205 protein-coding genes, 4 tRNA genes, 2 rRNA genes and 11 pseudogenes (2 of these 222 only partly in view) are annotated in these 230,686 nt (G+C 35.1%); 87 read left to right on the top strand and 135 right to left on the bottom strand.

Going from position 1 to position 230,686, the window contains the following annotated elements:
• On the bottom strand, window positions 1-733 hold the 5' portion of the coding sequence (locus tag ABWU29_RS04090; RefSeq protein ID WP_015589047.1) for a gamma-glutamyl-gamma-aminobutyrate hydrolase family protein. The gene continues 131 nt to the left of window position 1, outside the view; 733 of the gene's 864 nt are visible here — the first part of the coding sequence; it begins with the start codon at window positions 731-733; the stop codon falls past the left edge of the window.
• Between the two features lie 218 nt (window positions 734-951).
• Window positions 952-1,024: transfer RNA gene (locus ABWU29_RS04085), tRNA-Phe, on the bottom strand.
• Between the two features lie 79 nt (window positions 1,025-1,103).
• Here ABWU29_RS04085 and coaD point away from each other — a divergent pair.
• Window positions 1,104-1,610: a pantetheine-phosphate adenylyltransferase gene (gene coaD / locus ABWU29_RS04080; RefSeq protein ID WP_015589048.1), complete on the top strand. Its 507-nt coding sequence runs from the start codon at window positions 1,104-1,106 to the stop codon at window positions 1,608-1,610.
• A gap of 68 nt (window positions 1,611-1,678) precedes the next feature.
• A complete protein-coding gene (locus tag ABWU29_RS04075; protein WP_006279326.1) occupies window positions 1,679-1,870 on the top strand; it encodes a zinc-finger domain-containing protein in 192 nt (63 codons plus the stop codon).
• Window positions 1,871-1,886: 16 nt separating this feature from the next.
• Here ABWU29_RS04075 and ABWU29_RS04070 read toward each other — a convergent pair whose 3' ends face one another.
• The 7 genes from ABWU29_RS04070 to rpsB are packed head-to-tail and all read right to left on the bottom strand — an operon-like array spanning window position 1,887 to window position 6,482.
• Window positions 1,887-2,513, bottom strand: coding sequence for a phosphatidate cytidylyltransferase (locus ABWU29_RS04070; protein ID WP_015589049.1), 627 nt, complete (start codon window positions 2,511-2,513; stop codon window positions 1,887-1,889).
• Window positions 2,503-3,198 carry a polyprenyl diphosphate synthase gene (uppS, locus tag ABWU29_RS04065; protein ID WP_015589050.1) on the bottom strand — a complete coding sequence of 232 codons (696 nt, stop codon included), beginning with the start codon at window positions 3,196-3,198 and terminating at the stop codon, window positions 2,503-2,505. Before uppS ends, ABWU29_RS04070 begins: the two co-directional genes overlap by 11 nt.
• 6 nt (window positions 3,199-3,204) lie before the next feature.
• On the bottom strand, window positions 3,205-3,468 hold the full coding sequence (locus ABWU29_RS06025; RefSeq protein ID WP_039964055.1) for a hypothetical protein: 264 nt from the start codon (window positions 3,466-3,468) through the stop codon (window positions 3,205-3,207).
• A 5-nt stretch (window positions 3,469-3,473) separates the two neighbouring features.
• Window positions 3,474-4,031, bottom strand: coding sequence for a ribosome recycling factor (gene frr / locus ABWU29_RS04050; RefSeq protein ID WP_007549203.1), 558 nt, complete (start codon window positions 4,029-4,031; stop codon window positions 3,474-3,476).
• Between the two features lie 7 nt (window positions 4,032-4,038).
• Window positions 4,039-4,782, bottom strand: coding sequence for a UMP kinase (pyrH, locus tag ABWU29_RS04045; protein WP_015589052.1), 744 nt, complete (start codon window positions 4,780-4,782; stop codon window positions 4,039-4,041).
• A 10-nt stretch (window positions 4,783-4,792) separates the two neighbouring features.
• Entirely contained in the window at window positions 4,793-5,653 is an 861-nt protein-coding gene (gene tsf, locus ABWU29_RS04040; protein ID WP_015589053.1) for a translation elongation factor Ts, read from the bottom strand.
• On the bottom strand, window positions 5,634-6,482 hold the full coding sequence (rpsB, locus tag ABWU29_RS04035) for a 30S ribosomal protein S2 (protein WP_015589054.1): 849 nt from the start codon (window positions 6,480-6,482) through the stop codon (window positions 5,634-5,636). The genes tsf and rpsB overlap by 20 nt, the downstream gene beginning before the upstream one ends.
• 191 nt (window positions 6,483-6,673) lie before the next feature.
• Here rpsB and ABWU29_RS04030 point away from each other — a divergent pair.
• The 4 genes from ABWU29_RS04030 to ABWU29_RS04015 all read left to right on the top strand — a co-directional run bounded on the left by ABWU29_RS04030 (window position 6,674) and on the right by ABWU29_RS04015 (window position 10,382).
• Window positions 6,674-6,750 (top strand) — tRNA-Asp (locus tag ABWU29_RS04030).
• 129 nt (window positions 6,751-6,879) lie between these two features.
• Window positions 6,880-7,251, top strand: coding sequence for a preprotein translocase subunit YajC (gene yajC, locus ABWU29_RS04025; protein ID WP_015589055.1), 372 nt, complete (start codon window positions 6,880-6,882; stop codon window positions 7,249-7,251).
• Between the two features lie 80 nt (window positions 7,252-7,331).
• A complete protein-coding gene (gene glmS, locus ABWU29_RS04020; RefSeq protein WP_141457364.1) occupies window positions 7,332-9,143 on the top strand; it encodes a glutamine--fructose-6-phosphate transaminase (isomerizing) in 1,812 nt (603 codons plus the stop codon).
• A gap of 306 nt (window positions 9,144-9,449) precedes the next feature.
• Entirely contained in the window at window positions 9,450-10,382 is a 933-nt protein-coding gene (locus ABWU29_RS04015) for an Rpn family recombination-promoting nuclease/putative transposase (RefSeq protein WP_141457147.1), read from the top strand.
• Between the two features lie 114 nt (window positions 10,383-10,496).
• Here the strand turns inward: ABWU29_RS04015 and ABWU29_RS04010 are convergent, their stop codons facing one another.
• The 3 genes from ABWU29_RS04010 to hemC form a co-directional block, all read right to left on the bottom strand.
• Window positions 10,497-10,688 carry a hypothetical protein gene (locus tag ABWU29_RS04010; RefSeq protein WP_070356842.1) on the bottom strand — a complete coding sequence of 64 codons (192 nt, stop codon included), beginning with the start codon at window positions 10,686-10,688 and terminating at the stop codon, window positions 10,497-10,499.
• A 96-nt stretch (window positions 10,689-10,784) separates the two neighbouring features.
• Window positions 10,785-11,672 carry a UDP-N-acetylmuramate dehydrogenase gene (gene murB / locus ABWU29_RS04005; RefSeq protein ID WP_141457145.1) on the bottom strand — a complete coding sequence of 296 codons (888 nt, stop codon included), beginning with the start codon at window positions 11,670-11,672 and terminating at the stop codon, window positions 10,785-10,787.
• Complete coding sequence (gene hemC / locus ABWU29_RS04000) at window positions 11,663-12,541, bottom strand: hydroxymethylbilane synthase (protein ID WP_015589059.1); 879 nt, start codon at window positions 12,539-12,541, stop codon at window positions 11,663-11,665. Before hemC ends, murB begins: the two co-directional genes overlap by 10 nt.
• 1,119 nt (window positions 12,542-13,660) lie before the next feature.
• Between hemC and odhB the strand changes: the two genes are divergently transcribed.
• On the top strand, window positions 13,661-14,833 hold the full coding sequence (gene odhB / locus ABWU29_RS03995) for a 2-oxoglutarate dehydrogenase complex dihydrolipoyllysine-residue succinyltransferase (RefSeq protein WP_015589060.1): 1,173 nt from the start codon (window positions 13,661-13,663) through the stop codon (window positions 14,831-14,833).
• Window positions 14,834-14,871: 38 nt separating this feature from the next.
• Here odhB and ABWU29_RS03990 read toward each other — a convergent pair whose 3' ends face one another.
• Genes ABWU29_RS03990 through ABWU29_RS03980 form a run of 3 tightly spaced genes read right to left on the bottom strand, consistent with a single transcriptional unit; the run spans window position 14,872 to window position 18,500 of the window.
• A complete protein-coding gene (locus ABWU29_RS03990; RefSeq protein ID WP_141457140.1) occupies window positions 14,872-15,048 on the bottom strand; it encodes a tetratricopeptide repeat protein in 177 nt (58 codons plus the stop codon).
• A complete protein-coding gene (locus ABWU29_RS03985) occupies window positions 15,035-15,844 on the bottom strand; it encodes a tetratricopeptide repeat protein (RefSeq protein WP_353280167.1) in 810 nt (269 codons plus the stop codon). The genes ABWU29_RS03990 and ABWU29_RS03985 overlap by 14 nt, the downstream gene beginning before the upstream one ends.
• A complete protein-coding gene (locus ABWU29_RS03980; protein ID WP_353280165.1) occupies window positions 15,801-18,500 on the bottom strand; it encodes a tetratricopeptide repeat protein in 2,700 nt (899 codons plus the stop codon). The genes ABWU29_RS03985 and ABWU29_RS03980 overlap by 44 nt, the downstream gene beginning before the upstream one ends.
• Window positions 18,501-18,719: 219 nt before the next feature.
• On the opposite strand from ABWU29_RS03980, the gene secA reads away from it, so the two are divergent.
• On the top strand, window positions 18,720-21,380 hold the full coding sequence (secA, locus tag ABWU29_RS03975; protein WP_141457138.1) for a preprotein translocase subunit SecA: 2,661 nt from the start codon (window positions 18,720-18,722) through the stop codon (window positions 21,378-21,380).
• A gap of 3 nt (window positions 21,381-21,383) precedes the next feature.
• Here secA and ABWU29_RS03970 read toward each other — a convergent pair whose 3' ends face one another.
• The 4 genes from ABWU29_RS03970 to ABWU29_RS03955 all read right to left on the bottom strand — a co-directional run bounded on the left by ABWU29_RS03970 (window position 21,384) and on the right by ABWU29_RS03955 (window position 23,838).
• Window positions 21,384-22,313, bottom strand: coding sequence for an ankyrin repeat domain-containing protein (locus tag ABWU29_RS03970; RefSeq protein ID WP_174516903.1), 930 nt, complete (start codon window positions 22,311-22,313; stop codon window positions 21,384-21,386).
• Window positions 22,314-22,649: 336 nt separating this feature from the next.
• Window positions 22,650-23,291 carry a fructose-6-phosphate aldolase gene (gene fsa, locus ABWU29_RS03965; protein WP_015589064.1) on the bottom strand — a complete coding sequence of 214 codons (642 nt, stop codon included), beginning with the start codon at window positions 23,289-23,291 and terminating at the stop codon, window positions 22,650-22,652.
• 39 nt (window positions 23,292-23,330) lie between these two features.
• Complete coding sequence (locus ABWU29_RS03960) at window positions 23,331-23,672, bottom strand: hypothetical protein (protein WP_041573517.1); 342 nt, start codon at window positions 23,670-23,672, stop codon at window positions 23,331-23,333.
• The gene (locus tag ABWU29_RS03955) at window positions 23,653-23,838 is read right to left on the bottom strand and encodes a hypothetical protein (protein WP_006280029.1); all 186 of its coding nucleotides are present in this window, start codon (window positions 23,836-23,838) and stop codon (window positions 23,653-23,655) included. The genes ABWU29_RS03960 and ABWU29_RS03955 overlap by 20 nt, the downstream gene beginning before the upstream one ends.
• Before the next feature lie 198 nt (window positions 23,839-24,036).
• On the opposite strand from ABWU29_RS03955, the gene ABWU29_RS03950 reads away from it, so the two are divergent.
• From ABWU29_RS03950 to ABWU29_RS03915, 8 genes and pseudogenes are all read left to right on the top strand, one after another.
• A complete protein-coding gene (locus tag ABWU29_RS03950; RefSeq protein ID WP_353280162.1) occupies window positions 24,037-24,381 on the top strand; it encodes a transposase in 345 nt (114 codons plus the stop codon).
• Window positions 24,335-24,676, top strand: a complete 342-nt coding sequence (locus ABWU29_RS03945) for an IS3 family transposase (protein WP_095866567.1) — start codon at window positions 24,335-24,337, stop codon at window positions 24,674-24,676. The genes ABWU29_RS03950 and ABWU29_RS03945 overlap by 47 nt, the downstream gene beginning before the upstream one ends.
• Before the next feature lie 238 nt (window positions 24,677-24,914).
• Window positions 24,915-25,079, top strand: a complete 165-nt coding sequence (locus ABWU29_RS03940; protein ID WP_081600771.1) for an IS3 family transposase — start codon at window positions 24,915-24,917, stop codon at window positions 25,077-25,079.
• Between the two features lie 99 nt (window positions 25,080-25,178).
• Window positions 25,179-25,292 (top strand): annotated as a pseudogene (locus ABWU29_RS03935) (BRCT domain-containing protein); the annotation flags it as partial.
• Between the two features lie 263 nt (window positions 25,293-25,555).
• The gene (locus tag ABWU29_RS03930) at window positions 25,556-26,440 is read left to right on the top strand and encodes an Rpn family recombination-promoting nuclease/putative transposase (RefSeq protein WP_015589065.1); all 885 of its coding nucleotides are present in this window, start codon (window positions 25,556-25,558) and stop codon (window positions 26,438-26,440) included.
• Window positions 26,441-26,460: 20 nt separating this feature from the next.
• Window positions 26,461-26,943, top strand: a pseudogene (locus ABWU29_RS03925) (hypothetical protein); the annotation flags it as partial.
• Window positions 26,944-27,259: 316 nt separating this feature from the next.
• The gene (locus ABWU29_RS03920) at window positions 27,260-28,735 is read left to right on the top strand and encodes a hypothetical protein (protein ID WP_015588933.1); all 1,476 of its coding nucleotides are present in this window, start codon (window positions 27,260-27,262) and stop codon (window positions 28,733-28,735) included.
• Window positions 28,736-28,788: 53 nt separating this feature from the next.
• Entirely contained in the window at window positions 28,789-32,232 is a 3,444-nt protein-coding gene (locus tag ABWU29_RS03915) for a cytoplasmic incompatibility factor CifB (RefSeq protein ID WP_015588932.1), read from the top strand.
• A gap of 473 nt (window positions 32,233-32,705) precedes the next feature.
• Here the strand turns inward: ABWU29_RS03915 and ABWU29_RS03910 are convergent, their stop codons facing one another.
• Together ABWU29_RS03910 and ABWU29_RS03905 are read right to left on the bottom strand one after the other, a co-directional pair.
• Window positions 32,706-34,109 carry an ankyrin repeat domain-containing protein gene (locus ABWU29_RS03910; RefSeq protein ID WP_353280160.1) on the bottom strand — a complete coding sequence of 468 codons (1,404 nt, stop codon included), beginning with the start codon at window positions 34,107-34,109 and terminating at the stop codon, window positions 32,706-32,708.
• A 524-nt stretch (window positions 34,110-34,633) separates the two neighbouring features.
• The gene (locus ABWU29_RS03905) at window positions 34,634-35,596 is read right to left on the bottom strand and encodes an ankyrin repeat domain-containing protein (RefSeq protein WP_353280158.1); all 963 of its coding nucleotides are present in this window, start codon (window positions 35,594-35,596) and stop codon (window positions 34,634-34,636) included.
• Between the two features lie 735 nt (window positions 35,597-36,331).
• Here ABWU29_RS03905 and ABWU29_RS03900 point away from each other — a divergent pair.
• Window positions 36,332-38,734 (top strand): DnaJ domain-containing protein, encoded by a 2,403-nt coding sequence (locus tag ABWU29_RS03900; RefSeq protein WP_353280156.1) that lies wholly within the window; start codon window positions 36,332-36,334, stop codon window positions 38,732-38,734.
• A gap of 121 nt (window positions 38,735-38,855) precedes the next feature.
• Here ABWU29_RS03900 and ABWU29_RS03895 read toward each other — a convergent pair whose 3' ends face one another.
• From ABWU29_RS03895 to ABWU29_RS03765, 27 genes and pseudogenes are all read right to left on the bottom strand, one after another.
• The gene (locus ABWU29_RS03895) at window positions 38,856-39,593 is read right to left on the bottom strand and encodes a hypothetical protein (RefSeq protein WP_206759920.1); all 738 of its coding nucleotides are present in this window, start codon (window positions 39,591-39,593) and stop codon (window positions 38,856-38,858) included.
• 31 nt (window positions 39,594-39,624) lie between these two features.
• The gene (locus ABWU29_RS03890) at window positions 39,625-41,148 is read right to left on the bottom strand and encodes a recombinase family protein (RefSeq protein WP_353280153.1); all 1,524 of its coding nucleotides are present in this window, start codon (window positions 41,146-41,148) and stop codon (window positions 39,625-39,627) included.
• 10 nt (window positions 41,149-41,158) lie between these two features.
• The gene (locus ABWU29_RS03885) at window positions 41,159-41,590 is read right to left on the bottom strand and encodes a DUF2924 domain-containing protein (protein ID WP_197907394.1); all 432 of its coding nucleotides are present in this window, start codon (window positions 41,588-41,590) and stop codon (window positions 41,159-41,161) included.
• 42 nt (window positions 41,591-41,632) lie between these two features.
• Window positions 41,633-42,214 carry an ankyrin repeat domain-containing protein gene (locus tag ABWU29_RS03880; RefSeq protein ID WP_197907395.1) on the bottom strand — a complete coding sequence of 194 codons (582 nt, stop codon included), beginning with the start codon at window positions 42,212-42,214 and terminating at the stop codon, window positions 41,633-41,635.
• A gap of 299 nt (window positions 42,215-42,513) precedes the next feature.
• Entirely contained in the window at window positions 42,514-42,996 is a 483-nt protein-coding gene (locus ABWU29_RS03875; RefSeq protein ID WP_242049603.1) for an ankyrin repeat domain-containing protein, read from the bottom strand.
• Window positions 42,997-43,169: 173 nt separating this feature from the next.
• Complete coding sequence (locus ABWU29_RS03870) at window positions 43,170-44,321, bottom strand: phage tail protein (protein ID WP_209452515.1); 1,152 nt, start codon at window positions 44,319-44,321, stop codon at window positions 43,170-43,172.
• Complete coding sequence (locus tag ABWU29_RS03865) at window positions 44,321-45,112, bottom strand: baseplate J/gp47 family protein (RefSeq protein WP_197907397.1); 792 nt, start codon at window positions 45,110-45,112, stop codon at window positions 44,321-44,323. The genes ABWU29_RS03870 and ABWU29_RS03865 overlap by 1 nt, the downstream gene beginning before the upstream one ends.
• Window positions 45,113-45,114: 2 nt before the next feature.
• Window positions 45,115-45,450, bottom strand: a complete 336-nt coding sequence (locus ABWU29_RS03860; protein ID WP_197907398.1) for a GPW/gp25 family protein — start codon at window positions 45,448-45,450, stop codon at window positions 45,115-45,117.
• Window positions 45,451-45,452: 2 nt separating this feature from the next.
• A complete protein-coding gene (locus ABWU29_RS03855) occupies window positions 45,453-45,707 on the bottom strand; it encodes a PAAR domain-containing protein (RefSeq protein WP_197907399.1) in 255 nt (84 codons plus the stop codon).
• Window positions 45,708-45,710: 3 nt separating this feature from the next.
• Window positions 45,711-46,175: a phage baseplate assembly protein V gene (locus ABWU29_RS03850; protein ID WP_197907400.1), complete on the bottom strand. Its 465-nt coding sequence runs from the start codon at window positions 46,173-46,175 to the stop codon at window positions 45,711-45,713.
• Window positions 46,169-46,627, bottom strand: coding sequence for a hypothetical protein (locus tag ABWU29_RS03845; protein ID WP_410542006.1), 459 nt, complete (start codon window positions 46,625-46,627; stop codon window positions 46,169-46,171). Before ABWU29_RS03845 ends, ABWU29_RS03850 begins: the two co-directional genes overlap by 7 nt.
• On the bottom strand, window positions 46,624-47,136 hold the full coding sequence (locus ABWU29_RS03840) for a phage tail protein (RefSeq protein ID WP_197907402.1): 513 nt from the start codon (window positions 47,134-47,136) through the stop codon (window positions 46,624-46,626). Before ABWU29_RS03840 ends, ABWU29_RS03845 begins: the two co-directional genes overlap by 4 nt.
• Window positions 47,127-47,435: a hypothetical protein gene (locus ABWU29_RS03835; protein WP_197907403.1), complete on the bottom strand. Its 309-nt coding sequence runs from the start codon at window positions 47,433-47,435 to the stop codon at window positions 47,127-47,129. Before ABWU29_RS03835 ends, ABWU29_RS03840 begins: the two co-directional genes overlap by 10 nt.
• A gap of 173 nt (window positions 47,436-47,608) precedes the next feature.
• Window positions 47,609-48,613 carry a major capsid protein gene (locus tag ABWU29_RS03830; RefSeq protein ID WP_197907404.1) on the bottom strand — a complete coding sequence of 335 codons (1,005 nt, stop codon included), beginning with the start codon at window positions 48,611-48,613 and terminating at the stop codon, window positions 47,609-47,611.
• Between the two features lie 51 nt (window positions 48,614-48,664).
• Window positions 48,665-49,033, bottom strand: coding sequence for a head decoration protein (locus ABWU29_RS03825; RefSeq protein WP_174516748.1), 369 nt, complete (start codon window positions 49,031-49,033; stop codon window positions 48,665-48,667).
• A gap of 215 nt (window positions 49,034-49,248) precedes the next feature.
• Window positions 49,249-50,343, bottom strand: a complete 1,095-nt coding sequence (locus tag ABWU29_RS03820; RefSeq protein ID WP_353280147.1) for a S49 family peptidase — start codon at window positions 50,341-50,343, stop codon at window positions 49,249-49,251.
• A pseudogene (locus tag ABWU29_RS03815) lies at window positions 50,340-51,759 on the bottom strand (phage portal protein). Before ABWU29_RS03815 ends, ABWU29_RS03820 begins: the two are co-directional and overlap by 4 nt.
• Window positions 51,759-52,451 carry a glycoside hydrolase family 25 protein gene (locus ABWU29_RS03810; protein ID WP_174516743.1) on the bottom strand — a complete coding sequence of 231 codons (693 nt, stop codon included), beginning with the start codon at window positions 52,449-52,451 and terminating at the stop codon, window positions 51,759-51,761. Before ABWU29_RS03810 ends, ABWU29_RS03815 begins: the two are co-directional and overlap by 1 nt.
• Window positions 52,448-52,672 carry a gpW family head-tail joining protein gene (locus ABWU29_RS03805; protein WP_174516742.1) on the bottom strand — a complete coding sequence of 75 codons (225 nt, stop codon included), beginning with the start codon at window positions 52,670-52,672 and terminating at the stop codon, window positions 52,448-52,450. Before ABWU29_RS03805 ends, ABWU29_RS03810 begins: the two co-directional genes overlap by 4 nt.
• The gene (locus ABWU29_RS03800; protein ID WP_197907406.1) at window positions 52,672-54,489 is read right to left on the bottom strand and encodes a phage terminase large subunit family protein; all 1,818 of its coding nucleotides are present in this window, start codon (window positions 54,487-54,489) and stop codon (window positions 52,672-52,674) included. Before ABWU29_RS03800 ends, ABWU29_RS03805 begins: the two co-directional genes overlap by 1 nt.
• Window positions 54,490-54,652: 163 nt before the next feature.
• Window positions 54,653-55,147, bottom strand: a complete 495-nt coding sequence (locus ABWU29_RS03795; protein ID WP_174516746.1) for a hypothetical protein — start codon at window positions 55,145-55,147, stop codon at window positions 54,653-54,655.
• 1 nt (window position 55,148) lies between these two features.
• Window positions 55,149-56,381, bottom strand: a complete 1,233-nt coding sequence (locus ABWU29_RS03790) for a DNA modification methylase (RefSeq protein WP_264378213.1) — start codon at window positions 56,379-56,381, stop codon at window positions 55,149-55,151.
• A 124-nt stretch (window positions 56,382-56,505) separates the two neighbouring features.
• Window positions 56,506-56,982 carry a crossover junction endodeoxyribonuclease RuvC gene (locus tag ABWU29_RS03785; RefSeq protein ID WP_264378212.1) on the bottom strand — a complete coding sequence of 159 codons (477 nt, stop codon included), beginning with the start codon at window positions 56,980-56,982 and terminating at the stop codon, window positions 56,506-56,508.
• 1 nt (window position 56,983) lies between these two features.
• Window positions 56,984-57,328 (bottom strand): hypothetical protein, encoded by a 345-nt coding sequence (locus ABWU29_RS03780; protein WP_353280144.1) that lies wholly within the window; start codon window positions 57,326-57,328, stop codon window positions 56,984-56,986.
• Between the two features lie 61 nt (window positions 57,329-57,389).
• Window positions 57,390-57,761, bottom strand: coding sequence for an AAA family ATPase (locus tag ABWU29_RS03775; protein WP_353280142.1), 372 nt, complete (start codon window positions 57,759-57,761; stop codon window positions 57,390-57,392).
• A 175-nt stretch (window positions 57,762-57,936) separates the two neighbouring features.
• Window positions 57,937-58,734 (bottom strand): hypothetical protein, encoded by a 798-nt coding sequence (locus tag ABWU29_RS03770; RefSeq protein ID WP_174516736.1) that lies wholly within the window; start codon window positions 58,732-58,734, stop codon window positions 57,937-57,939.
• A 1,780-nt stretch (window positions 58,735-60,514) separates the two neighbouring features.
• A complete protein-coding gene (locus ABWU29_RS03765; RefSeq protein ID WP_353280140.1) occupies window positions 60,515-62,698 on the bottom strand; it encodes an AAA family ATPase in 2,184 nt (727 codons plus the stop codon).
• Between the two features lie 40 nt (window positions 62,699-62,738).
• Between ABWU29_RS03765 and ABWU29_RS03760 the strand changes: the two genes are divergently transcribed.
• On the top strand, window positions 62,739-62,891 hold the full coding sequence (locus tag ABWU29_RS03760; protein ID WP_174516734.1) for a hypothetical protein: 153 nt from the start codon (window positions 62,739-62,741) through the stop codon (window positions 62,889-62,891).
• Between the two features lie 584 nt (window positions 62,892-63,475).
• Here the strand turns inward: ABWU29_RS03760 and ABWU29_RS03755 are convergent.
• Window positions 63,476-67,003: a DEAD/DEAH box helicase gene (locus tag ABWU29_RS03755; protein ID WP_353280138.1), complete on the bottom strand. Its 3,528-nt coding sequence runs from the start codon at window positions 67,001-67,003 to the stop codon at window positions 63,476-63,478.
• A gap of 693 nt (window positions 67,004-67,696) precedes the next feature.
• On the opposite strand from ABWU29_RS03755, the gene ABWU29_RS03750 reads away from it, so the two are divergent.
• From ABWU29_RS03750 to ABWU29_RS03710, 9 genes are all read left to right on the top strand, one after another.
• Window positions 67,697-68,458 (top strand): sugar phosphate nucleotidyltransferase, encoded by a 762-nt coding sequence (locus ABWU29_RS03750; protein WP_174516733.1) that lies wholly within the window; start codon window positions 67,697-67,699, stop codon window positions 68,456-68,458.
• Between the two features lie 131 nt (window positions 68,459-68,589).
• On the top strand, window positions 68,590-69,549 hold the full coding sequence (locus ABWU29_RS03745; protein ID WP_015588901.1) for an NAD-dependent epimerase/dehydratase family protein: 960 nt from the start codon (window positions 68,590-68,592) through the stop codon (window positions 69,547-69,549).
• Window positions 69,506-71,842: a glycosyltransferase gene (locus tag ABWU29_RS03740; RefSeq protein WP_015588900.1), complete on the top strand. Its 2,337-nt coding sequence runs from the start codon at window positions 69,506-69,508 to the stop codon at window positions 71,840-71,842. Before ABWU29_RS03745 ends, ABWU29_RS03740 begins: the two co-directional genes overlap by 44 nt.
• A complete protein-coding gene (locus ABWU29_RS03735) occupies window positions 71,803-73,497 on the top strand; it encodes a WG repeat-containing protein (RefSeq protein WP_006280066.1) in 1,695 nt (564 codons plus the stop codon). The genes ABWU29_RS03740 and ABWU29_RS03735 overlap by 40 nt, the downstream gene beginning before the upstream one ends.
• A gap of 3 nt (window positions 73,498-73,500) precedes the next feature.
• The gene (locus ABWU29_RS03730) at window positions 73,501-74,490 is read left to right on the top strand and encodes a phytanoyl-CoA dioxygenase family protein (RefSeq protein WP_006280067.1); all 990 of its coding nucleotides are present in this window, start codon (window positions 73,501-73,503) and stop codon (window positions 74,488-74,490) included.
• Entirely contained in the window at window positions 74,491-76,296 is a 1,806-nt protein-coding gene (locus ABWU29_RS03725; RefSeq protein ID WP_174516732.1) for an ABC transporter ATP-binding protein, read from the top strand.
• Complete coding sequence (locus tag ABWU29_RS03720; protein ID WP_174516731.1) at window positions 76,268-77,317, top strand: threonine aldolase family protein; 1,050 nt, start codon at window positions 76,268-76,270, stop codon at window positions 77,315-77,317. Before ABWU29_RS03725 ends, ABWU29_RS03720 begins: the two co-directional genes overlap by 29 nt.
• On the top strand, window positions 77,314-78,357 hold the full coding sequence (locus ABWU29_RS03715; protein ID WP_174516730.1) for a threonine aldolase family protein: 1,044 nt from the start codon (window positions 77,314-77,316) through the stop codon (window positions 78,355-78,357). Before ABWU29_RS03720 ends, ABWU29_RS03715 begins: the two co-directional genes overlap by 4 nt.
• A 112-nt stretch (window positions 78,358-78,469) precedes the next feature.
• Entirely contained in the window at window positions 78,470-79,672 is a 1,203-nt protein-coding gene (locus ABWU29_RS03710; RefSeq protein WP_255498567.1) for an MFS transporter, read from the top strand.
• A gap of 2 nt (window positions 79,673-79,674) precedes the next feature.
• Here the strand turns inward: ABWU29_RS03710 and ABWU29_RS03705 are convergent, their stop codons facing one another.
• Together ABWU29_RS03705 and ABWU29_RS03700 are read right to left on the bottom strand one after the other, a co-directional pair.
• Window positions 79,675-80,988, bottom strand: coding sequence for a UDP-glucose dehydrogenase family protein (locus tag ABWU29_RS03705; protein WP_174516729.1), 1,314 nt, complete (start codon window positions 80,986-80,988; stop codon window positions 79,675-79,677).
• Window positions 80,989-81,052: 64 nt separating this feature from the next.
• Entirely contained in the window at window positions 81,053-81,967 is a 915-nt protein-coding gene (locus ABWU29_RS03700) for a DMT family transporter (RefSeq protein WP_197907416.1), read from the bottom strand.
• Window positions 81,968-82,207: 240 nt separating this feature from the next.
• Here ABWU29_RS03700 and ABWU29_RS03695 point away from each other — a divergent pair.
• The 5 genes and pseudogenes from ABWU29_RS03695 to ABWU29_RS03675 form a co-directional block, all read left to right on the top strand.
• Window positions 82,208-82,363, top strand: a pseudogene (locus tag ABWU29_RS03695) (patatin); the annotation flags it as partial.
• A gap of 120 nt (window positions 82,364-82,483) precedes the next feature.
• Window positions 82,484-82,957 carry a hypothetical protein gene (locus ABWU29_RS03690; RefSeq protein ID WP_015588896.1) on the top strand — a complete coding sequence of 158 codons (474 nt, stop codon included), beginning with the start codon at window positions 82,484-82,486 and terminating at the stop codon, window positions 82,955-82,957.
• A 189-nt stretch (window positions 82,958-83,146) separates the two neighbouring features.
• Entirely contained in the window at window positions 83,147-83,956 is an 810-nt protein-coding gene (locus ABWU29_RS03685) for an ankyrin repeat domain-containing protein (RefSeq protein WP_015588895.1), read from the top strand.
• Window positions 83,957-83,968: 12 nt separating this feature from the next.
• Complete coding sequence (locus tag ABWU29_RS03680) at window positions 83,969-84,313, top strand: hypothetical protein (protein ID WP_015588894.1); 345 nt, start codon at window positions 83,969-83,971, stop codon at window positions 84,311-84,313.
• Window positions 84,314-84,461: 148 nt separating this feature from the next.
• Window positions 84,462-85,790, top strand: a complete 1,329-nt coding sequence (locus ABWU29_RS03675; protein ID WP_041573564.1) for an IS4-like element ISWosp9 family transposase — start codon at window positions 84,462-84,464, stop codon at window positions 85,788-85,790.
• A 36-nt stretch (window positions 85,791-85,826) separates the two neighbouring features.
• Here the strand turns inward: ABWU29_RS03675 and rmuC are convergent, their stop codons facing one another.
• The 5 genes from rmuC to ABWU29_RS03650 form a co-directional block, all read right to left on the bottom strand.
• On the bottom strand, window positions 85,827-87,158 hold the full coding sequence (rmuC, locus tag ABWU29_RS03670; protein ID WP_007548651.1) for a DNA recombination protein RmuC: 1,332 nt from the start codon (window positions 87,156-87,158) through the stop codon (window positions 85,827-85,829).
• Window positions 87,159-87,414: 256 nt separating this feature from the next.
• Window positions 87,415-87,600, bottom strand: a complete 186-nt coding sequence (locus ABWU29_RS03665; protein WP_338062968.1) for a DDE-type integrase/transposase/recombinase — start codon at window positions 87,598-87,600, stop codon at window positions 87,415-87,417.
• Between the two features lie 447 nt (window positions 87,601-88,047).
• Window positions 88,048-88,182, bottom strand: a complete 135-nt coding sequence (locus tag ABWU29_RS03660) for a hypothetical protein (RefSeq protein ID WP_007548509.1) — start codon at window positions 88,180-88,182, stop codon at window positions 88,048-88,050.
• Window positions 88,179-88,313, bottom strand: a complete 135-nt coding sequence (locus ABWU29_RS03655) for an IS3 family transposase (RefSeq protein WP_007548354.1) — start codon at window positions 88,311-88,313, stop codon at window positions 88,179-88,181. Before ABWU29_RS03655 ends, ABWU29_RS03660 begins: the two co-directional genes overlap by 4 nt.
• Before the next feature lie 72 nt (window positions 88,314-88,385).
• Entirely contained in the window at window positions 88,386-89,096 is a 711-nt protein-coding gene (locus ABWU29_RS03650) for a class II aldolase/adducin family protein (RefSeq protein WP_041573502.1), read from the bottom strand.
• A gap of 280 nt (window positions 89,097-89,376) precedes the next feature.
• On the opposite strand from ABWU29_RS03650, the gene ABWU29_RS03645 reads away from it, so the two are divergent.
• Window positions 89,377-90,000 carry a hypothetical protein gene (locus tag ABWU29_RS03645; protein WP_353280135.1) on the top strand — a complete coding sequence of 208 codons (624 nt, stop codon included), beginning with the start codon at window positions 89,377-89,379 and terminating at the stop codon, window positions 89,998-90,000.
• On the opposite strand, the gene tsaB is transcribed toward ABWU29_RS03645, so the two are convergent.
• From tsaB to ABWU29_RS03630, 3 genes are all read right to left on the bottom strand, one after another.
• The gene (tsaB, locus tag ABWU29_RS03640) at window positions 89,995-90,579 is read right to left on the bottom strand and encodes a tRNA (adenosine(37)-N6)-threonylcarbamoyltransferase complex dimerization subunit type 1 TsaB (protein ID WP_141456879.1); all 585 of its coding nucleotides are present in this window, start codon (window positions 90,577-90,579) and stop codon (window positions 89,995-89,997) included. The two genes, ABWU29_RS03645 and tsaB, sit on opposite strands and share 6 nt — an antisense overlap.
• On the bottom strand, window positions 90,579-91,709 hold the full coding sequence (locus ABWU29_RS03635; protein ID WP_015588889.1) for a cation:dicarboxylate symporter family transporter: 1,131 nt from the start codon (window positions 91,707-91,709) through the stop codon (window positions 90,579-90,581). Before ABWU29_RS03635 ends, tsaB begins: the two co-directional genes overlap by 1 nt.
• 138 nt (window positions 91,710-91,847) lie before the next feature.
• Entirely contained in the window at window positions 91,848-92,837 is a 990-nt protein-coding gene (locus ABWU29_RS03630; protein WP_006280119.1) for a ribonucleotide-diphosphate reductase subunit beta, read from the bottom strand.
• A gap of 131 nt (window positions 92,838-92,968) precedes the next feature.
• On the opposite strand from ABWU29_RS03630, the gene ABWU29_RS03625 reads away from it, so the two are divergent.
• Window positions 92,969-93,307: an outer membrane protein assembly factor BamE gene (locus ABWU29_RS03625; RefSeq protein ID WP_006279908.1), complete on the top strand. Its 339-nt coding sequence runs from the start codon at window positions 92,969-92,971 to the stop codon at window positions 93,305-93,307.
• Between the two features lie 204 nt (window positions 93,308-93,511).
• On the opposite strand, the gene ABWU29_RS03620 is transcribed toward ABWU29_RS03625, so the two are convergent.
• Window positions 93,512-94,132, bottom strand: a complete 621-nt coding sequence (locus ABWU29_RS03620; protein ID WP_015588888.1) for a hypothetical protein — start codon at window positions 94,130-94,132, stop codon at window positions 93,512-93,514.
• Window positions 94,133-94,303: 171 nt separating this feature from the next.
• Between ABWU29_RS03620 and ABWU29_RS06020 the strand changes: the two are divergent.
• From ABWU29_RS06020 to recO, 3 genes and pseudogenes are all read left to right on the top strand, one after another.
• Window positions 94,304-95,327 (top strand): annotated as a pseudogene (locus ABWU29_RS06020) (PDDEXK nuclease domain-containing protein).
• Window positions 95,328-95,403: 76 nt separating this feature from the next.
• The gene (locus tag ABWU29_RS03605; RefSeq protein WP_007548499.1) at window positions 95,404-95,550 is read left to right on the top strand and encodes a hypothetical protein; all 147 of its coding nucleotides are present in this window, start codon (window positions 95,404-95,406) and stop codon (window positions 95,548-95,550) included.
• Window positions 95,534-96,256, top strand: a complete 723-nt coding sequence (gene recO / locus ABWU29_RS03600; protein ID WP_141456877.1) for a DNA repair protein RecO — start codon at window positions 95,534-95,536, stop codon at window positions 96,254-96,256. Before ABWU29_RS03605 ends, recO begins: the two co-directional genes overlap by 17 nt.
• Before the next feature lie 815 nt (window positions 96,257-97,071).
• Here recO and ABWU29_RS03595 read toward each other — a convergent pair.
• The 11 genes and pseudogenes from ABWU29_RS03595 to ABWU29_RS03545 all read right to left on the bottom strand — a co-directional run bounded on the left by ABWU29_RS03595 (window position 97,072) and on the right by ABWU29_RS03545 (window position 114,349).
• Window positions 97,072-98,454, bottom strand: a complete 1,383-nt coding sequence (locus ABWU29_RS03595) for a PleD family two-component system response regulator (protein WP_015588886.1) — start codon at window positions 98,452-98,454, stop codon at window positions 97,072-97,074.
• Entirely contained in the window at window positions 98,426-98,722 is a 297-nt protein-coding gene (locus tag ABWU29_RS03590) for a hypothetical protein (RefSeq protein WP_010082258.1), read from the bottom strand. The genes ABWU29_RS03595 and ABWU29_RS03590 overlap by 29 nt, the downstream gene beginning before the upstream one ends.
• Before the next feature lie 4 nt (window positions 98,723-98,726).
• Window positions 98,727-103,478, bottom strand: a complete 4,752-nt coding sequence (locus tag ABWU29_RS03585; protein WP_174516771.1) for an NAD-glutamate dehydrogenase — start codon at window positions 103,476-103,478, stop codon at window positions 98,727-98,729.
• Window positions 103,479-103,505: 27 nt separating this feature from the next.
• Complete coding sequence (clpB, locus tag ABWU29_RS03580) at window positions 103,506-106,067, bottom strand: ATP-dependent chaperone ClpB (RefSeq protein ID WP_015588884.1); 2,562 nt, start codon at window positions 106,065-106,067, stop codon at window positions 103,506-103,508.
• 969 nt (window positions 106,068-107,036) lie between these two features.
• Window positions 107,037-107,282, bottom strand: a pseudogene (locus tag ABWU29_RS03575) (PD-(D/E)XK nuclease family transposase); the annotation flags it as partial.
• A gap of 62 nt (window positions 107,283-107,344) precedes the next feature.
• Window positions 107,345-109,174 carry a translational GTPase TypA gene (gene typA / locus ABWU29_RS03570; RefSeq protein WP_015588882.1) on the bottom strand — a complete coding sequence of 610 codons (1,830 nt, stop codon included), beginning with the start codon at window positions 109,172-109,174 and terminating at the stop codon, window positions 107,345-107,347.
• Between the two features lie 97 nt (window positions 109,175-109,271).
• Window positions 109,272-109,868 (bottom strand): orotate phosphoribosyltransferase, encoded by a 597-nt coding sequence (gene pyrE / locus ABWU29_RS03565; protein WP_015588881.1) that lies wholly within the window; start codon window positions 109,866-109,868, stop codon window positions 109,272-109,274.
• Between the two features lie 3 nt (window positions 109,869-109,871).
• Window positions 109,872-111,056, bottom strand: coding sequence for a dicarboxylate/amino acid:cation symporter (locus tag ABWU29_RS03560; RefSeq protein WP_015588880.1), 1,185 nt, complete (start codon window positions 111,054-111,056; stop codon window positions 109,872-109,874).
• Window positions 111,057-111,254: 198 nt separating this feature from the next.
• On the bottom strand, window positions 111,255-112,580 hold the full coding sequence (locus ABWU29_RS03555) for a dihydroorotase (protein ID WP_141456873.1): 1,326 nt from the start codon (window positions 112,578-112,580) through the stop codon (window positions 111,255-111,257).
• 114 nt (window positions 112,581-112,694) lie between these two features.
• A complete protein-coding gene (locus ABWU29_RS03550; RefSeq protein WP_015588878.1) occupies window positions 112,695-113,936 on the bottom strand; it encodes a hypothetical protein in 1,242 nt (413 codons plus the stop codon).
• 266 nt (window positions 113,937-114,202) lie between these two features.
• Window positions 114,203-114,349 carry a hypothetical protein gene (locus tag ABWU29_RS03545; RefSeq protein ID WP_238514247.1) on the bottom strand — a complete coding sequence of 49 codons (147 nt, stop codon included), beginning with the start codon at window positions 114,347-114,349 and terminating at the stop codon, window positions 114,203-114,205.
• Window positions 114,350-114,371: 22 nt separating this feature from the next.
• Between ABWU29_RS03545 and ABWU29_RS03540 the strand changes: the two genes are divergently transcribed.
• The 3 genes from ABWU29_RS03540 to secF all read left to right on the top strand — a co-directional run bounded on the left by ABWU29_RS03540 (window position 114,372) and on the right by secF (window position 119,511).
• On the top strand, window positions 114,372-116,201 hold the full coding sequence (locus ABWU29_RS03540; protein ID WP_242049537.1) for a heme lyase CcmF/NrfE family subunit: 1,830 nt from the start codon (window positions 114,372-114,374) through the stop codon (window positions 116,199-116,201).
• Between the two features lie 173 nt (window positions 116,202-116,374).
• Window positions 116,375-118,429, top strand: coding sequence for a hypothetical protein (locus ABWU29_RS03535; protein ID WP_174516768.1), 2,055 nt, complete (start codon window positions 116,375-116,377; stop codon window positions 118,427-118,429).
• Between the two features lie 206 nt (window positions 118,430-118,635).
• Window positions 118,636-119,511 (top strand): protein translocase subunit SecF, encoded by an 876-nt coding sequence (secF, locus tag ABWU29_RS03530; protein ID WP_353280133.1) that lies wholly within the window; start codon window positions 118,636-118,638, stop codon window positions 119,509-119,511.
• 6 nt (window positions 119,512-119,517) lie between these two features.
• On the opposite strand, the gene ABWU29_RS03525 is transcribed toward secF, so the two are convergent.
• Entirely contained in the window at window positions 119,518-120,021 is a 504-nt protein-coding gene (locus ABWU29_RS03525; protein WP_353280132.1) for a TIGR02281 family clan AA aspartic protease, read from the bottom strand.
• Between the two features lie 134 nt (window positions 120,022-120,155).
• On the opposite strand from ABWU29_RS03525, the gene yidC reads away from it, so the two are divergent.
• Genes yidC through nusB form a run of 3 tightly spaced genes read left to right on the top strand, consistent with a single transcriptional unit; the run spans window position 120,156 to window position 122,753 of the window.
• Entirely contained in the window at window positions 120,156-121,865 is a 1,710-nt protein-coding gene (gene yidC / locus ABWU29_RS03520) for a membrane protein insertase YidC (protein WP_015588874.1), read from the top strand.
• Window positions 121,843-122,271, top strand: coding sequence for a 6,7-dimethyl-8-ribityllumazine synthase (locus tag ABWU29_RS03515; protein ID WP_015588873.1), 429 nt, complete (start codon window positions 121,843-121,845; stop codon window positions 122,269-122,271). The genes yidC and ABWU29_RS03515 overlap by 23 nt, the downstream gene beginning before the upstream one ends.
• Window positions 122,271-122,753 carry a transcription antitermination factor NusB gene (gene nusB, locus ABWU29_RS03510; protein WP_015588872.1) on the top strand — a complete coding sequence of 161 codons (483 nt, stop codon included), beginning with the start codon at window positions 122,271-122,273 and terminating at the stop codon, window positions 122,751-122,753. The genes ABWU29_RS03515 and nusB overlap by 1 nt, the downstream gene beginning before the upstream one ends.
• 118 nt (window positions 122,754-122,871) lie before the next feature.
• Here nusB and ABWU29_RS03505 read toward each other — a convergent pair whose 3' ends face one another.
• From ABWU29_RS03505 to yihA, 4 genes are all read right to left on the bottom strand, one after another.
• Entirely contained in the window at window positions 122,872-123,510 is a 639-nt protein-coding gene (locus tag ABWU29_RS03505; RefSeq protein WP_015588871.1) for a hypothetical protein, read from the bottom strand.
• 78 nt (window positions 123,511-123,588) lie between these two features.
• Window positions 123,589-124,050, bottom strand: a complete 462-nt coding sequence (gene dut / locus ABWU29_RS03500) for a dUTP diphosphatase (protein WP_141456865.1) — start codon at window positions 124,048-124,050, stop codon at window positions 123,589-123,591.
• A 392-nt stretch (window positions 124,051-124,442) separates the two neighbouring features.
• Window positions 124,443-125,354 (bottom strand): acetylglutamate kinase, encoded by a 912-nt coding sequence (argB, locus tag ABWU29_RS03490; RefSeq protein ID WP_015588869.1) that lies wholly within the window; start codon window positions 125,352-125,354, stop codon window positions 124,443-124,445.
• Between the two features lie 4 nt (window positions 125,355-125,358).
• A complete protein-coding gene (gene yihA / locus ABWU29_RS03485) occupies window positions 125,359-125,952 on the bottom strand; it encodes a ribosome biogenesis GTP-binding protein YihA/YsxC (RefSeq protein WP_015588868.1) in 594 nt (197 codons plus the stop codon).
• Window positions 125,953-126,050: 98 nt separating this feature from the next.
• On the opposite strand from yihA, the gene prfA reads away from it, so the two are divergent.
• Window positions 126,051-127,130 (top strand): peptide chain release factor 1, encoded by a 1,080-nt coding sequence (gene prfA, locus ABWU29_RS03480; RefSeq protein WP_353280131.1) that lies wholly within the window; start codon window positions 126,051-126,053, stop codon window positions 127,128-127,130.
• 27 nt (window positions 127,131-127,157) lie between these two features.
• Here the strand turns inward: prfA and ABWU29_RS03475 are convergent, their stop codons facing one another.
• The gene (locus ABWU29_RS03475; protein WP_353280130.1) at window positions 127,158-128,321 is read right to left on the bottom strand and encodes a multidrug effflux MFS transporter; all 1,164 of its coding nucleotides are present in this window, start codon (window positions 128,319-128,321) and stop codon (window positions 127,158-127,160) included.
• A 473-nt stretch (window positions 128,322-128,794) separates the two neighbouring features.
• Between ABWU29_RS03475 and ABWU29_RS03470 the strand changes: the two genes are divergently transcribed.
• From ABWU29_RS03470 to ABWU29_RS03455, 4 genes are all read left to right on the top strand, one after another.
• Window positions 128,795-129,724 carry an AEC family transporter gene (locus ABWU29_RS03470; RefSeq protein ID WP_353280129.1) on the top strand — a complete coding sequence of 310 codons (930 nt, stop codon included), beginning with the start codon at window positions 128,795-128,797 and terminating at the stop codon, window positions 129,722-129,724.
• Between the two features lie 209 nt (window positions 129,725-129,933).
• On the top strand, window positions 129,934-130,068 hold the full coding sequence (locus ABWU29_RS03465) for an IS3 family transposase (RefSeq protein ID WP_007548354.1): 135 nt from the start codon (window positions 129,934-129,936) through the stop codon (window positions 130,066-130,068).
• Window positions 130,065-130,199 (top strand): hypothetical protein, encoded by a 135-nt coding sequence (locus tag ABWU29_RS03460; RefSeq protein WP_007548509.1) that lies wholly within the window; start codon window positions 130,065-130,067, stop codon window positions 130,197-130,199. The genes ABWU29_RS03465 and ABWU29_RS03460 overlap by 4 nt, the downstream gene beginning before the upstream one ends.
• A 447-nt stretch (window positions 130,200-130,646) precedes the next feature.
• On the top strand, window positions 130,647-130,832 hold the full coding sequence (locus tag ABWU29_RS03455; protein WP_338062968.1) for a DDE-type integrase/transposase/recombinase: 186 nt from the start codon (window positions 130,647-130,649) through the stop codon (window positions 130,830-130,832).
• A 176-nt stretch (window positions 130,833-131,008) separates the two neighbouring features.
• On the opposite strand, the gene ABWU29_RS03450 is transcribed toward ABWU29_RS03455, so the two are convergent.
• The 4 genes from ABWU29_RS03450 to pstC form a co-directional block, all read right to left on the bottom strand.
• Window positions 131,009-131,188, bottom strand: coding sequence for an ankyrin repeat domain-containing protein (locus ABWU29_RS03450; protein WP_223823054.1), 180 nt, complete (start codon window positions 131,186-131,188; stop codon window positions 131,009-131,011).
• Window positions 131,189-131,614: 426 nt separating this feature from the next.
• Window positions 131,615-131,959 (bottom strand): F0F1 ATP synthase subunit epsilon, encoded by a 345-nt coding sequence (locus ABWU29_RS03445; protein WP_015588865.1) that lies wholly within the window; start codon window positions 131,957-131,959, stop codon window positions 131,615-131,617.
• A 12-nt stretch (window positions 131,960-131,971) separates the two neighbouring features.
• Window positions 131,972-133,399 (bottom strand): F0F1 ATP synthase subunit beta, encoded by a 1,428-nt coding sequence (gene atpD / locus ABWU29_RS03440; RefSeq protein ID WP_015588864.1) that lies wholly within the window; start codon window positions 133,397-133,399, stop codon window positions 131,972-131,974.
• Between the two features lie 101 nt (window positions 133,400-133,500).
• Window positions 133,501-134,589, bottom strand: coding sequence for a phosphate ABC transporter permease subunit PstC (gene pstC, locus ABWU29_RS03435; protein ID WP_038199744.1), 1,089 nt, complete (start codon window positions 134,587-134,589; stop codon window positions 133,501-133,503).
• Between the two features lie 107 nt (window positions 134,590-134,696).
• Between pstC and rpmH the strand changes: the two genes are divergently transcribed.
• The 3 genes and pseudogenes from rpmH to ABWU29_RS03420 all read left to right on the top strand — a co-directional run bounded on the left by rpmH (window position 134,697) and on the right by ABWU29_RS03420 (window position 135,523).
• Entirely contained in the window at window positions 134,697-134,831 is a 135-nt protein-coding gene (gene rpmH / locus ABWU29_RS03430; RefSeq protein ID WP_006279898.1) for a 50S ribosomal protein L34, read from the top strand.
• Window positions 134,832-134,850: 19 nt separating this feature from the next.
• Window positions 134,851-135,174: pseudogene (gene rnpA, locus ABWU29_RS03425) on the top strand (ribonuclease P protein component); the annotation flags it as partial.
• A gap of 85 nt (window positions 135,175-135,259) precedes the next feature.
• The gene (locus tag ABWU29_RS03420; protein ID WP_141456820.1) at window positions 135,260-135,523 is read left to right on the top strand and encodes a hypothetical protein; all 264 of its coding nucleotides are present in this window, start codon (window positions 135,260-135,262) and stop codon (window positions 135,521-135,523) included.
• Window positions 135,524-135,608: 85 nt separating this feature from the next.
• On the opposite strand, the gene rrf is transcribed toward ABWU29_RS03420, so the two are convergent.
• Both rrf and ABWU29_RS03410 read right to left on the bottom strand, forming a co-directional pair.
• Window positions 135,609-135,715 (bottom strand): 5S ribosomal RNA (gene rrf / locus ABWU29_RS03415).
• 66 nt (window positions 135,716-135,781) lie between these two features.
• Window positions 135,782-138,547, bottom strand: a 23S ribosomal RNA gene (locus tag ABWU29_RS03410).
• Between the two features lie 335 nt (window positions 138,548-138,882).
• On the opposite strand from ABWU29_RS03410, the gene ABWU29_RS03405 reads away from it, so the two are divergent.
• The 3 genes from ABWU29_RS03405 (at window position 138,883) to guaA (ending at window position 144,326) form a co-directional block, all read left to right on the top strand.
• Window positions 138,883-139,959, top strand: a complete 1,077-nt coding sequence (locus tag ABWU29_RS03405; protein WP_141456819.1) for a methyltransferase domain-containing protein — start codon at window positions 138,883-138,885, stop codon at window positions 139,957-139,959.
• Between the two features lie 58 nt (window positions 139,960-140,017).
• Window positions 140,018-141,802, top strand: a complete 1,785-nt coding sequence (locus ABWU29_RS03400) for a ribonucleoside-diphosphate reductase subunit alpha (RefSeq protein WP_353280128.1) — start codon at window positions 140,018-140,020, stop codon at window positions 141,800-141,802.
• A gap of 961 nt (window positions 141,803-142,763) precedes the next feature.
• On the top strand, window positions 142,764-144,326 hold the full coding sequence (guaA, locus tag ABWU29_RS03395) for a glutamine-hydrolyzing GMP synthase (protein ID WP_353280127.1): 1,563 nt from the start codon (window positions 142,764-142,766) through the stop codon (window positions 144,324-144,326).
• 32 nt (window positions 144,327-144,358) lie between these two features.
• Here the strand turns inward: guaA and ABWU29_RS03390 are convergent, their stop codons facing one another.
• Window positions 144,359-145,066, bottom strand: coding sequence for a TerC family protein (locus ABWU29_RS03390; protein ID WP_141456817.1), 708 nt, complete (start codon window positions 145,064-145,066; stop codon window positions 144,359-144,361).
• 397 nt (window positions 145,067-145,463) lie between these two features.
• Here ABWU29_RS03390 and ABWU29_RS03385 point away from each other — a divergent pair, with 397 nt between their 5' ends.
• The 3 genes from ABWU29_RS03385 (at window position 145,464) to mutS (ending at window position 149,639) form a co-directional block, all read left to right on the top strand.
• The gene (locus ABWU29_RS03385; protein ID WP_006279522.1) at window positions 145,464-145,646 is read left to right on the top strand and encodes a hypothetical protein; all 183 of its coding nucleotides are present in this window, start codon (window positions 145,464-145,466) and stop codon (window positions 145,644-145,646) included.
• Window positions 145,647-145,831: 185 nt separating this feature from the next.
• Window positions 145,832-146,650 (top strand): ankyrin repeat domain-containing protein, encoded by an 819-nt coding sequence (locus ABWU29_RS03380; protein WP_141456816.1) that lies wholly within the window; start codon window positions 145,832-145,834, stop codon window positions 146,648-146,650.
• A gap of 478 nt (window positions 146,651-147,128) precedes the next feature.
• Window positions 147,129-149,639 (top strand): DNA mismatch repair protein MutS, encoded by a 2,511-nt coding sequence (gene mutS / locus ABWU29_RS03375; RefSeq protein ID WP_141457327.1) that lies wholly within the window; start codon window positions 147,129-147,131, stop codon window positions 149,637-149,639.
• 989 nt (window positions 149,640-150,628) lie between these two features.
• Here the strand turns inward: mutS and ABWU29_RS03370 are convergent.
• Complete coding sequence (locus ABWU29_RS03370; protein WP_007548550.1) at window positions 150,629-151,027, bottom strand: hypothetical protein; 399 nt, start codon at window positions 151,025-151,027, stop codon at window positions 150,629-150,631.
• Window positions 151,028-151,160: 133 nt separating this feature from the next.
• On the opposite strand from ABWU29_RS03370, the gene ABWU29_RS03365 reads away from it, so the two are divergent.
• The 3 genes from ABWU29_RS03365 (at window position 151,161) to ABWU29_RS03355 (ending at window position 155,334) form a co-directional block, all read left to right on the top strand.
• A complete protein-coding gene (locus tag ABWU29_RS03365) occupies window positions 151,161-152,339 on the top strand; it encodes a ribonuclease D (RefSeq protein WP_141457325.1) in 1,179 nt (392 codons plus the stop codon).
• Between the two features lie 319 nt (window positions 152,340-152,658).
• Entirely contained in the window at window positions 152,659-153,246 is a 588-nt protein-coding gene (gene coaE, locus ABWU29_RS03360) for a dephospho-CoA kinase (RefSeq protein WP_006280338.1), read from the top strand.
• Window positions 153,247-153,930: 684 nt separating this feature from the next.
• Window positions 153,931-155,334: an NAD(P)H-dependent flavin oxidoreductase gene (locus ABWU29_RS03355; protein ID WP_015588855.1), complete on the top strand. Its 1,404-nt coding sequence runs from the start codon at window positions 153,931-153,933 to the stop codon at window positions 155,332-155,334.
• A gap of 91 nt (window positions 155,335-155,425) precedes the next feature.
• Here ABWU29_RS03355 and ABWU29_RS03350 read toward each other — a convergent pair whose 3' ends face one another.
• From ABWU29_RS03350 to ABWU29_RS03290, 13 genes are all read right to left on the bottom strand, one after another.
• The gene (locus tag ABWU29_RS03350) at window positions 155,426-155,590 is read right to left on the bottom strand and encodes an IS3 family transposase (protein WP_010082072.1); all 165 of its coding nucleotides are present in this window, start codon (window positions 155,588-155,590) and stop codon (window positions 155,426-155,428) included.
• A complete protein-coding gene (locus ABWU29_RS03345; protein ID WP_010082071.1) occupies window positions 155,583-155,744 on the bottom strand; it encodes a DDE-type integrase/transposase/recombinase in 162 nt (53 codons plus the stop codon). Before ABWU29_RS03345 ends, ABWU29_RS03350 begins: the two co-directional genes overlap by 8 nt.
• A 3-nt stretch (window positions 155,745-155,747) precedes the next feature.
• Complete coding sequence (locus ABWU29_RS03340; protein WP_081600752.1) at window positions 155,748-156,095, bottom strand: IS3 family transposase; 348 nt, start codon at window positions 156,093-156,095, stop codon at window positions 155,748-155,750.
• A gap of 71 nt (window positions 156,096-156,166) precedes the next feature.
• On the bottom strand, window positions 156,167-156,469 hold the full coding sequence (locus ABWU29_RS03335; RefSeq protein WP_081600753.1) for a transposase: 303 nt from the start codon (window positions 156,467-156,469) through the stop codon (window positions 156,167-156,169).
• Between the two features lie 78 nt (window positions 156,470-156,547).
• Window positions 156,548-157,306: a phosphate ABC transporter ATP-binding protein PstB gene (pstB, locus tag ABWU29_RS03330; RefSeq protein WP_006280935.1), complete on the bottom strand. Its 759-nt coding sequence runs from the start codon at window positions 157,304-157,306 to the stop codon at window positions 156,548-156,550.
• Window positions 157,303-158,088, bottom strand: a complete 786-nt coding sequence (dapB, locus tag ABWU29_RS03325) for a 4-hydroxy-tetrahydrodipicolinate reductase (protein ID WP_010962542.1) — start codon at window positions 158,086-158,088, stop codon at window positions 157,303-157,305. The genes pstB and dapB overlap by 4 nt, the downstream gene beginning before the upstream one ends.
• Before the next feature lie 146 nt (window positions 158,089-158,234).
• On the bottom strand, window positions 158,235-158,411 hold the full coding sequence (locus ABWU29_RS03320) for a hypothetical protein (protein WP_153801318.1): 177 nt from the start codon (window positions 158,409-158,411) through the stop codon (window positions 158,235-158,237).
• 83 nt (window positions 158,412-158,494) lie between these two features.
• Window positions 158,495-159,529, bottom strand: coding sequence for a Fic family protein (locus ABWU29_RS03315; RefSeq protein WP_353280126.1), 1,035 nt, complete (start codon window positions 159,527-159,529; stop codon window positions 158,495-158,497).
• A gap of 169 nt (window positions 159,530-159,698) precedes the next feature.
• Window positions 159,699-160,691 carry a DNA polymerase III subunit delta gene (gene holA, locus ABWU29_RS03310; protein ID WP_015589088.1) on the bottom strand — a complete coding sequence of 331 codons (993 nt, stop codon included), beginning with the start codon at window positions 160,689-160,691 and terminating at the stop codon, window positions 159,699-159,701.
• 5 nt (window positions 160,692-160,696) lie between these two features.
• Window positions 160,697-160,876: a hypothetical protein gene (locus ABWU29_RS03305; RefSeq protein WP_010082539.1), complete on the bottom strand. Its 180-nt coding sequence runs from the start codon at window positions 160,874-160,876 to the stop codon at window positions 160,697-160,699.
• 131 nt (window positions 160,877-161,007) lie between these two features.
• A complete protein-coding gene (locus ABWU29_RS03300; protein ID WP_010962536.1) occupies window positions 161,008-161,808 on the bottom strand; it encodes a metal ABC transporter permease in 801 nt (266 codons plus the stop codon).
• A gap of 1 nt (window position 161,809) precedes the next feature.
• Entirely contained in the window at window positions 161,810-162,166 is a 357-nt protein-coding gene (locus tag ABWU29_RS03295) for an Mth938-like domain-containing protein (RefSeq protein WP_015589089.1), read from the bottom strand.
• Between the two features lie 3 nt (window positions 162,167-162,169).
• Window positions 162,170-163,036: a 4-(cytidine 5'-diphospho)-2-C-methyl-D-erythritol kinase gene (locus ABWU29_RS03290; RefSeq protein ID WP_353280125.1), complete on the bottom strand. Its 867-nt coding sequence runs from the start codon at window positions 163,034-163,036 to the stop codon at window positions 162,170-162,172.
• 81 nt (window positions 163,037-163,117) lie between these two features.
• On the opposite strand from ABWU29_RS03290, the gene ABWU29_RS03285 reads away from it, so the two are divergent.
• A complete protein-coding gene (locus ABWU29_RS03285; protein ID WP_141456955.1) occupies window positions 163,118-166,378 on the top strand; it encodes a UvrD-helicase domain-containing protein in 3,261 nt (1,086 codons plus the stop codon).
• Between the two features lie 112 nt (window positions 166,379-166,490).
• Entirely contained in the window at window positions 166,491-166,613 is a 123-nt protein-coding gene (locus ABWU29_RS03280) for a hypothetical protein (protein ID WP_255324787.1), read from the top strand.
• 171 nt (window positions 166,614-166,784) lie between these two features.
• On the opposite strand, the gene radC is transcribed toward ABWU29_RS03280, so the two are convergent.
• From radC to ABWU29_RS03260, 3 genes are all read right to left on the bottom strand, one after another.
• Window positions 166,785-167,459 (bottom strand): RadC family protein, encoded by a 675-nt coding sequence (gene radC / locus ABWU29_RS03270; protein ID WP_197907349.1) that lies wholly within the window; start codon window positions 167,457-167,459, stop codon window positions 166,785-166,787.
• Window positions 167,460-167,805: 346 nt separating this feature from the next.
• Window positions 167,806-168,402: an RDD family protein gene (locus ABWU29_RS03265; protein WP_015589093.1), complete on the bottom strand. Its 597-nt coding sequence runs from the start codon at window positions 168,400-168,402 to the stop codon at window positions 167,806-167,808.
• 24 nt (window positions 168,403-168,426) lie between these two features.
• Window positions 168,427-168,509 (bottom strand) — tRNA-Leu (locus ABWU29_RS03260).
• 114 nt (window positions 168,510-168,623) lie between these two features.
• Here ABWU29_RS03260 and ABWU29_RS03255 point away from each other — a divergent pair.
• Together ABWU29_RS03255 and ABWU29_RS03250 are read left to right on the top strand one after the other, a co-directional pair.
• Window positions 168,624-170,075: a replicative DNA helicase gene (locus tag ABWU29_RS03255; RefSeq protein WP_141456959.1), complete on the top strand. Its 1,452-nt coding sequence runs from the start codon at window positions 168,624-168,626 to the stop codon at window positions 170,073-170,075.
• Between the two features lie 115 nt (window positions 170,076-170,190).
• A complete protein-coding gene (locus ABWU29_RS03250) occupies window positions 170,191-171,645 on the top strand; it encodes a hypothetical protein (RefSeq protein WP_264378106.1) in 1,455 nt (484 codons plus the stop codon).
• A gap of 73 nt (window positions 171,646-171,718) precedes the next feature.
• Here ABWU29_RS03250 and metG read toward each other — a convergent pair whose 3' ends face one another.
• Window positions 171,719-173,356 carry a methionine--tRNA ligase gene (metG, locus tag ABWU29_RS03245; protein WP_015589097.1) on the bottom strand — a complete coding sequence of 546 codons (1,638 nt, stop codon included), beginning with the start codon at window positions 173,354-173,356 and terminating at the stop codon, window positions 171,719-171,721.
• Between the two features lie 139 nt (window positions 173,357-173,495).
• Between metG and ABWU29_RS03240 the strand changes: the two genes are divergently transcribed.
• Complete coding sequence (locus ABWU29_RS03240; RefSeq protein WP_010082521.1) at window positions 173,496-173,936, top strand: TrbC/VirB2 family protein; 441 nt, start codon at window positions 173,496-173,498, stop codon at window positions 173,934-173,936.
• 11 nt (window positions 173,937-173,947) lie between these two features.
• Here ABWU29_RS03240 and ubiG read toward each other — a convergent pair whose 3' ends face one another.
• Window positions 173,948-175,123 (bottom strand): bifunctional 2-polyprenyl-6-hydroxyphenol methylase/3-demethylubiquinol 3-O-methyltransferase UbiG, encoded by a 1,176-nt coding sequence (ubiG, locus tag ABWU29_RS03235; protein ID WP_015589098.1) that lies wholly within the window; start codon window positions 175,121-175,123, stop codon window positions 173,948-173,950.
• A gap of 195 nt (window positions 175,124-175,318) precedes the next feature.
• On the opposite strand from ubiG, the pseudogene ABWU29_RS06015 reads away from it, so the two are divergent.
• From ABWU29_RS06015 to ABWU29_RS03215, 4 genes and pseudogenes are all read left to right on the top strand, one after another.
• Window positions 175,319-175,405, top strand: a pseudogene (locus ABWU29_RS06015) (WPE palindromic element domain-containing protein); the annotation flags it as partial.
• Between the two features lie 618 nt (window positions 175,406-176,023).
• Window positions 176,024-177,772 carry a DNA primase gene (gene dnaG, locus ABWU29_RS03225; protein WP_015589099.1) on the top strand — a complete coding sequence of 583 codons (1,749 nt, stop codon included), beginning with the start codon at window positions 176,024-176,026 and terminating at the stop codon, window positions 177,770-177,772.
• A 237-nt stretch (window positions 177,773-178,009) separates the two neighbouring features.
• The gene (locus ABWU29_RS03220; protein ID WP_006280480.1) at window positions 178,010-179,092 is read left to right on the top strand and encodes a Fic family protein; all 1,083 of its coding nucleotides are present in this window, start codon (window positions 178,010-178,012) and stop codon (window positions 179,090-179,092) included.
• Window positions 179,093-179,301: 209 nt separating this feature from the next.
• The gene (locus ABWU29_RS03215) at window positions 179,302-180,384 is read left to right on the top strand and encodes an efflux RND transporter periplasmic adaptor subunit (RefSeq protein WP_174517006.1); all 1,083 of its coding nucleotides are present in this window, start codon (window positions 179,302-179,304) and stop codon (window positions 180,382-180,384) included.
• Between the two features lie 100 nt (window positions 180,385-180,484).
• Here the strand turns inward: ABWU29_RS03215 and ABWU29_RS03210 are convergent, their stop codons facing one another.
• The 7 genes from ABWU29_RS03210 to ABWU29_RS03180 form a co-directional block, all read right to left on the bottom strand.
• The gene (locus ABWU29_RS03210) at window positions 180,485-180,649 is read right to left on the bottom strand and encodes an IS3 family transposase (protein ID WP_010082072.1); all 165 of its coding nucleotides are present in this window, start codon (window positions 180,647-180,649) and stop codon (window positions 180,485-180,487) included.
• The gene (locus ABWU29_RS03205) at window positions 180,642-180,803 is read right to left on the bottom strand and encodes a DDE-type integrase/transposase/recombinase (protein ID WP_010082071.1); all 162 of its coding nucleotides are present in this window, start codon (window positions 180,801-180,803) and stop codon (window positions 180,642-180,644) included. Before ABWU29_RS03205 ends, ABWU29_RS03210 begins: the two co-directional genes overlap by 8 nt.
• Window positions 180,804-180,806: 3 nt before the next feature.
• On the bottom strand, window positions 180,807-181,154 hold the full coding sequence (locus ABWU29_RS03200; protein WP_081600752.1) for an IS3 family transposase: 348 nt from the start codon (window positions 181,152-181,154) through the stop codon (window positions 180,807-180,809).
• Window positions 181,155-181,225: 71 nt separating this feature from the next.
• The gene (locus ABWU29_RS03195; RefSeq protein ID WP_081600753.1) at window positions 181,226-181,528 is read right to left on the bottom strand and encodes a transposase; all 303 of its coding nucleotides are present in this window, start codon (window positions 181,526-181,528) and stop codon (window positions 181,226-181,228) included.
• A gap of 287 nt (window positions 181,529-181,815) precedes the next feature.
• Window positions 181,816-182,130 carry an FtsB family cell division protein gene (locus tag ABWU29_RS03190; RefSeq protein ID WP_015589100.1) on the bottom strand — a complete coding sequence of 105 codons (315 nt, stop codon included), beginning with the start codon at window positions 182,128-182,130 and terminating at the stop codon, window positions 181,816-181,818.
• 49 nt (window positions 182,131-182,179) lie between these two features.
• The gene (gene ykgO / locus ABWU29_RS03185) at window positions 182,180-182,308 is read right to left on the bottom strand and encodes a type B 50S ribosomal protein L36 (RefSeq protein WP_006279631.1); all 129 of its coding nucleotides are present in this window, start codon (window positions 182,306-182,308) and stop codon (window positions 182,180-182,182) included.
• Between the two features lie 49 nt (window positions 182,309-182,357).
• Complete coding sequence (locus ABWU29_RS03180) at window positions 182,358-183,188, bottom strand: pyruvate, water dikinase regulatory protein (RefSeq protein ID WP_015589101.1); 831 nt, start codon at window positions 183,186-183,188, stop codon at window positions 182,358-182,360.
• Window positions 183,189-183,323: 135 nt separating this feature from the next.
• Between ABWU29_RS03180 and ccmC the strand changes: the two genes are divergently transcribed.
• A complete protein-coding gene (gene ccmC, locus ABWU29_RS03175; RefSeq protein WP_015589102.1) occupies window positions 183,324-184,034 on the top strand; it encodes a heme ABC transporter permease CcmC in 711 nt (236 codons plus the stop codon).
• 26 nt (window positions 184,035-184,060) lie between these two features.
• Window positions 184,061-184,387, top strand: a complete 327-nt coding sequence (locus ABWU29_RS03170; RefSeq protein ID WP_015589103.1) for a hypothetical protein — start codon at window positions 184,061-184,063, stop codon at window positions 184,385-184,387.
• Here the strand turns inward: ABWU29_RS03170 and ABWU29_RS03165 are convergent.
• Entirely contained in the window at window positions 184,341-185,945 is a 1,605-nt protein-coding gene (locus ABWU29_RS03165) for a hypothetical protein (protein WP_174516894.1), read from the bottom strand. The genes ABWU29_RS03170 and ABWU29_RS03165 overlap by 47 nt on opposite strands.
• Window positions 185,946-186,125: 180 nt before the next feature.
• On the opposite strand from ABWU29_RS03165, the gene ABWU29_RS03160 reads away from it, so the two are divergent.
• The 5 genes and pseudogenes from ABWU29_RS03160 to ABWU29_RS03140 all read left to right on the top strand — a co-directional run bounded on the left by ABWU29_RS03160 (window position 186,126) and on the right by ABWU29_RS03140 (window position 191,923).
• The gene (locus ABWU29_RS03160) at window positions 186,126-187,403 is read left to right on the top strand and encodes an adenylosuccinate synthase (protein ID WP_015589105.1); all 1,278 of its coding nucleotides are present in this window, start codon (window positions 186,126-186,128) and stop codon (window positions 187,401-187,403) included.
• Window positions 187,404-187,506: 103 nt separating this feature from the next.
• Window positions 187,507-188,235, top strand: a pseudogene (locus ABWU29_RS03155) (IS5 family transposase).
• 251 nt (window positions 188,236-188,486) lie between these two features.
• Window positions 188,487-190,973, top strand: coding sequence for a hypothetical protein (locus ABWU29_RS03150; RefSeq protein ID WP_353280123.1), 2,487 nt, complete (start codon window positions 188,487-188,489; stop codon window positions 190,971-190,973).
• 112 nt (window positions 190,974-191,085) lie between these two features.
• The gene (gene infA / locus ABWU29_RS03145; RefSeq protein ID WP_007550159.1) at window positions 191,086-191,349 is read left to right on the top strand and encodes a translation initiation factor IF-1; all 264 of its coding nucleotides are present in this window, start codon (window positions 191,086-191,088) and stop codon (window positions 191,347-191,349) included.
• Window positions 191,327-191,923, top strand: coding sequence for a Maf family nucleotide pyrophosphatase (locus ABWU29_RS03140; protein ID WP_007550161.1), 597 nt, complete (start codon window positions 191,327-191,329; stop codon window positions 191,921-191,923). Before infA ends, ABWU29_RS03140 begins: the two co-directional genes overlap by 23 nt.
• On the opposite strand, the gene ABWU29_RS03135 is transcribed toward ABWU29_RS03140, so the two are convergent.
• The 3 genes from ABWU29_RS03135 to ABWU29_RS03125 form a co-directional block, all read right to left on the bottom strand.
• Window positions 191,915-194,047 carry a hypothetical protein gene (locus tag ABWU29_RS03135; RefSeq protein ID WP_353280122.1) on the bottom strand — a complete coding sequence of 711 codons (2,133 nt, stop codon included), beginning with the start codon at window positions 194,045-194,047 and terminating at the stop codon, window positions 191,915-191,917. The genes ABWU29_RS03140 and ABWU29_RS03135 overlap by 9 nt on opposite strands.
• 152 nt (window positions 194,048-194,199) lie before the next feature.
• Window positions 194,200-194,358, bottom strand: coding sequence for a hypothetical protein (locus ABWU29_RS03130; protein WP_153296804.1), 159 nt, complete (start codon window positions 194,356-194,358; stop codon window positions 194,200-194,202).
• Window positions 194,359-194,393: 35 nt separating this feature from the next.
• Window positions 194,394-195,737 carry an alanine:cation symporter family protein gene (locus tag ABWU29_RS03125; protein ID WP_015589108.1) on the bottom strand — a complete coding sequence of 448 codons (1,344 nt, stop codon included), beginning with the start codon at window positions 195,735-195,737 and terminating at the stop codon, window positions 194,394-194,396.
• A 21-nt stretch (window positions 195,738-195,758) separates the two neighbouring features.
• Between ABWU29_RS03125 and ABWU29_RS03120 the strand changes: the two genes are divergently transcribed.
• From ABWU29_RS03120 to ABWU29_RS03110, 3 genes and pseudogenes are all read left to right on the top strand, one after another.
• Window positions 195,759-195,986 (top strand): hypothetical protein, encoded by a 228-nt coding sequence (locus tag ABWU29_RS03120; protein ID WP_141456975.1) that lies wholly within the window; start codon window positions 195,759-195,761, stop codon window positions 195,984-195,986.
• 208 nt (window positions 195,987-196,194) lie between these two features.
• Window positions 196,195-196,464, top strand: a complete 270-nt coding sequence (locus ABWU29_RS03115) for an IS110 family transposase (protein ID WP_007552972.1) — start codon at window positions 196,195-196,197, stop codon at window positions 196,462-196,464.
• Window positions 196,465-196,583: 119 nt separating this feature from the next.
• Window positions 196,584-197,139, top strand: a pseudogene (locus tag ABWU29_RS03110) (transposase).
• 156 nt (window positions 197,140-197,295) lie between these two features.
• Here the strand turns inward: ABWU29_RS03110 and ABWU29_RS03105 are convergent.
• From ABWU29_RS03105 to ABWU29_RS03095, 3 genes are all read right to left on the bottom strand, one after another.
• A complete protein-coding gene (locus tag ABWU29_RS03105; protein WP_015589109.1) occupies window positions 197,296-197,799 on the bottom strand; it encodes a protein-disulfide reductase DsbD domain-containing protein in 504 nt (167 codons plus the stop codon).
• A gap of 673 nt (window positions 197,800-198,472) precedes the next feature.
• Complete coding sequence (groL, locus tag ABWU29_RS03100; RefSeq protein WP_141456977.1) at window positions 198,473-200,122, bottom strand: chaperonin GroEL; 1,650 nt, start codon at window positions 200,120-200,122, stop codon at window positions 198,473-198,475.
• Window positions 200,123-200,222: 100 nt separating this feature from the next.
• Window positions 200,223-200,504, bottom strand: a complete 282-nt coding sequence (locus ABWU29_RS03095) for a co-chaperone GroES (RefSeq protein WP_173862882.1) — start codon at window positions 200,502-200,504, stop codon at window positions 200,223-200,225.
• A 186-nt stretch (window positions 200,505-200,690) separates the two neighbouring features.
• Between ABWU29_RS03095 and ABWU29_RS03090 the strand changes: the two genes are divergently transcribed.
• Window positions 200,691-201,497 (top strand): YgfZ/GcvT domain-containing protein, encoded by an 807-nt coding sequence (locus ABWU29_RS03090; protein ID WP_015589111.1) that lies wholly within the window; start codon window positions 200,691-200,693, stop codon window positions 201,495-201,497.
• A 902-nt stretch (window positions 201,498-202,399) separates the two neighbouring features.
• On the opposite strand, the gene recJ is transcribed toward ABWU29_RS03090, so the two are convergent.
• The 9 genes from recJ to ABWU29_RS03045 form a co-directional block, all read right to left on the bottom strand.
• Window positions 202,400-204,139: a single-stranded-DNA-specific exonuclease RecJ gene (recJ, locus tag ABWU29_RS03085; RefSeq protein ID WP_353280120.1), complete on the bottom strand. Its 1,740-nt coding sequence runs from the start codon at window positions 204,137-204,139 to the stop codon at window positions 202,400-202,402.
• A 60-nt stretch (window positions 204,140-204,199) separates the two neighbouring features.
• The gene (locus ABWU29_RS03080; RefSeq protein WP_041573526.1) at window positions 204,200-204,421 is read right to left on the bottom strand and encodes a hypothetical protein; all 222 of its coding nucleotides are present in this window, start codon (window positions 204,419-204,421) and stop codon (window positions 204,200-204,202) included.
• A 1,003-nt stretch (window positions 204,422-205,424) separates the two neighbouring features.
• Complete coding sequence (locus ABWU29_RS03075; protein ID WP_174516867.1) at window positions 205,425-206,675, bottom strand: cbb3-type cytochrome c oxidase subunit I; 1,251 nt, start codon at window positions 206,673-206,675, stop codon at window positions 205,425-205,427.
• A gap of 34 nt (window positions 206,676-206,709) precedes the next feature.
• A complete protein-coding gene (locus tag ABWU29_RS03070; protein ID WP_141456953.1) occupies window positions 206,710-208,005 on the bottom strand; it encodes a Na+/H+ antiporter NhaC family protein in 1,296 nt (431 codons plus the stop codon).
• Window positions 208,006-208,288: 283 nt separating this feature from the next.
• Complete coding sequence (gene lon, locus ABWU29_RS03065; RefSeq protein WP_141456951.1) at window positions 208,289-210,742, bottom strand: endopeptidase La; 2,454 nt, start codon at window positions 210,740-210,742, stop codon at window positions 208,289-208,291.
• A 15-nt stretch (window positions 210,743-210,757) separates the two neighbouring features.
• Window positions 210,758-212,035, bottom strand: coding sequence for an ATP-dependent Clp protease ATP-binding subunit ClpX (gene clpX / locus ABWU29_RS03060; RefSeq protein ID WP_006279985.1), 1,278 nt, complete (start codon window positions 212,033-212,035; stop codon window positions 210,758-210,760).
• Complete coding sequence (gene clpP, locus ABWU29_RS03055) at window positions 212,035-212,661, bottom strand: ATP-dependent Clp endopeptidase proteolytic subunit ClpP (RefSeq protein WP_006280254.1); 627 nt, start codon at window positions 212,659-212,661, stop codon at window positions 212,035-212,037. The genes clpX and clpP overlap by 1 nt, the downstream gene beginning before the upstream one ends.
• A gap of 11 nt (window positions 212,662-212,672) precedes the next feature.
• Entirely contained in the window at window positions 212,673-214,007 is a 1,335-nt protein-coding gene (gene tig / locus ABWU29_RS03050) for a trigger factor (RefSeq protein ID WP_015589117.1), read from the bottom strand.
• A gap of 158 nt (window positions 214,008-214,165) precedes the next feature.
• Window positions 214,166-214,247: transfer RNA gene (locus tag ABWU29_RS03045), tRNA-Leu, on the bottom strand.
• A 140-nt stretch (window positions 214,248-214,387) separates the two neighbouring features.
• Here ABWU29_RS03045 and ABWU29_RS03040 point away from each other — a divergent pair.
• Both ABWU29_RS03040 and gshB read left to right on the top strand, forming a co-directional pair.
• Complete coding sequence (locus ABWU29_RS03040) at window positions 214,388-214,984, top strand: BON domain-containing protein (protein WP_006279461.1); 597 nt, start codon at window positions 214,388-214,390, stop codon at window positions 214,982-214,984.
• 60 nt (window positions 214,985-215,044) lie between these two features.
• The gene (gene gshB, locus ABWU29_RS03035; protein ID WP_015589118.1) at window positions 215,045-215,974 is read left to right on the top strand and encodes a glutathione synthase; all 930 of its coding nucleotides are present in this window, start codon (window positions 215,045-215,047) and stop codon (window positions 215,972-215,974) included.
• Here gshB and murG read toward each other — a convergent pair.
• Window positions 215,959-216,990, bottom strand: coding sequence for an undecaprenyldiphospho-muramoylpentapeptide beta-N-acetylglucosaminyltransferase (gene murG / locus ABWU29_RS03030; RefSeq protein ID WP_353280119.1), 1,032 nt, complete (start codon window positions 216,988-216,990; stop codon window positions 215,959-215,961). The two genes, gshB and murG, sit on opposite strands and share 16 nt — an antisense overlap.
• Before the next feature lie 69 nt (window positions 216,991-217,059).
• Between murG and ABWU29_RS03025 the strand changes: the two genes are divergently transcribed.
• On the top strand, window positions 217,060-217,452 hold the full coding sequence (locus ABWU29_RS03025; RefSeq protein WP_006279962.1) for a hypothetical protein: 393 nt from the start codon (window positions 217,060-217,062) through the stop codon (window positions 217,450-217,452).
• A 5-nt stretch (window positions 217,453-217,457) separates the two neighbouring features.
• Here ABWU29_RS03025 and lpdA read toward each other — a convergent pair whose 3' ends face one another.
• The 3 genes and pseudogenes from lpdA to ABWU29_RS03010 all read right to left on the bottom strand — a co-directional run bounded on the left by lpdA (window position 217,458) and on the right by ABWU29_RS03010 (window position 219,828).
• Window positions 217,458-218,831, bottom strand: a complete 1,374-nt coding sequence (gene lpdA, locus ABWU29_RS03020; protein ID WP_015589121.1) for a dihydrolipoyl dehydrogenase — start codon at window positions 218,829-218,831, stop codon at window positions 217,458-217,460.
• A gap of 75 nt (window positions 218,832-218,906) precedes the next feature.
• Window positions 218,907-219,227 (bottom strand): annotated as a pseudogene (locus tag ABWU29_RS03015) (transposase); the annotation flags it as partial.
• Window positions 219,228-219,660: 433 nt separating this feature from the next.
• The gene (locus ABWU29_RS03010; RefSeq protein ID WP_153296805.1) at window positions 219,661-219,828 is read right to left on the bottom strand and encodes a hypothetical protein; all 168 of its coding nucleotides are present in this window, start codon (window positions 219,826-219,828) and stop codon (window positions 219,661-219,663) included.
• 700 nt (window positions 219,829-220,528) lie between these two features.
• On the opposite strand from ABWU29_RS03010, the gene ABWU29_RS03005 reads away from it, so the two are divergent.
• The 4 genes from ABWU29_RS03005 (at window position 220,529) to ABWU29_RS02990 (ending at window position 223,619) form a co-directional block, all read left to right on the top strand.
• On the top strand, window positions 220,529-222,487 hold the full coding sequence (locus tag ABWU29_RS03005) for a hypothetical protein (RefSeq protein WP_141456949.1): 1,959 nt from the start codon (window positions 220,529-220,531) through the stop codon (window positions 222,485-222,487).
• A 191-nt stretch (window positions 222,488-222,678) separates the two neighbouring features.
• Window positions 222,679-223,008, top strand: coding sequence for a transposase (locus ABWU29_RS03000; RefSeq protein WP_007548762.1), 330 nt, complete (start codon window positions 222,679-222,681; stop codon window positions 223,006-223,008).
• Entirely contained in the window at window positions 222,992-223,192 is a 201-nt protein-coding gene (locus ABWU29_RS02995; protein ID WP_010082383.1) for a hypothetical protein, read from the top strand. The genes ABWU29_RS03000 and ABWU29_RS02995 overlap by 17 nt, the downstream gene beginning before the upstream one ends.
• A 19-nt stretch (window positions 223,193-223,211) precedes the next feature.
• The gene (locus ABWU29_RS02990; protein WP_051062209.1) at window positions 223,212-223,619 is read left to right on the top strand and encodes a transposase; all 408 of its coding nucleotides are present in this window, start codon (window positions 223,212-223,214) and stop codon (window positions 223,617-223,619) included.
• A gap of 294 nt (window positions 223,620-223,913) precedes the next feature.
• Here ABWU29_RS02990 and ABWU29_RS02985 read toward each other — a convergent pair whose 3' ends face one another.
• The 5 genes from ABWU29_RS02985 to coxB form a co-directional block, all read right to left on the bottom strand.
• Entirely contained in the window at window positions 223,914-227,063 is a 3,150-nt protein-coding gene (locus tag ABWU29_RS02985) for an AsmA-like C-terminal domain-containing protein (RefSeq protein WP_353280117.1), read from the bottom strand.
• Window positions 227,056-227,493, bottom strand: a complete 438-nt coding sequence (gene rnhA, locus ABWU29_RS02980) for a ribonuclease HI (RefSeq protein ID WP_015589124.1) — start codon at window positions 227,491-227,493, stop codon at window positions 227,056-227,058. Before rnhA ends, ABWU29_RS02985 begins: the two co-directional genes overlap by 8 nt.
• A gap of 176 nt (window positions 227,494-227,669) precedes the next feature.
• A complete protein-coding gene (locus tag ABWU29_RS02975; protein ID WP_015589125.1) occupies window positions 227,670-228,557 on the bottom strand; it encodes a heme o synthase in 888 nt (295 codons plus the stop codon).
• 1 nt (window position 228,558) lies between these two features.
• On the bottom strand, window positions 228,559-230,109 hold the full coding sequence (gene ctaD, locus ABWU29_RS02970) for a cytochrome c oxidase subunit I (protein WP_015589126.1): 1,551 nt from the start codon (window positions 230,107-230,109) through the stop codon (window positions 228,559-228,561).
• A gap of 15 nt (window positions 230,110-230,124) precedes the next feature.
• Window positions 230,125-230,686 carry the 3' portion of a cytochrome c oxidase subunit II gene (gene coxB / locus ABWU29_RS02965; RefSeq protein WP_015589127.1) on the bottom strand. Its footprint extends 203 nt past the window's final position, so the window shows 562 of its 765 coding nt (coding positions 204-765); its start codon lies beyond the right edge, outside the window — the gene reads right to left on this strand; its stop codon occupies window positions 230,125-230,127.

Raw genomic sequence — 230,686 nt, 5'->3', positions numbered from 1 at the left:
GAACATTACCATGCTTATCTTCAATAGCCTCTATTACCCCCTCACTGGAAAATGCTGCAACTTTATATCCAAGTGACTCCAATTTTCTTCTATTTTCTGGTGTATTACTTACTGCTCCTGAATGAGCATCTGGAAAATATGTTGAAAACCAGCCATTTTCATTAGGTATTAGGAATTTGGCTACTACTTCTGCTAAACGACTATTTGGAACGATCTTTATCTGCTGGAGAGGTACATCCTCTTTCTGTGGATTAGGTGCTGATTTTAAATGAGATCTTCGTTTCTCTTCATCACTCACAACACTCACTACTTCAATTCCCTTTGCATTCATTATGCCTTCACATATGCCAAGCAAATGAATTACAGGGTTATCATCCACTATTTTTACAATTGCTTCAGTAACAAGCTGGCGACAAGGAGTGGGTGCTGAGTGTAAATTATCCGGAATAAATATTCTATTTATTTTGTGCTCTTTAACAAACTTTGCAACTTCAACTTTTATTCGGTCTAATGTTAGCTTCTTTGCCAATGTTTCATCTTGTTTTGCGAGATTAAGTGACTCTGTCTGAATTTTTTTAAGGCTAATTATCTTATTATAATCAATCAGTACAGTCTTAACCCCAAAGTTATTAAACATCTCATAGATATTTTGAGATAGCCCAAGTTCATGTGCTTCTTCCGTTTTCAACAAACCAACAACTACGTCATTATTTACTGTATTTTCTGCCGTCAAGACAGTTGACACTGGTTCTTCTTTTCTGGTTACATGTTGAGATGCCGGTTTTTCACTAACGCCAGCATAAGTAATATTGCTTAATAATAGAACTATAATTAATAAGATATTAAATAGTTTATTATAATATTTATATACTATGACTTGCCTCCCTAATATTTATATTACGATATAGAGTATTTTATAACAAAAAGGCAAGTTTGCCAAGAAAGAGAAGGTGGCCTGAGCAGGAATCGAACCAGCGACACAAGGATTTTCAGTCCTTTGCTCTACCAACTGAGCTATCAGGCCAACTGTATACTTTTATTTTTAGATAAAAAATGTTATTATGTCTATCAAAAGTTTTTAAAGTAGTTTATAAAAATAAAGGATGAACATTAATGACAAAATAGGAATCTACCCTGGCACATTTGACCCTATAACTTTTGGGCATATTGACATAATCAAAAGAGCGTGTAAACTAGTCGATAAATTAATAATAGGAGTTGCAGAAAACGTTAATAAGCATACTGCCTTTGACACAAAGCTACGCACAAGCATGGCTGAAAATGAAATCAAAGGACTAGGAATTGATGCAGATGTTATATCTTTTAATGGGTTGCTAGTGAAGTTTGCCAAAGAGCAGAATGCTTCTGTTATTATTAGGGGATTAAGAGCAGTATCGGATTTTGATTACGAGTTTCAAATGAGCTGGGTAAATTATAAACTTCTTCCTGAAATCGAAACCATATTTCTTCCTGCTTCTGAAGATACTCAATTTATCTCATCAAGTTTTGTAAAGGAAATAGCAAGATTAGGAGAAGATGTTAGCAAATTTGTATCAAAAGGCGTTCAAAACGAATTGATTAACCTGAATAGGATAAAAAATGGAGAATAGTGCTTGTTGTTTTTTATTTCTGAATGGGTATATTCAATATATAAAATGTTATAAGCTAAAGGAGCAGCATGTCAAAAGTGAGGGTTAATAATAGAAAAGTTTGTTGTCATGGTGATGAGAATGATGAGGGTTCTGGCCATCCATTAATATATTTAGATATGGGAGAAGAAGAGGAAATAGCCTGCCCTTATTGTGAAAAGACGTTTGTCCATGACTGCACTGTAGAAGCGGTTGGGGAGCTGACTAGGGATGAACTCTAATGGCACTTCTGCAGACTTAGCTTATGTAAATAGCAATAAGAGGGGCAGTAAAAATGAAACTGTCCATACGGTCGAGCACTCCCCCATGGCCAGGTATCATATTTCCACTATCTTTAACACCGTAAGCTCTTTTAACAAGCGACTCAGTGAAATCGCCAAGTTGCGCTAGAATAGCAATTGCAAGGCCAATGATTGGAGAATAAAAAATTGAAAATAGACCAAAAAATATTGATCCAAAAATTGTGCACACTACTCCAGCTAAAATCGCACCAAGAAGTCCTGTCCAAGTTTTTCCAGGGCTAAGAATTGGGCAAATTTTAGCTCCACCAAAATTCTTACCAAATAGGTAGGCAGTAACGTCAATTCCCCAAATGGTTAAGACGAACCATACTAATGCGTATTTTCCCTGTGGTAGATTATATAAATATATTAATGAGGCGCTTGGTAGTGCAATCAATAATAATGCAAAAACGTATAAAATTTTATTTCCTTGGGTTAGATTATACCATTCAAAAGAAGATAAAACTGCTATTGAAAAAATCAATAGGTAAAACGATAAATCACTGAAATATGTAGCAAAGGAAAATATGAATAATATTACTATTGAGGACAACATTCTAATTATAAAATTATTATCTACCATATTTTTTCTCTCTTTTTGTATAATCTTCTAATGCTTTACTCAAATCTTGACAAGAAAAATCAGGCCATAAAGTATCACAAAAATACAATTCAGCATAAGCTGCTTGCCATAATAAAAAGTTGCTTAACCTTTTTTCGCCGCCAGTGCGAATTAATAAATCCAATTTTGGCAAATCTTTAGTATACAGAAATTTTTCAAATTCCTCTTCTGATACATAAGCAATATTTTCTTTTATAATATTGCTTATAGCTTGTGTAATTTCTTGCTTTGCTCCGTAACTGACTGCCACAGTGAGTAATAAACCATCGTTCTTATGTGTCATTTCTTCTGCTTTTTTAATTTGATCCAATATTTTACTGGATAACAGACTTAAATTGCCAATAAAATTCAACTTAATGTTACAGTTGCAAATGAAATTGACTTTATCTTCATTAGTTAAAACGGAGTAAAATAAATCAAATAGACAGTCAGTTTCGTTTTTGGGTCTAAGCCAATTCTCCATAGAGAATGCATACAAAGTTAAGTAGGGTATGGTTAGGTCCGTACAATACTTGGCAATATCGTATGCAACTTCACTGCCCTTTTTATAACCATCAATTTTTACCTTTCCTTGATTGTTCGCCCATCTACCATTACCATCCATAATAATTGCTAAATGTTTCGGTAAAGATTCTTGATTCAACATTTAAATTTAACCTAATTTTGACTTGAGTGAAATTTTTTGGATTTCAATGGACACCTGGAAGGTGTCAGCTACTTGCATGACAGGAAGAGAGTTACTGTAGTGACACCAATAGTTGATACTTGAATGCAAAATTGGTGTCATCCCAGTGCTCCGACACTGGGATCCAGGAAATTTGATTTCAAACAAGTGCATCAGATAGTTGTATAGTAAAGACTGGATTCCAGTGTCAAGCACTGGAATGACATCATTTGCTATGTAAGCTTTCTCCATATCATTTAGTGATTCAGTATATCCTTTTCTTTGATGGACAATTCACCATCAATTTTTTTTATATTATTATCAGTAATATTTTGTATTTCCTTTTTAGCACCATGAAAATCATCTTCTGAGATTTCTTTATTTTCCTTCATTTTTTCTGTTTCTTCCATAATATCTCTACGTATATTTCTAATGGCAATCCGTGCATTTTCAGCAAACTGATGCAATAATTTCACTAATTTTTCACGGGTTTCTTGTGTTAAGTCCGGAAGAGCTATACGTATGGTATTGCCCTCAACAACAGGATTTAAATTCAAGTTGGCATTTAATATAGCATTTTTCACTTCACCGACAACATTAATATCCCAAATTTTAATTGATAGAGTTTTGTTATCTATAACCGAAACACCTGCAACCTGATTTAACTTTTGATGTCCACCATAGATATTTACAACTATACCATCAAGCAACGATGCGCTAGCTCTACCAGTGCGTACGCCTTTAATATCATCATGAAAGGACTGAATAGTTTTTAGCATTCTTTCTTTTGTTTTAGCTTTTATTTCATTTAACATAAATTACCTAATGTTTACAATCTGAAACTATAGTATAAGTACCTTGACCCTTAATAATATTGACTATTTTTTCTCCCTTCAAAGAAAAAACTATAATTGGAATAGAATTCTCACGAGCAAGTGAAATTGCTGATGCATCCATAACTTTTAAATCACGAGTCAATAAATCCGTGTAAGAAAGCCTATCATACATTACAGCATCCTCATTTTTTTTCGGATCAGCGGAGTATACACCATTTACTTGCGTACCCTTTAGAATAACATCACAATTCATTTCAACAGCACGTAAGGCTGCAGCTGTATCTGTAGTAAAAAATGGGTTGCCTGTGCCTGCTGCAAAAATTACCACTCTACCTTTTTCTAAATGACGAATAGCTTTCCTTCTTATGTAAGGTTCACATACAGTGGCCATGGGTATTGCAGATAATACCCTAGAAGCTATTAAATTTTTTTCTAAAAAGTTTTGTAAAATTAAAGCATTGATTATAGTTGCAAGCATTCCAATATAATCACTACTTGCTCTTTCACAGCCACTTAAAGACGCAGATGTGCCACGAAAGATATTACCACCACCAACAACAATACATACCTGAACTCCAAGCCTGTTAATATCAGCTATATCTTTGCATAATTGGCTTATTATTCCCATATCATAGCCAAAAGACTGTGACCCCATTAAAGCTTCACCAGAGATTTTAAATAACACTCTGGAATATTTTATTTCGCTTTTTTCATTTGTTGAGGGAAACATTTTTTACCATTTAGTTTGCACCACCCAAAACAAGTAACTTGTAATTAGATAATTTAATAGCACTCACCTCGCTTGACTTTATAAAATCAGAAACTTTCATTTTATCATCCTTTATGAACTTTTGCTCTAGTAAAACAACTTCTTCATAGTACTTAGCCATTCGTCCATCTACTATTTTTTTTGCTACTTCTTCAGGTTTATTTAAGCCCCTCACTTGCTCTTCAATTATAGAACGTTCATTTTTCAACTTCATTTGATCTAAATCATCTATAGACAAAGCTTCAGGCTTCATAGCAACTACATGCATAGCTATTTGTTTCCCAATCTCTTGTAGCTTCGCCTTATCACCAGATGATTGCAATGCAATTAAAGCACCAATCTTACCTAAGCCACACACATCACCATGTACGTAGCCAGCAATAACTCCATCCTTAGCTTCTAAGTAACAAAGCTTGCTTAACTCTAGCTTCTCACCAAGAACTGACGTACCATTCATAATAGCTTCCTGCACTGTGCCAATGCTTTCATACTTGGCATTTTTTAACTCATCAACGCTAGTACAGCGTTCTTGATGAGCAATTGATGCTAAATTTGAAACTAACTCTATAAATTTCTCATTCCTTGCAACAAAATCTGTTTCGCAATTGAGTTCAACCAATGCACCATAATTTTCAGTCAAACACATAACAACGAGTCCATCTGAAGCTACTCTATCAGATTTTTTGTCAGCTTTAGCAAGACCTATTGTACGTAACTTATCAACGGCTTTCTTAATGTCACCATCACATTCTTCTAATGCTTTTTTACAGTCACTTAAGCCAAGCCCTGTTCTATCACGTAATTCTCTTATATCATCTGGATTCATCTTCATTTGTTACTACCTCCCTTTCTTCTTCTTTGTAAACTTTACTACGTCTCTTTTTAGTTTGCACAATACCGTCTTCTTTTTCTTGAATAAACTCATCACCCCTTATATCATCAATCTTAACTCCAGATTTTGCTAGACTAGACTCTATTCCAGCTAATATAGAGTCGGTAGCTAATTTACAATAGAGCTCTATTGATTTTCTTGAGTCATCATTTCCAGGTATTAGATAAGTAATACCATCTGGATCAGAATTAGTATCAAGTATTGCAACTATTGGAATTCCTAACTTCTTAGCCTCCTTAACCGCTATATGCTCTTTATTAGTATCAATGATGAATAAGATATCAGGAATTGCTCCCATTTCTCTAATACCGCCAAGCGCCTTATCAAGCTTTTGCTTTTTCTTTTCAATGTTTCCCAATTCTTTCTTTGTTAAAATGCTATCCTCGTCATTTAATATTTTCTCATATTGCATCAAGGTTTTTATCGAAGAAGAAACAGTGCCCCAATTAGTAAGCATACCACCAAGCCAACGATGATTCACATAATATTGACCACAACGAATCGCTTCACTTGCAATAATATCAAAAGCTTGAAACTTTGTACCAACAAATAGAATGCGACCACCTTGAAATGCAACGTCATATAAAGCCTTCATGGCCACCTGTAGCAATGGTAATGTTTTTCGCAAGTCAATTATATGTATACGATTTTCTTGATGTACCCCATATATATATGGAGCCATTTTTGCGTTCCAGCGACTAATTTTGTGACCAAAATGTACACCAGATTCAGCTAAATCACGCACAGTGACTTTAGGCAAATTTGTCATATATCATTCCTCCAAATAGTTTATCTTCCATGGCATAACCCTAATGGGACTACTTGTACAAGCCATGTGTGAAATTAAATTATTTACATAGTAATAGAAAAGACAGCAAAGCGCAAACAAAAAATATTGACAAAGGGCAACATGTTTATTAGCTTTAAAGTTGAAGCCCGAAAACGCTAAAAAGAAATTAGGGGGGTGTAGCTCAGTTGGTTAGAGCGCATGCCTGTCACGCATGAGGTCGTGAGTTCAAGTCTCATCACTCCCGCCATATTAGTTTTAGCATAACTTAGAATTCGCAACCGATATTGAGAAATGCTTCCACCAAACTTGACATGGCATGGTATTGTAATTAATACTTAAATAGGTTTGTTTTTATCATTAACAATTAGGATTAAATATGCTCATTTCTGAAGTTTTTGCAGCAGATGCAACTAGCAATACATCAAGTATCGGCGCATCTTTTGCTAGTTTTACTCCATTGATTTTAATATTTGTGGTATTTTATTTTCTCATTATTCGCCCACAACAAAAAAAACTAAAAGAACATAGAAAGATGATAGATCAAATAAAACGTGGTGATACAGTCATTACTTCTGGTGGAATAATAGGTGAAGTTAATAAAGTTGATGAGGCAAATGCACAATTTATAATAGAAATAGCACCAAAAGTTGAGATAAAAGTTCTAAAGTCCGCTATATCTGAGGTTTTAAGCAAAGAAACTCAAAAAGTAGCAGCTAAACCAATTAAAAAGGTAAAATCGAAAGAATGATAAAAAGAATATAAATCAACCAGTAATAAAGGCAAAAATGCTTAACATGTTTAGAAAAAAGTTTGTTTGGTGATCCATTTGTGTGCGGAATATTTGGTGTAGTAAGTAGCGGTGATTCAGTAATACCAACCTTACTAACTGGGTTACAAAAATTGGAATATAGGGGATATGATTCCTCAGGTATAGCAATCATAAATAACGAAGGTAAGATAGAAGTCAAAAAATCAGAAGGTAAAGTCGAAAGGTTATGTGAAGTTGTTGATGACAGCAAGATGTCTCACAGTACAGTTGGTATAGCACATACTCGCTGGGCTACACATGGAGTTCCAGGCCTTAAAAATGCTCATCCCATTCGTACAAATAATGTTGTTGTTGCTCATAACGGCATAATTGAGAATTACAATCTGCTAAAAAAGGGTCTAGAAGAAAGGGGAATGCCATTCCATACTGACACTGACACAGAGATCATACCAAACATGCTAACCTTATATCTTGATGAAGGATTGTCGCCAGTTGATTCTCTATTTAAGTGTTTAAACAACCTACACGGCTCATTTGCCTTGGTCTTATTATTTGCAGAATATCCAGACGCCTTATTTGTTGCGAAGAGAAATTTGCCTTTAGCAATAGGCTATAACTGTAACACAGTGTTTGCTGCATCTGACTCTAATGCTTTAAGTGCATTTGTGGAAAAAATATCGCATTTGGAAGATGATGACATTGCAGTGATAAAATCTAGTGGAGTTAGTATATACAACAATGGTACACAAGTTAAACGCAGTATAGAAAATAGTAGTCCAAGTGATTTTCTAATTAGCAAAAATGGTTACCCTAGCTTCATGTTAAAAGAGATTTTTGAGCAACCTTGTGCATTAAACAAAACAATAAACCAATTTTACAAGCAATATAAAGAGGTCAACAAAAAATTATTCTCTGAACTGAATCACATTACTATAGTTGGATGCGGGTCATCTTATTTTGCTGGGCTAATAGCAAAGTATTGGCTGGAAAATGTCGCTCAAGTTCGAGTATATCTAGAAATCTCATCAGAATTTAGGTATAGCAACGTCAAGCTGGAAGAAGGCAGCATTGGGTTATTTATCTCTCAATCTGGCGAAACTGCAGATACCATAGAAGCGCTGCGTTATGCGAAATCACAGAAGCAAACAATCATAAGTATAACTAATACATTTAGCAGCAGCATTGAAAAGATCTCAGATATTGTGTTACATACTCTTGCTGGGCCAGAAATTGGTGTTGCTTCAACAAAAACCTTTTCTGCGCAACTTGCAACTTTAGCATGCTTTGCCGTGGAGCTTGGAAAAATAAAAGGTATACTGGGTGGAGAGAGAATAAAACAGCTAAGCAGTGCTATCAATTCTATTCCCGAGTATGTTGAGCACGTTTTGAATGTGATGAAAATACAACATATATCGGGCAGTATATTAGAACACAATAACGTTATTTTAATCGGCAGAGGAAGTTCATACGGAGTTGCAATGGAAGGCGCATTGAAAATAAAAGAGCTTTCATATATCAATACAACTGGTATTGCAGCGGGAGAAATGAAGCATGGTTCTATTGCTTTAATAGACTCTACTGTGCTTGTTATAGCAATTATCCCTTATGATGATTTATTCTTTAAAACGCTATCTAATATACAAGAGATTATTGCAAGAAAAGGCAAAGTAATTGCCTTCAGTGATAAACAAGGAGCGCCATTCCTAAGGGGAGTTTGCGCAGATGTGGTGCAACTTCCAGACACTGATAATTTTATCTCTCCAATCATCTACAGTGTTGCTATGCAATTCCTTGCTTACTTTACTGCAGCAAAAAAAGGGTTAGATGCAGATTGTCCAAGAAATTTAGCTAAGTCTGTCACGGTTGAGTAGTCCATTTAAAGTTAAAGCTAAACTTCTAATAAGGTAACCAGACTGCATTCTGTGATTTTTAGCAAAACACGATACACAATCGTCATTCCGCTACTAGTTAGCGGAATCTATGCCGAGATACCGCGGCGGTATGACGGTTCGCGGTGGTATGACGGTTAAGTAATTCGTCATCCCGCTGCTTGTTAGCGGGATCTAGAGATACCGCGGCGGTATGACGGTTCGCGGCGGCATAGCTATCTTCAAAAATATGGTTGAATAATTGTTAATAATAGTGTATAATTATTAATATTTTTAAGCACTTTGGCTATGGCTTTATCTAAGTTTCTCGACCCTAAGCTGGATTTAACCTTTAAAAGAATCTTTGGCACTGAAAAAAATAAGAATATTCTCATACATTTTTTGAATGATATTTTAGGGTTTACTGAGATAAATACTATACAAGAAGTGGAATTCCTCAGTACTATAATGGATCCTGAAATTGCATCTGATAAACAAAGTATAGTTGATGTTCTTTGCAGGGATTCTAGTGGGGCCAGGTATGTGATTGAAATGCAGCTTACTCGCGATAAAGGCTTCGAAAAACGAGCTCAACTATATGCTGCTAAGGCTTACTCAAGGCAAGCTGATAAATCTGGTAAGTACATTGATTTAAAGAAGGTTTTCTTTATTGCTATCTCTAATTGTAATTTATTTCCTGATAAGCTTGATTATATATCCAGCCACACTATAAGAGACGAGAAAACCAATGAGCATGACTTAAAAGATTTTCAATTTGTATTTATTGAACTACCTAAATTTCCTAAGAATAAGGAAGAACAGCTAGAAAGCATAGTGGATCGTTGGTTATTTTTCTTCAAATATGCAGATGAAACTACGGAAGAAGACTTAAGGAAAATAGCAGAAAAAGCACCAATAATAAAGTTAGCCTACGATGAATTAGACAGGTTTAGCTGGAATGAAAAAGATTTAGTAGCTTACGAAGAAAGAATAATGGATCTACGGAAAGAAGAAGCCATTCTTGAATACAGACTTGATCTTGCTACTGAAAAAGGCATCCAAATTGGCGAAGAAAGAGGCATCAAAATCGGTAAAGAGGAAGGGAAAATTGAAGGAAAAATCGAAGGAAAAATCGAAGTCGCAAAAGCAATGCTGGCTAACAATGTTGATGTCAACACTATTGTCAAATTTACTGGCCTTTCTATTAGTGAGATTGAAGAATTAAGTGTGAACGGTTACTAATTAAGAACTTTAATTATCAATCATAAATCACTGAATTTCGCTAGTAAATTTGTTGCCATTGTCCATATTGCACAATTGTATATAAGATATAGTATAACAATAGTGTCCGTTCAGCTAATACCAATTCCCACTGCACAATAAACGGATAGATAACAATGGAAAAAAAGCCATACTATTGCCTTTCTTTCTCACTCCACAATTAAATAACTCTACAATATCGCTTATTTGATTCACTAATAATGAGAATTGGTATAACTTTGCTATTTTTCTCTCTAGATTCTTGCAAAGTTCTACAAGATTAACCACATTACCTCACGGTTTCTCTATGATTATTTTTTTAGATTACTTGTTTACCTTATTTGCCGTTCTCCTGAACGAATATACATAAGCTATAAAAACTATCTAATAGCTACCCAAAACCCTTATTTCCCACTCAAGTTCAACATTAAATTTATCCTTTACTGCATCTTTTACTTTGTTGCCAAGGTTTTCCAAGTCAGATGCAGTTGCATTATCGTAATTGAGCAAGAAGTTACAGTGTTTCTTAGAGATTCTAGCTCCACCAATATTTAACCCTAGGCAGCCAGATTTATCAATTAACTCCCATGCTCGGTAGTTTTTTGGATTTTTGAATATGCACCCAGCAGTTTTTCCTCTTATTGGCTGGCTTTTATTTTTCCTCTCAATAACTTCCTTTAACCTTTGCAGTATAAGCTCATACTCTGAGTTTATTCCTTTAAACTCAGCTTCAACAAAAATCCAATTTCCTTTTAGGCTATGTCCACGGTAAAAATACCCCATTTCTTCGCTGGAGAACTCATATAGGTTTCCATCCTCTAGATTCACTGCTTTTATGGATTGTACAACACTTGCGATATCACTACCATATGCACCTGCATTCATTTCTATTCCGCCACCAACTGTTCCTGGAATTCCAACTAGAAACTCCAACCCACTAATCTGCTGATTTCCCGCAAAGTGAGCAAGGTTGCTGAGCAGCACAGCTCCCCCAGCTACAATAGAGTTGTTACCCTTACTTTTAATATATGCAAACTCCTTACCTAATTTTACTGTTATTCCTCGAATGCCACTATCTCGCACTATTATGTTGGATGTTGCACCAATAACGCTAACTGGCAGTTCAGTATTTTTAATCAAGTATGTTAAATCTTCAATATCACATGGTTTAAATAATACATCAGCTCGTCCACCAACATTTAACCACGTCGCTTTAGACATTAAGACATCATAACGATAGATTCCACGTACTTTAGGTAAGCTTATAAGCATTTTGATTTCAACTCTAATCCTGCATCCATACCCATTTTCTCCGCATCTTCTATAAATGAAGTGCGCTCAGTGAAGTATATATTTTTTCCACTTGCTAACATACAACGAAGGTGTAGCATATTTTCGCTCACATATTCAGCCAAAGCTGCAAGTGGTGTAAAACATGAACCATTCACTGTCTTCATAAAACTGCGCTCTGATTTCACTCCTATAAAAGACATATTATTATTAATTTTCTCTAAAAGATTGATAATTTTTACATCATTCCTTCTACATTGAATACAAACCGCCCCCTGCCCCACTGCACTTAACATAACTTTTGGTGGCAATACCTCTGTAATCAAGTGATGTTTTTCTAATCTTATGAGTCCTGCTTCAGCTAGAATTATTCCATCAAAACTTTGATTTTGCAATCTGGTTGTTACATTTCCACGTAGCGGTACTATATTTAAATCTGGTCTAACATTTAATAACTGAACTTTTCTTCTTATTGAAGAAGTGGCAATAGTAGCCTGCTGTGGCAAAGACTCAAGGCTATTGTGTTTATGAGAAATAAACGCATCGCATGAACTTAGCCTTTCTAAAACACAAGGAATTGTTAAACCCCCTGAGAAAAACGCAGGCATATCTTTTAGCGAATGAACTGCCATGTCTATATTATTTTCGAGCAATTCAGTCTCAATTTCTTTAATGAATAATCCTTTGCCTCCTATTTCAGCAAGATTTGCGTTTGCATACTTATCTCCAGAAGTTTTTATTTTAACAATTTCAATAGATAAGTTAGGAAAAGAATCCAGCAACTTTTGTTTTGCTTCCAAAGCCTGGGCAACTGCAAGCTTGCTTCCTCTGGTACCTATTTTGACTGGCATGTGTACGACTGTTTGAATACCAAACCTTAACCTAATTAATTATTTAAACACTTTGGTAGCGTGTATCGCATGAACCTCGGTTACCCTCTCTCTGATGTCATTCAAGTACTTGGATCCAGTTTATATGAGCCTTTGCATTTATTGTACTTTAACTTAAAACCAAAAGCAACTTTGACTTTACAAAATAATAGCCTTTTACATGCATAAATAAGCTTACTGGATTCTAGTACTTGCATGACAAGGTATAAACCTTATCGTCATACCGCCGCGAACCGTCATACCGCGATTCATTCGCGGTATCTCTAGATCCCGCTAACACGTAGCGGGATGACGAGGTTATCGTCATGCTGTCGCGAACCGTCATACCGCGATTCATTCGCGGTATCTCAGCCGCTAACAAGAGATCCCGCTAACAAGCAGCGGGATGACGAGCTTATCGTCACGCCGCCGCATACCGTCATACCGCGATTCATTCGCGGTATCTCTTAGCCGCTAACAAGTAGCGGGATGACGATTGTCGTTTAGCCATAAATATTAAGAAATTTACCAAACGAAAAAAAAAGCAAAAGAAGCCCCGTGGTTGGCTAATTACTTACATTATACTTTCAAGTATGGCGTTTTTTTATTCTAAACACTTAATAACCGCGATTCAGCTGCTTTTAAACCGCAACTAATCTAAATTATAAACATTAAGAAATTTACTAAACAGAAAAAAAGGCAAAAGAAACCCTAGGGTAGCTAGTTATTCACTATCCATTTTTTAAGTTGGCGTTTTTTTATGTTTTAAACGCTTTATAAGCATATTTCAGCTTGTGTAGGTAAAAACCCAGAAATTTGATAAAGACATAGAGTGCACATAGTGCAAAAAATTAAACATGAGACGCCAGATACGTGAGTTTTTTTGTCATTTAATCTGTACAGAGAAGATAAATAAATAGCTTCAGTTTCATGATAAGGGGGCTGGCGGAGTTTGTCAAGGAATTTTTATGGCTGCGCTGGAATGACATTTGGGAGTTGTGGTCCACTTCTAAATGATAAGAGCCTCAATGAATTTATTAGTTTATTACATGTCTCTTTTCATGTATAAATCTATAGAAAGTTTTATACGGAAGTTGTTTTATGAGCAAAATTATAGAAATCAGAGCACCAAAAACTCTTGGTGGTGAATCAGTTACAGAAGGTATAGTAAAAATAAAGAAGGGTATTGGAGAAGCAGTAAAAGTAGATGACTTGATCTTTGAAATTGAAACTGACAAAACAGCACTCGAATTAACTGCAGAAGCTTCGGGGCAAATAACTGAATTTCTTGTAAAGGAAGATGATGTAATAAGCCCTGATCAATTGTTAGCGAAGCTTTCCGTGGGAGAAGTAAAAGAGGAAGCGAGAAAAGAAGATAAAAGCGAAAGTGCTGCTAAAAAAGATGCTCCATCAGCTCGTAAAATTATGGAAGAAAATGCAATCAGTGCAGAAAGCGTCAAAGGAACTGGCATGGGAGGCAGAATAACAAAAGCAGATGTGATAGGCCATATGAACAAAGCTGAACAACCTGCAATAAAACAATATGAATTGCCAAAAAGTGTAGTAAGTGGAGAGCAAAGAGAGGAACGAGTAAAAATGAGCAAAATAAGACAAGTAATTGCCGCTCGTTTGAAAGCATCGCAAAATACTGCTGCAATACTGACCACGTTCAATGAAATTGACATGAAGAATGTCATGGATCTAAGAGCAAAATATAAGGACGCCTTTGAAAAAAAATATGGAATAAAACTTGGTTTTATGTCGTTTTTTATAAAGGCAGCGGTGCAAGCATTGAAAGAAATTGCTGAAATTAACGCTGAAATCTCAGGCGATGAAATCATATATAAACATTACTATGACGTAGGTGTTGCTGTTGGCACCGATAAAGGTCTTGTTGTACCAGTTATTCGGGGTGCCGATCAGATGTCATTTGCAGAAATTGAGTTGACTTTAGTTGCTCTTGGCAAAAAAGCACGAGAAGGTAAATTACAAGTATCAGAAATGGAAGGTGCAACATTTACCATTTCAAATGGCGGAGTATATGGTTCGCTCCTTTCTACTCCGATAATAAACCCTCCGCAATCTGGAATACTTGGAATGCATTCAATACAAAACAGGCCAGTTGCCATGGGCAACTCAATTGAGATTAGACCTATGATGTACATTGCCCTCTCTTACGATCACAGAATAGTTGACGGCAAAGGAGCAGTTACTTTCCTCGTTAAAATAAAAAATTATATAGAAGATCCAAATAGATTAGTTTTGGAAGTGTAGCTCAAATGAATTGTTGTTAATCCAGTATTGCTAAAAACCTAAATGTCATCTAGTTCTGCCAGCAGTTTAGCAACTTCCGGATGATCAGGGCCATAATGTTTCTTAAAGATGGATGAAGCCCGTGCAAACAACTCCTTTTGTTTCTTATGGTTACCTAGAGCACCATAAGCGGGGCCTAGAATTTCCCATAGTTCAACAACTTTAGAAGTAATCATGGACATGATGCTTCTCAAGAATAAATGAGGCCTGCTCAAGCAACTCCTTTGCTTTCTGAGGGTTACCTAAATCCCCATAGGTAATACTTAGGTTTGCCAATAGTTTAGCAACTTCAAGATGATCAGGACCGTAATGTTTCTCAAAAATAGGTAAAGCCCGTTCAAACAACTCTTTAGCTTTTTGAGAATCACCTAAGTCTCCATAAGTTCCGCCTAGGTTTTTTAGTATTATAGCAACTGTAAAATGGTTAGGCTCATAATGTTTCTCTTGAATTGCTAAAGCCCGTTCAAGCAACTCTTTTGCTTTCTGAAGATTGCCTAAATCTCCATGAGCGTTACTTAGGTTTGTCAATGTGATAGCAACTTGGAAATGATCGGAGCCATAATGTTTCTCTTGAATTGCTAAAGCCTGTTCAAGTAACTCTTTTGCTTTCTGAGGATCACCTAAAGTCCTATAAGTGGTACCGAAGCTCACTAATGTTCTAGCAACTTCGAAATGATCAGGTCCATAATGTTTTTCTTGAATTGCTAAAGCCCGTTCAAGCAACTCTTTTGCTTTCCGAGAATTACCTAAATTCCCATAGGCATCACCTAGATTGGCCAATGCAATGGCAACCTGAAAATGATCAGAACCATAGTATTCTTCAAGAATAGGTAAAGCCTGTTCAAGCAACTCCTTTTGCCTACTAGGATTACCTGAATCCCCATAAGCATTACCTAGATTTGTCAGTGCAATGGCAACTTGAAAATGATCAGAGCCATAATGTTTTTCTTGAATTGCTAAAAGCCCGTCCAAGTAACTCTTTTGCTTTCTGAGAATCACCTAAAGCTCTATAAGAGGTACCTAGACCTACTAATGTGCTAGCAACTTGGGAATGATCAGGCTCATAATGTTTCTCTTGAATTGCTAAAGCCCGTTCAAGCAACTCCTTTTTTTCTTCATAGTTACCTAAATTCCCATAAATGATACCGAGGTTTGTCAATATAACAGCAACTTGGGAATGATCAGGCCCATAATGTTCCTCTTGAATTGCTAGAGCCCGTTCAAGTAACTCTTTTGCTTTCTGAGGGTTACCCAGACCCCCATAAGCGTTGCTTAGGTTTGTCAGTATAATAGCAACCTGGAAATGGTCAGAGCCATAATGTTTCTCAAGAATAGGTAAAGCCTGTTTAAGTAACTCCTTTTGTCTCCTATGATTACCCAGATCCCCATAAGCGATACCTAGATTTGCCAGCGCTATAGCAACTTGAAAATTATAAGGCCCATAATATTTCTTAAAGATAGATAAAGCCTGTTCAAGCAGCTCCTTTTGTCTTCTGGGATTACCCAAGTCATGGTATCCATCGTTCATCCATATTAACAAATACACAAGATAATCCTTTTCTATTGTTTGTTTTTCTGAAGGATTTTTTGCTAGCCAATTATCTATATGTGATAAAAACGCTTCTAAGTGCGGCAATAATTGTCGCTTCTTAGCATAATCTTCTAATTTATCACTGTCGTCAGGGAAGCTTTCTTTTAATAATTGAAAAACGGTTTTTATATCTTTTTTAATTTTTCCACTTTCCTTTGACTTTAGCCTAATTACATCTTGTACTAAACAGTGAATAGAAACACTACTACTCTGCTCATTGGACACTAGCATCGAATATCTCAATAATATACCTAATACTTCTTCAAAAGGTTTTTCTTCAGAATTGTTCTCTACAATCTCAGGAAATATTCTTAACAAATCTTTAGGAATATCATTGTCTAAATATGCACAAGCTACTAACAACTTGCTTGCTAGTTTAGACTCATTACGAATTGCGTCCATTGTAATATCCCAAGTAATAAACACAGGCTCATGGTTAGAATCCTTAGGTAGTGTTTTATGAGATAATAAATAAAGCTTCCTTTCTGCATAAATTTCTAAGTAACGTGAGATAGTCATTTTGTTTTCTTTGATGTAAGCGCAAGCCTGAGCTAATGCCAAAGGTAATCTACCTAACTTTTCTGCCAATATACCTATATTTGGCCTATCGCTTTCTGAAACCTGGCCTAGAATTTTCTTAACATATAATTCTGATTCTGGGGGAGTAAAAACGTCTACACCTATACTCCCTTGTGGCCATTCAGTATTACGAGACGTAACTATTATTTTGCCGCCTTTTGTAGGTCTGAGCTTAGAAATGACTTCATAATTTGATACATTATCATAAATCAACAACCAGCCTTCACGTTTAGAATCTTCTAGCCAGTTTTTCACATAATAAGCTCGCTGTGCAATAGAAATGTTGTCTTCATCGTGAATAATATTTAATTTTCTTCCTAAATTAACATATTCACTGAGTAGTTGATCTTCATCTTTTGCATTAAACCAACATATTGCCTTGTATTCTTTCCCATGTTTTTGAATAAAATCTAGCACTGACTGTGTTTTACCTACTCCACCTAACCCGTACAAAGCAGTTAATATAACTGGCTCATTTTTTGTCTTTAGATGATTTACTATTTCTTCATTGAGATATTCTCGTTCAATGAAATTTCCACTAGCTATTTTAGGTGGAATGTTCCACCGTTCAAATAGATCTTCTCTAGGTTTGAGACTATAAAGATGTTCTATAACTTCCCTAAAATAATCGTCTTTTCTTGTTAGATAAGAAACTTTGCTACCCTGTTGTGCCCACCATTTCCCTACCTTATCATATACACGGACAAAAACTGTATCAATATCTTCTTCCCCTGATATTTTGTATATATTCCCTATTTCTTTCTTAATAATATCATCTAATTTTGAATGATTAGGTTGATCAACTACAAACCTTATTCTAAGTAAAAAATCTTCTATTTCATCGTCACTACCACAACTGAAGTATTTTTTCAGTTCAGTATGATTTTTTATTTTGTAGCACGTTCCTTTTTGACCTTCATAAATATTTAAAGTGTTATCATTTGTTAACTTTGACTCTTCCAGATACTTCTCTAATGTTTCTACGCTTCCTTGCTTCTCTGTACCTTTTTTTAGGTTCACATTGACATTAGTATGAATGACAAGCGTAATATCACTGTTCTTACACTCAGGGTTTTGCTTAATCTCAGGATGAGATTCAAAATATTTGTTTAACCCGAAATCTTCTTTCTGTTGCTTTCTATCATTTCCATCAATAAACAAATCTTCAAAAGTAATATTCTTCGAAGAGCGATGTGTATTGCAGTGCTTAGCTTGAACCAAGATAATTCTCGATTTGTTCTTCTGATCTTTATACTCAAAAAAAATATCATCAAAGGCTCCAAAACCTTCTATGTTTGATGCTAACCAAAAGTCAATTTTACTACTTAACCCATGAAGTAGATACAGCATTAATAATTTTACTTCATACTTGCGACCATGATCACCTGTTGATGTGCCATCTCTCTTCTTAAATGTACGATTACTAAGTACTTCAGACTGTTTGTTTTCTACATTCATACCCTACTAAACCTACGAATAACTTCTTTCTATAAAAAATTAAAGTCACCAAGTGCCTAAGATAATGCAACAGATTCTTTAACATTGTAATAACAGTGCCGAACAGGGTCAATTTTGTTTGCTGTCTTAAGCATAAAGACTCCCCAAATCTAATATGTAATTGCTGTAGGCTGCATTTAGTAATATAATCTCATATTAAATAAGACTTTACTTAAGTTTATGCTAGATTCTCCGCTAATTTTGACAGCCATTCTTATATTTTTCATTTTTACGTTGTCATTCTTTTTTATAAGAAAGATATTTGGGTCAACAAATAAGAAGATAATAAAATCCTTTAGGAAAATTGTTCAGCAAATAAATGCATTAGAAACAGAAATGCAGAGCTTATCTGATGAGGAGCTTGCTGGTAAAACTGAAGAATTCAATCGAGAATTGAAAAATGGGAAAACGTTAAATGATCTTCTCGTACCTGCATTTGCAGTTGTGCGTGAAGCCTCTCGAAGATTTCTTAACATGAGGCACTTTGATGTTCAACTGATTGGTGGAATGGTGCTCCACAATGGCATGATATCAGAAATGAAAACAGGAGAGGGAAAGACACTCGTTGCAACTTTAGCTGCATACCTTAATTCTTTAGAAGGGAAAGGCGTGCACGTCGTAACTGTTAACGATTATCTTGCAAAACGAGACACAGAGTGGATGAGCAAATTATATAATTCTCTTGGGGTTTCTGTTGCGTTTATTACGAATAACTTGACAGACGAAGAGAGGAAAGAGGCTTACAGTGCAGATATCGTGTATTCCACAAATAACGAGCTTGCCTTTGATTACCTGCGAGACAATATGAAATTTTCTCAAGAAGACATGGTTCAGAGAGGCTTTCACTACGGAATAGTTGATGAAGTGGACTCAATACTCATTGATGAAGCTCGCACTCCGCTTATTATTTCTGGCCCGGTTGAGGAAAACAATCAGATATATAAGCATATCAATAAAATAGTAACCAAATTAGTTGACTCCGATTATGAAGTAGATGAAAAAGGTAGAACGGTATTCTTGACTGAAGATGGTATTTCACGAGTGGAGGAACTACTAAGGTCATACAATCTCATTCCTGAAAATTCCTCGCTCTATGATACTGACAGCATGATAATGACTCATTATATAGACCAAGCATTACGTGCACATAAGCTGTTTACTGCTGATAAAGATTATATAGTAAAGGATGGCAAGGTAGTGATTATTGATGAATTTACTGGGCGTATGATGGAGGGCAGGAGATATTCCGATGGTCTTCATCAGGCACTTGAAGCGAAGGAGAATCTTGAAATTCAGCATGAAAACCAAACTTTAGCATCGGTCACATTTCAGAATTACTTTCGTATGTACAATAAACTTTCCGGAATGACTGGAACAGCAGCAACAGAGGCAGAAGAGTTTAGTGATATATACAGATTAAATGTAGTAAAAATTCCAACCAATGTATCTGTAAAAAGAGTTGATATTGATGATGAAATTTATGGCACAGGAAAAGAAAAATTTAATGCTGTGTTAAAGTTCATAGAAGAATGCCATAAACGCCTTCAACCGGTCCTTGTCGGCACGGTAAGCATCGAAAACTCTGAGAAGCTTTCTGCGCTTTTGCAAAGCCATTCTCTTAAGCATTCCGTATTAAACGCTCGTTATCATGAACAAGAGGCGTACATAATAGCACAAGCTGGAGTGCCAGGCAGTGTCACCATAGCAACTAACATGGCAGGACGTGGAACTGATATTCAGCTTGGTGGAAATGCTGAAATGATTGCAAAGGTGGAGCTAAAGAAGATAAAAAATGCTGATGAAAGAGAAAAAAAATACCAAGAAATAGTTGAAAGAGTAAAAAAAGATAAGGAAATTGCTATAAAAGCTGGTGGTTTATGTGTGGTTGGAACCGAAAGACATGAAAGCAGGAGAATAGATGATCAATTACGCGGCCGTTCTGGTCGTCAGGGGGATCCTGGACTTTCTAAGTTCTTTTTATCGCTCGAAGATGACCTAATGAGAATATTTGGCTCTGATAGAATGAGAAGTTTTTTACAAAAAGTAGGGCTAAAGAATAACGAAGCTATTCATCATCCATGGATCAATAAGGCACTCGAGAAAGCACAAAAGAAAGTTGAAGCTAGAAACTATGACGTGCGGAAATCTCTACTTAAGTTTGATGACGTAATCAACAACCAACGTAAAGTTATTTTTAAGCAGAGAAACAATATCTTAGGCAACGAAATTAATGATTTACTTGAAGTATATAGCGAAGTAAATGAGAGCGTAATAGAAGGTATAGTCCAAAGTGGCTATTATGAGGATTATATTGAAGATATAGTCAAAGAATTCCATACAAGGTATGGAATAACGCTTGATAAAGAAGATTTAGCAAAGTTTTTAAACAAACAAGAAGTTTTGGATTATATAAATGATAAGATACAAGAATTTTTTACTGAGAAAGAAAAATATTTCAACAGTCAGCACACTACAGATTTGTGGAATACGATCGTGAAGCAAATGATGATAATGACACTTGATCATTTATGGAGGGAACACCTTTCAGTTCTAGAGAGCCTAAGACAAAGCATAAGCCTACGTGCCATGGGGCAGAAAGATCCACTGAATGAATTTAAACGCGAAGCTTTCTTGATGTTTGAGTCAATGCTTGAAAAATGGAAGGAACTCACCATTCACCGCCTAGCGCACTTTAAGTTGGCAGATAACCAAGAGATAGGCAATAGGTTACATTCTGCTAGAAATAGCAGACTTCCCAAAGTCTCAAGAAACGACAAGTGCCCTTGTAATTCTGGAAAGAAGTACAAACACTGCCACGGCGCGGTTACTGTGGTGAATTAATAATTATGGTTGTACAGTTTGTTTATTTCCATCAACATTACTGCAGCTAACCTCACTTAGCTTACTGTTTAATGAATGCTCTGATGACTTATATGCAACCCCATAGGAAATTCCACCAACGATCAGTGCAGATGCCACAGTAATTACAACTATTGCTAGTGCAGGTAATGCAGTAGCATAAATGAGTGCTAATGGAGCAACAATGGCAGCTAATATACCTACAGTAATTCCTGCTGTTATAGCTTTAGGTCTATGAATAAATGATGGATCTGCACCATAATTTAGCAGAAGTTTCGCTACTTTTGGATGTTGATAATTTAGTCTTGGATGTTCACCATGAGTGTAATAAACAGCATAATATAAAGGAGTTCTTCCGTCTTTATCTTGTGCATTAACGTCTGCTCCCTCTTCTAGCAAAACTTCTACTACTTGTGTGTATCCATTCTCAGCAGCATAATGTAAAGGACTTCTTCCATATCTGTCCACTACATTAACATCTGCCTCTTTTTTTATAAGATGTTTTACTACTTCTATATGACCACTATAAGCAGCATAATGCAAAGGAGTCCCTTTATCTTCATTTTGTGCATTAACGTCTGCTCCTTCTTCTAGCAAAACTTCTACTACTTGTGCATGCCCATGCTGAGCAGAATAATGTAAGGAGGTTTTTTCCCATTCATCTTGTACATTAACATTAGCTCCGTTTTTTGTTAAGTATCTTACTACTTTTTCATAGCCATTTTCAGCTGCTATAAGTAATAAATTGCACTTGAGCACTATAAACGTGTAATTTATATCAAATTCGTTTTTTTTCCACTCATCATATATAAGTTGATTTTCCTGCTGCAGCTTATCTTTAATTCTATCAATTAAATTTTCCTTACTCAGATCTGGACTACTGTTGACTTCTTGTAGTATTAACCTTAATGTCATTTCCTTCTCCAAGATATAAAATTTTATTATGGCATATGGAGTGGATTATGTCAATGAAAAACTAAGAAACTGGTTCTTCTTTTTTTCTATAGCTTTAGGTTTACCTACAATTTGAAAAACAACAAATTCGTCATTCCGCTACTCGTTAGCGCCTCGGCGGTATGATGTAGGGAAACCTTTCTTGGGTTAGCTATAAAGTTAAGATTCGACCAGGGCAGCCGCAATAAGGTAGCAAACGCCATCATGTCTTTAGGAGAGTTTGCTAATGAAGGCTCTTAAGTTGACGCCATTGCCTGAACGGATACGCCAATTTTTATGTTCATTTGTAACCGTTTATTATTTTACACCCCAGTCTTTTTCAAATATTGCTAGCCCTTGGTCAGTAAGTGGGTGATTAATTAATTGTCTAAGTACTTTTGCTGGCACAGTAATTGAATCAGCACCAAACCTTGCAGCTTCTATTACATGCGCTGGGCTTCTCACTGATGCAACAAGAACTTTAGTATCAAAACCGTAATTAGAATATATAGTACATATATCTTCTATTAGCGATAAGCCATCATAGCTTATATCATCAAGGCGACCAACAAAGGGGGAAATAAAACAAGCACCGACCTTAGCGGCAAGCAGTGCTTGTCCAGGAGAAAAACATAATGTGATGTTAACAGGTATTTTATGCTCTGTCCATAACTTTTTACAAGAAATTAATCCTTCATGTGTAAGAGGTAATTTGATCACAACATTATCAGCAATTTTTGCTAAATTCAGACCTTCTGTGATCATCTCTTCATGGCTATCTGCAACAACTTCAACACTAACAGGCCCTTTTATAATAGAGCATATTTCACGCACTAAATCCTCGTATTTATCTTTACGCCCGGACTTTGCTATTAAAGAAGGATTAGTTGTTATGCCGTCAATGAACTCCTTTAGTCCTTTAATTTCATTTAAATCAACGCTATCAAGAAAAATTTCCATGTTAATCTCCTATAAAAAAAATACCCTTGCAAAATCTTGTCACCCTACCGCTTGACTTACAACCGTATGAACTTCCTGCGTTGTAAACATCAAACAGCCGATAACACAACTGTACAAATATTGAGACATAAGAGTAATTTGTACCAAGAAAAAAGATGTCATCCCAGTGCCCAGACCCCTTAGACAATGTACCATCTTTTGATTTTGTCCATTCTGGGCGGGGTTTTCAAGTTCTTTGATCTTAAATACTACATCTACTTTATCAAGATCAATGTTGACTTCTTTTACTAATGTCCTAATAAGACTACGTTTGGCTTGCCAATCTAGGTCCGATTTAACACTAGAATAAAAGCCCTTTATGCTATTTGTAATAAGATTCATTTTCTGCCGTATTCCCTTTTACCTTTTTCTTCTCTCCTTTAATCTCTTTTAAACGTTCCTTCATTTTTTTTATTGCCTGCTTAAAGTCTTCCTTACTTATAGTTAGTGCATACTTTGTTGCCGTAAAAACTTCTGGTACCCAAACAATTGTAATAAGTATACACAATCTTTGTCAACTATTTTCGGCACTGGTATATAAATCCAATTCTCTTCATCTGTACTATAAATAGAGTGAGTTCGCCGGCTGTTGCTTTTTTTTGGTTTGACTTCTAGCATTACTGGGCCCGCCTTTGACCTTACCCAGAAAAAGTGGAGAGAAAAAAAAGAGTTTTTTCGGGTAAAATAAAATTTTGGAGGATTAGAAATGGTAAGAGAATATACGGCAGAATTCAAATTGGAAGCTGTTAAGCTGGCAAATGAACAAAGAAAGGTAGGTCAAACAGTTGCAAAAGTAGCAAGAGATCTAGGAATAAGGGATAGTGTATTAGGAAAATGGATGAAGAAATATAACGAAAAAAAGTCAGCGGCAAATGCATTTCCAGATGTAGCACCTTATGACAAAGAGAGATTTGATTTACAAAGCAAAAGTAACAAGAGAAAGAGACATTTTAAAAAAAGCCCTGGCCAGTCAAAAAGAGTAAAATATTTTTTCATAAAAGAGCATAGTAAACACTATAAAGTGCAGGAATTATGTAGGGTTTTCTGCTAGTGGCTACTATAAGTGGACTACAAGGAAAATAAGCAGTAGAGAATCAGCAAATAAAGAGTTATTAGCAGATATTCAAAAAATATATCAAGCTTCTAAATGTAGATATGGAGCTCCTAAAATTCATGCTGAATTAAAGGCTTTGGGTAAAAGTTGCAACTTAAAAACAGTGCAAAGTATTATGCAGAAAAATGGTATTCAGGCTATATTGAGAAGAAAATTTAAAATTAAGAAACAACAAACGGACAGTAGCTCCCAATATATTAGACCAAAACTTTATTGTCGATCAACCAAATAAAGTATGGGATTACTTATATAAAAACCAAAGAAGGATGGCTATATTTGGCAACAATAATCGATCTATATTCACGCATGGTAGTTAATGAGCAGTTCAATAAATAAACAATTGGTTATGGACTCTTTATTAATGGACGTTAACAAGCGTAAACCTGCCAAAAATCTACTATTACATAGTGATCAAGGTTCACAATATACTTCGCAAGGTTATCAATATCTCTTATCCATAAAAAACATAGATGAGTCATAAAGGTTGTTGTTACAACAATTCTGTTGTGGAAAGCTTCTTTAGCTCATTGAAAAGAGAAATACTTATTGATACTTCACAACACTCTGCTCAACAAACTAGAACTGCAATATTTGAATACATAGAAATTTTTTATAACAAACAACGTCACTATTAACTATTGCATTCCTGAGCATTTTGATTCATCATTCTCTTTGTGAAAAACATTCCAAACTTTCTCTCCACTTTTTCTGGGTAAGGTCATTCAAGTGTATCGCCTAAAACGGACTTCTTGGTTGTCGGCGAAAAACCTGGGTCAAAGCTCGAAAAGGCTAAAAAGCTGGGTATTAAAATTTTAACCGAGGAGGAATTTAATATGAGAGAAAAATAAACGCTATTGAAGGGTATCTTTGATGGCCATTACAGTTGCTAAATTCATGACATCCATTTGCTGGCCTTTTAAGATACTTTACAGAATGGTTGATAAAAGAGTACAAAAGGAGTCTAGAGTATGAAATGCTATTCTCAGATCATTTATGGAAGACATTTTTTTCATCAACACATTCAAAACTTAAAAAATAAACTAAAAATAAAGAAGTTGAATATTTCTTCAGAATTGTGTATAATTATTAATGCTTTTTAGGTACTCTCGCTATGGCTCTTTCTAAGTTTCTCAATCCAAAATTAGACTTAACCTTCAAAAAGGTCTTTGGTACCGAAAAAAATAAGAACATTCTTATTCACTTCCTCAATGATATCTTAGGATTTACCGGGATAGATACTATACAAGAAGTTGAGTTTCTTAGCACCTACATGGATCCTGAAGTCGCCTCTGATAAACAAAGCATCGTTGAAGTCCTTTGCAAGGATTCTAGTGGGTTCAGATATGTAATCGAGATGCAACTCGCTCGTGATAGGGGCTTTGAGAAACGTGCTCAGCTATATGCTGCTAAAGCTTACTCAAGGCAAGCTGATAAAGGTGACCAGTATCATAACCTTAAGGAAATTATCTTCATTGCTATAGCAGATTGTGTACTGTTTCCTAATAAATCTGAGTACAAATCAAAGCATACTATTCGAGATGAAGACACTAATGAGCATGATCTAAAAGATTTCTATTTTATATTTATTGAGTTGCCTAAATTCGCAAAAAACAAAGTAGAGCAGCTAGAAAGTACAATAGAGCGCTGGTGCTTTTTTTTCAAGTACGCAGAAGATACTACAGATGAAGACCTAAAAGATATTGCAGAAAAATCGCCAATAATAAAGCTAGCATACGATGAGTTAGACAAGTTTCGCTGGAATGAGAAAGATCTGATAGCGTACGAAGAAAGGATAATGGATCTGCGGAAAGAAGAAGGCATCCTCGCTCAAAAACTTGATGATGCTAGAGACGAAGGCATCCAAATCGGACATGAAAAAGGCAGAAAAGCAGAGAAAATTGAGGTCGCAAAAAACCTACTTAAAGCAGGAGTTTCTATTGATATTATAGCCCAAACTACTGGTCTTACAGCTGACGAAATCAAAAACTTAAGCTAATTTTATCTTTGGATGTCTAGATGAACATCTTTGTACTAGATGAAAACCCAGCAATTGCGGCGCAAATGTTATGTATATAGTAAAAATGCCATTAGAAACTGCTCAATTATTGAGTAATGTTTTTTCAACAGCATCCAAATCCTTTTGTCAGTATCATAAATCAGAATATAGAAGTCCCATATAAACTGACTCACAACAATCATCCTTGTTCTTTGTGGGCTAGGCAATCAGAAGGGAACTTTTATTGGTTCGGAAGAGAATTATGTAAAGAGTACACTTGGCGATACAAAAGGAAGCATAAATCAGAGGAAGTAATAAATTGGTGTGATAGTAATAAGGATTTACTCATTTTTCGATCAACTGATATGCAAGCTTTTATACAAGCACTGCCGGATCAGTATAAATGCAGCAGTGCTGTGGAAGCTTATAGGAGATATTATCTCAAGGAAAAGATGAGATTTGCTAAGTGGGAAAATGGCAGAGAAGCACCAGATTGGATAATCTGCTACACAACACCACAGCTAATACAGCTCATAAATAGAGAAGCCATCCAAATCGGACATGAAAAAGGCAGAGCCGAAGGCAGAAAAGCAGAGAAAATCGAAGTTGCAAAGAATTCACTTAAGGCCGGTGTCTCTATAGATGTTATAGCTAAAATGATCGGCCTTTCTATTGATTACATTAAGGACATTCAAGAAGAAAAGTTTTAGCCATAACGTTTTTTTTATTAAGTCCTCTATTCTAGTAATTTTTATGTTGCAATCCATTCTAATGTATGTACAATGCCTTTTTTATATAAATACTTAATAGGAGGGGTTAATGCCAACACAGAAAGAGCTTCGGGCTACGATGTCCAAAAAATTACAGGAAGCTATTAAACATCCAGATCCAGCAGTTGCTGCCGGGAGGAAGTCAGCTATCAAGAGATGGGTGGGAGTCCTTCAAGATAACTTTATGGAGCACATAAAATACTTTAAGGGTGATAAGTTGAAGTTTTTGCACAATGTATTCCAAGATGAAGGTTGCTGGTCAGGTGTAAGGTTGGATAATGCTGCTTTAGGTCAAAGGTTTACTGAAGAAAAAATAGGTGGAATAGATAATCCACTTCGCAAATATGAGATGGCTTGTAGTTACTGTGTGGTAGATAAAATTCATCCACTCTTTCAAAAAGCATTTGAATCCTACAAAAATGGATTTTCTTCTGATGAACTTGATAGTAGAGGTAATCCTATAACTGATGAGTACATACGAAACTCGCTTTTGGGTGGCATTCGAAGGAAAGGTCCTGTATTTGATTTCTGGATCGATAGAGAATCTGGGGAATTAAAGAAGTATGATGCAGTAGAAGGCTTTGACAGTGCTGTAAAACTTAGGTGGAGTGAGGGAGTAGAGTATTTTTATAATCATTTAAAAGAAGAAGATAAAGAGAAGAAGCTTACAGAAGCTATTATTGCTCTTTCTCGTCCTCAATCTGTTGAGAAAGATGCTCCTATTTTAGATTTTTGTGTAAGGAATATAGCTGATAAAGATACTCTTTTACAGAAATTATCGCAGAAAGATAAAGGAATATATTCCCTTTTTGCTGAATTAATAGAGTCATGTTTTTTTGATACGGTTCATGATTTGGTACAGTGCTGGTGTTATGAGGAAGCTTCAGCACGAGGTGATCATTCAAAGGAAATACTCTCACAGGATGAGTATGACCTCCTTCTTTACTCACTTTCAAATGTAATGTTGAAAAATCCTGAATCAAATGTTCAAGCTAGATCTCTTATTATGAAGATTTGGAAATGTGACTGCTTTATTGAATACAGAAAGATTTCTGTTAATATTTCTAATTGTATAGTTCCTATACAGGACATGCTTGCAGGGTTAATAATTAACTGGAAACGAGAAGACATTTATAAGTCTGATGAGGAAAAAGAAGTAGAGAAAAAAGAAATATTAGATGTAATATTATTTGCTAAAGATTGCTTTCCTGAAAAGTTTGAGTTCTTTAAGGAAAAGATAATAAAAAACCTTAGATTATGCGGTAGGGAAGGAATGAAGGATTACGTAGATTACGGTTTGTTTGCAGAAGAGTTATTCTCTGAGTTAGAGAAAACAACTCTACCTCTTGGTCCTGTAGGTGATGGTCCTTGGAATAATTTACGGTCACGATCTAAAGCTCATGGTAGTAAGGAAACAACTTTGCCAGTTGATGATGGTCCGCAGTCTGAGCTTGGAACTCCTAGTGTAAGTGGTGTTTCTTCTTATAAGAAAAAAAGCGTCTTTACGCTTAGTGGTAATAAGTAATCTACTTATGAACTCTTGGTGTTTCTGGTCGTAGTAAATAAGGGGTATTTTGTATGAGTAATGGTGATGGACTTATTAGGAGTTTGGTGGATGGAGATCTTGAAGGATTCAGACAAGGATTTGAATCTTTTTTAGATCAATGTCCATCTTTCTTGTATCATGTAAGTGCAGGTCGTTTCCTTCCTGTATTCTTTTTTAGCATGTTTGCTACTGCACATGATGCTGATATCTTGGATGCAAATGAGAGAGTCTATTTTCGTTTTGATAATCATGGTATTGATACAGGTGGTAGGAATAGAAATACAGGAAACTTAAAGGTTGCTGTTTTAACTCGTAGTCGTGACGGACAGCGAGTTGTCAAGTGTTACAGCATTTCTGATCGCCCTAACAGTGATGGGTTAAGGTTTAGTACAAGGGAGAGAAATGCTCTAATACAAAAGATTATACAGCAAAATCCAGATTTAAGGGAAGGAGACCTAGATTTTGAGCAATATAAAGTATGCATGCATGGAAAAGGCAAGAGTCAGGGAGAGGCAATTGCAACAGTATTCGAGGTGATTCGTGAAAAGGATTTTAGGGGTAGAGATAAATTTGCCAAATATTCAGCATCTGAGATTAGTCTTCTTAGACAACTCTTAGGAGATCACAGATTGACAATTCAGGAAATAAAAGGAAGACAACTCAATCAAAATCAGCTCAGACAACTTGATAGATCAGTCAATTTTGCACAGGTAGCACAAGGTCAACAAAGGATTGACAACTTTATGGAAATACTAGCAAATAACCAAAGACAAAATGTAGAACGTAGAATGCACAGGGAAGTTTTGCCATATATAACTGACATCTATGATAATTGCAGACAAGCGCTAGAAAATAATATTGAAAATCGCAATCAAAAATTTGAGAGTCACGGGTTTTTATTAGGTTTTTTAGCAAATTTTAGTCATCGCTACACAATAGGCATCGATCTTGACTTATCTCCTAGAAACTCACATGTTGCATTTCTTATACATCATCAAGCAGAAAGAGAAAATATTCCTATTGTTATTAATCTTGCTATATTTGACACACCGTCAGATGTTGCATTAAACTGTGCCATAGGCTACGCTGGAAGGTTACACAATTCTTCATTTATACCTATCCATACTGAATCAAGAAATACTGTCTGTGTTGGATTAAATTTTAATTTAAATCGAATTCCTTTTAGGGTTGATACAGTAGGGCTTCAACAGGGCAGGTTTCCTTTAGTACAAAGATTGTTTGAGTATATAGAAGATGAAGAGGTTGGAGAGAATATTAGAGATTTCTTGCTTCAACATCTTCCTGGTGAAATACCAAGAAATGCAGAGAATTATAACAGAATATTTGATTGTATAACTGGTTTTGCTTTTGGAAGTAGTGCTTTTGATAGAGAGTATTTAGAGCTGGAAGAAGGAGAAGATCGAGTACGTGTAAGAAAGTATATATTTAGATACGGTGATGGAGATTTAAGAAGACATACTTTAACTATGGTCTCTTATGCTCAGGGTTATAATATAGTTACACTTCATATTAGAGCTTACGATGCGCAACAGCAAGAAGCTATCGATTTACAAGCTCTTAATGTTAATAGAAATAATGTTCATGTATGGGAAGTTTCATGCACACTTAATGACCAATTTGAGCTAGATATTGATCAACCAAATGACCTTGGTTTATATCACGATTACCAAAATAATAATGCAAATAATTTTCTTGATGGTGATCTTGTACAAGTACCTAATGCTGAAAATGTACATGGTATTTCAGAAAGGGTTATGAATGATGGCTGGAAAAATGTAGGTCAGCATAGAGAACTATTTCAAGAGATCTCTGGAGCATTGATGCCACTTAGGGACGCAATAAATGTTAATAGTGAGGATAAGTTTCGTTCTATACTACATGGTACATTTTATGCTAGTGATAATCCTTATAAAGTGCTTGCTATGTATAAAGTTGGTCAAACATATAGTTTGAAAAGGGGTCAGGAAGAAGAAGGAGAAAGGGCAATACTCACAAGAATTACAGAACAGAGATTAGACCTTTTATTATTAAGGCAACCTACAGCAGATACTCATCCAATTGGATATATATTAAGATTTGCTGGTAATGCAGAAGAAATAATACAAAAGGAGAATAACGCAAAAGATCAAATAAAAGAACTTATAAACAAGCAGAGAGGATATGTGCCTATTACTTCTGGAAATGAGGTGGTTTTACTTCCTCTTATATTTAATGCAGGTGCAGAGAGAGTAGAAGGTCTTATATCTATTCCAGAAGGAATAGGAAGAGAAGAGTATGTACATAGACTTGATCGTGGTGGTCGTGACTCAAGACCAGGAGTATTAGTGGGACCTGAAAGTGTTATTGATGAAAATCCACCAGAGGGTCTATTATCAGATCAGACTCGTGAAAATTTCAGGCGCTTTTACACGGAAAGAAAACCAGGACAGAACTCGATTTTTTTGCTTGATATAGATGATAATCTGCACGTTCCATTTAGTTACTTGCAAGGTACTAGAGCACAGGTAATAGAAACATTAAAGTCAAGAATAAGGAGAGGTGATAATTCCATTCCTACAGCACAAGAGATAAGAAGACAAATAAGAGATATTCTTAGAAATCAAGGGATAGAAGTAAATGATCTACTTACGCTAGAATTTGCGACGAGAAATGGACATTATGATTACTGGCTTCAACAAATTGATATAGCTCACGCTGGAAGATTGCGATATCAGCTTCGTACTGAAGGTAATCACACTTTTGAAGTAGCTAATTTGGCAAGGAATGACGGTAACGAGCACATTGTTAGAGTATTAAATCAATTTAGGGAAAATGAAAAACAACAGCGTTTAACTTTAATCATTACTTTAAATAATACTCATTGGGTTACACTAGTGATTGAACGTCAAAATGGGAACTATGTTGGGTACTATGCTGATTCAACTGCTACTGCTGTTCCAGGTGGTATTACTGATATCATTCAAAATAACTTAGGAAATAATATCAGGATTAATAATGTTTCTGTTAGTCAGCAAACAGATGGTTGGAATTGTGGTTTATGGGCATTAGAAAATGCTAGTGATATTAATCGAGTTCTAAACGAAAATCCTGTTGGGCAAGTGCAGAATATCATAAATATAATACGCGATTTTCTTGGAAGAGGCCACCCAAACAGAGATAGAAATTACTTTCAGAACATAAGAGTGGGCATTTCACAATTATTCAGGAATGATCCGGGATTTCAAAGTGTGCAATTGCAAGCATACATTCAAAATAGAGAACAAATTGATCCATTACTACGTACTTATCTAGAATTAGGATATCACAGAGTGGGAGGAGGGTGTGGACCAGTAGAAGCACCTATATCGCTTAGTGTTAGTGATTCCAGTAATTTTGGTGGCCTGCCACAGTCGAGTTTAGAAGGTCCTGAAGCTAGTCGTGTTTCTGACCTTAGCAAAGGTAAAGGCGGTAGGTAGAGGTAATCGGTAGATGAAAGGAGTGTAACAAAAACCTTATGCATCAAGTAAAGATTGTGAGCAAATTTAAAGAAGTTAAGGTGGGTAACCTGTTTTTTTCTACTTGCAGCAATGTTTCAAAAAGTATATGTGTCGAGTTGGGTAAAGTTGAAGGAGGTTCTTATAATTTGGTAGTGTATAACATTAATAAATTTAAACGATGCAACCATTTCCAGCAACCAAAACCAGCCAGCGTGAGAACAATTTTTTTTTGGAATGGGTAGGTTTTGCAGCACACTACCCCTAGATTTTTCACTTTTTCATATAGCTTGAACAAACTTTTTCTAACTCATTCATGTTTGTACTTTAACATATTTAATAATTGAAACGACGTCTATGAGTCAGATACCGCCCATACCACTACACTTTGGGGATGCACATCAAGCCGATAGTAGTTGCATATTCCATACACAAGGAGCTAAACTTCAACAAGCCTAAGTTCTGCAGATGTATGTTTCTTCACATTCGATTCTCTCTATTTTAGCACTGGGCTTTAATATCATATATGTAGTCCCACCAACCGCTAACACAAGTGTTGTGGCTGCAGCAACCGCCCCTACTATAGGCAGAAATCCAATTGTAAATACTGTTGCAAAAATGGTTGTCGCAGCTATACCTAATACTGCTGTTGATCCGCCACTAACAAGACCCCACTTGGTTGCATTATATTCTTGTTGTTTTATTTCTGCTTCCCCGAAAAGCTGTATTAAACTTTCATCTGTGGCTAACTCTCTTGGAGTTTTACCATTAGTGTCTTTTAACAAAGGATTTTCCCACTTTTTCAGTAAAGACTCTGCTACTTCTGTGCAGTCATAAATAGCAGCTAAATGTAAAGGAGTACGACCTTTTAGTAACGTATGTGCTCTATCTTCTACTACACACCTCACTAGATGCTCTACAACTTCTTTCATACTTGGTTCTTTTCCTATTAAATACTTAACTACCTTTGTGCAATTATTATAGAAAGCACTATGTAAAGGAGTATTTCCGTCTTTATTCACTACATTAAGATCTGATCCTTTTTTCACTAGAAGTTCTATTATGTCTATATGGCCATTTGCAGCAGCTAAGTGCAAGGAAGTATTTCCGTCTTTATTCACTACATTAGGGTCTGATCCTTCTTTCACTAGAAGTTCTACTATGTCTATATAGCCATTGGATGCGGATAAGTGCAAAGAAGTATTTCCGTTTTGATCTTTTATATCAACACCTGCTCCTCCTTCTAACAGTAATTTTGTAACATTTATATCCCCAAAATTTGCAGCAAAATGTAATAATGTATATTCTTTTGTATGGTTAGAATCATCTTGTACTTTGAAAATGTAATTTATATCAAACCCATGTTTTTTCCACTGATTACATTCATGCATTATATGTTTTATACTACAACGCTCCTGCTCTAACTCTCTGAGCTCATTCTCATATTTCTTGAATTCCATATTAAATTTTGCTTCGCTATCTTTCAAACTATTATTATACCTTTCATATTCCCAATCATAATCAGGTATAGCATGTCTAGAATCATAATTGGATTTACTACTATTGGCATTGTTATGCAGCTCCTGTAACAATTTACTATTGTACTGGTAGTTTAACGACTGTATCTTTCTGCCATAGTTTTCACTCAATAACTGTGTCTCTCTGTTATAGTTTTCATCCAATAGCTGCATTTTGTGGTGAATAGATTCACTAGATTCATTAATTTCGCTTGACCTTCTTGAATTATATTCTTGTAATTCATTTGCTATTCTTGTAGTTGTGTTATTGCTGTATATACTTGGATTTTCCTCTATCCCCTGCAATATTATTTCAAATTCATTCTTCATAAAGTCTATCATACCTATACCTCAAAATTAAAAACACATGCCTAAATTGTACACGTATTTAATAAAAAAGCAAGTTTTTGCTTGTCAGTTCTAATTTCTTATATTCTTTTCTTCTGTCTTTTTCTTAATTATATGTATGTCTTTATGTAGATATTAAAACAATATTTCTACTATTCCACAAACCAATAAATGCAACAGAGAAGAAGTTGCTTTGGAATCGGAAGGTCCGCTGCGGAGGCTTAAGACCTGCTGCAAAAGGAAAGCCCAGTTTTTGTGGTAATTATGATCTTTAAAAAAACCACGTTTAAAAATACTTCATACAAGCGAGGAACACCTCTTCTTGTTTTCGCAGCAGGTCTCCATGTATCCTTCTTTAATTAAGAGAATGACTAGCTCCTTGAGTTTGTTCAGTGCTTGGGCACTCAAGGTTACTATTTATATCTTTATTTTTAACCATCTCTGCAAATGTCTTGACTTTCAGTGTAGGAACATGTCTTGTTGTAACATCTTCGAAGTCTACAAAGTAAATTAGTGTATTATTTCGTACTCCTGTTCTTTATACCAGTAAATGTCATTGCTTGAAAATTACTTCCATAATGCGTCGATAAAGCATCAATCAATGGTTTATGATTATGTAGAAATATTCTTTTTTCTATTTCTGGCATTATCTGAGCTTTAAGTTGTATATTCTCTGGACTGACATATAAGCCAGTAGCTTCCAGTTTTGCTATGTGATTTACTATTAACTCAGCATTGTCTATTTTATTCGAGATAATAACGCAATTTAAAGGAGTATTGCCATCACCATCTATCACATCAATATTCGCTCCTTTTTCAAGTAAAGACTCTATCACACCTTTTTGGCTATGTTCAGCAGCCCAACTTAAAGGAGTATTGCCATTATCATCTATCGCATCAATATGCGCCCCCTCTCCGATTAAAAGCTCTACCACTTCTCTTTTGCCACTTAAAGTAGCAGCATGTAAAGGAGTATTTTTACTCTCATTCACCGCATTAATATTCGCCCCTTTTTCGATTAAGAACTCTACTACTTCTCTTTTGCCACTTAAAGCAGCAGCATGTAAAGGAGTATTTTTAACCTTATTCACCGCATCAACATTCGCCCCTTCTTTGATTAAAAGCTCTACCACCTCTCTTTTGTCACTGAAAGCAGCAGCATAATGTAAAAGAGTAGGTCCATCTTCACTTACCATATTAATATTTGCCCCTTTTTCGATTAAAAGCTCTACCATCTCTCTGCCACTTAAAACAGCATAATGTAAAGGAGTGAGTCTAAGTTGCTGAATATTCGCTGCCTCTACTACCCCTCTTTCCCTTGTATTACTTAAAGCAGAAAGACGTGAAAAAGCTTTTTCACCCTCATCTACCGCATTAACCTCTGCTCCAGCTACTATTAACTCCTCAATTTGCCCTATATTACCCTGTACAACAGCATTAAAAAGTTGTTCATTTAACTCTCTTTGTTGTATTTCGTTCATAAATTACCTCTAATTTGTTAGTATGCTAGATGATAATGCAGTATAAATATTTGATATTTATTAATATTACTACACTTACATTATATATAAAATTTTTAATTCAATTCATCATCACCTGCAACATCAGCAAGCCAAACGCCTCCCTTTTTTCGTTGAGCGTCATAAAGCTTTTTCTATATACTTCCACAATCTTTGCCTCTTTTCCATGAGAGTTTCTATTGCATCTTTGTCATAAGATGAGCACAAACCTTTTTTGCTATAAATTTACCTTAGTTTTCCTTTTTATCCTCAAATGAATTGGTATTAATTTAGTAAAATATATTACTAATAACCTAACCGATACAACCACTTTCAGCAACTTAAAATAACAAGCGTGAGAACAAGTTTTTTTGGGATCAGTTGGTCTACCGCTAGATCTGTGCGAATTTTTCTATATAGTAACTTTACTATACCACAAAATCAGCTATATTAGCCTATTTTTACTAAATTTATATACGAACTAATACACCTAACTTTGTTACAACAATTTTGTGTTTTTATTTTCACAACGCCGCTTTTATTTAAATTGTTCTCACAAATATACGTACTATTTTTATGTTTTTGAAGAAAGTAAACAAATAAATGTTCGTTGATGCTAGAAAGTGAGTGATTTTTTAAACTAGAACAGAATTTATGTTGACAAAAGCTAAGTTTAGGATACCATTAACATAAAAAGGAAATATCATTAGGGGGGGTATGCCGGTTAGTGAGGAGATAAATTTTGAAAATTTTAAACACTCTTTTAAAGTTGACGTTGACTACTATAAAATATTGAAAGTAGGTGTAGATGCTAAGCAAGATGACATAAAAAAAGCATATAGAAAATTAGCACTAGAATATTACCCAGATAGAAATTGTGACAATGAAGAAGCAAAGAAAAAATTTCAACAACTCATGAAAGCACATGAAGTACTAGTAGATCCAGAACAAAGAAAGAAGTATGACGAAGGTAGAAAATCGCGTATACATAATGAGCATAGTGAAACACCAAGAGCAGGAAACAAAAAAGATATTGCAAGTCGTTTATTTAAGGCATTTCTTTACAGAAATTTACAAGAAGCAGAAGAGCTAATAAAGAAAGTAAAGAACCTTCATATAACTTGCCCGGACGATTCTAAACATGTGTTATACAATCTTATCGTTAACGCTTGCATGTTCAAAGATTGGTTCAAGTTCTTCGAAGATATTTTATCAAAGCGAGATGGCAAAATTGACCTTAACATTGATATATGTCCAGAGGGCACAGCTTTAAGCGTTGCATGTATGTTCAGCAATATAGATGTTGCAAAATTATTGTTGAGGTATGGAGCTGATGTTAATAAAGTTATTGAATCAAATAATGGATCACCAATTTATTACGCTCTAGAACACAATAATCATAACTTAGCATCTTTCCTTTTTCAACGTGGAGCAAAAATTGATGTCACTCCTGAATTAGAACAAGCAATTATTGCTAATAGCTACAGCGAAAAAAGTCAATATACAAGAAAAACAATGGAAGTTCTATTGCGACATACTTCTCCTGAGCAAAATACTGAGATGCTAAAGCGTTTTTCAAACAATGTGACCTTAAGAAATGAAGATATTGAAATTGTAAAATTGCTTTTAAATAAAGGAGCTGACCCCTATCTTGGAAACCTAAATGCAGTAGCGCTTGCAACTGAGCAAGGTAATACTCAGCTTATAGATCTATTTAGTCAATCACAAAAAAAAGAGTCTGTTCCACTTAGTAGTGAACAAAATTTTGAAGAGAGTGATGATGAATTCTATGATGCAGAAGAAAGTATACTGAAAGGTGCTAGTGAAGATGAGTCTGAAGTCAATACACAACAAGCAACAGTTGAGGAAAGTAGTAACGGTCAATCAGGCGATCAAAAAAGTCCAGAACCTGAAAGTACTGGCAGCCAACAGATAGAAAAAAATGTTCTTTCATCAACAAAAGAAAGTAATACAATAAATAATGTAGGGACTTCAATGGAGGAACCTGTAAGCAATGATTTCAGTGAGGGTAAAATGCCTACAAACACACAGCAGGTCGGAAGCTCATTAGGACAAGAGGAACCTGAGAATATGAGAAATCAGCTTGAAAAGCTACAAAAAGAATTGAATGAAAAAACTCAGGCACTTGAAAGCACGAAAACTCAGCTTGCAGAGAAAGAGGAAAAGCTGAAGGGTGCACAAGTTCAATTAGAAACAAAGGAAGCAGAACTACAAAATGAACTCACAGAGAAAGATGTGCAGCTAAAGAATGCACAAGCTCAATTAGAGCAAGAGAAAACAAAACTGCAAGATGCACTCAAGAAGAAAGAAGAAGAGCTGGAAAGCAAAATTGGAAAAGTAACCAAGCTTAATGGTACTATAGAGAAGTTAGAAGCTCAGCTCAAAGAGCAGAAGGGAGAGCTGGATAGTACAAGGCAAGACTTGGATAGCAAAACTAGCGAAGTAACTAAGCTTATAACAAAGATTGAGGAACTTGAGAGAACAAAAGTTCAACTCGCAGAGAAAGAGAAAGCGTTGGGTATCGTACAGAAAAGCTTGGCTGACGAAGATGTTAAAGTAACTCAACTTACTAGTGAAACAAACAAACTTAACGCTACTATAGGGACACTAAACACCCAACTTACAAAGCAGAAGGAAGCACTAGGTAGTGCAAATCAAGAAGTAACTCGACTTAAAAATACTATAGAAGAACTTGAAGGCATAAAAAATCAACTCACAGAAAAAGAGCAAGAGCTGAATAGTACAAAGCAAGACTTGGTTAAAAAAGCTAGTGAAGTAACTCAACTTTCATCAGAAAATATCCAACTTCAAACTCAAAATCTGAATGCTAAAAACAAAAAACTCTTAGCAGTAAGCGCTCAGAGTAGAAAGCAAGTAACCTATGCCTCTGTTTCTTTTGTATTATCTGGGGCATTTGCTGTTGGTGCAAGTTTAACAATACCTTATTTAGCGATATGTATTACATTTGCTGTAGCTGCATCGATTTTTCTTGCAGTAGGATGTTACTGTTCGTATAAGGCAAATACAGCGCTTAGTAATGTTGAAGTTAAAAATGGTATTGATTCTGCGGCTGTGGAAGTTTTAAATAGCCCAAGTTGAGAAAGGATAGCAGGAATAGAATAATTGTTTAGGTATTAAGTTAATAATTTAGAGATTCTTCTAAATAAGTTATCTTATTTAAAAACTTTCTTGACATTTATGGTTTTTTGGACATGGCCTTTTATGTTGGATTCAAAGGAGGATGAGCAGTAATCGATTGTTCCTCTACTTTCTCAAGCTTTGTATTCGGCTTTAGCACACTATACAACGCATAACTCACACAAGCTAATCCAACTATTCCCCCAATCACCGCTATGGCGTACATTTTCAATAAATAAGCTATGATACTACTGACTAGTAATGCCGCACCAACAACACCAGCCAGGATTGCTTGCCTTTGTTGCATTGATGGTTTTTCTTTTTTGTCTGCAGTATTTTCTTTGCTAGACCCATTATCAAAACATGCAGCAGAAGAAAGGCTGTTGGAAGCATTTTGCTCTTGTATGTCAGTTTCTGTTACAGCAGTTTCATTTTTTTCGCATATTCCAGTATTATCAAGCTTTTCTATTGAAGTAGCGATGTGCTCTATAGCTATTGTATTACTTTCATTACTATTTTCGCATGGTTTATGTTCTATAAATTCTTCAAGACTACTTTTATTACTATTTTCATATGCGTCAGCCGGTGTCTCGATATTACCGATTATAGAAGCAGTATCCTGGATCAGACTCACACTTTCAGTTTTGCCTGTTACAACCTGCTGCTTTATGGTTACTTCCTTATTAAGAACTTCTTCTGAAAGTTTTTTGCCTTCTTCTAAAATATCTTTGTCTGCACTGCTAGAAACGTTTGCTTTTGCGGCAGTGCTATTTTTGAATTTTTTAGCAATACTTTTCCATATTTTTTTCGGTGTTTTCATAGTTTTTTTCCTCTTGTTGCTTTTATAAACGTTACGACACTAATCCATAAAATTTTTCCATCTGCTCACTCCACAGCGTCGGTATTTCCCTTAAATCAACTAACCGCAAATTACTTGGTTGTCTCCCATTTACTATGTCTTCTTTGATCTTTGGAGCTAAATAATTTAACCTTAAAATTTGTTGTATGCGCCTTGTACCTATATTAATTTTAACGCTCAGCTCCTTCAGACTTGCATATTTTCTTTCCTCTAGTTGACGTTTCCACAGATGGGCTCTTACCACTGCTTTCAGTAGCGCATTGTTTGTTTTCCCTTCTGGTTCTACTACTGTGCATTTGTTTCCTTTCTTCTTTAAATTCATTGCTATAAATGTCTTCTCTGACTCAGAATGCACCTCTATTCCATCTTCTTTTACCATTACTCCCTTTACTAATTTCTTCACCACTTCTTTCTGTTTTCCAAAACTTAAATTTTCCCATTTTTCTTCCCCTCTTTCCCAATTTTCATATAAGCGTTCAGCTCTCTTCATCACTTCTTTCTCTACTTCTCCGGCTATTACATTTCGGTTTCCTGATTCACAATCCTTTCCCCTCAAATGATTATTGCACACGTAATATCGGTACCTTTTATTTTCTTTTTTTGAGTATGTCAGCGTCATGTTTACATCACAGCTCTTGCACTTTATTATTCCCTTTAGTAGCGCCTCTTCATATTTTGCTTTTCTATACGGCTGATCCTTTATTAATTCCTGTGCCTTCTTCCATTTTTCTTCTTCTATTATCGCTTCATGCTTTCCTTTATATTGTTTCTCGTAATGTCTTGTTTTTCGCATATATATAGGGTTTGTTATTATTCTCCTTACCGTTGCTTTCTTAAATATCTCTCCTCCATATACTTTTCCCGATTTTGCTTCAAACTTCTTCGTTCGATATCCTTCTCTGTTTAACTCTCTTGCCAATTCTGCCATTGATTTCAGCTCCATATACCTTTCAAATATGTGCTTTATTACCTTTGCTTCTTTCTCATTTATTATTAATTCCTTATCTTTTACATCATAGCCGAGTGGTGGATTTCCTCCCATCCATAATCCTTCCTCTTTCGATGTTGCTATTTTATTTTTTACTCTCTCTACTATCATTTCTCTTTCTAGTTGTGCTGCTCCTGATAACACTGTTTGCACAAATTTTCCCATTGGTGTGTTGTTATCAAATATTTGCGTCACTGCTACAAAACTTATCCGGTGCCTTCTAAAAAATGACGTTACTTCTATGCAATCCTTCGTTTCCCTTGATAACCTGTCCAACGTGTATACTACCACGCAGTCTACCTCTCCGGCTTTTACATCTTCAAATAATTCCTTTATCGCTGGTCTATTTAAATTACTTCCTGAATAGCCTCCATCATCATACCTTTTGGCTAATGCTACCCACCCTTCTCGGCTTTTTATATATTTTTCACATGCTACTCGCTGTGCATCAAGACTATTAAACTTCTGCTCTAGCCCGTCTTCATTTGATTTTCTCGTATATATCGCACACCTTACCTCTTTTAGCATTTTCTCCCCCTCAACTTACCTTTTTATCACGCATCCCAAATAATAAAGGACCGTTGTAGCTCATTCCCATTATTTTTCCGGCTACCGCTGATAATGACGTATAAAACTCTTCTCGGTAGATCAAACCTGTATTTGTTACCATTACAACGTGGACTTCTTCTCCTCTCTCTAATATTAACTCTGTTCCCTCTACTGGCAGTTTGTCACTACTTATTCTTTTTCCCTTCTCTAGTCGATCTGCTAGATATTCTAGTCTTTTTGCCCCTTTTCTTGATATTTCTCCATACGCTTTCTCCTGTAACCTATATGCTAACCTCGGTATCAGGTATTTCTTTGAGTGTCTAGGTGCTTCTTCCTCAAATACCTTCTTCCATATTTTTTTCAGTTCTGCTAGTGGTTTTTTCTCTAAGCATTTTACCTCTTTTTCTACTTTTTTTTCCATATGATCACCTTTTCAAACACAGCCCTTCTGAATTTTTAAACGCTATAGCACTTTCTCATCCACAGTTTCTAGCTCTTCCTTTGCCGCTATCACACCTGCTGTCGTACTTTCCGATACAACCCTTATTCTTTCTATAAACTCTCTCTGTTTATTTGCCATTTTTACGTTCTCTAACACTTCTTTTATCTCTTTATTATTTCTCGCATAATCCATTGGGGTTTTGCCATATTTATCCTTTTGCTCTACATTTGCTCCCGCTTTTACTAGTTCTTCTACTATTTTTACCTCACTGACCATGCATGCCAGGTGTAACGCGGCAAATTTGCTACTACGTTCCACTACGTTTACCTCTACTCCCGCCTTTATCAGCTCTTTTATATTTTCTAGACGTTGCCCCATCACTGCTAGGTGTAGTGGTCTATATTTCCCGGCATCTGCTGCATCTAAATCTGCTCCTTTTTCGATTAATAACCTCACTTTTTTTGGATCTAGCATCCCTACTGCATAATGTAATATCGTCCTTCCTTTTGTGTCTTTTTTATTAATATTTTCTATTGGGTTATCTAATACTTCTTTCCACGACTTATTAAATTCTTCTCTTTCTTTCTTACTAAATTTTACCATAAGTTCCTCAGCTATTAATACAATATAAAGTGGCTCCAATTTGGCTCACTTTAGCGCTTAGCAAATCTTGTTTGTTTACTAGCTACTTTTTCACTTAGGGCTGTTTTGGCATAAAAAGCAAGTTTTTTTTTACAAAATATACACATTTTTTCCGCATATTATATTAAGATATAAATCTATATACTTAATCTATTAAATCTACCTCCTGCTGTTGTCAGCTTTTCTCTATCATTTAGCTTCTTTCCACCATTTACCACCTGCTTTTCCGATACCTTACTTATTTTTTCCATTAACTCCCTCTATTTATTCACTATTTTTCCTCCATTTTTCTTTAACACCTCGCTTATCTCTTCATCACTTGCGTAATACATTGGGCTAAATCCTGATATACTTACCCGGTTTATTTCTGCCCCTGCTTTTATTAACTCTTCTACTATCTTTTTTCCACCTACCATACACGCTAGATGTAGTGCCGTATTTCCATCTTCTTCAGTTGCGTTTATATCTGCTCTGGCTTCTATTAATTCTTTTACGTTTTCCAGACGCATTCCAAGCGCTGCTAAGTGCAGTGGTGTATAACCTTCGTTATCTCTTGCATCTACATCTGCTCCTTCCCATATCAGCCAGTTTACTTTTTTTCTCGTCGACATTTTTGCTGCTCGGTGCAACATTGTTTCACCGTTTTCATTTTTTCTATTTATATGCTTTTTAGACAATTTGCCTGCAAGCAACTCTTGAAATAATTCATTAAAATCATCCCTTTCTTCTTGACTAATCCACATGATGTACCTCACTATAAAACTTCCTAACTTCTAGCGTTTGGTAAATCTTTTTTGTTTACCTACACCTACCTAATTTATAGCTGTTTTGGCATGGAAAAGCAACTTCTTTTTTTCAAAAAACACACATTTTTACCGAATGTTAATGTAGTGTATGAAGATATAAGTATATATATTTAACTCATTAAACATATGACCTGTTTTTCTTCCCAACTTCTGTTCAAATGTCGATGTTCGTGCCACGTTAGTACACCTGGGTAAAACACTAAAATGTAATTTTCCGGTTCATGTATTGAATCCTTTTGCTCTGAATTTAAATCGCTTTCAAAATGAACATTGTGTTCTGCTAAACCAAATCTTATAACTTTTTGGTTGGTAAAATCTTCTACCTTGTAGTGGTGAGTAACGCTAAACCTTTCTAAAATTGGCTTGTATTTTAAATTCCACAGTTGTTCAGATAGTTTGCTACTTCCCAATAAAAATTTATCCCCTTCCTCTTCTATACCAGTAACCGGAAAACATGCGTTTATTTCTCCTAAGTTCCAGCTATCTGATAATACTATCTGCGCTTTAGCAAACTTAATTGCCGGTAGTAAGCTCTGTGGTAGCGGATATAGCGCTTTGAAGTTATACCACACATGATTTCTTTCATAAATACCGTTATAGTTCTTAGTATGAGGCTCGGTTTCTCCAAGGATTGCTACATCCAAGCGATATATGTCATTGCTTAAAGCTCGTTCATAATGATCGCGTAGATAGTTTTCTATAATCCTAATAACTGGACCACTAGACCTGAAAAAATTTACTCTTCCAAATGATAATACTGGTCCATCTTTTTCTATTTTTACCCCTGAATAATCCGATAACAAACTGCCAAAAAAGCTTTCATCTAAAATAAATCTTCCAATATTATAGTGGTCATTGAAAAGCCTCATTAGCCTCGATCTTGCTGGCAATGATAGTTTTGCTAGTTCTACTACTGCATCTACGAACGGTACATCTCTTATCCCTACCTGCAACTCAAAAAAGTGTTTACCGGGTGGCTCTTCAATGATCGTAATATCTTCTATATTTGCCCATTTTAATGCTATTTTAAGTGATTCTGGTGTGCCACGCAGTCTTTGAAATTTTATCCCTTCTTTTATCGCTTTTCTTTTGTCTGTTACCCAATGCAGGATTTCTCCCAGCCCGTACTCTTCAATTATCCATGGTAATACTTTTTCCCCTGGGCTAAATTTAAACCCTCTGATACAACCAGGATCTACTTTGTAATCTACTGCATCAACCAGCGCTTTTTCTTGTTTTGTTGCATTTGGTGGTAATAGCATTAATTCAACTCAACATTTAAACTTCTTAAGGCAGCACACTCATTCCCCAATACCACAACATCCTCTCTTGGCTCTATTAATTCTACGTTTTCTACTCCTTCTACGAACAAATTCGCTATAATCCATGATCTTGTCACCTTCCATCCCAATCTTTTCGTTGTTTCAAATTTTTCTATAAATTTCTTCTTCACCGTTTCAATAATATCTGGTCTTTTAATACTAATTCTGCTGTGGATATTTATTTCAATAATATTGCAACCAACTACTGTTATCGTATCTGTTAATACCCTTATATCATCCCTGGTGACTTGCTTTCCTACAATATCAAGTAGTTCTTCAGACGCTATGCCATTTGTGGATAACTCCGTGGATAAAATCGAGATCTCTACACTTCCTGGCACTTTTGATTCAACTAGCGCATCCTTTACTCTTCTATCTGCTGAGAGTGCTTGAAACCTATAATTTCCTCCAGTGCTCCAGCCAACTATTCTTGCCTTGATTCTTTTTCTAAATCGTTCGTCATCTTCTTCTTTTTCTCTCTCAACTCCGTAAAACTCAGCTAAACGATCTAAGTCTTCTCCTCCTGCGAACTTAAGTAAATTACTTTTTACCGCTTCGTTTATTCTTTCTCTCAGCAAAAGTTCTCGCCATGCTGCTACTTCTAAAACCTTTATTGCTGGATCATTTTCTACCAATGCTGTGAAACTTGAGTCACGACGCACTAATTCTTCCTTCATCCGAGACAAAATTTCTTCAAAGTTCAGTGGCTCAATAATGTTAGGCTGCTCCATCTCTATACCACAATCCCACCAAAATGAATATTTTTTCCATTTGGTAGATAAATACCATCTAATGAAATATTGACCTTTCCTTCTTTCACTTCTGTAATTTTTACTTTTTCTAACTTAAATCTTTGCTCCAACTTTTGTAGAGCTTCTGCTACTGCTGCATAGATTTCCAAAGTTAAATCCCTATTAATTGGCTTATCTACTAATTCAAGTAGTCTTGACCCATAATCCCTTCGCATAACACGTGATCCTATCGGTGTGGTCAGTATATCAATTATTGATTGTTTCAGATGTTCTATTCCTTCTAATTCTTTACCTGTTTCTTTGCTCATCCCTTTCATTGTTAGCTCGCAAATACATTTTTGCTAATACTCATTACATGAAAACCACACGATGCCAAGTCACCGGTTCTTGTTATGCCAATATCATTAACAAATACGCTGTTTGATCCTTGCGTTAGTGTCTCTCCCATAGTTAAGATATCTCCTTTTCGACACACAGATCTACCGTTTACAAAAACATCGTTACTACCACTCATACAAACATGTGCTGGTATTCCACTGCAATAATCTCCTACACAAACGATTGCTTTACCCATCTACTAGTTTAGATATATTCTTTTTGCTTTGAGTTTTATTCCCTTTTTTGTCATTTCTATACTTGATTCCCCAACTTTTAGCGTTATTTTATCTATTACATCTATCTCTAAATGATGTTTATCTTTATCGTACGATAACTTTGTCCCATCTTGAAATTTTGCACTATTTATTTCCTTTTTATTCTCCGGAGGGGGATATTTCTCCTGATATATTGCTGGTAATACTACCCCTAATGACAACTCTCCATATGGCGATAATACTATTACTTGCTCATCAATATTCGGCGCAAACCAACTTCTATCTTCTCCTGCTCTTGCCGTTACCCACGGAAGCCAATCCGTTAAAAATTCTCCTATTTTTACCCGCACTCTTGCTTTTTCATAGTCTACTTCTTTAACTAGACCTATACGAATAATATTCGCTAACTTCCTATTCAGCTCTGAAATTGCAAAATTATGCTCTAACATTTTCGCCAACACTTATTGTATGTGCCAGTTTCTGACCACACTGACTTCCATACATGGATTTCATGCACCCATTCAACCATCCACACTAGATATGCATCCAACTCTGGCCTAAAATCATCTCCTCCTGCTGATATAAATTCACCTGCTGAAACATTTTCCACGTCCCAAGTATTCTTATTCACTACTCTCGCAACTTCTGCTACTAATTCTCTCACAACTACCGAGGAATCCTCGACTGTTCCATCAACTACAATTCTTGCTTCAAATCTTGCTCTCAGCGCCAATTCCTCTGTTCCTGGATCTTTTCCTTGCTCTAAACTTGACAATTCTACAAATACCGCTGGTGCTACTATTTCCCTTCTTATCGTTGGATATACTTCACATGTCTGTATCGCTGGTATTTCTTTCTTCAACATCCTGCAAATTGCTTTGTGCAACTCAGTTAAAATCATACTTTTACAATATAGTTTAATTCACGCTCAAAATATTTCTCAAATATCCCTTCTGTTTCATAATTAACTAGCTCCTTTATTATTTTTGATGCTTCTGGCTCCAATGCTAATTTTACCTCTTGTATTGGCAAAGCTGTTCTTCCTTCACGCCTAAAAACACCACTATTTCCTCTTGGCATTATTGCCATAAATGCTCCTATAAACTCATGTTTTCCTACTTTCGCTCCTTTTCTTGTTTGTTTCATCTTGCCAACTGCTGATGCTCTAATATCATATAAATTTGCTCTCATTAATACGTCTAACCTACTTGTCTTAGCCTTAAAAATTCTCAATCTCTTTCTTATCACGTTTAAGTTTATTTTCTTTTCTTCGCTAATTTCTCTAGCTGCTTGTGATTTTATCCATAGCGCTGTTTTGTTTAGTGCCCTCATCGTTGCCAATTCCACTATAGATTTTTTGGCATTTACGCTTTGTATAATGCTTTCGGTGATTTCTATGTTTATACGCATCCTGACGCCTGAATCTTCCACAACATTCCTGAATTATCCCTAAGTGGTGGTGAATATACTTTGTACTTACGCTTATCAATAATAAAGGTATCTCCTACTACTGGCTGCAATACATCGAATATACTCACCTCAAGAAAAACCATCTCCCCGACAAATTGTCCTTCACCAATTCCATATAATTTATCTGGTTGTTGTTTCAGCACCTGAACCATGTATGACTTATCCTTTGATTCATACAACGCTTGCTGCCCTAAATGTGTAAAACAATCTTTCAATAATCTCTTAATATTTCCTTGCATGTCTTCTTTTTATGTATTAACTTTTACTTCGAGCAGAGCAGCTTTTTCATACCTCTTTTCTTGTAGTTGCTCTGCCCACAAAAACCATTTTACCTCTTTATGCAATAAACTTGAAAGGCACACAAAGTGGCTATATTGGTAGGAGGAAAGTCATTCTTTCCTTTTTGGCTCCTCTATGCTGCAACGATTTTTGTTAATATCCTCGGACGGTGGCACATCGGTAAAGGGTTTGATTGGGTATGAAGGTCAGTCCCTCTATCAAATCTTCTTGGCTCTTGTTTTGCATACAATGGCTGACCAAGGGTATTCACCGTCTCATTAAAGTCCGCTGGCGCAAAGTAAGTAGTAAATGTGCTTGCTGTACCAAGTGGAAAACAGTGTCCTGTGTCTTTTTCTATAAACCTTCTCACATTTCCTTCAGGGTCAGTTGCTTGTCCTCTGTACTCCTCAAATGTTATTCCACAGAACGTAAATCCTGATCTCATGTCGTTCCTTAGCGCTGCTCCTTCTTGCCATCTCTCGTATGCTTCTTTTACTTTGGCATGAGAAGTTAGTGCATCAAAAAACTCAGGACTTACCAGTGCATGAATCCCGGTCATGTATTCACCACTTAGGTTGTCCTCAACATGGCGCAATACTTCCAGACACTTACGCTTAACATCGGTTGTCGCAGTTCCCAGTGCAAAATTTACTACTTTTGGCGTAATTTCAAATTCGTTGTAAAGATTTAATAACTCTGACCCATCTGCATCAAGAATGATTCCCTTCAACGCCCCCATTCGCAAATGTTCTAACGTTATCGCGTGTTTGTTTCTCATCAACTCCAGATGATCTGTTACCACGTTAGCCAACGCTTTCAGTTCATTCTCTGACCCAAATGCCCTTATTCCTTGCACTTCCTCAGGTAACACTACGTCATCATGGGGAATATGTGGTATCGTAAATGTTCTTATTTTTCGTTTTCCGCGTTTTCCCACTGTTGCTGGTGCTCCCGGAACTTGCGTTGGTAATAAACTCAATACTCCGTTTTGCTCTTCTATCGTGATATGTCGAAATCTTACCGATCTACTTGGAAATAAATTTAAGCTTTCTGTTCGACCATAATTTATCGGCAATATGTTTATTGCTTTAGTTAATTCCGTCATACTAAATGCTGGATTTGTAAATGGATTTTGCATGTTTTTCCCCTTTAGTGTTTTAAATTGGTTTTGCTCTTCAGTTGAGCAGTTTTAAACTCCCTTACGAATGATGATGCCCCGTGCTTCAAGTTGCTTTATTGCTGCAGCTTTTTGCTCCTCAGTGATATTTCCTGGCCACACCACTGCATGATCTGCTAGCATTGCTATACGTGTAATGATTACTGCTTTGGTGGTTTCCGTTGCGTTTACATCACTTGTTATTACACCTATTGCTGTTTGCGTGCCATCTGTAGCCGCTAAGTTTATAATTTTAATTAGATCATCTTTATCACGACCAACAACCGTACCAAGTTTAAGGTTTTGCCCCTTTGCTACTGTTATTTGGTCTCTTGAATATAGATTTGATGCCTCATACTTTAATAGGTCACCAAGGTTATTTTGTTCGGTTATACAACTCATAAATTTTTCTCCTTTTTTTCCCTTTAGTTTTACCGCCATGTTTGATACGCGGCGGTAAAAGATAGATTGCTTATAATTTTTGGCTACTTGTTTACCGCTGTGTTTGTAGCTGTTATACGCCGCGGTAAAAGATATGCCATCCTGTAATTGCCTATTCTGGCGGACTTTGGTCACTTATTTACCGCGGCGTTTGTAATTGCTGATACCTAAATTTCTCAAATGCCAGATTGCGCTCGAGTTCTTGCTACCTGCATCATCAAGTCTTCTGGTGTATTTTGCGGTATTGTCCTCAGTATCTCTGTCTTCTTCGTTCTCTCCGCCAGTATCGACATTAATATTTCTTGCGCTTGTTTTGCATTTACATTCTGCTCGATAAATTCTCCTATTTTCTCTGGCATCTTTGATAAATTACATAATCTTATTACCTCTAATACTTCCTTGCGGCACCTCTCATAACCTATTCGTTTTGATTCTTCCATTAACTCATCAGCATCGATGGTGTGGCCCTTATAGTTAAATTCAGCTTTACTCATATTGTTTCTCCTATCTATAAATTCAGAATATGTTATCACTTCATCAGCAAGTCCAATCTCTATTGCTTTCTCACCAAAATATAGCCCTGCTTCCGTTGATTTGATTGTTTCCGTGGAAAGATTCCTATTCCTTGCTACAAGCTCGACAAACATCTCATATAGGCGATCTACTTCCTCTTGTAAGCTTTCCAGACTTTCAGACGTTATTGGCTCGTGTGGATTTAAATCGTTTTTTCTCTTTCCTGCAAATACTGTGGTATATTTTATCCCTTGCTTTTCATCAAATCCACTTTGATCTATATGACTTGCTATTACTCCTATGCTTCCAACTCCTGAAGTTCTCGTTACCAATACTTTTTCAGCACTTGATGCAATTGCATACGCTGCAGAATACGCATCATCATTTGCTATTGCTACGATCTTTTTTAATCCCCTTGCTTCGTAAATAAAGTCCGAAAGATCGAATAAACTGTTTACTTCTCCTCCGGGGCTGTCTATGTCCAAAATTATTGTTTCTACTTCTTCATCTATTAAAGCTTCTTCTATCTCTTCACGTATCTTCTCATACGATGTCATCCCCAACACATCATCAAAAGCCTCTGACTTCTTCGTCAAGATTCCATGTATTGGTATTACTTTTATTCCCCTTTCACTATTTCTTACTGCATGTTTTATATTTTTAAACGTTGGATGCTTCTCTGCATGTAATGACAATAAATCAAAGCTTCTTTGCTCTATCATCATCGGTTTATTGAGCCAGCTCACTTGTGTTGTCATATTATTTCAGTATTAGAATCAAAACTACTGACGTCCGAGTCAAAACTTAAACCCAATTCACTAGCACGCCTTTGATCTTCAGCAATTTCTTGGTCGATTTCTTCTATATCGTAACCTAGCTCTGATACTACTTCTGACCTGCTTTTAAACCCATTCCTTACCGCCATTTGCTGTGCTTGCTGGTCTTTCAGTGGATCTACCCAATCAAACCCTTGCGCTATCCATTTTACCTTTTTTGCCCCTTTTTCACTTATGTCTAATTCTCCAGATAGTATTGCTAATTCTAACCATCTACACCATACTGGCCGGCAAAACTGAAATACTACCACGTTATGCTGTAACATTGCACACCTCCGGCGAAACTCTATTAACCCTGCTCGTATCGATGAATAATTGACCCCGGTAAGATCTCCTGTTAGCTGCTCATACGTTATTCCCATGCCTACTGCTATTGCCCTGAGCTGCTGTTTCATGAATGCTTCGTAACTTCCTCCAACATCTGATGGCTCTGAAAATTTGATATCTTCCCCTGGATCTAAAAGTTGCATAGTTCCAGGTTCTAAACCAGATAATGCTACCCCTTGCTCATTGCTTTCCCCTTCTCCCATGATGTTCGCCTCAGGATCGAGTCTGGTAATAAACCCAGCAAACATTGCAGCAGTCTTTTTTCGTACTAATTCTGCATCGTCATATTGATCAAGTTCATAGAGCTTTAAAAGTACTGTAGAAAGCCACGGTACTCCTCGAATCTGCCCAGGTCTTTAGTGGTCTGTAAATATGTAAAACATCATTTGCTGGTACTCTAACTGACTCTCCAAATGATCCTTCACCCGGATGTTCTCTAAATAGGTAATACGCTTCTCTTTGCCCAAGTCGGTTAAATTCAATCCCGTTTCTTATTACATTACCGTTGGCAAGGGTTTGATTGCTCTTATTGTCTAAATGCTCTGATTCAAGTACTTGCAGTTGTAACGGCACACAAAGACCATCTTCTCGTTTTCTCGTTCTCAGCCGTACAAAACATTCTCCTCCTTCAATCATGCTTCTACAGACCAATGCCTGCAGTCCATAAAAATCACTTACTCCGCTACTGTCTGCTTCATCTGTCCATCTCAGCCATAATTCTTGCACTTTTTTCCGAAATTCTGCATCTTTCGCCTTTGACTGCGGTTTTATTCCTGTCCCAACGCAATTACTCACTATCGTATCGATGATGTTTGCTGCATAGGAGTTCTTTCTTACCATGTCACGTGATCGACTTCTTAAAGTTTCAAGACTATGCGAGAGTAAGCTATTTATACTTCCTGTCTCTGGTTGAAAGTGCAATAATCTTCTGCCAGATCCAGCTCCATCCCATGCTGAACCTTTTGGTTTTGGTCGCTTGTGGAATAATTGTTTGAATGATTTCAATAACATCATGATATCCAAAAATCTTTTAATTCTTCTAATGTTCCGTTGAATTTATTTCTATCACATGAGCCTATTCCTTCTACTGAATTTGGTTTAGGACCTGTTTTACCATCGGTATACTGCCATAAAGTCCATTTTTTCCATCCTATTGGTAATGTTGGCTCTGCTCCCCATTTTGATAACCATAGTGGGCATTCAGTTAAAATCGGCGTTGCAAAATCTTTCAGAAAATAAGGACTGCCATAAATTAATGGTAAACGTCCCGTTACTACATAAACTCGATTAACAAAGTCTTCCGCTTGTTTTGCTGTTATACTTTTTCCATCTTTATTTTCTTCAATGTCGAGGGCTAGCAATATACTTGAACTATCGCCAATTGTCTCTAAAAAATGATCAGCTTGGTCTTTGCCGCTTTTTTCCCCGACACCAAAATGGTATGCTCCCCAAAGCAATTCCTCTTCTTCAGCGGCTTTTCTTCTTTTTGCATACTCAGGATCTATGTACTTCACCCCTTGCGTTGCTTTGTGTATGATGCCCACTATACCATCTTCTTTCACTAGCTTAAAATCTACACTTTTATTCCAATGGGAAATGTCTATTATTGCATTTACAAGCATCCCTGGTGTACCAGTGGCTATAATATACTTTAAATGCTCTAAAAAGTCTGGGTATTCATTTTCCATCATATAACTTCTCATATAACTCCTTTACTAGTTGCAATAACAATCTTTCTCTTCGGCTTCACACCTGCGACTTTCAATTCAGATTTAATGCGTTGTCTTAAGTCCAATAGATCTTTTATCTGAACTTCTCCATACCGAACTACATGGTCACCATATGCAATCGATACTACTCTTTCCCCGCTCTGTAGCTTCTTTATCGCTTCTTCTACTTGAGTTAAATATTCTTGGTTGTACATCAACTTTTCTCACTCAACCATTGACTTCTTCTCACTCTTTTTGACTTTTTAGTTTTTTCACCTACTAAACTTTCCCACTTACTCTCTGGCCATCTATCTATTCCCAGTGCTATCGATGCTGCTCTTGCGTAAACTCTGCAATCTAGTACTTCATTTCGATCTCTTATCTTTTGCCACTCTTGTTTGGTATACCCTTTTACTACCTTGGTAATTAGTTGTTCTGCAGTAAGTTGCTTAAAATATTCAGGTGGATACTCTGGAAAATGACAATACCCTGGCCCGTTTTTTAAAACATTAAGTAGCTGAAAAAGCTCGGACTTCAATATCGATACCCCAACTGGCCACAGCTTCATTCCTCTCTTTAGCTTTTGTCCGCTAACTGTTACATCTACTCTACTTGGGCTGCTAAGTGGCACTAGCGCTTTGTTTGCCCCTTTTACTGCCATTACTCTCCCTGACCCTTGGTGACCTCTTACCCAGTTGTATACCTCTTGTGTTGCATACCCAGCATCAACCGCCATCATACTTATCATATATTCAAGCCCATTTTCACCGATAAAATGATGATTCAAAAGCTCTGAAAGTTTTTCCCATACTTCTCCACTTCCAGTATCACCTTCTAATACCTGATAGTCTATTGACCAACTCTCACGACCCATACCCCATGCTACTACTTCTGCTTCTAAGCGGTCTTTTTGTACATCAACCCCTGCCGTTAACACTATTTTTCCACCTTTTGGCACCGTACCTATCGGAAAATTTTCTCGACGCTCAAATAGTTGCTTCCAGTCTGGTACTTCTCCTTTATCTACCCAGGTTTCTCCGAGTGTTGTATTTATCCAAACTTTTAGTAATTGTTCATTTTCCTTTGCATGCAGAAAATCTTCTACTGCTTGTTTCCAACTATACCAGCCAACTGGGCTATACAAGCTTGAAAGGTGGAATCCTTTTTTTTCACCTTTTATTGGATTAGTAGGCCTCCATTCACCTCTAGCTAGCATCTCTGTTTTTTGATGATTTTTTATTTCTCCCCTACACTCTATGCAAACGTAGTGGGCTGTTGAGGGATCTTTATCTTTCCACTTTATCTGTGGCCATTTCAGCACCTGATAGTGATCACAATGTGGACAAGGTACAAAAAAGTATCGTTTGTCTGAATTCTCAAATTCCTTCTCTATTCTGCTTATTCCGTGAACCGTTGGTGTTGAAACTAAAAAGATTTTTCGCCGCGTAAAAGTATTAGTTCGGGCTATGCTGAGTAAAACTGGATCTCCTTCTCCTCCTGAATCCCCTGGATACGCATCTACTTCATCTAAAAAAAGATATCTTACCGGCATTGAACGCAAACCCACTGGACTGTTGGCACCTGTTACTACTACCGTTCCTCCCGGAAATTCCTTACTTTGTACAGTGTTGCCTGAATCTCTCGACCTTGGATCTTTTATTTTACTCCTTAAACATGGTGTATCTTCAATGAGCGGCGCAAATCTTCCCTTTGACCAACGCTTGCCCATTTCTACTGTTGGCTGTACTACCAGCATAGGGCCTGGTGTTTGGTCGATTATATATCCTATCCAGTTATTCCCAGCTTCTGTTCCGCCTATCTGCGCTCCTTTCATGAATACCACTTTTTCAGCCGGTGAAGATGAAGATAGTGAATCCATGATTTCTTTAAGATATGGGGTTCTCTCTGTTCTCCATTTTCCTGGCTCTGATGATGCTATCGTCGAAAGCTGACGGTTCTTATCTGCCCACTCTGATACTTTTAGTGGTGGATCTGGCCTTAGCCCTGCATAAAAACTACTGCTGTATATCATAATGCTGCAATTGTTGCACTTTTAAGGAGAAAAAGAGGTATTTTTTGTCTGCAATAAGTATCTGCTGATGCCTTACTTAAAATAAGTATCACAATTAATATATGGGTAAGGCTTACTAAACTCATTAAGAGCTTCTTTAGTGACCTCAAATTGTATGTCATCATTAAAATACACTCTGCGTTAGCTCTTCTAAAGCTGTTCTGATTTCCTCAGTCAGTGTCTCATGGATCTTCTCTGTGTTATTTATCGATGCTAGTAATGCTGAAACCCTATCTGGAATGTTAAGCAAATTATTACGGACAACTCTTGCAACATTAAATGCTTCAGTCTTTACTTCTTCTACTGAGATAAGTTCACCAATTTCAGCTTTTGCCTTTGCCTCGAGCAGTTTTCCCCGCTCCATCTCGTTTTTTATCCGGGTTTTAAGCAACATCGTTGAAAGATCATTATTTCCTCTTTTTTCCCCTTCTTCTCCACCTTTTCTCCTCAGTGGTTGACTTGGATCTCTAATTGCTTCTATTGCTCTATTTGCTTGTTCTCGGTCAATTAATCCATCTTTCAGCTCAACTATTCCTTTCTTTACTAAATAACAGACATATTGCTTGGCAAACCCTTGTTCCCTTGCCCATTCTGTTTGTGTGATTTTTCCCTCTTCCATCTTATTGTCTTGATTCTTGAATTTGTGCAAAAGTCTTTCCAGTATCAGCGAGAATAGCATCTCTTCCTGTATACACCTGCCAACGCTTTATCGTTACATCTACAAAGGCGGAATCAAGTTCTATGGTTCTACAGATTCTTCCTGTCCTCTCACATGCAATCAATGTACTTCCAGAACCACTAAATGGATCAAGAACTATATCCCCTGGTCCACTGCTGTTTACTATCGCTCTCTCCATTAACTCCACTGGTTTCATCGTTGGGTGCAGTGAGTTGTACGTTGGCTTATCGTAAAACCAGAGATCACTTTGATTACGTCCCCCATGCCACTCACGTTTATTGCCATTTTTCCAACCGTAGAGTATTGTTTCGTATTGTCTTTGATAATCAGATCTTCCTAGCGTAAAATGATTCTTTGCCCAAATGATGAATGTCGACCAACGACCACCTGCTTCTTCAAATACCTTCTGCAAGGTCGAAAGCTCTGATGATGATGCACAGATGTAAATTGCCCCTTTGGTGTATGCTAAAACGTGAGAACAAATGTCATAAAGGAACAATTCGTAATTTTCACCTTGATCATCGTTTAGTATTTTTTTGTCTTCTCTTTCCTGACTGTCACCATATGCTACGTTATACGGAGGGTCACACACGGTAATATCTGCCATTTTATCGTCCAGTACCGCTTTAAATGATTCAACCAGACAACTATCACCACAGTAGATTCGATGACCACCTAAAATCCACAGATCCCCTGGTTTCGACACTACTGACTTTTTATCGACCAATTCCACCCCCTCTTTTTCTCCTCTTTCTACTTCTTCTTTTCCATCAATGTTGTCGAGAAAGCGTTGGACTTTTTCCAGCTCAAATCCAGTCATTTTAAGGTCAAACTCCAAGTCTTCTAACTCTTGAATTTCCAACTTCAAAAGATCATCGTCCCACTTTGCCCAGTTAGCTGATTGATTGGCAAGTAAACGAAAAGCTTTGGTTTGGGCTTCACTTAAGTTATCACTGAGGACTACGGGAATACTCTCCATACCCAGTTTTCTTGCTGCTTTAAGTCTTAAATGACCATCAACCACAGTGCCATCGCTTTTTGCAACTATCGGAATACGAAAACCAAATTCCCGAATAGAGGCACACATTCTGTTTACTACATCGTCATTCTTGCGAGGGTTACGATCGTATTCGACAAGATTTTCAACGGGGTAATAGTGGATTGCTAAATTCATATAATTGCTATGTTTAAATTCTTAATAACTTGTTAAAAAGTTAATAATTAAAAAACGTCTGACGCTAGAGAGGGCCCGGGGTTTCGCTCCCAAGTCCGCCAGTCTGGCCGAAAGGACCCACTTCCTATGTGTTATCTAGCATATTAAAACCTTTACTAAAATTATTAACACAAAGCATCAACGCCAAAGCATCGGCTTCATTATCATCTTGAGGAATAAACCCTTTTCCCTTTACAGCTTCAATAACTTCACTTTTACTTGCATTACCCTTACCGGTGATAAAGCGTTTTATCGTCTTGACAGGTACACCTTGATAAGGTATATTGTTTTCCTCGCACCAAGCTGTTAAATGAGCTAGAAAGCCTCCGTAGCAATGTGCAGCGTCAGTACCTAAATGTCTTCTTACTTCTTCAAAATACACTGCTTCAATATCTGAAAATCTTTCCCTCATCTCATTGAGCCACCTACGAAAATTTAAGAAGTGCATTCCACCTCCGCTGAAACGGCTACCATGAAAGTTTTCACTCCCACTTTGAATTACTCCATCTGTCAGAATTGCCCAGCCGGTTTGCTTGCCGAGGTCGAGTGTTAAAATAGACATCCTAAATTACAAAAACCCCATTTTGATAACGTAATAAATGGCTTGATCCCCCACAATATAGCGTCCGTTCATCTTTTACCTCTTCTAACATGGACAAGTGCCAGACTCTATCATCACATATAGTTATGCTTGAATCGTGCTCACATACTAAAACAGCGCAGTTTAATGTCTTTGCTATATGAGCACAGCAGCCATCCATAAACTGCTCAAGGTGTAAAGGGTCTCCACCAAATAAATCCGAAATTGTATCTAACACTACAAGCTTTGGCTGAAACAATTGAATATCTTCAAATAGCTCATGAAAGAAAGGGGTAAACTCTCCTATACCCTTATCGTTAAAAATCATTAAGAAATTATTCTCTCCTTCTCTTGCAAGGATTTGTATTTGGCTTTCAAATAAAGTTTCTTCAACTTGGTAAAGACATACACTGACGACGTATTATATCTCGTTTACTGCTCTCACAAAATACACCATATGCTTTAACCTGTTTGACATCCATATTGAGCAATGGCTTACCAGTAGCAACCGATGTCATTAATTGTTGAGCAAGAAGTGATTTACCAACTTCACGTTCACCTTTAAGAAATGATACTTCTCCTAGGGAAAGCCAATCTTGTATGATGAATTCTTTTTCGGGAGGTGAACCAACCCATTTTGAACAATCTATTGCTTTTATCATAAAATTACTAAAAATATTTAAATTTAAGTTTGTAGCATAAGTTCCTAAATATCGTCTGGTTCCTTCAAAATACGCTATGAATGGGTTTTTGTAAGTCAATAACAAGAATCTTATGCTACCTACCTTAATTAGGAGTTAATTCCTTGCTATTATATATATTCACCAATTTTACAAAAACTGTTCACTTTTTTTGAAAAAAATTTTCATACAACTAAAAGTTACCTTACCTTTATAGTTACTGTAAGCGTAGATAATTTGGCTTTTGAAGAGACTTTTAAGGGTTTCTTTGTTCATGTGTCTCCTCAAATAGGGCATAGCTAAGCACTAAACAACGTAATTCATTCATTACTTCACTTCTTTCATCTATTAGCTCGTTTTCAATCTCTCCATATTCTTCAGTATCCTCTTCTACGTTTTCCAATTTTTCTAAGCCTTTTTCCAGTGAGTCAATCAAATCATCTACTTTGCGTTTTACGTGATTTCTAAAAACTCCTATATGCTGAGAAATCAGACCAAGTAAAAATACATCCCCTTGGAAATTTAATTCTGGCTGGCGTATAAATAACGCGATTGCTGCTTTTTTTCTTTCTTCTATAGAACCATGTTCAGCTTTTTCTAGAAGCTTGAAAGTATCAATGTTATCGCGCAAGAAGTTGCTGAATCTTAGCTCTCTTTCTGCGTAATTTCTCATGCTACTTGTCAATTTAGGTCTTAGTTCTCCATACATCTGTGGTAATAATTCATCTAACTCATCCAACTGTTTTAAACTTTTATCGTAAACTGAAGAGTGCATTATTAAAAGAAGGCGCCTACTTAATTTTCCAAAAAAACTTAAAATTACTACTCCATTAAGCGGATTATCATCACCGCGAAAAGGTTTCAATAACTTCTTATCCGTTGTTTTTTCTATTGCAGTAGCTAATTTACTTAATTGTTTCAGCTCTCTTAAACGTTTTCCTTTAGCTTCATCTACAACCTGTTTATAGAGATTTTGCTTATCTTCATAACCTAAAGACTCACAATATTCCCTCAATTGTTCAGGAGTTTTAGATAAAAGTCGTTGTATTTCCATAAGACCTCCAATATACCAACTTAACCAGCTTTTGTTATATATATTCACCGATTTTACAAAAACTGTTCACTTTTTTTTAATTTTTCTTTGCAAAGCGTAAAAAACGTGCTAAACTCACTAGTGAGTTTACTATACAGTAATAGAATTGCTAAGAATGCCATTTATTCAAGTTCTAAGGGGCATTATATGCGTTCTTTGGTAATGGTAGTATTTTTGTACCCTAAAGTTGCATCTAGCCTTAAAACAAAGTTTTTACCTCATCTAAAAAAATACAAATTCTCAATTACGTAACTTACCAAAAGCCTAAATTTCTTTTGCTTTCTTCAATCTTCTCTTCTCTACTCTGTTTGTTTGCCGACTTTTGTGTTATCTACACTCAATGCCCCTATACTCCGGATTTCTCACCACTTTTTCCGGGATTTTCTAAAAAAAAGTTAAAATAATTTTAAGGCAGCTAAGAAATTAAAAAGAGCCTAAAACCAGCTATGTCTTTTACAACAGCTTCTTCGCTATTTGAGATCTTTCCATTTTGGAAACAACTGATTATTTGAATCTAGAAGAGGTTACATGAGTTTTTGATAAAACAGTATCTCCCTATCTAGATCATCAGTAACGCTATAATAGCCTTCTAAGGCGTTTTTAAGAATGGTGTTGCAATGGAGACAATTGAAATGGGCTGATAGCTCTTTTTTACAATGAAAATGTGCTATGTAAAACTGTATCTTTTTGGTTTTAATTTCAAGGGGGGTGAAAAATTGTCCCCTCCCTTCAGAAAGCCCTATATCTCTGCTTTTTTTGACTACTACAAAAGAAGTTTTTCTGTTGGAGACAATAAATTTTGCTCTTTGTCTCCATTTTAAGCAGCAATCAAATTTTACGAGCTTCTGTTTCTTCTTCTATGGCAGTAACTTCAAACTTTTTTCCTTGACCTTCATCTATAACCTGTTTATAGAGATTTTTTCATCAAAAGACTCACAATATTCCCTTAGGAGTTTTAGATAAAAGTCGTTATATTTCCATAAGACCTCCAATATACCAAAATAACCAGCTCTTGTTGTACCGAAATTATGAAAACTGTTCACTTTTTTTGAAAAAATATTTTACAACGAATAAAAAACGTGATAAACTAAAATAGAGTTTCTTCTGCAAAGATAAAATTTGAGGTGGGTGATGACTTAGATATACCTTTTAATCGGCTTTTAAAGGGTGTTACAAGCGTTACTTAGGTGTAGTTGGTATTATTTTACCTTAAGATACTAGAATCGCTTAAAAACGACATTGAAGGCTATTTGCTTTTCTACGTTCTGTTTTATGAACATTTTAACACTATTTTTTGGGTCAGACTTAGTTAAAAGTTGAATGCATTTAGATTTGTATGTTTTATTATTAGCTTATATTATTTTATCTATTATTATTTATTACTATTATATATATATAATATATAAGGGTTTTGGGAAGCTAGAATCCGCTATACTGGCTGACTTTAGACACATGATTTCTAGGAACTCTTTTGGGAACGCAGGTGGAAAAGCTAGCTCTCACGCAGGATTCAGATTCCTAATTTCCAATTACTGATTTGGGAACCTGGGAATTGGGAATGTAATTCAATTGTTGGTGGTGTTATTTCTTATATATTCTATCTACCTTTAATTGAAAATTATATTGAGTTCTAAAATTAGCGTTTTAGTTAAGTAGATATGAATTGATAGTAGCTACAAGTTGAAAAAACAATAGAAGAAACTGGGTAAACTCTAAAATATTTTTACCCATAAAAAAAGACTTATCCTAACATTAAATTTTGCCTATAGCTAAAATCTTCAGCTCCAGGAGTGAATTTTCCTATACCACAAGCAAATGGTCCAGTTGGAATGTCAAGCCATTTATCTTCTTTCGAACCTGTAGACATTCCCTTTACTAATTTTGGTGGTCTTGCTTGTAAAAGTTCCTGTACCATACGCTCTAGTCTATCCCTTCCCATGCTGTGAAAAACTTCAGGTAGTCTATGCCGTTGCTTATATACTCCTGTGCTTCCTGTGTGAGTAAATGGATGTCCTGAAGCAGCAGATCGTGTAATTGCATCAGTAAGACATATTTTAAGGTCTTTTTCACTAGCATTTTTAACTGTTAGTTGTATTGTTATATCTTCTAGTAGCCCCGTTTCCTGATTTCTTAGGTAAGTTCTTACAGTGCGATCAGCTAAACCATTGGCCTTCACAACTGCCCCATGAAACAAAGCATTCTGTCTTGGTGTTTCTCCTACTGCCTTAAAGATTTCTAGCCTAGCTGTATTTTCTACTGGCCAAAAAGCATATGAGCATCTAACACCATTAACAAGAGCAGAGGTACCACGGATGGCATCTCGTGCTTGTTCAGCAGTTAATATAGGTTTCTCACTCTTTGGCTTTCTCATATGGTGAGCAGTAACAATTGAAGCTCCAGTACTATTTGCTAGATCAGACAATAGACACATCAGATAATCCCCTACAGCAGGATCAGCATTTATATCTGCATGGATAAATGAAGCAAGTGGATCAAATACTATCAATTTCAGATCTTTAATTTCCTCGAGCTGTTTCATTACGGATTCGAATTCAGGAGAAACTTCGACGATTTTACCACGAACATTTCTGAGTATTGTAAGTGATCCTCTAACGTTTGGCAGTGGTACAATAAATAATTTATCTTTATGTTTCAACCTTTCACACTTAGGGTCAAGTCGTTCTAAGCGGCGGTGTATCTCACTTGCATCATCTTCTGCTGAAAAAATCACTACTGATCCATGTTCAGTAACCAAAGGACCAAAACCGCACAGTTGATCCATATCACTTGCAACCTTAAGTGCCAGGTCAAGAAGAAGCATACCTTTGCCTGTATCTCCCATTGCTGCTATTATTGAAGTAACACCTAAAGGAAATAGACCTTCAACAAGAAACTTTTGCTCTGGTACCGGACCTACAAAGCGCTCTGCACTCCAATCTAAAATGTTAAGTGGCTGTTTTGTGGATCTTTCTAAACTTTTCATATTTGAAGTATCAGTAGCTGGAGTATCAATAGTAAGTAACGGAGTTGAAGCTAAAAACTCTTTGACATCTATACCTTCCTCTACACAATCAGCAGCATCCCATTTCTCAGGCTTACCTCGAGGAATTTCAAGCACAGCAAGTGATGCAACTCCAATTTCTAAAAGCTTATTTCCAACATTTTTAGCATATTTTGCACCTGCTTCATCATTATCTGGCCAAATAATAATATGCTTGCCCTTCAGTTGTGACCAATCAGTCTTTTTAACATCTGCGTTTGCTCCAGACATTGTTGTTGTAGCTGTAATACCTTGTTTTATCAGTGCTTCTGCACATTTTTCCCCTTCAACTAGAATAACTTTGTCAGATTTTAAAATGCCTGGAATATTGTACAAAGGTCTGATTTCTGGTGCAGTAAAAGTAGATTTTTTCACATCAAAAGGAAGATATCGCTTTCCACTATCATCATCATAACGATAGACTCTAACAATAGCTTGTCCGTTTTCATCATAATAATCCCAATATGCAGTTGGATTACCTGAAGTTTTGAGCTTTTTAAAATGACCAAACCACTCAGCTATAGAAGCCATTACTTCAGGAAACTCTATTCTCGTACTTTTTCTATGTACTGCTGCCCAAAGATCGATGATATCACCACCTTCTTTTGTTGCAAAATCGTGCCATAGGCCAGCTTCACTGCCACTTAATTCTACTACTAGACTCTTTCCTTTATCACCTTGTACATTGCCTATATAAAACTTATCACCACGAAAAGTTCCCCTTGGGAATAAATAAGAAAGGCATGATCTTATGTTTAATAATAGTTGTCTTTTTATTTCTTCTACATCAAATTGCTCTAATGGTTCTACAGTATTGTTAAAATCATAATATTCATCATTTAAAGTATTTTTTTGTTTGACATCAGTTAAAAAATCTTGTACCATAAATTGAAACTCCTTTTAAGATTAAGCGTTTGAAAGGTTTTTGAGTAAGGCTGTTTTGATTGGGGTCTTACTCTCTTCTTATGAAGTAAAAACTGCAATAGGAGGTTCTCTTGGCAAGGCTATATTAAGAAATAAAGGAAGTCAGTTTAGGTTTATAGTGAAAAGTGAGGCTTTAGTATCTTCTTTCTTTTAAGAAAAAATGCTCTACTATAACTCTACTACATTTTACTCACTATGTCAACCTCTTAGTTTTTATTTTGTTGATATATTGCATACTACTAATATGTAAGGAATTTTGGCTAAACCTTCTCATATACGCAGGCATAGTTTAATTTAAGGTGGAATTATAAGCGAATAGAAAACCCTCTACTATATATATACCGGGTTTCTTATGACTTTTTCTGAAAAAATTAAAAACTTTTTTCTTTGGAGGAGTTTGGCCTACCTATTAATGATAATCTTTTCAAGCCATCTGTAAAAATGAAAAGTTTCTGAAAACGGCAATTACTTTTTGGTTCATGAATAGAATTATTAAAGATGCCTTTTATTCAAATTTTAAAGGGCATTACAGGCGCTAAAAAGGTACAATGGATCTAGAGTGGTAAAATCGCTTTAAAACGTAATTACAGGTTTTTTGCCTACCAATGAGACATAAAACACAAAATTTTGTCTCCGCTATACATGATGAAATTGGAGACGTAAATTTTGATCTTTGTCTCTATTTTGAACTATTGAGCGGTAGTTATCTGGTTCTTTACATTAAATAACTCAGCTATATTATAGTGCATTTTTTATATTAACTAAATCTCTTAATTGATCGTTGTTAAATTCTGTAATCCAACTCTCGCCACTACTTATAGTTAGGTTTGCTAATTCCTTCTCGCTTTGAATCATCTCATCAATACGCTCTTCAAATGTACCTGTTGAAAGTAGCCTGTACACCATAACATTACGTTCTTGCCCGATACGATAGGCCCGATCTGTTGCTTGTGCTTCCACTGCTGGATTCCACCATAAATCGTAATGTATTACATGGTTTGCCGCTGTTAAATTAAGCCCTGTTCCACCAGCTTTTAAAGACACTATAAGAATGTTGGACTGGAATAAGTTTTTAAAGTCATTAATCATTGTATCACGTGCTTTTCTAGAAAGTCCTCCATGTAAAAATGGCACTTTTGATTCAAACCTTTCTTCAAGTAGCCTAGCTATAATCTCACCCATTTCAGTGTATTGAGTAAATATCAATGATTTTTCTGCAACTTCACCAATACTAATCAATATTTCCTCAAGCATCTGCATTTTACCGGATTGTTCAATACTCGCACGCTTTTTCTTGCCAAACTGTGATGGATGGTTACAAATTTGCTTTAAAGCATTGATAAGTTTAAAGATTAGTCCCTTACGTTCAATTCCTTCACTCTTTTCTATCTTCTCCATAGTTGTATCAACAACCTTTTGATAAAGAGCTGTTTGTTCTGAAGTGAGGGAACAATAACGATTATTCTCAATTTTATCTGGTAAATCCTGAATAATGCTTTTATCACTCTTAAGCCTACGTAACATAAAAGGGCTAGTGATTTTCATAAACCTTTCTAGACAAGTTCTATCTCTTGCTTTTTCAATTGGTGTTGCAAAATAGGTCTTAAACTGCTTAGGGGTACCAAGATAAGATTTATTGATAAAATCAAAAATGCTCCAATACTCAAGTAACCTATTCTCAACAGGAGTACCGCTCATTGCTATTCTATGCGTTGCCTCAATAGCTTTAATTGCCTTGGTTTGTTCGGTATTAGGATTTTTTATATTTTGTGCTTCATCAATCAAGAGCAAAAACCAGCGAATTTTATTAAGTTCTTTTTTATCACGACGTGCAAGACCATAGGATGTTAGAGCTACATCATAATCACTTGCCAATTCTCGATTTTGTCCGTGATAGATGAAAAGCTTTAATTCTGGTGCAAAACGCTCTATCTCCCTTTGCCAATTGCTTAAGATACTTGTAGGCGCTACTATCAAGACTTTATCTTCATTTAAAAATCCTGCATTTTTACAGTATAGAATGGCTGCAATAACTTGTATAGTCTTACCAAGACCCATATCATCAGCAATTATGCTACCAAACCCACTTTCTATGTTCTGTACAAGCCAACTAAATCCGCGTTCTTGATATGGGCGTAGTTGTGCTATTAGATTATTTGGCGTAGTTACAGGTGTGTAAGTATTAAATTTTTTAAACAAGCTTGTAAGCTGCTGGTCAAATGCTACTTTAGTTTCATTTACTTCTCCTGTTAGAGCAGCTTGCATAAGCTCTGCTTGACTTAAATAATCAGGCAATTTATCAAGTTTTTTTAATAAAGCTTCTACCTCTTTGTCATCCAAAAGGACGTATTGATCCACGATTCTTACAAACCCTCGGGAATCTTTTAGCAATTTTTTAAATTCTGTAACGCTTAGTTTTTTATCTCCTATTGCTACTTTCCAATCAAATTTCAATAAATTTTCCAGCGTTAAAAAACTTTCGCGATCTTCTTTTATTTTATCCTTGGCAGACAAACTAAGACTTAATTGTGGTTTGAAGATTTTTTGCAAAGATTTCGGCAAGATAACTGTTATACCTATTGCTCTTAGTACTGGTACAATACCCAGGAATAAAGGTGCAAAATCGTCTAAATTAAATGATAACTTGCTATTGCTATCAATCGATCTTTCTAATTCAGGTATGTATTCAGATAAGAGTGCAAGATCAGATAAAATACTAAGCTTTACGTTTTGATTAGAAAGTGCTTTTTCCAGCTTTATGAATGACTTCTCATCATCCAGTGATAACTGTACCTCAAGTTCAAATTTTTCATGGTGATCTTTTATCATTAAATAGAGTTTGTAAGGTTTATCTGCTAAATAAAGACGTGAAAGCCAGAGATTAATTGCTTGCGGTATTTCCTTGTTGCTAAACTCAGTAAACTTGTATGGTCTTCCAGTAAAGAATAATTCAAAGATGTATTTATCTCTATGCTTATCCAGTGATGCAGGAAAGTTATCTTCTATATACCCTAAAAGGATGAGAGAGATAGCAACATTTACCTGTTCCTCTGGTTCCATAGCGATTTCTTGATATTTAATCAATAGAGGCGGACAAATAGATGATATCTTGCTATGAATTTCCTTAACTGACTCATTAAACAACGCCGGAATCCACCTAATTATAATTTCTCCTCTTTTGTTTTGTAATACTTGTGGTATTAGCGCTGACTTTTCCATCAGCATATGTGCAAACTGTGAAATCATATGCATGAAGCGAAGTTCACGATTAAGCCTGTGAAGTAACGAATTAGGAATGTCGTTTAAAAATCGCGCTATATCTTTCAATACATTTCTACTTAGCATAAATACATTAGTTGTACCATTGCTCACTTGAGTAAGGTAATGCTGATCATCAATGAATAGTTGAAATGTTTGCCAATTCTCAATATTTCCCCATCTTTTAATAAATAGCTCCTCTTCTGATAGTTCCTTCTTAGAAGCTGGATAGTACACTAACTTTCCTGCAGGATACTTTTGCCAGTGCTTATAAGCTATCTGTAAAATATTATGGAAGTTTTTTTCAAAAAAAAGTGGATTATCTGTTAAAATACTACTGATACAATCAAAAAGGTTAGGAATAGTTGATAAATCAATATCATTTAAAATTGCTTGGTTATGTATTCTAATTTTAGAACATGCCTTAAATATATCATCTATCTTTAAAATATTTTGAGCATTTTCTAATTTTCCATTCCCAAAATCATCGATAAGTGCTGACAAATTACAATTATGAATATTAAAAATCATGAAGGGGTTTTTATCAATTTCTGCAGCAATAAGATAAATTACAGCAGCAATGTGTTTACAAGGCATAGCCCAATCAGGACAGTTGCAATTTGCATTCATCTCTTCCCAATTTGAAGGAAACAATTTAATCCCAAGATCATTAAGCTTATCAAACAAGCTGGTTGGTAATTGCCTATTTATTAATTTAGATAGTATAGAAGGTGAAGTTTCAATAATTTGACGAATGGTCTGTTGTTCTGATGAGCTTAATTCATTGAGTATAATTTTGACTTTATATGGTTGAGGTTTTGAACCACGATATGGGTAAGATCCTGAGCTATGAACTTTAGCTGTAACTATGTGACCATTAATTTTAATACCAAAAGTTCGACCAGTATTAGCACAAGTTCTGCCACGTGGAAGACGGTTATCATAATCAATTCTATTGAAGCACTGAAGCCATTTTTCTCCCCACCATGTTCTTCCATAAATAGTCATCTTGTAAAACTATATATTTTAACCTAGATAAGCTAGATGCTGATTCTATGGATGATTTTCTCTGAATATGCAAAACTCATCTTGAACTACTACAAAATGTTAATTATAACAACAGAGAGGGCAAAAGCAATAAACACTTATATCAAAGGAAAAATTGATTAAGGGAAAAGTGAAACTTTTTAAAGGTTGTTTAATACCTTTACACCTGTGATTGTAGCACTAATGTTGTGCGATAAATGTACAGTGAAAATGTCATCAGAAGTTACCCAATTATTGAGTAGTTTTTTTTACGGCGTCAAGACTCTTGCCAGCATAGAAAATATCAGTTCCTATATAAATATCCTTATGGGCTAAAAGAAACTTCTATTGGTTGATAGAAAACAGAAAAAAACTATTTAAAAAGTATACTCAACAATATAACAAGGAAGCATAAGTTAGGGAAAGTAGTAGGCCGTTGATAAGGATTTGCCTATTTTCTCGATCAACTAGCTTTTGTATAAGTACTGATGGGTCAATATAAATGAGTAGTTCTGGGAAGCTTACTTTATCGGCTAATCTATATTAGCGTCATAGAGGATTTATATATTTCAAGCATGTTAATTATTTTTTCTGGATCATTTAGGAAACTATAGTAGACTTTACAACTCATTAATTATCACTTAACTTACCTCCTAGTAAGTTCTTGAGTTATGTATGGATAACACGTTGATAATATTAGCAGCAGGAAAAAGCAGTAGAATGAATTCACAGTACTCAAAAACACTACACCCAGTAGGAAATTTTACTCTTTTAGAGCATATAATTCACAATGCAAAACCGCTGAGTTTAAAAAGTCTATCAATTGTCATTAACAAGCCTTTTCTAAAGGAGTTAGAAAGATTTAGTACCTTAAAAGATATAATTGATAAATATAATATAAAATTGATAATTCAAGAAAATATTACAGGTACTGGCACTGCAGTTAAAATTGCCCTAGAAAGCCTGGAGCGGTTATCTGACCAAGACATAGTTTTAATACAGTACGGAGACACCCCGTTTATATCTAGTGATACAGTTATGAGAATGACTGATTGTTTAAAGTGTAATAATAAAAATTTAGTTCTTCTTGGATTTAATAGTCAAGATAAGCAATATGGAAGATTAGTAATTGATGATAATGACAATGTTCAAAAAGTCTTGAAAAGTGAAGATGAAATTCTTCTTGCAAACTCTGGAATAATGGTTTCATACGCTAAAGATCTTTATACCCTAATAAAAGAAGTAAAATTTAATGATTCGACCAACGAATGTTGTCTTAATGATATAATACCCATTGCAGCAAGCAATAACTTACGTGCAGGTTATGTAGTCGCTGACGAAAAGGAAGCAATGGGGGTAAATAACAAAGAGGATTTGGTCAAAGCAGAACGTTATTTTCAGGCAAATAGAAGAAGACAACCAACCCTTCTTTCATAACTATATTTTTTTATTCATTGATCCTTAATTTAAGTTGACATTTGTTTTATACTAGTTTTATAATGCTTTTTAAGTCTTACTTGTAAGATGATAGGTGTGAAAGATTTTCCTGGTTGTAGTGAGAGGGACACATGGGAATATTAATAACAGGTGCTGCAGGTTTGATAGGATCGGCTTTAGTAGAAAAGTTAGAAAAGCAGGGTTATGAAGTAATAAGCTGCGATATTAGGTTTCGCGACAACCCACTCAGTTTTTTTTCAGAAGATATAATGCCGCTACTCGCTAAGTGTACGGGGGTTATTCATCTGGCTGCAATTTCTAGAGTTATACATGGTGAGCTTTATCCTAAATTGTGCCAAAAAGTTAATGTCGATGGTACAATCCAATTCTTAGAATTCTGCAAGTCGCTTCCGAATAAACCATGGTTTATATATGCAAGCAGTAGAGAAGTATATGGAGAACAAAAGGAACTACCAGTTGCAGAGTCTGCTAGTATTAACCCAATAAATAATTACGCCAAAGGTAAAGCGTTTATTGAAGAACAAGTAATAAATTTAAAAGGTTCTAACTTTAATGTAGCAATATTACGCTTCTCAAATGTATATGGTGGTTTACTAGATCATAGTAGTAGAGTAATTCCTGCACTCTGTATCAATGCATTGAAAGGCGATCCAATTAGGATAGAAGGTAAAGAATGTGTTTTTGATTTTACCTATTTGGATGATGTTATAGAGGGTATATACTTAACTGTTAAATATTTACAAAACGAGAAATCTTCTCTTCCTGCTATTCATCTTACTACTAATAGCCCATGTACTTTAGAAAACTTAGCAAAAACAATATTAAAAGTCACGGAAAGTGATTCTAGAATTGATTTTTATCCTCCAAGAAATTTTGACGTAACTAAGTTCCATGGTGATTTTACTAGAGCTAAAGAGCTACTTGGTTGGTCTCCAAAGCATTCATTAAAAGTAGGATTAGGTAAATTTATAAAAAGTCTACAAAACAATACACAAGAATATCCTAACAATATAGATATGGTAATATATGAAAATATTAAAAGTTATTCATGGTTACCCTCCTTATTATAGCGCTGGTTCGGAGGTTTACAGCCAAACTCTTGCCCATGAACTAGCCAATAATAATGAGGTACAAATATTTACTAGGCATGAAAACAGCTTCTTACCTGATTTCCATTATACTACAGCTCTGGACTGTAGTGATTCCCGGATCTTACTGAATTTAATTAATATACCTACAACTAAATATCGTTACAAATTTATCAATGAAGAAGTAAATATAAAATTTAAAAGAATAATAGATAACTTTCAACCAGATCTTATACATTTTGGTCATCTTAATCATCTATCAATTACTTTACCAGAAGTTGCTTTTAAAGAAAATATATCTACAATTTTTACGCTACATGATTTTTGGTTAATGTGTCCAAGAGGAAGATTTATTCAACGTAATTCTGAAGATTTGTTACGGCTTTGTGATGGACAGAAGGATCAAAAATGTGCAACCCAATGTTACAAGGGGTATTTTACAGGAGATGAAGAATTCTTGAATTCAGACTTAAATTATTGGGAACAATGGGTTGCAACTAGAATGAAGCAAACAAAGAAAGTAGTGGACTATATAGATTACTTCATTGCTCCGTCAAAATTCTTAATGGATAAATTTACTCAAGACTTTAATGTTCCGATAAACAAAATTTCTTATCTTGATTATGGTTTTGATCTAAATCGTCTTAAGAATAGAAATAGGGTGCAAGAAAAAGAGTTTATTTTCGGTTATATAGGTACTCATACTCCCGAGAAAGGTGTTGACCTATTATTGAAGGCTTTTTCTCGCTTATCATCTAAAGCAAAACTTAGAATTTGGGGAGCGGCAAGGGAAGAAACTAAAACTTTAAAAGCGATTGCCGATCAGTTTCCACATGCTGTTAAAGAAAGGATAGAATGGATGGGAAGTTATAACAATAAAAATATAGTTACTGATGTATTTAATAAAGTTGATGCGATAGTTGTTCCTTCAATTTGGGGTGAAAATTCACCATTAGTAATACATGAAGCACAGCAACTGAGTGTACCAGTAATAACGGCTGATTATGGTGGCATGGCAGAATATGTAAGAGATGGAATAAACGGACTATTATTTAAGCATAGAGATACAAATAGTTTGTCAGAAAAAATGCAAGTCCTATCTACAGACCAGGAATTATACAGTGAACTGACCCAAAGAGGCTATCTTTATACTAAAAATGGTAATGTACCTTCTATAAGTGAGCATACTGAGAAACTTAACAAAATTTACCGTAATGTTATTGAAAATAAAGGCAAATCAGTGGCTACAAAACCTGGTCCTTGGAGAATTACTTTTGATACTAATCCAGATTACTGCAACTTTGCTTGTGTAATGTGTGAATGCTTTTCACCATATAGTAAAGTTAAAGAGGAGAAGAAAGCTAAAGGGATAAAACCCAAGATAATGTCAATAGAAACTATCAGGAAGGTAATTAAGGAAGCAGATGGAACACCTTTAAGGGAAATCATTCCTTCTACTATGGGTGAGCCTTTAATGTATAAAAGCTTTGATGAAATAATCAATTTGTGCCATGAGTTCGGCCTGAAGCTTAACCTCACGACCAATGGTTCTTTTCCTATTAAAGGAGCTAGAAAATGGGCTGAACTATTGGTACCAATTTTATCTGATGTTAAGATTTCCTGGAATGGGGCAACTAAAGAAACTCATGAAAGAATCATGAAAGGTTCAAAATGGGAAGTAGTGACAGAAAATTTAAAAACTTTCCTTGAAGTTAGAGATAAATACTTTAGCGATACAGGTGAAAGGTGTACCGTTACTTTACAATTAACATTTTTAGAAAGTAATTTACATGAACTTTACGACATAGTTGAGATGGCTATAAAAAATGGCATAGATAGAGTTAAAGGACATCATCTTTGGGCACATTTTAAGGAAATTAAGGATCTATCTATGAGGAGAGATGAATTAGCAATTAGTAGATGGAATACGGAGGTGGGAAGGTTATATGAACTTAGGGATAATATGCTATTGCCAAATGGTAAAAAGATAAAATTAGAAAATTTTACGATCCTTTCTCAAGAGGGTATCAAGGATTTGGCTCCAGGTGGTCAGTGCCCATTTTTAGGTAAAGAAGCATGGATAAACAATGAAGGCAAGTTTAGTCCCTGCTGTGCTCCAGATGAACTACGCAAAACATTAGGAGATTTTGGCAATGTTAATGAAGTTAAACTGGAGGAAATATGGCAAAGTAGCGAGTACCTAAACTTACAAAAGAATTATTTAAACTATGAATTATGCAAAACATGCAACATGAGAAAACCATTAGTCAATTAATGAAAGATAGTGAGTACCTTAAATCTATTAGGGTTTCCCCCTGTGAAAGGTTTCACCAATTGTCAGAAAATCCTTTGTACAAAAATAGATTTATTAGAGTTGATAAATTTCACGAGCCTGGCCTTGCACCAGTTTATGATGAGACAGGCGCTTATCACATCGATGCAATGGGAGAAGCAATTTATCGCGACAGATTTTTAAAAACTTTTGGATTTTACTGCAATAGAGCAGCCGTAGAAGATGACACAGGGTATTACCATATTGATCCATCTGGATGTAGAGTATACAAACATTCGTATCAATGGATTGGAAATTACCAAGAAGATATTTGTGTGATTAGAAAGCATGATAAGTTTTTTCATATTGATTTGAACGGCAATAGAGTTTATGAGCAAGAATACAATTATGTTGGGGATTTTAAGGATGGTATCGCTGTAGTCCATAAAGATGGTAAAGCTACACATATTAATAATCATGGAAAGTTAGTACATAATAAATGGTATAAAAAGCTTAATGTTTTTCATAAAGGATTTGCTATTGCAGAAGATAAGCATGGCTGGTTTCATATAGATATTAATGGCAATCCTGTTTACCGGCAAAGATTTAAAATGGTAGAAGCATTCTATAATGGCATGGCAAAAGTTGAAACTTTTGAAGGTGTATTAGGACAGATCGATATTACCGGAAACGTAAAGTTTAGTATTTTTGATTTAGATAAAGAATCTCAAGTGCATAAGATTTCTGCAGAACTTTCAGCCTTTTGGAAAACTTACCTCGCAAATGTTGCTATTGAACTTGATTTGTTAAATATCTTACCTGCAACTATGCCAGTTTTATCTCAAAAGTTAAATATTATCGTTCCAAATCTAGAAAGGCTGTTAAGGGCGTTGTGGGAAATAGGGTTTATTGATTACGATAAGAACAAGGACTTATGGCAACTATCATCAAAAGGTAAGTGTTTTAAGGAAATACCATTTTTGCCTAAAGCAGCAGCAATGTGGGCAAGGGTTGCCGCTGAAAAGAATTGGTTAAAAATTGCCGATATATTAAGGCAGGAGTCAATATCTTCATTTGAATCTTTTAAGGAGAAAGAAACATCAGAAGACAGGAAAATAGCGTTTTACCAAGCATTGCTAGGATATTCCAGGTTTGACACTAAAGAGTTTAATTCTAGGGTTAATATAGATGGTGCTAAAAATATATTGCTATTTGGCGTACACTCTTTATTTCTTGCTTATTCTGATATACACAATAAAGGTTCTATAGGCTTATATTATTACAACGAACATAAAGTGCCTAGGCAGGCAGTAGAAGATTTAAAAATTAAACTCATAACTCAAGAAGAATTATCAGCTACAAATTATGAATTAGGTGTCTTTTGCCGCTTTCTGCAGCATTATGATGATAATAAGGTATTGTCTTATTTAAAATTGGTAAAAAATAAAGGAATACCACGCGTTTTAGTGATAGAAACTATCCTAGATTACTACTCCCCAGTGGGAGGTTCTGTAGATATTAATGTAATGGTTGAAACAGGGGGTAAACTAAGGACATTGAGCGATTGGAAAAGAATACTAAAACAAGTAAAAGGGCTTAAAATTTTTAGTATTGTACCTTTAACAGATTATTTATCAGTTATTGACATTAGGTGTTAATATATGAAAGCATTGCAAAAAAATGGTTTTTTTATTATCAAAAATCTAGTTCCTTTAGAGTTAATAACTCAGTCTTTAAATGATATAATAAGCAAGATATCAAAGTTATCTCAAGAATTAGGTGTTTCAACTTCTGACTATTTAAACTGCACTGGAAGATGGGGTACATCATCTCAGGTAACTAGAATTGTATCTCAAGTATTAGATAAAATTATTAAAAATTATCTTGAAAAGTCACTTCAATGCCAGATACTGCAGAAAAAATCAAATGTTATATGTAAAACTGCTGATTTAATAGATGCAGTTCCCTTCCATCAGGACATCTCTTATAGCTTTAATGACCCTTATCATTTTTCTGTTTGGCTAGCTTTGAATAATGTCAATAAAACTTCAGGTGCACTACAAGTTATAGAAGATAGTCACAACTGGAAAATACAGCCTCTAGTTGATTTTTGGCATCCATACTTTTTGGATCAATACTCGGATAACCGGGAAAATTATAAAATTAAGTCACTACCTATTTCAGCAGGAGATGCGATAGTTTTTGATTCACGGTTATGGCATGGTAGTGATAAGAATATAGATGCTAAAGATAGGTTTGCTTATGTTACGAGATGGGTTGTAAAAGATAAAAGTCTTCCTTGTGTGCCAAAACCTCAGCCTTCAGTTTTTGGTATATTAAACTGTGGTGCATTAACAGAATTTATACTGAGAGAATACTTATCATTATTTCGTCGCCAGGAAAGTATAAAAACAAAAAATATGGAAGAACTTATTAAGAGCTGGTTAGCCTTTATTACAGACACAACTACAAATATTTCTGAGGTCAACACTGCTGAAGCTAAGCGAGATTTATATAAGCTACTTATTCTGAATCAAGCGTCAGCACTACATGATGCTGGAGACATTTCAGGAAAAATATACAAAAATTTATGGTTTTCACTGCTTGTATTTCTCAATAAAAAAGTCAATGTGGTGGAGCTAGCATTATAAATGAACAAAAGTAGAGTTGGTAGTTTCAAGTATATATTGGTGTTCATTTTGAATATCTTATCCAAGTTTAAGCTTAATGTGCTTGTAATGTTCCTGGTTGCCCTAGTAGTGGCTGTTGATTTATCTTTTAGAAAGTATTTAGTAAAAAATATCTTAGATACAGCTGTAAAATATCAAGAAGGTAATGTAATTGAAAATCTTTTATTACCTGTAAGCGCTTATGTTTGTATGGCATTACTTATTACTACTGCTTTTAGATTCTATGGCTATTTTGTTGACATTCGAATGTTTACCTCAATGCGTCAAAAAATAGCTGATATGTCTTTTTACAGGCTGCTTCAGCAAGACCATTCCTATTATCAAAACAACCTATCCGGAAGTTTAGTATATAAGGTCAGTAACTTAATGGATAGTGTGATAGAGCTAATAAGACTGCTTATAGACTGTTTCTTTAGTTATAGTATAGCATTAATCTTGGCTATTTATACTTTATCACTAGTAAATATAAAGTTTGCAATAGCTACATTCATTTGGGTGAACATTTTTATTTTGATTTCGGTTTTCAGTTTTCGGGTGCTTACCGGATTAGCCGATGATCATTCTAAACAAAGTTCACAAGTAATAGCGGGTATAGCCGACAGTATTTTAAATGTTATATCAGTAAGGTTATTTTCTCGGCAAGCGCATGAGAGGCATAAATTTTTTCAAGTATGCAAGAAAAAAACTATTGCAGAAAGAAAATTACAATGGGCATACTTTTGGCTTTGGTTTATATATGGCTATTCATTTGATATACTCCAAGCAGTAAACTTGTATTTTTTAATTCATGATTATCAATTGAACAAGATTGCAATAGGAGATATTGCTCTTGTACTTGGAATTAATATATCGATTATAGAGTTTCTTAACCATCTAACTAGGAATCTTACCCAATTTTCTACTCATTTCGGCAAAGTTTCAGATGCATTGCCAATCTTGACTACCGTACCAGAAATTCAAGATAAGGAAAATGCTAAAAAATTAAATTTATTAAGTGGAAGAATAACGTTTAATAATGTTTCTTTTTCTTATGAGGGTCAGAAGTCATTATTTCAAGATTTTTCAGTTACCATTAATCCTTGCGAAAAGGTAGGTCTAGTTGGTTATTCTGGAGATGGTAAATCTACTTTTATAAACTTAATCATAAGGCTATTTGATGTTAAAAAAGGTAATATACAGATTGATAATCAAGTAGTATCGGAAGTTACACAGAGTTCTTTGAGGCAACAAATATCTGTAATACCTCAAGAACCATTGTTGTTTCATGATACTATTTTAGCAAATATTATATATGGTAAACTTCAATCTACTATCGAAGAAATAATAAGAGCTGCAAAGCTGGCTGGTATTCATGATTTCATTATGACTCTACCCGATCAATATGAAACTGTAGTCGGAGAAAAAGGCATAAAGCTATCTGGAGGGGAAAGACAAAGAATAATCATAGCGAGAGCATTTCTAAAAAACGCTCCGATATTATTTTTCGATGAGCCAACTAGTCAGTTAGATTCTATAACAGAGAAAACAATTCAAATGAGTTTATTTAAGTTGATGGAAAATAAAACCACCATTACTATAGCACACCGTATTTCTACACTTTTACATATGGACCGAATTCTAGTATTTGACAAAGGAAAAATTGTCCAAGATGGTAAACATTCTGAACTAGTTTGCAAGAAAGGTCTTTATAAAGAACTTTGGGATGCTCAAATTGGCTGTCTAAATATCAAAAAAGAAAATGGAAAAAACTATCGACCTGAGAAGTGACACTACAACTTTACAAAGCTCCAACGTTATACACGCAATAAGTAGTGCAATCGTTGGAGATTTTGCTTACGGTGAAGACAAAAGCTGTAACAACTTATCGGAATATTGTAAACAATTATTCAAAGTAGAAGAAGCATTGTTCGTAACCAGCGGTATGCTTGCAAATAGGTTAGCTATTGCCAGTCAAACAAGTCCTGGTGATGAACTAATTACTCATTATAATTATCATGTTAATTTTTTCGATAGTGCAGGCAATGCAAAAGTAAATAGTATAGTGTTTAACTGTATTAGGAATAATACCGGAATCTTAGATATTGATGAAGTAGAATATGCTATTAACTCTAAACCGAGATATAAAATTTTTGCTCAGGTGAGTCTAGTTTCTATAGAAAATAGTATAAACGGGTTTAACGGTAAAATTTATCCTTTTAAGAAACAAGTAGAGTTATATAATTTCTTAAAAGCTCACAATATAAGTCTTCATTTAGATGGTGCGAGAATATTTAATGCTCATGCTGAAACAAATGTTGCTTTAGCTGACTATGCTAAATATGTAGATACAATGAGCTTTTCTTTTACTAAAGGACTTGGAGCTCCTTTTGGTTCAATGCTTATGGGTAAAAGAGAGATAATTGAAAAGGCTAAGAAGTTACAGGTTTGGTTGGGGAGTGGTTATCATCAAATTGGGTACTGCGCTAATGCAGCAAAATATGTACTACAGAATAATATCTCTAGGCTTAAAGAAGATAATAAGCTTGCTAAATTGTTTGCAGACAAGATTAAAGAAATTCCACATGTAAAGCTGATACTACCTTATCCAGAAACTAACATAGTAAGCTTTAGTATAAAAGAACTAAATGTGACTAATGAGTTTTTTTTGAGTAAATGCCAAGCTTATGGTTTATTGCTCTTTCCTTGGCTCGAATCTCATATAAGAGCAGTTGTTCATCTTGGCATAGAGGAAGCAGACATAATAAATGCTGCTGAAATTATAAAGGAGGTTGTATTAAATTTAGTATGAGGGTAAAAATAGATTTCTTTAGCGATTCAAACACTAATCCTTCATCTGAAATGAGGGAAGTAATGGCTAAAGCAAAAGTTGGAAATGAAGCTGCATGTGAAGATCCAACTGTAAACGAATTAATAGAAACCACATGTAAAATATTAGGTAAGCCAGCAGGAATATTTTTGATTTCGGGAACGATGTGTAATGTAATTGCTTATAAAGTGCACATTCAAAGACCTGGTGATTATTTGTTACTCGATGAAACTTCGCATCCATTAATAGTGCAATCTGGATTAATTGCAGCCCAGGCACATGCCACTCCTTTACCTATTAAAGGAACAAGAGGAATATTTACTGGAGAGCAAATCGTTGAGTTTATTACTCGTCCTAGCTTAAGGAATGTTCCAAAAGTTGGGCTTGTTTCTGTCGAACAAACAACGAATTTTGGTGGTGGAGCTGTGTGGCCTTTAGAGTATATTCAAGAGATCTCAAGTCTCTGCAAAAAGAACGACGTATCCTCTCATTTAGATGGAGCAAGGCTGTTCAATGCTTGTGCTTATGCTAAAATATCTCCAAAAGAATATGCAAATTATTTTGATTCGGTGTTTATTGATTTTAGTAAGGGATTAGGCGCTCCAATGGGTGCAGTATTGGCTGGAAGTGAAGAGTTTATTGAAAAAGCTTGGTACTATAAGTTTCAAATTGGCGGAGGTATGCACCAAGCTGGCATTATTTCAGCTGCATGTTTATATGCTCTCAACAACAACATGAATTCTTTAATAGAAGATCATAAAAAAATGCAGCACCTTATAAAAGGTCTTAGCTCTATAGATCAAGTTATAATCAATATTGACCTATACAAAACTAATATAGCGTATTTCTCATTACGTACTGATTGTATATCTGCTCAAGAATTAATAAATATACTAATGACAAATTATGGAATTAGGATGGCTAACATAAGAGGTAAAATCAGAGTTATAACACATAGAGATATAAGCTGTGAAGATATTAATACTACTATATCTACTATAAGAAAGATACTGAATAGGTAATTTCGATTGTTATCAATTTTCTACATTAATGGTTTGCAAACTTCTTGTAAAACAATATTATACCAACATAGTATTATGCTAGTATTTGCATGGAACTGTTTGGGGAATAGGTGTGAACTTTGTTTTCTTTCAATATTTACTATTCTTTTTTGGATATGTGCTACTTTACTTCTCAAGGCAGAGTATACCAATTGCTCTACCACTGTTAATAGATACTGACCATGTAAAATTAAGCTATTTTTTTGCCTGCTTTTCTTTTTTTTACGGAGTATCGAAATTCTTTAACGGGATAATCATGGACTTCAAAGATAATCCATTATTTATGTTTGGGCTATGCAATATTGTAACTGGAATATCAACCATTGGTATAATTTTATCATACAATAACCTAACCTTATTACTGTTAACATTGATATTATTAGCTTGGGCACAAGGAGTAGGTTGGCCAGCTATTACCAAGTTTATGATTACAAACTCTAGTATCTCTTCAATTGCATCATTGTGGGGGGTTATGAGTGCATCTCAGCAACTTGGTTCTTGCCTTACTTTAATTGTGTTACCAAGTATAATCAAAATATATGGTGTAAAAAGTGCATTTTTGTATTCTGGCCTCTTATGCTTACTTTTTGGAATTTACATAACATTAAAAGCATATTACAGAGAAAGTACTACTCCTACTATCTATAAGGTGCAGAAACCTAAAATTGGCATTAAGGTGACAAGTTCCATATGGTTTCTATGTTATGCTACTTTTTGTACTTATATTATAAAAATGGGAATCTTCTTTTGGTTTCCTATAATTTTAAAAGATAGATTACAAATCTCTCTTGTACAATCCTCACTAATCACAGGTGTCTATGATTTGGGTGGAATCCTTGGAACTTTAATCACAGGAAGAATTAGTGATATGTATTTCTTTCAAAATAGAAGTTTGCTAGCATTACTTTACATGCTGGGTATAGCACTCACTTTTATTGGAATGAACTTTTGTCAAAACATAGTTCTTATGAGTCTTGGTGCAGCTTTATCAGGATTTTTTATATTTGGAGTACAAGTACTAACAGGTGTTATAGCTGTAGACATTGCTCCACAAAATAATGTATGTACAATTGTAAGCTTGACAGGATTATTTGGGTATATTGCAAGTTCAATATTTTCATGTGTAGTTTTAGGGTTACTTGTGGAATGTTTTGGTAATAACATGATGTTCTCATTCTTCTTTATTTGTTCTGTTATTATATCCATTTGCTTTTGCGTATTATCAAGCAGGAACCTAAAACAACTGCATAAAGTTGACATAGGGAATATTTCTTAACATTAAACTTCCCAGGTAAACTTAGATTTTTTGCCCAGAGAGTAAACATTGTAACCATATCTTAGCAACAGTTCACTATCTAATAAATTACGAAAGTCAAAAATATTAGGTGTAGCCATAACATCCTTTAAAATTACAAAGTCTTGACTTTTAAATTCCCTCCACTCCGTTAACAATAACAAGGCTTCTGCGCCCCTTGCAGCTTCTATAGCGTTATCCGCGTACTCTATATCCTTTAGAACTTGCCTAGCATTATTCATTCCCACTGGGTCATATGCAGTAATTTTAGCGTTGTTATTCACTAACAATTTTGCGACATCTATAGCTGGACTATTTCTTACATCATCAGTACCAGGTTTAAAAGTTAGCCCCCATATCGCTATTTTTTTATTTTGAGCTCCATTTAGAGCATATTCTACCTTTTTAGCGATGTTTGTTATATGATTATAGTTAGATTCCTTAACTGAATTTAAAATTTGTAGCTTGACATTATGATCTTCAGCAATCCTTATCAAAGCTGACAAATCTTTAGGAAAACAGGATCCTCCAAATCCTGGGCCAGCTTTTAGAAATTCCCTACCTATTCTATGGTCCATCCCCATGCCATTAGCTAAAAGGTCGATGTCTGCTTCTAACATCTCACATAAACCTGCCATTTCATTGATAAAAGCAATTTTTGTTGCTAGAAAGGCATTAGAAGCATATTTAATCATTTCAGCTGTAACTGTATCAGTGACTATTAACGGAATATTCCTATCTGTAAATGATCTATATATAGCTTCTAGTTTTACTCTAGCTCGCTTAGTTTTTACTCCTATTATTATTCTATCTGGATATAAAAAATCTGATACTGCAGAGCCTTGCTTGAGAAACTCTGGATTAACTCCCAAATCAAAGTTGTAGCCCTTATTAGATAAATAATTATATATATTTTTTGTAGTACCAGGAGGAATAGTTGATTTTATAACTATTAAGCAATCTTGATTAACTCTCTCAGAAACTTTACTTATTGAATTATATACATTTTTTAAATCTGCATTTCCTAAGGAGTCTGATGGAGTATCTACAGTTACAAACACTACTTCTGTGTTGGGATTTATTTGAGAATACGAATCGAAGAATCTTATCCTTTGTAACTTTATATTATTCTCTAAATAGTCTGCTAATCCAGGCTCATATATAGGAATTTTTCCTAATTTCAATAATTCAATCTTCTTAGTATTTATGTCAATGCAATCAACGTTATGACCCTGCTCTGATAACATTGCACAAGATACTAAACCTACATACCCTATTCCTATAATGGTTATATACATCTTGTCATTACCTTAAAAATATCCTAATGTAGCTCAACTGCTTAAACATTTAAAAAGAACATCATTAACAATTAGAGTCATAAATTTTTACTCTAGCGTTGCATACATTATTTTTCTTAATTACTTTACTTTCTGAATAAACTATAAACAAAGTCGATGGTATTAATATTAAAATACCATACAAAGCACTTTTATCAGGCAACTCATTAAACATAACATATGTTACTATTGCAGAAATTATTAGCTCTATGTATCTATATGGTGCAAGTGCAGTAGCATCTGCAAGAGTAAAAGCTTTTAATATGAAGAACAGAATTAGATTTGAATTAATTCCCAAAATCAGTAGTAATACTAATTCTAACAAGGAAGGCAAATGCCAATAAAACAGCAAAGGCACAGTGGAAAAAATAGTTGTTGTTAGAGCTGAATAAAATAACATACTTATTACTGACTCTTTTATTGCGAGTTTCTTATTAAGTATGTCTAATATAGCAAAGATTAATGTAGATACAATAAAAATAAAAATTTTAGGATTAAAGTCTTCACTATAAGCTTTGGTAGTAATAGCAATACCAACAAAGCCAATAACAGTTACTGACCATCTTTGCCAAATTATATTTTCATTTAGTAAAGGGATTGCAAGAAGTATAACAAATAATGGTATAGAAAAACTTATAATTGTTGCAGTTACTATGGGAAAAATAGCTAACCCATAGGTCCACAAGGTTATTCCAACAAATAACAATACTCCTCTAGTTATCTGAATAGATATTTGACTTGTTTTAAAAGCTTCTCTTCCATAGTAAAGCATAAAAGGTACAAGGGTAATAGTGCTAAATAAAAAGCGGAAAAAGATTACTTCAAAACTTTGGAGATGTAAACTTAGATATTTTGATATAGTATCATTAGCTACACTACTAAATAAACTAAGTATAAACCAGATAACTCCAAGTAAATAAGCTCTTAGTCTGTAATCCACAAAACTCCTAATTTAATATACAAACTTCCATGATGTGCTCATATAACTTCGCTGCAAAAAAGGTTGATAGCATACAGGCTCTCTTCTACTTACTGTTCTAACCATATTCACAAATTTTTGCTAAAAGTAGCATTAGAAGTATTATACAAGATATGTCTTTAATTGCGTAATTTTAATAGATTTAGAATAGAGATTATCTGAGCAGGGAGTTACTGACTGATTTTTTTGTAATATAAGATAAGAATGATAGACATTCAATCACAACTAAAAGTAGCATCAGCTGAGATGGATAATGTAACACCTAAAAATATTAAATGTCTGCAGCAGGAGGCAAATGCAATGATAGAGGACAACCAGGAATTAATAGATAAATTTTTGAAATGCCAAGCAAACTAAAGAAATAAAGCAAAGAAAGGTTTAAAAAACATAGTTTCGCCCAAAAAGCATACTAAGGGGCAAGAAGCTAAAATTTCAAACGATAAGCCAAAACCGCTACATGAGCAACCTCTAAAGTTGATGGAGAAGACCTCTAAAGTAAAAAAAGATAAAAAAGGAATAAAAGAAAAAATAAAAAGCTTAAAAACAAAGAAAGCAAAACCCGTAGAGAAAGAGCTGAAAAAGGGCAACGTGTTCAAAAAAGGCTTCAAAAAGCTAAAAGGGAAGCTGAAGAGCCTAAACCCCATAAAAGCTAAGAAAAACAAGATAATCGGGAGCAAGAAGTTAGCATTTTTACTAACATCTGCTACAATTGTGGCAATTTTACCAACATTCAGTTTAGCTCCTCTTCCAGCCTTAGCCATAACTTCTGCATGTGTTTTCAGTATTAACTTTATCGCAGTCAAGACACTAAAGAAATTTATTAAACAACGTAAATTAGCAGCAGAATCTAAAGAAGAGTCAACTCTACTAGCTAAGCCAGAAGAAGAAATTCAAGATGTGTCTATAAAACCAGTAAGTAAAGAAAATTCAGAGCAAATTTCTAAGGAATAGATTTCTACATTAATATACTACCTTAAATACTTTTCTATTTCTATTTAAATATTATTTATTCAATATAAAAGTAGTAGTAAAGCTAGTGGCTTCTTTGTAAAATACTAACTAAACGGGTATGCGAGTTAATAATTTAAAAACGTTTCTCGCTGCATACTCTAATACAAACACACTTTTTGTGGGGTTGCTATGACAGTAGAAAAGATTTTACAAAAGGCTGCAAAGGAAATTTATCACTTCAGACATCCTAGTATTTTTTCTTTATTAGTTAGTGCAGTTTTCAAATGGATCATAAATAGTAGATTGGGTGTTAGTTTTTTACATTTTGCTGCAGAAAAGAACTTTTATAATATCATTCGATTCCTTGTCAAACATGGTGCTAACGTTGATGCTGCAGATAGAGAAGGCAATACAGTACTACACGTTGCTTCCATATTTGGCTTTATCGAAATAGTACAAACTGTTGCAGCAAGGACTGAAAATATTAACGCCTATAATATTTACGGTAATACTCCTTTACATTTTTCAATAAAGTATAAGCAATTGTATGCTATGCAAAGGCTATTACGATATGGTGCAGACATTAATCGCCTAAATGGTCTAGGTGAGTCACCTCTTCATATAGCTGTAAAATGTGCTGATGGGGTAATGTTGGGGTTACTGATAAAGGGAGGCGCCTTTCTCGAAACTAAAAATGCAGAAGAAAGTACTCCTTTGCACCTTGCAGTTTCATTAAATAAGAAAGAGTATGTAGAGCTTTTATTGCGAAGCTGGGCAGATGTTAACGCAATTGGGAAAAGTGGTTGTACACCGCTGCATCTGGCTGTTATGAATGGCAATAAAGAAATTGTGGAATTATTGCTGAGTAAAAAAGCAAATGTTCATCTGAAATGTTTTTATAACTCTAAAGAAGGTTACACAGCACTAGAGAACGCTGTAGCGGATGAAAACGAAGAAATTACAGAATTATTTCTGCTTTACGGAATAACCTTAAAATAGCGGAGTGCAACAATGTCCTACGAGCAGATTTCTATATGTGGCATAATACTAATCATTGCTATTAAAATATTTTCCTTTTTTAGGAAACGAGCGTATAAAAGTCTTATCAGAAAGATGTCACTAAAAGAGCGTGAAGAGAAAATTGAACATAACCTTCAAGTTTATAAAGAAAATCTAAAAATAATTGGTGTTGCAAAACCGATAGGTAAATGGACAAAGATGGCTATCCTCAATAATGAATTGATGCAGCGGTTAGCACGATTGATACAGGAAGAAGGCGATGAGAAGGGATATTGGGAGCTATTTGTAAAAGCTCAGGCTTCAACTCAAGGCAAATATAAGGGAAGAGGGCGGTAGCTCCGAAAGTTTCCCATTGTTGTTGGCTTCCGGGAGTGTTAAATAAACCATACGCGTCAAGTTAAGGAAAAGTGTAAGTAAAGTTGATAGAGTGAAGGAAAATAATAAGGTATAAATTCTCTTGGATATATGAATGAGAGAACTTACAATGGACAGAATAGCTTGCTTATCAAAAGACCTCAATGAATTCTTTAATGAAAAAGCAGACGAAATATCAATTGCAGTAGGTTTTATAAAAAGAAAGAGAAAACTTAATGGCTCATCATTCATAAAAGCTATGGTTTTTGGTAACATAGGAGTTGATGATTGCAGCATAGAAACAATGTGCCAATTGCTAAATGAAGACTCGATAGAAATTACAAAACAGGGTTTAGATTTTAGGTTTAGTGAAGAAGCAGTTGAGTTCATGAAAAAAATGTATAACGAAGCTTTGTGTTTATTTAAAAAAAGTCTACAGATTGATTGCAAAATTTTACAGCAATTTGGAAGCGTTAAATTATTGGATAGCAGCTACATTAGCCTGCCCAGTAGCATGGAAGATATGTACAAAGGATATGGCAGTAGCTATAGAGATTGTGAGAATAATACCAAATCAGGAATAAAGCTACAGTTAGTCTTTGATTACCTGAATCAAGCGCTAGATAAGTTAAATTTTATGGAAGGAATAAGGTCGGATCAAGGTTATAGGGATTATCTGAACGGTTTATCAGCCAATGATTTGCTAATATTTGACTTGGGCTACTTTGTGCCTAGTTCTTTTAAACAGATTGATGAAGCAGGTGCATATTTTGTTAGTCGTTATAAGTCTGATACCAATATATATGATATAGAAACAAATCAAAAAATAGAGCTATTGGAGTATTTGGAAGGTCAATTATCTTCAGAAAAAGAAGTATTATTAGGAAAGGAAGTAAAAATTAAGGTAAGAATTATATGTCAAAAGCTAACTGAAGAACAGTCTATGGCTAGAAGAAGAAAGGCTAATAAATTAGCAAAGTCACATGGATATACATCTTCTCAAAAGAATCAAAAGTTATTAGATTGGTCAATATTTATAACTAATGTTCCAGAGAGTAAAATTAATGCTGAACAAATATTGACGGTTTATAGAGTAAGATGGCAAATCGAATTACTATTTAAACTATATAAAAGTCATATCAATCTTGATAAACTAAAAGGAAAGACAAATCCATTTAGAGTATTGTGCGAGCTATACGCAAAATTATGTGCTATTCTCGTATTTCACGGAATGATTGGCTGTGTAAAACTAAAAAAGAACACGGAGCTCAGTTTAACAAAGGCATTTATTGAATTGAAAAGGCGGGTTAGAGAGCTCTTTTTGATATTAAACAATATTGTCAATAATTTAAAAATTTTTCTAAAAAAGCTTACTATAATCTGGTCAAAGTTTTCTTTGAAAGACAGATATAGGAAGACCAGGGTATCTACTTTAAGCTCTCTACATTCCTTAACTTGACGCGTATGGTTTTTTGAACATTCCCTGTTAAGATGCCTAATCTACTTTCAGCCCCTCAGTATGTAAACTGCGTGGTAAAGACTCTAATTCCTTTGCAGCACTTAAACTTTTATTTTTTGCATGTATACCAAGCTTATTGAATTCTCGAGCAGCAGGAAACACCCTTGCTTCAAGAGAGCCAGCAGTTTTATTATAATGATCAACAGCACTTTTTAAGCTCCTGCGCAAATTATCAAAGTTTTCACCCATTGTGCAAATGCGCTCATATAAAATATGACCTAGTTCACTGATTTTCTTTGCGTTTTCAGCTATCATCTCTTGCTTCCATCCATACGCTATTGCTCTCAGCAACGCAATTAGAGTGATCGGTGTTGCAATGATCACTTTTTTTTCCACTCCAATCTCTATCAAAGCAGGCTCATATTCCAGTGCTGCGCTAAAAACCCCCTCCCCTGTTAAGAAAAGCACCACAAGTTCTGGCGTATTTTCAAATTGATTCCAATACTCTTTTTTACCCAAGTCATTTATGTGTTTTTTTATTGCCAGGGAATGGTTCTTTAATTTCTCCTTTTGTATTTGCAAATCATTTTGTGATATAGCATCCATGTAAGAATCAAGCGGCACTTTAGCATCTATTATTATTTGCTTTCCAGATGGCATTTTGATTATTAAATCAGGACGCAATAAATTATCCTCGTTTTTATCAATCACTGACGGCTGAGTAAAAAAATCGCAATACTCAATCATTCCTGCCATTTCTACCACTCTTTTGAGTTGCATTTCACCCCATTTGCCCCTAATGTGAGGTTTCCTCAGGGCATTAGCAAGGTTGGAAGTTTGGTTCATCAGCGCTCCAATTTGCTCCTTTAAACCTTCATAGGCCCCTACCCTCTCCTTTTCTAGCTCACGTATTTCATTATCGAATTTTTCTAATTTTTCTTTTATTGGAGTTACAACTTCGTTGATCGTTGCTTGTCTTTTTTTGAAATCGCTTTCCGTTTCTTTTAATTTACTATCGATTACTTCCTTTGCTAAGTTCAGAAAATTATTGTTATTTGTTTGCAAAGCATCAAGAGAGAGCGCTTTAAAAGTGTTTGTTAATCTCTCCTCTGCTTTTGTTAGTAATTCTATTTCCTTTTTCTTTTCCTCACGTTCTTTTTGCAGAGTTACTTCAAGTTCTGCTCTTTTGACCCTTAAATCAACTATTTCTTCATTCTTCGTAAGCAAAGTTTGCTTTGTTTCTTGAAGTTCTTGCTCTAATTTACATAAATTACCCTCAAGGTTTGCTTTCTTTTCGCTCAGTTTTTTTACGATAATGTAGAAAAATAGTAATAGAGAGACAACCAGAGCTATAGAATTGAAAAGCATCAGAATAAAAAAGCTGTATTTACAATTCTATATGATTTTTGTGTGTATAAGAAAGAAAAAAGGAGCACCTAAAGAGGTGACCTTACCCAGAAAAAGTAGAGAGAAAGTTAAGACGTTTTTATCATGAGAATAAATTGTGCAGGAATGCAATAGTTAATAGTAGAATGTCTACGTTATTTGTTATAAAAGATTTCTATGTATTCAAATATGGCAGTTCTGGTTTGTTGAGCGAGAAGTATCAATAAGCAGCTCCCTTTTAAGTGAACTTTTCTGCAACAGAGTTATCGTAACAACAGCCCTTATGGCTCATGCTGGAAATGATGTTTTTTGTATTCAATAGAAATTGGTAATTTTGAGAGGTATACTGTGACCCTTGATCGCTATGTAACAGCAGATTTTTATCGGGTTTGCGTTTATCAACGGCCATCAATAAAGAATCTATAACTAATTATCATGTTACTCATTAACCACCATGCGTGAATATAGGTCAATTATTGCCGCCAACAACCTTCTTTAGTTTTTATGTAGGTAATCCCAAACTTTATTTGGCTGATCAGTAGTAAAATTTTGATCCAATGTGTTCGGAGCCACAACTCGGTTGCTTATTTGCTGTTTTTTATTTTTGAACCTTCGTCTAAGCTTGGTTTTAATGCCATTTTCTTGCATAACACTTTGTACTGTTTTAATTTTTGCCTAAAGCTTTTAATTCAGCGTGAATTTTAGGGGCTCCATATCTGCATTTAGAATGCTTGATGTATTTTTTGAATATCTGCTAGAAGCCCTTCTTTTGCTAATTCTTTACTGCTTTTTTCCTTAGCAACCAATACCACCAGTACAAAACCCTACATAGTTCCTGTGTTTTATAGCAATTTCTATATAAAAGAATACTTTACTCTTTTTCTTTGCCCAGGGCTTTTTTTAAGATGTCTCTTTCTCTTATTAGCTCTTTTTTTAGATCAAATCTTTCTTTGTCATAAGGAGCCTTTGCCTGGAAATGCGTATGCTCCAGACATTTTTCCATCATATTTTCTTACTTAACATACTGCCATCTATACCTAGATCTTTTGCTATTTTTGTACTTGCTTGACCTGTTTCTTTAACCAGCTTAACAGCTTCTAATTTGAATTCTGCTGTATATTCTCTTCTATTTGTCATATTTTGAAAAAACGTTTTATTTTACTCCAAAAACGTCTTAACTTTCTCTCTACTTTTTCTGGGTAAGGTCACTTACAACTTACTTTTAATTAGTCTAACCCATGCGTGCCAATCCCTCTCACCAAGATTGCTTTCAAAAGATAGGAGATCCTTTACAGCTTTTGAGCAAATTTCTTCACTTGGAATTGATAACTCCTTATTCATTGCTAACGTTAAACATTGAGTTTTGCACGCTTGTTCTAAATGATACGTGTAAAACATTGCTTCTTGTATACTCCGACCACACGTTATAGATCCATGATTACGCATTAACATGACAAAATTTTCTTTCAGATCAGCTATTAACCTCTTTCCTTCTGTATCGCTAAGTGCTAGGGAATTATAATTATGGTAAGAGATTTTATTGTAAAAGTGCAGTGCCCATTGACTTATAGGAAGCAGCCCATCTTTGAGAGAAGAAACCGCTACAATAGAAGGTGTATGCAAGTGAAAAATTGCTTGAATATCTTTCCTTGCTTGATAAACAAAACCATGAATTATATAGCCAGTTCTATTATATTGATATTCTTTGCCTTCAACTACATCTCCATCAAATGATACTTTCATTAACGAACGTTCATCTACTTCATCAAAACGCATACCAAACGGATAAATATAAAACGACTTTTGATCTTCAGAACGCACTGAAAGGTGAGTATATGTATGATCATCGAACTTAAGGTAGGACAAAATCTGATAGGCATAGACTAGATCCCTTTTTACTCTGCTCTTTGTTAACAACACAATCCTCTGTTAGAATCTTCTGAAGGTTTATACGCGAAAAGAGACTTGTAGTAAACTAATAAGTCTATGCCACTCTGTCTTGCTTTCTGAATACCAAACACTTTTGTGTTGTAGCTTGCTTAAAAATAGTTATCGTTATTATAGAGTTTATATACAGAATTTATGTTTTTAAATTACACAATATCTTAACTACAAAAATAATTTTCTATATAATATTTCATATGTTTTAAAGCTTCATTTTTATGTTATTATAAATGTAAGTTTCAAGATTGAAAATAATATGGTAAATATTAACACAAAAAAACAGCCAGCAGGATTTTTCATATATCTCTCTGGTCTTTCGGGAAGTGGTAAACTTTCCACAGCAATAGAATTATCTAATATGATAGACGCATTAATTATAAATAGCAAGTTCTATAACAATGTTCAAGCTTGCTCTATATACGATGGTGTCTTTGAACATGATCCAATACCTAAAGAAGTTCAAGATAGAATATATGGCATTATGCAAATTATGCTTCAGGTAATAGAAAATTATCCGATTCACTCAAAAAATTACATATTTATTGATGAGTTGATGGAAAATAATGACCAGAACATGAGGACGTATGATTCAATAGTAAGGCTTAGTAAAAAAATGGGCACAGAAATCCTTCCTGTAGTACTCAGGTGCGATCTACTGACATTACAAAAGCGTATTGCATTAAAAAGGCAAAGAAAAAATAGGAGGGTGATTAATGTAAATAACGTTATAGAGAAATTGAGGACTAACGATTCATTTATACCACCGAGTGCCATAGAGATAGAAAATTCAAATATGAGTATAAAAGAAGTAGCTCAAGAGATAGTAAACCAGATGCACAAGCTTAGCCAAATTGCGTGTATGCAAAAGAATAATCTATAGCAATTTCATATACTGAGGCTCATTTAAATATAAAGCTTCAACTTCGTTTAATTTTTGCTTGTTCTTCAGTCTATAATGAACTAATAGTCCTGCATGGCTAGCATTTAAATTGCAATCCATATGTGTACTGCTTGTAGCGTGACCAGGGTCACATGCTGCAGTTGGACCAGACAGCGGCAATAAATTGAAATCAAATAACTGCGTATAAAACCCTTGAGCATTTTTGATTATAGCTCTGATATTTTTTTTGCTATTTTTACAAAGCAAAGATATTGCATAGGCTTGAACTTCCAGCGCACTAACTCCATATAACTGCTTATTTGTAGCAAGATTTATACCTTGTGCTGCTGATATACCAACTCTAATTCCAGTGAAACTTCCTGGTCCAACTACTACCGCTAAATGGTCTATTTTATCGTAGTTATAATTGTGCTTATTAAATAAAGTATTTAAAGTTTTAAAAAATGATTCTGCATGACTATTGCTGGCGGAATTGCGCTCTACAAAACAATTACCATCATAATCAACTATTGCTATTGAACTACCAATACCTACAGTATCAATCGCTAAAATAGACATTACTTAAGCTTATCATAGAGTTTTGCAAACATCATAGTAAAGGCACCATTACCCATAACATTTGCTGAAGTGATTATTGGATCAAACACTATATACAATGCTGTAATTAACGAAAGCATTTCTGGAGAGAATTTGAGATGTTTCTCAAGAATAGGTAGCATTACCATAATTCCTCCTGCCGGCACTGCCACGATAGCAAACTTAAATAACAAAAAATAGAGAAGAAAAGTTACATAATCTATTGTGAATAATGAATAACCGGAGGCAATTATCATTGATAATATTATAATAAAAAAGCAATCACCTACTAAATGAAAGCTAGCAGTTATTGGTACAACAGACGATGCTATGTCAGGTTGCTTTACATTTTTTTTGCTTCCTTCAAGAGTAAGCGGCATAGTTGCATTACTAGACATTGTGCTCATTGCAGTAATAAATGCCGGTATCATATTGCCTATACTAGCTATCCAGCTTGTAACCTTGAATGAATTTGCTGCTCCATATAAGAGGAAAACATAAAGGTAGGTTGCAGATGCTATAATAATGAAAATTATTGAGTAATCCTTAAATATTATAGATAAAACTTGATCATGCTGCATTTTTAAAGCAAGCCCAAGTACAAATATTGGAATAATCGGCGTCAAAAACGTTTTCAAAATAAAGAGAGTTAAATCTAACATTTTGTTCGAAAGCTCTTTGCTTTTCTTGGGTAGCAATGTGGACACTACTATGCTGGATACAAATCCACAAGCAAGGGCATAAAAATTAGAAAGGAGTAGCGGCAGTCTAAACGACCATAAAGGAACAATTGTTTCTTCATACGTTATATCTTGTATTGAATAAGTGTTTTGTATGATAAAATGCCCAACAGAATAAGCTATTAAACTTGAAGCCAGATTCGATAAGAAGATCATTATAATAAGTAATAATATAAACTTTATAGCTGACTGCTTAAGATTGTTAACACTGCTAAAGATTAACGCAAAAATAACAAAAGGCATTATAAATAGCAAAACCTCTTTTATACTAAGGCTCACTGAGTACAAGAAGGTTTTTATTTCCATTGGAACTAAATGACCAAAGAATGCAGCTGAAGTGATGACCGTGAGTAAGATTAGTAGTTGTAGCACGTTCTTATATACCAATGTTCTATGGACATATATATGGTAAGTTAGTTGTTAAGTAAAGCAAAACTGCCTAAACTGCACAGCAAATGGTGTAATGAAAGTAGCTGACACTGGAATGACAAAGAAGAGTGAAATTAGCACTCACTTATTATTCGTGTCGTTTTCAGTAAAAGCCTCCTCCCATGTGCCTTGAGTTGCTGCACGGCTATACTCTGTTACTCTATTTTCAAAGAAATTCGTATGTTCCACGCCATTTAGTATTTCATCAAGCCACGGAATAGGATTATCATTGACATCATATATGGACTCAAGACCTAATTGCATTAACCGTCTGTTTGCTACGTAGCGTATGTAATTGCGCACTTCTTCTGCGGATAGTCCTTCAACATCTCCTAAATCAAAGGCAAGCTTTATGAATTCGTCCTCAAGTTCAACGATGGTGCGACATGCAGAATATAATTCCTCTTTAAACTCGTTGTCCCAAATTTCATTATTCTCTTTAATAAATGTATTAAATAACATGATAATTGAATTGGTGTGCAAAGTTTCATCACGGGCTGACCAGGCGATTATCTGCCCCATTCCTTTCATTTTTCCAAAACGTTGGAAATTGAGCAAAATTGCAAATGATGCAAATAACTGCAACCCTTCAGTGAATGCACCAAACACTGCTAGAGTTTTAGCTACATGTTTTTTATCGTGTTTTTTGCTTTCCTCGAATTCCAACATATATTCATATTTCTTTCTCATAGCATCATACTTTAAAAATGCTTGATACTCACTTTCTGGCATGCCAATTGTGTCTAAAAGATAAGAATAAGCTGCAATGTGTATGGTTTCCATATTGGAAAAGCTTGCAAGCATCATGCATATTTCTGTTGGCTTAAATATATTTGAATAATGCCTCATGTAGCAGTTATTTACTTCAATGTCTGCCTGAGTAAAAAATCTAAAGATCTGGGTTAGTAGATTTTTTTCTACACTTGAAAGTTTAGTTTTCCAATCCTTCACGTCATCAGCGAGCGGAACTTCTTCAGGTATCCAATGGATTCTTTGTTGCTGCAGCCACGCATCATACGCCCAAGGGTAATTAAAAGGTTTGTATATTGGATCTGCTTCTAACAATGACATAAGACACCTATTATTTTCTAAAGTAAATATTATATTAAGTGATATTGAGAATCAGTCAATTTAACTTTTTTGAAATTTGACGGCAGATAATTTATTAGTGTATTATAGCTTCAAGTAATTTATCAACAGAAATGCGAGTATTAATATCTTTTATTTTATTATTTACAGTGAGCTGCACTCACACTATTCACAATCACGGAGCTCCTGGCATTAGTGTTGAATTGTGGAGCAAGATAAAAGTAGGTGACGATAAAGAAAAAGTGGTTCACACTTTAGGATCACCAACATTAGTATCAAAGTTCGATGACAATGTTTGGTACTATGTCTCATATAAAATTAAACAAGCCAATTTTTTAGGAAAAAGGAAGTATAGTAGTAAGTCTCTGCAAATTTCATTCGACCAGGACGGTAAAGTTGAAGATACAAAAGAAACTGACATCTTAGAGAGATCTTTGGCTGTTTCTGATTGAAAGTTTGCTCAGATCTTCCTACGTCATACCGCGGTTCATTCCATAACTGTACGAATATTGTGATTTTAGTCCACTAGGAAGGATGTTACCCAAGTAGCATGACACTTGTATCTGGAATCTATTTTGTACGCAATTCCATCATTGAATTACATTTTCGTGTGAAATGTGACGTTCACAACATTCATGCAGCTGCAATTACTTTAGCTATAGAATAAAGTCTAGTGTTACTTCACGCCAAATGTGGTGGTGCTGAATAGGCAAGCCGGTTAATGGGCTACATTTATATACTGCACGCATTGCGTTATCTGCTATCGACCTGAAAAGTGGATTATCTCGATAGGAACTACTGTCTGCTATATCGGCCATAATTATCTCACCTTGACTGGATAATAATAAGTTGATTTTTATACTAAAATTTTCTTTGTAAGCTATGCTTTCAGGAATGCTCCAGCATTTTGTAAGTTTGTCTCTTATAGAGTTAATAATTTCTGTTACAACTAATTCATCCTTTTTGCTCTCAACGCTTTTTTCGTTTCCTATTTCATTCTTTGCCTCTTTAACATCCCTTCTTAGTTTCTTCTCTACACTTTTTTTTCTTTTTGGAACAGGAATAAATTCTTTACCCTCGTTAATAATGACTTCTTCTTGCATTTCGATAATTTGCCTCGGTTGTGCTACAACAGTGTGCCCAACTGTTTCTTTTTTCCTTTGTGGTATAGAAACAACTGACGTATCATTCGTTTGGGCTTTTGTTGAAGGTAACGAAAAAAGCAGAAAACCACATGAAGATAAAAAAAGAATGTAATTAGAATAGAAAAAACGCATATGTTAAGCAGCTTGTTTTACTGGTTTAAAGCTAATATTGCATGTAAAGTCAATATATTTTAGTTGATGGACAAGTTTGAAGTAAATAAGGAATCCCTTCAAAGTTGCAGGCAAGCGAAAGATTGCCTTCTCGACAGACAAAGAATTGTATAATGGATTAAAAGGAACCGTATGACAAAAATTATAGGAAAAGAATATACAGAATTTTTAGAGCAGTTGAAAGATCGTATTGCAACAAGCCGTTATAAGGCAGCGCTTGCAGTAAATAGTAAGCTTATCTTGCTCTACCATTATATTGGAACAGAAATCTTAAAACGGCAAAGAGAACACGGCTGGGGAGCTAAGGTAATTGATCAATTAAGTAAGGATTTGAGAAGTACATTTCCAGAAATGAAAGGCTTTAGCACGAGAAATCTGAAGTATATGCGTAAGTTTGCCGAAGAATATCCTGATGTTGAATTTGTGCAGGAGCCTCTTGCACAATTAACTTGGTATCACAATATCACTCTTTTGGAAAAAATAGAAAGTCATGAAATAAGATTATTTTATGTAAAAAAAGCTATTGAACATACGTAACATTATGGTGATGCAGATAGAACTTGGACTACATAAACGTCAAGGAAAAGCAATAACTAATTTTAAAGAAAAATTACCATCTCCACAATCCGATCTAGCACATTACACATTAAAAGATCCGTATATTTTTGATTTTTTAAGTATAGGTAAGGATGCTCATGAAAGAGAAGTAGAAAAAGGACTCGTAGGGCATATGGAAAAATTTCTGTTAGAACTCGGTGAAGGATTTGCATTTGTTGGTAGACAATTTCATTTAGATGTTGGTAATAAAGACTTTTATATTGATTTATTATTCTATCATTTAAAGTTACGTTGCTTCGTAGTGATTGAACTAAAAGATAAGGATTTTAAGCCGGAATATGCTGGTAAAATGAATTTTTATCTTTCTGCAGTTGATGATTTACTGAAGCACTCGACAGATCAACCTTCTATAGGGTTAATCTTATGTAAATCTAAAGACGATGTACTTGCTAAATATACACTCCGAGACATGAACAAGCCAATAGGGCTAGCAGAATATCGAATAACTGAAAATCTACCAGAGAACATAAAAACAGCTTTACCGACGATAGAAGAATTAGAAGCTGAATTATCCAAAATTTCAGACGAGGAAAAGTAATGTTACTAAAATCATTCAAACAATTATTTAGCAAACCAAAAGCTCAGTATGAAATGCATCAGGCTCAGGAAGAAGAGTGGCAGCCAATAACTTACTCTCTCATAGCCTTGAAACTTTGGAAGCAAACAGTAACGGAGTAAGTGATTTTTATGGATTACACGCTCTAGGTGCACTATCCTATATATCATACGGTCAATACACTCTAAATGAGATGGAAAGATGAAGGCATCATTATAGCTGCTAAAAAATACGGCGATAAAAACTTAATTCTTTCTCTGTTTACAAAAAATCATGGAAAGCGCAGGGGATTAACTAAGCTAACAAACAATAGCAATTATAAGTTTCAGATAAGTAATCTATTACATGCAGAATGGAGTGCTAAGTTACCTGAAAATCTAGGTTTTTTTAAGTGCGAATTAATCGAATCTCCATTCCATCATTTCTTTCAAGATAGGTTAAAAAGCATTACTATTGTTTCTTTCTCCTCTATTTTAGAAAAAGTGCTTCCAGAAAGTGAACCCTGTGCCGTGCTGTATGACAATTTTCGATATTTCATCGATGTAATTAAACACAACAATCAGTCTTGGCAAAGCCATTATCTTAACTTAGAGCTTCTGCTTCTTACGCAATTGGGATTCAAGTTAGACTTATCCAAATGCGCTGTAACAGGTGTTAAGGAAAATTTACAATTTATTTCTCCAAAAACTGGTAGAGCAGTGTCAAAAAAAGTAGGAGATTATTATGCAGATAAACTCCTACCTTTTCCACAAATGTTGCATGATGTATACAATAATACCCTACAAAACAGCTACTCATTCCAAGAATTTCAGTTAGGACTGAAAGTCACAGGATATTTTTTAAATAAGTATCTATTTTTGCAGTTAAACGTGAAATTTCCAGAGCTGAGAAACCTCATGTTGTCGCTTTAATCTTAGCAGTCCTACGTCATACCGCGATTCATTCGCGGTATCTCTTAGCATAGATCCAGCTAACAAGTAGCGGGATGACGAACTTATCGTCATGCCACCGCGAACCGTCATACCGTGATTTATTCACGGTATCTCTTAGCATAGATCCAGCTAACAAGCAGCGGGACGACGGTTGTCAGGGTGTCATCCCAGCGCCCCTATGATGTCATCCCAGCGCCCCTATGATGTCATCCCAGTGCCCAGACACTGGGATGGCTTTGTTGCATCGCTACTTATGAAAGGCTAACTATAGTTAGGATTATAAGCAACCTATTGAAAATCTTGTTTTTTTGCAATCAATCTGATCAAATTTAAGAATAGTAATTTATTATTTATATTAATAAATTTAATTCTATTGAAAATAGCTAAAGCATTGAAATTCTTGAATTTTAGCCGGATTAGTGAGTGGTAGTGAAATTTCTTTTACTCAAATTTAGGTATTCACTGACCGTTCTTGTTATAAATACCAGAATAATAAGCTACTGATATTCTCTACCTTTTTTATCTTTATCCATCATAGCTAGCGATGCAACAAAGCCCACTGGGATCCAGAAAAATTTGCTTGTGAACAAGCAAACTAGCATGGAAAGTGGTTACAACGTTTTCGATGAGATTATATGGAAAACTGGATTCCAGTGTCAAGCACTGGAATGACAAGGTATAAACCTTATCGTCATGCTGCCGCGAACCGTCATACCGCGATTCATTCGCGGTATCTCAGCATAGATTCCGCTAACTAGTAGCGGAATGACGGTTGTCGGCAAACTTAAGCCACTTTAGCTATAGCCAGTAACCACTCTATTTCTACCACTGTTTTTTGCTTTATATAAATATTTGTCGGCACGTACTATAAATTCTTTAATATTGTCAAGGTCAGATTCTTGCATTTCTGCAATTCCAATGCTCACAGTTACATCGTGGGTTGTATTTTTATCCGCAAGTATAAAAGGTTTTTTAGCAATAATTTTGCGTATTCTTTCCGCAATAGTATACGCATCTGATGTATCGGTATCTGGCATTACAACAACAAATTCCTCACCACCAAATCTAGCTAACAAATCTGTCACTCTAATATTTTCAGAAATTCTTCTCTGTATTTGCTTTAAAAGTTCATCTCCAGCACTATGCCCAAAACTGTCATTCACCATCTTAAAATAGTCTATATCAAGTATCATAAGAGACAACCTTCTATCCTTTTCCACAGAGTCCTTAACAATGTTTCTTAAGTGTGCATCAAAATATCTTCTATTATAACAGTTAGTTAATGGGTCCTTTATAGACATTTCCGCATTATTAAATAAATTCATTCTCAAGGCATCTTGATATCTTTTGCGTTTCACTTGCGAATTAACCCTTGCTATTAACTCACCCTCATCCAAAGGTACTGTTAAATAATCATTAGCACCTACATCAAGTGCTTTTACTAAATTGTTTTTATCATAATCCTCAGAAAGAATCAGAATTGGTGTATAACGTGTTTCCACCTTACTACGAAACTCAGAACACAAACGCAAGCCGTCAGTTTTTGAAAATTGCATATCAGAAATGATCAGGTCGTAACCATTCTCAATACCAACCTTCAATGCTTCTATTGGATCACTCAGTATTTTAATTGACCTAAAGCGTTGCTTTAATATATTATATATCTGCTCTGCTTGATGAACATCCTCATCTATAACAAGTATGTTAGCATCAAAAATCTGATTGGAATAATCCATAATACTGTTTCCTGCGACTCCACCAATCTCAGCGTTAGTTTCTCCTCTCAAACGCAATTCATCGATAATCATCTTTAAGCGTGTGAGAGACTTAATTCGTGCAGATAAAGCAGTTTTGTTTATTGGTTTAGTCAGAAAATCATCCGCGCCAGCATTAATACCTTGCACTCTATCATGAGTATCATGCAGCGCAGTTACCATAATTATTGGAATATGGGTTGTCAAGGGATCACTCTTTAGCTCCTTACAAACTTCAAAGCCATTCATCTTTGGCATCATGATATCAAGTAATATAATATCAGGCTGCTGCTTTGCTACTAAATCTATAGCTTCTTCACCATCATGAGCTACGATAACCGTATAGTACTCTGCTTTTAGTCGAGCTTCTAAAAGCTTGACATTAGATAGTACATCATCTACTACCAGAATCTTCGCTGTCATTATCTTTAGATGTATTATCTATATCGTAAGTAGGATAAAGCTTACCATTTTTACCAACTATGTAATTTACTTTCTCAGTATTACACTCTTTATATAAGTCTTCAATTCCGGCATCCTTCAATAACCTTCTGGCTTTTAACCTTACAATTGTAAAATACCTATATATAGTCTTAATAAAATCAATAAATACAGGTACCTTATTTTTATCAAGAACAATTATGCTCACTAAAGCTACAACTAAAATTTCTGAAAGACCTATATTGAACATTTTCCTATGAAGCAAGTACTTTAATCCTTCTGATTATAAATATTAATTTGCTTAAATCAAGTTTAGAAGCAACCATCTCATCTAAAAAACTATTATAACGTTCTATGTAGTCCTTATCATCACAAGCCCAGGTTTGAACCTTATCTTCGGGGTTATCAGTAGCTTTTATGACTTTAACAGCTAGCTTGTGATGGTAATTGCTTAAATCGTCCAATAAATCATTAACTAAGCTGCGATCCCAATAAGAAGAGCGGCTTTTCATCTTGATGGCAATTGTTCTAATCAGATCGAATCTTAACAGCGACTTTAACTCAAAGTATATTTTACCAGCATCAAGAATGGACAAAGATGTCTGTTCAGCAACAGATATAATGTCCAGTGCATAAGCAAGAACGCATAGATCAGCAACTTTTTTTGCTAGATCTTTATTTATATTAAGTTCTACTAAAGAAGTTGATCCATGGCTATAGATCTTTAATAGGTGTTCATCTAAAACATCAGTTAAGTTCTGGCCTAAAGTTTCAATTGCATCTTTAAATTTTGTAACATCATCCAATTCTACAAAGCTAAGCTTGCCAAGATTTTTCACTAGCCAAAATGATACTCTGCCAATAAATTTCTGCACGTTCCTCACTATTTGTAAGTATGAGTTAACATCAATTTTTCCATCCAATTCATCAATTTTCTGCCACAGGCTGTTTAAATCATACAGGTGGTTAACAACAATATATATGTTAACCGCTTCTTGTATCTTAATTCCAGTGTTCTCAGCCAAATTATTGATGAATATACAGCCCATTCTATTCACTACATCATTTGCAATGCAAGTAGAGATAATTTCTCTACGAAGTTGGTGTTTTAATATGAAATCCTTAAACTTTGTTACCATCTTTTTAGGAAAATAACCTAGCAAGTAGTCATGAGATATAAGATCTTTTTCAGACAGATCGGAATGTATAATTTCATTTTTTATTGCTGTTCTAGCATAAGACATTAGAACAGAGAGCTGAGGAGAACTGAAACCTTCTGCACCAGTTAACATCCTTGCTATCTCTTCTTCAGTTGGAAGAAATTCTACGCTTCGGTTTAACAGCCCAGATTTTTCTAAACTGAGCAGTAACCTGTGGTGCTGCTCCAATCTCTCTTTAGCTTGCAAACACTCAAGAAGTAATGCTTTTGTTTCAATTTTGTTGTGGTTCTCAAGCACTTTGGATGCAACTTCATCCACCATACTTGCCAGTATTTCATTCCTTTTTTCTAAAGAAATACCCCCTGCTTTCATAGCTGAAACAAATGCAATCTTAATGTTAACTTCAAGGTCCGAACATATCACTCCGGCTGAATTATCAACAAAGTCTGCATTGATATATCCACCTTTTTCAGCATATTCTATTCTTCCAAACTGTGTACAACCAAGATTTCCACCCTCTATAAACATAGAAGCTCTAATATCTTTACCATTCACTCTTAACTCGTCGTTTGCTTTGTCACCGACCATGCTATGATTTTCACTCTTTGCCTTAACAAACGTGCCGATTCCTCCATTCCATATGAAGTCCACTTTTGCTTTCAACAGATATCTAATCAAATCACTTGGAGGTAGCATATCTTCTGTTATATCAAAGCACTTTTTTATTTCTTGAGAAATGTTTACTTGCTTACTGCTACGCTCAAATACTCCTCCACCCTGAGAGATCAAATCTTTGTTATAATCCATCCAGGTTGAAAATGGTAACTCAAAGAGACGTTTACGCTCTGTGAAACTCTTTTCTGCATCAGGGTTTGGGTCAACAAAAATATGCATATGGTTAAATGCGCCGATTAAATGTATATTTTTTGAAAGCAGCATACCGTTTCCAAATAGATCGCCAGCCATATCTCCAATCCCAATTACAGTTACATCTTGGTAAATATCCTTATTCATTTTCCAAAAATGCCTCTGTGCTGCAATCCATGCACCTCTTGCTGTGATACCCATCTTTTTGTGGTCATAACCTGCTGATCCACCAGATGCAAATGCATCACCAAGCCAAAAATTATACTCAGAGGCTATTTGGTTGGCATAATCAGAAAATGAAGCAGTGCCTTTATCTGCCGCAACCACCAAGTATGGATCGTCTTCATCATACCTAATCACATCCTTTGGTGGAATTATTTTACCATCAACTACATTATCAGTAATATCAAGCATTCCTCTAATGAAACTCTTATAGCACTCAACACTTTTCTCTCTTAAAATATTCTTATCTTTATAAGCTTGCTTTATTACAAACCCACCCTTTGCACCAACAGGGACAATAACCGCATTTTTTGTCATCTGAGCTTTCATGAGCCCCAAAACTTCAGTGCGAAAATCTTCCGTCCTATCCGACCACCTTAAGCCACCACGGGCTAATTTCCCTCCTCTTAGATGTATCCCCTCAAAAAGGTTTGAATAAATATACAATTCACGATACGGACGAGGATCAGGTAAACCATTTATTTTACTTGAGTCAAATTTTGTAGATAAATATGGTTTATCGTCTTGATAATAACTGGTCCTTAAAGTAGCCATTATCAAGTTAAATATCGAGCGCAAAACGTAATCATGTGAAACATTGCTGATCTCTTTTAGAAGTTCCTCAATTTTTTCTCTGACAATGTCCGTAGTTTCTGCTCTATCAATGTCTATGTTAGGATCAAATCTTGCATGAAATAGTTGTATCAAATACTTTACTATTTTTGGATGCTCTGAGACTACCTTTTGGATATATTCTGGATTGTAGTTAAATGACGTCTGCTTTAGGTAAGCACTTAACGCTCTAACCAGAAGCACTTCTTTCCACTTGAGCCCAGCAATAATGATCAAACTATTGAAATAGTCATTTTTAATTTCCTTGCTAAACACTTTCGCAAGTGTTATTTCAAATTGCTCTTTTAGAGTAATGTTGTCTATTAATTCATCGACTCTTGACAACACAAAATGGTGTATCCATATTCCGCCGTTAATTTCTATGTAATAGCCATTATGAGATAGAATCTTAGCTCCCAAATTCTTAGTAATTCTTAATATCTTCGATAATTCAAGACCTCCATTGCTCGAAGTGTAAACCTTTAATTGATAATTAAGATTGTCACGAGTAAGTCTTAAATCGACCTCGCTAACTCTTTTTTTCCTCACTATCTCCAATTTTTTCATATCGTAATATGCGTCATGAGGTTCGAAACTCTCTTGATAGCTTATTGGAAATGCCTTGCAATAACGGATGAATATATCCTCAACAGTGCTAAAAGTATTATATAAATTGTCTATAAAACGATCTTCCCATTTTTCCGTAATGTTCCTTAATTTGTTTTCGATACGCAAAACTTCATCATCAGGAATACTAGCGTTTTTAGCCTTTAGCACCACGTGCAATTTCATTAAGTCATATTCGTTTATAATGTGGTGGTTATAAATATCTGAACTTTCTGCATTTATCTCATCCTTCAATATATTGCTTATCTTGAGCATTAGCCTGGAGCTAGCATAACGCATCGGTATCAGCACTATACAACTAGTAAACGCTCCCTTACTTCTTAAGCATAACTTGACTCTTGGTCTTATTGCAAGGGACATAATAGAAGTACAAATTTGAAATAATTCTTTCTCATTAGACTGGAACAATTCATCACATGAGAATACTTGTAAAATATAAATTAGAGCTTTGTTATTGTGGCCCCCGGTTACAAACCCTGCACTTTTTTCTATAACTTTAACTTTATCTCTTATTATTGGAATAGTTCTAATATCTTGGACCTCCGCTACAGAAGTAAATAGCCCGAAAAAACGCCGTTCCTTTACCACATTACCCTGGTCATCAAATTCTTTTACTCCTATACAATTCATGTATGTACGCCGATGGACTATTGAGATTAGATCTGATCTCAATATGTATAGGGAATCAAGGTTTGCAGAAGGAATCAACGTACTTTGACCTACTCTCATCAGGCCAAGGTCCTTTTTGCTGTCACAGACGAGTTTTTCATCTTTACCAGCAATATATTCTTGATAACCTAGAAATACGAAGTTATTATTCTTTAACCAAACTAGAAAATCTTTTTGCTCTTGATTTCGGTCTGGCGTCATTCCAGTGCGTGACACTGGAATCCACGTGTCCTTTTCCTGGATCCCAGTATCAAGTACTGGGATGACAGAAAGACTTGCCTCATCAAGTTTCTTGAGCATTAAGTGCCAATCTTTCACAACGCAATTAACCGCTTTCAGCGTTTTCTGTAGAGATTCTTTTAATGTATCAACAAAGCTGTCACTTATACCTTTGATAATTACATATATGACTGACTCTTTGACTCCATTGCTTTCTTCCAAAGAGTAAATCTCGTCTATTAGGCCATCTTTTCTTTTAATGTTAATTATGCTGTTGCTGTAATAGCATATGGTTAAATTGTGCGATTTAATAGTTGCAATAACAGAATCAACCAAAAATGGCATATCATCGTTTGTTATCTTAATCGTGGTAAAATCGCCTTCTATTCCTGGTATATCATCTATATTGCTTACTACTAACTTACTTTCATCTTTCTCTTTTTGAGAAACAAAATTGTAAGCATCGTTTACAATATATAGCAAAAACTTATCATTGGCTTTTAGGTCGCTTTTATAAACAAAACTATAAAAATACTTAATGAATTTTTTAATTTTTTCTTTATCTTGCTGATTTTCTTGATCAGCTAGCTTAAATAAAGACTCAGTGTCAACATTATGATCTATACACATTTTTTTTAACAAAAATACACAGTGAACTTAAACCTTTTTAACTAAGATTTCATTATCAAGAGCGTACACTATTAGCTCATCATTTTCTACTACTTCCCCTGATAAAACTAATTTAGCTAAATTATTTTGAATACACTCTTGTATAACCCTTTTTAAGGGCCTTGCTCCATATTCAGGGTCATAGCCAGTTTGTGCTATTAGTTCTTTAGCTTCCTGCGACAAACTTATACTCAGTTTACGCTTAGCAAGTGTTTTTTGTAAATAAGAAAATTGAACATCTATAATTTTATAGATGTCATCTCTGGTTAAACTGTGAAATATAATAATTTCATCCAGCCTGTTTAAAAATTCTGGACGAAATGTTGATTTAACTATTTGCATCACTTCATTTCTTACAGAATCAACATTCCCTTTTAGCATTATCTCAGCGCCAAGGTTAGAAGTTAAAATCAGTATGGTGTTGCGAAAATCAATTAATTTACCATGACTATCAGTGAGTCTCCCCTCATCCAAGATCTGTAGCAATAGATTAAATATATCTGGATTTGCTTTCTCGATTTCATCAAACAGAATAACCTGATATGGCCTTCTTCTTACCGCTTCAGTTAATCTGCCACCTTGTTCATAGCCAACATACCCTGGAGGCGCGCCAATTAGCTTTGAAACAGAATGTTTTTCCATATATTCTGACATATCAAAACGCAGAAGCGCTGATTGATCGTCAAACAGAAATTCAGCTAAGGCTTTCGCAAGTTCGGTTTTACCAACCCCGGTTGAGCCTAAGAATAAGAATGAACCAAAAGGTCGATTAGTATCTTGCACCCCAGAGCGGGAGCGCCTAACTGCATTACTTATCGCTTCTATTGCATCTTTCTGCCCTATTACTCTTCTTCCTATTTCATTCTCCATGTTGAGAAGTTTTTCCTTTTCGCTGTGCATCATGTTATCAACTGGAATTCCTGTCCACTTTGAAACAATGTTTGCAATATCATCTCCAGTCACTTCTTTCTTTAAGAAACTATCAGTAACCTTTTCCTGATTTTTTAATTCATTCTCAAGCTGAGGAATCACACCATACATCAGCTCTCCTGCTCTTCCCAAATTCCCACTACGCTGAACTAATTCCAACTCTTTTCTAGCGTTATCTAATTTTTCGGCTGTTTCTTGTATTCTAGCTATTTTATTCTTTTCCATCTGCCATTTGCTGTTCAAGTCAGCAAATTTACTGTTTAGATTTTCGATCTCTTCATTTATCTTTTTTAAACGCTGTTTAGAATTTTCATCACTTTCTTTTTTTAAAGCCTCTGCTTCAATCTTTAGCTGTATAACCTTTCTCTCAAGTTCATCAATAACTTCAGGCTTGCTATCCATTTCAATTCTCACCCTGCTTGCTGCTTCATCAATCAAATCAATTGCTTTATCAGGTAAAAACCTATCTGTTATATATCTATTGGACAACGTTGCAGCAGCAATTATTGCACCATCTGTAATTCTTATACCATGATGCACCTCATATCTTTCCTTCAAACCCCTGAGTATTGAAATGGTATCAGTTTCAGTTGGTTGAGAGATAAACACAGGCTGAAAACGCCTTGCAAGTGCAGGATCTTTTTCTATATGCTGACGATATTCATCTAAAGTTGTGGCTCCTATACAGCGAATTTCTCCACGCGCAAGAGCAGGCTTCAGCAGATTCGAGGCATCCATTGCACCACTTGTTGCTCCTGCTCCAACTAAAGTGTGCAATTCATCGATGAATAATATAATTTTTCCCTCCGCTCTCGAAATCTCATTAATCACTGCTTTTAACCTTTCCTCAAACTCTCCTCTAAACTTAGTGCCAGCAATTAGTGCTCCAAGATCCAAAGCTAAGACCTTTGCATCATGCAAACCAAGTGGCACATCGTTTGCAACAATTCTATTTGCAAGCCCCTCAACTATTGCAGTTTTTCCAACACCAGGTTCACCGATCAGCACTGGATTATTTTTTGTCCGCCTCAGTGATACCTGCATAGTTCTTCTGATCTCTTCATCACGACCAATTACAGGATCAAGCTTTCCTTGCATAGCAAGCTCTGTAACATCTTTTGTATATTTCTTTGCCGCGTTTAATTTTTCCTCACTGTTTGGCGAGTCCGCACTGCTGCCTTGTCTCATTTCTGCAATAACTGAGTTCAGTTTTTGTAGAGTCACACCATTCTCTGCCAGAATTTTGCCTACAGTATCATCTTTTTGTGCAGTGAGGCCCTGTAGTAAACGCTCAACAGCAACAAATGAATCTTTATTTCTTCTTGCAATACCAATTGAATCTTCAAAAACTTTTGCTATTTCTCTTGAAAGTTGAAGGCCACCACTTCCTGGACCTTCAATTACTGGCAACTTTTTTATTGCGCTATCCACAGCATCAGAAATACTTTGCACACTTCCACCACAAGCGTTTATCAAATCCTGAACTAAACCTGATTCATCTTCAAGCATCACTTTTAGTAAATGCTCAGGCATAAAAATCTGATGCCCAGCTCCCAACGCTTTCATTTGAGCACTTTGAATTAGACTTTTTGCTTTTTCGGTAAATTTATTTAAGTCCATAACACCAGTTAAATTCGTATTTGCTGATGTATATAACAACTGATTTCATAAATTTAAACCTAAAGTTGTTTATTGTTAGGTATGAAATTTAAAACTTTCTTAAAAAAGGAACTATCATAGTAACCATACAAATATCTTGTATCTCAAGACCTTTGGTTTTTGTTGCTGAAAATGGTTGTATTATTTAAGTTATTAACAATATACAATACTAAGTTAATGTAATTTATTTGGAGATGACAGGAAAATTTATTGTAACTTTATATTCTAAATAGAATAAAGTTCTTTTGTTAGTATTGTCCTTTTTGTAAAAAATATTCCTAATTTCTTCATCATTTCTGTGGGTAAGGTCATCTGCTTCTCTACCTCAAGTGGTTAACAAAGTTTCTTGTCACGAGGGACCAAATGGAAATCTGCTCGTTTTCACGCGAATTAATGTTACAAATTCTATACATTTCGTTACAAAATGGCATTCGCTTTCTCCATTATCCTTTACCTGCATTTTCATCAGCGTTCCTTGCGGTTTGCTTGCCATATAGGCGGAAATACAGGCTTACCCTGTTCCTTCTGTCATACAACAGTGGGTTAGGTGACTTCTCTATACCGGTGATTTGCGTACATCCAGAAATGAAAAATGTCACATTACCTTTTGGTCGGAGCTTATCAGCATCTTTAGCTCTTTAATCGTTACGATACTTATGAAGCTTCACTTACGTTCACCATACCACTAAGCCTAGCTCTCCAACCACATGATGCTTGTAGTTTATGCTCCTTTCACGATTGAGCATCTTCTTTTTCAAGAGGAGGTTCATTGTCCGCATCGCTTGGCACCAACCGGTTACCCGATTCGCACTGATGCGTAGACTCAGATGGCAAAACATCTGGTTTAATAAGTTTTAGAACTCTTTTAGTTTCTTTCTGAAGGAATTCCTCTCCTTTTAAACAATATGACCTAAGACTTTCAGGTCGCACCATTTCAATAATTAGCTGGGTTCCAGCAGAATCAGTACAGAAAACATCAACAATACTTTGTTTTTTAGAGGCAATCTCAGCATCCATGATAGTGCTGAGAAATTCTATTTCTTCTATTTCATCTTTGCCAGCGAAGCCCAATATATCATTGAGAAAGTGAATGAGAATATCTTTATTTTTCTCAGTGCCAAATATTCTCTTGAACGCGAAATTGTTTTTTGGATCGAGAAATTTCGAAAAGGCCATAATTAAATACAATTAGGAGACGAATAATTATACACTATTTTTCGCAAATGTTCAACCTCTGATTACTCCTTATTCTTTGCCCTTCCTGCACGCTTACGTTCATTTGGATCAAGGAATTTCTTGCGTAAACGTATAGATTTTGGAGTTACTTCCACCAATTCATCATCATCTATATACGCTATCATATCCTCCAGTGTCATTATCTTTGGTGGAGTGAGCTTTATAGCTTCATCACTACCTGAAGCTCTTACGTTTGTTAATTGCTTACCCTTTAACACATTTATCTCCAAATCATTGTCACGGCTATGCTGGCCGACAACCATGCCACAATATACCTTATCCTGTGGCTTAATAAACATAATTCCCCTGTCTTGCAAATTGAAAATTGCATATGCCACAGCCTCACCCTTATCTGTAGAAATTAAAACTCCATTGCGCCTTCCAGAAATTGGACCTCTATGTGGAGCATAACTGTGAAATAAACGGTTAATTATGCCTGTGCCACGAGAATCAGTTAAAAACTCTCCTTGATAACCGATTAATCCTCTTGATGGCACTAAAAACGTTAATCTTGTCCTGCCATTACCAGAAGGTCTCATGTCAGTTACTTCACCTTTACGGAAGCTGAGTTTTTCCATGATGATTCCACTATATTCATCATCTACATCAATTACTACTTCCTCTATAGGTTCAAGTTTTTTACCGCCTTCTTCTTTAAATAACACGCGAGGGCGTGATACCGAAAGCTCAAAACCTTCTCTCCTCATATTTTCAATTAACACTCCAAGCTGTAACTCACCACGCCCACCTACTTCAAATGCTTCACCGCTTGGTGCCAAAGTCACAGTAATTGCAACATTTGTTTCTGCTTCCGCATATAAACGATCCTTTATAGCAGTTGAAGTAAGCTTTGTACCTTCTTGCCCAGCAAAAGGTGAATCATTAACGCTCAGAGTAATCGCCATTGTTGGCGGATCAACTGGAGTTGAGCTTACTGCAGTTGTAACTTCTGGTGCTGCTATAGTATCTGAAACCGAAGCTTCCTCAAGTCCTGCAATTGCAATTATGTCTCCCGCCACAGCTTGTTCTACTGGAATGCGTTTCAAGCCAGAAAATGAGAGCAACTTAGTTAATCTTCCTCGTTCAATTACTTTGCCATCGAGGTCAAGCACCTTAAGATCTGAATTAACTTGTGCAACACCCTGATAAACCTTTCCTGTCAATATTCTGCCAAGAAACTTATCAGACTCAAGTAGAGTGACCAACATAGCAAAAGGTGCATTTTGATCATAAACAGAAGGTTTTATATAATCTATAACCGTTGAAAATAATGGGCTTAAATCTTTTCTTTCATCAGAAAGCTCCTTAGCACACCAACCATTTCTACCTGAAGCATACAACACTGGAAAATCTAGCTGCTCGTTGGTTGCATCAAGGTTAAAAAATAACTCATATATTTCATTTAGTACTTCATCAATTCTGCTGTCTGGTCGATCAACCTTATTGATTATCACAATTGGCTTCAAATTTGCTTTTAGTGCTTTTGAGAGCACAAATTTTGTTTGTGGCATTGGACCTTCTGCAGCATCAACCAGCAGCAACACACCATCTGCCATGCACAATACCCTTTCCACTTCCCCACCAAAGTCCGCGTGCCCTGGCGTATCAATAATATTGATCTTTTCATCGCCCCACATTATTGATGTGCACTTTGCAAGTATTGTAATTCCGCGCTCACGTTCTTGGTCGCCACTATCCATAACTCGCTCTTGAACTTCTTGATTCTCACGAAACGTGCCACTTTGTTTTAACATGTTATCGAGTAAAGTAGTTTTCCCGTGGTCAACGTGTGCGATTATTGCTATATTTCGGATCGATTTAAATTCGTTCATTTTCTATCATTTCAAAATTAATTTAGTAATAAGTATACATAAAATACACTTAGAGTAAATAACTAAAGCTGTGCTGTGCTTCCAAGATATTATAGGATTACTTTGTTAAATATTCTCTACTCCCAGGTTTTGTTATGGGTAGTTGTTTTAATTCACTTGGAAGTTCTTCCTCGCTGTAGTTTTTGATGTTCAGTTCAATCAAAGATATGACAGGAAAAGGCAGTTTCGTTTCACTATTTCTCTTTATCAAAGAAGCTTCAGCAACAACTTTACCTCCTTCCCCTTCTGCACATTCCACTGCTTCAAGCGAAGATTTACCTGTGGTTATCACATCCTCAATAAGTAATATTTTTTCACCTTTTTTAATTTCAAATCCACGGCGTAATTCAAACTTGCCATTAACGCGCTCGCAAAACATTGTCTTTATTCCAAGCTGCCTGCCAATCTCATAACCCACAATTATTCCACCAATTGCAGGAGATAATATTAAATCTATGGAGCTATTTAATTCTTTTTTTATTTTATCTGCTAATAATGCGCAAACTTTCATGGCTCTGCTTGGATTTTCAAAAATCTTCGCACACTGTATGTATGTGCCACTATGCAGTCCGGATGATAAAACAAAATGCCCATGCAAAATTGCTTCTGCTTCTTTAAATTCTTTTATTATTAGGTTATTTTCGTCTAATATCATTTTTTAAGTTTCACTATTACATTCTTTATTAATTATCTGAGTTATGCAAATATCAGACCACACATTTATTGCAGTTTCAAACATATCGATGATTGTATAAATAGGCAAAATCAGTCCCATAATATGCAAAGGAACATTCATCGATACGAGATAACTGGTTGCCATAAAATAGCACCCCATAGGCACTCCAGCGTTACCAATTGCAGCCCCTGTAGCTAAAAAAATCCATATCAACATTTCGCTCAAGGAAAATGCGTATCCGTTCATTTCTGCAACAAACATTACAGTGATTAGTATAAATGCAGCACATGCATTCATATTAATTGTTGTGCATATTGGTAAAATAAAAGACGACAATTTCTTTGGCACCTTTAGCTTGTTCTGCACACATTCTATAGTTGTTGGCAATGTTGCACTGGATGATTTAGAGAAAAATGCGAGCGTCAACGCTGGCATAACCCCCCTTAGCGTTTGAATTGGTGATATGCCTTTATACCACATAAGTAGCGGTAAGATCAGAAATGCCTGCACAAAATTTGCAGACATTATGCAAACAAAATACCATAAAAGATTGTAGAACTCGCTACCACCTTTTAATTCATGCAAAAAACATGTAATAAAAGACCAAACAGCAAGCGGAATAAATTTTAATAACCCTTGAGCAATTTTAAGTAGTGTATCAAAAAGTGCAGAGAATATTTGATGTAATATATCCTGCTTTTCTTTTGAAAGTGAAATAATAGCTCCGCCCATCAAAAAAGCGATTAATATACTACCAATAATGTTATTCTCAAGAAAGACTTGCACAAAATTAGAAGGAATGAGTGATTTTAAATATGAAAAATAACTGTGGTTATTGCTGTTAACACTCCCTATTGTATTACTTATGAAATTTTTTCTTGCTGGATCTATTAACAAATAAAACGATAATGCAACAAACGCAGCTATAATAGTTGTAAGCAGCGTATAAAATAGTGTTTTCTTAACTAAGGTTTTAATTTCAATTGAGTCTTTGAGTCCTGAAATTGTGGAAACTATAGATAGAAAAACTAAAGGTAAACTTATTAATTTCAACAAACTAACAAATATGTCACTAAATAGCTTTGCTATTTCAAATATAACTTCGTTGTTTAAATAGTAAGCAACTATTGCAAGCAGTATAGAAAAAAGTATTGCAAACTTGTGCATTGAAAATAAAACTTCAAAGTAACATTATACAATAATTTTGCTGTTTTGGAATCAGATTGATAGACAAAATAACTTTACAGATTAGGGAAAGATAAGAGGATGTGTTTATTCGGAGACAGTGTAAGATTTCTTAATTTAAATTTAGGTGCACTTAGCCCATTCTGGTGATAACAAATTGGAATAGATAAGATATGATAACTAACTCTTCTGCGAGTATATAGTTTTGCCGGACACAACAGTACGTACTACGTGTCCTTTTACTTTGCGACCATCGAAAGGAGAATTCTTTGATTTACTAGCAAAGTTGTCAGTTTTAATTTCCCATTCATGATTGAGGTCAACTAAAATTAAGTCTGCAGCAAGGTTTTTTTGTATACGACCACGTGGTATGTGTATTATATCTGCAGGCTTATATGTCAATTTTGCGAGCACATCAAGTAGACCCATTTGCCCACTGTGATAGAGTTCAAGTGAAAGGGGCAGCATTGTTTCAAGGCCAACAATACCAAATGCAGCATTTTCAAGTGGCAGATCTTTAGAACTACGATCATGCGGAGCATGATCGGTTGCAATGCAATCAATCACACCTGTCTTTAAACCTTCAACCATAGCTAAACGATCTTCTTCAGTGCGAAGTGGCGGGTTCATTTTTGCAATTGCCCCATGTTGTTTTACTATATCTTCAGTCAAAGTGAAGTGATGAGGGGTTACTTCGCACGTAACATTTAATCCCAAATCTTTTGCACGTTTAATAGCATCAAGTGAATCTTTTGAAGAGACATGTAGAATATGGTAGTGCACATTCTCCATATCTTTCATGAGCAGTATATCGCGACTTACCATAACCGATTCTGACGCACTTAAGATCCCCTTTACTCCCAATTCTTCAGAAATTTTACCTTCGTTGATTGCACCACCTGCTGATAAATTTAAATCTTCTGCATGTTGAGCAATAGGAACACCCAGCATACTTGAATAAAGCAGCGCCTGTCTCATAATCATTGGGTTCATAACTGGCATGCCATCATCAGTGAACCCAACCGCACCTGCTTCCTTTAAAAGTGCCATTTCAGTCAACTTTTCTTCCGAAGTGGTGATTTTAGCGTAAAATTCAACGTTTACATGTGAAGTTTCAAGTGCTCTATATTTCAAATATTTAGCCAAAACAACGCTATCAATTGCTGGAATAGTGTTTGGCTGACAAACTACAGTTGTAACGCCTCCTGCAGCTGCAGATTTGCTACCTGTATATATAGTTTCTTTATGTTCCTGCCCTGGTTCACGAAAATGTACGTGAATGTCAATAAGGCCTGGCATTAGAACAAGCCCTTTACAGTCTATTGTTTCATCGACCCCACTTGTTGAAAATAATGATTCGCCAAAATCAACAATTTTATCCCCTTCAGTCAATAGCGAACCTTTTATATCAAGTTTAGTTTCCGGGTCGATAATACGAGCATTAGTATACGCAATTTTATAGCCTTCCTTTTGCCCTGTTTGTAACAAATTCCAAGTCTGTGTCATTATATTTGAGTATCGATTATGCAATAAATCTAAAGTTTTTTTAATAAAACACAACCAAATTAAAACACAGACTAAGAGCTGTCTTGAATTAAAATTATCCCAAAAACCCCGCCCTTATAACCTAGTTAGCTCAGTTTTAACGTTAATGTGTGAAACTCTTAGCTCTGTTGGAGGATTTTCCAGTTGAATATCTAGCTCATTCTGCATGTTCGATAAACAAATTAAAGCTGAATCAAAATCTTCATCGAACTGTTTTGCTTCATGTATACCATCGATTATTTCCTCTAATTCTTCCACATCATCCATTTCTTGCGGCGCACTTTTTAATATCGCTTTTATTTGGTTTAAGTTTTGACGAATTTTCTCCTGATATCCAACAATTCTCTCTTGATATATGTCAATCATTTTTTGACATGCGTTGCCTCTAAATGGATGTTCTTTTTTCTCTTTTATGTAAGAATTTTGAAAGTCTTTACAGTTAAGGATTGCTTCTCTATGTTTTTTTATGTCATTAATTGCGCTGATTATCGACTTATCTATTTTCTTTAAATTTTCTTCCCGTTCTTCTCTTTTAATTATACTTTTGGATTCATTTTTTATCTGGTTCATTTTGTCATACAGGTTTCTGCATCCTTTGTAAGATACCATTGGTTGTAATATTCCTTCTTTTACACCTTTATTGTAAAAATTCTTCAACTCATCACTTGATAGTATTGTTATAGCATCTTCCCTTTTACCTTGTGATTTAGGATACTTTTTATTCAATGAACTAACATGATTTAACAAGAAATCTTTAACTAGCTCTTCCTTTTTAACTTCAGCTAATTTTTCTAGTGTTTCTATATATTTTAGAACTTCCGCAAAGAGCTGTCCACCAGATGGAGCAAATCCTTGAAGTGGTTTACTCTGAGCTTTATAAAAATCGGTTTGTAAAAAATCTTCAGCTTGTTTTTTTATTACTGAAAGTTCATTAAAGGCTTTTTCTGGATTGATTTTTCTCAAAATACTAATAGCTTCTCTAATCGCTTTTTCTCTCTTTTTATCACCTTGTTTTTCATTTAATATTAGACGTTCAGCTTTGGTAAAAGCATCACCGCGATCACTCTTTGCAATGTTACAAACGATGCTTTTTACAACTTTTTCGGTTGCTGCATAATCTATTTCTTTTGCAAAGCAGTCAACAAATGATTGCCAAACTTTTTTATTAACAAGCTTACTTGTCTTATTTTCAAAATCTTCTATATCTTTGAATCCTAAAATAGTATAGAGATTTTTTTCGATTATTGGTTCGGCATGTTGTTTTGCCACTTTACCTTTTATATTGAATGGAAATTTACTAATCTTAGTTGTACCCACAATGTTACCTCAATATTAACGCTATCTATAAAAGTATAAAGATTTAATATTTAATTTTTAACTAATACTAGCACAGCTAACTATGGGAGCATTATGCTATAGCTGACCCAAGAAAGATTTCCCTACGTCATACCGCGATTCATTCGCGGTATAGATTCCGCTAACGAGTAGCGGAATGACGAATTTGTTGTTTTTCAAATTGTAGGTAAACCTAAGCCACTTTAGCTATAGCATCAATAGCAAGTGTCAATTAACACTTTAACTTCTTACTTGTCATCAGTAATATTGTTTATATAAAAACTATAATTTTTTATGCCTGAACTTGGGAATATATTGCTATTGCTAGCCTGCTTATTGTCTTTGACATATTTGTTTTTACCGCTTAGTTCTTGTCGGTTTATTACCACTGCCATATTTTTTTGTGTATCAACATCAATGGCTATTTTGATCTACTGCCACATTACAAATGATTTCTCACTCGAAAACGTATACTACCACTCACACACAACAAAACCTTTGATCTACAAGATTTGTGGTGTTTGGGGAAATAAAGAAGGATCTATGTTGCTTTGGACCTTAGTGCTTACCTTTTACCTATTTCTGATGGGTATTTTTATTGATAACGGCAGTAAATTGAAGAAAGTATCCTTGATCACCCAAGGCTTGATTTGCTTTTGTTTTTTACTGTTCACTTTACTTGAATCCAGCCCCTTCACTAAAATGCCAGGCATTGAAACAGATGGACTGGGTTTTAATCCGATATTGCAAGATATAGGCCTTGCTATTCATCCACCGATATTATATTTGGGGTACCTTGGGTTTAGCGTTCCTTTTTCGCTCTCTATAGCTGGATTAATTGCAAAAGTTGAAGGAAATGTTTGGGCTAAAATTGTCAGGCCTTGGGTACTTATTTCTTGGTCGCTGCTCACTTTGGGCATCAGCTTGGGTAGCTGGTGGGCATATCGCGAACTTGGGTGGGGTGGATTTTGGTTTTGGGATCCAGTGGAAAACGTTTCTTTGATGCCGTGGCTAATTGCAGTAGCGCTGACACATTTGTTGCTCGTGGTACGGAATTTCAATGTTTTAAAGAACTTTGCTATTTTACTTACGCTTACAACTTTTATATTGAGTGTGACTGGAACATTTCTAGTCCGCTCAGGAATACTCACCTCAGTGCACACGTTTGCAGATGACCCAAGGTATGGACTGTATATATTAGCGCTACTTGGTGTAATTACAGTCAGTAGCTTAGTAATATTTGTAGTGTTTACGAGAAAAAATCACACATCTGCAATGTCATTCCAGTGCGTGACACTGGAATCTGAAAAGAAACTTGCTACTCAAGTGACAGAGGGTAGAAGACTCTTTTCACGCCTTACGATGATGCTGATGAACAATTTATTATTCATCACTGCCTTTTTCATTGTGTTCGTTGGCACTTTATACCCTACAGTGCTCGAATATTTAACCGGTGAATTAATTTCAGTTGGAGCACCATATTACAATTCTTTATTTAATCCTATTGCACTGGCTATTCTAGCCCTCACGATAATTGGGCAATACTGCAGTTGGCAGGGAAATAGTCTATTGCCAATATTCCGCGAATATAGATTTTCATTCTGCAGTGCTGCAGCTATTTTGCCGTTTATCTTTCACATGGAGCTAATAATTGTGCTATCAATTACTATCTCCATAGCATTATTAATCTTTGTTTTAGAAGCATACAGTAAAAGAATTCGTTTATTTAAGAGCGAATCAATTTTATTAGCAAAAAAAGTTTCTAAATCCTACTATGCAATGATGGCAGCTCATGCTGGAGTGGCAATTCTAGTGCTTGGTATAGCATATTCGGTTGGTTGGCAGGAGAAAAAAGAAAATTACTTAAAAATAGGGGATAGCATAACAGTCAATAAGTTTAAAGTTACTTTACGAAATATTGAGCTAATAAAAGAAAAAAATTTCCATGCAGTGAGGGGTACAATGGATATCAGGAATTTGCTGAATAATAAGATATTAGGTGAGATAACCCCTGAATATAGATTTTACCTTGTGGAAGGTCAGAAAAATGTTGAAAGCAGTATCTACCACAATTTATTTTCTGATATTTATGTTGTAATTGGAGAAATTGATAAGAGTAAGAGCAAAATTGCAGCTAAAGTGCACTATAAACCTGGAATGTCTATAATCTGGTTTGGATCCTTTCTTATCGCTTTTGGTTCGCTCCTTGCTGCTTTTCCTTTTAGTGGACGAGCAAGGATTGTCTAGCTGTCGTGGATTTATTAACAACGCTCCTAGGTCCAGAGTGCAACGTATGAGAAATTACCGAGCTATAGATACTGATTTGCAAAGGTTAGAACCAAAGAAAGTTATATTTTTTTATTGACAGACCTATATATTACGATATTCACTAAGGGATTAGTGAGTAATGGTTATACAATATGAATGGTGGGGTATCAGGCAAGGAAAAAGTTATACGCACTCCTTTCGATTTTAAGGAGCCTTACAGCGATTGGCGTCAAATTTTTAAACGTCCTAATCAACAGTATAACCCTTCCAACTATGATTCGTCGAGCGAAATAAATGAACACGATATAGAAACTCAAAAGATTGAAGAAGGTGATGGCCATGATTCAGGTATTAGTTCCGATGATGAGGATGACCGGACAACTTATACAGCAGTACAATTAACTAATGATTCTCTTGATAGCCAAAGATATACAGGAATATGCATTCCAACACCAACTGATGGTTGGGTAGGTGAAAATAATCATCAGACTGGTTTATCAGGTAATTTGCCAAACGGAAGTAATAATCCACAAATTTTTGAAAGTACTGATTCAGTACAGCTAGATAATATTGTTTTTAGCAATCTAATTCAGCTTTCCTTGATTAGTCAAGAGCATAATTCTACCTGCAATGATCATGTAATTTGTGATTCAGGTCACAATTCTGACGATGAGGATCAGTTTAAACTGTTGTACGAAAAGGAGAAAATAGAAGCACAAAATAATCAAAAATATACAGAAAATGTATGTAATCCAACAAATGGTGGTTTGTTAGGTGAAAGTGATAATCAACAGATTTCTGAAGATACAGAAATAACTTCTGATTGTAATCCAGATGATTCAGATCCAAAAGGGAATGAGGGCTATGGTTTAGATGGTTCTTGTGAAAGTAAAGAAAATTTGACAAAGGGCGCTGACGGTAGTAATCAGACTTTTGAAGGTGAACAGAAAAGCTCAGAATTTCCGAAAGTTGACAATTGGTCAGATAGTGATGGAAACTCAGAAGATAGTTCGGACTCAAAAAAGGGTTCGTACTATAGTTCAGGTAATCTTGATTCAATGGAGTTAACAGATGATTTGGATTCAGAAAATGATCGGGACCTAGAAGATGATAATCCTTTTCTAAAAGACTCACTTTTTATGAAACTAAAAATGTCGTTAACTCAAAGTAAACAGGATCTGATTGATAAATGCTGTGGGGAGGTGAGAGGTATAACAGAACAAAATGAACAAAAAGATATAAAAAATACTCCAGAAAGTATTAAGTGCATAGTAGCTAAATACTTAGAAAAAGAAGTAATGTTAAATTTAAAATGTAGTTGTTGTAACAAAACTGTAACAAATACAGTATTTGAAGAAATAAAAGATCTTACTAGTGGTAGTCATATAAGTAACAGAAGTAACACTTTTGTATTTGATAACTTTCCCTATCAAAGTAAAGATAAAAACTGTAACAAAGAAAGTAAAGGTCAAAACTGTAACAAAAAAAATGAAGTGTCCGAAGAGGACATTATCAAAAGCATTGTTAGTAATTTATTGTTAGAAGGTGGGAAAGTAAAACGCCATAATTTTTTCGATGGGAATGAGTTTGAGCAGATAGTTACTTGTAATGGATTTGATGATGGTCTTTCTGAGAAATGTAAGGAAATTGAAAGCAAGCTAAAAGGTTTAGCATATGAAAGTATTGTAAACAAAAGCAAGCAGACTCAAAATGTATTAGGAGTAGACAAGGATAATAGATATTTTTGTATAGAGTACTCGCAAGATAGTATTGTTGAAGTTGCAGAAATCCTAAACAATGAAAAAGCCAAAGACTTAAATTTAAGAGTTGGCATACTCAAAATTGGAGAAAGTATAGTAAGAGTTGAAAATGTAGAAGAAATAGGGGGAAAAAGAAATTACATGGATGTCTCAAAAGGTGGTATTGAAATGTCTTTTACTACTGAGGTAGGAGAGATAAGTATTTATCTAAGTCCTAGTGAGAAAGGCAGCAATAAAATAAAAGTGGAGATTGATGGGGAAAACAGAGCAAGGTTTAATGAGTTAAAAAATAGGGGAAAAAGTTTAGGGGAAAACTGTCTTTTAGGAGGAAAAAGTGTTGAGGAAGCTATAGAGCATGAAAGTTTTGAAAGATATGGCAGTGTACCTAACACTGCTATGAAGGAACCTAGCTTAGGTTGCGTTGCTAACATAGCAAGGGGGGGATAAGCTTGCAGAGATAAAATGATGGGCCAAATTGGCAGTATTTTGCTCTTGTAATGTACTTCAAAATTGCAAAGTTTGCACTAGATAGAACTTAATTGACAGACAAGAATAACTGACAGAAAAATTTACATAGTCAAACAATCACAAAATAAACTAGTGAACTTTTTGAAAAGTATATAGAATTCAAATTATTACTTTAATTAAAGAAGATGGCACTTAGACTCATTCCAGATAACCTCGATATCAAGTTTAGTAAATATAGGGATTTGACTGCATTAATTAGCATTGTTCTTATCATCTTTTCAATATTCACTGTTGTGCTGCGTGGAGTGAACTTAGGCATAGACTTTGCAGGCGGGATTTTGATAGAGATAAAATCTTCAGATGAGAATCACTCTATTCTCGATGCATTAAAAGAAAATGGTTTTACAGTGCAAAGTTTAAAAGCGGGTGATAATTTAGTCATGCGTTTTAAAGATGAAGGAGATGAAGATAAAATCAAAAAGATAAAAAGCATACTAGAAGAAAAGCTGGGGAGCTCAATAAGCTATCGTAAAATAGACTATGTTGGCCCACAAATAAGCTCAACACAAATATTTGAAGGAATGTTATCCATGTTGATCGCGATTGTTGGAATATTTTTTTACGTTTGGTTTAGATTTAATTGGCAATGTGGATTCAGTGGAATAACAGCACTGATTCATGACGTGATTTTAACTGTTGGTTTTATTAGCCTAACTGGCATTGAGTTTAATATTTCATCAGTTGCAGCTCTCCTTACTGTCATTGGTTATTCAATCAATAACTCAGTAATTATATATGATCGGATTCGAGAGTATCGCAGGAGTGGTAAAAGTGGGCGGATGAGTGAGGTAGTAGATGCAAGTATCAACACTACATTATTTCGCACTATATTAACTTCTGGTACAACCCTTCTTGCTGCTCTTCCTTTGGTATTAATCTGCACAGATGCAGTGAGAGACTTCAGCTTGATCATTTTTTTTGGTATTTTGATTGGCACTTGTTCTGCAATATTTATTTCTGCTCCTATATTGACCTACAGAGCTTTGATAAGTAGATTGTAGAAGTGTTTAGTCGCGGTATAATATCAACTTATTATCTCTTATAGTGAAATGAAAATACCTTAAAAAGCTCATTCCAAGTAGTAAATGAGACATAGAATGAGTGTTAACGCTTGCCTGTACATCATTAATCAAAAAATTTCCTATTTTAACTTGAGGTATTTGGACCACTCCAGCTTTTATTTGACCTTTCGCAGTTTCATATATTTTAAAATCCTGAACGTTTTGTAAGTTAATACCAGCATGTAATGCGTCTTTTTGTGATAGAACAATATCGGTTGCTCCAGTATCAAGCAAAAACGTTATATTGCTATCATTGACTTGAGCCTGAATATAAAAGTGTCCATCGTATGATTTCGTAAATTCGATACTTCCACTATTTTGAATTCTTCCTTTATATGGTAAAAAAGTACTGAGAAATCTGTCGCTTAATTTGTCCCTTTGTGAATCAATAAGCATTGCAGTAGTGGCTATTATTAGTAACCAAATAACTAGATTTTTTACCGCGTTCATATTGTTAAAATTTGAAGCTATTAAAATAAATTTTAAAGATTAGCGTTAAAAGTTATTATTAAAAATAAGTAAATTTCATTGTTTTAGTACAATATTTAGTATACACTTTAAGAAGATATGTTTGATTTAATTTCATGTCAGAAGCAAAAAGTTTAATTTTGGCAGCTATCCTTTCCATGTTAATCATGGTGTCTTGGCGTATTATTTATGATAATTTTTTTAGTACAAACCAAAACCAGCCATTGATTGAAAATATTGAACATATCGAATCTTTTAACGACCTTGCTCCTATAATATACCAAAATCGTTCTGAAATTATTAATTCTACTCGAGAACAGAGGGTTAGTTTAACCAATAACATGATTAAAGGATCAATTTCTCTGAAAGGTGCAAGGTTTGATGACTTAATTTTAACTAATTACCACTTAGAACCGAATTCTTCTTCTCCACAAGTGGTGTTACTGTCACCTGCAGAATCAAAAGATGTATATTTCGCAGAATTTGGGTGGCTCGATCCGAATAACAAGATTAAAGTTCCAGATTCTAAGGCAGTTTGGCAAGCAGAGAAACTCAATCAAAAAGAGGTCAATTTATTTTGGGATAATGAAAATGGCATTGTGTTTAAAATGAAAATTAGCCTTGACGATAACTACATGTTTAAAATTGAGCAGATTGTTGAAAATAACACAAAAGATAATGTAGTTTTGGTTCCTTATGGTAAAATTAACCGTAAACGTGACAATATCAACGAATCTTATTGGATATCCCATGAAGGAGTACTGGGTGCATTTGATAATAAACTGGAGGAGTGGACGTATAAGGATATCTCCAAGAAACATTTAATAAAAGCAAATACAAGTGAAAAAAATTGGTTTGGTTTTGCTGATAAATACTGGCTCACAGCCATCATACCTGAAAAATCTGATAAAATAAATGTAAGCATTAAACATACTAACGCTAATGATATTGATAAATTTCAAGTAGATTTTGTTAAGTCTTATAAGAGTATACTTCCTGGTGCAAGCACTTCTAATGTGAATTATTTTTTTGCTGGAGCAAAAAAGTTGAATTTACTGGATTCTTATAAGGATACTCTCAATATACCTTTGTTTGATAAAGCTGTAGATTTTGGTGTTCTTTACTTTATAACTAAACCAGTGTTTTTACTGCTTGAATACTTTAACTTCGTTTTAAAGAATTTTGGCTTAGCAATATTATTGCTGACTTTAGTAATCAAACTTTTGATGCTTCCCTTATCTAATAGATCATATGTTTCAATGTTCAAGGTGAAAAGCTTGCAGCCTGAGCTAACTCGTGTAAAAGAGTTGTATAAAAATGACAGCTTAAAGCAGCATAAAGAGACAATTGCATTGTTTAAGAGAAACAACGTAAATCCAATGTCGAGCATTTTTCCCATGCTAATACAAATACCGGTATTTTTTGCTCTATATAAAGTATTATTTGTTACTATAGAGATGAGGCATGCTCCTTTTTTTTTATGGATTAAGGATCTTTCAGCTCCTGACCCAACGAACATCTTTACATTATTTGGGTTGTTTAATTATAACTTTCCTATTTCTATAGGCATTTTACCTATAATTTTCGGTGCCACCATGATAATTCAGCAGAAGCTAAGTGAGAAAGATCAAACCAGTAAAGATGATATTCAAGTAAATGTTATGAAGTTTTTACCTTACATTTCTGTCTTTATTTTTTCTTCTTTTCCTGCCGGCCTGGTAATATATTGGATATTTAGTAATATTATAACTCTAATTCAACAATCATTAATAAAGTTGTTTTTAACAAAAAAAGTGGTAGTAAATGTCGAGAATACTAATAGTTAATTCGATTTATTATACTGAAATAGCGAACCTTTTGCTTGAAGGTGCAATTGATAAATTAAAAGGCAGTAATGCCAGTTACGATGTAGTTGAGGTTCCTGGTACATTTGAGATACCAGCTACAATTCTTTTTGCAGTCAAGAGTGGGCATACTAATTATGATGGTTATTTAGCTCTTGGGTGCGTAATTCGCGGTGAAACCGATCATTATCAATATGTTTGTAAAGGAGTAATTGAAGGCTTAAATGCAGTTGTTATGCATTATGCAATGCCCCTTGGTATGGGCGTAATTACCGCTGACAGCAAAGATAAAGCACTAGTTAGAGCTGATAAAAACAAAAAGAACGTTGGTGGCCATGCAGCCTCAACTGTTTTGCATATGATAGATTTACACAATAAATTAAAATAATGGAGGAAAAACCAGTAGATAAAAAGTGGCGCATAAAAAGAAGCACGGCAAGATTTCTTGCTGTACAAATTGCTTATTCAAATATTTTCGTAGGTTACAACAAAAGCACTTTTAAACTGGGAAATTGTGAGCTTAAGGACTACATAAATAAGTTGAAAGATATATTTGAATGTGAAGAATTTGAACATCAGTTCTTAGAAAACTTGTTATATAAGGTTATAAAAAGCAGTGAAGAATATGATAAAATAATAGAGTCTTATTTACACCCAAGTTGGTCCCTTTCACGGTTAAATCTTATAAGCTTATCTATTTTGCGTGTTGCAATATGTGAGTTAGCTAATTGTGATACGCCAGTTCCAGTTGTCATTAATGAATATACTAACATTGCATCTGATTTACTTGATAAACCAAGCGAAATTGGTTTTATTAATGGGTTATTGGATAAGGCAAAAGATGCAGTTAAATTAAATAAAAATCCTTAGCAGCTTCTCACAACTATATAAAAGTTTATTTTTTAAGGCAATTCCCATTGAGTAACTGACACTAAAAAATAAAGAGGCAGACTTAGCCTGCCTCTTTTACTTCACTTGGCCATACTGTCTATTTTCCTTGTTGTTGAGAAGCAACTTGTTCAACAATAAGCGAGCCTAAATAAGTGTTAACTCCTTTATTCTCATTTTTGTTTAAACCTAATGTTTTATTCCATTCTGTTTTATCTACTGTCTCGAACTTACCTTCTTTGTTTTTCACTTCTAGTGAATTTATACCTAAGAATACAGTATCACCAAACTCCGCTTTACCATCACCAATTTCACCAGTAACATAGTAATTTTTGCCTTCTAAGCTGAAGTTTATACGATATTTATCTTTTATAACCTCACCTTTTTCATTCTTGTTTTGGTTATTTGCTTTTATATCTTCATGCACTTCTTTTGTTACTTGTAACATTACTGTACCATCCTTAATAACAATCTTCGGAGCTTTCAACTCAGATGTTTTATTGTTTTTGCTGATAGCGTATATTGCTAGACTAGTTAGTGCAACAGCAACAATTGCTAATATACCGATTCCAAGTGGTGTAGCTGCAAAAGCTGCAAGTGGAGTAAGCATGCAAGTTGAAGACACCCAATATGGTGCTGAAAGTGCTATTGCTGCGCCTATGACATACAAAGAAGTAAGTGCAACAAGTGCAGTATTTGTTTTGTGAAATTGACCACAGTGATTTTGAAAAGTTAGCATAAACGACCTCGTTTAATAAAATATTAATATGCTTAAATTGTGTATAAAAAAATTGTCATAGTCAAGCTTTTTCGTAAGTTACCTACCACTTGAGCCAAAGCCCCCTGCATTGCGACCGGTTTCTTCTGTGCAGAACTCTTCTCTGTCATCCCAAATTACCTGAGATACCGGAGAAATAAGGATTTGTGCGATTCTATCTCCTCTTTTTATTTCGTATGGTTGATTACTTAGATTAATTAGGCAAATTTTAACCTCACCTCGATAATCAGAGTCTATAGTGCCCGGAGAGTTTAAGACAGTGATTCCATGTTTTGCAGCAAGACCAGAACGTGGGCGTACTTGCCCCTCAAAACCGTTTGGTATTGCAATCACAATTCCAGTTGGAATAAGTAATCTCTCAAGTGGATTTAAAACAGCAGAGTCATTCAATGCAGCATAAAGATCCATACCAGCACTCTGCGTAGTTGCATAACATGGAAGAGACAAGTCTTCTTCGTGTGATAATCTTTTTATTTCTACTTTAATTTTACTTCTTTGCACTCCAATTTACCATCTATGAAGACTCAATTATAGCATGTAAATTGTATCTGCAAAAGTGATAAATGTAAATGATGTCATTCCAGCGCGTGACGCTAGGCCATAAAATTCCTTGACAAGTTCAGTGCTCCTTTTTTTGTCATCCCAGTGCCCCTATGATGTCATTCCAGTCTGGAATCTAGTCCTTATTATGCAGCCACTTGGTTGAAATTAAGTCTTCTGGATCCCAGTGTCTGGGCACTGGGATGACACCCTGACAACCGTCATCCCGCTACTTGTTAGCGGGATCTAGAGATACCGCGAATGAATCGCGGTATGACGTAGATTGCTGTCATTCCAGTGTCAGCTACTTGAATGACACCCTCTTGGTATTCGTGTAGTTGTAAGCAGTATAGCTATAAATCACTCACAATCGATATGCTTGCATTACTCTCAGTAAATAAATCAAGCATAATGTTAGGTATTCTACCATCAACTATGTGAACAACTCCAGCACATTCCTCCGCCATTTTAACGTATGCCATAAGCCTTTCAATAAATTTTTCCCCTTTAATTTTCCCACAATCAATCGATGCATTTAAATTTTTAACAGATATCTTCCTGCCACCAATTTTATCTATTTCTTCATCTGTGTCACTCAAGATTATCATTTTAGATGCAGAAACTGCGATTGCGATTGCGCTTGCAGTGCTATCGGCATCAATATGATATGTTTCCCCATCTTTTCCATGACCAATTGGTGCAATAACTGGTATAAAATCTGATTCTTCAATAAAAAATAATATATCAGGATTGATTTCAGTGGGTCTACCGATGAACCCCATGTCTAATATCTTTTCGATATTATTTGATCTATCTTCTCTAAGCGTAGCGGTTATTTTTTCGGCTTTAATTAAGTTACCATCTTTTCCACATAATCCAATAGCTGAACCACCAGCAGAATTTATATACTGAACAATTTTTTTATTAACTGAACCACACAGTGCCATTTCAATGATTTTCATAGTGTCTTTGTCTGTAAGTCTGATACCATTCACAAACTTACTGTCCATACCCAGCATTTTTAACACCGAGTTAATTTCATATTCTCCGTCATGAATTATTACCGGATTTATACCAAGCTGCTTCAACAAGACAACATTATGCACAAAAGTATTAAATAGTGTTTCATCTAAGATTATTGTACCACCGCATTTAATGACAAAAGTCTCGCCTACAAAGCTAGGTATGTTAGATAGCACTTCAAGTAATATTTCTGCTTTTTGTTCAAATGATACCTCACCCTTTAAAAATTCGCTACTCTTCATTTTTTTATCTTGTAAACTTGAAAAACTCATCTCTTACCTTGGTTATTTTATGCTTAACACGGATGCTCATTTGATGAATTGACACATTCTCATTATTAATCCATTTTTGAATATCTTCTATAACAGCACCTAAGCTTTTTTGACTTACTTTATCTATTTTTGTTAGCACAATGTTAAAGTTAATGTTATTATATATTAACCAATAAATGAAGTCTTTGTCTATTTCTTTTAATCCTACCTTGCTATCTATCAACACAAACACTCTTCTTAGATTTCTTCTTTGAATTAGATAATACTCAATTAAGTTTAAATATTGTATAATTTCCTCCTTACCTGCATGAGAATAACCATACCCTGGCAGGTCAACAAGCCTGAACTTATCATTGTACATAGAGTAAAAATTTATTTGTCTAGTGCATCCAGGTTTAGAGGAAACTCTGGCAGCTTTTTTGCTGTTTATCAGTAAGTTAATCAGACTGGATTTTCCTACATTTGATCTACCAGCAAACGCAATCTCTGGAGCCGATTCATCTGGTAATGTTTTTATGTCCGAAGCTCCAAATATGAAATTGCAGTTTGATGTTATCTGTTTTGCCATTATATTCAACTAGAAGGTAGTAGGTATATTATAGTGTTATTGCTTGATATAAGAAATTTTTTATTTCAGTATATATTACTTAGCTAGATCTGTGCTATATGGATATGGAAAATAATTTACAAGACTTAAAGAAAAAATTTAATGATATAGAGAGGAATTTGGAAAATCCTACCAATTTAAGTCAAAAAGAATTCATTACCCTTTCAAAGGAATACTCTGAGCTCAGGCCAATAATCAAGATAATTGATGAATATAACACGCTGAAAGAGGAAATTTCAGACTTAGAAGAAATAATGAAAGATGAAAACAGCGAAGGTGATATAAAAGAGTTAGCAAAAGAAGAATTTTTCGAAAAGCAGAAGGTATTATTACCAAAAATAAAAGCAAAATTAAAGTTAGCATTACTGCCCAAAGATGAAGATGACTCAAGAAATGCAATATTAGAAATTAGAGCAGGTACAGGCGGAGAAGAAGCAGCATTATTTGCAGCAATGTTATTTCGTATGTATCAAAAATATGCAGAAAGAAGAAATTGGAAGTTCGAGCCAATAAGCATTTCTAATACAGGTATAGGTGGCTATAAGGAAGCTTCTGCACTCATTAATGGAACAGAAGTTTTTGCAAGGTTGAAATTTGAATCAGGGGTGCACAGAGTACAGAGAGTGCCAGAAACTGAATCCTCAGGAAGGTTGCATACCTCTGCCGCTACTGTTGCGATATTACCTGAAGTAGAAGAAGTTGACTTTAAAATAGAAGAAAAAGACTTACGAATAGATGTTTATAGATCCAGTGGTCCTGGAGGGCAATCAGTGAATACAACTGACAGCGCAGTAAGGGTCACCCACTTGCCAACAGGGATAGTTGTGATACAGCAAGATGAAAAATCGCAGCATAAAAATAAAGCTAAAGCGCTCAAAGTATTGAGGGCAAGGCTATACGAAATTGAAAGACAAAAAAAAGAAATGGAAAGGTCAACAATGAGGAAAAGTCAGATTGGCTCTGGTGATCGTTCCGAGCGCATAAGAACATATAATTTCCCACAATCAAGAATAACAGACCACAGAATTAATCTAACTTCACATCGGCTAGAGCAGATTATAAAAGAAGGCGAACTAGATGAATTTATTGAGCCATTAATCTCACGTAATGAAGCAGAAAGATTGGCAGGGGAAAGTTAGCAGCCTACAATGGAATATCTTTATTAATTACATAGGATCTTTTAAACGCAATAGATAGACAGTAAAAACAAGTTCTAGTACTATCGCGGATAAAACAAGAACAGCTACACTAATTGTTTGACCATTGTAAATGTAGCTTGTTAAGCCGATAAAAATAGCCATGATAAAAGCTCTAATGAACGAGACTGCAGAAGAAGCTGTGCCTTTAATTTCAGGGAAAACATTTATTGATGCATTAAAAATCACTGGCTGGAAAATTGCACAACCGATAGAAAAAATAATCATAGACAGTGTTACTAAGTAGAAAGAGTGGGGTACAATTATACTGAATATTACAAGCAATAGAGACCCAATAGCACCCACGCTCGTACCAGAAATTACACACTTTATTGCTCCAAGTTTCTGCAAGATTTTGCCAGCAAATAGACTGATGAGTGAGAAGCACCCAACTATTGCACCTTGATGTAGTGCATAAATAGTGCTAGATAAACCAAAAGTCTTCATATACAGAAAAGGTCCACAAGTAATGAATGACATATACGCAGCAGAAAAGAGGCTTGACATCAAAGACAACGTAACAAACCTCGGATTAGATAGTAGTTTTCTGTAATCTTTCATCGTTTTTTTTAAACTGAAAATATCGCGGTTCTTTTTTGTTTCTGGTAACGCTAAAAGCAGCAAAACCCAAGAGATCAAACAAAGTATTGCAACAGTTGCATAATTACCACGCCATCCTACAATTTCATTGATGAAACTGCCTAACACTGGCGCAATTGCCATGACAACTGTAAGAACAGAATTCATGATTCCAATAAATTTCACCGCTTCGTTGCCTTTGTAGCTGTCTGCAACGATTGCAAACACAACTACAGATGTGCTAACACCAATGCCCTGAACAAAGCGAGAGATTAAAAGCCAAAAAATCGACGGTGCAAAAACACAACCAACAGCGCCGATTAATAACAAAGTGTTACCTATGATCATAATTCTCCTTCTGCCATAGCATTCAGACAATGGACCAAAAAACAACCCTCCTATGCAAAAGCCTAGGAAATTATAAGCAATAGTTAATTGAATTATGCCTTCCGGTACGTTAAAATAGTGCACCATATCAGGAAAACTAGGTACGGAAATGTCAATTTCAATGAACTTGGCAATGAGAGACAGGATTAACAGAAATGGTAGTAACATTTGAGATTTTTAATTAATGAATAAAAATATCACATTTAAAGCGTTGAAAGAAAACATTTTTTACTGTTATTAAAATGGTTAGAAACACCTCATGTGAAGGAATGGTGGATAAATTGGACACTAGGGTTAATTAAAGAAAAATATGACAACTATGTTAAAGCTCTTACTCTCTGTCCTAACTTTACTTATTTCCTCTTACTTTTTCAACAGTCCGTCTAAATTACTACAAGCAGTTTAATTTTTAGTAAATATGTCATTATTCAAAAATATGCAAGAAGCTTTATAGAAACTTAACATAATTTTATCATAAAAATGTCATTCTTAAGTCCTATGTAAAAACGAATTTTGGCACCAAGTGAATCTTTTTTAATTAACTATGAGCTGGATAAATTGGAAAATAAATTTTGTTTACTTTTACAATACCTTAAGATCTAATATAACTTTATCAGTCAAAAGTATCACAATAGGCTAGTATGTTCTTTACTCTTTTCCTAAAAATATTACCTATTTATATTACGATATTTATTGGTTATTTAGCAGGAAAATGTCTTAAAATTGATAGAAACACTATATCTCAAATACTCTTTTATATAGCTAATCCAATAGTGATTTTATATGGAGTTTCTCATACAGAAGTTAATTTAAAAGTAATTTCTCTGCCGATTTTGATATGGTTTATAGGTAGCACTATGTCCTTATCAGTGTATTATCTTTCTTCTTTTTTATTTAAGGATAACACGAGAAACATATTAGCATTTAGTTCGGGCAGCACAAGTATGGGTTATTTTGGCCTGCCGATTGCCATGGCTTTATTTGATGAAGATTCAGTATCTGTATATGTTGTTTGTTATATAGGAATGGCGCTATTTGAAAACAGCTTAGGATTTTACATAGCTGCAAATGGTATTTATACCGCAAAAGAATGCATATTAAAGTTGTTCAAACTTCCTTCGCTTTATGCGATGGTTCTGGGCTTCTTTTTAAGTATATACGATATACAAATACCTACTTTTTTAACAGATGTTATGATGAACATTAGAAGTACATTTGTCACATTAGGAATGGTGCTACTTGGAGTGAGCATTGCGAATATTGCAAGCTTTAAAATAGATTGGAAGCTTGCTTTGATCACTATTACAGCAAAGTACGTATTCTGGCCACTGTTTGTTTTAGGAATTGTCCTTTTAGACAAGCATGTTATAGGTATATACGATGAGAGCATATATGAAGCACTGATGTTGCTGGCTATTATTCCAGTTTCTGGGTCCAGTATAATACTTGCTAATATTTTGAATTATCAACCAGATAAAGCTACTCTGTTGCTTCTAATCAGTACTGCAGTGGGACTGTTTTATGTTCCACTAATAATATCATTATTTTTTACTAAACTTGTTCCTTTTTGATCAAAAAATTAAGCGCTTGCACAACCATTATTTGGGTAACAACACAAGACATTGATAAAACTTGAATTTATAGCTAAAGCAACTTCTACAATTTGGTAACCCGTCATCCCGCTACTAGTTAGCGCCGCGGCGGTAAATTGACCTTACCCAGAAAAAGTAGAGAGAAAGTTAAGACGTTTTTGGAGTAAAATAAAACGTTTTTTCAAAATATGACAAATAGAAGAGAATATACAGCAGAATTCAAATTAGAAGCTGTTAAGCTGGTTAAAGAAACAGGTCAAGCAAGTACAAAAATAGCAAAAGATCTAGGTATAGATGGCAGTATGTTAAGTAAGAAAATATGATGGAAAAATGTCTGGAGCATACGCATTTCCAGGCAAAGGCTCCTTATGACAAAGAAAGATTTGATCTAAAAAAAGAGCTAATAAGAGAAAGAGACATCTTAAAAAAAGCCCTGGGCAAAGAAAAAGAGTAAAGTATTCTTTTATATAGAAATTGCTATAAAACACAGGAACTATGTAGGGTTTTGTACTGGTGGTATTGGTTGCTAAGGAAAAAAGCAGTAAAGAATTAGCAAAAGAAGGGCTTCTAGCAGATATTCAAAAAATACATCAAGCATTCTAAATGCAGATATGGAGCCCCTAAAATTCACGCTGAATTAAAAGCTTTAGGCAAAAATTAAAACAGTACAAAGTGTTATGCAAGAAAATGGCATTAAAACCAAGCTTAGACGAAGGTTCAAAAATAAAAAACAGCAAATAAGCAACCGAGTTGTGGCTCCGAACACATTGGATCAAAATTTTACTACTGATCAGCCAAATAAAGTTTGGGATTACCTACATAAAAACTAAAGAAGGTTGTTGGCGGCAATAATTGACCTATATTCACGCATGGTGGTTAATGAGTAACATGATAATTAGTTATAGATTCTTTATTGATGGCCGTTGATAAACGCAAACCCGATAAAAATCTGCTGTTACATAGCGATCAAGGGTCACAGTATACCTCTCAAAATTACCAATTTCTATTGAATACAAAAAACATCATTTCCAGCATGAGCCATAAGGGCTGTTGTTACGATAACTCTGTTGCAGAAAAGTTCACTTAAAAGGGAGCTGCTTATTGATACTTCTCGCTCAACAAACCAGAACTGCCATATTTGAATACATAGAAATCTTTTATAACAAATAACGTAGACATTCTACTATTAACTATTGCATTCCTGCACAATTTATTCTCATGATAAAAACGTCTTAACTTTCTCTCTACTTTTTCTGGGTAAGGTCAATTTGGGTCTGCACCATTTTTGAGTAATAGTTTTACTTCTTGTGCATTACCATCTTCTACAGCTAGGAATAATTGTTCTTCCTGTGTTTTTACGCGTGTTTCCACATTAGATATAAAAAATAACAATACTAAACATGCAATACCAATAATGCTAATATATTTTATAACTTTTCTCATAAGATATTTTACAATGCTTCTAATAATATTAGATATCATCTATAAAATTAAAAAATCCATGAAAGGGGATGAAAATATGTAAAAAAGTATTATTGATTAATTAAAAACAGATTTTGATTTGATAATACTAATAAAATCGATTTATCTTAAATTTACGTTGATTTTTACCTGTTATTTTTTGTAGTTTATCCAACGTAAATTCCAGGTAAAACAAAGTCGTTATCTCCAACCGTTACAACCAACTCTCCTTCTTTAATTTTTATTTGATTAGGTGTATGGTCCCATACCATCACACTCTGGGATCATACACCTAAAGTACTCCGACACTGGGATGACACCCCGGGGTTTCTGGGATGACAAAAAAGAGCCCCCTGAGCAAAAATCTTATAGCCACTTGAATGATAATTGACTTTTTGCCTAAAATAACTAAGAAAGAAACTTCTCATCAAGATAACTTAAATATATACTAATTCTCTTATTTTTAAACGATTTCTCATCATGAATTGCACGATCAAAAACCTGAATTTGACTTGTTATAATGCTACAATTATTATTTGCAACTTCTAATACGCCACTATCAATTACAACCTTCTTTTCTATTTGGTTACTCATTTTAACAGTAATCATACCAGGCAATAAATAAATTAAGTAAGGAGCATGGTGAGCTAAAATCATAAGCTCCCCTTCGAGCCCAGTTACTGAAAGAGAAACCACTCCACTGAATGAAATTTGATCATCAGGAGAGAAAAATTGCACTTTAAAAGTATTCATAATCTTTAACTTTTATTTAGCTTCAGCTTGTATTAATTCAGCCTTTTTTATTGCTTCATCTATATTCCCCACCATATAAAAAGCAGCCTCTGGTAAGTGATCATATTTGCCTTCAACAATCCCTTTAAAACTGGAAACAGTATCAGAAAGTGAAACAAATTTACCAGGCATGCCAGTAAATATTTCTGCAACGTGAAAAGGTTGAGAAAGAAATTTCTGAATCTTACGAGCCCTATCAACAATAATTTTATCTTCATCAGATAGCTCATCCATACCAAGTATTGCGATAATATCTTGCAGTGATTTATAAGTTTGCAATATACGTTTCACCTCAGAAGCTACATTATAATGTTCTTCACCAATGATTTCAGCAGATAAAGACTGAGAAGTTGAATCAAGTGGATCAACAGCAGGGTATATTCCCATTTCAGCTATTTGCCTTGACAACACTGTGGTTGCATCAAGGTGAGAGAATGTAGTTGCTGGGGCTGGATCAGTTAAATCGTCCGCAGGAACATATATAGCTTGCACAGAAGTAATAGAGCCAGAAGTTGTTGAAGCTATTCTTTCTTGCATTGCACCCATATCAGTTGCAAGGGTTGGCTGATAACCAACAGCTGACGGTATTCTTCCAAGTAAAGCAGAAATTTCAGAACCAGCTTGTGTAAATCTAAAGATATTATCCACAAAAAATAGAACATCTTGGTTTTCACGGTCACGAAAATACTCTGCCATAGTAAGTGCTGTTAAAGCAATTCTAGCCCTTGCTCCAGGAGGCTCATTCATCTGACCATAAACCAAAACAGCTTGAGATTTTTCATGCTCATTTATATTTATTACATTTGAAGTGATCATCTCGTGATAAAGATCGTTACCTTCACGCGTTCTCTCCCCTACCCCGGCAAACACAGAAAATCCTTTATGAGCTTTTGCTATATTATTAATTAATTCCATTATTAGGACTGTTTTACCAACACCGGCTCCACCAAATAAGCCAATTTTTCCTCCTTTAAGATAAGGTGCAAGAAGATCTATAACTTTTATTCCCGTAACTAAAACTTCTTCCTGTATTCTCTGTTCAGTAAAACTTGGAGGTGCTCTGTGTATAGGCTCTAAGTTATACTTTCCCTTCAGTGGACCACACTCATCTATAAGCTCTCCAACAACATTAAAAATCCTTCCTAAAGTTGAACGCCCAATTGGCACCGATATTGGTGCACCTGTATCAACAAATTCATCCCCCCTTGACATGCCATCTGTGCTATCCATAGCAATACAACGAACTATATTGTCACCTATATGCTGCGAAACTTCTAAAACCAGCTCCTTATCCTTATATTTTAGTTTGCTTTTTAAAGCATTAAATATTTTAGGCAATTCACCTTCAAATTTTATATCAACAACTGCTTGAGTTACCTTAATCGCTCTACCTATATTCATCTCTTTATTTTTATCACCTAACACTATAATTCCATAAAAGAACTTCTAAAGAAAATAAATTTTATATTATTAATAGAAATTTTGCAACATTAAAACGCTTACTAGTTACGCTTCATTACAAACAATGCAAATGCATTTAATAGCCAAGTAATAATAAACAATACTAAACTAAGCGCATAAGCAGCAAGAGTTTGTACACTATTGAAATCCTGATCTCCGGTAAGTAATGTAGCGATCTGCACGGTAATGGTAGTAACTGAATTAAGAGGGTTAAAAGTCAAATTTGCGTTGATTCCCACAGCCATTAGCACAATCATTGTTTCACCTATCACTCTTGAAATTGACAATAAAATTGCACTTAAAATTGTAGGCATTGCATAAGGTATTGTTATATGCCATATAGTTTCCGCTGGAGTTGCACCAAGTGCCATGAAGCCATAACGCAAGCTTTTTGGAACAGATCTTATGGCATCTTCGAGTAAAGAAATAATAAAAGGAAGAATCATTATCCCAATCGATAAACCGGCAACTAAGGCACTTTCTGAGTGTATACTTAAACCAAAAAAATTTGCTACCTGCTTTATAAAGAAAGACAAAAACACAACCGCGAAATATCCATATACAACCGTAGGAATAGCAGACAAAACTTGCAAAGTTGTATTAACAATATAACGCACTTTCTCACTCGCATATTCACTAATATATATTGCAGAAAATAAACCAAGCGGAACGACAACTAACATTGCTATAATAGTTATAAGTAATGTACCAACTAAAAGCGGCGCTATACCAAAACATCCTATCTTCTCTTCATTGATAGTGACTACATTGTGGCCCCATTTCAAGCAAAACAAGAATTCTGAAATAGCTACTTTATTAAAAAAACTAATGGATTGAATAAAAATAGACAGCATTATAAATAAAGTGATAAAAAATGATATGGCCAAAGCCACAAATAACGAAAGTTTTATTATCTTATTTCTTTTATTTTTAAAGATAAAAGCAAGCATGAAAAAAAGTAACGCTATAGAAATAAAAGTTACAAAACAATTATTATAGAATACTAACAACCAAGTTAGCATCCATACACAACTAAGATATAGATAAGATTTAACCTTATTTACTTCTTGAAACCTACTAAAACAAAATAAAAGGATTAGTAAGACAGGTATGACTATCACCGAATTCATTCTTCCATGCATCAAATTTTATTCTACGAAAATGTCATACAAGTTCACCATTATTTGACAATAAAGTAAAACAATTTAAAATAAATAATTATATTAATATAAAAACAATGAAGAGAACATTTCAACCAAAAAATTTGATAAGAAAGCGCAGACACGGATTTCGTTCACGTATGGCAACAAGAGCTGGAAGAAAAATCCTTAATAGGCGCCGTTCATTAGGGTGTAACAAATTATGCGCATAGTAAGTATAAAAAAAAAGATTTTTCTTCTGCTTTCAAAAATAAGTTAGCACTCAACAGTCTTTTTTATCGTGGGCTTTATATATCACTGTACGCTATAAAAGAAAGAGAACCTGAAAAGTACATTCATACTATTAGAGTAGGTCTGGCTATCAGTAAAAAAACCGGAAAAGCAGCAAAAAGAAATAAAATAAAAAGGCAACTACGAATGCTTGCTAAAATTAGCATTTTAAATATAAGTAATATAGGGCACTACTACATAATACTAACTCATAGAAACATTATGCAAGCAAGTTATAAAAATTTACAAAAAGATCTAACTATTTGCTTAAAAAAGATAAAATAAAAAAAATCTCAATTAAGGTATTTACAACTATATTTTTTATGATAATATAGGTAAAATTTTTAAAAATAGTTAATGGGTGTGATGAATGGTAGAGCATATAAAAGAGGTAAATAACACAGGCTTTGGTCAGATGTATCAATTCTTATTTCTTCCTAAAGGAACAGGAACAGATTGGAGGTCAGCATTTCGCCAACAAGAAGAATTATTTAAAAAAGTGGGAGGTAATGTAATATTACCAGAAATCAGTAATTCTCCTTCAAAAGGGAATCAATTAGGGGAAGTAGGAACAATGCTAAATAATGTAGAAAATGACCAAGAACATATAAGAAAAAAAAGATATCATAGTTAAAGTAAAAACTTAAAGAATAGTAACAAAACAAGAAAGTTAAAATATAAGTATACCTACTGTCTAATTAACAAAGAAATTTTTATAAACTTGGCGGCGACCTACTCTCCCTTTTCAAGTACCATCAGCGCTAAAAAGTTTCACTTCCGAGTTCGAGATGAGATCGGGTGGTTCATTTTTGCTATAGCCACCAAGTCAATAAAAATTTCTAACTTAACAATTTTAACTTAATATTTAACACTGCATACACACATATAGAAAGCAAATAAATCAATCAGGCTATTAGTACTAGTTAGCTTCACATGTTACCATGCTTCCACACCTAGCCTATCAACGTGGTAGTCTTCCACGGCCTTAATTGGGAAATCTTTTTGAAGAGGGTTTCTTGCTTATATGCTTTCAGCAATTATCCCATCTATACATAGCCACCCAGCGATGCTATTGGCATAACAGCTGGTACACCAGAGGTATATCCATCTCGGTCCTCTCGTACTAGAGTCAGACCTTCTCAAATTTCCTTCACCCACGGCAGATAGAAACCGAACTGTCTCACGACGTTCTAAACCCAACTCACGTATCACTTTAATCGGCGAACAGCCGAACCCTTGGGACCTTCTTCAGCCCCAGGATGTGATGAGTCGACATCGAGGTGCCAAACGGTGTCGTCGCTATGAACGCTCGAACACCATCAGCCTGTTATCCCCGGCGTACCTTTTATCCGTTGAGCGATGACCCTTCCATACAGAATCACCGGATCACTATGACCGACTTTCGTCTCTGCTTGGCTTGTCAGCCTCGCAGTCAGGCAAGCTTATGCCATTATACTATCAAGCTGATTTCCGACCAGCTCTAGCTTACCTTCGCACGCCTCCGTTACTTTTTAGGAGGCGACCGCCCCAGTCAAACTACCCACCATACAATGTCCTAGTTCCAGATAATGAAACATAGTTAGATATCAAAAGTGTAAAGGGTGGTATCTCAAGGTTGACTCCATTATAGCTAGCGCCATAACTTCAAAGTCTCCCACCTATCCTGCACATCACACTTTTAATAGCAATGTAAAGCTATAGTAAAGGTGCACGGGGTCTCTTCGTCTAACCGCGGGTACCCCGCATCTGCACGGGGAATTCAATTTCGCTGAAGTGATGTTGGAGACAGTGGAGAAATCGTTACGCCATTCGTGCGGGTCGGAACTTACCCGACAAGGAATTTCGCTACCTTAGGACCGTCAGTGTTACGGCCGCCGTTTACTGGGGCTTCAATTCGGAGCTTGCACCCTTCCTATTAACCTTCCAGCACCGGGCAGGCGTCAGACCCTATACTTCCACTTACGTGTTTGCAGAGTCCTGTGTTTTTAGTAAACAGTCGCTACTCCCTATTTTGTGCCACCTACTCATAGTTGCCTAAAAGCAGGTTACCCTTCTTCCGAAGTTACAGGTATAATTTGCCGAGTTCCTTCAACATCATTCTTTCAACACCTTAGTATACTCTACTCATCCACCAGTGTCGGTTTGCGGTACGGCCTCATAAATATAAGTGCTATTTCCTGGAGCTTCTTTTAAGCATAGATCAATCCAATAAGATCTATACAAATACGAAACCCGTCACACTTAAGAGGTTTAGGAATATTAACCTAATTGCCATCGACTACTCCTTTACGGACTCGCCTTAGGAACCGACTAACCCTACGCAGATTAACTTAACGTAGGAACCCTTAGATTTTTGGTGAGAGTGTTTTTCACACTCTTTTACGCTACTTATGTCAGCATTCTCACTTCCGATATCTCCAGCAGTTTTCACAAACCACCTTCACAGACTTACGGAACGCTCCGCTACCGCGCCTATTGATCGAAATCAATAAGCACTCACATCTTCGGTATACAGCTTTAGCCCCGGTACATTTTCGGCGCAGAAAAACTTATTTAGACAAGTGAGCTGTTACGCTTTCTTTAAAGGATGGCTGCTTCCAAGCCAACCTCCTAGCTGTAATGGTTTTTCTACTTCCTTCCCCACTTAGCTGTAATTTTGGGACCTTAGATAGTGATCTGGGTTGTTTCCCTCTTCACCACGGACTTAGCACCCGTAGTGTGCCTGCTATATAATTAATTGTTGGTATTCGGAGTTTAGTTAGATTTGGTAAGACGGTGAATCCCCCTAGTCTATCCAGTGCTCTACCCCCAACAACATACATACAACGCTCTACCTAAATAGATTTCGCGGAGAACCAGCTATTTCCAAGTTTGATTGGCCTTTCACCCCTAATCACAACTCATCCAATAATGTTGCAACATTAACTGGTTCGATCCTCCAGTGTGTTTTACCACACCTTCAATCTGGTCATGACTAGATCACTTGGTTTCGGGTCTAATCCATAAAACTAAAACGCCCTATTCAGACTTGCTTTCGCTACGCCTACACCTAACGGCTTAAGCTTGCTTCATAGATTAACTCGCTGACCCATTATGCAAAAGGTACGCTGTCACTCTAAATATCAATAAATTGATATAGAGCTCCAACTGTTTGTAAGCACTTGATTTCAGATTCTATTTCACTCCCCTCCCGGGGTTCTTTTCACCTTTCCCTCACGGTACTTGTTCACTATCGGTCGTTAAGGAGTATTTAGGCTTGGAGGATGGTCCCCCCATATTCAAACAGGATTTCACGTGCCCCGCTCTACTCAAGGATTTAAAAACTTTCTACTTATACAGGACTATCACCTTCTATGGTTACTATTTCCAGAGTATTCTAATTCTTATTCTTAAATCACTAGCCTTTTCCGCTTTCGCTCGTCACTACTAACAGAATCTCGGTTGATTTCTTTTCCTTTGGCTACTTAGATATTTCAGTTCACCAAGTTTGCTTTACATACTTAGTACGTAATAACTAGCTAAACTAGTTGGGTTTCCCCATTCGGAAATCTGCGGATCAAAATTTGTTGACAATTCCCCACAGCTTATCGCAGCCTGCCACGTCCTTCATCGCCTCTTAACGCCAAGGCATCCATCAAGTGCTCTTAATAATTTATTTATCCGACTATATGCAGAATATGCAGAGTTAAATATTATTAAAATTGAATTGAGATTAAATTAATCTCTACCATAAAACTTGTCAAACATCTAAAAACTAAATTAATCTTTTATATGTTATAACCTAATAAATAATATGTCAACGCCTTTTTGCACAAAACATTTACTTATATTATCAACAACAATATACTAGCAATCCTAAACAGTATAATCTGAGAAATATGTGGTAAACTTATATATACAGTAAAAATTAATAAAAAAGATATTTTGTAAGATAAAATGTGTTAAAATCAATTGCCTAAAAATGATAATAAACATTCGGAGTATTTCTAACGTATGAAAAGTAATCTCTCTTTTATAAAAAACGTTGCTTTAAATTGTATGTCTAAGCTCATTGGCGTATTAAATATTAAGAAAGTAAAACACTTCATTGTGAATAAATATAATACTCTTCATAAAGAAATGACAGTGCTTCTTAAAAAATCTAAGAACCTGTTAAACACCAACATTGAAATCGGTTTATATCACTTTTATAAAGGTAGCATATCAGATGCAAAGTTACGATTTTGGTTAATTAGCATATTTTACCCCCATTTACCTATAGTCTGGTATAACATCGGAAGGTGTCATTTTGCGGTAGGGAATACTAACAAAGCTTATAATTATTTAACAAGGGCACTAAAATTAGATAATGACCACGAGGAGGCGTCTTACTATATAAAAAAAATGACAAACTCAGCGCCTATTACAGAATTGCCAAAAAACCTCATAAGACAATATTTTGATTACACAGGTGAATATTTTGTTGAGCATTGGTTGATTGCCAAACAATATAGAGGGCATGAACTTGTACACATGATAATTACAAAAATCTTCAACAACTCCACTTCTGAGCTCAATATACTCGACCTTGGTTGTGGAACTGGAATATGTGGTCATTTCTTGAAAATAAATAGTATTGGAAACCATATAATAGGAATTGACATTTCAAGTAGAATGCTAAATATCGCAAGAGGATGCTTTATAAAAGGTAAGCCTGTTTACAATGAATTAATACATATGGAAATGAAAGAGTTTCTTAAACAAGAGAAAAACCAGCAGTATGATGTAATTATCTTTGCTGAAGTGCTACATTATCTACATGACTTTCAAGAAGAATTGGAATTAGCAAAAAGATCTACGAGCAAAAAAGGGGTTATTGTATGTTTAATAAGAAGAAAGGAAGGTGAAGGTATTGACTTTGTAAATAAAGGAGACTATTTTCGTCACTCAGAAAGTTATGTTCAACATGTTGCAAAAGAAATAAATATGCAAATAAGTTATATGAGTTACTGTAAAATATATGGCAGTCAGGTTAACGGTATCTTGTTTGCATTACAGCATCAACAAGAAAATCCGAAAAACCTAACTTAAAAATCGCTCAAAATGACTTTTAAGTATCTATATATAATAAAAGAATAAAAGGAACTTTATGAATAACATTACCATTAATTACGCAAAGGACAGCAAATTAACCGACTTTGGAAAAGCAGTTCTATCAGACAGGTATTTAATAGAAAATGAAAGTTATCAAGACCTCTTTGCACGTATTGCTAATTACTATTCTGATAATAAAGAACATGCGCAGCGTCTTTATGACTACATGAGCAACTTGTGGTTCATGCCTTCAACACCAATAATCAGCAATGGTGGCACTAAGAGAGGGTTACCTATCTCTTGCTTTCTTAATGAAACCGAAGACAGCTTGCAGGGAATAGTTGATCTATGGAATGAAAATGTTTGGCTTGCTGCACGTGGAGGAGGCATAGGTAGTTATTGGGGAAATTTACGCTCAATAGGCGAAAGCGTAAAGGGTAGCGGCAAAACATCAGGAATTGTTCCATTTATTGTAGTGCAAAATGCTCTAACGCTTGCAATTAGTCAGGGATCCCTAAGGCGAGGAAGTTCAGCAGTCTACCTTCCTGTATCTCATCCGGAGATAGAAGAGTTTCTAGATTTACGCAAGCCAACAGGCGGTGACCCAAATCGCAAAGCGTTAAATATACATCATGCTGTAATAGTAACAGATAAATTTATGCAGGCTGTTGAGAATGATCAAGAATGGAATTTAATAAGCCCTCACAACAATAAGGTTATTTCAACTGTAAAAGCGCGGGATATATGGATCAAAATATTAACAGCAAGAGTTGAAACTGGAGAACCTTACATTATTTTCCTTGATGCAACAAATAACAATAAGCCAGAATCTTACAAAAAGCTCAACTTAGACATCAAGATGTCAAATCTATGCAGTGAAATAACTTTAACCACAGGTTATGATCACCTGAATAAGTCACGCACTGCTGTGTGTTGTCTATCATCCGTAAACCTTGAGTACTACGAAGAATGGAAAGACAATAAACTCTTCATAGAAGATATAATGCGCTTTCTTGATAATGTATTGGAAGATTTCATAAATAAAGCACCGAATGAAATGCAGCGAGCAAAATATTCTGCAGCCAGAGAACGCAGTATTGGTCTTGGTGTGATGGGCTTTCACTCATTTTTACAAAGCAAAATGGTTCCTTTTGAATCAGTAACAGCACAACAATGGAATAAAAAAATATTTAAGTATTTACGCGAGCAAGCAGATATAGTTTCTAAAAAATTAGCAGAAGAAAAGGGAGCATGTTCTGATGCCAAAGAAGTTGATCTAATGGAAAGGTTTACACACAAACTCGCTATTGCTCCTACTGCTTCGATCTCCATTATTGCAGGTAATACCTCTCCTGGAATAGAACCATATGCAGCAAACGTATTCATACAAAAGACACTTACAGGCTCATTTGTAGTGCGAAATAAATTCTTGCAAAAACTATTAGCAGAAAAAAATCAAGACAATGATAAAATATGGTCTTCAATTTCAACAAACGAGGGTTCCGTTCAGCATTTAGATTTTCTTAGTGAGCATGAAAAATTGACATTTAAAACAGCGTACGAGCTTGACCAAAGATGGATTATAGAACATGCAAGTGATAGAACTTCGTATATTTGTCAATCTCAATCAGTAAATCTGTTCTTACCTGCCAACGTACATAAACGTTACTTGCACAAAATACACATGCTTGCTTGGAAAAAAGGATTGAAGAGCTTATATTACTGCAGATCACAATCAATGCAGAGAGCCGATAAGGTCTCGCATGACATATTCAAAAAAAGTGAAATATTGCAACAAAAAACAGATATTGACTACGATGAATGTCTGTCATGCCAATAGCGGCCTTACTCAAAAAAGTAGAGAGAAAGTTAAGCAAATGGGTAAATAGACTTCTTGCATAACCATATAACGCACTTTTATTGGGAATAGAAACGAAAAAACTTTCTTGACAAACTCCGCCAGCCCTCTTATCATAAAATTGAAGCTATTTATTTATCTTCTCTGTACAGATTAAATGACAAAAAAACTCACGTATCTGGCGTCTCATGTTTAATTTTTTGCACTATGTGCACCTTATGTCTTTATCAAACTTCTACCTACATAAGCTGAAACGCGCTTATAAAGCGTTTAAAACATAAAAAAACGCCAACTTAAAAAATGGATAGTGAATAACTAGCTACCCTAGGGTTTCTTTTGCCTTTTTTTCTGTTTAGTAAATTTCTTAAACATTTATAGCTAAGGTTAGTTGCATTTAAAAGCAGCTGAGTCGCGGTTATTAAGCGTTTAGAATAAAAAAACGCCATACTTGAAAGTATAATGTAAGTAATTAGCCAACTACGGGGCTTCTTTTGCCTTTTTTTTCATTTGGTAAATTTCTTAAACATTTATGGCTAAACGACAATCGTCATCCCGCTACTTGTTAGCGGGATCTATTGCCGAGATACCGCGAATGAATCGCGGTATGACGGTTCGCGGTGGCATGACGATAAAGTTTATACCTCGTCATCCCGCTGCTTGTTAGCGGGATCTATTGCCGAGATACCGCGAATGAATCGCGGTATGACGGTTCGTGGCAGCATGAAGATAATCCCGCTACTTGTTAGCGGCTGAGATACTGCGGCGGTATGACGTAGATTGCTGTCATTCCGCTACTAGTTAGCGCCGCAGCGGTATGGTGTAGGAAAATTAGCTATATAGCTAACTTGTACCACGCGTTAAAGCTTTTAAACAGGTCTTGGTTTACTTACTCCATTATTTTCTTTATTATCAGATATCATTTTAAATAATATGGAGGAGCAAATTGTCAGCAATTGCCATTATTGATTTTGGTTCACAGTTTACACAGCTTATCGCAAGACAAGTAAGAGGAATGGGCGTTTATTGTGAGATATTTCCAAGCAACATCAGTTTTGAAACAATATCAAAATTCAATGGGTTTATTCTCTCTGGAGGACCACAATCTGTAAATGATGATTGTTCTGAAACAAGTAGAGTAGTACATGAAATTACAAAACTTAATGAGGCAACAAGCGTTCCTATACTTGGAATATGCTATGGACAGCAACTCATTTGTCATTATTTTGGAGCAAAAGTAAAAGAGAGTTTCAAACAGGAGTTTGGTAGAACTAAAATCAAGATACTAAAAGAATCCCCCATTGTAAAGGATACCTGGGATGTTAATTCTGAAGTGGATGTATTAATGAACCATGCGGACAGTGTTGATACTATACCACAGGGATTTACTGTTATCGCATCAGGTGTGATAAATCAAACAATTGCAATGATTGTTAACGAACAGCGAAAGATTTACTGTACTCAATTCCATCCTGAAGTGAGGCCCACAACAAATGGCAGTAAATTGCTCTCTAACTTCTTGGATATTGCAAATTGCGAAAGAGACTGGACAATGAAGTCGTTTATTGAGGAGCAAAAGGAAAAAATCAAAAATGTAGTAGGAGAGAAAAAAGTAATCGCTGCAGTAAGTGGTGGGGTTGATTCAAGTGTTGCAGCGGCTCTCACATATAAAGCTATAGGAAAACAATTAAACTGTATTTTTATCGATACTGGGTTGTTACGCAAGAACCAGACCATTGCTATGTTGAAAGAGATTCCGATAAACTACGTTGATAAATCAAATTTATTTTTGAGTAGATTGAAGGGAATAACTGATCCAGAAGAAAAACGAAAAATTATCGGTAACACTTTTATTGAAGTGTTTGAAGAAGAAGCAAAAAAAATAGGTGATGTGGATTTTTTGATGCAAGGTACCATCTACTCTGATGTAGTTGAGTCAGGGCATGCCTCAGACAACACTAGTACAATTAAGTCTCACCATAATGTTGGTGGGTTGCCAGAAAAGATGAATCTGAAGTTAGTGGAGCCTTTACGTTACCTCTTTAAAGATGAGGTAAGGCTACTTGGAAAGGAAATTGGGCTTTCAGACGAGATAATATTTCAACATCCATTTCCTGGACCCGGACTTGCAGTGAGGATTATAAGTGAAGTCGATAAAGAAAAGGTGCAAATATTGCAAGAAGTAGATGAAATATATATTAATACGATGAAAAATTACGATCTATATGATAAGATATGGCAAGCTTTTGCTGTATTATTACCAATAAAAACTGTAGGCGTTATGGGAGATGGTCGTACGTATGGATATGTTTGTGCTTTAAGGGCTGTAACATCATCTGATGGTATGACAGCTGATGCATTTCCATTTGAAAATAAGGATCAACACTTGCTAGTATTTTGGGATTTTTTACAGAATGTTGGCAGTATAATTGTTAATAATGTTCCCGGAGTAAATAGAGTTGTTTATGATATCACTTCTAAACCACCCGCAACTATTGAGTGGGAGTAAATCAAAAAGATCCCGCTGCTTGTTAGCTGGATCTAGAGATACCGCGAATGAATCCCGGTATGACGGTTAATTTTCTTTATTTTGCTTATAATTTCCACAAGCAGTGCAAACATAAATGAAGAATACAAATATCCTTTTGGTAATTCTATATGAAATCCATGAAGTATGAGGTACACACCGACAAGTAAAATAAATAAAATGGCGATTATTTTTAACCCTGGGTTAGATTTGATTAACTGGGCGGTATAACTTGATAAAAACAGCATTGCTAGCATGGAAAATGTAAATGCTGTAGCAATTATTACCATGTTATAAGTTAGTGCTATAGCAGTTAATATCGAATCAACCGAAAAAACTAAATCTATTAATATAATTTGTAGCACAACTAAAAAAAATTTTGATTTAACGTTTGCTTTCTTTTTATTTTTCTTACATACAAAGATGTCATCCCGTAACTCCATAGAGCTCTTAACAATAAGGAATAATCCCCCTGCGATCATAAGTAAATCCCTTGCTGATGCAGTGTGAAATATAGGTTTTTGCATTGACAATATAGATGATGTAAAAAATAGTATTACAAAACGCATTAATAGTGCTAATCCAAGGCCCATAAGGCGCACTCTTTCTCTCAGCGCATTTGGTACCTTATCTATTGCTAGAGAAATAAAGATTAAATTGTCTACACTAAGTATAGTTTCAAGTAGTGTAAGTGTCAGTAAAGTCCAAGCATCAGTTAGCATTTTTGTTTCAAATTCGGTTCTTCTTACTCTACAATAGATGTGTAAAAATTAAGTGACTTCACTCAGAAGTTTTATAGCAGTTCTCCAGAAAAACAGGATATATAAAGTTCAGCAGCTTCTTCTATTTTCGTTTTTGAGCAAAATCAATAATAAGAGAGTTTCTTATTTTCATGCACGCAAATAAGATAAAGCCTTATTTTCATTTTTGACTTTATTTGAAAATAATATATACTATAAAAATAGTGTGCTAGGTTGAATGAATGTATATTAAAGGATCACCATCAGGCAAAGTATTCGCTGGTTATCAGGCATTTATACCAAGCCCCTTGCCACCAAAATTTGAATGGGACAATGATTTAGTTAATAGTCTTTAAACCCTTACTTTACTATAAGGAAAGTGGTTGAAAACTTAGGTGTCGTATTTACAACAGCCCAAAGAGCAATCGTAAAGCTTGAAGATTTAGGCATCGTTTCACAAACTTCTCAAGGAAAGAGAGATCGGGTTTATTGTGCAACTGATATTTTGAATATTCTAGAAGAACCAACTAAGATTACAGAGAACTTCGATAGCACATTGTAGCTATTGTGATGAATAAATTCAGCAAACAGCAAGCTTAAAGAGTCTGATCCAATGGACATGCTGAACAAAAAGTAAGGAGCTCCTTTTGGAGGATTATATTAACTTATTAATTAATTGCTTGACTTTTAGCAGGATTTATTATATTATTTATTAATGAGCAATGCAATCAAACCAAGGAGGATAGCATGATAAATAATTTGGATTCAATAATTCTTGGAATAAAAGATGGTGAAAAGGCGATTGAAGATTTAAGGGTTGTTCTTAAAAAAAGAAAAGAAGAAGTTATTACTACACAGACATTTAATTACGCTTTACGATGCCCAAAAACTACAAAGGAAGCGATAGTACACGAAATTCTGCTTCATTTTATACAAAATCCTGGCGAGCAATCACTAGAACAAGTGATACAATGCTTAGATAGAGCAATACAATCTGGGATATATGCAAAAAACAACCCAATAAGAAATCTAGATGAAGAATTTCGTACTCATATAAACTTTAAAGATGAAGAGGGAAATACATTACTACATCATGCAGTTATAGGTAATAAAACTGAAGAAATAATCACCCTTCTTGTTACATATAGTGCAAATCCTTTGATACAAAACGCGGATAATAAAATTCCTTTAGATTTAGCTCAAGGAGAAACAAAAGAAGTGCTTATTAAAAGTATGAAAAAACAAGCTAATACGAAAAAAGAAAGCGCTATGGTAGGCAGTTTGGTGCCTGGCGTAATAATTGGTGGTTTTCTTGGTGTTGTACTTGGAGCTGGTGTGTGTGTTGCAGTAAGTCTTTCTGGTGGTATGATACTAGGTGTAATGATAGCATCTTCTCTTGTTGCTAGTATAGCTATTGGACTGGCCATGTATTTTTTGAGTCAAGACTATGAACAGGCTAAAGCGATAGAAAAAACTATTAGCACTGTTAGCTCTGAAATATCTGTTGATGATACAACTGCCGCTAATAAAAATAATAAAGAAGGGCCACAACTTACATATAGCTGACCCAAGCAACACGTCATACCGCGATTCATTCGCGGTATAGATTCCGCTAACTAGTAGCGGAATGACGAATGTGTCGTTTTTCAAATTGTCGTAAGTCACTTTAGCTATAATACACACAAGGAGGGTGTCATCCCAGCGCCCCTATGATGTCATCCCAGTGCTTGACACTGGGATCCAGAAAAGTTTGCTTGTAAACTAGCATGGAAAGTAGCTGATCTTACACTAAATGAATGTTTTTGATGAGGTTGCATAGAAGCTGGATTCCAGCGTCACGCGCTGGAATGACAACTGCGTTTTTTGTTTTTTTGTCATCAAATACTCCTACTCTTTATGTCATCCAAGTGTCCTGACTACTTGGATCCAAGAAATTTAATTGTTTTAAATTTTTCCCTCTATACACCTATTTAAAATTTATGTTATCCACATGTGCAATATAATCTATAATAACGTTTATCAATACAATATATTAAAAAATATTATGAGCTTCGTAAAAGAAAAAAACACCCCTGTGATGGAGCAGTATTTGAACCTGAAAGCTCAATACAAAGATCATCTGCTATTTTATAGGCTAGGAGATTTTTATGAATTGTTTTTCGATGATGCTATTAAAGCTGCGAAATTGCTGAATATAGTGCTCACTAAGAGAGGTAATTCGTGTGGGCAAGAAATACCAATGTGTGGAGTGCCAGCACACAGTAGTGAATCTTACCTACACAAGCTAATAGATTTAGGATTCAAAGTAGCAATCTGTGACCAATTAGAAACTGCTGATGAAGCAAAAAAGAGGGGCTATAAATCCATAGTAAAACGTGATGTAGTGCGAGTTGTAACTCCAGGTACAATTATAGAAGATTCACTACTGGAGGATAAAAGCAATAATTATCTCGCGTCCATAGTTGAACAAAATGACGAATATGCTATTAGTTGGCTTGAATTATCGACGGGAAAATTTTTTCACACTTTAACGAGTTTGAAAGCTCTAGATAGTGATTTATTGCGTATATCACCAAGAGAATTATTAATTTCTGAAAAATTCACTGAGGATGAAAAAATTAGATCGATTTTAAAAAATTATAAAATATCAATTACGCAACACGCACAGAGTTTTTTTGAGTATAGTAAATCTCACAGAACGTTATGCGAGTTTTATAAAATCAGGGAACTTGGGAGTATAGGAAATTTCAGCAAAGTAGAAATCATGGCGTGTGGTGCACTGCTTGAATATGTCAGAGTAACGCAAAGGGGCTCCATTCCAAGGCTTGAATTCCCAAAAACCTATAAGCAACAAAATTTCATGCTTATTGATGCTTCAGCAAGGAGAAATCTTGAGTTGTTTTCAACTCAATTTGGTGAAAAGAAAGGTTCACTAATTTCAGTTATTGATCATACAGTTACAGCTTCTGGTGGACGCCTGCTCAAACAAATGCTCGCTTCACCCCTTGCTTGCTCCAAGGCAATCAATTTGAGGCTCAGCACCGCTCAATTTTTTGTAAATAATCATGAGCCACGCAGAAAAATACGAGAGATATTATCTAACATTCCAGATATTGAGAGGTCTTTATCGCGCTTAATACTAGGGCGTGGTTCACCAAAGGATATGAACCTATTGAAAATAGGCCTAGGAAAGACTTTAGAGTTGTCTGAGTTTCTGTCTACCTTGCATAATTATTGTTTAAGTGAAAAATCAGAAATTAACTCTCAGATGTCATTCCAGTGCTTGACCGGAGAAAAGGAACCAGTGTCTACTACTCAGGTGATAAGTAGTGACGAGAGTGAACTCAGCACAATACATAAGAGCCTTGGTAATCATAAAGACCTATTTGAACTGCTAAATAGTGCTATACTTGATAATAATCTCAGTTCCGTGAAAGAGGGAGGGTTTATCTACCCAAAATACAACTCAGAATTATCTGAGTTATCTTATATATTGAACAACAGTAACAAGTTGGTAACTAAGCTCCGTGAATCTTATCGCGACCTAACTGGCATTGCCGCACTCAAAATATTGCACAACAATATACTCGGTTATTACGTTGAAGTATCAGCAAATCACAAAATAACTTCGGATATATTTATTCATAGGCAAAGCTTAGCAAATAGCATGCGCTACACTACTAATGAATTGAAAGAACTAGAAAATAAAATTCTTACGGCACGTGATGCTGCAATCGGCTTAGAAATGAAAATTTTTAGTGAACTGTGTAGTGAAGTTGCTAAAGAGTCTGAAAAAATTGCTCTTGCTGCAAATGCTTTGGCAAAACTTGATATTAGAACCGCGTTTGCAGAGCTTGCAGTGCAAAATAATTACGTAAAACCCATTATTGATGACAGCAAAGAGTTCAATATCTGTAGCGGAAGACATCCAGTGGTTGAAGTTAACGATAAATTCATTGCAAATAGCATCAATTTAGCTGGTATACATCTAATTACTGGTCCTAATATGGCTGGAAAAAGCACTTTCTTGAGGCAAAACGCTCTCATTGCAATTTTAGCTCACATGGGGTCATTTGTGCCAGCAGAGAGTGTACATATTGGAGTGATTGACAAGATATTCAGCAGGGTTGGCGCAACGGATAATATAACAGCTGGTTATTCTACCTTCATGGTAGAGATGATCGAAACAGCAACGATAGTAAATCAGGCAACGGACCGTTCCTTGGTGATACTTGATGAAATTGGTAGGGGCACAGGGGTGTATGATGGATTATCTATTGCACAGGCGGTGATTGAACATATTCACAATGTAAATAAGTGCCGCGCCATTTTTGCAACTCATTATCATGAATTAACTAAAGTAAGCAAATACTTGAAGAACGTGAAATGTTTTTGTGTAAAAATAAGAGAGTGGAACGGAGAGGTTATCTTTCTACATGAAGTAATTGAAGGCATTGCAGATGAGTCATATGGAATACATGTAGCAAAACTTGCTGGTTTTCCTGATTCTGTTTTAAATAGAGCAAGTGAGGTATTTGAGGAGCTGAAGGCTTGAATCATTATTATAAGTGAAGAATTACCTATACAATCGTGGTAGTAGCTATAGAAACGAAAAACTTACTTGACACCCTTCGCCAGCGCCCTTATCATGATAGTGAAGCTATTGTATTTGCTTTCGCCAATCTGCAGATTAAAAGGTAAGGATTACTTAATGTATCGGCGTCTTATGTTCAATTTTTTGCAGTATATAGATACTGTATGTCTTTACAAAACTTCATCTACATCTAGATTTTTATCTAAATAAGCTGAACGCGCTTATAAAGCGTTACAAGACATCAAAAAATGCCAATACTCGACAGAGATAGTAAAAGACTAGCTAACTCGGGGATTCTTTGTCTTTTTTTCTGCTTGGTAAATTTCTTAAACATTTGCAGCGTAAGTTAGTTGCAATTAAAAGCGGCTGAATCTCGCTTGTCAAGCGTTTAAAACATAAAAAACGCCAATATTTTAAAGCGGATAATAACCCCAGGGCTTCTTTTGCCTTTTTTTTCATTTGGTAAATTTCTTAATGTTTGTGGCTAACATGAACAAACATTTGAGAGTAACTTCCGCTAGTAGGGTGTCATCCCAGTGTCTGGGCACTGGGATGACAAAAAAAGGAGGCTACTCGGATGACAGCTAGCCTGACAACCGTCATCCCGCTGCTTGTTAGCGGGATCTCTTGTTAGCGCCGCGGCGGTATGACGTAGAATTTTACACTCACCAATTCAGTGTCCAATCTGGATTCCAGACTGGAATGACACCCTTTTGGATGGAAACCAGTGTCAGGACACTGGGATGACAAGAAAGAGGCTACTTGGATGATACCTATAGCCCTGTCATTCCAGCGCGTGACGCTGGAATCTAGTTCTTATTATATATCCAGAGATTTACTATATTAGTAATATCAAACTAGATCAATTCTTGCTACTTCAATTTTTCTTTCAGTTAATTCCTGCCTGGCACGTTAAGTCTAGCCTTTTATAAATGAACCAGAATTATAATTTATCTTTTAAAAATCTCAAATGTAATAAATTTATGTTTTAAAGGATTTGATATATCAAATTTTATTGTATTTACTTTCTCATCAAAAACTATAGTATTCTCATCTATGTGATATCTGTCTATTTGATATGCTAGTGAAAATGCGTCAAGCTTATCAGAAGTTGGAGGAGATTTATATACCACTACATTTAAAGTTTCTAAGTCTAAGTTCACTCTAACAGTCACAACACCTTGTTCAAACGAACTTTCAAACAAACCTTGAATAGATTCACCATGCATACATGGCGGGTCCATTCTTACAGCAGATATACATCGATTATATATTGCATCCCCTGAACCGTTGTGCATGCACATCGTAAAATCTTTACTTCCTTGAAAAAGGTCTATAAAATCTACCATAACACTTCACCACTACATAACAAACACTTTATAATATTATAAGTAACTAGCAAGCTCCATTACTAATTTCGTAGTGACTCTAATTGCAAAATTTAATATAAGTAGTAAAGTAGAACCACTGAATAAAAAACATATGTTAATTAATACAACGTCGGAGCTGGAGGACATATGTGAGGGGTTGATAGCAAAAAAGCCAAAATTTATAGCAGTTGACACGGAGTTCATTAGAAATAATTTAATCTACTACCCAAAATTATCGTTAATTCAAATTTCTTACGGAGAGAAGAGTTTTATTGTAGACGCATTAGTGCCAGAAATTGATTTATCATTCATTAAGAAAATAATGCTAAATCAGGGGATAACCAAAGTGTTTCATAGCTGCCGGCAGGATATAGAATCCTTACTCACTGTATTTAAATGTATTCCCACTCCCATTTTTGATACCCAAGTTGCTGCTATGTTTTGTCATTATTATCATGACTTTATTGGTTACTCAAAAGTAGTGGAGCAATATCAAGGAATAGCACTGGATAAAATTAAAGCTAAAAATTCAGATTGGTTAAGGCGTCCGTTGTCCGAAGATCAGTTAGATTATGCAGTAAACGACGTGGTACACCTATATGACCTATACCAAATATTGTGCAATAAACTTGAAGAAAATAATAGGATGGGTTGGTTTCAAGAAGAGATGGAATCAATAGTTGATATAAATAAGTATTTACATAGCCCAAAAGATGCATGGAAGAGGATTAAATTTAATTATGAAGTAAATCCAAGATTGATACTAACTGTTAAAGCAGTTAGTGAGTGGCAAGAAACCTTAGCACAGCGCTATAATATGAACCGTAATAAAATAATCAATAATGCTGTAATAGCTGATTTTATTGAAAAAAATGTAGAGCATGTTGATGAGATTTTAGATGATCTCAAGAGGAATACAAAAAATATAAAAGATGCGGATTTACTAGAGTTTGTGAATATTTTTAATGAAAATGAGAGAAATTGGATGCAGCAAAACAACACCTTATCGAGTAATTATGATAAATCTGTACTTGATATACTCTCAATTATTTTAGATAGTAAATGTAAAGAAAGTAACATATCAAGGAAATTAGTTTCTTCAAAAGATGAGTTAACCGGGTCAATATCTAGACAGACAGATAAATTATTCAAGGGATGGAGATATGATTTTTTTGGCAGGTCAGTTGAATCATTTTTGAACACAAGCTCAAAATTTGAGATTTCAGCAGTGAAATCCGCAAATAATATAACCAAAATTCAGAGTAATTTAGTGGAGAATAACTGTTGCTAAAGTAACTTAGATTTATCGACAATCGTCATCCCGCTACTTGTTAGCGGCTAAGAGATACCGCGAATGAATCGCGGTATGACGGTTAAGTAGGGTGTCATCCCAGTGCCTTGACTACTTCGATCCAGGAAAATTGATTGTAAACGAGCAAACATTTTCGATAAAATTACCAAAAAGCTAGATCCCAGACTGGGATGACACCACCTACAAATTGCAATGTTCGTATAGTTATGTGCTTGACACTGGGATCTAGAAAATCTAGTTAATATATATAGAGAAACCTTAGCTATAGTTTCAAAAGAAGTCGAATGTATTTTGTTATATGATTATAAGTCTAACAGGCGGAATTGGGGTAGGAAAGAGCTTTGTAGCTAATTGCTTTCAAGAGTTTGGTGCTGTTGTATTTGATGCTGATTCTGTTGTACACCAACTTTATAAAGTGGATAAAAGCATAATAAGTTATGCAGAGAAAAATTTTCCTGGAGTGGTAGTAAATGGTGAAATAGATAGAACAGTACTGTCTAAATATTTCTTAGCCTACGATGAAAATTGGAAACAATTTCAATCTTTGGTTCACTCTGCTGTGCTGCGTGAATTAGAATTTTTTATTGCCAAGGAAAAAAAGATCGATAGAAAACTTTTAGTTTTAGATGTGCCACTTCTATTAGAAACAAAATTTTATTTATATTGCGACCTTATTGTTTTTGTTCATGCAGATAGCGTTGTGCAAGCTCAAAGACTTAACGAACGCAACATAGATAAAGAAAAGCTTAATCTAATCTCCGATGTTCAGTTATCTATTGAGGAGAAAAGGAAGATGAGTGACTTTATTATCGATACCAGTGTAAGCAAAGAGTATGTTTTTTCTCAAGTAAAAGATATAGTGGATTCATTAAACCTGAACACGTAGCTCTACGTCATACCGCCGCGGTATCTCTAGATCCCGCTAACAAGCAGCGGGATGACGGTTGTCAGGATCCCAGCAGCCTCCCTCCCCTGTCATCCAAGTAGCCCCCTATGGTGTCATCCCAGTGCCCAGACACTGGGATCCAGGAAAATTGATTGTGCACTATAGCAACATTTTTGATCAAAAACTGGATTCCAGTGGGCTTTGTTGCATCGCTACTTATGAAAGGCTAACTATAGTTAGGATTATAAGCAACCTATTGAAAATCTTGTTTTTTTGCAATCAATCTGATCAAATTTAAGAATAGTAATTTGTTATTTATATTAATAAATTTAATTCTATTGAAAATAGCTAAAGCATTGAAATTCTTGAATTTTAGCCGGATTGGTAAATGGTAGTGAAATTTCTTTTACTCAAATTTAGGTATTCATTGACCGTTCTTGTTATAAATACCAGAATAATAAGCTACTGATATTCCCTATCTTTTTTATCTTTAATCCATCATAGCTAGCGATGCAACAAAGCCATTCCAGTGTCAAGCACTGGAATGACACCCTTCCGATGGGAACTGCTCTCAAACTACAACAGCATGAGTAGCTATAGAAGCTTTAATGATACAAGAAAAAATAAACAGCTATCATTTTTTTAGTAATTAAGTAAAATAGAGTGAAAGATTGCGAGGAAGTTTTGAAAAATAAGATAAAAAAGATAGTAATTTCAGGAAAGGAAGTGTGGCCAATCATCGAGGGCGGCAAAGGCATTGCAGTTAGTGATGGAAGATCAAGCGGAGCATTTGCTGCAGCAGATGCTGTGGGTACATTTTCTGGTGCAAATGCTAAGCTTATTGATGATAATGGCAAGTTAGTGCCACTAATTTATAAAGGCAAAACAAGAAATGAAAAGCATAGTGAATTGATTGAGTATAGTATTGAAGCTGGAATTAGTCAGGCAAGAATAGCAAATGAAATATCAAAAGGTCATGGAAGAATACACATGAATGTACTTTGGGAGATGGGAGCAGCAGAACGCGTGCTTCATGGCATATTAGAAGGAGCGAAAGGTTTGATTCATGGTATTACCTGCGGTGCTGGTATGCCTTATAGGCTTGGAGAAATTGCAGCTAAATATCAGGTTTATTATTACCCTATTATCTCATCGGTGCGTGCTTTTAAAGCATTATGGAAGCGTGCTTACCAAAGAATATCTTCCTATTTGCTTGGTGGAGTAGTGTATGAAGATCCATGGCTTGCTGGAGGGCACAATGGACTCAGTAACAGTGAAGATCCAGAGCTACCACAGGCTCCATTTGAAAGAGTTGCAGAGCTTAGATCTTTCATGAACGAGATCGGTCTTTCAGAAACACCAATTGTTATGGCAGGAGGAGTGTGGCATTTGAAAGATTGGGAACATTGGTTTAACAATCTGCAAATTGGACCAATAGCTTTTCAGTTTGGCACTCGTCCACTTTTGACGAAAGAAAGCCCAATTTCTGCAGAGTGGAAAAAGAAGCTACTCACTTTAGAAGAAGGTGATGTATTTTTAAATAAATTCAGTCCAACAGGGTTTTACTCATCTGCAGTAAAAAATAACTTCATACGTGAGTTGCAGGAACGGAATTCACGTCAAATAAAGTTTTCAGAAAATGCTAGCGAAGAATTTAATAATGAATTTGCAATGGGTAGCAGAGGTAGAAAGATCTACCTTACTGCAAAAGACAAAGAACTGGCAAATACATGGACTAAAGCAGGGTACACAGAAGCAATGAAAACCCCAGATTCAACTGTTATTTTTGTGACGCCAGATAAATTTAAACAAATAAGAGAAGATCAAATCAATTGTATGGGATGTTTGAGCCATTGTTTGTTTAGCAATTGGAAAGATCATGGTGACCATTCAACAGGACGAAAGCCAGATCCGCGTAGTTTTTGCATACAAAAAACACTGCAAAACGTTATACACGATGGTGATATTGAGAACGAACTCATGTTTTCCGGGCACAATGTGTACAAATTTAAGCAAGATCCATTTTATGAGAATGGCTACGTACCGGCAGTAAAAGAACTGGTGGAAAGGATATTGACTGGGTATTGAGTCAGTGACCTTACCCAGAAAAAGTGGAGAGAAAGTGTGGAATGTTTTTTACAAAAAGAATGATGCATCAAATTGTTCTGGAACGCAATAGTTAATAGTGACGTTGTTTGTTATAAAAAATTTCTATGTATTCAAATATTGCAGTTCTAGTTTGTTGAGCAGAGTGTTGTGAAGTATCAATAAGTATTTCTCTTTTCAATGAGCTAAAGAAGCTTTCTGCAACAGAATTGTCGTAACAACAGCCTTTATTACTCATCTATATTCTTTACAGCTAAGAGATATTGATACCCTTGCGCAGTATATTGTGAACCTTGGTCACTGTGCAGCAGTAGATTTTTAACAGGTTTACGCCTATTAATGGCCATTAATAAAGAGTTCATAACCAATTGTTTATTTATTGCACTACTCATTAACTACCATACGTGAGAATTATTGCTGCCAAATATAGCCATCCCTCCTTGGTTTTGATGTAAGTAATCCCATACTTTATTTGGTTGATCAACAATAAAGTTTTGATCTAGTATATTGGGAGCTACAGCTCTATTATCTGTTTGTTGTTTTTTAATTTTAAACTTTCTTCTCAGTATAGCCCTGATGTCATTTTTCTGCATAATACTTTGCACCGTTTTCAAATTGCAACTTTTACCCAAAGCCTTCAATTCAGCATAAATTTTAGGAGCTCCATATCTACATTTAGAAACTTGATATATTTTTTGAATAGCTTCGAGTAGCTCTTTATTTGCTGATTCTCTACTGCTTATTTTTCTTGTAGTCCACTTATAGTAGCCACTAGCAGAAAATCCTACATAATTCCTGTACTTTATAGCAGTTACTATATAAAAAAATATTTTACTCTTTTTGACTGGCCAGGGCTTTTTTTTAAATGTCTCTTTCCCTTGTTACTCTTGCTTTGTAAATCAAACCTCTCTTTGTCGTAAGGAGCCATGTTACCTCTACCTGGAAATGCATCTGCTGCCGACTTTTTTTCGTTGTGTTTCTTTATCCATTTTCCTAATAAACCACCCTTTATTCCTAAATCTCTTGCTATTTTTGTAATTGTTTGACCTGCCTTTCTTTGTTCATTTGCCAGTTTAACAGCTTCCAATTTGAATTCTGCTGTATATTCTCTTACCATTTCTAATCCTCCAAAATTTTATTTTACCCGAAAAAACTCCTTTCTTTCTCTCCACTTTTTCTGGGTAAGGTCAGAAATTTAATGATCCAGGATATACTCCTTTGTTAAGGGAGATTGAGCATTTTCGAATATTTCTTGAGTGCTTCCAGACTCAACAATTCTGCCATTATGAAAGAAAATTACACTATCAGATAACTTTTTAGCTTGCTTCATTGAATGAGTCACCATAATTATAGTAAATCTTAATTTCAGCTCTTGTATAAGATTTTCGATTGCATTGGTTGCCATTGGATCAAGAGCAGAGCACGGTTCATCCATTAATAAAATAGTTGGCTTCACTGCAATTGCGCGAGCGATGCATAGCCTCTGTTGTTGGCCACCGGATAAATTGAGTGCGCTATCTTGCAATCTGTCCTTCAATTCTTCCCATAAACCAACCTTGGTTAAACTATTTTCCACCATCTCATTCAATTTTTGCTTATCCTTCGCCATACCATGCAATTTTGGCCCACAAGCAACATTATCATATATTGATTTTGGAAAAGGATTTGGCTTTTGAAATACCATACCAACTTTTGCTCTAAGTAGTACAACATCCATATCGCGTGAATATATATCACCCAGCCCATCGATATCTAATTCACCAACAGTTTTGCAACCTGGTACATAGTCATTCATACGATTAAAACAACGCAAAAATGTTGATTTACCGCACCCGGATGGTCCGATAAAAGTAGTAACTTTTCTTTTATAAATATTCAAATTTATATCGAATAAAACTTGCTTAGAGCCGTACCAGAGATTTAAATCTTTAACAGAGGCACGTGTATTGCTCATATCACATCCTGCATTGAATAGAGCCCCGGAATTTCTCTTTTATTTTCGTATAGCCATACTGCTGCTTGAACAGCTCCTCTAGCAAATGTTGTGCGATCAATTGCTTTGTGGTTTAGTTCTATCCGTTCATCAGAATTAACAAACATCACGCTGTGATCTCCTATTACTCCACCTCCACGAGATACTGCAAAACCTATTCCCCCCTTTTTCCTTATGTTTGAACCACTATGTAAATATTGATTGGACTGAAAATCCACTTTTGAAGCGTTAGCAATTGTTTTGCCAAGTTCTATAGCTGTTCCAGATGGTGAATCCTTTTTTAAGTTATGATGCATTTCCCAAATCTCAACGTCATATTCATTACCTAAAAGCTCAGCAGCTTTTTTTACCAATTTCAGCAACACATTAACCCCAACACTCATATTTGCTGACCATAATATTGGAACTTCAGCAGCATATTCTTTCAAATCGACACCTTCTATTCCAGTTGTGCCACTAACCAGCGGTGTTTTAAATTTTACAGCTGCTTTAAGGCAGTCTAACATACATTCTTTAGTTGTAAAATCTATTACAACGTCAGATGACTCAAATATGCCACTAATAGAACTTGTAACTTTAATTCCTAGATTGGCTATAATTGGTCCAATATCTGAATCTATGTACTTACTACCTGAACGGGCAACAGCACCTGCTATTTCCACTTTGGTATTTGTAATTAATTCATTGAGTATTTTTTTGCCCATTCTGCCTAAGCAGCCTATTACTCCAACTCTGATTTTCATAAAGCTTTTTACGTTTATTAAGAATGTTAGGCCTTTTTTTAAGCTCTGTCACTTCTGATCTATATTCTATAGCTGTACGAACACTGCAATTTCAGATCCCAGTGCCTTGACCACAACTATTGCAATATGGTACATAGTGAACGATGTCATTCCAGTCTGGAATCTAGCCTTTCTGCAATCTCATCGAAAACGTTGTAACCACTTTCTATGCTAGTTTGCTTGCTTACAAGCAAACTTTTCTGGATCCCAGTGTCTGGGCACTGGGATGACAGGAGAAGGCACTGGGATGACAAGAATAGGGCACTGGGATCTAGTGGGCTCAAACTACAATGTTTGTACAGCTGTGATCTATATTCTATAGCTGAATAATTTAACAATTCAAAATGAATACATATCCTATTGAGCTCTATATTACATACCAGGTTGCTCTGCCTTTTCCATGCTGAGTAATGTGATTACTCTTTACGAGATTAGATACGTGCTCCTTTAAGGTATTGCAGTTTGCTTTAGTAATATTTTCCAAATCCTTAATTGTAAGACGTCCATGTTTGCTGAGTAGTGCTAGTATTTCAGCAGAAAGTGGTGGTAAATAGAGATTTAACACTTTTTCATGTGACACCTTTTGTTCAAGATAAAATTTTTGCTTTTGTAGTGACCTTAAAAAGAACATAAGCCATGGATTAAAATCATTGCTGCTCGTCTTCAAGGATTGTTGAGTACGACGCAAAGCTAAGTAGTAACTCTCCTTATTACTTTCAAGGGAACTGTAAGGTACATAGATATACCCTAACTTTAGTAACAAGAAAGTTGTGAGAATGCGTGATAATCTGCCATTTCCATCCTGGAAGGGATGAATAGCTAAAAAAGTAACTATAAAAATGCCAATAATTAATAGAGGGTGTAACGATTTCACCTCTAATTGCTGGCTAGTCCAATAAATAAGTTCTTGCATTTGTGTTGCTGTCTCAAATGGAGAGGCTGTTTCAAAAACTATGCCCAAGCTTTTTCCAGATTCATCAAACGCTTCAACATGATTGGGGAATTTTTTATATTCTCCCATGTGCCTTTGATCTTTATATGAAAATTGTAAAAGCCAGATGTGAAACTGTTTTATAGTGTTTTCTGTAAATGGCATCTTGTTAAAGTTTTGAAATACTTCTTCACACACATACGCATATCCGGCTATTTCTCGTTCATCTAGAGAACGAAATGAGCGTGTATCAAGTTTGGATAGTAATTGCTCAACTTCACGGTCTGATAATCTTGCCCCTTCAATACGAGTAGAAGAACCAATACTTTCAATTGTTGCAATTTTCTTGAGCATTTGTAAACGTTCTGGAGCTAAATTACCAAACAATTGCCATGCTCCTTTAAATTCATCAATTTCAGCAACTAATTTTAACATTTCAGGTGTTATTACAATTTTTGAAATGTCAAACATATCTGTATTTTTATCTAGTTATATTCAATTATATTCGAAAATATCCTATTAGCAAAGAATACTTGTGAGACACACACTAAAGAATGAATTTTGGTAGGCATAAAAGCAGCTATTTTATGTTAAAATACAACATTTTGATGAAATTATAAGAAAGGCTGGATCCGAGTAGTCAGCTACCCGTCAGTGCATGTTGAAAAATCATTTTATGATCTAAATCAGTTTTTTTACAGGTAACTTCTAAGCTTATCAATTTTTCCAAGATCTTCTTAAGTTCTGAAAGTTGCAAACTTTTCAAATGAGATTTAAAACTCTGCAATTGTTTAAAAAACAATGGAGGGCTTAGCTGATCAATCGCAGCCTGCTCACTCATTCCACCTTGCACTGACAGCAAAACGTTTTCAAGGCGTAGGAAATAATTTGATATAATGCGAATTAGCGCTATCGGTGAAAAATTTTCTTGCGATACCAATGCATCAGAAATTCTAATGAAGCGCAACATATCTTTACTTGCTATGGCAGAACATAAATCATCAAGTGTAGCATAGTCGTTGCCGGAAGTTGAAAAGCATAATTCTATATCAGTAAGTTTTAGGTCTTTTCTCTCCCCTAAGTATAAAACTAACTTCTCAAGTTCTGAACATATAGGCAGCTTGCTATGATTAAAGTAAGATTGCAAATGGTAGATTATCTCATTTGTGCATTTTATATCATTTTGTTTTAAGTAACTTGATATAATGTCATAAAGATTGCTGTTGCTGTCCTTATAGCAAGCAATCACACCAAAAATTTTTGAACTCTCCATATAACTTTTAGTCGCAGAATTATATGGAAGATCACTTGCTACCATCATTACATAGTGACCACTTGCGTTATAATCCAATACGTTTTTTAACTCTTTGGATATACCTCCACTCACATTTATCAGCTTAATTAATTTTTTGCTGGTAAACATCGAAACGTTTGCCAATTCAGAAAACAGTAAACTGGGTGACTTATTCACTATTGCAAAATCCATCACCTGAACTGAATACTCACCCAAATTAGCAATTATTTCTTGTACATAAAAATCAACCCTACTGTTATCACTTCCATGAATTAACACACCACGTAAAGCATCAGGTTTCTCTAGGAATTTTTTAACTTTGGATGGTGTGACCCTCATGCTATCTATATGATATCATTCTCATTTGACTGTACATGAGTATCCAAAGACTCTGAGTCTCCTTGTGCAATATTATGCACATCACCTGCTACATCATCTGACTCTTCTGTTTTTCCTGTAATATAATTATAAAATTTTTTCACAGGTTGAGATATATATTTGGAAAAAAATCCTTCTTCGCTCATATTGCTTACTCCATAAAATTAACAACTTATCATTAGCATATAAATAATAGTATAGCAAAAACTATTTTGTGCTAAGATAGTGATGTTTTATAATGAGTATATTACAAAATTATTAACATTCGAGATCAAAATTAAGCCAACCTGCTTAATACTAGCCTTATAAAATAAGCGATAATTAAATATACCGCTGCAACAAGTATAATTGCAGGTCCAGTTAACAAATCAAAACTTGCAGATAACATGAGACCTGATATCCCAGAGATCACAGAAAAAACTGTTGCAACAATAATCATCTGCATTGGAGTTTTCGAAATGAGCCTTGCAGATGCTGCTGGTATTAGCAAAAATGCAGCAATGAGTAATATTCCTATTAGTTGGGCAGCAATTGCTATAAATATAGCAAGAGTGATTAAAAATTCTAGTCTAACAAAGGTAACATTAATTTTTTCAACTACTGCTAAATCTTGATTAATTGAAATCATTAACCAATAACGCCATCTAAATATTAATATCAAAGTAACTACTGCAGAGGTTAAAAAAATCAATACTATATCACTTTGATCGAGCGTTAATATATCACCAAACAGTGAGCTAATAATACTATTATTGCCAGATGGAAGAAAAGACATAAGTATTAAACTCGATGATAAAACTACATTGGTAACAATGTTCAATATCGTATCAGCAGAATATAATCTGTTAAAATTAAGAGAAAGTAGTATAGCAAATGTAATTGCAATGAGCATTATGCTAAGCGATGGGCTAATCTTAAAGATTAAAGCAAGTGCAACACCAAGCAACGAAGAATGGGACAAACTATCACCAAGATAAGATAACCTTTGCCATATCATAAACGATCCTAAAGCGCCTGTTACTAGGCTAATTACAACTACTGCAACTAGACTATTGATGAAAAAGTCCTGGGTAAGCATGCTATATGGCTATTAGATAACTGACAACAAATCTATCTTCGGATATTAAAACGTTATGGGTTCTGCATGCAGAACCTGTTGTCATAAATTCAAAATTTAAACCTTTTTGTTCCATAAGATAGGACTTCACTGAAGAACTTAGTATATTGCGTGTTTTACCAGTACCTATTATCAAAATTTCTATTTCCTCTGTTAAAAAAGATTTAAAATGTTCCTTGCTATTTATATCACTTTCTTTCAATTTAATCACCTTTTCAGGAAAAATTATAATTGAGCCGCAATATTCTCTATTATTCACCAAAAATTTTCCTTCCCTGTAACCATTTATAAGATTTTTATTCTCGGAAATTAAGGGCATAAGTCAAACTATTAATTGAGTGTCACATACCCACCATTCTGGTTGCTTTTTTCCGATATTAACTGCAGCAGCTTTTGCATTTTCCTCACTATCGAATATTCCAAAACATGATACACCACTGCCTGACATGCGAGAAAGTATAGAGCCTTCTTGTGACTCAAGTGTTGATATCACATCCTTAATTTCAGGTACAAAGCTTATTGCTATTTCTTGAAGATCGTTTCTCGTCTCTTTAAGAAGCTTCAACAAATCCTTTTCAGCGTCATCGCTCCATTTAATTGGCTCAGAAAATCTTCCTTCATGTTTGGAAAATACCTCTGGTGTACTCAAAAACCTTTTTTTCGGTTTCACAAGCACCACATTTGTAGGTAAAGAGAATTTTTTAATGTGGCATAATTCTTCGCCAATACCTCTAACAAAAACTGGCTTGCTATCTACGCTTGCGGGAACATCAGCACCAACGTTTAAGGCTATTTCATTTAAAATCGTCCTATCAATCTCCCACAGCTTCCCTAGCGTACGTACCACAGCTCCAGCATCTGAGGATCCGCTACCAAGTCCTGCAGCAATTGGTATGTTTTTTACAACCTTTACAGTGACTTTAGTGCGTACAGGAGCATGCCTAAGCAGCAGATTAACCGCTTTCATTACAGTGTTATACTGGTTATTTATTCTAGACTCGGAGTTTATAAATTCAACTGTAGAGTTATCGTATCTAGAATCCTTCTCACCTACTTTTATTTCCAAAAAATTAGAGAGATTAGCAAAGACAAATAAACCTTCAATCAAGTGATACCCTGTTTCTTTTTTGTCTACAACATGCAAAAAAAGATTGATTTTTGCAGGCGCCTTTACACAAAAACTTTTCATTATATATCTTCACTAACACTATTTTTACATTATATGTATAATGCTATTCTAGTCAACTTTTATAAGGTTCTCGCACTTCTGATGAGATCAAATGCCATAAATCCTAATTTCTCTGTGTGGGTAAATGCGTCCGCTGGTACAGGCAAAACAAAAATCTTAATAGACAGAGTATTGAGACTTTTATTAGAAAACAAAAGAAATATTCTTTGCTTAACATTCACCAATGCTGCAGCAAACGAGATGGAGAATCGCATTCACAGCATACTCAGTAAGTGGGCAATATGTTCAGATAGTGAATTAATAATGGATCTGGAACAACTAGATTTCTTTCCGATGTACCCCTACTTGTCATCCCAGTGCGTGACACTGGGATCCAGAAAAAATAAAGATTATTTAACAAGAGCAAGAAGGCTTTTCTCTGAACTGGAAAATCTTGGTCTAACTATACAAACCATACACGCTTTCTGTTACAAATTAATTTCCAGCTTTCCCATAGAAGCTGGCATTGCTCCAAATTGCACGCTGAGTGAATGTAAAGAATTACATTCCATCATATTCAATAAAGTGCTTCATAACGAAACTGTGCAGGATGATATCAACCTTATTGCAACTGAAATTGATGAAAATAAACTACGCGATTTGCTTTATACTTTATGTGTAAAAAGATCGATGTCAGCAAATGATTCGAAATATATCAAAGATAAATTGAGCGCCCCAGATGGAATTCATGACTTACAGAGTGAAACAATTGAGCACGTGGGAAGACTAGCCGAGATATTAAGTGAAGGCAGTAAAAGAGATCAGAGTTATAGTGAAATACTTTATTCTACTGTCATCCCAGCTGGGATCCAGAAAAAAAGAACCAGTGTCAGCTACTCGGATGACACCGGAATAAAGTGGAATGACACCAAAATAGAAAACCTAGCCAAGGTATTTCTAAAATCAGAATCGCACGAAAAAAAGAGCATATCATCCATTGCAACAAAAAGTATTTTGGAGAAATTCAAAGATGCAGAGCAAATAATAGAGAGCGTTCAGAATGTAGTATTTACCCATATAAGAGACATGAACTCTTATCAAATATTCAAGAGAACCAGTAGCTTACTTGGTATATTTAAAGTATATGTTGATCTATACAGTAGCGAAAAATCAAAAAATGCACTGCTTGACTACAATGATATAATTGGCTTAGCAACAAATCTTCTCAGCAATCCAAACTATAAAGATTGGATATTGTTTAACTTGGATCAAAAAATAGATCACATCCTTGTTGATGAGGCACAAGACAATAGCATCAGCCAGTGGAAAATTATAACAAATCTCTGCGATGAATTTTTTGCCGGTAATGATGAAAAGCGAACCTTATTTGTAGTTGGTGACGTAAAACAATCAATATACAGATTTCAAGGAGCAAATCCCCATCTATTCAACTATATGCAACAATACTTTCATACGAAAACTGGTGGTAGAGATTGGATATCATGCCAACTTGAAAAGTCATTTCGCTCAACTCCAGAAGTTTTGATGCTTGTAGATAGAATATTTAATAACTTCCGCGCAGAAATATCTTTTAATGATAATGAAATAAAACATGTTCCACATAGAGAAAATGACCAAGGATATATTGAAATTTGGCCAGCGTTACCAAGGCGCAAAGAGAAAGAACAGCGAGCTTTACAAATTCCTCTGACATGCAAGGAAGGTTATACAATAGCAGATCGATTACTTGCTCAAACAATAGCTAACAGAATTCACAATTGGTTAAACGAAGGGCGGATTTTAGTCGCTAAAGATCGCCATATAGAGCCAAGAGACATTATGATTTTGGTGCGACAACGAAACGTGTTAGTTGATTACATAATAAGCGAACTTAAAAAAGCAAATGTGCCAGTTGTAGGCCGGGATTATTTTAGAATTATGGACTATATAGCCGTGCAGGACTTAATAGCTTTGGCCGAATTTTTACTCCTCCAGGCAAATGATTTAGCTCTTGCAAATGCTTTAAAATCACCGCTATTTAATTTCACCGAGGATGATTTATTTAACATTGCATACGACCGTAAAGAGCATTCACTATGGGAAAGAATTCAGGATTATTCTGTGGTTATCTATAGTGAATTAAACTATCTCATTAACTTATCTCGCATAGAGTCTCCTCTTGCACTATTTACACATATATTGCGCACAGGTAAGAAGAAATTTGCTGCAAGGCTAGGTCTTGAGTGCTTTGAGGTTCTAGACGAATTTATGAACCTTGTGTTGCAATTTGAAAACCCATCTCTTCAAGCGTTTGTTCAATGGATCAAGGAGAATAATCCGGAGATTAAGAATGATATGCAATCAGAACGCAATGCTGTGCGAATAATGACGATTCACAAATCAAAAGGTCTGCAAGCTCCCATAGTATTTTTGGTTGATACAAATACGGTGCCAAGAAGCAATGAAAGTATCATCTTTGATGGAATGGAAGTGCCATTTTGGTGTGGAAAAAACAACAATGCTTATTGTGATCAAGTAAAAAGAGAGAAAAAACTAGAGGATTATAATGAATATTTGCGTTTATTATACGTAGCACTCACGCGTGCTGAAGATGAGTTATACATCTTAAGCAAAGAGCCAGTGCAAAAGGGCTCTTGGTATGATTTAATCACTCAGTATGGAACATCATATGAAAAGAAACAAGCATGCTTACAGCCAATATTTAAAGAAAAAGTTGAAGTGCTATGTGTGAACGCAAACTACCCTTACATTTATAAAAAACGTGATTACTTTGACGTTCCGGTCATTTCTCTTCCGCCAAACCTATCAATGTCATTCCAGCACGTAACGCTGGAACCTAGAGAAAAAAAGCCAGTGTCTAGCTACTTGAATGACAAAAAAAAGAGCACTGGGATGACAGATGGTTATGCAAGAGGCCTAATAATTCACAGCATATTGCAGTATATGCCCAAGATAGAAAAAGAAAGGAGAAAAAATTGGGTCAGAAAATACCTTGATAACATCAACACCAGTGAAGATAAGGATGAAATTTACAGTAAAATATTGGCCTTTAATGAAAAATATGGCTATTTGTTTGACTTAGGAGGCAAATCAGAGATTACACTGAGTGGAATAATCGATGGCGAACCAGTATTAGTACGACTAGATAGGCTATGCATAACGCAAGATAAAGCAATCATAATTGACTACAAGTCACACCGTAACGTTTCTGTTTCCTTATTAAATGAAATAAAAAAACAGATGTTAATCTATAAAACCTTAGTACAAGAAATATATCCAAACAAGCAAGTAGAGTGCGTGGTTATTTGGGTGGAAGATTTAACCATTCAATCTGACTTTTAACGAAACTTGATTGCAAGAAATAGCTACTACGTCATACCACCGCGAACCGTCATACCGCGATTCATTCCACAACTGTACGAACATTGCGATTTGGGCCTACCAGAAGGGTGTCATGAAAGTAGCTGACACTGGTTCCTTTATGACGGTGTCATCCCAGTGCCCTGACTACTTGGATCCAGGAAACTTAATTGCAAGTAATGCATTGGGTTTGGTGAGTATGGGTTTTGCGTTATAGAATGAAGCACTTTTGGTGAATTTGTAAAGAAAACTGGATTCCAGTGTCAAGCACTGGAATGACAAGTTCTCGGCAACCCCTACGTCATCCCGTCACGGTATCTCTTAGCCGCTAACACGTAGCGGAATGACGATTGTCGGTAAATCTAAGTTACTGTAGCTATAAAGGCTTTCACAACAACCTATTTTCCTTGAAACTAAAATAGCTACTGAATGTAATAATAATGTGGTCTATTAATTCTATTCCTATACTTTGGCAAGCTTCTGCTAGTTGTCTAGTGAGAGATATATCGCTATTTGAAGGTTGTGTATCTCCGCTTGGATGATTGTGAGATATTACAATGGATGTTGAACCAATCAAAAGTGCGCGCTTGATGATCTCTCTGACATAAAGAGGAGTTTGATCTACTGTACCAATATTTTGCAGGTCTTCCGCTATTAGACGATACTTTTTATTCATATAGATGACACGAAAATTTTCCTTATTGAGGCTTCCTATACTTATTCTTAAATAATCAAGCAATTTTTCCCAGTTATCGATTACAGGCAGGTTTTTTATTTCTTCTCTTGCAGAACGAACAAAGGCTTGTTTTACACAAAAGATGGCAGATATCGCTGCATTGCTGACATCATCAACGTTTTGCAGCGCTTCCAGGTCAGCATTAAAAACTTTATTCAAACTGCCAAAATTTTCTATCAAACTCTTTGCTATCGGCTTTACATCAATTCTACTGTATGCTGAATATAAAATGTGCTCTAAAACCTCATAATCAAGTAATGATTGTCCATTATCTAAAATAATTTTCTCCCTTAGGCGCTTTCTATGCCCCTTTTTGTAATTTTTCATCATCAATGAATTGCTTATCTCTTGTATAATAAGAAATTAGATTTTTAAGTAAAATATTTAATAAAGCGCATGACGCACAATGTAAGAACATTCATTTTTAAAGACAGCAAATGGTGTCATGAAAGTAGCTGAGACACTGTCCTCCTTTGTCATACGATTAGCTAACACTGGTTCCTTTACGACGGCAGTGCCCAGAGGTGTCATCCCAGTGCATGCACATAGTGCAAAAAATTAAAAATAAGACGCCAATACGTAATACTGTTGTCGTTTAATCTGCACAGATTGAAGATAAATGAATACCTTCAGTATCATGATAAAGGGGCTGGCGAAGGGTGTCAAGTAGTTTTTAGCTCTGCCTTCTAAGGCTTTTACTCGTGACAACCACTGTGCCTGCGATCTTATCGTGCCAAGTTTGACAGCGTTTGTTGAAATTTGACCATAAAAAGCCCAAGAACAATGGTGCAACTGACAATATAAAGGAAAAAAATCTCTTTGTTGCTTGTTTTAGGGTCATCTTTTCGAAAGTTTGTGCATCCACAACTCTAAGCCCAAATAATAGTTTTCCAGGTGTAGTAGCAAACTTTACCCACATATATATTACATAGCAAAAGAGCATAATAAACTGGACTATTTGATTTAGGATTAGTAATTTTATAAGTCTACTCTGCGTTGTCTTTTCTTCCGCAGACAGTGGTGCTTGCATTGGGGATTTTGCAGCAATTTGACTTAATATTTTGCTATCCTCTGAGTTCATAAAGAGCTGATTTAAGGCTTGGCTGCAAAACTGCAAGAACAAAACGATAATAATCAAATCAAGCAATACTGATATATAGCGCCTGAGGCCCGTTACATAACATATCCCATTTTCATCTTTCTTTACCTTTTGAATAACATTTATAGAAGAAAAAATAGAAAATAAACGATTAAAAAATTTATGTAACATATATATACTTTCCAATATTTAACGTGCCCCTGGCCGGACTTGAACCAGCATGCTTTTGCAAGCAACAGATTTTGAGTCTGCCGTGTCTACCATTCCACCACAGGGGCATTAAGTTTTAATGCTATAGGCAACACGGAATTAGTCAAATTTTTTTGCCTTTACATCTTTCAAATGAGGACTAAATATTCTACAATAATCAACAGTTACTCTCAAAACTTAAAATGAATGAATTAGCCAATCTCCTCAGTTCAAGAAGTGTAGATAAGGAAATATGTAAATTACCGCATAATTTAGAAGCTGAACAGATGCTTATTGGTGCAATGATTCGTGATAATAGAATCTGTGATGCAGTTGAAGACACAATTACAGCAGAAAATTTCTATGATCCACTGCATCAAAGTATTTTTACGCAAATATCTAAAACCAGGAAACACGGTATAGTTGCCAATGAACTGAGCCTCAAAATGTTTTTTGAGAACGACCAAGCGTTTACCGAGTGTGGCGGGGTAGAGTACTTAGCAAAGCTTGCAGCGAAGGCAAGTATTGCACTTGATATTTATAGTTTGACTAGAATAATCCGTGATACTTACTTAAGGAGATGTTTAATTAAGCTCGGGCAAGAAATAGTTGGTGATAGCTACAACTACGATATTGAAAATCCTGCACAGGCGCAAATTGAACAAGCAATGACAAAATTGTTCAATTTGGCAGTAAAAAAACAAGGTGAGAAAACATATATAAAACTTGCAAGTTCAATTAAAGATGTAGTTGAGAAGATCAGCACACTGAAAAATAATCCAGAAGCGCTAGGCGTTACAACCGGACTTCAAGATCTAAATCAGCTTCTTGGTGGTCTACAAAAATCTGATTTATTAATTTTAGCTGCAAGGCCTTCTATGGGTAAAACAGCATTGGCGCTAAACATTGCACTTAATGCTTGTAAGATGTTGCAAAAAAGAGCAGATAAACAACACCATGTAGCGTTTTTCTCACTTGAAATGTCAGCAGAGCAATTAACTGCAAGGCTGATCACTATAGATTCAGGGATTAGTTATTATAAGGCATTAACCGGGAGAATTAGTGATTTTGAATTGCATGAATTTATCAATACTAGTACAGAATTATCTGAACTGCCTTTCATCATAGATGACACCCCTGCGCTATCAATTAGTGCCCTTCGCACCAGAATACGCTTGCTGTATCAATTATATAATGTAGAAGTGGTATTCATTGATTATTTGCAGCTAATCAGAGGAACAACAAAAAGGAGTAATGAAAATAGAGTGCAAGAAATCTCGGAAGTGACGCAGGGTTTGAAAGCAATTGCAAAGGAGCTAAATATTCCCATTGTTGCACTATCTCAGCTCTCTCGTTCTGTTGAGCAGAGGGATGATAAAAAACCACAACTTTCTGATTTACGTGATTCAGGGAGCATAGAGCAAGACGCAGATATAGTAATGTTTCTCTATAGAGAAGAGTATTATGAACTAAGAAAACAGCCAAATGAAGGAAACAATAAACATCGGGAATGGCAAGAGAAAATGGAAAAAATTAGAAACATTGCAGAGCTCATTATTGCAAAGCAGAGAAATGGACCAATTGGCAGTGTGAAGCTATATTTTGACTCTAACAGAGGTGCATTCAAAGATTACACGGAAAGGCATAGTTCATAGCTTGGCAGCAATCTTCTTGTTCCCAAGTTCATTGATTATTTTTTTTATGTAAAGATAGCTTGACAATTTCTTAAAAATCCTTTTATATATGGTATTATATTTTATAATACGTGAGATGATGAATAAAAACAATGTACCCTATTATATAGCTGGAACTCTGGCTGCTTTAACTTTATTAGCATCTGGAGTGTTTGCTGCAGCTCCTTATATTGGTTTCTTAGCTCCAGTTGCAGCATTAAGTGTTGGCCTTCCATTTATTATTGGTGGTGCTGTATTTTCTGCTGTAGCTATTGCACTTTCGTATGCAGCAGTTAGTAAGAACAAAACTATTTCTGAGAAGGAAGCTCAGCTTTCTGATGAAAAAAGTAAAGTAGAAGCTAAAGGTAAAATAATTTCTGAGAAAGTAAAAGAAATATCCGAAAAAAATACTCAACTGGCTAATCAAGCAAAAGAGATAGAAGATAAAGATAAAACTATTTCTGAGAAAGATCGGGAGATTTTTAGAATGAAAAATGAGTTGGCTGCAACCAGAAGGATTAATGCTTCTCAGCCAGGTAATGCGGTAGAATTTGATAGCATAAACCAGCAGCTTACTAAGAGAGATTTCGAAGTACAAACTCAAGAGCAAGCCATTATTTCACAAGCAAAAGGGAAATTTAATAGTGTTGGAAATAAATTAAAAAATATTTATGATACTATGCCATCAGCTGAGTTTGCAAAGGATATCAAAACAGCATCTGAAAAAGCATTTACTTCTACAAAAGAAGCATTTATTAGTGGTCGTGTAACTCGTATTGTTAAAGATGGCTTAAAAGATGTTTATGGTACGTCATTTGAACCAGTAAAAAGTGCACTTAATAGCTTTGGAAGCAGCTTGAAAAACACTTGTGATACATCAATTGAGTCAGCAAAAGGGACAATTAGTAGTGTTGGAAATAAATTAAAAAATGTTTATGATACTATGCCATCAACTAAAATAGAATTTTCATGGGTCTCAGAAAAATTTTCACCATACTGGAATAGTGTTAAAAACTTGATGTTTGGTAATAAGGCAGATCAAGCAAGTGGTGCTAGTCAACTTTCAAGTGAATCTCAAGGTAATGGTATTGTTATTCCAGAGGGGGCAAAGCTAGAGCTTTCTCCAATATTATTTGATTTTTTGTTTAGAGAAAAACAGAAGATGGTAAGGCAATTTTTAAGAGAGCAAACTGATGAAAAAAAGAATGTGGCTACACAAGAAAATTTAAAAACTGAGACTCCTAGCCAGGAAAATCAGATGAATATTGATAACGTTCCTAAGCAACCTGATCATTTAAATGTTGATGCTGCTAAAAGTTATTTAATGAGTCTTTCTGAGGATCAGGATGTATTTTATGATGCAGAATCTGGTGATGAAAAAGGTACTGAGATTTCTAGCCCAGAAAGTCAGCCAACTAAAGAAGAAAATGGTCAAGGCTGGTTTGCATGGAGCCTAGGAAAGGTTAAGTCGGCAATGACTGAAGTAGTAGTGATAGGTGCTGATGTTACTAAACCATATTGTGCTAAAGTAACTAAGGCACTTGCCACCTAACTTGAATATGTAGACAGCGGTGTGCACCGTCGTTAACTAAAGATAATCCCATCCAGGAGAAATAGTTTTTACACTATTTCTCCTCTTTAGCATCAACCCTCAAAAAAACCGGCGTAGGTTTAGGCAATGTTATGCCTGAACTTACGCACGCGTCGCACAAAGATTTTAAATCTCGTTGTTCTTTCGGAATTTGCAGTTGATTTAGTATCATCTCTGCTGACTTGGGAACGATTGGCTGCAATAAAATGCCTATTATCCTGATATATTCCAGTAACTTGTAAATTACTAAATTCATGCGCTCTCTGTCAGTTTTGCTTAGTGTCCAGGGTGCACTTTTGTCTATGTAGGCATTTGCTTCAGAAGAGATGTTGATGATTAGAAGTATGATATGGTTAAATTCATACTTTGATAGGTGATTCATCACTTGATCGAGTATAGCTTTGCAACCTGGAAGACTTTCTTCACCTTTAAGTAGGCTTTGATCGATTGTTGGTACAATTCCAGAACATTGCTTGTGTAAAAATGAAATTGTTCTTTGCACTAAATTGCCTATGTTGTTTGCCAGTTCTGAATTTATCCGGCTGATCATATTTTTCTTACTAAAGTTGCCATCTTGGCCGAAGCTTGCTTCCCTGAGGAGAAAATAGCGTAGCTGATCAACACCAAACTCTTGAGCGAGGCCAATTGGATCTATGACATTACCAAGGGACTTGGATATTTTCTCTCCCTCGTTCAACCACCAACCATGAACTGCAATTTGTTTTGGCAGTGGTAGGTCTGCTGCAAGGAGAATCGCTGGCCAATATACAGCATGAAAGCGCAATATGTCTTTACCGATTACATGAACGTTGAAAGAGTTGTCAGCTAGGTTTGCAGCGCTTGACACTGGAATCTGCGTTTTCCCTTGGTTTGGTGTCATTCCAGTGCTTGACACTGGAATCTGTGTTTCTGGTTCTGCCCAAAACCTCTTATATTCCTCACCTTCAGTACTAGGTAAACCTATTGATGTAAGATAATTGGTTAATGCATCTATCCAGACATAGATTACGTGTTTGTCATTACCTGGTACTTTTATTCCCCAGTTAAAACTAGTGCGAGAGATTGAGAGGTCAATGAGCCCTGATCTTACAAACGATATCACTTCATTTCTTCTGCTCTCAGGAAAGATAAAACTTGGCTGATTTTTATAGAGTTCCAGTAATTTGTCTTGCCAGTTTGACAAGCGAAAAAAGTAGCTCTCTTCTTTTATCCACTGAACTTCTGCGCCTGTTGGTGCTTTGCCATCTATCAGCTCTGATTCCTGATAAAATGCTTCATCACGAACTGAATACCAACCCGAATAGGAATCCAAATATATTTGCCCTCTCTCTTCAAGTCTATTCCATAAAGCTATAACTGCTTTTTTGTGACGTTCCTCCGTAGTGCGAATAAAATCGTCATACTCAAAATTCATGAACTTAGCCAATTCTTTAAATGAAACGCTCACATCATCTGTAAATTCTTTTGGCTGCATTTCCTTTGCTTTAGCTGCTTTTTCTATTTTTTGTCCATGTTCATCTGTACCGGTGGTAAATTTGACATTTTTCCCAGCTAGTTTCATGAACCTTGCCACCACGTCACACAAGAGAGAAGTGTATGCATGACCAATATGCGGCTTATCGTTTACGTAATATACTGGCGTGGTGATGTAAAAGTTCTCGAATTGTTCCATGGTTTAGCATTTTGATAAAAATCAACTGAGTTAATTATAGTATTAAAAAGGCAGTAATAAATAAATATTGATTGGGTTAAGCATAATTTTTGAAAAAAGCTATTTACTGAAATTTTATTAAAATAAGAAACAATCAGGCATGATTATTGAAAGAACAATGAGAAATTTTCTTGTAATTCTATTTATAGTTTTCTATGCATTTGATGCACACGCTGATGGAGCAACAGATGTAATGTGTAATGTAATAGGTTACGTTCATGGAATAGGTGGACCAATGATTACAGTGGTAATAATTGGTTCAAGCTTACTTGCAATATTTGGCAGAATGCCTTGGCCTGCACTTTTCGCACTGGGTATGTTTGTTGCTGTGTTTTTTGGTGCTCCTCAAATTGTAACAAAGGTAACAGAAAAAGAAGTTTGTTGTCTTTTTAAAGGTCAAACCTTGGAGAATGGAAAGTGTGTTGCTGCTCCTGGATATGAACGTGTAGGTACAGGTTATGCTTGTCGTTCCGGTTGGGCGCTAACTAATAAAGGCTACTGTATAAAAGCTGGCCAAGATCCTTCAAAGTATTGGAAGTGAAAATGGTGCTTTTATAGAGTTAAATCTAACAAACCGCAGAGTATATAATTAACATCCACGCCTTTAGTTAGATTCCACTCACGCTTTATTACGTTGTACTCCATGCCAGCCATGTTTTGCAGCGTTACATTATTTTCTCTTAAGTGATTTGCAATTTCTGACGGCTTGAGAAATTTATTCCAGTTATGTGTACCTTTTGGCAGCCAATTTAATATGTACTCTGCACCAATTATTGCAAGGCAGAAGGATTTGATAGTTCTATTTATTGTGGATATAAAGATTAACCCCTCCGGTTTTAGCAGTTCTATCGCTTTTTTCATGAAAAGCTCTAAATTATCCACATGTTCAACTACTTCCATCAACAGAACCACGTCGTACTTCTTGTCATTGCTTAGCTCTTCAATGCTGGTGTGTATATATTCTATATTTAACCCTACTTTTTTTGCATGTGAATGCGCTACTTTTATGTTTTCTTCACATACATCTATTCCCACAACGTTAATGCCAACGCGTGCCATTGACTCTGACAAAATGCCACCACCACACCCGACATCAAGCAATGATAATTCTTTTAAATTGCATTTTTTTAACTCTTTTATTTTCTCAATAATGTAAGATACTCTAACAGGATTCATCATGTGCAATGGTTTGAATTTGCCGTTCTCATCCCACCACTGGCCTGCCATTTTAGCGAATTTTGATATTTCATCTTCGTTATAAGTTTTTGTTTTCTTTTTCTTAGAGGTTATATTGCTGAGTTTATCAAGGCGTTTTTTATGTCTGCTTTCTTTTGAAAATTCTGTTTCGAGGAATTGTTTGACTATGTCTTTTGCTAATCCACTCGCAGTAAACCCTGCACCAAGACACAGTACATTTGCGTTGCCATGCTCGCGAGCTAATTTTGCGATCTCAACACTGTTACATAAAGCAGCGTAGATTCCTTCAAAACGATTTGCCACAGTACTCATGCCCAAACCTGTACCACAAATTAATATCCCATAATTTGCTTTTTTGCTTGTTATATCTTCTACAACTTTAACAGCATAGTTTGGGTAATCTACACACTTTTGCTTAGCAGTGCAGCCTTGATCTACTACTCTGTAACCTAGGGCTTCCAGGTAAGGTTTTATTTCTGATTTTAATTCATAACCAGCATGATCTGAGGCAATTGATACTATACCTAACATATAAGAAATAAGGACATTTTATATGGGTTTGAACTTTCTGTCAAGTCATTCAATGCTTCTGACCTTTTGGGAGTTCTAAAGCTATAGCTAAGGTTTTCCTACGTCATACCGCAATTCATTCCACAACTGTACGAACATTGTGATTTGAGAATAATCTCCGCCAGGAAGGGTGTCATCCCAGTGCTTTGGCACTGAGATCCAGAAAACTTAATTTTAAATAAGTACACCAGATAGCTGTATAATAAGAACTGGATTCCAGTGTCAAGCACTGGAATGACACCTTCTGTATAAATATTAAGAAATTTACCAAACGAAAAAAAAGGCAAAAGAAGCCCCGTGGTTGGCTAATTACTTACATTATACTTTCAAGTATGGCGTTTTTTTATTCTAAACACTTAATAACCGCGATTTAGCTGCTTTTAAGCTGCAACTAATCTAAATTATAAACGTTAAGAAATTTACTAAACAGAAAAAAAGGCAAAAGAAACCCTAGGGTAGCTAGTTATTCACTATCCATTTTTTAAGTTGGCGTTTTTTAATATTTTAAATGCTTTATAAGCGTATTTCAGCTTGTGTAGGTCAAAACCCGGAAATTTGATAAAGACATAAGGTGCACATAGTGCAAAAAATTAAACATGAGACGCCAGATACGTTGAGTTTTTTTGTCATTTAATCTGTACAGAGAAGATAAATAAATAGCTTCAGTTTCATGATAAGGGCGCTGGCGAGGTTTGTCAAGGAAGTTTTTTGTTTCTGTGGGCTACCTGGATGACAGGATTGCTCTTGAATTTGTATAGCTACATTGTCGGTAAATCTAAATTGCTTTAGTTATAGAAATAAATTTCGAGTCAGATGTGTATAAATTCTATATAATTTTTATCCTACTACTAATTTAACAAGATGGATCATATAGATATTATAAAATCAAAATTATTATTATCCGACATAGTAGGTAAAAAAGTCAGATTAATAAAAAGAGGAGATAGTTTTGTTGGGCTCTGTCCATTTCATAACGAAAAAACCCCATCTTTTTCGGTGAGCAATACTAAGGGGTTATATTACTGTTTTGGTTGCTTGGCTAGTGGTGATGCATTTGAATTTATTTCACAAACTGAAGGATTAAGCTTTAAAGAAGCATTGGAAAAATTAGCATCGGTTACAGGTGTTGAACTGCCCAAAAATCTTAGTATTACAAAAGAGGACAATAAACTATTTTTAGCGCTTGATTTAGCTGCAAATTGGTTTGCACAAAAAAATCAAGGTGTTGTAGATTATTTAAAGCAGCGTAAGATTTCACCTAAAATCATAGATAAATTTAAGATAGGTTATGCACCAAGCTCTGGTTTGAAAGAGTATTTAAACTCTTCAGGTATTGAAGACAGAATTTTGATTGATATTGGATTAGTAAACAAAAATTTTCATGATTATTTTTATGACCGGCTGATATTTCCTATACAGAGCATTGCAGGGAGAGTTATTGGTTTTGGCGGACGTGTGCTAAGTTCTGAGCAACAGCCGAAATATTTAAACAGTCCAGAGAGTCAGCTCTTTAAGAAGAGGGAGAATTTATACGGATTAAACTTTGCTTTAAGCGAAATACGTAAAAAACAGCACATACTCGTTGTTGAAGGATATATGGACGCTATAGCGCTACATCAAGCAGGAATTAGTAATGCAGTTGCTCCGCTTGGTACCGCAATTTCTGCAGAGCAGATAAAAAATCTATGGAGATTTGCTAAAGAAATCTCCATCTGTATGGATGGCGATAGTGCTGGACGTCATGCTGCTACTCGAGTTGCAGAACTTGCTCTGCCAATATTAGAGCCTGGATACACGTTAAAGTTTGTGACTTTGCCAAGTAATAAAGATCCATACGATATATGTAACGAACTGGCATACAAGAAAGAAGACGTGTTGACTGCTCTTGACCATTCAACAAAACTGCATTCTGAATATTTATGGCATCACATAATCGATAGCAATTTGCAAAATTATGAAAAACTTGCTCCGGAAAAATATTCAATTCTTGAGCACAAGTTCATGGAATATGTAAATACTATTAGCAACAGCAGTATTAGAAGGTATTACAGAGATTATTTTTACAATAAGGCTAGTGAACTAAGAAGTAGCTTCAAAAAACAGATTTTTAATAGTAAAACTGGAGCAACAAAAGGTGAGTATCTTCATAACAAATCTCCAGAGCTAATTGAAGCAGAGCAAAATCAGGCCGTAATTTTGCGTATAGCCGTAGAATTTCCTGAAATTTTGAACCGTCCTATATTTTTTGAGCAATTTTCTCATTTTGAATTTACTAATGAGATGAAAAGATTACAACAGCGTGTAATTGATGTAATAAGTAACAAAAGCAAACTCGATAAAGAGGCTTTGTTACAAGAATTGAAACAGTTTAACGTTATAAAGTATGTATTTGAAAAAACTAGTGTACTAAATAGCCAACTGAACGAGAGAAAATCTGCAGAAATTGTGTGGAATAATATAGTGTTACTAAAAGAATTAAATGCATTACGAAAAGAAAGAACCGAAGCGAGGCTGAGCGGTAATCTTGACTTAGAAGAAAGGTTAATAGAACAAATAGAGCAAATAGAAAGTAGTATACAAGAAATGCAAATGGAGTTTATTGAAAAGTAGATATCGTCTCGTTAGTCAACAAGAAAATTACAAAATAAGACAATATTTTACATAAGATTGAAATTTTTAACTAATTAAGCCTTCCTCCAACAGCTTTGCCCTGTAGTTTTTGATATGGTTAGGATCACTTGAAAATGTATAATTTTTGTAGTTAGCTCTGCTATGCATATAAAGCTTACTATTGACTTTTATCACATTATCTCACATTATCTCACATAATATGCATGTGAGAAGAATATGAACTGGAAGAATTTTCGTCTTAGTACACGTCTCAACCTAGAAGGGCCTGTAATTGAACAAGTGTACGAGTTAATTACTGCAGTTGATAGTGTTAAAAATAGCTGGCAGATAACGAAAAAACTACTACCACAAACAATTGAAAGATTAACTCATTCAGTTATTGTTACATCTTCTGGCGCTTCTAACCGTATTGAAGGAAATCGTCTAACCGATAAAGAAGTTGAGGATCTATATAAAAACCTACGTGTCAAAAAATTTAAAAATAGAGATGAGCAAGAAATTGCTGGCTACTTAGAAATGCTTACACTAATATTTCATGATTATACGGATATTCCAATTAGTGAGTCATCAATATTGCACATTAACAACCAGATGCTACTTTATAGTGAAAAAGATTTGTATCATAGAGGAAAATACAAAGCAAGTTCTAATAGAGTTGAGGCAAAAGATCAGAATGGAAAAGTTGTTGGTATAATTTTTGATCCCACACCACCTTACCTTGTTAGAAAGGAAGTACAAGAGCTTATTGATTGGTATCACTGGTCCTTAAATAATAAATTTAAGCATCCTCTTATTATTGTTGCTAACTTTGTTTTTGAGTATCTGGCAATACACCCTTTTCAAGATGGAAATGGCAGAACTAGTAGATTGATGACTAATTTAATGCTGTTGCAGCAGGGTTATGATTTTGTATCTATTGTATCACATGAAAAGATAATTGAAACTAACAAACTTGATTACTACTTAGCGCTTAATAAAACACAAAGTAGCTGGAAAAGTGGCAAAGAAGATATTTCCCCGTGGTTAATATTTTTTCTTAATGTACTCAAAACGCAAGCAAATGAGGCGCATTATATTCTTGAGAGGGAGAATACTGAATATTTATTATCAAGAAAACAATTGTTCTTCTGGGAATGGGCACTTAGCCTTGCAGATAAAGAATTTAGTAGAAAAGATGCTATAGAAGCTCTAGGATTTCCTCCAAGAACAGTAGAGGCAATTACAAAGAAACTGCTAGGGATGAAATACTTACAGCGTCTTGGAGAAGGCAAAGCCACTAGATATAAAGTTATTATTTAAAAGTTTTAGTATATTTTTCAAGATTTTTTTAAATCCAGTCTTATGCACAACTTTGTTTGCAATTTTACATTTTTATTCGATTAAAAATTGCATTTTAGCAATAAAAAACTTACTTATTGTAGGAAAATCTTGTGTTTGTTCTCATATAAAACTATTTATGGAGTGACAATGGTACATGTATTATACTTACATTTCTGATTCGAAAATTTATGCAGTTGTTTCTAACAAGATTGGTCAACAAATTCTATTGTTTAAAGGTGAGAAACAAAGTAATCATCATTTCCAGTATTGCTTTTATTCTACTGTTTTTTATCAGCAGTGCATTTTTAAAAAAAGATCAGGCGGTTCATAGCGATAATGCAACTAGTAGCTTTTCAGTAAAAACTCAAGAATGTGCGCCGCAAAACCGCACTATATATTTAAATTTTTCTGGTACAGTAAATCCCTTACATAGAGCTAGCCTTGTCTCAAAAATAAGTGGTAAGATTATTGCTATTTATTTACCTGATGGTGAAAAGGTAAAAAGAGATGATGTAGTGTTAAAGATAGAAGATTATGACAGGATTGAGCAAGCTCAGAAAGCCAAAGCTTTATTAAAGCAGCGTGAAATTGAGTATGATTCCTCTCACAAACTGAATAAAAAAGGCTATGGGGCACAAATACAAGTAGAAGCAGCTTTTACTGCGTTACAAAGTGCAAAAGCTGACCTAAAAAGGCTAGAATTGGATTTAGAAAATACTGCAGTCACATCTCCTATAGATGGTTATATTGATAAAATCAATGCAAACGAAGGGGATTTTGTTAATGCTGGGCAAAAAATAGCTGACGTGGTTAATTTCGATCAAATTCTTGTGGTGTTATACGTTTCGGAAAATGAAGTAAGTAAAATAGAGCTAGGCAGCACAGCTCAAATTAATTTACTGGACGGAAAAGAATTGGCAGGTGAAGTAAGTTTTATTAGTAAAATTGCTGAGCCTAAAACTGGGTCTTATAGGGTAGAGGTAAAGGTAACTAATAATAAAATGATATCCTTGCAGGGATTAACTGCCAACGTAAGACTACCTTCAGGCGAAAGATTTGCATATAAAATTCCTTCTTCAGCCCTGAGCTTAAGTGACGAGGGTGCTCTTGGAATAAAGATTGTTGATGACAATAATTATGTAGTATTTGCACCAATAGAAATTGTTGATCATGAGAGCGATGGGGTTTGGATAGTAGCAAATAACGAAGATAAACCCATAAAGTTAATAGTATTGGGCCACCTATTTGTTAAGCCTGGTGATAAGGTTTAAGACATAAGATCCTTTGACCTTACCCAGAAAAAGTGGAGAGAAAGTGTGGAATGTTTTTTACAAAAAGAATGATGCATCAAATTGTTCTGGAACGCAATAGTTAATAGTGACGTTGTTTGTTATAAAAAATTTCTATGTATTCAAATATTGCAGTTCTAGTTTGTTGAGCAGAGTGTTGTGAAGTATCAATAAGTATTTCTCTTTTCAATGAGCTAAAGAAGCTTTCTGCAACAGAATTGTCGTAACAACAGCCTTTATTACTCATCTATATTCTTTACAGCTAAGAGATATTGATACCCTTGCGCAGTATATTGTGAACCTTGGTCACTGTGCAGCAGTAGATTTTTAACAGGTTTACGCCTATTAATGGCCATTAATAAAGAGTTCATAACCAATTGTTTATTTATTGCACTACTCATTAACTACCATACGTGAGAATTATTGCTGCCAAATATAGCCATCCCTCCTTGGTTTTGATGTAAGTAATCCCATACTTTATTTGGTTGATCAACAATAAAGTTTTGATCTAGTATATTGGGAGCTACAGCTCTATTATCTGTTTGTTGTTTTTTAATTTTAAACTTTCTTCTCAGTATAGCCCTGATGTCATTTTTCTGCATAATACTTTGCACCGTTTTCAAATTGCAACTTTTACCCAAAGCCTTCAATTCAGCATAAATTTTAGGAGCTCCATATCTACATTTAGAAACTTGATATATTTTTTGAATAGCTTCGAGTAGCTCTTTATTTGCTGATTCTCTACTGCTTATTTTTCTTGTAGTCCACTTATAGTAGCCACTAGCAGAAAATCCTACATAATTCCTGTACTTTATAGCAGTTACTATATAAAAAAATATTTTACTCTTTTTGACTGGCCAGGGCTTTTTTTTAAATGTCTCTTTCCCTTGTTACTCTTGCTTTGTAAATCAAACCTCTCTTTGTCGTAAGGAGCCATGTTACCTCTACCTGGAAATGCATCTGCTGCCGACTTTTTTTCGTTGTGTTTCTTTATCCATTTTCCTAATAAACCACCCTTTATTCCTAAATCTCTTGCTATTTTTGTAATTGTTTGACCTGCCTTTCTTTGTTCATTTGCCAGTTTAACAGCTTCCAATTTGAATTCTGCTGTATATTCTCTTACCATTTCTAATCCTCCAAAATTTTATTTTACCCGAAAAAACTCCTTTCTTTCTCTCCACTTTTTCTGGGTAAGGTCATGCAACTTTTGGGTAATTTAATGGTAAAAATTTTAGAGAGAAATTTTATACACTATCGCTGACATTTTTCCTTAAGTTGACGCCATTGTCTGTTCAGCTAAGCGGTGTGAGAGACAATATAGCTAAACTGACTTAGATTTACCGACAATTTGAAAAACCGTCATCCCGCTACGTGTTAGCGCCGCGGCGGTATGACGTAGGGAGATCTCTACTGCTATTTCACGTCAAGAACAACCATAAGTTCATTAGGGTTCACATAACCTAAAGCATTTTTTGCTTGCTCATCAAGCAGATCTAAATCTAAGCTTTTTTCATATAAGCCAAATACTTTGTTGTCCAACTTTTCCTTTTCAGAAGAGACATCCTTTAGCAAAAGTTTATTGTACTCGATTTCTTTTTTTAAATCGATTAACGTCAATAAGCCACGTTTACCTGTAATTGTGCTAATGCTGAAATATAATGTAAGGGAAGAAATGAGTAAGGCTGCGCTTAAACACAGTAACTTTTGCTTCTTTTTAGATATAAGCACCGTACTTTCACATATAAAAAATATATAACATGAAAAGGTGAACAAAAAGCTAAGAACCTTGACGCGCTTTACACCTTGGCTTTACCTTATTTATAATGTAAATCTTACCACCCCTTTTCACAACTTTACAATTTTTATCTCTGTTACGATGAGATTTTAGCGACCCTTTGACTTTCATATCTATAGTAAGAATTAAATTACTTTACATTATAATCACTTATCAAGAGTTAGTCAATTGATAACATTTTATTAAAATATTGTATAATTGTTGCTGATACTTCTTCGATCGACTTTTGCGTGACATCGATAATTGGCCAGTTATTCTGTTTAAAGAGCTCCTCTGCTTCTTTAATTTCCTTTTCTACTTTCTCAGGGTTAGCATATATATTATTATCTTCGTTGTTAATTGAAGTAAGTCTATTTTTGCGTATTTCTATTAGCCTACTTACGTCTATTGTTACCCCTATCGTTAGTTTATTTTTTAATTTTGCCAAGTCAACATAAAAGGGTACTCCACTAACAAAAGGAATATTTGCAACTTTATAGCCTCGGTAAGCTAAATACGTACTGGTGGGAGATTTTGATGTACGTGAAACTCCAACCAAAATTATATCTGCTTTATCAATATCTTGAATATTTTGTCCATCATCATGATTAATAGTGTAGTTTATTGCCTCAATGCGCTGAAAATATTCGTTATTTATCTCAGTATGCAAGTCAAGCTTTTCGTCTTTTTCAATTTCAAGATAGGACGAAATTTCTCTAATAATATGTGATAATATTGCTCTATAGGGAATTTTCAACTTTATACAGTTATCTTTTAAATATTTTCTTAGCTCATCATCAGTAATAGTGCATATAACAAAATTATGCTCATCACTTTTCCTATTAATTTCCTCCAGAATTTTGTCAATCTGCTCCTCTTTTTTCACAAAAGACCAAACATATTCGATCGTTTCTATAGAACGAAAGTGTTTCAGAGCTGATTTTGCAACTGATATAACAGTTTCACCACTTGAATCTGATACTAAGTGTAGATTAAGCTTTTTAAGGGTCATATACTAAAAATAATAGCTAGCAATCTGCTACTGAAATTATGCTAATTTGTTGACCTACGTAAATATAGAAAAACTATCCTGTTGATAAAACTCAAACTAATTGGTAAATTCTTAACACAATTATTCTCAAAACGAATGTTTTTATTAAAGCCTACAAATTTCTCTTATTTTTCTAAGAAAGCTCTACCTTGGCTTGGGGTTATTTGTTTCGCATGTTTTTTAATTGGAATGTCTTTGGCGTTATTCTTCTCTCCAGAAGATTATAAACAAGGAGAAATTGTACGAATCATGTACATTCATGTGCCTTCTGCATGGCTTGCTCTTGGAATATATGGATTAATTGCATCACTCAGTTTCATTTCATTGGTATGGAACAATAGCGTTGCTAGTGTCTTGGCACATGCTGCTGCTCCTGCAGGGACAATCTTTTCGGCAATATGTTTAATCACAGGCAGCATCTGGGGAAAAGGAACCTGGGGCACTTGGTGGGTATGGGATGCAAGACTTACTTCAATGCTGATTTTACTTTTCCTATATGTTGGCTACCTTTCATTGTGGAGCGCTTTTGATAATGAAGCGAGGGCAGAAAAATCAGCAGCAGTATTTGCCATCTTTAGTGCTATAAATATTCCTATAGTAAAATTTTCCGTGAATTTATGGTCCACTCTCCATCAGCCAGCAAGCATTTTGAGAAAAGGTGGAATAGCAATAGAAAGTTCCCTGCTGTTGCCACTGGTTGCAATGTTTATGTTTTGTGCCACATTTTTTTTAGTAGTGTGGATACTGTATTCACTTTACTTAATTAATTTATATAAGATAAAGAGAGAAATCAGTATGCGGTATTAGGTAGCTTTGTAAGTATACAGGTAAATATGCTAGAGAAAATTAGGCAAAATATCTTTGGTCACTTTAAATACTTGCCTGCTGAAACTGAAGAACGTGCTATGTTATGTGATCTAACTAATTTTAAAAGCAGCAATGACCAACTAACTAGAATAGATCAGGTATTGAATCGAGATCAACTTGAACATTTTACCAACGTTCTTGAAACATATGATGCAACGGCACGTAGTTTTTACGATGAGGTGCGCTGTAAAATAGCAACCGTTGCAACCATGAACTCTAAAATATTTAAAGAGCCTACTAATATCTTTAAGGTAAATGTTCATGTGATTCCGCAGAATAATTCTGTTTTTTGATTCTATCTGTCCATTTATCATTTTCTATATCTTGTTTGTTGGTTGCTTTTTTTTCTTGCTCAACAATTGCCTTATCTATCTCCTTATGAATTGCATCAATTGCATTAATCGCACCTCCTTTTTTGTATACTTCGCTTTTCCCTTCAATAATTAACTTAATAAAAGTATTTACAACAGACTGCACTTGATTATGATTAACCTGACCTTTTATCAAAGAAGGTAAAGAGCCTAATTCCATCAATACTTCTGGTGCTGTTTTATCTTGAGTGGAAAGTCCTAAATTATCTGCTACTTTACTTATTAATAACTCTCTGTGTTCTTTATTATCTTCCAATTTAGCATAATCACTCAATAGATCTATAACGGTAGATACTCTGACTTCAACAATATCATCAACATCTTCATCTTCTAGAGCAACTCCTGACCCCAATAACCTCTCTCTGAGATTTTCGCTTAAAAGATTGATAAATTCTTCATTTGCATCTGATCCTGTGGTTGATATTGTACCATCTAAATAGTTACTTTGAGCACCGAAGCCATGCTCTATTTGTATTTTTGTCTCAGGTTTAAATCCTAATTTTGCACAGAATTTCTGAAAATATTCTTTAATAATGTCAAACAAGCTCTTGCCATTATCTTTATAATTTTTTAACTCTTTAGGAATAGTAAGTGACAATTTACCATCTCTGTATGTTACAAAGTCTTCACCATTGTGAGATTCAATTGTAAATTCCAATGAACTAGACAGATTACATATCTTATCGCCATGCATAACTTGATTTTTAACAGAGAGTATTGGTAGCCTCATATCAGATCTAATTCTCACATTATTTTGGTTAGCACAATCAATGTTTATTACTTTTTTAGGATTTTCTACTATGAACGACTGTCCAAGTGCAAGTTGGGTTTGTATAAATGGAGCAGCCTCATACCCTGCTTGATTACAATTGGTAACTAGCTCTTCTAAAATAGCATCACTTGGAACTTCTGCCCCAGCGTATCTGAACATTTTTTTGAAAACTTCTTTTGCAAAGGAACGGTAATCCTTGTTTTCATCTTTCTCTGTTGGTAATAGATGGATATACCTTTGGCCAGCATTGTAAAATTCTTCAAATTCTTTCTTATATGAATCGGTTTTTTGATGATTGGCAGTTTTGGAATTTTCACAGTGATTTTTCCATAGCTCACCCAATGCATTACTTACAAGCTCTTTCTCAATATCTTCGAGTACTGAAGCAACAAAAGCTTTGCCATGATCCGTATCTATTTCTCTTGTTCCTTTTTTGTTAAATATTTCGTCATTATATATATCATCACTATTAAAAAGTTCGCTTTTGCGGTGCTTAGCTCCTTCCTTAAATGCAATAATAAGATTTTTATCTATTTCTTTTCCGTTAATAATAAAATTCATCCTTTGAAAATCTAAGAACATTGTTTCACCGGAATTCGCTAATTTATTATCTTGATCTGCTCTTAATTTACTAAAATTGAACTCTTTAGCTGTGGCCTTTAATCTAACTACTGGACTCTTATTATTTTTTCCTTTTGTCTCTTTCATAAATAACACCTTACTGTAAATATGCTGTAAGTTATATCATATAATGATGAATAATTTGGTAATATATTAAGAAAATCGACAGTATATTTCTTTATTTAAGGGGTGTAGGAAAGGCGTAGATTTCTCTTTTCATTTGTAGCGTACTGTATTAATATTTATGTATTAATTTAGAAAATAATGATGAATAACATTGTAATTATTGGTCTGCAATGGGGTGACGAAGGCAAGGGTAAAATAGTAGATTATCTTTCTGAGAATGCAGATGTAGTTGTGAGATTTCAGGGAGGAAATAATGCAGGGCACACTATAGTAGTAGATGATGAGGTTTATAAATTAAATTTACTGCCCTCTGCTGTTTTGAGGCCAGGCAAAATATCTATTATAGGAAACGGTGTTGCTCTTGATTCGCATGCTCTAGTTTCAGAAATAGAGTCATTGAAAGTTAAAGGAGTGGACATAAACTATAACAACTTGATGGTATCCGAGAGCTGTCCACTAATACTTAGCGTACATAAGGACAAGGAAAAGCTATTTGAAGATTTAAACGGAAATCACAAAATTGGTACAACAAACAAAGGGATAGGGCCATGTTATGAAGATAAAGTTGGCAGGAGAGCTATACGCCTTTGTGACTTAGAAAACGCAGATGAGCTCAACAAAAGAGTGGATACTCTTCTGAATTACCACAATGCTATCAGAAAAGGCCTTAACTACCAGGTGGTTAAAAAAGAAGAAATATTAAAGGAAATTCAAGAGATTTCAGAAAAAATTCTTCCATATAAAAAACCTGTATGGAAGATATTAAATGACTTGATGAAAGAAGGTAAGAAAATAATATTTGAAGGTGCCCAAGGCGCATTTTTAGATATCGACCACGGAACTTACCCTTTTGTTACTTCAAGTAATACCGTAGCATCGCAAGCAATAACAGGCTCAGGATTATCCTCCAATGCTTACATTATTGGTGTGGTAAAAGCTTATACAACAAGAGTGGGCAATGGTCCATTCCCTACTGAGCAAAAGAACGAAGTGGGGGACAGCTTATTTACTATAGGCAAGGAACTTGGAACAGTGAGCAATAGGAGAAGGCGTTGCGGATGGTTCGATGCAGTTTTAGTGCGCCAGGCCGTACAACTCTCTGGAGTTTCAAGCATTGTATTAACCAAATTAGATGTGCTTGATTCTTTTGATACAATTAAAATATGCACTGGTTACAAGTATAGCGGAAAAATGTATGATTATTTACCCGCATCGCATTCAATACAAGGGGAATTAGAGCCAATATATGAAGAGTTTCCTGGCTGGAAAGAAAACACTCAAGGTAAAAGGTCGATTAAAGCATTGCCTATCAATTTAATAAAATATATAGACAGGTTAGAAAAATTAATAGGTGTACCAATTCATCTAATCTCAACTAGTCCAAAGAGAGAGGATGTTATTAAGCTTAAAGATTTCTGAAAACGTCTTTGTATCTTAGAGCCTGTACGTAATCTCAAAAAAGAGATAAAGTGAGAGGATAAAGTATATAAAGTAGGATATGCGAAGTTTATAACCAAGTGACATAAGTCGAGAAAAGTTTGAGATTATTGTAGCAGATCTGGAATCTTGCAGAAAGAAGACAAAACCAAGAACACTTGATTTACATGATGTATTTTGTGGAGTGTTATACGTGTTAAAAAGTGGTTGCCAGTGGAGAATGGTATCAAAAGAGTTCCCAAAATGGCGCAATTGTTACGACTATTTTAAGAAGTGGAGTGAAAAACCAGATGCAAATAAAGAAAGTGTTCTGGAGCTGGTATTAAAAAAAAATAATTGCGACAAAACAATGGTCGGAAAAGCTTCTGCATAATTGATGCACAGAGTATAAAAAATGCAGATACTGCTGAAGCTATGATGCAGGCAAGAAGATTTCAGGGCCGTATTGCAGTAGATACGCAAGCATGCAATTTATACAACAACAGCAGAGATAACTGACCGTAGCAGTGCTGTGAGAATGGTCGAAAATGCAAAAGAAAACCTCTCGGGAGTTAAAAATGTACTGGTTGATGCAGGCTATACTGGAAAGAATTTTGTAACTCAAATAAAAACGATTATTGGTGCAACCGTTGAAGTGATCAAAAGAAATGAATTACGTTCCTTTGTTGTATTGCCCAAAAGATGGGTTGTGGAGCGATCTTTTGCTTGGTTAGAAAAATGTAGAAGATTGTGGAAAAATTGTGAGCGAAAACTCAATACTAGCCTACAAATGGTAGTTCTGGCTTTCACTGCCTTACTTCTGAAAAAATTATGAACAGGCTCTTACTAACTCTTATCTAATAAAAAAAATACTTGTGTAACTTCGAATAGTCTATTATGCAAGACAGCAGTATAAACATGTAGTAAGAAATGTATAATGAAAAATAAAAGCTCAAGTTTAACACTTGCAGTTATTTTTACACAATTAAGTAATCATAAAAGTTAGTGTAGGACCAGGTTATACAGTTTGATTTCTTTTAATATATGTTAATTGGTATAATATAAATATAGTTAAGGAGGTGTATTATGATTGGAAGTTTGGCTAAAGAAGAAAAAACAGCAGAGGCAGGAAAAACAGGTGATCAACTTGAAAAGTGTATTGGACCAACTTCACTGAATAGGGAGGTTTATTGCTCTACGCTTATCTACTATACATTAAAAGAGTTATATTCACAATTAGGTGATATCTTTTATGCTAATAAAACAAGATCAGAAAAAGAAATAATCAATTTTTATGTTCTACCTCAATTTGCACGTTTTAAAGAAATTATTGATGAAGATATAAAAAAAGATCCTTCGTTTGCAAATTCTGCTATTGTAAAGTTTTGCTCCTCAATTATAAAAAATAACAAATTACTTAAAGAATTAGAAGAAGTTAGTATTCCTGCCAAAAACTCTAGTGTAAAGGCAAGGGTAAGCTTTCAACTGAAAAATCTGAAAGAAAAGGTGTGGTTCTTAAGAGAACTAAAGGAAAAAAAGAATTTCACTTACGTGCAGGGGGCTTTTGGGGATGGGTGGAGTTTTTATGACCTAATAAACGATAGAGATTTTAAACAAACGTACATAGATAAAGCAGTAACAGAGTCTGCTAATAAGAGCTTTAAGGAAGATATAGATAAATGCATAGAGTTGGCAGAGCAGGGAAAAAAAACTGCAAGTAAATATTTTGAGAGGAAAGACGTAGAGCTTCAAGCTTATTACACAGAAACTGATAATGCTCATAGAGTTTTGAATGTTAACCTTATTAATTACAATAAAAGTGAGCCAACAAGAATTAGTGACATTTTACAGCAAGAGAAAGATATTAAAAAATTGAATATCTATTGCAATAAAAAACATGAAATATACGCTTATCAAGAAGATAAGAAAAGATATTATGAATTTAAAGAAGGCACATGTTATGAAATGACAAGCACTTGGCCTATAAAGGATGAGTTCGGGAATGTTTCAATTTGTACCATGATTATGAATGTGAGTAGCGGTCGCATAACTGAAGTACTAAAATTTAATGGTGAAGATTTTGTTTCATCGGAGGAGATCTTAGAATTGATAAAGCAAAATGATGAATTATATATTCAAAGTCTCTCCTTATATGATGCTGTACTAGAAAAGGGTAAGGCTGCTGATGTTGTGCCTACTGCTAATAACAATTTTCAAAATGAATCTATAGTGGCCTATCGCAAGGAACCAGAGGGGGAATTAGACCCTAAAGTTGATGCTGACAATAGCCTTCCTCCTTCTATTAATAGCAATGCATCAACTCAAACGGAAGTCAATTTACAACACACTGAAACTCAAACAGAAGTTGCTTCACAACAAATCGAAACTAAAACGGAAGTCAATTTACAGCACACTGGAACTCAGACAGAATTTGCTTCACAACAAATGGATGAATTGATTTTAAATAATCAGATGCTGTCCGAAAAAAACGTTGAATTGAAGCAAGAAATGTCAAATTTGAAAAAAGAAGCTGTTGAATTGAAGCAAGAAATAGAAGCAGGGTTGCAAGTGATAAATAAAAAGCACCATGAATTAATACAAGAAAATCAGCGACTACAGGAGAAACTAGAAACAACCCAAGCAGAAGCTAATCAAACAATTGTAAAGTTAGAGAAGCAGAATAGCGATTTACAAGACAGGTTTGAAAAAGAGGAGCAAAAAAACACGGAATTGCAAACTGAACTGGCACAAAAAAATGAAGAATTAGCAGGTGTGTTAAAAGAGCTACAAGGGAAAGCACAAGAACTTAAAGGTGTATATGAAGAAAAAAGAAAGCTAAAGGAAGAGCTGAAAATTGTTAATGCAGGAAAGAAGAATTTGGAAAAAGAGCTAAATCAAGCACGAGAAGATGCGGAACAGATAATGGTTGAACGACGCCAGCAGAAAGAGCGCTTGAAAGATCAGCTAAGAGAATTAGATCAGGAATATAAGGTACAAGTAGAAATTGGGCAAAAGATTAAAGAATCAGATAGGCAGGATAGCGATTTACAAGATACACTTGGAGAAGAGAGACTAAAACTCAACATTGAAGAACTAGAAAACGAGTACGAGGAATTTCCAGGAGATAAGGTGCTTACACTTGAACTCACTAAAGATGAAGATAAAGTCGAAGAGTTAAGAAACGAGCTAGAGCGTGAGAAAGAAAAGTGTAAACAATTATTAGAAGAAGAAAATGAATGGGGTGATGAATTGGTAGGAATGCTTGATGGACTGGAAGAAAAAATTCGTGCTGATGAACAAAGGAGCTTCAACAATCAATTAACGGGAGAAATTTCTAATGAGTCTGGTAATGCTCCACGACAGAAGAAAAGGTTATCCAAATCTTCAAGCGTTGATAATGAGTCTTATGTTCCACTGAGAGAGAAGACAACATTACTCAGATCTTTAAGCGTTGATAGTGGACTTGATAGCGATGAAGAAAATTGTGATAATGATTTATCTTTCAACATAAGTCCTATAAGTTCTATTGAGAAGGTGGCAGAGAGTAGAAACGTAGGTAGGGTATCATTGTGAAGATGGTTGGGGTTAAGTTGCAACTTAAGTGGGGCGCAAAAGGTCTTTTGTGTTGATAATAATTTAAAATCTATAGTAGACTAAAAAAGATTATTAAATTATAATATAACATATGATAAAAGACGAGAAATCGAAAACAATTTTTGAAGTGGAAGGGGCAGTAACTGCTTTACTACCTGCAGCAGAATTTAGAGTGAAACTGGACAATGAACATGAGATTATCTGTCATGTATCAGGGAAAGTGAGAAGAAGTAAAATACGCATCATTATAGGGGATAGGGTGTTAGTTGAGATGAGCATTTACGATAGGAATGCGAGAAAGGGTAGGATCATTAGAAGGCTTAAAGGTACAAGTGACAGAACGATCTCTAAATAATCTTATTCTTGCTTCATCATCGAAAAGGCGTATAGCTTTACTAAAACAAATAAACATTGAGCCAGGTTTAATTTTGCCAGCAGATATAGATGAAGCCCCTTTAAAAAAGGAACTTCCGAAGGATTACTCAATCCGTATGGCAAAAAGTAAAGCGGAGAAAATACAAAGCTCAAATCCAAATTACTTTGTGCTTGGTGTTGATACAGTTGTTGCTTGTGGTAGAAGGATATTGCTCAAAGCTGAAAACGTTGAGCAAGCAGAAAAATGTATCCGCTTGTTATCAGGAAGAAGGCATAGAGTATACACCAGTGTATGTCTATTAACTCCCGATCAATCTAAACAACATATCAGGACTGTGGTTACAATAGTGAAATTTAAACGTCTCAGTGAACAAGAAATTAAGTATTATTTAGCATCAGAAGAGTGGAAAAATAGGGCGGGGGGATGCAATATACAAGGCCTAGCTGGAGTGTTCGTATTGTTCTTACGCGGCTCCTACTCTTCCGTTATAGGGTTACCATTACATGAAACCTATTGTTTGCTAAGCAATTATTTTAACTTCAATTTATATTGAAATACCTTTATTAGTATCTTTTTTTTGTTGTGACTCAGCAACCTGTTTAGCCCAATCTAGTGGTCTTTTATTTCTGTTAGCTAATGCAATTCTATTGCGATCATAACCATCAGTGTGTTCTGTTAAAGTATCTCCTCTTTCTTCTTCTATTACTCCAGCTTTCAGTTGTGCTTCATCTTTCTCTAGTAATTTATATAGTTCGCTATTTTTATCTACAGTTGGATTAGTGTCATTATTTTCTCGTTCTGCCACTGTTTTTTCTAACCACTTACGTATAGGGTCATATTGTTTACCTTCTCCTATCTTTTCTAAAATGTTTTCTGAGAATGAATCTTTAGGAATATTTTCTTTAGTAGCCTGTTGTGCCGGTTCTCTTAACCCTTTATCCGGGTTTCCCAATGCTCCTTTTAACTCACTCGTATCTCCGATTTCTTTTGGTTCAATGTTTTCTAAGCTCTTCTTTAACTGTTCAGGATTTACTTGAGATTGTTCATTATTGTCATGAGTTGGAGATGAATAGCCCGAGTCACTTTTATTATTGAGTGCTGTAGCAGAGAGCGGCTGTTCACTTTCTTTCCACTTAGCATCACTAGCATCTTGGTTATCACTGTTATCTGGAGAAGATGAATAAGGAATTCTGTCCTTTAATGTCTCTAACGGTGATGGGTTATTTTTTCTACTTCCTGCAATTGATGCTTTTCTATCATCAACATCAATGTGCCGTAAGTTGTTTTTCTTGAAATTTCTGATGTCTTGTAACAGATCGCCTTTGCTATTTCCTTCTTGTTGCTGGGTTTTAGGTTGTTGCTGATCATTAGGTGTTTGCTCACTTCTATCTGGTTTTTGGCTTCCAGGTACAGCATGTCCAAATGTAGGATTGTCATACCGTTCATCTTCTTGCCTATTATCTTGATTGTGGCTTACAGACTTGGTGAAAGTAGAACTATCTGAAGAATCAGAAGTTGCACCTTTTTGCTGATTATTAGGTGTTTGCTCATTTTCGCGCAAGTCATCTGGTTTTTGGCTTCCAGATTTGGCTCCCCCTTGCTCATCGAAAACACCTTTTTTAGGTGGTAGTGAACTAGTTCTAGGTGGAAGTGGCGGAGGAGTTTTTTTGTTCTGAGGATTCTCCTCAAAAAGCGATTGTAGGTTATAAACTTGACCTCCCGAATTTGCTTCTCGTGCTGCTTGTCTAAGCTCACGCTTTTCTTTAGCCTCCTGAGAATTAATTTTATCATCAAAATCTTTTCCAATTCCGCTATCGTAAGACTGCCTTCTGCTGTTAGATTGTGGTCCAAAATGTGAATGGTGATCTTCTTTTTTTCGAGTTATATCAGTAGCTTGAACGCTAACATCTCTATTAACATCAATTCTTGTTGTAGTTTCAGATGATAGCTCGTTACTGTCTTTATTATGTTGCACCTCATTCACTTTTCCTTGTCCTTTCTCCCTGAATTGTATTTCATGCAAGAATAAACCACCTATTTTTACATCTCTGTTTACTTCTAACCGTTCTAGAGAAAAATCATCACCTTTAACAAGGTCTACACCGTTAGCATCAATCTTAATTTTGATCTTACATTCCTTCCCCTCCGCATACCACTTTAAAGTCATTTCATATGAACCATCAGTTACGACATAATGTCTTATTTTTTTCCCTTCTTCCTCGGCAACAAAACCATGCATTCCGCTCTTTCCATCACTATGCAATGTTGAAAATCCCGAGATTTCATTCTTCTCACAAAAATCACTGTTTAAAAATTCGCTGATTTTAAACTCTTTTTTGTTATTTCCCAGCGTAATACTTGCGTGATTACCGTATATTGAAACTCCTGCAACATCATCAACATACTCTTTCAACCTTTCTTTAACTTCACTTTCAAGGTCTTGTCCAGCTTTCTTTGTCTTGTCGCATTTCTGAAGAATAACTCCATATGCTTTATCTTTGTTTTCTTCTTCGTCCCAATTCCAGTTGGCGTGTTTTGTTAAAAACTTTACTGTGTTAAAATCAACTCTAGCATTATAAATTGGGTCGTCTTCCTTTCTTATTTTATCAAATAAAGGAAAAATTTCTTGAATGCGCTCATTATAAATGTGTTCTTGTTGTGTATCGTTAGTGCCCATATATCCCTCACTAATAACCCTCTGCCTTTAGTTCTAGCTAATACTAGCTAATATAATTATCACAAGCATTGGTTGAATTTTTATTAAGGAAGGTTGTGTTACTAATGTGATGACACAAGCTATTTTATGGTAACATCAAACGATTTAAGTTGTCATTCCAGTCTGGAATCCAGCCTTTCACGAACCCCATCAAAAATGTTGTGTTTTAACATAAGATTAGCTACTTTTATGCTCACTAACTTAGTGCCAATCAAGATTCCTGGATCCCAGTGTCTGGGCACTGGGATGACATCCTTCTTGGCGGAAATCACTCTTATATCACAACAGCTGCATAGCCTAAATTGCTTTAGCTATAGCTCTGTTTTTGCAACTTCAAATATCTGCTACTCATAGTAAACACTTCTGGATCTTGAGAGGTTAGCTTGAGTATAGCGAGTATGTTGATAAACAACAAAGCAGCAATCGAGATATCAGCAACATCCCATAGCAACCGGACTTTACCTATCGCACCAAGCGGAATGATCATGGTAAAAATTACAATCCAGATTTTAGTGTATTTATTATCCATAGACACATAGCGTATTGTCTGTTTTGAGCAAAAAAACCAAGTAAAAATAGTAGTAAAAGCAAAACAAAACATTATGGCCATAATTAAATAGTCAATATAAGGCCAATTCATTGCCTTTCTAAAAGCAAATATGCACATGTTAGTGCTCTCTAAATCAGTAATCCAAGAATCTGTGACAAGCAGTACCATTGTTGTAATAAACACTATAAACGCAACTATAAAAGGCGATATTATCGTAATTAGACTCTGCTCAATAATAAATTTATTGTTATTTTTCTTAGGAACAATTGAAGAATGTACGATTCCTTCAAGGCCAAGCCCTATATCTGTTGCAAAAATACCTCGCAAAGTTCCAACTTGAATAATAGTCAACATTTCTAAAATCAAACCTAAAGATAAACCAGAGTTAAAGCTACTGGTTGTAAAAAAACTGCTTGTTATTAGTTTTAGAGAAGGAAGAATATTTTCACTAAATTTAAATAATATGATACCGCAAAGTGTGAGGTAACTTACCGTCATTATCGGTATCATAGCCGATATAAAAATTTTAATTTTTTTTAAGCTGAGAGCTGCAACAACAAAAAATATTATGGCCATTACAATGCCACCAATGACTACAGGCACATCTATCATGTTAAGTGGTATTGATAGAGAATTTACCTGAACAAGGTTACCAACTGTTATTGAAACCATTATCATAACAACTAGAAACACAATTGTAGCTTTTCTAGAGTTAAATGCATCAGCCATGTAGGCTACAGGGCCACCTATAAACCGTCCGTTCTTTTCCTTTCTGGTTTTTATACTTAGATAACAAGTGACATATTTTATCACAGAAGTGATAACAATAATTATCGCCATCCACAAAATAGAGCCCGGTCCTCCGGTTTTTAGAGCAACAGCAGTTCCTGAAATATTTCCTACTCCCAAATTTCCCCCTAAAATTGTAAACAGAGCGGCTATAGAAGAAAATTTATTTTCTCCTTTTTTAGCTCCAAGGAGTGAAAGGGCGTATGGTAATCTAAATACCTGTAGCCATTTTAGTTTAATCGATAGGTAAACACCAGCAACTAGCATGAGTAATATTGTTGGCAGTAATAAAACAAACTTTACTGTATCCATCTGTAAAAGTGAGATTTTTATTTGAGTATACAACAAAAATTGAAAATACCTAACCTATTTTCTATGTATGACTTCGTTTCCGTCATTCTAGAAACCTTTTCTTGTCATCCAAGTAGCGTGACATATAACTGTACGAACATTGTAATATGGTACAATGTTAAGACGATGTCATCCCAGTGTCTGGGCACTGGGATGACATCTTTTTTCTTGGTACAAATTACTCTTATATCTCAATGTTCGTACAGTTAGTGCGTGACACTTGTATCTTTATGATGTGAGGCATTAGAGCTAAAATACCTCACAGGGAGGGTGAAGCTGATGCGACACTAATGCCATTAAGCCAGATTTTGCTTCCCTCCCATAGAGTTAAAGACTGAACAGTATCTTTTGGAATTATATCCCGTATTACAAGGTTAGTCTAAACTCTCAGTTTATTTATAGTCTTGGAGGCAATTTTATGCAAGTAAATGCTATTTTGGGTGTGGATATTTCAAAAAAGAAATTTGATGTTTGTTTGTTAGTGGACAGTAAAAAACGACACAAAGTCTTTCAAAATAATCAAGATGGTTTTGCAAAACTTGTAGTTTGGTGCAATGGCCATGGAGCAAATCTTACTCATTTATGTCTTGAAGCAACTAGTTGGTATGGAGAAGATTTGGCTACTTTTATGCATGATTTAGGACATAATGTCAGTATAGTAAACCCAGAAAGCTTTTGGCAAAAGTGAGCTGCTCAGAAATAAGACAGATAAATCAGATGCAGCTATGATAGCTAGATTTTGTATCGCCAACAAACCTGCTCTTTGGAAGCCCATTGCACCTGAAATGAGGCATTTGAGGGCGTTGCATGCAATCGCTAAAAGATGATAAGGTGCAACAGACAAATCGCTTGGAAAACAAAAATATGCATTCCAGTTGCAAAGAAGCTATATCTAAAGTAATTTTGGCAATAGAGGAGCAAATTATTGTTCTCGAAAAAGAAATTAATGAGCATATAAATAACTATCCACATCTAAAAAATATGGTGGAAAACCTTAAGACTATAAAAGGTATAGGATATCTTACTGCTGTTGCTGTTGTCGCAGAAATGCCATCAGTTGATAACTTTGACAATGCTAAACAATTTACAGCTTTTGCTGCCAGGACATTATCAATCGGGATCGTCAGTAAGTAAGAGAAGTTGCATATGCAAAATAGGATCTGAGCGTATTCGAAAAGCTCTTTATATGCCAGCTATAGTAGTCAAAAACCATAATAATCATTTTCAAAAGTTTTGTCAGCGTCTAGCAAGTAAAGGCAAATGTCCAAAAGTCATAGTTCTTGCGTTAATGCGAAAATTAATGCATGTCTTTTTTGGTATTCTTAAAAAGAATCAACCATTTAATTGTAATTTTGTTGGATAATTTGTTTGACAGCAGAGACAGTATCTGGGATCTAAATTTTTTATGTGAAACCATTATGTTTATATACTTGTAGGCCCAAGTTCCTCACATAGTGAACAAAAAAGTAAATGAGATTCCAGTGTCACGCGCTGGAATGACACCTACCCCATGAGAACTCTATTTTTCATACCACTCATTTATAAGTTTATTGATATCAGAATCTATAAAATCCTTTAATGGTTGCCTGATTTTTATCTCAACATTTTTAGGGATGCACCTATCTTTACATATCGCATAATTTATATGGAAGTTAAGGTCAATATACCCTTGATTTAAAAATATATTCATCTTAAAGGGAAATAATACCATATCCTCATATACGTTACTTACAAACGTCTCTCTCCCTACTTTATCTTTATGTTCCTTTGGAATAGGCCAGTGAATATTTATATCTGATGCATTACCTTTGTAACTAATAGACGTGGGAAGGCCAAAATCTCCAGGATCTTTATAATATATGTGCCAGCCTGGTTCTACTGTAACCTTTATTGCACCTTTAAGAGTGAAGCTTGCTTCATTTATCTCGCCAATAAGTAAATCAAATTTTGCAATTTCCTCGTCAGCATATAGTTGAGCGCAAGAAAAAAATAAAAATAATATTAAATATATATATATTTTCATTAAGGTAAATTTCTCCTTTTATAGAGAAAGTGATTTAGATTTTAATTATTACATTTAATAGCATTATATAGATTATTTATTAATATAGCATTATGCTATAGCTAAACTGACTTACAACAATCTGAAAAACGACAAATTCGTCATTCCGCTACTTGTTAGCGGAATCTATGCCGAGATACCGCGAATGAATCCACAACTGTACGAACATTGTGATTTTGGCCCATAAGGAGGGTGTCATCCCAGTGCTTGACACTGGGATCCAGGAATTTTATTAAGTTGGCAAGCATAAAAATAGCTGTTTTTTGTTAAAATACAATGTCTTGATGATTATGGAAATGCTGGATTCCAGTGTCAAGCACTGGAATGACATCATCCTTTTTCCTGAATTCCAGTGTCAGCTACTTTCATGACATCGTTTACTATGTGCCATATTGTAATGTTCGTACAGTTGTGGAATGAATCGCGGTATGACGTGTTAGCTATAGTATAAATATACTAGGGATTATAGTTCTTTTATGCTGCCTTTTTGTTATTAGACAACCACAATATAAAGGCATGAAACGGATGCAAACAGTAGTGCATTTCTGCACCAAACGTATTACCTTTAACGAATAGTAAAATGTGAGATTTTTTGGAACTACCGTGGAGCAATTGCTCCACGGTTTCATTCTACTTAGAATCCACCCATGCCACTCATTTCTCCTGCACCCATAGGAGATGAAGCATTTTCTTTGCTTGGTACATCAACTATCATAGATTCAGTAGTTATCAGCACACTCGCAACAGATACCGCTGTTTCAAAAGCAATACGCACCACTTTTGCTGGATCAATCACACCAGCTGTAAATGCATTAGCGTAATTCATAGCCTCAACGTTGTATATAAGCTCTTTATCATTCTGCTTAATCAAATAGTCAATTATAACAGCAGATTCAAGACCAGCATTTTTGACTAACCTTCTAATTGGAGCACTGAGAACTTTCTTGATAATGTTTATGCCTATTTGTTCCTCGTCACTTGCACCTTTTAATTTGTCGAGAACAGATGAAGCATAAAGAAGCGCAACCCCACCACCTGGAACTATACCTTCTTCAATTGCAGCTCTTGTTGCATGCAGCGCATCTTCGACTCTATCTCTACGTTCTTTAACTTCCACTTCAGTTGCTCCACCAACTTTGAGCACAGCAACGCCACCTGATAATTTCGCTAAACGTTCTCTTAGCTTTTCTTTATCATAATCAGAAGTTGAAGTTTCAATTTGAGATTTAATCTGCTCGATTCTAGCTTTCACACTGTCAGAATCGCTATTTTCGCTGACAACTGTGGTATTATCTTTAGTAATTTTAACATTTTTAGCCGTACCAAGATCATCAAGCGTGAGATCTTCCATCTTGATTCCAAGTTCATCTTTTATGACGTACTTAGCACCAGTTAAAGTTGCTATGTCTTCGAGCATCTCCTTTCTTCTGTCACCAAAACCTGGAGCTTTTACTGCAGCAACTTTTAAACCACCACGCAATTTATTGATAACTAAAGTGCTTAATGCTTCACCTTCGATATCCTCTGCAATAATAACCAAAGGTTTACCAGATTTAACAATAGCTTCAAGAATAGGAAGTAAAGGTTGAATAATATTTAATTTTTTCTCTGTAATTAATAGATAAGGATTATCAAGCTCCACGATCATTTTTTCATTATTTGTAATAAAATACGGAGAGAGATAACCGCGATCAAATTGCATGCCAGTAGTCAGCTCAACTTCTAACTCTTTTGAACCTTTACTCTCTTCAACAGTTATTACACCCTCTTTTCCAACTTTTTTCACGGAATCAGCAATACTGTTACCTATATCCTTATCACCATTTGCAGATATTATTGCAACTTGTGCCACTTCGTCTATTTTCTCTAGAGAAATTGTACGAGACATTGACGTAATTTCCTTTAATATTACATCTTTTGCCTTCTGTATTCCGTTTTTAATACCAACACGATCGTTTCCAGCAGCAATTGATTTTGAAGCTTCCATTATCATGTTGCTAGTTAGTATTGAGCACGTTGTTGTACCATCACCAACTTTATCGTTACATTGAGAACAACTTTGTGCAAAGATGCTTGCTATTACAGCGTTTAATGGTTTTTCAGGCTTGATACCCTTCATCACCTTATAACCATCTTTTGTAATTTCTGGTGCTCCATAGGGCTTATTAATCCCTACTGTTTTTCCTCTAGGTCCCGCAGTTATTGCCACCGTTGAGTCTACTATTGCTGCGACTTCACGAAAGGCTTCTTGCAACTGCTCACCTGATACTACTACATTAGTCATTTTTATCACCTCTTGTTAATAAAAAATTTAGAAAACTATAATAAAATCATTCACAATGCGTCATGTTGCGCTTTGTTTAAGTTTAGTAAAATAAAGACTGCTATTTAATGACAGCAAGTATATCGGACTCTTTCATCACGATAAGCTTTTCATCATTATGTTCTATTTCTGTACCAGCCCATTGACGATAGAACACTTTATCACCAGCTTTCACAGTTAAAGTTACGCGTTCGCCACTTGAATTGCGTGAACCTTCACCAATTGCTATAACTTCACCTTTAGTAGGTTTCTTTTCAGCACTTGATGGAAGCACAATTCCACCTTGCTTTTCTTCGCTAATAGGCTTGATCAGCACGCTATCATCTAATACATTTAAACTTATACTTGACATTTGTTTTTCCTCATCAACAAATTAACTTATAAGTTTATATATATATACTCGTAAGTTAGATTTCAAGGGCTGGAGCTTGTAAAATATGCACGCCATTATAAAATATGCACGCCAAAAGCAGTTTCTAAAAGAGCCTAATGTTATATAATAAAATTTAGATTTATTTATAGAGATTTCATGAGTTATATACCATTTTTAAGTCGTGGTGTGATAGTGCTATATGGGCCTGACACTAGAGATTTTCTGCAGGGTATTATAACCAATGATATTAATAAGTTGGATAGCCAAAAAGCCATTTACTCTTTATTGCTTAGCCCTCAGGGAAAATATCTATATGATTTTTTTCTTATTGAATATGGTAAATACACCCTCTTAGAGTGCGAAAACATGCACTTGCAGCAAATAATCGAGAAACTGGATTTGCTTAAAACTTACTTGAGAGTGAAGATTAAAGACGTTAGCGCACTATATAAGGTTGGAGTTTTGTTTAATACTAAGTTGGCGGAGTGTAGTGGTAAGTCACAAGTTATTTTTCAAGATCCAAGGCACAAGCTGCTAGGAATGAGGATCATACATAAAGATGAAATAAAAGAGCCGGTTGGGGATTTTACTCAGTATGAAAAAGTTAGAATTCAAAATCTCGTTCCAGATGGAGCGAAAGATATGGTGCAGAATTCATCGTTTCCGCTGCAATTTTTAATCGATAAGGTAAACGGTATAAGCTTTAATAAGGGGTGTTATATAGGTCAGGAAGTTGTAAATCGAATGAGCAGACAAGAAATATTCAGAAGAAAACTTTACCTTGTTGAGGGGGATAACGCACTTCCAGATATTGGCACTAAAGTGACAAATGAAAACAATGAGGAAATAGGGGAACTGCGCTCTAGTGTAGACAACATTGGATTTGCATTGCTTAATACTGGAAAGAGCCATGCAAATTTATATGCAGATGGAGTTAGGTGCGTTAAGACGTTGAAGTCTTAAGGTAGCGCATATAGAAACGAAAAAACTTACTTGACACCCTTCGCCAGCGCCCTTATCATGATAGTGAAGCTATTGTATTTGCTTTCGCCAATCTGCAGATTAAAAGGTAAGGATTACTTAATGTATCGGCGTCTTATGTTCAATTTTTTGCAGTATATAGATACTGTATGTCTTTACAAAACTTCATCTACATCTAGATTTTTATCTAAATAAGCTGAACGCGCTTATAAAGCGTTACAAGACATCAAAAAATGCCAATACTCGACAGAGATAGTAAAAGACTAGCTAACTCGGGGATTCTTTGTCTTTTTTTCTGCTTAGTAAATTTCTTAAACATTTGCAGCGTAAGTTAGTTGCAATTAAAAGCGGCTGAATCTCGCTTGTCAAGCGTTTAAAACATAAAAAACGCCAATATTTTAAAGCGGATAATAACCACGGGGCTTCTTTTGCCTTTTTTTTCGTTTGGTAAATTTTTTAACGTTTATGGCTAAGCGACAGCCGTCATCCCGCTGCTTGTTAGCGGGATCTCTTGTTAGCGCCGCGGCGGTATGACGGTTCGCAGTGGCATGACGATAAGCTCGTCATCCCGCTACTTGTTAGCGGGATCTCTTGTTAGCGCCGCGGCGGTATGACGGTTCGCAGTGGCATGACGATAAGCTCGTCATCCCGCTACTTGTTAGCGGCTAAGAGATACCGCGAATGAATCGCGGTATGACGGTTAAGTAGGGTGTCATCCCAGTGTCACGCACTGGGATGACATTATAGGAGCACTGGGATGACACCCTCTTGGATGGAAATCAGTGTCAGATAATTTCATGACACCAGTTGTTGTAAACTCACTTTTTCTCGATTTTTTGGTTTATCTTGTCTACCTATTTTGCCACTCTGCTGAACAGATACACTCAACTAATGGTCAATACATCTTCTATTAAAAATTGTACAAATTCATTGCCATTCCAGTAATTCATAGAGATTTTACCCAAAATAGCTTTAACATTACCCTGCATGATAGCAGAGCCAAGATGAGTATTTGCAGAACGAAATGCAATAGCTCTTACCATAACATTATCATCAGCAATAAAACATTTTATATGGTCAACTCCTATAACTTCAGGCTTTCTTATCTTTGCTCCTTGGATAATAAACCTTGGTTCAGGATTTCCAACTCCAAATGGTCCCAAGCGTTGCAATTGATTCCATAAAGACAAATTTATTGCTTTAGCAGTTACTATACTATCAGCTTTTAAAGTTTTCTCATTTATAGAGTTTGAAAATCTTTCAGTAAAAAAATCATGCAAATCATTTATTTTGTCTTCTTTAATTGAAAATCCTGCCGCCATACTATGGCCACCACCTTCAATAATCAAATTTATAAACTTTGCGGAAAGGACTGCAGCACCGATATCAACTCCCAAAATTGATCTACAGCTTGCTTTTCCTATTCCATTATTTAAAGATATCACTACTGTTGGCAAGTGAAACTGCTCCTTTAGCCTTGATGCAATTATACCAATTATTCCCTGGTGCCAATTGCCACTTATCATTATAAAATTCGCACCTGATTGGGCAGACTTTTCCGCTTGTGCTGTAGCTTCCAAGAGAGCCTCATTTTCTAACACTTTTCTTGCATTATTCAAATCTATTAATTTTAGCGCGATTGAATGTGCCTCTTCATCATCATCGGTGGAAAGCAACCTTGCACCAAGCGATGCTTCTCCAATTCTTCCTCCAGCATTTATGCACGGTCCAATGCTAAACCCCAACCGCGAAACACTTGGTTTTTCAAGGATTCCCAAAGCATCAAATAAAACACGCAAGCCAACGTTTTTTCTTGTTGACATAACTTTTAATCCTTGTGAGACAAGTGCTCTATTGAGGCCTGTGATCTGCATAACATCACAGACAGTTCCCAGGGCAACCAAATCCAACAGATCAAATAAATCTGGTTCTTTTTTGTTGGTAAAAAATCCTTGCTCACGTAGGCTTTTATTAAGAGCAACAATTAGCAGAAATGACACTCCAACTGCTGCTAGGTTATTATAAGGAGAGCTCTCATCAAGGCGGTTTGGATTCACAACTGCTACGGCGCTTGGTAATTTTTCCGTACCAAGGTGATGGTCAACAACTATAATATCAAGACCAAAAGCCTTTGCATCTTCTATTGGTTGATATGCAAGCGTACCACAATCAACGGAAATACATAAATCAATTCCATTCTTTTTAAGTTGTAATAAAGCATCTGTGTTTAATCCATAACCCTCATCAACACGATCTGGAATGTAGATTATAGAGTGTATATCGATTGCTCTCAGGTACCTGTTAATCAATGCTGACGACGTTGCACCATCAACATCATAGTCACCAAATATTGCAAGGTTTTCATCATTTTTTATTGCCCGTATTATACGAGAAACAGCTTTATCCATATCAAGAAGGTGAAAGGGATCTGGTAATAGCGATCTGATTAGTGGATATAAGAAGTCGCTTGCATTTTCTATGTTAACACCACGAGTAACCAATATTCTTGCTAATATTTCTGGTAACTCAAATCTCTGTGTAAGAGTTAAGATTTGCCTTTGATCTGCTTCTTGCAACTTCCACAATGCACTTGTTATGCTGCGCTTTTCAATTTCAAGTAGCATATTCTTTCTTTGTAAATAAAACTACTTTACCAGAATTTTTAAGCTTGTTCTATAATTGTATTAGACTTCTGCATAACCTAAACTAAGTAGAAAAAAGGTATCATCTAAGTAGCTGACACTGGTCTCCATCCAAGAGGGCAGTAGCCCCTTCGGTGTCATTCCAGCGCGTGACCAGGTCTTTTTAGCTATCATAGGATGACAGAAGCAGACACTCCACTTTGTCGTTCCAGTGCCTCCTTTTTTTGTCATTCCAGTGCCTTGACTATGATGGCTTTGTTGCATCGCTAGCTATGATGGATTAAAGATAAAAAAGGTGGAGAATATCAGTAGCTTATTATTCTGGTATTTATAACAAGAACGGTCAGTGAATACCTAAATTTGAGTAAAAGAAATTTCACTACCACTCACTAATCCGGCTAAAATTCAAGAATTTCAATGCTTTAGCTATTTTCAATAGAATTAAATTTATTAATATAAATAACAAGTTACTATTCTTAAATTTGATCAGATTGATTGCAAAAAAAACAAGATTTTCAATAAGTTGCTTATAATCCTAATTATAGTTAGCCTTTCATAAGTAGCGATGCAACAAAGCCCACTGGGATCCAGGAATTTTATTAAGTTGGTAAGCATAAAAGTGTTATGTAAAATACAACGTTCTTGATGGGATTGCGTGAAATGCTGGATCCCAATGTTTGGGCACTGGGATGACAAAGGAGGACAGTGTCAGCTACTCGGATGACAAAAAAAGGAGCACTGGGATGACATCATCCTTTTTTTGGGGTTCCAGCGTCACGCGCTACCTTCCGTATAAATATTAAAAAATTTACCAAATGAAAAAAAAGGCAAAAGAAGCCCCGTGGTTGGCTAATTACTTACATTATACTTTCAAGTATGGCGTTTTTTTATTCTAAACGCTTAATAACCGCGATTTAGTTGCTTTTAAGCCGCAACTAATCTAAATTATAAACATTAAGAAATTTACTAAACAGAAAAAAAGGCAAAAGAAACCCTAGGGTAGCTAGTTATTCACTATCCATTTTTTAAATCGGCGTTTTTTGATGTTTTAAATGCTTTATAAGCGCATTTCAGCTTATATTAGGTAAAAACCTAGAAATTTTATAAAGACATAAGGTGCACATAGTGCAAAAAATTAAACATGGGACGCCAGATACGTGAGTTTTTTTGTCATTTAATCTGTACAGAGAAGATAAATAAATAGCTTCAGTTTCATGATAAGGGGGCTGGCGGAGTTTGTCAAGGAAGTTTTTTTTGTTTCTATGGGTCAGTTGGTACGCGCTTTGCCTTTTAACAGATGTAAAAGCACAATTATTACGAACAACATTCCACCAACAACTGATATAGCGCCACCTATAATGAAGCACGTGCGTGCTAACATTGATGAAATACTTGGCAGATCTGCAACCTTCCTTAAAGCACCATATCCACCAAGCCACACAAGACCAGTGATATGGAGAAAATGCCCTATACTGTAGGCATAAATCTGTAATCTTACCATGGAACCTTTTATCTCTTTAAAGTTTAATTTGGGTAACAGCCAATAAATGAAATTCATAAAAGCTATAGTGATCCCAACTACAGAACCGTGATAATGAGCGGGAATGGTGACATTTCCTTCAATAGTCAACACTCCGAGCACATCTCCATAAGTGAACAACAAAAATGAATGTAATAAATAGTTGCTTTTATCATTAATAAAAGTTCTGATGTTGCAGCACACTAATATTATCAAAAAGCACGGCAAAACTGCTCCAGCAATCCTCATATGCCAAGTAAAAAACTGTATTAACTTGGCACTATCAACTGGATAAACAAAATATACAAACGGTGCGCCTACAGCTAAAATCGTGTTTATAAATAGTGGTAAAATAGTAATTTTATTGCTTGAAGCTAAACTAACATCACTGATCATTAAATAGACTAAAAACATTCCTTGAGTAAAAGCAAACTGCAATAAATGTCCGCCTCCCCAAAAGAGATATTCGTAAAATAAATTATTATCTGAGTGATATAGACCTGGAGGCATATTATTATATGCTAAAACAAAGCAAAGAAATGACGATACAAGTATAATAACTAGCCCAATTTGCCCAACAGAGAGAAATGAAACCTCTTTTTTTGATGTGTATGCTAGCATTGTATTTACTAATATACTGGCAATAAATAAACTGAGTCCAAACAAAAATAATTTGTTTTGTAACACGGGAATATAATTACTTTTGATAACTTCAGTGTTTGGAACGAATGCGGATATAAACATGAGCAGCATCGAAAGGGTTGATAGAACCCATGAAAAGTTAAACCAACTATTGGTATTTTGTAGGTTTATGATAAAGAGCAGAGATATTATAGAGCACATCCACACTAAAATTGACAAGTTCACGTGTATTACCAGCGCATTATCAAAAATATATTGTGCAGAAGGAACAAGAGAGGAGATAAAAGGCAATCGTAGAAAAATAACAATTATTGACAGTAACCCAGAGCAAGCAAGAGCACATACTGCCAAGAACATCCATTTTCTACAGAGCGGAGCGTTGTCTTGTATATTAAGCACAATCTTTTTTCTCAATTTTGTTCAATACAATATATAACACTGCAATAATACCTAAAACATAGCAATAGTATACGTGTGGCACGACTGCCAAAGGTGAAACTCCAGCAATAGTGCTAGCCAAAAGCAATTGAGCGCCATACGGTATTAATCCTTGAAATACACAAGAAAATATGCCTAGCCATGCTGCACTATAGTGAGGCGGTATTTCATATTTCTTAGCAATATCTCTAGCAATTTCACCACTAAAAATTATAGCGATGGTGTTATTTGCAAGTAAAATATCAAATATGCTGACTATTTTTGCAATAAATAATTGCGCAGTTTTTTGTCCACCACGTTGTATCATAACCCAAGATGAAAGTTTATCTGCAAGCTCCTTAGAATTTTTACCTACCAGTCCTGAAAGCCCGCCAACCATCAATGACAGTAGCATAATTTCATGCATACTCATAAACCCCTTAGTGATGTTTTGGCTTAAAAACAATAAACCATAATTGTTGTTATTTATAAATCCAATGATTCCAGCAAAAGTTATGCTTAAAACCAATGCCGTAAATACATTTATTCCAAAGTTTGCAAGCAATATAAGTATTATGTAAGGAGTCACAAGCAATAAAGAATACTCCTTAACTGAAATAGCAGCACTATTGCTTGAGCTATAAAATAATATAATTATTGTGAATATAGAAGCAATTAGTGCCACTTTTGCATTCAGTTTTAATTTTTTCTTTATATCAGCCTTTTGAGACATCACAGATGCAATTGTAGTATCAGAGATAATAGATAAATTGTCGCCAAACATTGCTCCTCCTACAACGGTTGCAACTCCTAAGGAAGGAGAAATCCCAGCTTGTGTCAGTTCAACTGCAATAGGAGCAATTGTTGCAATGGTGCCCATTGATGTACCAATAGCAGTGGAGATGAAAGCTGCTACAAAAAATAATCCTATGAGTAAAAATTGTGTTGGTATAAATGAAAGAGCCAAATTAACTGTGGCATCAGCACTACCGATTGCTTTAGTTACTTCACTGAATGCACCTGCAAGTAAAAAAATGATGCACATAGTGATAATATTACGATCTCTTACCCCATCTAGAAAGGCATACATTTTTTCTTCAGTATTGCCCTTGTATAAAACCCAACCCAGAGCTATGGCAGGAACAATGGCTACTAGTGGAGATAACTGATAAAAAGCATTTGACACGCCAAGAACAGTAAAATATATGCCGCTTCCTACAAAAAGAAATAGGAACAGTAAAATAGGCAAAAAATTTGTAAAATAAAACATACCTCAGCTCTGATAAACGCAAATCAACTATGATATAATTTATATTATTATAAACCACAGTTGGCACCTTGACCAATGTTTTTCTAGAAAGCAATCCACCAGAAAAGGTTTCCATGAAAAGGACTATTATAATATATCATCTACTTGAATTAAACTGGGAGATAGAATAAGTAAAAAATATGAATGACATAACAACAAAGCAAGTCATATCCTTATGGGATGCACAAGTTGGTGGATTCTTGCCAGATAAAAGAGAAATGGAGATTGATAATATTTTTTTAATCTAATGCTTCAATGTTTCCGACATAGGAAAAGTATCATCTTTACTTTCTATAGAGGAAGGCACACTATTTTGATTATCATCACCATCAATTGGAGTAGTAGGGTGCATTAAAGCAACTTTCATAACTTCATCAATATTCTTAGCAAAAACTACGTTGATCCCCTCTTTGATGCTTGCCGGAATCTCTTGCATATCTTTCTCATTTTCACTTGGTATAATCACAGTTTTGATTGATCCTCTGAGCGCTGCAAGCAATTTTTCTCTTAAGCCCCCAATAGCTAAAACTCTACCACGCAATGTCACTTCGCCTGTCATAGCAACATTTTTGTTAACTGGTATATTCGTCATAAGAGAAACAATAGACGTACATACCGCGCCGCCAGCAGAAGGGCCATCTTTTGGTACTGCACCCTCAGGTACATGTAAATGTATATCATTATTTTGGAATTTTTCGGGCTTTATACCAAAAAACAAACAATTTGATCGAATATAACTATACGCAGCTTTTATAGATTCTTGCATAACCTCTCCAAGCTTTCCTGTGTATTTTATTTCTCCCTTGCCCGGAATTAGGACTGATTCTATCATCAAAATATCACCACCTGTTTCAGTATAGGCGAGCCCAGTTACTATTCCTACTAAACTCTCATTTTCCGCAATGCCAAAGGTATATTTACGTACCCCTAAATAATCTTGTAAATTGTCAACCCCTACGGATATTTTCTTATTTTTATCAGTCAATATTTCTTTAACTGCCTTTCTCATGAGCTTTGCAAGCTCCCTTTCCATACTCCGCACACCACTTTCACGTGTATATAAACGTATCAACTCGTATAACGCCTCATTAGTTATGTCCCATTCCTTCTGATACAAACCATGCTCCTTCTTTAACTTCGGAATAAGGTGGTGTGTAGCAATACTGATTTTTTCATCTTCAGTATACCCGGACAATTGTATAATTTCCATCCTATCACGCAAAGGATGTGGTAAATTTAAGCTGTTTGCCGTAGCTACAAACATTACACTTGAAAGATCAAACTCAACTTCCAAGTAATGATCCGTAAAGTGTTTATTGTGCTCAGTATCTAAAACCTCAAGTAATGCAGATGCAGGATCGCCACGCGAATCAGAACCCATCTTATCTATTTCATCAAGCAGAAAAAGCGGGTTGCATGAATTAGCTTTTTTCATGTGTTGAATGATTTTACCAGGCATTGAGCCAATATAAGTTTTCCTATGCCCTCGTATCTCAGACTCATCACGCACACCACCAAGAGCTATGCGAACAAAATCTCTTCCTACTGCTCTTGCCATAGACTTAGCTAAAGAAGTTTTACCAACACCTGGCGGTCCAACTAAGCAAAGTATAGGACCTTTTATCTCTTTTACTCTTTTTAATACCGCTAAAAATTCTATTATTCTATCTTTTACTTTCTCTATGCCATAATGATTTTCATCTAAGATTTTCTTAGCTGCATTTAAGTTAATTTTTGCATCTTTGTACTTTCCCCATGGCAACTCAAGCAACCAATGCAAGTAACTAGATATAACTGTAGCTTCAGGAGAAATGGGATTCATTTTCTTGTATCTCTTCAAATCAGTTATAGCTTTCTCTCTTGCTTCCTGAGAAAGCTTTGTTTCATTTATCTTTTTTTCAAATTCATTGAGTATATTCCCTTCATCACCATTCTCAAATTCGCCTAATTCTTTCTGTATAGCTTTCAATTGCTCGTTAAGGTAGTAAACTTTCTGAGTGCTTTCAACTTGCGATTTAATTGTCTTATATAAACGGTTTTGTGCGTTCAAAATACTCATTTCTCTCTCAATAAAAGCAAAAGCTTTTTTTAAACGCTCTTCTGGGTCATAAGCCTCAAGTATACTTTGTTTATCTGATACTTTTATATTTAAATGTGAAGCTACCGTGTCTACAAGTTGATCAACTTCTTTGATTTGATCAATGGAGTTAATGGCAACCTCGGGTTGATTTTTCTTGTTTAGCTTACACCAGCTATCGAACGCGTCTACAACAGACCGCCTTAAAGCTTCTAAATCAATATTGTCTTCATCTTCTTTATAATGATTGTCTAACTCTACCCTGGCTTGTAATAAAGTATGAGAGCTAATATATTCTACAACTCTTCCCCTTCTTATCCCCCGGATTATAACTTTTACTGCATTGTCAGGTAATTTTATTAACGGTTGTACAATGCTTGCTAACACACCTACTTCATAAAGATCTTCAGGCTCTGGATTATCAACAGAGCCATCTTTCTGTGCTACAAGAAAAATCTCATTTTGGTGATTACTACTACTTATTGCATACTCTAGTGCATTAACAGATTTTTCTCTGCCTATGAATAAAGGCACCATTATATTTGGAAAAATTACTACATCTCTTAAAGGTAATACTGGCAATGCAGTAAAACTAGAGCTTACAGCACGTTCAATGTTCATAATATATGCCTCAAATTAATCATTAACCGTTATAACATTGCCATTGTTATTATGATTAACCGTTGCTTTTCCTAATTCTACCATTTTCTTAGTGATTACTATAGTGCTACCTTCAAAGCCTCCGTTTCCAGATGTATACATAATGTCAAGCAAAAGTGACTCCAAGATAGCACGTAACATTCTTGCACCTGTTTTGTAGCTTATAGCCTTTTTAGCAATAGCTGATATTGCTTCATCTGAAAACTCAAGGTTTACTTTGCTAAACGCAAGCAATGCTTTGTACTGTTTTATTAGTGCATTCCTTGGCTCTGTCAACACATGTATTAAATCTTCATGATCCAGCTCATCTAAAACAGCAGTTATTGGAACCCGCCCTACAAATTCGGGTATTAAACCGAATTTGATTAAATCTTCAGGTTGAACATCATGTAAAGCATTCTTTTTCTTTTGCTCTTTAGACTGACTTATATCTGCTCCAAAGCCAACTGACGTTCCCTTTTTTCTCGCTTCAATAATTTTATCGAGGCCTTCAAAAGCTCCTCCACAAATAAACAGTATGTTACTAGTATCCACTTGTATAAACTCTTGTTGCGGGTGTTTTCGCCCTCCTTGTGGCGGAACATAAGCAACTGTACCCTCCATAATCTTAAGCAGAGCTTGCTGGACCCCTTCACCTGAAACGTCACGGGTTATTGAAGTGCTTTCAGATTTTCTTGTAATCTTGTCTATTTCATCTATAAACACTATACCACGCTGTGCTTTTACAACGTCATAATTTGCAGCTTGTAATAAACGCGACAACACGCTTTCTACATCATCACCCACATAACCTGCCTCAGTTAAAGTTGTCGCATCAGCCATAGCAAATGGCACATCTGAAACTTTAGCAAGTGTTTTGGCTAGCAAAGTCTTACCAGAACCAGTGGGACCAATAAGCATTATATTTGACTTCTCGATTTCAATATCACTTATAGCATGAAATTGTACCATGGATTGACAATGGTTATACATAGCTACAGATAAAACGTGTTGCGCGTGTTCTTGACCTACAACATGCTTGCTGAGAAAGTTTTTTATATCCTCAGGTTTCTTTAGTAATAGCTTCATATCAGATATACGATCTGAATTAAAAGATCTATCTTTCTTTTGACTTATTGCTTTATGGGATAATTCTATGCACTCATTACAAATAAACACCTTTAAACCATCCGAAGAGTTAGTAATCAATTTATCTACTTCATCTTGCGCCTTGTTGCAAAAAGAACAGTAGTGTAAATCATTATTGTTATCCATTAACCCACCTTTTGTTTAACTTTAATATTTTCAATTTCAATATCTGTACGCTCAGCTATCACCCTGTCAATTAAGCCAATTTTCCTTGCTTCTTCAGGATCCATGAATTTATCTCTTTCCATCATTCCTTCAATTTTCTTCAGTGAATTTCCAGTATGTTTTTCATAAATTTGATTTAGTTTTTTCTTAACTCGCAAAATTTCATTAGCATGTATTTCTATATCAGTTGCTTGACCATGATAACCACCAGATGGCTGATGTATCATAATTCTTGAATGAGGTAGAGAGTAGCGCTTACCTTTTGTACCAGCTGCAAGCAATAAAGAACCCATAGACGCAGCTTGACCTATACATAAAGTTGAAACGTCTGGGTTTATATACTGCATTGTATCGTAGATCGACAAACCAGCAGTTACAACACCACCTGGTGAGTTGATGTACATACAAATGTCTTTATCGGGATTTTCCGATTCTAAAAATAAAAGCTGTGCTACTATTACACTGGCCATATTGTCTTCAATAGGACCTGTTACAAAAATTATTCTTTCTTTCACTAGTCTTGAATATATGTCATAAGCGCGCTCACCGCGACTAGTTTGTTCAACTACAATTGGTATAAGAGTCATACCTTTTCCTATTAAATATTATCAAATAATTCCTTTAATTCTTTCACAGAAACAATCTGCTCTTCTTTACTAACTTTTTCTATTATATAATCTGTCACTTTATACTCAAGCGCTTGCCCTCTAACTAATTCTTGAAATTGTTTATTTGATTCAAAATGCTTAATTACTCTGTCAAATTGCACATCTTTACTGACATATTGATTTACAATAACACTCAAAACATCATTTTGAGTTAATGATATTTTATGTTCTGCACTAAATTTCATAAATAACATAGCAAGCTTTACACGTTTTTCAGCTTCTTTACGAGAATCATTTTGAGCACCCAATTCTCCTTCCATTCTTTGTTGCTCCTGTTTTACTATGTCTGTGGGTAAATCAAAACTATAATTAGCATCCAAATAATCAAACAGCTCCTTTTTAATTAAGAGATTTCTCATTTCGGTGCACTGATCACCAATCATTTTTTTTGCATGATTTATTAGCAAAGAATAATCTTTAAACCCAATACTCTTAGCTATTTCATCATCATTTTCAAAATCTTTGGCAATTTGAATCTCATTAACTCGCACAGAAAAATCAGCTTCCTGTCCTGCAAGGGAAATGGCTTGGTAATTTTCAGGAAATTTCAACTTAAAGTTCTTTGTTTCTCCCTTTTTCATACCAGTTAATTGATCTTCAAAACCATTAATAAATGTGCCAGACCCTAAATTAACGGCAAAATCTTTGCTACTTCCACCTTGAAAGAGCTTATTCCTAATCCGCCCTTCAAAATCAATTATCAATTTATCCCCATCTTTCGCTTGATAAGAAGCATCATCAACAGAGGCAAAATTGGGGAACTTTGTTTTGATAGAATCAATAAATTCTTTTATATCTTCCTCTTCAATCTTTGCTTCAATTTTCTTTAAGTTTATTTTGTCAAGATCTATCATCGGTACTTCAGGCATCGACTCAAAAGATAGCTTGTATACAAAATTGCCCTCCTCATTTTCTTTGCCCAGATCTGGTAATGATATAACATCAACCTTAGGATAAATGTGAGACTTGACTTCAATTTTTTTCATCAAATCACTTGAGCAATAATCAATTGTATTATTTATCACATATTCCAAAGCCTCGTTTTTATAATTTGCAACAACAAGGTCATAGGGCATCTTTCCAGCCCTAAATCCAGGTGATTTTGCATTTTCTGCTATCTCTTGCAACCTGGAATTTACCTTTTGTTTTATATAATCACTACCAACTGTGATTTCATACTCATACTTTAGTTTATCTATACTAAGCTCTTTGTAGGTATATACGCTACTTACTTCGACTGTATTTTGAGGTATATTATTAGACATCATAATTCATTTATTAACATTTTAATTCATATCTTAATAGAGTCATTTTACCAGAATTTAAGTTAAACACAATCCTTAAGAACAGGTTTTTACACAAACAAAAGTGTATTTAGTGATTATAAATTTTCCCTTAAAACCTAAGTTACATGACTTTAAAGTGCGGATAGAGGGACTTGAACCCCCACGAGCAAGCTCACCAGGACCTAAACCTGGCACGTCTACCAATTCCGCCATATCCGCAAGAAATTTTCAGTACCCTATTATAGGTATTCCATTAAAAATATTCAAGGTTTAAAGTCTTACTTAATTTATGGTATTTACACAATCAAAAAAGCTTATTAACATTTCTTAATGAAAGCTCTAAACCATGAAAATCAATAATGAGATTAATAACAAGCTTCTTACTCGCAATTTTTTTGATTACACAAAGTGGTTGCACAACCCTTATAATAGGTGGTGTGGTGGCTACAGCGACAGCAACAGCAATAACAATGCAGGACAAATCCTTGGGAAATATCATTGATGATACGACTATGGTCATCAGAATTAATAAGGGGCTCTTAAAACATGGGCTATTTTCATCCATAAAGGTTAAAGTAAGTGAAGGAAGAGTATTGCTCATTGGAAGTGTTGACACTCCTGAAAAACAACTTACAGCAGAAAAAATAGCTTGGCAGCAAAAAGAAATTAAAGAAGTGATAAATGAAATAAGAGTAATACCAATTCAAATGGCTTCCATGCTAGACACCACTGTAGATGGCATGATAACAGCGGAAATAAGAACAAGACTCCTGGGAAAAAGAAATATTAAGTCAATTAATTATAGCGTTAATACGGTTGATAGAGTTGTTTATTTGATGGGTATAGCCCAAAATAAAGCGGAATTAAAAGCTGTAATAGCAATTGCAAGAAAAGTAAAGGGAGTAAAACAAGTTGTAAGTTATGTACGATACAGGTACAGTAAGTTACGCCATTAGGCAAAAATCGCTTTCAAATTATAACATTTGTACAGTTGTGACAATAGGTAGAGAACATAAATGAAAATTGCCTTTCAGATGGATGAAAATATAAATTTTGAAACTGACACTACATTCGTGCTAATAAAGGAAGCACAAAGGAGGAAGCACGAAGTTTTTGTCTATGCTCCTAACAATTTAGCACTAAAGCTAAACCATCCAATTGCTCTGGCTCAGAAAGTCAGCGTTGATGATTTTAGTTTTATCTCTAAAGAGGATGTAGCAATCAACTTGAATGAAATGGACATCATATTTATCAGACAGGATCCACCCTTTGATATGCGTTATATTACAACAACATATATCTTAGAAAAAACCAGCGCATTGGTAATTAACAATCCAACAGAAATAAGAAATTGTCCTGAAAAATTGATAACTTCATTATTTCCAGAGCTAATTCCGCCAACTTTGATTACTGAAAATATATCAATGATTAGAGATTTCTACTACAACTATCAAGATATTATTCTGAAGCCATTGTATAGTTATGGAGGAAACGATGTGATAAGAATACAAGATGAGAATAGTATTCAAGTAGTAGTGGATCTCATGATAGCAAAATACGAATGCCCTGTGATTGCACAATCATTTTGTAAAAACATAGATAAAGATAAAAGAATATTGCTACTTTATGGCCAACCAATTGGTGTAATGAAACGAATTCCAAAAATCAGTGGAGAGATCAGAACAAACATGCGACTTGGAGCAAGTTTTGAGCCCGCTCAAATGAACGATAGAAACAATGAAATATGTAACAAAATTGGTCCTGAATTAAAGAAAAGAGGGCTAATATTTGTTGGTATTGATATTATAGATGACTTCCTGCTCGAAATTAACACAACTTCACCCACGGGAGTAGTTTATATCAATAAATTGTATAATATATCGCTAGAAAAGGATCTTTGGGACGTGTTTGAAGAAAAAGCAAGCAGCCATCAACTAAACCTGTGAACAATCACCTTAACAAACTCAGTAGTCCCATTCTTTATCCCTGTTTTTTCTGTACTATTGGTCATATCACGCAATTTTTGAGAATTATTTAATAGATCAAATAGTACCTCTGTTAGATTTTTTTTTGCTTCACTATTCTGCTCAACTATTATAGCTGCTCTCGAGTCTTCAATATATTTTGCGTTATAAAATTGGTGATTATCTTTTGAGTAAGGGTAAGGAATATATATAGCAGAACGCCTAGCAAGAGTGATCTCTGCTATTGAAGTTGCTCCTGCTCTGCTAATTACCAAGTGAGCATTGGCCAGTCTATTCTCCATATCATCAAAAAATTCACTCAATTCACAATCGATCTTTTCACTTTTGTATAGACTTTTGACCTTGTTTACATTTTTCTTCGTACATTGCTGCGTCACTCTAATTTTCTTTTTCATTTTAATAGGTAAATCACAAATTAAGCTGCTTACTACATCATCAAAAAAATTTGCACCTTGGCTGCCTGCTATGACCAATATATTTAGGATTTTCTCAGTGCTAGAATGGCTCTGTGCTTTTATATCAACAAAATTTCCTGTAAAAATACATTTATTGCCCTCTGCATATTTAGTCTCCGGAAAGCTGGTTGCAATTAATTTTGCACTCTTGAAAAAGAATCTATTTACTCTCCCTAAAACTGTGTTTTGTTCATGTAAAATTATAGGTATAGAAAGAACTCTTGCTGCAAGAAGAGTTGGAAAAGAAGCATAGCTACCAAAACCAATGACCGATTTTGGTTTTAATTTTCTTACTTGATACAGTGCTAACATAGAGCTGTATATCAAGAAAAGGAAAAACTTAAATTTGTTGCTGCTTGGTCTACGTAATGGTAAGGTGTAGCTTTCTATGTCGGTATTTTTATTTGTTTTTTTATCAGTGAATAATATGCAATTGTATCCTTGTGTCTTTAGTGCTTTTGCTAAAGCTATGGCCGGAAAGATATGCCCACCTGTGCCACCTGTTGCTAAAATAATATCCATCTGTAAATAATAAATCCTAGATTGTTAACTGTTATTTAACAATTTGCACGTAGAATTTTATTAAGCGTTATGATAGTTGAGTTAAAAATGCCTAAAAGTAATAGTAAAAAAGAACCTAATGAGAAAAATAAACCTCAAGAACAAAGAGAAGGCAGAAGCGGAGGTTTTTTAGAACTGCTAAAAAATATAATAAAAATTCTTTTCAATTCGGTCGTTGACCTACCTGAGCACGAGCAGCATAATAAAATGAAAAGCACTAATCTACAACAAGGTTTGGATACTAAAGGAAAAGGCCCAGAAGATCTTCATCCAAAGGCAAAGCTTGAAGTTAAAGAAGCAGCTAAGGGATTGAAAGAAGAGTTACAGAATTCTGATGCTGGTGGTAATCAATCTATTGAAACTAAAGTGCCTAATCAAACTACTACTCAAGACATTGACAACTCTAAAACGATGGAACGTTAGTTCAACTATTTAACATCTGCAGCAAGCACTGATTCATGTATCATCTCTGAAATGGTTGGATGAGGAAAAATCGTAGATTTTATGTCGAAGTCTGTTCCTTCTAGTTGCTTTGCAAGAGCAAAATTGCTAATTAACTCCGTTACTTCTGCACCTATCATGTGGCTACCCAGAATTTCTCCGGTTTTTTTATCTATAATCGTTTTCACTAACCCTTCAGTTTCACTGAGTGCAACAGACTTACCATTAAAATTAGAGTGAAATTTTCCTATTTTTATATCATACCCACCTTTTATTGCCTGTTCCTCAGTAAGGCCGATGCTCGCTATTTGTGGATGAGAATAAGTGCAATTTGGTATGCATTCTTTTTTTAACGCATGAGCATTTTTACCAGCAATCTTTTCAATGCAGATCACGGCTTCATGGCTCGCTTTATGTGCTAAACATGGTGGGCCAGCTACATCACCTATTGCATACACATTTGATTCACTAGTTTCATACCATTCATTCGTTTCAATAAAGCCAGAAGGGCTTAATTTAATTTTTGTATTTTCTAAACCTATATTTTCAATATTTGCTTGAATTCCAACCGCAACAATCACCTTATCAAATTCTTTGCTTTCACCACTACTTAGTAGCACTTGAGCAGAGTCTTTACTTTTAGTAAGAGCTTTTACGCTACTGTTTGTATATATTTTTATCCCCTGTTTTGTGAATATTTCTTGTGCTAAATCTGAAATGTCCTTATCCTCCAGCGGCAAAATAGTGCTCTTTATCTCTATGATTGTTACATCAACCCCCAAAGTACTATAAAAACTTGCAAATTCTATTCCAATTGCACCAGACCCTATAATTAGTAGCGATTTTGGTAATCTCTCTGGAGTCATAGCGTGCTGCGCATTCCATATTAAATCTCCATCTGCCTCTATTCCAGGCAGATTCCGTGCCCTCACGCCTGTTGCTAAAATGATATGCTTGGAAACAATTTCTTGTTCTTCCTTATCGCTAACGACTTTTATAGTACCATTGCCTGCAAGTTTACCAAAACCTTGATGAACTTTGATATTATTTTTTTTCATCAAATATGCAACACCGCTTGACAATTTATCAACAACGTTTCTTGAGTATTTCACTATTGATTGTATATCAAAATTCGCTCCCTTTACTTCTATACCAAACTCTTTTGATCTTTTTATTAGCCTATAAACCTCAGATGCTCTAAGCAGTGATTTTGTTGGTATACATCCCCAATTTAAGCATATACCGCCTAAATTTTTTTCTTTTTCCACAATTGCAGTTTTAAACCCAAGCTGTGCCGCCCTAATTGCCGCTATATAACCACCAGGACCGCTACCTATAACCGTAATATCATACTCATTCATCAGTTTTCTTCGTATTCAAAAAGATTATATATAACAGATGGAACCCATACAATCAATGGTCTGTCATCTACCGTCTTAAGAGTCAAGATAAAAGTTGTTATTTTTTATCATGGCATTTAAACAAACGATAATTTTTCTCATGACAGCAACTAATGCAACCTTAGCAGCTTTGCCAGAATCAACCAAACGCTGATAAAACGCTTTCATTTTTCTGTTGTGGCGCATAGCAACAAGAGCTGACATGTATAGTGCTTTCCTTGCATAAAACCTGCCTCCTTTGATTTGAGCTTTGCCAACTTTTCTTCCACTTTCACTAGTTTTAGGTGCAACTCCAACTAAGCATGCAATTTCTCTATTCTCTAATCTACCAAGCTCAGGCACCTCTGTCAGTAGAACGCTCGCCGTCTTTGACCAATACCTTTATAGCTGATTAAAAGCTCATTTTTTCCTTTCAATTCAGGGTCAGAATCTATTGTGTCTTCTATGTCTTGCCTAATTTCTTTCAATTGTTTTTCAGCAAACCCTATCTGTCTTTCTATGTATTCTCTAGCTTTTCCCGTCGCACTTTGCAGGCGACACTTGTTTGCATGAATTGCATCATTTAAATTACGCTCAACTGCCCCCAGCTCCTTTAATTCCTCTTGCTTTTGTGAAATTATACATCCTTTTACTTCACCGTCTTTACTGACAAATTCAGCGTATTTTTCCAGTAATTTAGCATCTAACTTGTCAGTTTTTGCAAAATGATTGCAAGCTTTGGCAAATGCATATACCCGATTCGGGTGAGCTTTATGGACAGTTATCTTGCAACAATTTTATAATGAGCTTTTCATAGCCACCAGTTTACATATAACTTGATGGGTAAATCGACTATATTTGTTTCTATAAACTTAGATATAGCATCACTCACGTTTGCTATGCGCTTATGCTTGCCATTAATTGAGATGTCCAATGCTTCCTTGGAAACATCTACTCCCATGAAAATTATTCTAGCCATTTTTGTACCTATAAATATAATCAAACAATAATGCAAAATGCTGTATACAGGATTGTAATTCGATCTTTTAGATCCACCTACCGTTCGTACTACATTTTGCTTTAAGCCTTACTATTACCCACAAATAAAAACATAATATTGTATTTACTCAAATAATTTAATTTTATTAACCTGAAAGCTTATTAGACTAAAATTATTAAACTAAGAGTTATAATTTTAGCAACTAAAAGCTGTAAATTGCACCATATAAACAGTTATTTCAAGCAAAAGTTATGCCATTAAGAGCTATGCAACAAACATTTATATTTGTGGGTAATAGTAAGATCTAAATCCGATAGAGCATTGTTGGCACACCATCAAAAGTCGCCTCAGACCTCTAATGCATCAATGTACAAACTTACACCTTTTAGTTGGTAATACCATTTTAGACGTTTATCATTCGTTTTAGAAAATACTATAGTAGCGGAATGACGAATTTTTGTTTTTCAAATTGTCAGTAAATCTAAGTCAGTTTAGCTATATAAAACATAGTATAAAAAGAGCTATTTTAGCAAAATTTTAAACAAATAAAGTTAATTACTTCACAATTGATACCTTACGAGAAAAGCACATTTGATACAGATTTAAAATACAAGTTAACGAATTATTATGATTTTTACCAAGATAATAATATAGTAAGGTTTGGTAGTGAGGTATCAAAATGGAAAAATACACCAACGCATGGTTTAATAAGAAAGATAATCATGATTGTGCAAATGATGGCACTTGCGGGCAATCTATAAAGGATTTTAGGATTGGTAATTCTGATATTTCTTTTTTTGATAGTAACAAAAACTTAATTGCCAAAGTACCTAAACTACCAAAGTATTCTAGTGATAAATATGGGCATCAATTGTATAAAGAAGCCGAGTCAAAGCAGTTCAATTATTTTTCCACAAATATACATGATGTTTTGTCTAACAGCTTTACCGTTAAATACGGGTATATAAATTGTACTATAAAATACGACAACTTATCTGAGCAGGAACAAAACCAAATAGAAACAGACATTAAAACTGCCTATGAGGCATTTAAAGAAAAGTTTTGCTTCAAAGATAGTAGCATAAGTAAAAATATAACGGTTTACATTTTCAATAATAGAAGCGATTATACAAAGTATAACAATCTTCTCGGCATAGATGAAGATGGTAGTCCAGGATATATTACACGAGGAGTAACAGATTGTCAGAATATTCTGACATATAAGCAAAGTGCCATGGATTTTGTTCTGGGTCATGAGCTAGGCCACATATTTCAATTGTGTTTTTCACCATCGGCAACAGTCCAAACTTTGAGTATTCTGGATACTGAACTCATAGCAAATGTTGTTGGACGAGAAGTAGAAGAAAAAAATTATAAAGCTATTTGCAAGCAGATGGGTGTAGATGAATATAAATACGATGGATGGAGTTTTATTTTTAAATACATAGGTACAACTGGTAGTGTATACCGCCTAAACCTTTCAGAAGAAGAGAAATTTCAAATTATACAACGTGTCAAGAATTCTGGACTAGATGAATATGAAGACCATGGATGGATATTTAGTTTTAAATACAAAGGCACCACTTATAACGTAAGATACAAGGACTTTTCAGAAGATGAAAAATTTAAAGCTATACAAAATGTCAAGAATATTCATGAACTAGTAGATGAATATAAAGACCATGGATGGATATTTAGTTTTAAATACAAAGGCACCACTTATAACGTAAGATGCAAGTACTTTTCAGAAGAAGAAAAATTTCAATTTATCAAAGACATTAAGAACTCTCATGAATCGCTCGTTAGTGAATGTGATGGATTGGGGAATGAGAATACAGTTTTATCGATTCACGTTGATGAAAATAAGGAGATAAGTCGAATGTATTTTCGAAACTCCGACAAAAATATATTCAAACAGCTAGATAAGACACTTATAAGCAGAAGTAAGTCTGAAGAAGAGGTAAATGAAAACCGCACGAATCCAGAGCCAGAAGAAGAACAAAAAGGTGATGACTACACAGAGGTTACAGGAATGTTGCAATTTAAGTACAAAGGGACCAATTATGCTATACAACACAGAGGTTACCTTTTAGTAGAAGAAGAAAAACTTCGATTGATTCAAGATATAAAGAACTCTCATGAATCGCTCGTTAGTGAACGTTATAGATTAAATGAAGGGTCATTAAGTCAGAATGCAACTGTAGTAATTTTTGTTGATGAAAACAAGGACATAGAGAAAATGTATTTTCATAATCCAGACAAGAATATGTCCAAATGGTTAGATAAGACACTCATAAGCAGAAGTAAGCCTGAACAAGATGTGGATGACACAGCAGGAAAAGAGCCTGAACCAGAATCAGCCGAAGAGGATACTCAGCAACCCAGTAATTTCTTATCCAATATTTTTTCAGCAATTAAATCCATTATTGATTCTATCTCATCACTCTTTTCATGGTTATTTGGGTCGAAAGAGAAAGAGTCTAATCAACAATCTGATGATAATCCTTCTTTGTTTAAGCTCGATGCTAATGAGTTAGATCACGAAGTTAAGCCTGATGCCAATGAGTTAGGTCACGATGTTAGAGATCACTTATCAGACAATTATAACCATTACAACTCATCTGATGGGCTAATGTAATATAGCTAATTTACAGTATCTGTTCAGATGCATGGCTAATGTACAAATATTGAAACAAAAATTCCAGTGCCCCTGTGATGTCATCCCAGTGCTTGACACTGGGATGGCTTTGTTGCATAGCAACTGAAAAAATCTGGTGGCTACTGACAAAATTCATTATAAAATAGCCATTTAACCTTGAAAGAAAAAATATGCCACAAAAAATGAGGGTCAGTAACCATAGCGAATATAACAAATTTCTAGAAAAAAGAGGAAATATTTTTCATTATATCAACGAAGCCATAGAAAAGTGGTACGAGAATGGTCCAAAAATACCAGGTGGCAACAATATTTATAGCGATAAAGTTGTAATTTTGGTGCACATAATAACTTGTTTATTTAGAATAGGCCTGAGGCAAACAGTTGGGTTTATAGCAGGATACCTTGAGCAAATTGGGAAAAATTTGCAAGTTATCAGCTATTCACAATCATCAAGAAGGTTTAAGAAACTCAATATTAAGATCAATGATTGCAGAAAATAATATGGAAGATATCGAAATTGCTATAGACAGTACAGGAATTAGTATATACAACAACACTCCTGGTCATAGCAAAGAAAATAGCGAAGATAGAAAGTATCGCAGCTATGAACAGACAAGAAAATTGCATGTAATGTTGAATACAAACAGCAAAAAAGCCATAGCTGTAAAATACAGTAACGGCTGATCACTATGGAGCTTGTGATTTGCTAAAAGAAGTCGATTTTCAGTATGTCATAAAAGTACTATATGCAGATAGGGCATATGACAGAGAAAAGCTCTATAAGCTGTGTAATCAATATGGTATAAAAACGAAAATTCCTCCGAAAAACAACGCAGCAGAGCATCCAAAGTTAGACTATATGGCTGAGAGAAATTCTGCAGTCAAGCTCATAAAGTCATATGATGAAGATGGTATAAAGAAGTGGAAAAAAGAGATGAGTTATGGAAAAAGATCTTATATAGAAGGTTTTTTCTCGCGATTAAAAAAGACATTTGGATTTAGTTTTAGGAACAAATCTGAAATGAATCGTGAGAGGGAACTGCTACTCAAATGTTATTTGCTTAACAAATTTACTGAAATAGGCATGGCTAAATTTGAGATAGCTTCATAAATTTATTGTGCGTTACCTACTATCCGAAGAGCGATGCAACAAAGCCAAACCAGTGTCACGCACTGGCATGACACCCATTTGTTCCTATAGTTGTCTTTTCTCGTCTACCTTATTTTGCCACTCTGCTGAACAGATACAATTTACAACCACCCCCCTACCCTTTTTAGTTGTTCAGCAAATATAGAGAGGTTAAAGGGAGTGGTATTACTTAAACAACTAAATAAAAAACCAGGTAGATCATTCTGAAATTCTTGCATTTTTGTCCATAATTTTGTTAAATAACTTCCCTTTTGGTCATATCGAACCAAATTTCTTTTTCACACCACCTTTTAAGCCACTTTCGTTAGTTTTTGTCATAATGCGATCAAACACTCCCAATAACCTCTTTAATAGGTTTGGAGTTAGCGAAGAGATAAGATCAACAGATACGTTATTGTTTTTGTCATCACCACTTGCTTTATAGTCTATTGAAACGATTCCCCTACTTTTCCCACCAGTAAGAAGTTTTCCAATTATAGGAATTTTTAACAAAGATTTATTAATTGAATATGCTGGTATTACTTGTCCTGCAACCTGGAATTTATAATTTCTAATATCGAGCTTACCACCAGTGCTAATACCTAACTCCGCCCCTTCAAGCCAAGATTCTTCAATTTCAATAGTGCCATCTTTGTATGAAAAAGGTGCATTACATTTGTAAAAGTATACACCTTCATTTTTTATGGCATTTACAATGCCAGGCAATGAAGACATCGACAATAAAGTAGTAAGTAGTGGAGCATCTTTGATGTAGAAATTGCTAATGGATAACGTACCATAATGTTCTCCACTTTCTCTCTGAGGAGAGAGATAAAAAGACAATTTGCCGTTTTTAATTGATTTACTAATGCCTAAGGAACGCAAAAGCATACCTGAATTATCCGCATATATTTCGAGCCCTATTCCACTGTATTCTGCTAGTATGTTGCTGCTATCTTCCAGAAACTGCCCTGTAAATTGACTTCCATTGCAATTACCTTTAGTACAGGTTACATTCAGCTTAGCATTTTTGATAACGATGCCTTCTTTCATAATTACATTGTCAACATTCATACTAATCTCTATATCTTTATTTAATCCATTACTGTTTTTGCCAAGCAAGCCTAAAATATCACTTAAGTTAATTTCCTCACCATAAATAGTTATGGCATTTTTCTCCTTACCTGATTCAATTTCTATACTAAAATCATTATCAGGCAATTTAAAGCTACTAGAATTTAAATATAAATTTCCATTTTCTACTCTTCCGCTGAATTTTATATCTAGGTCATTTCCTACAATGTCTAATTTATCTACTAACAATTCACCTGCTCCTTTTAACCTTGTAGAAAACAAAATTTTATTGTGATCTTCAAAGCGATTTTTCCACCCTAAGTAGCTTGAATGTGATTCAAATTCTGATAAATCTATATCACCATTAACATACCCCGTCTTATCTTGATTTATCACTGACTCTAAATTTGCACTGACATAGCCACTATCAAAATTAAATATTTGAGCGGGTAAATCTCCGGTCAAATTCCAGGCGAAACTTTCATTCCTATTGCTACTTTTCAGGTCAAATAATAGCTGTGTGTTATTCACCATACCACTACCATTTAAATCTATAAAGTCACTGCCAAAACTAAGCTTAATATCATATTTACCAAGACTTGCATTATAGACGGCCAAATTGTCAATTTCAGAATGAAAATTTGCTGAGAAGTCTACTTTTTTGTCATCAGCATTTAGATTAAAAATGCGAAAATTAAATACGGATTTTGCCATTCCACTTACTTTATCCCTTTCAACCTTCACCACATCATCCAGCTTAAATCTTATAGGCTCATATAAACCATACGCATCACTTACAGCTTTGCCATTAATGGTTAGAACTGAATCTTCCTTATTTAGAGATTTCATTTCAATATCACCACCATTAACAGTGAAATTCTGAAACTTAGCGCTATTTACAGTAATTTCAAGATCGTTATTCTTGATGATCAAATCACCCTTTAATTCCTTTACTTGCTCAAAATCTTCATCAAATTTTACGCTACCGTTTTCTATATCAGCAACAATTACAATGTCTGACAGATCGTCATCAACCAAATTGTTAATTTTGCCATTGAAACTTACAATGGTATTTAAAACATCCCCATCAATATTATCACAATACCAGCTTTTAAATTTACTATTTACTACACTATCTGGTATATAAGTACATAAATCCTTTGCAGCAAACTTACTAATATTAATTCTAAGCAAAGCATGACTTGTACCAAAGTTCATTTTGCCTATTAAAGAGAGATACGTGTCATTTAACTTAAAATGGAAGTTTTTTACACTAATAATTCCATTACTATATGTTAAATTTATATTTACATTAGTTAAGGCCAAATTTTTGTTCAAATAATTTTCTGTATTCAATACGTATATATTTCCATCTACAATTTCATCCTTTTTATTAATTTTCACTGAGAAGCTTCCTTTGAATCCTATATTTTTGTCCAAATTGTAGCTTTTAACTAATGTAGAAAACTCGCTTAATAGTCCCAATTTTAGATCATAAAATGTCCCGTACACATTTAGCAAATTGTTGCGATTTTTTATCGTAATTGATAAATCATCCAAAAATCCCTTTTCATCTTTTGTATTCACATGAATATCTAAAACATTAAAATCTTCCCCCTTCCCTATATACAATTTATCAATAAAAAATTCATCTTCCGTGCCTTTATTAATAGCGATGTTAGTAAATTCAATTTTTGAATCCGCATTTAAGTCAAAAAAAAATTCCCTTATTGTTTTTAATAGATTTTTTGCACTGCTTTCTGTCATCTTGAAATTCTTCCCTGTCATCCCAGTATCTTTTTTTCCTGTCATCCCAGTATCTTTTTTTCCTGTCATCCCAATATCTTTTTTTCCTGTCATCCAAGTAGCTTGACTACTTGTTTCTTTTTTTCTAGATTCCAGCGTCACGCGCTGGAATGACACCGAAGGAAGGCGGTTATTACTTAAATAATGATTATCCAAAAGGTCTAATGAGTTTTGCGGATTAACATTAATTTCTTCTCTCTTGATATATACACGCACATTATCAGCTAAAACTTGAGAAAATTTTATGTTACCTTTAAATAAGGAACTTAACTTAAAATGTACAAAAAGCTCAGGAACTTTTATAGTAAAATTAGGGTTTGCTATTGCCAAATCTGTAATGACTAAATACGGATCTTTGCTACCTTTCTGCCAAACAACTGAGGTATTCTCCACATTAACGCTTGAGCCAACAAATATTTTTGATATTTTATGTTTAACATAAAAATTAACATAATTAATATTGATTTCTAAAGGCTTTAAAAAAATAAAGAAGCACAATATGAACAATAAAGCTACGGAAAATAATACAGTAATTTTTTTAAGCATTGATTATTGCTTTTCTTGCTAAACTATCAGCCTCCTCATTATACTTATCGCCACTGTGTGCTTTAACCCACTTCCAATCAATTTCGTGTTGTAAAGCAACGTTGTCTAACTCTTTCCACAATTCCATATTTTTTACTGATTTTTTATTACTTGTTTTCCAACCATTCATTTTCCACTTATTTATCCACTCTGTTATGCCATGTTTAACATAGAGACTATCCGTATATAAATTAATATTACAAGAAAATTTCAATACTTTCAGCCCATTGATCACCGCTGTTAACTCCATTTTATTGTTTGTGGTATTTTCTTCTCTACCATAAATGTCTTTTCTATAATCTTGAAATAATATGATAGCTGCCCATCCTCCCGCTCCAGGATTACCAGAACACGCCCCATCCGTATATATTGTCACTTCCTTTTTGCTCATCTTTAACTGTAATGAATTAATAAAGTATATAGTTGCTTCTATGAAAGCACAATTTCTAAAGGTAGTTTAAGCTGCACCTTTAAATTTTATTATAGAAACAAAAAAAAGTGTGACAACGAGCATTACCAAAAGGAAAAGTAAAAAATAGTTTTTATGCTTCTGCCGTTCTTTCATAATTAAAATAAATCAATAGAACAAAAAATAATACTGGCGAATAGGGAAAATAGATAAGAAATTGAATAAGAAAACATTTTTTTCTGTGAGCTGTGGTTCTTGAATCTGAGAATTGATATAGCGTACCAAATAAAAACGCACCCTTCAAAGGTTGCCATGCTTAGATAAAGTAAAGCCTTTTTCAAGAATAGAGCTGGAAGCAAGCTAGTTAGCACCAGCAAAACACTATAAATTAATATATATTTTCTTGTTTTCTTCGGACCATAAACAATATTGAACATTGGAATCGATGCCTTTACATAGTCTTCAGACTTATTTAAAGATAGGGCCCAAAAGTGTGGTGGAGTCCACATAAAAATTACTAAAAATAAAATGAAACTTTCCCAACTTACAGAATTAGTCACAGCTGCCCAGCCAATCATTGGAGGGAAAGCACCTGCTGCACCACCGATAACGATATTCTGCGGAGTGCGTCTTTTGAGCCAGATCGTATATACAAAAACGTAAAACAATATGCTGATTGCAAGTAAAGCAGCAGAAATATAGTTTACTGCTATTGCCATGATAAATACTGATAATATTCCAAGAGTGATACCAAATTCAAGCGCGCTTTCTGCAGAAACTCTACCTGAGGGTATAGGGCGGTTTTTTGTCCTTTCCATGAGCAGATCTATATCTCTGTCATACCACATATTTATAGCACCTGCAGATCCTGAGCCAAGAGCAACACATATAAGAGATATTAATGCTAGAAAAGGATGCATACCACCTGGTGCAGCAACCATACCGGCAACTGCAGTAAATACCACAAGATACATTATCCTTGGCTTCAGCAAACGCCAAAAATCCAGTATTGTTGATTCAACATTTAGCAAAACACTTGTGTACATTCTATTTTACCACTGGTGGCTTTTCGAAAGTATGAAAAGGCGGTGGTGAAGATACCGTCCATTCCAAGGTGTCACCTTTCCAAGGATTATCTCCAGCTTTCTTGCCCCATTTGAAGAGATGTATAACTATAAACACAAAAAACATAACTGAAACAAAGGACATATATGAGCCAATTGAGGATATATAATTCCAAGGGATAAACGCATCAGGATAATCAGGTATACGTCTTGGCATACCAGCTAATCCCAAGAAATGTTGAGGTAAAAAAGTGATATTGGTGCTAATAAAAGTAAGCCAAAAGTGGATTTGACCTAAGCGCTCATTATATTGTTTACCCGACATTTTACCAATCCAATAATAAAAGCCAGCAAAAGCTCCAAATAATGCAGCAAGTGACATGACATAATGGAAGTGAGCAACAACATAATAGGTGTCGTGCAAGAGCTTATCTATTCCACCATGAGAAAGAATTATTCCCGTTATGCCACCGCCAACAAACATGAAAATAAAACCTAGTGCAAATAGCATAGGGGTCTTAAACTCAATTGCTCCACCCCACATAGTTGCAATCCAGCTAAAGACTTTTACACCAGTTATAACACCGATAAAAATTGTGGTAGTGCTAAAAAATGCAGCAGCGTCAGCACTAAGCCCAACAGTGAACATATGGTGAGCCCAAACCATAAAGCCAAATACTGCTATACCTATCATTGCATAAACCATCCCTATGTAACCAAATACAGGTCTGTGAGAAAAAGTTGATACAACCTGACTTATGATGCCAAATGCAGGAAAAATAATTACGTAAACTTCTGGATGACCAAAAAACCAAAATAGATGTTGAAATAACACAGGATCGCCGCCACCGGCAGGATCAAAAAAGGAAGTACCAATATTGCGATCAGTAAGAAGCATAGTTATAGCACCGGCAAGCACTGGTAAGGCAACAATCAACATAAATGCTGTTAACAAGACAGACCAAACAAACAGTGGCATCTTAGTTAATGACATGCCTTTTGCGCGCATGTTAAATATAGTAACTATAAAGTTGATCGCCCCAACAATTGACGACATACCAGCAACGTGGAGTGCAAGTATAGCAATGTCAACTCCTGCACTTGGATGGGACATTACCTGTGATAAAGGTGGATATAAAGTCCAACCTGTACCTGGACCTTCACCAATAAACACTGAGAGAATGAGCAAAATAAAAGATGACACTAATAACCAGAAACTCAAATTATTCATACGAGGAAACGCCATATCTGGTGCGCCAATCATGAGAGGTACAAACCAGTTACCAAATCCTCCCATGAGGGCTGGCATTATCATAAAAAACACCATTATCAACGCATGCCCTGTAACCATTACGTTATATAATTGATAGTTATTGTTAAGTATATTAATGTGCATTAGCTGAGTGCGAATAATCACCGATAATAATCCACCAATAATTCCAGCTAATATGGAAAAAATAATGTACAGTGTCCCTATATCTTTATGATTGGTGGAAAACAACCAACGCTTTATGCCCTTTGGTACGTCACTCATATCTATACTCCAAATTTAACTCACTAATTTTCTATTTTCAATCCACTTATTAAAATCTTCTTTGCTTACTGCTTCAACAACAATTGGCATAAATCCATGGCCTTGACCACACAATTCGTAGCACTGCCCATAATAAACACCAGGCTTTTTGATATTAAACCACGCCTCATTCAGCCTACCTGGTATCGCATCAATTTTTACACCAAAAGCTGGTACTCCCCAGCTATGTATAACATCTCCTGCTGTAACTTGTAAACGAACGTTAGCATTAACGGGTAAAACGATGTTGTTATCAACAGAGAACAGCTTTAAATCTCCTTCGATAAAGTCTTCTTTTCCCTTAATATAACTATCAAATGACACACCTTGATATTCTGGATATTGGTAACTCCAATACCATTGATGGCCAATAACTTTCAGTGTTATATCAGCTTTCGGTATTTCTTCCTGTAGCTTCAGTAATTTAGCGTTTTCAAAGGCCAATATACCAACAATGATAGTTGGTATAACAAACCAAATAATTTCTAAAGGAACACTATGGGTAGTTTTACTTATGTTTGTTACTTTGCTTTTACGA

The organism is Wolbachia endosymbiont (group A) of Phasia obesa (assembly GCF_964028125.1).
In the GTDB taxonomy this organism is placed as follows: Bacteria; Pseudomonadota; Alphaproteobacteria; order Rickettsiales; family Anaplasmataceae; genus Wolbachia; species Wolbachia pipientis.
This window is presented reverse-complemented; position numbering and strand designations above follow the sequence as displayed.

Bases quoted from the DNA above. Each gene is read 5' to 3' on its own strand.
- ABWU29_RS03280 (WP_255324787.1), top strand. From the start codon at position 166,491: ATGAAAGTAGCTGACACTGGTTCCTTTATGACGGTGTCATCCCAGTGC.
- ABWU29_RS03625 (WP_006279908.1), top strand. From the start codon at position 92,969: ATGCGAGTATTAATATCTTTTATTTTATTATTTACAGTGAGCTGCACT.
- ABWU29_RS03595 (WP_015588886.1), bottom strand. From the start codon at position 98,454: ATGACAGCGAAGATTCTGGTAGTAGATGATGTACTATCTAATGTCAAG.
- ABWU29_RS03715 (WP_174516730.1), top strand. From the start codon at position 77,314: ATGAGGGTAAAAATAGATTTCTTTAGCGATTCAAACACTAATCCTTCA.
- hemC (WP_015589059.1), bottom strand. From the start codon at position 12,541: ATGCCAGTCAAAATAGGTACCAGAGGAAGCAAGCTTGCAGTTGCCCAG.
- ABWU29_RS03380 (WP_141456816.1), top strand. From the start codon at position 145,832: ATGATAAATAATTTGGATTCAATAATTCTTGGAATAAAAGATGGTGAA.
- ABWU29_RS03470 (WP_353280129.1), top strand. From the start codon at position 128,795: ATGTTCTTTACTCTTTTCCTAAAAATATTACCTATTTATATTACGATA.
- gshB (WP_015589118.1), top strand. From the start codon at position 215,045: ATGAAAATTGCCTTTCAGATGGATGAAAATATAAATTTTGAAACTGAC.
- ABWU29_RS03840 (WP_197907402.1), bottom strand. From the start codon at position 47,136: ATGCGTATAAACATAGAAATCACCGAAAGCATTATACAAAGCGTAAAT.
- ABWU29_RS03210 (WP_010082072.1), bottom strand. From the start codon at position 180,649: ATGAGTAATAAAGGCTGTTGTTACGACAATTCTGTTGCAGAAAGCTTC.
- ABWU29_RS03165 (WP_174516894.1), bottom strand. From the start codon at position 185,945: ATGAAAGAGACAAAAGGAAAAAATAATAAGAGTCCAGTAGTTAGATTA.
- ABWU29_RS03370 (WP_007548550.1), bottom strand. From the start codon at position 151,027: ATGGTAGATTTTATAGACCTTTTTCAAGGAAGTAAAGATTTTACGATG.
- recO (WP_141456877.1), top strand. From the start codon at position 95,534: ATGAGATGGAAAGATGAAGGCATCATTATAGCTGCTAAAAAATACGGC.
- typA (WP_015588882.1), bottom strand. From the start codon at position 109,174: ATGAACGAATTTAAATCGATCCGAAATATAGCAATAATCGCACACGTT.
- ABWU29_RS03295 (WP_015589089.1), bottom strand. From the start codon at position 162,166: ATGCCCTTAATTTCCGAGAATAAAAATCTTATAAATGGTTACAGGGAA.
- ABWU29_RS03365 (WP_141457325.1), top strand. From the start codon at position 151,161: ATGTTAATTAATACAACGTCGGAGCTGGAGGACATATGTGAGGGGTTG.
- ctaD (WP_015589126.1), bottom strand. From the start codon at position 230,109: ATGAGTGACGTACCAAAGGGCATAAAGCGTTGGTTGTTTTCCACCAAT.
- ABWU29_RS03895 (WP_206759920.1), bottom strand. From the start codon at position 39,593: ATGAAAACACCGAAAAAAATATGGAAAAGTATTGCTAAAAAATTCAAA.
- ABWU29_RS03735 (WP_006280066.1), top strand. From the start codon at position 71,803: ATGCAAAACATGCAACATGAGAAAACCATTAGTCAATTAATGAAAGAT.
- ABWU29_RS03860 (WP_197907398.1), bottom strand. From the start codon at position 45,450: ATGAAAGGGATGAGCAAAGAAACAGGTAAAGAATTAGAAGGAATAGAA.
- ABWU29_RS03160 (WP_015589105.1), top strand. From the start codon at position 186,126: ATGAATAACATTGTAATTATTGGTCTGCAATGGGGTGACGAAGGCAAG.
- ABWU29_RS03590 (WP_010082258.1), bottom strand. From the start codon at position 98,722: ATGTTCAATATAGGTCTTTCAGAAATTTTAGTTGTAGCTTTAGTGAGC.
- tsaB (WP_141456879.1), bottom strand. From the start codon at position 90,579: ATGTCTATTTTAGCGATTGATACTGTAGGTATTGGTAGTTCAATAGCA.
- ABWU29_RS03445 (WP_015588865.1), bottom strand. From the start codon at position 131,959: ATGAATACTTTTAAAGTGCAATTTTTCTCTCCTGATGATCAAATTTCA.
- pstC (WP_038199744.1), bottom strand. From the start codon at position 134,589: ATGAATTCGGTGATAGTCATACCTGTCTTACTAATCCTTTTATTTTGT.
- ABWU29_RS03915 (WP_015588932.1), top strand. From the start codon at position 28,789: ATGAGTAATGGTGATGGACTTATTAGGAGTTTGGTGGATGGAGATCTT.
- argB (WP_015588869.1), bottom strand. From the start codon at position 125,354: ATGAAGAGTAGCGAATTTTTAAAGGGTGAGGTATCATTTGAACAAAAA.
- ABWU29_RS03630 (WP_006280119.1), bottom strand. From the start codon at position 92,837: ATGTCATTGTTAGAAGCAGATCCAATATACAAACCTTTTAATTACCCT.
- ABWU29_RS03675 (WP_041573564.1), top strand. From the start codon at position 84,462: ATGGACAGAATAGCTTGCTTATCAAAAGACCTCAATGAATTCTTTAAT.
- ABWU29_RS03345 (WP_010082071.1), bottom strand. From the start codon at position 155,744: ATGAGTAGTGCAATAAATAAACAATTGGTTATGAACTCTTTATTAATG.
- clpX (WP_006279985.1), bottom strand. From the start codon at position 212,035: ATGGATAACAATAATGATTTACACTACTGTTCTTTTTGCAACAAGGCG.
- ABWU29_RS02975 (WP_015589125.1), bottom strand. From the start codon at position 228,557: ATGTACACAAGTGTTTTGCTAAATGTTGAATCAACAATACTGGATTTT.
- ABWU29_RS03265 (WP_015589093.1), bottom strand. From the start codon at position 168,402: ATGTTACATAAATTTTTTAATCGTTTATTTTCTATTTTTTCTTCTATA.
- tsf (WP_015589053.1), bottom strand. From the start codon at position 5,653: ATGAAGATGAATCCAGATGATATAAGAGAATTACGTGATAGAACAGGG.
- ABWU29_RS03205 (WP_010082071.1), bottom strand. From the start codon at position 180,803: ATGAGTAGTGCAATAAATAAACAATTGGTTATGAACTCTTTATTAATG.
- ABWU29_RS03705 (WP_174516729.1), bottom strand. From the start codon at position 80,988: ATGTATATAACCATTATAGGAATAGGGTATGTAGGTTTAGTATCTTGT.
- ccmC (WP_015589102.1), top strand. From the start codon at position 183,324: ATGTTTTTATTAAAGCCTACAAATTTCTCTTATTTTTCTAAGAAAGCT.
- ABWU29_RS03390 (WP_141456817.1), bottom strand. From the start codon at position 145,066: ATGCTAACTGATGCTTGGACTTTACTGACACTTACACTACTTGAAACT.
- ABWU29_RS03475 (WP_353280130.1), bottom strand. From the start codon at position 128,321: ATGTTACTACCATTTCTGTTAATCCTGTCTCTCATTGCCAAGTTCATT.
- ykgO (WP_006279631.1), bottom strand. From the start codon at position 182,308: ATGAAAGTCAAAGGGTCGCTAAAATCTCATCGTAACAGAGATAAAAAT.
- rnhA (WP_015589124.1), bottom strand. From the start codon at position 227,493: ATGAGCAAAAAGGAAGTGACAATATATACGGATGGGGCGTGTTCTGGT.
- uppS (WP_015589050.1), bottom strand. From the start codon at position 3,198: ATGTTGAATCAAGAATCTTTACCGAAACATTTAGCAATTATTATGGAT.
- yihA (WP_015588868.1), bottom strand. From the start codon at position 125,952: ATGGCAAAACAGATAACATCAAACTGCAATTTCATATTTGGAGCTTCG.
- clpP (WP_006280254.1), bottom strand. From the start codon at position 212,661: ATGACTCTTATACCAATTGTAGTTGAACAAACTAGTCGCGGTGAGCGC.
- ABWU29_RS03250 (WP_264378106.1), top strand. From the start codon at position 170,191: ATGATGAATAAAAACAATGTACCCTATTATATAGCTGGAACTCTGGCT.
- ABWU29_RS03885 (WP_197907394.1), bottom strand. From the start codon at position 41,590: ATGGAAAAAAAAGTAGAAAAAGAGGTAAAATGCTTAGAGAAAAAACCA.
- ABWU29_RS03765 (WP_353280140.1), bottom strand. From the start codon at position 62,698: ATGGTACAAGATTTTTTAACTGATGTCAAACAAAAAAATACTTTAAAT.
- ABWU29_RS03880 (WP_197907395.1), bottom strand. From the start codon at position 42,214: ATGGTAAAATTTAGTAAGAAAGAAAGAGAAGAATTTAATAAGTCGTGG.
- ABWU29_RS03680 (WP_015588894.1), top strand. From the start codon at position 83,969: ATGTCCTACGAGCAGATTTCTATATGTGGCATAATACTAATCATTGCT.
- ABWU29_RS03800 (WP_197907406.1), bottom strand. From the start codon at position 54,489: ATGATATACAGCAGTAGTTTTTATGCAGGGCTAAGGCCAGATCCACCA.
- ABWU29_RS03255 (WP_141456959.1), top strand. From the start codon at position 168,624: ATGAATGAATTAGCCAATCTCCTCAGTTCAAGAAGTGTAGATAAGGAA.
- ABWU29_RS03335 (WP_081600753.1), bottom strand. From the start codon at position 156,469: ATGGTAAGAGAATATACAGCAGAATTCAAATTGGAAGCTGTTAAACTG.
- nusB (WP_015588872.1), top strand. From the start codon at position 122,271: ATGGAGGAAAAACCAGTAGATAAAAAGTGGCGCATAAAAAGAAGCACG.
- ABWU29_RS03720 (WP_174516731.1), top strand. From the start codon at position 76,268: ATGGAAAAAACTATCGACCTGAGAAGTGACACTACAACTTTACAAAGC.
- ABWU29_RS03865 (WP_197907397.1), bottom strand. From the start codon at position 45,112: ATGGAGCAGCCTAACATTATTGAGCCACTGAACTTTGAAGAAATTTTG.
- ABWU29_RS03870 (WP_209452515.1), bottom strand. From the start codon at position 44,321: ATGCTATTACCACCAAATGCAACAAAACAAGAAAAAGCGCTGGTTGAT.
- ABWU29_RS03805 (WP_174516742.1), bottom strand. From the start codon at position 52,672: ATGTACAACCAAGAATATTTAACTCAAGTAGAAGAAGCGATAAAGAAG.
- ABWU29_RS03660 (WP_007548509.1), bottom strand. From the start codon at position 88,182: ATGATGGAAAAATGTCTGGAGCATACGCATTTCCAGGCAAAGGCTCCT.
- ABWU29_RS03740 (WP_015588900.1), top strand. From the start codon at position 69,506: ATGAAAATATTAAAAGTTATTCATGGTTACCCTCCTTATTATAGCGCT.
- ABWU29_RS03555 (WP_141456873.1), bottom strand. From the start codon at position 112,580: ATGACACAGACTTGGAATTTGTTACAAACAGGGCAAAAGGAAGGCTAT.
- ABWU29_RS03620 (WP_015588888.1), bottom strand. From the start codon at position 94,132: ATGCGTTTTTTCTATTCTAATTACATTCTTTTTTTATCTTCATGTGGT.
- ubiG (WP_015589098.1), bottom strand. From the start codon at position 175,123: ATGTTAGGTATAGTATCAATTGCCTCAGATCATGCTGGTTATGAATTA.
- ABWU29_RS03960 (WP_041573517.1), bottom strand. From the start codon at position 23,672: ATGAATCTTATTACAAATAGCATAAAGGGCTTTTATTCTAGTGTTAAA.
- murG (WP_353280119.1), bottom strand. From the start codon at position 216,990: ATGGATATTATTTTAGCAACAGGTGGCACAGGTGGGCATATCTTTCCG.
- ABWU29_RS03585 (WP_174516771.1), bottom strand. From the start codon at position 103,478: ATGTGTATAGATCATAATGTTGACACTGAGTCTTTATTTAAGCTAGCT.
- ABWU29_RS03010 (WP_153296805.1), bottom strand. From the start codon at position 219,828: ATGGCTAGAATAATTTTCATGGGAGTAGATGTTTCCAAGGAAGCATTG.
- ABWU29_RS03785 (WP_264378212.1), bottom strand. From the start codon at position 56,982: ATGTCTATTTTAACACTCGACCTCGGCAAGCAAACCGGCTGGGCAATT.
- ABWU29_RS03125 (WP_015589108.1), bottom strand. From the start codon at position 195,737: ATGGATACAGTAAAGTTTGTTTTATTACTGCCAACAATATTACTCATG.
- ABWU29_RS03745 (WP_015588901.1), top strand. From the start codon at position 68,590: ATGGGAATATTAATAACAGGTGCTGCAGGTTTGATAGGATCGGCTTTA.
- ABWU29_RS03655 (WP_007548354.1), bottom strand. From the start codon at position 88,313: ATGACAAATAGAAGAGAATATACAGCAGAATTCAAATTAGAAGCTGTT.
- ABWU29_RS03040 (WP_006279461.1), top strand. From the start codon at position 214,388: ATGAGATTAATAACAAGCTTCTTACTCGCAATTTTTTTGATTACACAA.
- ABWU29_RS03905 (WP_353280158.1), bottom strand. From the start codon at position 35,596: ATGAACGAAATACAACAAAGAGAGTTAAATGAACAACTTTTTAATGCT.
- ABWU29_RS03900 (WP_353280156.1), top strand. From the start codon at position 36,332: ATGCCGGTTAGTGAGGAGATAAATTTTGAAAATTTTAAACACTCTTTT.
- ABWU29_RS03725 (WP_174516732.1), top strand. From the start codon at position 74,491: ATGAACAAAAGTAGAGTTGGTAGTTTCAAGTATATATTGGTGTTCATT.
- ABWU29_RS03645 (WP_353280135.1), top strand. From the start codon at position 89,377: ATGGTAAATATTAACACAAAAAAACAGCCAGCAGGATTTTTCATATAT.
- ABWU29_RS03525 (WP_353280132.1), bottom strand. From the start codon at position 120,021: ATGAACGCGGTAAAAAATCTAGTTATTTGGTTACTAATAATAGCCACT.
- ABWU29_RS03465 (WP_007548354.1), top strand. From the start codon at position 129,934: ATGACAAATAGAAGAGAATATACAGCAGAATTCAAATTAGAAGCTGTT.
- infA (WP_007550159.1), top strand. From the start codon at position 191,086: ATGATAAAAGACGAGAAATCGAAAACAATTTTTGAAGTGGAAGGGGCA.
- secA (WP_141457138.1), top strand. From the start codon at position 18,720: ATGCTAGATTCTCCGCTAATTTTGACAGCCATTCTTATATTTTTCATT.
- ABWU29_RS03755 (WP_353280138.1), bottom strand. From the start codon at position 67,003: ATGACTATTTATGGAAGAACATGGTGGGGAGAAAAATGGCTTCAGTGC.
- ABWU29_RS03560 (WP_015588880.1), bottom strand. From the start codon at position 111,056: ATGCACAAGTTTGCAATACTTTTTTCTATACTGCTTGCAATAGTTGCT.
- coaD (WP_015589048.1), top strand. From the start codon at position 1,104: ATGAACATTAATGACAAAATAGGAATCTACCCTGGCACATTTGACCCT.
- yajC (WP_015589055.1), top strand. From the start codon at position 6,880: ATGCTCATTTCTGAAGTTTTTGCAGCAGATGCAACTAGCAATACATCA.
- ABWU29_RS03890 (WP_353280153.1), bottom strand. From the start codon at position 41,148: ATGCTAAAAGAGGTAAGGTGTGCGATATATACGAGAAAATCAAATGAA.
- ABWU29_RS03825 (WP_174516748.1), bottom strand. From the start codon at position 49,033: ATGAGTTGTATAACCGAACAAAATAACCTTGGTGACCTATTAAAGTAT.
- ABWU29_RS03990 (WP_141457140.1), bottom strand. From the start codon at position 15,048: ATGATTACTTCTAAAGTTGTTGAACTATGGGAAATTCTAGGCCCCGCT.
- ABWU29_RS03290 (WP_353280125.1), bottom strand. From the start codon at position 163,036: ATGAAAAGTTTTTGTGTAAAGGCGCCTGCAAAAATCAATCTTTTTTTG.
- fsa (WP_015589064.1), bottom strand. From the start codon at position 23,291: ATGGAAATTTTTCTTGATAGCGTTGATTTAAATGAAATTAAAGGACTA.
- ABWU29_RS03070 (WP_141456953.1), bottom strand. From the start codon at position 208,005: ATGTTTTATTTTACAAATTTTTTGCCTATTTTACTGTTCCTATTTCTT.
- ABWU29_RS03830 (WP_197907404.1), bottom strand. From the start codon at position 48,613: ATGCAAAATCCATTTACAAATCCAGCATTTAGTATGACGGAATTAACT.
- coaE (WP_006280338.1), top strand. From the start codon at position 152,659: ATGATTATAAGTCTAACAGGCGGAATTGGGGTAGGAAAGAGCTTTGTA.
- ABWU29_RS02985 (WP_353280117.1), bottom strand. From the start codon at position 227,063: ATGCTTAAAAAAATTACTGTATTATTTTCCGTAGCTTTATTGTTCATA.
- ABWU29_RS03025 (WP_006279962.1), top strand. From the start codon at position 217,060: ATGATAGTTGAGTTAAAAATGCCTAAAAGTAATAGTAAAAAAGAACCT.
- ABWU29_RS03420 (WP_141456820.1), top strand. From the start codon at position 135,260: ATGGTAGAGCATATAAAAGAGGTAAATAACACAGGCTTTGGTCAGATG.
- ABWU29_RS03930 (WP_015589065.1), top strand. From the start codon at position 25,556: ATGGCTCTTTCTAAGTTTCTCAATCCAAAATTAGACTTAACCTTCAAA.
- ABWU29_RS03845 (WP_410542006.1), bottom strand. From the start codon at position 46,627: ATGATTTTAACTGAGTTGCACAAAGCAATTTGCAGGATGTTGAAGAAA.
- ABWU29_RS03940 (WP_081600771.1), top strand. From the start codon at position 24,915: ATGAGTCATAAAGGTTGTTGTTACAACAATTCTGTTGTGGAAAGCTTC.
- murB (WP_141457145.1), bottom strand. From the start codon at position 11,672: ATGCTTATAAGCTTACCTAAAGTACGTGGAATCTATCGTTATGATGTC.
- ABWU29_RS03810 (WP_174516743.1), bottom strand. From the start codon at position 52,451: ATGAGAAGTTATATGATGGAAAATGAATACCCAGACTTTTTAGAGCAT.
- rpmH (WP_006279898.1), top strand. From the start codon at position 134,697: ATGAAGAGAACATTTCAACCAAAAAATTTGATAAGAAAGCGCAGACAC.
- lpdA (WP_015589121.1), bottom strand. From the start codon at position 218,831: ATGAATGAGTATGATATTACGGTTATAGGTAGCGGTCCTGGTGGTTAT.
- ABWU29_RS03220 (WP_006280480.1), top strand. From the start codon at position 178,010: ATGAACTGGAAGAATTTTCGTCTTAGTACACGTCTCAACCTAGAAGGG.
- prfA (WP_353280131.1), top strand. From the start codon at position 126,051: ATGGATATGGAAAATAATTTACAAGACTTAAAGAAAAAATTTAATGAT.
- ABWU29_RS03780 (WP_353280144.1), bottom strand. From the start codon at position 57,328: ATGATTTTTAACGATAAGGGTATAGGAGAGTTTACCCCTTTCTTTCAT.
- ABWU29_RS03115 (WP_007552972.1), top strand. From the start codon at position 196,195: ATGCAAGTAAATGCTATTTTGGGTGTGGATATTTCAAAAAAGAAATTT.
- ABWU29_RS04015 (WP_141457147.1), top strand. From the start codon at position 9,450: ATGGCTTTATCTAAGTTTCTCGACCCTAAGCTGGATTTAACCTTTAAA.
- secF (WP_353280133.1), top strand. From the start codon at position 118,636: ATGGCACTTAGACTCATTCCAGATAACCTCGATATCAAGTTTAGTAAA.
- ABWU29_RS03540 (WP_242049537.1), top strand. From the start codon at position 114,372: ATGGCTATTTTGATCTACTGCCACATTACAAATGATTTCTCACTCGAA.
- ABWU29_RS04070 (WP_015589049.1), bottom strand. From the start codon at position 2,513: ATGGTAGATAATAATTTTATAATTAGAATGTTGTCCTCAATAGTAATA.
- ABWU29_RS03405 (WP_141456819.1), top strand. From the start codon at position 138,883: ATGAAAAGTAATCTCTCTTTTATAAAAAACGTTGCTTTAAATTGTATG.
- ABWU29_RS03970 (WP_174516903.1), bottom strand. From the start codon at position 22,313: ATGACATTAAGGTTAATACTACAAGAAGTCAACAGTAGTCCAGATCTG.
- ABWU29_RS03150 (WP_353280123.1), top strand. From the start codon at position 188,487: ATGATTGGAAGTTTGGCTAAAGAAGAAAAAACAGCAGAGGCAGGAAAA.
- ABWU29_RS03875 (WP_242049603.1), bottom strand. From the start codon at position 42,996: ATGTGGATTAGTCAAGAAGAAAGGGATGATTTTAATGAATTATTTCAA.
- ABWU29_RS03075 (WP_174516867.1), bottom strand. From the start codon at position 206,675: ATGTTCTTGGCAGTATGTGCTCTTGCTTGCTCTGGGTTACTGTCAATA.
- ABWU29_RS03920 (WP_015588933.1), top strand. From the start codon at position 27,260: ATGCCAACACAGAAAGAGCTTCGGGCTACGATGTCCAAAAAATTACAG.
- ABWU29_RS03690 (WP_015588896.1), top strand. From the start codon at position 82,484: ATGGAGAAGACCTCTAAAGTAAAAAAAGATAAAAAAGGAATAAAAGAA.
- rpsB (WP_015589054.1), bottom strand. From the start codon at position 6,482: ATGACAAATTTGCCTAAAGTCACTGTGCGTGATTTAGCTGAATCTGGT.
- ABWU29_RS03685 (WP_015588895.1), top strand. From the start codon at position 83,147: ATGACAGTAGAAAAGATTTTACAAAAGGCTGCAAAGGAAATTTATCAC.
- ABWU29_RS03305 (WP_010082539.1), bottom strand. From the start codon at position 160,876: ATGAGCGAAGAAGGATTTTTTTCCAAATATATATCTCAACCTGTGAAA.
- ABWU29_RS03080 (WP_041573526.1), bottom strand. From the start codon at position 204,421: ATGCAACAAAGCCATCATAGTCAAGGCACTGGAATGACAAAAAAAGGA.
- yidC (WP_015588874.1), top strand. From the start codon at position 120,156: ATGTCAGAAGCAAAAAGTTTAATTTTGGCAGCTATCCTTTCCATGTTA.
- ABWU29_RS04075 (WP_006279326.1), top strand. From the start codon at position 1,679: ATGTCAAAAGTGAGGGTTAATAATAGAAAAGTTTGTTGTCATGGTGAT.
- ABWU29_RS03350 (WP_010082072.1), bottom strand. From the start codon at position 155,590: ATGAGTAATAAAGGCTGTTGTTACGACAATTCTGTTGCAGAAAGCTTC.
- pyrE (WP_015588881.1), bottom strand. From the start codon at position 109,868: ATGATATTAGACGAAAATAACCTAATAATAAAAGAATTTAAAGAAGCA.
- ABWU29_RS03195 (WP_081600753.1), bottom strand. From the start codon at position 181,528: ATGGTAAGAGAATATACAGCAGAATTCAAATTGGAAGCTGTTAAACTG.
- ABWU29_RS03770 (WP_174516736.1), bottom strand. From the start codon at position 58,734: ATGGAAATACAACGACTTTTATCTAAAACTCCTGAACAATTGAGGGAA.
- ABWU29_RS03300 (WP_010962536.1), bottom strand. From the start codon at position 161,808: ATGCTTACCCAGGACTTTTTCATCAATAGTCTAGTTGCAGTAGTTGTA.
- frr (WP_007549203.1), bottom strand. From the start codon at position 4,031: ATGTTAAATGAAATAAAAGCTAAAACAAAAGAAAGAATGCTAAAAACT.
- ABWU29_RS03950 (WP_353280162.1), top strand. From the start codon at position 24,037: ATGGTAAGAGAATATACGGCAGAATTCAAATTGGAAGCTGTTAAGCTG.
- ABWU29_RS03790 (WP_264378213.1), bottom strand. From the start codon at position 56,381: ATGAATTTAGCAATCCACTATTACCCCGTTGAAAATCTTGTCGAATAC.
- groL (WP_141456977.1), bottom strand. From the start codon at position 200,122: ATGACTAATGTAGTAGTATCAGGTGAGCAGTTGCAAGAAGCCTTTCGT.
- holA (WP_015589088.1), bottom strand. From the start codon at position 160,691: ATGAGGGTCACACCATCCAAAGTTAAAAAATTCCTAGAGAAACCTGAT.
- metG (WP_015589097.1), bottom strand. From the start codon at position 173,356: ATGGAACAATTCGAGAACTTTTACATCACCACGCCAGTATATTACGTA.
- ABWU29_RS03835 (WP_197907403.1), bottom strand. From the start codon at position 47,435: ATGCAAGGAAATATTAAGAGATTATTGAAAGATTGTTTTACACATTTA.
- ABWU29_RS03750 (WP_174516733.1), top strand. From the start codon at position 67,697: ATGGATAACACGTTGATAATATTAGCAGCAGGAAAAAGCAGTAGAATG.
- ABWU29_RS03315 (WP_353280126.1), bottom strand. From the start codon at position 159,529: ATGTTTGACATTTCAAAAATTGTAATAACACCTGAAATGTTAAAATTA.
- ABWU29_RS03460 (WP_007548509.1), top strand. From the start codon at position 130,065: ATGATGGAAAAATGTCTGGAGCATACGCATTTCCAGGCAAAGGCTCCT.
- lon (WP_141456951.1), bottom strand. From the start codon at position 210,742: ATGAACATTGAACGTGCTGTAAGCTCTAGTTTTACTGCATTGCCAGTA.
- ABWU29_RS03240 (WP_010082521.1), top strand. From the start codon at position 173,496: ATGATTATTGAAAGAACAATGAGAAATTTTCTTGTAATTCTATTTATA.
- ABWU29_RS03820 (WP_353280147.1), bottom strand. From the start codon at position 50,343: ATGACAACACAAGTGAGCTGGCTCAATAAACCGATGATGATAGAGCAA.
- ABWU29_RS03105 (WP_015589109.1), bottom strand. From the start codon at position 197,799: ATGAAAATATATATATATTTAATATTATTTTTATTTTTTTCTTGCGCT.
- clpB (WP_015588884.1), bottom strand. From the start codon at position 106,067: ATGGACTTAAATAAATTTACCGAAAAAGCAAAAAGTCTAATTCAAAGT.
- ABWU29_RS03135 (WP_353280122.1), bottom strand. From the start codon at position 194,047: ATGGGCACTAACGATACACAACAAGAACACATTTATAATGAGCGCATT.
- ABWU29_RS06025 (WP_039964055.1), bottom strand. From the start codon at position 3,468: ATGGAGAAAGCTTACATAGCAAATGATGTCATTCCAGTGCTTGACACT.
- pstB (WP_006280935.1), bottom strand. From the start codon at position 157,306: ATGAGCAATACACGTGCCTCTGTTAAAGATTTAAATCTCTGGTACGGC.
- ABWU29_RS03855 (WP_197907399.1), bottom strand. From the start codon at position 45,707: ATGGGTAAAGCAATCGTTTGTGTAGGAGATTATTGCAGTGGAATACCA.
- ABWU29_RS03000 (WP_007548762.1), top strand. From the start codon at position 222,679: ATGCCACAAAAAATGAGGGTCAGTAACCATAGCGAATATAACAAATTT.
- ABWU29_RS03505 (WP_015588871.1), bottom strand. From the start codon at position 123,510: ATGCTAACTTTTCAAAATCACTGTGGTCAATTTCACAAAACAAATACT.
- ABWU29_RS03910 (WP_353280160.1), bottom strand. From the start codon at position 34,109: ATGATAGACTTTATGAAGAATGAATTTGAAATAATATTGCAGGGGATA.
- ABWU29_RS03545 (WP_238514247.1), bottom strand. From the start codon at position 114,349: ATGGCAGTGGTAATAAACCGACAAGAACTAAGCGGTAAAAACAAATAT.
- ABWU29_RS03005 (WP_141456949.1), top strand. From the start codon at position 220,529: ATGGAAAAATACACCAACGCATGGTTTAATAAGAAAGATAATCATGAT.
- ABWU29_RS03170 (WP_015589103.1), top strand. From the start codon at position 184,061: ATGCTAGAGAAAATTAGGCAAAATATCTTTGGTCACTTTAAATACTTG.
- ABWU29_RS03450 (WP_223823054.1), bottom strand. From the start codon at position 131,188: ATGAGAAAAGTTATAAAATATATTAGCATTATTGGTATTGCATGTTTA.
- dnaG (WP_015589099.1), top strand. From the start codon at position 176,024: ATGGATCATATAGATATTATAAAATCAAAATTATTATTATCCGACATA.
- odhB (WP_015589060.1), top strand. From the start codon at position 13,661: ATGAGCAAAATTATAGAAATCAGAGCACCAAAAACTCTTGGTGGTGAA.
- radC (WP_197907349.1), bottom strand. From the start codon at position 167,459: ATGAAAAATTACAAAAAGGGGCATAGAAAGCGCCTAAGGGAGAAAATT.
- ABWU29_RS03285 (WP_141456955.1), top strand. From the start codon at position 163,118: ATGAGATCAAATGCCATAAATCCTAATTTCTCTGTGTGGGTAAATGCG.
- ABWU29_RS03400 (WP_353280128.1), top strand. From the start codon at position 140,018: ATGAATAACATTACCATTAATTACGCAAAGGACAGCAAATTAACCGAC.
- ABWU29_RS03180 (WP_015589101.1), bottom strand. From the start codon at position 183,188: ATGACCCTTAAAAAGCTTAATCTACACTTAGTATCAGATTCAAGTGGT.
- recJ (WP_353280120.1), bottom strand. From the start codon at position 204,139: ATGCTACTTGAAATTGAAAAGCGCAGCATAACAAGTGCATTGTGGAAG.
- ABWU29_RS03980 (WP_353280165.1), bottom strand. From the start codon at position 18,500: ATGAATGTAGAAAACAAACAGTCTGAAGTACTTAGTAATCGTACATTT.
- ABWU29_RS03515 (WP_015588873.1), top strand. From the start codon at position 121,843: ATGTCGAGAATACTAATAGTTAATTCGATTTATTATACTGAAATAGCG.
- ABWU29_RS03850 (WP_197907400.1), bottom strand. From the start codon at position 46,175: ATGTTAGAGCATAATTTTGCAATTTCAGAGCTGAATAGGAAGTTAGCG.
- dapB (WP_010962542.1), bottom strand. From the start codon at position 158,088: ATGAAAATCAGAGTTGGAGTAATAGGCTGCTTAGGCAGAATGGGCAAA.
- ABWU29_RS03090 (WP_015589111.1), top strand. From the start codon at position 200,691: ATGAGTTATATACCATTTTTAAGTCGTGGTGTGATAGTGCTATATGGG.
- rmuC (WP_007548651.1), bottom strand. From the start codon at position 87,158: ATGCTTTTCAATTCTATAGCTCTGGTTGTCTCTCTATTACTATTTTTC.
- ABWU29_RS02995 (WP_010082383.1), top strand. From the start codon at position 222,992: ATGATTGCAGAAAATAATATGGAAGATATCGAAATTGCTATAGACAGT.
- pyrH (WP_015589052.1), bottom strand. From the start codon at position 4,782: ATGTTTCCCTCAACAAATGAAAAAAGCGAAATAAAATATTCCAGAGTG.
- atpD (WP_015588864.1), bottom strand. From the start codon at position 133,399: ATGAATATAGGTAGAGCGATTAAGGTAACTCAAGCAGTTGTTGATATA.
- mutS (WP_141457327.1), top strand. From the start codon at position 147,129: ATGAGCTTCGTAAAAGAAAAAAACACCCCTGTGATGGAGCAGTATTTG.
- tig (WP_015589117.1), bottom strand. From the start codon at position 214,007: ATGTCTAATAATATACCTCAAAATACAGTCGAAGTAAGTAGCGTATAT.
- ABWU29_RS03215 (WP_174517006.1), top strand. From the start codon at position 179,302: ATGCAGTTGTTTCTAACAAGATTGGTCAACAAATTCTATTGTTTAAAG.
- ABWU29_RS03795 (WP_174516746.1), bottom strand. From the start codon at position 55,147: ATGGAAGAGGGAAAAATCACACAAACAGAATGGGCAAGGGAACAAGGG.
- ABWU29_RS03730 (WP_006280067.1), top strand. From the start codon at position 73,501: ATGAAAGCATTGCAAAAAAATGGTTTTTTTATTATCAAAAATCTAGTT.
- ABWU29_RS03535 (WP_174516768.1), top strand. From the start codon at position 116,375: ATGAATGGTGGGGTATCAGGCAAGGAAAAAGTTATACGCACTCCTTTC.